Raw genomic sequence first — 170,468 nt, forward strand, 5'->3', positions numbered from 1 at the left:
AAGCATGAAGCCCCCCTCAAGATGAGATTTCCCATGGCGCAAGCTAGTAAGATCCCTGAAAGATGATCAGGTTGATAGGTCAGAGGTGGAAGCATGGTGACATGTGGAGCTGACTGATACTAATAGATCGAGGACTTAACCAACGCTTTAGAAAAATGAAATACCTTCTTCTTATTATCTAGTTTTGAAGGAATAAAATTTCTTCTTGCATTTTCTCAAAAAGACGTTATAATAATATATGTCTTGAAAAAATGTCAACATTGTTTGGTGACGATAGCGAAGAGGTCACACCCGTTCCCATTCCGAACACGGCAGTTAAGCTCTTCAGCGCCGATGGTAGTTGGGGGTTTCCCCCTGTGAGAGTAGGACGTCGCCAAGCAGGTTTTATATGGAGGATTAGCTCAGCTGGGAGAGCATCTGCCTTACAAGCAGAGGGTCGGCGGTTCGATCCCGTCATCCTCCACCATTTTACACCTGCCGGTGTAGCTCAACTGGTAGAGCAACTGACTTGTAATCAGTAGGTTGGGGGTTCAAGTCCTCTTGCCGGCACCATTTTAAGATAGTACAAGCACGAGCCATTAGCTCAGTTGGTAGAGCATCTGACTTTTAATCAGAGGGTCGAAGGTTCGAATCCTTCATGGCTCACCATTTCATATGCGGGTGTGGCGGAATTGGCAGACGCACCAGACTTAGGATCTGGCGCCGCAAGGCGTGGGGGTTCAAGTCCCTTCACCCGCATGTTCGCGGAAGTAGTTCAGTGGTAGAATACAACCTTGCCAAGGTTGGGGTCGCGGGTTCGAATCCCGTCTTCCGCTCCACTTTTCGTATGTGCCGGGGTGGCGGAACTGGCAGACGCACAGGACTTAAAATCCTGCGGTAGGTGACTACCGTACCGGTTCGATTCCGGTCCTCGGCACCATCTTAATATGCGCCCGTAGCTCAATTGGATAGAGCATCTGACTACGAATCAGAAGGTTGTAGGTTCGACTCCCGCCGGGCGCACCATGTTTTTATTGCGGGAAGTAGCTCAGCTTGGTAGAGCACTTGGTTTGGGACCAAGGGGTCGCAGGTTCGAATCCTGTCTTCCCGACCACGTGATTTTTAATGAATGGGGCCTTAGCTCAGCTGGGAGAGCGCCTGCCTTGCACGCAGGAGGTCAGCGGTTCGATCCCGCTAGGCTCCACCATTTTTCAATCAGATACTTATATTATATTGGCGGTGTAGCTCAGCTGGCTAGAGCGTACGGTTCATACCCGTGAGGTCGGGGGTTCGATCCCCTCCGCCGCTACCAATAAATATAAGGACCTTTAGCTCAGCTGGTTAGAGCAGACGGCTCATAACCGTCCGGTCGTAGGTTCGAGTCCTACAAGGTCCACCATATTCATTTTTTTTAAAAGCCGTGGAGGTATACCCAAGTTCGGCTGAAGGGATCGGTCTTGAAAACCGACAGGGGAGTCAAATCCCGCGGGGGTTCGAATCCCTCTACCTCCTCCATTTTTTCAAAAAGCAGCAAGTTGTTTTGAAACAGCCTTACATAGAGGAAGCATACAAAACAATATACACGAAAACTTGATGCAAATCGTTTCATTATTACCGTCGCGGGGTGGAGCAGTCCGGTAGCTCGTCGGGCTCATAACCCGAAGGTCGCAGGTTCAAATCCTGTCCCCGCAATTATTAGGTCCCGTGGTGTAGCGGTTAACATGCCTGCCTGTCACGCAGGAGATCGCGGGTTCGATTCCCGTCGGGACCGCCATTTTTACTTTAATCATATGTGGCTCAGTAGCTCAGTCGGTAGAGCAAAGGACTGAAAATCCTTGTGTCGGCGGTTCGATTCCGTCCTGAGCCACCTTTCTTGCAAAATTTATTGCAAAATATTACGGCGGTTGTGGCGAAGTGGTTAACGCACCTGATTGTGGTTCAGGCATTCGTGGGTTCGATTCCCATCAGTCGCCCCATTTCGCGGGTGTAGTTTAGTGGTAAAACCTCAGCCTTCCAAGCTGATGATGAGGGTTCGATTCCCTTCACCCGCTCCAAATATGGGCCTATAGCTCAGCTGGTTAGAGCGCACGCCTGATAAGCGTGAGGTCGATGGTTCGAGTCCATTTAGGCCCACCATATTCATATTGTTCCGCAGTAGCTCAGTGGTAGAGCATTCGGCTGTTAACCGAACGGTCGTAGGTTCGAGTCCTACCTGCGGAGCCACGGGGAAGTACTCAAGAGGCTGAAGAGGCGCCCCTGCTAAGGGTGTAGGTCGCGCGAGCGGCGCGAGGGTTCAAATCCCTCCTTCTCCGCCATTTGGCCCGTTGGTCAAGCGGTTAAGACACCGCCCTTTCACGGCGGTAACACGGGTTCGAATCCCGTACGGGTCATAACAAAAAAGGAAGCATACATTCATGTATGCTTCTTTTTTTCATTGATATAACTATCTTTTTGTTTATAGGGAATGTCTCCAAGATTGGAATCGATATTTTCTTCTTCCAGTGTATCTTCATATTCCTTTTGCTTTTTGTTCGGTATATCCACTCTATTTTTTCCTTCGATATCATTTGCGGCAAATCCTTCATAGTCTTCAGGAAATCCATTCGTTTCATCCTCGGTTTTATAAAGATCATTATAATTGTCATGATCGCCTGTGTAATCAGATGGCGTTTCGGATGTACCGAATTTGGCAACTTCACCAAAGCTATCTTCTTTATCCACTATTTCGATTCCATGACGATTTTCAAAATGATCACCCTTGGATGGAATCAATATATCCTCTTCCACTGGCCGGTCTTGTGAAAGTGACCGTTCTGGGGCATGCCCGACGCAGTAGAGGGTGCTTGGGATCGTTTCAAGCCTCTCGATGGGGATTTCTATATTGCAGGTTTTACAATGGCCATACGAGCCTTCTTCTATGGCTTTTAATGCTTCATCGATTTTCTCCATTTCGGATTGAGCATGCTCATCGAGTGCTTGATTCCGTTCCATCTCGAATAATTCGGTTCCTAGGTCAGCAGGATGATTATCATAGGATGATAATTCCCCTACGGATTCCGTCTGGCTTTTATCCAGGACGGATTGTTCATCATTTTGAATTCTACTACTTAGATCCTCTTTTTCTTGAAGCAGTTCTTTTTTGATTTTTTGCGTTTGTTGTTTCGTTGCCATATCCTTATTCACTCCTTCTAAAGTCCAAATCTCATTTTATATTGGTAAGATGGTTGTATTATCTATTACCCGAATCGGAGTATAGGAAAACAATATGGAATGGAAGAAAGAAAAAAGGACTGAGCGGATGAGCTCAGTCCTTGGAGATTATATAAGATAGCTGATGAATAATCCAATGGCCATGAGTAAGCCAAAGAAGGTGTTCGTTTGGGCCGTGGCTTTCATTGCTGGCACCATCGTGATCGGCTGCGTTTTACCTACGAAGCCTTTGATTGCGGCCATGGCCTTCGGGATGCTTAGGAAGGCAAGGAGAATCCACGTCGTTACGCTTCCGGTAAGAACTAGCCCAACAAGCCATAGATAAGAGAAGGCGAACATGATTGCCATGAATGTCAGGGCGTTTTTCCTGCCCATCACAACAGGCATCGTTTTGCGGCCATGTGCCTTATCTCCGTCATGGTCGCGCAGGTTATTTGATAAGTTGATCAGCCCGACCAAAATCCCACTTGGAATGGCAATTAAGATGGCAGTAGAAGAAACATCACCGGTTTGAATGAAAAAGGCGATCAGGATTATCAAAAAGCCCATGAACAATCCAGAAAAAAGTTCCCCGAATGGTGTATATGAAATGGGAAGGGGTCCGCCTGTATAAAGATAGCCGACAAGCATGCAAACTAGTCCTATTGCAGCAAGCCACCAAGATGATGCGGCACAGATATAGATTCCAATTATCAAGGCGATGGCATACATGCCAAGTGCCAAGGTCATGATTAGTTTGGGGGTCATCCCATGACGGACGATCCCGCCGCCGATGCCTACGGATTCCTCCGTATCCAAGCCTCGCTTGAAATCATAGTATTCATTGAATAAATTGGTTGCAGCTTGAATCAGGATACTGGCAGTCATCATGGCAGCGAATAGTAACCAATTCACTCCATCTTCCAAAAGTGCAATCACAGTTCCAAGTAAGACTGGGACAAAAGCTGCGGTTAGTGTATGTGGACGAATTAACTCCCACCAAATCTTCCAGGTCCTTTTAAGGGGAAGTCCGTCGTATTCTGTTTGCATTATTTCTCTCCTCAAAATCATTATTGGTTCTCTCGAAATTATAACAAATATTGAAATGTTGCACAAAAGGTTATCCTAATAAATGCAGGAAAAGTCGGTAAGGGTGATAATTGGTTTTCATGGATGTTGCATTTCCAGAATCAAGGATATTTCTCTACATTCGCTAAGATTCATATAATAAGGAAAAAAGCAGGAAAGAATCGGTCGGTAAAGGGGCGTTTTATTGACATGAGGTTCAAGGGAGGTGTATCTTTAAATAGGTTAAAAAGCTTTTAAAATGTACATTTGGGGGGATTTTTTTGGCTATCTCAGAGGAAACTGAACAGTTTCAGGGACTTGCTTCAGCTATACAAAAGGCGAAGGACTTGAATGATCAAGTTCTATTCAGTCATATTAAGAAAGTTAATTGCAACAACCCCCTTTCATTTTATCAAGCTGGAAGAGAACGGTACGCGGGTGAACGCTTTTTCTGGGAGGACCCTGCAAAGGAAATAACCATCACCGGTTTAGGCAATGTTAAGAAACTCAAAGCGGCATCGAATGCCGAACGTTATAGAGAAGTCGAAAAGAGCTGGATCAAACTGCAGAATAATGCTGTCAAAACAGGAGTGACCGATTTAGAAGCGACAGGTCCTTTACTGTTTGGGGGCTTTTCTTTTGATTATGAAACCGACAGTACGCTCCTTTGGAATCAGTTCGGGGACAACCTGTTTTATATACCTGCCTTCATGCTGTCAATAGTGGGGAAACAAGCTTACTTAACGACAAACTTACTTTGTTCGCCTGATGATTCAGAAAAACTCTTCATAGATATGATAAATGAACGGGAAGCTTTCCTTTTCGAAAGCTTGGATGGCAATGGATTGGGTGCAAATTCCCTGGTCATGCGGAGGGAAGTCGAACCTGAGGAATGGAAGCGGACGGTCGCAGAGGCTGTTCAGGAAATCAAGACGACAGATCTCGACAAGATCGTTTTGGCAAGGGAGCTTCGACTTGGTTTTGAACGTTCCATCGATTCAGGGAAAGTGCTTGAACAATTGATTGCTGAGCAGCCATTGAGTTATATTTTCAGTTTGGAAGCCGGTGGTGACTGTTTTGTCGGTGCCACTCCCGAACGTTTGATTAAGAAACAGGGAAATGAAGTTTTTTCTACCTGTCTTGCTGGATCGATGGGACGAGGGAAAGATGAGCAAGAAGATGTTTGTCTTGGTGAAGAATTGCTTCATGACCAAAAGAATTTACAAGAGCATCAATATGTTGTGTCGATGATATCCAATGCCTTTGATTCTGTATGCGAAAAGGTGATGGTCCCGGCCGAACCGACACTTATGAAAAACCGTCATATCCAGCATTTGTACACACCGGTCCGTGGTATCTCAAAGGAAGGTGTCACGATTTTTGAATTTGTCGAGAATCTCCACCCAACACCTGCTATGGGCGGACTTCCAAAAGAAAAGGCGGTTGTCCGAATTCGGGAAATGGAAGGTCTTGAACGCGGCTTTTATGCGGGTCCTTTAGGCTGGGTGGATACGTATGGAAACGGGGAATTCGCTGTAGGGATACGTTCTGCCCTAATACAGAACAATGAGGCATCGCTCTTTGCCGGATGCGGAGTAGTGGAAGATTCGACTCCCGAAAGTGAATACCAGGAAACAGGGATTAAATTCAATCCGATGTTAAGTGCTTTAGGAGGAAATCTTAATGAATGACCGAGATGCATTGACAGCGTATGCTGCTTCATTCGTCGATGAGCTGGCACAAAATGAGGTGAAGCATGTGGTGGTGAGCCCAGGTTCACGATCCACACCCCTAGCTTTGTTGCTAGTGGAACACCCTGATATCGAAATTCATATTAATGTGGATGAGCGTTCGGCTGCTTTTTTTGCCCTTGGTTTGGCTAAGGCCTTAAAAGAACCTGTCGGACTTCTTTGTACGTCAGGTACAGCCGCTGCAAACTATTACCCAGCCGTCATAGAGGCTTTCTATTCAAGAGTGCCGCTTATTGTACTTACCGCTGACCGCCCGCATGAATTGCGTGATGTCGGAGCACCGCAGGCGATCGATCAGATACATCTTTACGGGAGACATGTAAAATGGTTTGTCGAAATGGCACTTCCTGAAAGCACGGATGGGATGATGCGGTATGCCAGAACGGTCGGTGCAAGAGCAGTGGCTACAGCGGCAGCTGAACCTGCAGGGCCTGTACATTTGAATTTCCCGCTTCGAGAACCATTGATTCCGGACCTGGAGCAGGCAAAGGAGTACAGGCAAAATGAAATGACGCCTGCAGTGTTGATTGACAGTGGAGAACTGTCACTGTCATCATCACAAATAGAAGCTGTTGCAACTACATTGTCACAAGCTAAGCAAGGTATGATTGTATGTGGCGAATTACCGCATCCAGAGATGAAGGAAGCGATCATTGCATTAGCGGAAAAACTTGCTTTTCCGATACTGGCTGATCCCCTTTCACAGTTAAGGAGCGGAAGTCATGACAAAGCCGTCATAATTGATGCGTACGATACTTTTCTACGCGATGAAACGGCAAAAGCGGCTTTCAGGCCGGAAGTGATTTTGAGATTCGGGGCAATGCCTGTTTCTAAACCATTATTGTTATTCATGAAAAAACAAAAACAGGCAATCACTTTGGTCGTCGATGGCGGAGCAGGCTGGCGCGAACCAGCCGGATTGGCAACGAATATGATTTACAGCGAAGAGAAAGATTTTTGTCTGCGAATTGCTGAAAGTATTACTTCTTCCCCTGATGATGAATGGCTTGGCTTATGGCAAACCGTCAACAGAGCGACGAAGGATGCCTTAGCCTCCGTCAGGGATGAAGCGGAGTTAAGCGAAGGCAAGCTGTTCGCCCTGCTTGCTGATATGATGCCATTGGAATCGACGCTGTTTGTCGGGAATAGTATGCCCATACGTGATTTGGATACCTTCTTTTTAAATAATGGAAAAGAAATCAAAACCATTGCAAATCGCGGGGCGAATGGCATCGATGGTGTCGTTTCCACTGCGCTTGGGGTAAGCACGGTATCGAAAAATACAGTGCTGGCAATCGGGGATTTAAGCTTTTTCCATGATATGAATGGCTTGCTTGCGGCAAAACTTCAAAAACAAAATATCACGATATTGCTGGTTAATAATGATGGCGGCGGCATTTTCTCCTTCTTGCCGCAGGCGAATGAGAGGGAACATTTCGAAACGCTATTCGGCACGCCTCATGGGCTTGATTTTTCCCATACTGCCCAGCTTTATGGCGGTAAATACAACAAGGTGCAAAGTTGGGATGAGTTAGAGAAGGTATTTACAGAGTCATTTGAAGTTAAAGGACTCAAAATCATTGAAGTACCGACAGAAAGAGAGTCCAATTTACAAAAGCATCGAAATTTGTGGAGCTTTGTTTCCCAGGAAATAAAAATGGTGTTAGACAGGGAAATATCATGAATATTGTCAGCAAGGATGTCAATTATGCTGTTGAAATAACGGGAAATGGAGATCCTCTTGTACTTTTACATGGATTTACGGGAAATCGGGATACATGGAAATTCCTCATTCCACTACTGAGTGACAGGTATACGTTGATAATGGTCGACATCATCGGTCATGGCATGTCAGCGTCACCAGCCGATCATCGAAGGTATGAGATGGAGCGTGTGGCTGAGGATATCAAGTATATTTTGGATGTGTTACATTTCCCGAAAGCCCATATCCTTGGGTACTCAATGGGCGGAAGGCTCGGATTGGGATTTGCCTGTCTGTATCCTGAGTATGTTGATACATTGATTTTGGAGAGCGCTTCACCAGGCCTCTTAACAGAAAAGGATCGGGAAATCCGAAGGAAGAATGATAGGAAGCTTGCCGAACGAATTCTTGAAAATGGCATGGAAGCGTTTGTGGATCAATGGGAAAACATCCCGCTGTTTGAAAGTCAAAAACGGTTGTCGGCCAAAACCAGGTTGGCCATTCGGGAGCAGCGGTTGGCAAATGACCCTGCCGGCCTTTCCAATAGCCTTCTTGGTATGGGGACGGGCAGTCAGGCTTCATACTGGGAACAACTGCATACCCTTGATTTTCCTGTTCTCCTTGTAACCGGTGAATTCGACCGTAAGTTTTGTGACATTGCGGACTCGATGAAAAAAAAGCTGACGCGGGCTGAATGGAAAATAATAAATGATGCGGGACATGCGATTCATGTGGAAGTTGGAGAAAAGTTTGGTAAAATAATAAGTGAGTTTTTAAAGCGAAATAAAAGGAGGAACTAAGGTGACGATTCAATGGGAAACAATACGTGAGTATGATGAAATTTTGTATGAAAAATATAATGGGATTGCGAAAGTGTCCATCAACCGACCACATGTACATAATGCATTCACGCCAAAAACGACTGCTGAAATGATTGATGCATTCGCAAGGGCGCGTGATGATTCCAGCATTGGTGTCATTATTTTGACGGGTGTAGGCGGTAAAGCATTCTGTTCAGGCGGAGACCAAAAAGTACGAGGAAATGGCGGATATGTGGGTGAAGATAACATTCCGCGTCTAAATGTCCTTGATTTGCAACGTTTGATTCGCGTAATTCCAAAACCAGTCGTAGCCATGGTTGCAGGATATGCAATTGGTGGCGGTAATGTCTTGAACGTGGTATGTGACTTGACGATTGCTGCTGACAATGCAATTTTCGGACAAACTGGACCGAATGTAGGAAGCTTTGATGCTGGTTATGGTTCTGGATACCTTGCACGCATCGTGGGTCATAAAAAAGCGCGTGAAATTTGGTACCTATGCCGTCAATACAATGCACAGGAAGCATTGGATATGGGATTGGTCAACACGGTCGTACCTTTGGACCAATTAGAAGCGGAAACGGTTAAATGGTGTGAAGAAATGCTTGAGAAGAGCCCGACTGCACTTCGTTTCTTGAAAGCGGCAATGAACGCTGATACAGATGGACTTGCAGGTCTTCAACAATTGGCTGGTGACGCTACACTTTTATACTATACAACAGAAGAAGCGAAAGAAGGCCGCGATGCATTCAAAGAAAAACGCACTCCGGACTTTGGGCAATTCCCTCGTTTCCCTTAATGAAACGCGTGAATCGATGAGACTGACAGCTTGGCGGAAAATCGCCGGGCTGTTTTCTATATCAAAATGGAAGAGGGTAAGCAGCAATGGCAGAAGAAAAGTTGCCGAACTGGCTGAAAAATCGGGCGCATCTTTCACCGGATCGCCCAGCAATTGAGTTTGAAGGTCATACGTATAGCTTTCTTGAACTGCATACATTATCGGAGAAGATGGCTGGTAAGCTGGCAAGCATTGGCCTGGGCGCTGGCGATTCATGCGCGGTTCTGCTCCGTAACCATATTGATGGTGTTGTCGTTATCCATGCACTATTTTATCTCGGTGTGAAGATAGTGATGCTGAATAATAAGCTAACGGCAAAAGAGCTGTCCTGGCAGATCGAGGATAGTGGAACTGCCTATCTGGTTTCAGAAGGATCCTTCTCAGGCAAACTCTTTGATATTGGTGAGATTCTCCCGGATTTGAACCTTCACTTAATGGAAGAATTGCCAGATGGCACTGCGGAGATACTTGAAGAGTTTTACCTTGAAGATACCGCTACGATCATGTATACATCAGGTACGACAGGAAATCCAAAAGGGGTGATCCAAACATTCGGCAACCATTGGTGGAGTGCCGTAGGGTCGGTTCTGAACCTTGGATTGCATGAGGAGGATTCTTGGTATTGTGCGGTTCCGATCTTTCATATTAGCGGTTTATCCATCTTGATGAAAAATGTGATTTATGGCATGAAAGTCGTCTTGGCGGAACGGTTCGATGAACGGGAAGCAAACCGGAGCATTCAGGAAAATGGCGTGACGATCATTTCGGTCGTGACGGCGATGCTTAATAGGATGGTTCAGGAATTGAAGGGAACAAGCTATCCAAAAACCTTTCGCTGTTTCCTGTTGGGCGGCGGCCCTGCACCCGTCCATTTACTTGAAGCATGTAAGGAGAAAGGGATTCCCGTCTATCAATCATATGGGATGACCGAAACGTCTTCACAGATTGTGACGCTGGCACCGGAGTATAGCATGACAAAAATCGGCTCAGCGGGAAAGCCTTTATTTCCTTCGCAGTTACGGATAGAGAAAGGCGGCACTATGTGTGAACCGGGTGCAGTGGGTGAAATCGTGGTTTCAGGCCCGAATGTGACGAAAGGCTATTTTAATCGGATGGACGCTACACAGCAGGCCATTACCGATGGATGGCTTTATACTGGGGACCTTGGTTATCTCGATGAAGAAGGCTTTTTATATGTGCTTGACCGACGCTCGGATTTAATCATCTCCGGCGGTGAAAATGTCTATCCGGCCGAGATTGAAAATATCCTCAGTAAGCACCCTGATGTTTTCGAAGCGGGAGTGACGGGGACTGACGATGAAAAGTGGGGGCAGGTCCCGCTTGCTTTTGTCGTCTTGCATCAAGGTGCAGAGCTTGATGAGAGCGAACTGCTGGAATATTGCAGGGGATATTTAGCATCCTATAAAATTCCCCGGAACGTGATTTTTTGTGACGAGCTTCCCCGGAATGGCGCAAGCAAGCTTCTGAGACGGGAACTGAAGAAGCTAATGGGGGAAGGGCAATGAAGTTATCTTCCATTTCCCTAAAGCTCATTAAGGCCCCTTTAAAGCGGCCATTCAAAACGCATCTCGAAACGGTAAGCGATCGGGAAGTGATAATTGTCGAAGCCATGGATAAGGATGGGTTGATTGGATACGGGGAAGCTGTGCCTTTTACAAGTCCTTGGTATACCGAGGAAACGATCAAAACATGCTTTCATATGTTGGATGACTTCTTAATCCCGCTGACATTGGCCAGTCAGATCAAGCATCCTGATGAGCTGCCGAACTTATGGAGCGGAATCAGACGGAATGCGATGGCGAAGTCAGCTTTAGAGCAGGCAATCCTCGATTTATATGCGAAGCAGAAAGGGGTATACCTCGGACGGCTGTTTGGCGGCGAACGTAGTGAAGTGGCCGCTGGTGTAGTCGTTGCATCCAATGATATTGAAGACGCGATGCGCCAGATCGAGGATTTTTCCGGATCTGGTTATCAGCGTTATAAAATAAAAATCAATCCACAAAATGATCTGGAGTTTTTAGCGGAAATACGTCGGGCCTATCCCGATATCCCGCTAATGGCAGATGCCAATTCAGCGTACACTCTTGATGACATCCCACATCTTCAGAAGCTTGATGTGTTCAATCTGATGATGATTGAACAGCCGCTGGGACATGACGACATTGTGGAACATTCATTCTTGCAGAAACAGCTGCAGACACCCATTTGCCTGGATGAAAGCATAAATTCATTTCATGATGCCAAAAGTGCGCTATCGCTCCAAAGCTGTGGGGTGATCAACATTAAGATGGCTAAGGTCGGCGGCTGGCTGGAAGCTGTAAGAATCCATGATCTATGCCTGGGAAATGATGTGCCCGTTTGGTGCGGCGGTATGATTGAATTTGGCATATCACGTGCACATAATATCGCACTTGCTACATTAAAAGGGTTCACGATTCCCGGGGATATATCATCTTCATCCCGTTATTGGGATGAAGATATAATTGATCCTGAAGTACTTGTCGAAAATGGCATGATCAAGGTTCCCGATAAAGCTGGAATCGGTTTTGCCATCAATGAAAAGCGGCTAAAGGAATTGACTACATATAATAAACTGTACAAGCAATAACATCAAAGGAGGTGATTTCCACCTCTTTTGATCAAATTTTGATAATCCTCTATCTCCTTTTGCCCCCACGGTCTACTTAACTCACCCATTTAGTAATTTTTTGGACGGAAACCCCACCCTTTTGGAAAATAATTTTAATAAGATAACAAATATCCGTTTGTAGACAAAAGCTAAGACCCTGGAGGTTGGTAAAAATTCTTCAACGGCTGAATAAAGTGCGGTATAGGTCGAATAAATTTGAGCACGGTCGAATAAAGTTCTGTGTAGGTCGAATAAATGCGAGAACGGTCGAATAAAGTACGTTGAAGGTCGAAATAAGTATCTCCGGCTTAACTGAAACGTTTTATAAAAAAATACTGGTATACAAACTTGCTTTTCTTCGAATTTTAGCAAAATGAGATTCGGAATGGTCTCATCCCGAACCCTTTTTACGGTAATCCTCATTGAATTGAAGAAATTTGCGACACTCCTGCCGAAAAGCTGGCTAGCCAACACCCCGCTAGATGCTTGGCAGACAGTCGGCGGAAAGGAGAGCGGATTTCTGAATTCAACTGAAACATTTTTTTATTGTCTAGAGTCTGCAAATATTTTTTTATCTCCAGTATTACCTTAGAAAACGGGATTTTAGAGAAGGAAAATCATTGGAATGGACCGATCAGGCATATTTTTTTTCGGAAAATGGGGCTTTGTCTATTTTTTCTTTATTGGATTATTTTGTATAATAAATTAAAAGAATGGCAACCAAGGGAAAGGGAGGGGAGAGTGTATGAAGAAAAAACCGTACCTTATTGCGGAGATTCTACTAAGAAGAGGCATGCCGGACTATGTCATTAAAGAAGTGACGGCATTGGAAGAGTGTGAGCTGTTTCTTTTGAAGAGAAAGTGGGGCCTATATGACCGGAAGACAGGTGCGTAAATGAATAAAAGTAAAAAGGGAACCGTTTCGGTTCTGGCCGGTCCCCATGCGTTTTAAAGTTTTTTAAGCCGGTACCTATTGACTGGACGGCCTATGCTGCCATATTGTACGTCAAGCTGAAGGACCTCTTCGCCATGCAAGTATTCAAGATAGCGCCTTGCAGTAACTCTGGCGATTCCAATCCCATCAGCCACTTCTTCTGCAGAAAGTGACCCAGGCTGGGTCTTTATGAACTTCGTCACTTGTTCAAGAGTCGCGCCATTCAATCCTTTGGGAACATCATATTTCGGACTCGCTTCAGAATTTGTTTTATGTTGAAAGAGAATCCGGTCGAGCTGATTTTGAGAAATTTGATGATCAGGTTCAACGTCCATCCGAAAAGCAAAGTATTGTTCCAGCGTATGTTTTAGCCTTTCGAATTTAAATGGCTTGATTAAATAGTCAAAAGCCCCGTTCTGTATCATTTTTCTGATCGTTTTCTGATCATTTGCCGCTGAAATGATGATGACATCCACATCAATTTGCTCTTTTCTGATTTGATAAAGTGTATCAACCCCGTTTAAAGATGGCATGAAGATGTCCAAAATGACAAGGTCGGGTTTAGACTGCCTGATTTTTTCCAGACCTTCAAGCCCATTTGAAGCTGTATCAACGACTTTAAAAGCAGGCAGGCGCTCGATGAACTGTTTGTTGACCTCTTGGACCATTGGGTCGTCTTCTATTAAAAGTACACGAATTTCGTTAGTCATTTTGGTTCTCCTCTATATCATGCATTGGAAAAGAAAGAAAAAAGCTTGTTCCTTCGTTAGGGCGTGTCGTGAATTTCATTTCGCCGTTCGCTTTTTTTACAATTTGGTCTATTAGATAAAGACCAATTCCTGATCCTTCTGCACCTTTTGTAGTAAAACCATACTCGAATATATCTTTATGAATGTCCTCGGGAATGCCGGGTCCATTATCCTCAAGCACGATTTGACAATGACGTTCATCCTGGTAGATGGATAGATAAACCTGTTTTGTTTCCTCTGAACAATGCTTTAGCGCTGCGAATGAGTTTTCGATCAGGTTTCCGATTATCAAAACAAAATCGTGATGATCCAAATCAGCGGGGAAGCGGTCCAATTTTGTGTGCTTGTCCATGATGAGCTCGATTCCGAGTTCCCGTCCCAAGGAGATCTTACTTAATATCAGCCCCACTAAATTATCATCGTGAATGTGCTTCGTTAAAAACCTGGTCAATTCCTCTTGTTCTTCCGTGATCTGAAAAATGTAATGCAGCGCTTCGTCAAGATTGCCTAGCTGAATCAATCCTGCTATCGTATGGAGCTTGTTCATATGTTCATGGTTTTGAACACGCAGGGCTTCAACGAATGCTTTGACGCTAGTCAACTCTTCAGCTAGCTTCGTCACATCGGTGCGATCCTGGAAAATGGCCACGGCACCGATCGTTTTATCCGCAATCTTTATCGGTACCCGGTTGCTTACGATATTCCTGTTTTGAACGGAGATTTCCTGATTGAAGATGGGAGATGTCCGGTCGAGCACTTCCGGGAGACGGGTATCATGGATAATATCATTGATATTCTGGCCAATGACCGCACCGTTGATATTGAATATTTGCTTAGCCTTTTCATTGAAAATCGTGATTGTCTGATTATTATCTATGGCGATGACTCCTTCATGCATGGCATTGAAAGCAGCTGTCCTTTCAACCAACATCCGTGAAATTTCATGTGGTTCAAGTTGGAAGGTCTCTTTTTTTATCCTTCTTGCCATGAGCCATGAGCCGCATACCCCGAATAGAAGAGTCAGGACAAGGATAATCCCGATTTCGCCTTTAAGGTCCTTGATTAACTCCGGTATCGTGGGCAAGATATTCCCAACCAGAACGACGCCGATTTGCTCTCTATCTCTATCAAGGATCGGGACGAAGGCACGGACGGAAATGCCAAGTTCGCCAGCAGCCTTTGAAAGGTATTCGTGTTCAGCGAACGCAGCGCTTTCGTCGCTGCTGCCCGAGGGGGTTCCCAATTGGCTGAACACGGGGTGGGAATACCGTATATGCTGATTGTTGAGTACAACGATATAATCTGCTTGATGGATTTTCCTTAAGTTTTCAATAATCGGATTGAGCTGCGTCCATCCTTCAGGCTCTCGCACCAATTTTTGTACTTCAGGGAGTTCGGCAATGGTATGGGCAGTGATCATGGATCTTTTGCCGATTTCATCTTCCCTTACCGAAACGATATTTCCAAATATAAAAATCCCGCCTATAAGTATCGAAAAAGCGACGATTACGAATGATAGCAGGGTGATTTTAATTTGTATGGGCATATGAAAGGATTTATCCATTGTTTTTCCTCCATTACTTCTATACTTTATAGTAACAGAATTTCTATCACTTTTCGCTATTTTTCGCGCATTGTATTACGACAGCAAAAAGCTGTGATAGAATAGTGATTATGTGAAGTGAGCGGTGAGGTGTTGTCGGTATGCGTGCATTATGGGGGTACTTCTTATTAATTGGCTTGGGGCTGTTGATAGCAGTCTATATATCGTTTCAATCGTTCTTTACAAGCTTCGGTTTCAATTTGCCGAAGGATGAGGAGCAGGTCGGGATGAAGGATCAAATCGTGATTAAGTTCAGTCATGTCGTTGCCGAAAATACACCTAAAGGTCTAGCTGCTAACCGATTTGCCCAACTTGTTGATGAATATACAGATCATCGTGTCAAAATCGAAGTTTATCCTAATCAGTCATTATATAGTGATCATGAAGAAATCGAAGCATTACAAGAAAACAAGGTGCAGATGATTGCTCCAACAACATCTAAAATTACGAGCATATCAAAGAAATGGATGCTGTTGGACCTCCCTTACGTCTTTCCAACGGACGCTGCCTTGCAGGAAGCGTTGAATGGGGAAGTGGGGGAAGAGCTGCTAAAGCAGCTAAATACCATCGATATCGAGGGACTCGCATTTTGGTCGAATAACTATAAACAGATTACAAGCAATAAACCGATACGGCATCCAAGTGATTTTGCAGGAAAGAATTTTAGAATCATGCCAAGTGAAGTCCTGAAAAGCCAATTCAAGCATTTTGGGGCGACAACTGCTGAGCTGGAGTTTAATGAAACGTTTAAAAGCCTTGAAATCAAAGAAACGGACAGCCAGGAAAATACGATTTCGAATATCTATTCCAAGAAATTATATGAGGTGCAAAAATATTTAACGATCAGTGATCATGGCTATTTAGGGTATGTCGTCATGATAAACAAGCCGTTTTGGGACAAACTCCCGTTGGATATTCAGCTGCAAATCCAACGGGCGATGGATGATACAACGAAATGGCTATGGTTCAAATCAAATGAATTGAATCAGGAACAGCTTCGGGAAATCCAGCAAAAATCGAATATCGACATCTATACACTGTCAGATGAGGAAAAGAAGGAATGGATGGATGAGATGAGCGTCATCTATCCGGAATTCGAATCAACGATTGGAACCGAATTGATGACGAAAATGGAAAAGATCCGTAAGAAGCATTTAAAGGAATAACTAAATGGTGGGGAACAAAAAAAGAGCGGACCCAAAGGGCCTGCTCCTTTTTTTTCTATTGCAATGCAGTTTGCAGTGTCTTGATATTTTTTTCCATTAAACTGAAGTAATCTTCGCCGGCTTCGATATCTTTATCCGTCAACACGGAAAGGTTATGGAGCTCAAGTGATTTCGCTCCCATCTCCTTTTGGATGATCTCGGTTAGTTTAGAACTGATATTCTGCTCAAAGATGACGTAGTTCAAGTCTTCTTCTTCAGCCATGGTTACGATTTTCCCCAGTTCCTTTTGAGAAGGTTCGTTTGATGACGTTAGTCCTGTAACGCCAATTTGTTCCAATCCGTAGCGTTCCTCCCAATAACCATAAGCAGAATGGGAAACGATGATCTTATTGGTACGGCCCGACTCGATCGTCGTCGCGAATTTTTCATCAAGTGCCTTAAGCTTTTCGGAAAGCTTGTTGAATTGGCTGTCGAAATATTCTTCCTGTTCCGGCATTTTTTTCGTTAATTCGTCCTTGATGGTTTTAGCCATGTCAATGGAATAGAGGGGATCTAACCACAAATGCGGATTGACGTCCCCATGGTCATGACCGTCGTCTTCATGAGCATGTTCCTCTTCGTGTGCATGTTCCTCTTCGTGTGCATGTTCCTCTTCATCAAGATGAACCGTTTCGCCAACAGCGATTGTACTGACGCCTTCTTTGCTTAGAATTGGTTCAGCCTTGGTTACAAAGCCTTCAAGATTATAGCCAATATAGAAAAACAGGTCTGATTCAGCCATTTTTACTATATCTTTTTGAGAAGGTTCGAATGAGTGTTCATCCGTTCCGGGAGGATAAACCGTCTCGACATTTACGTACTCCCCGCCAATGGCCTCCGTGAAGTATTGTAAAGGGTAAACCGTCGTATATATATCTAAGGCATCCTTGGCTTCTTCTTTACTCGATTCACCCTTTGAGTTGCCGCAGGCTGACAGAAATAGCGCAGTAACAAGGAAAAGTGAGAGTAATGCTCGAATTTTCATATGAAATTCTCCTTTATAATTCGTATTGATTACGATTTGAATTTTATGTGGTAAAAACGAAATGATTACGATTTGACTTCTGTATGATACAAAAGATTGCAAAAGAAAGCAAGGGTTTTTTCTAATGCTCCTCACTTTTTTCATTTTTTTCAGGAACAAGATCAATGCCTCCTGGATGAAACGGATGACATTTAAGAATCCGGATGAGTGCTAACCAGCTTCCTTTTATAGGTCCGAAACGATTTATCGCTTCCAAACCATAATGGGAACAAGTTGGGTAAAAACGGCAGGTAGGCGGTTTTAATGGAGAAATAGCAACTTGGTAAAAACGGATGATTCCCATTAATATTTTTTTCAACACAATGCTTTCATCTCTTTTCGAGTAAATTGACTACCCTCCATTATAGCATATTTTCTAAATTTCCAATAAGGGTAAAAAAGGAATGAGCATTTTGGTAATCCGATTGATATAATGAGAATTAATTTTAAAGGATGAAATATATTGTTATTCAAGGTAAAATAGAGATGACATACAATTAAGGAGTGAATTAAATGCCTTCAGTTGAAAGCTTTGAATTAGATCATAACGCTGTTAAAGCCCCATATGTTAGACATTGCGGTGTCCATAAGGTAGGAACAGACGGTGTTGTTAATAAATTTGATATCCGTTTTTGCCAGCCGAATAAACAAGCGATGAAGCCGGATACGATCCATACCCTGGAACACTTGCTTGCATTCAATATCCGTAAGCATTCCGAGCGCTACGATCATTTTGATATAATCGATATTTCGCCAATGGGATGTCAAACAGGATATTACCTTGTGGTCAGCGGTGAGCCGACAGTGACGGAAATCATCGATGTTCTTGAAGATACATTCAAGGATGCTGTTACAATTACAGAAATCCCTGCTGCAAATGAAAAACAATGCGGCCAAGCAAAATTGCATGATCTTGAAGGAGCTAAGAAATTAATGAATTTCTGGCTTGCACAAGATAAAGAAGATCTTCATAAAGTTTTCGGTTAATAAAAAAGTTCCTGTCAGTTTGTGACAGGAACTTTTTTTTATTTTTCGGATTCTTCTTTTTTCCCCTCATTCTCGGGCAAAGGATCGACGGGATCCACTGTATGCTTGTAGCTGTAACCTTTTCCGATTGTTAGGATCGATAATGCCAATACAATCAGAATCACAATAATGGAGATAACTAAAACCGTAATCATACTTTACAGCTCCTAACGTTCACAATTTAGATTCATTTTAGCATAAGAACCTAATCAGAAAATGTTTCGATTTTCGAATAGAGGGAATTATAGAGGTATAACCAACTTACGGAGGTAGATATTTATGGCTCAGAAAAAATTAGGAACTTTAGTGAATAAGGAAATTGCAAACTTCAGTGTTCTTTATACGAAAATTCATAATTACCACTGGTTCGTGAATGGACCGCACTTCTTTGAACTTCACCAAAAATTGGAAGAGTTATATAAAGAAGTGACATCCAACTATGACGAATTGGCTGAAAGACTATTGGCCATTGGTGAAAAGCCGGTCGCTACCCTTAAAGAGTATATGGAATTAACGACGATCGAAGAAGCGACAGGTAAGGAAAATACAGAAGATATGGTTCAAAGCGTCATCAGTGATTTTGAGAAGCTTTCCGAAGAGTTCATGGAAATCATCGAAGTTGCCGAAGAAGAAGATCCGGTTACGGCAGATATGCTGACAGGCATGAAGAAAAGCTTAAACAAACATGCTTGGATGCTGCGTGCGTATTTAGGACATTAAGATTTAGGAAAAGCCCTGCTTCGGTAGGGCTTTTTTTTATGGGTAAAACAATAAAAAAGGCATCCATCAAAAGAGGGACACCTGACAAGGTATGTATTAATGAATATTCCTAGGCGGAAAATGTGTAGGTTTCGTGTCGTTCATACTATTTTGAGCGAACTTCCCTTTTAACGTTTCAATAATGTAAAGGCCCATTAAATTGGTTAGTTCTTGATCATCCATCTCTTGAAGCAATTCGAAAATTTCCTTGCGGTCAAGCTGTTCCAAAACCGCAAAAGTAAGCATATCAATATCTTCTTCATCACCAGTCATCTTATCACGGTACATATTGTATAATTCTTCAATTAACTTCAAAACTCTCACCTCACATTTATTAGAAATCCGTTATCTCTTTATATGTAGGTTATCAAAAAAACCTCTGGGTGCATATAAAAATCTTAAGGGATGCTTGGGCTTATTATATGTTTTACCCTTTGAAAGATACTTTAATCTATTATTTAACATCTTTGTTCTTCTGTAAACAAAATTTTCCATTGTATGAAGTGGGGAAATACGTGAAAAATAAGCGTAGGATATATGGAAAGGGTGGATGAATGTGTCTGAAAACAGGAAAAAATATTACATTTGGCTTCCGAATGGGCAGATAACACAAGATAGGGAAAGTTCTCCATGGAATTTCGAGATCGAGGCGACGGATAATGAAATCATAAAATTACGTGAATTATTTGATTATAATTATTCAGTAGGGGAAGAAAATTTTTACCGGTCACATGTCCCATACCTTCAATATCATTTTGACCGTGAAAATGATAAACAGGATATCACTCTCCAAAAAATTTACGAGATGATCTATGCTCTAGGTACTGAAGAAGGAAGACGGCATATAGAAAGCATGGGGATTTTACAGGCAAAACCAACAGACGATGGCCTCGAATATTGAGGGGCCATCGTTTTTTTTGTTGGATTCTTGCTGGATAGTGGTTTTTTTTACCCATATAATGAATGAAGGGCCATAGCATTATTTCTTATACGGAGAGAAGGGGAAAAATGAAACGTTTTCTTGATAAGAACGGATATAAGGTGGAATTCTCCGATCACCCTGTCTTTGGAGAGTCTTGGCATGTTTTTGTGCTCAGCAGGTTTAAGGGCAGGTGGGTATTGACCAAACACAGAGAACGGGGATTGGAGTTCCCCGGAGGTAAGCGGGAAGCAGGGGAATCGATTGAAGAAACAGTCATACGGGAAGTGTATGAAGAAACAGGAGGTTTGGTCGGCCAGCTGCAATTTTTGGGGCAATATAAAGTACATGATCCTGTGAAGCCATTCGTTAAATCAATATACTATGCTGCATTGCGTGGGGTAGAAAAGAAACAGAATTACCTGGAAACGGACGGCCCGGTCTTTTTGAAAGCATTGCCGGATGTACTCGGTGAGGAGTTTAGCTTCATCATGAAAGATGAGATCGTACCGTTGAGCTTATCAAGACTGGATGAGGGCACTTTGCTGAGAAACGAGTGAATCGCCGGAAGTCAAGTGTAAAACACTTAAACTTACGAGTAAAACACCAAAACTCACGAGTAAAACACCGAAACTCACGATTAAATCGCCAAAACTCACGAGTAAATGGCCGAAACTCACGAGTAAATGGCCGAAACTCACGAGTAAATCGCCAAAACTCACGAGTAAATGACCGAAACTCAATAATTTTATGTTTCATCTTAAGCATGAATGAAAAACTGCCGAGGTTTATCGGCAGTTTGGTTAGTCTTTGATTAATTTTCGCTCGAGCAGTTCTACTAGTTGATACATGATTGTGGCAAAGACGGCGATGATCATCAAGGCAAGCATTACGAGGGTGAAGTTGAAGACTTGAAAGCCATAAATGATGAGGTAGCCGAGTCCTTTCGCCGAAACAAGGAATTCCCCGACGATGACGCCGACCCAGGAGAGGCCGACATTCACTTTCAATGTCGAGATGATCGTTGGGAAGGAGGCGGGTAATATGGCTTCCCGAAAAGCTTGTGTTCTTGTGGCGCCAAAAGTTTGGAGCACCTTCAGGTAATTTGGGTCGACTTCGCGAAATGCGGTGTAGACGACGATGGTGGTGATGATGATGGAGATGATCGCCCCCATCGAGATGATGGATGGTAAGCCCGGGCCGAATGCTACGATGATGATTGGGCCAAGTGCCACTTTCGGCATGGCATTTAGAATGACGAGATAGGGGTCAAGCGTTTTGGATAATCTTGGCGACCACCAAAGCAGGGATGCCAGGATCGTTCCAAGAAGTGTCCCTATGATAAAGCCGAGAACGGTCTCGAATAGCGTCACTCCTGAATGGGATAGCAGTGTTCCATCACCCAATTTCTGTATGAAAAGATGCCATACTTTAGTTGGGGAGCTGAAGATGAGCGGATCGATCACTTCCATTCTGGAAAGAAGTTCCCAACTGCTGAAAAAAACGATGAAAATCAAGATCTGATAAAAGCGAATGAGCTTGTTTTCTTTTCTTAATGAGTTTTTATATTGGTTATGAAGCTGTTCAATATTCAAGGCTCTCAAGCTCCTTCCAGATCGTTTGGAATAGTATCGGATACTGTGGATGGTTGCGTGCATGGAAAGGCGTGAGTTCACGCAGTTCATCGGGCACCTTGAATGTTTTGTGCACGCTTCCCGGGTTTGCGGAAAACAGGTAAATGCGGTCACTCATTGCAATGGCTTCACCGATATCATGTGTGACGAGCACGGCTGTCTTTCCGAAGGATTTCAGGGTTTCAAAAACAAGGTCTTCGAGCTTCAACTTCGTTTGGTAATCTAGAGCCGAGAACGGTTCATCAAGCAAAAGGATTTTTGGGTCGACCGCCAGTGTCCGTGCCAGTGCAGCCCTTTGCCTCATTCCTCCCGAGAGTTCACGCGGATATAATTTTCCGGTGCCTCCCAATCCAACGTCACTTAAAAGTTTCAGCGTTTTTATTCTCTCAAGGCCTTCATCTTTTTTAATCAGTTTCAAACCTAATAATATATTTTCTTCTATCGTCTTCCATGGAAATAGATAATCCTGCTGCAGCATATAGCCGATTGAAAGGTCACTGTTGGCTTTCAGCGGTTTGTTTTCGAGCAGGATTTTTCCCGCAGTGGGCGGAAATAGCCCGGCAATGATGGAAAGCAGGGTGGTTTTTCCGCAGCCGCTCGGACCTAGAAAAGAGACGAATTCACCTTTTTCAATGTCGAGGGAAATGTCCGCTAGTGCGGTCGCTGCCGTCTGATTTGAAAAATAAGTATGGTGAATGTCTTGGATTTTTAAAAAGCTCATCTGACATCCTCCTTACCTTAGCTATGCTATTTTGTGACTTCTTCTGCAAAATCTGTATTGACCAGCTCTTCATGGCTTATACGTGAAGGCAGTTCGCCTGCTTCATCCATGATGTTTTGCAGATTGTTCCATTCATCTTCATCAAGAATGGGGTCTGTGGCAAAGGATCCTTGTTCTTTGTAGCGGTTGATAACTGTTTCCATCGTCTCGATATTGGTATCTTCAAAATACGGCTGAATGACTTCGGCAATTTCAGCAGCATCATTTTCCTGAACCCAATCCTGTGCTTTCTTCAATGCTCTCGTGAATTTTTCAACAGTCTCTTTGTCTTCTTTCAAATAGCTTTCCTTAGCCATATAGACTGTATAGGGAAGATGCCCGGATTCGGTGCCGAAAGAAGCGACGATATAGCCTTTCCCTTCTTTTTCAAACACACTGGCCGTTGGTTCGAACAGTTGAACAAAATCGCCGGTTCCGGAGGCGAAGGCAGTTGCTACATTCGCAAAATCAATATTCTGGATGAGGTTCAAATCATTTTTTGGGTCTATGTTATGTTTTTTCAATACGAACTCGCCGGCCATTTGCGGCATTCCGCCTTTTCGCTGGCCTAGGAATGTAGAGTTTTTCAGCATATCCCAATTGAAGTTGTCAATTTTTTCACGTGAAACAAGAAACGTTCCATCCGTCTGTGTTAATTGAGCGAAGTTGATGACGGGGTCGTTCGAACCTTGTGCCTGAACGTAAATCGATGTTTCAGAGCCAACGAGAGCAATATCCGCCCCATCGGAAAGAAGCGTGGTCATCGTCTTGTCGCCGCCTGCCGTCGTTTTCAAATCAATGCTCAGCCCCTCATCTTTAAAAAATCCTTTTTCAATCGCTACATATTGCGGTGTATAGAAAAGGGAGCGGGTTACTTCGGCCACCCTGACCTTCGTTGTTTCCTCTTCCTTGTTGCCGCATGCTCCAAGCGGGATTACCAGCATGCACAGAAGTAAAAATACGACACCTGCTTTGCACCATTTTTTCAAAATTCCTTCCTCCTTGATATATAGGTATTTTGCCTACGTTATCGTATGAACGGAAGAAAAAAATGTGAATGCCTCTCAGGGGATAAAAACAAGCGGATGTTTTACAATAAGAACAAAGAGAAAGGAGAGTGGAAATTGGAGAACGGAACGATTATTTCAAAACGGCGGTTTCCATCACCGCATCCACAAATCCATCTTTATTCAGTTACATACATATCACAAGGCCTAAAGGTAAAGGGGTTGCTTGCCGAGCCAGTTGATGGCGAAATACATGATGCTTTCTTATATTTACGCGGCGGGATTAAAAATGTCGGCAAGGTGAGGCCCGCAAGGATCGTACAGTATGCCGTAGAAGGTTTCATCGTTTTTGCCCCTTTTTACCGTGGGAATCAAGGCGGAGAGGGAGATGAGGATTTTGGAGGCGAAGATCGATTCGATGCGATATCAGGATTCAATCTTCTTGAACAGCACCCCCGAGTGAACAAGGATCACATTCATATCCTCGGATTTTCCCGTGGCGGCATCATGGCGCTTTGGGCTGGGATATACTGCAGTAATGCAGCGTCGATCGTCACATGGGGAGGTGTGTCGGATATGTTTTTAACGTATGTCGAACGTGTCGATATGCGTCGGATGATGAAGCGGGTCATCGGCGGAACACCTAAAAAATGCCCCGATCAGTATGAATACCGTACTCCATTGTTTGCGATTGAAGATTTGAATGTACCCGTCCTGATCATTCATGGTGAAAAAGATGACAATGTCGCCATAGAACACGCATACCGATTGGAGAAAAGGTTGAAAATGCATGACAAAGAGGTCGAAAGCTGGTATTTCCCTCAATTCACGCATTACTTCCCGCCGGCCGTGAACAGAAAAGTAGTCGAAGATTTAACATCTTGGATGAAAAGTAAAACCGAATAATGATAGAATGAAGTATATTCTAAGTATATTAGCAAGAGGAGGAGATACACATGGGCATGCCTATGGAGCTAAATACCATGATCGTTACAAAAGGGAACGAAACCCGTGAAGAAGAAAACATTTTCCGGCTGTCGAAAGCTGGTTACAGGTTATACCCTATCGATATTCCAATCGATGTCCGCAAAACGATTCAATCTGACTCAAGCGGAACAGCCGTTATTCAAAAAATTGAATGGACCAGTGAAAAGACCATCATTACGTACCAACTGCTATCACTGAACTCAACTAACTAAATAGACAAGCGCTTGCCGGGAATCGATTCGCTGCAAGCGCTTTTTTTGATTGTGTTGGAGAATTCGACCAGATGTGCGAAAAATTCGGCCCTGTGCCCCCATAATTTGGCCTTAAACACCCATAATCCGACCTGTGCACAGACAATTCGATTGTAGACGCCCATAATCCGACCTGTGCACAGACAATTCGACCGTAGACGCCCATAATCCGACCTGTGCCCCATAAAAATTCGACCGTAGACGCCCATAATTCGACCTGTGCCCCAATAAATTCGACCGTACACACCAAAATTCGAGCTCTACACTAATAATCCAACCTACGTGGTAAAATGGTGTAAAGCGCATGAGGTGGGGTGATTTGATGATTTTGGTGAGTTCTTGTTTAGCGGGTCTTGAGGTGAGGTACAATGGTACCCACAGCTTGGATGATAGAATTATGGAATTAATGAGGGAGAAAAAGGCTGTAGCGGTTTGTCCTGAGTTGCTTGGCGGTTTTTCGACACCGAGGGAACCTGCTGAGATAGTTGGCGGTGAAGGTGGAGATGTCCTTGATGGAAAAGCGAAGATCATCGAAAAGTCGGGCCGGGATGTAACGGAATTGTACATAAAGGGAGCCAATCTTACGTTATTGAAGGCCCAGGAGGTAGGGGCCACGATAGTCGTTTTAAAAGAAAATAGTCCATCCTGTGGAAGTTCCACGATATATAATGGGGAATTCAAGGGGGAGAAGAAGGTCGGGAATGGAGTGACCGCGGCTTTGCTTAGGCGCCATGGGTTCACGGTCATTTCAGAGGAAAGGCTATTCAATCATCTAAATGAAAAATGAGTAATGGCTTTTTAGATTGTGCTTTTGAAAGAAGGGGAATACATGGAGGATATCAATCTCTATACTTTGCTATTTTTAGTACTTGCGGGTTTTATTGCCGCATTCATCGATTCCGTCGTGGGAGGGGGCGGTTTAATTTCCATTCCGGCTTTATTGTTCACGAGGATTTCGCCTTCAGCGGCACTTGCCACTAACAAGCTGGCGGGTACAATGGGATCTTTAACGAGTACGATTTCATTCATTCGGGCTGGAAAGGTGGATTTCATATTCGTCATCAAGCTGTTTCCGATCACTGTGATTGGAGCGGCGTTAGGAGCATACGTAGTACATTTCGTTTCCGCAGAGATTCTGAAGCCCCTTATTTTGATCTTGCTGGTCATTGTCGCGATTTATACATTGGTAAAAAAGGATTGGGGTAAAGATGCAAAGTATAAAGGGCTGAAAAGGAAGAAAATGATTCTTTTGATTGTCATAATATTTGCGATTGGTTTTTATGATGGTTTTCTTGGACCAGGCACAGGGTCCTTTTTATTATTTTCATTTTTGATCATTGGGTTTGATTTTGTCCGGGCTGCCGGGAATGCAAGAATATTGAATTTTGGAAGCAATATTGCCGCACTTATCATTTTCTTATTTATGGGGACCGTCAATTTTGCCTATGGAATCCCGATGGGGCTTGCAATGGTCGCAGGAGCATTGGTAGGAACGAACTTTCAATTAAGAAAGGTGCTTCATATGTACGTATATTATTCATTTGCGTCACGATTTTATTGATTGGAAAAAATGCCCTTAATTATTTTCATCTTTTTTGATGGATGGTTTCCGCGAAAAATTCCTATGAAATGGCCGGATACAAATCGTATTTTCGGTCATTTTTTATATTCATTTTGTGAAATTCAAGTTCCAGTGGACGCCAAATTGATCCTTGACCTATACTTAGCTCCCCAAAAGGTATCTTGCAGTTCCATTAACGATATTCCTTTATCACACATAACATCATATAAATGCTGGATTTCCGAGTCGCTTTCACATTCGAGGACCAACGCAACATTATTCCCGACTTCAAGGGGATTGCCTGGAAACGTATCAGATACCATGATCAACATATCGCCTTTTTTGATTTTGGCATGCAAAACAAGGCCATTCGCTTCTTCAGGTGTTGGGAAATCAGCTTCCCCGTAAGTTTGCAGTTCGGTTATCTCTGCATGAAATACCTCTGCATAAAAGGCTAATGCGTCATTTGCTTGTCCATCGAAGATTAAATAGGGGGTAATTTGATTCTTCATACTAATCCTCCTGTTTCGTGTCATGACTATCAATTCGACAGTGAGATCTTATCCTCCTTTATATTCACTGGGGCTTAGCTGCATTTTCGATTGTGAAATCATGTTAGTTTCCCATCAAAAAAATTGAAATAATCTATTGGTTTTGTTTCTTATCAAAACAAGCTTCGCAGATGAAACTTCCTTCATTTTTTAAATATGCCTTTTTTTTTCAGTCATCCCTTTACGCTTCGGATAACGCATTTTCATAAGAACGACTTCGTCCCCCTTAATTTCTTTACCACACTTAGGATCTTTCCCGAACATTTAAACAACTCCAAGCAATGTAAAGTTTTCAATCTAATACGATTGACTTCAATGAAACTATGATTTACCCAAACTATCACATATGTATCTAACATTTTCAAATTAAATTAGTATTAGTTATGTACTCATTGCTTTAATCTGGCGCGAATTCAGCGTTTAATAAAAAAAAGCCTGCCGCTCACGTGACAGGCTTTTTTCATTATTTTATTTTTTTCATAATGGAAGGGGGGATTTCATTCCGCAATGCTTCAATAGAATTTCAACTATGCGCTGTGAAGCAAATCCATCTCCATATGGGTTGGAAGCTGTCGCCATTTTTCTATAGGCCTCTTCACTTGTAAGCAGATTATTAGTCAATTGGTAAATTCGATCTTCTTCAATTCCTGCCAATAAGAGAGTGCCAGCGTCGATTCCCTCCGGACGCTCTGTCGTATCGCGCAGCACTAGTACGGGAACGCCTAGCGATGGGGCTTCTTCCTGTACCCCTCCGGAATCTGTCAGGATAAGATGTGATCGCGCCGCAAAATTATGGAAATCAATCACTTCTAAAGGTTCGATTATATGCAGTCTATCATTATCGTTGAAAATCTCATGAGCGATTTCACGAACGACTGGGTTTTTATGAATGGGGAAAACAACTTGGATATCCCCGTGTTCATCAAGTAGCCGTTTCACCGAACGGAATATTCCTTCCATGGGTTTTCCGATATTTTCACGGCGGTGTACGGTCATTAATAGCATTTTATCACCATTCAATCCTGAGAGGATCGGATGCATGTAGTCTTTTTGTATCGTTGTTTTCAAGGCATCGATGACAGTGTTGCCGGTAATATGGATATAATCATTGTTTTTATTTTCCGATAGAAGATTTTCCGCAGCCCTCTTGGTAGGCGCAAAGTGCAAGTCAGCCAGGACTCCGGTCAACTGTCGATTCATTTCTTCAGGGAACGGTGAAAGCTTATTCCAGGTACGGAGACCAGCTTCAACGTGACCAATCTGTATCTTATTATAGAAAGCGGCCAAGCTTGCGATGAAAGTTGTCGTTGTATCCCCATGTACGAGGACGATATCCGGTTTTATATCTTTCATGAGCGAACTCAATTTTTCGAGCCCTCGAGTTGTAATCTCTTCTAATGTTTGTCTATCCTTCATCATATCCAAATCGTGATCTGGCTTTATTTGAAAACATTGCAAGACTTGGTCGAGCATTTCCCTATGCTGGGCGGTGACCACCACGATGGTTTCTATTTCTTCTTGATACTTTTTCAGTTCCAAAACGACTGGTGCCATTTTGATAGCCTCTGGTCTTGTACCAAATACGGTCATGACCTTTATACGTTGTTTAGGCATGCTCATTTCCTCCCCTTTTGAATGTCTCCCCCATTATAACGGGAAGTTCATGGGAAATATAAAAATGAAACAATAATTAACAGAATTTTTACAATATTAATGAGGACTTTATATTTCTTTAACCTTCAGTTAATATTTGGCATTTACAATATAAAGCAGGAAGTAAAGCAAAGCAGAATAGAGGTGATAGGCGAATATGAAAAGCGTCCTGATGATCGTGCAAAACTTTTATCCGGAAATCGGAAGTGCGGGAAATAGAATGAAAAACATATATCTCCATTTGAAAAGAAACGGATTTGAGGTAACGGTCATCACATTGAAGCCGAGTTATCCTAATCAAAGTTTATATCAAGATACAAAGTTTTGGGATGAAGAAAGCATTGAAGAAGATGTCATCAGGATTAAACCGGACAAGGTGAAGAGGTATACAAGCAATATGGGGAAGCGGTTGCTTCATTATCTTGAAGCGATGTGGCTTTTCATTTATACAATCATCCGTCTCGAAAAAAAATATGATTACGTGTTTGCCACGACTCCGCCTATCTTCCCGACATTGGCGGCGTTGATCGCCAAGAAAAAGATGAAGGCGAAACTCATTACCGATGTCAGGGATTTATGGCCGGAATCGTTGATAGGAGTAGGAGTATTTAATAATAAGTGGGTTTTGAAAATCGCTTTCTTCCTGGAAAGGAAGCTATATCAGCATTCAGATTTTATTATCATCAATAGTCCTGGTTTCAGGGATTATATCGTTGCAAAGGGAGTCAAGGAAGAGGCCATCCAATTCATCCCTAATTCGCTTACTGCGGATGAGCTGACGTTAAAGAACTTGCTTACACCCGTATCGGAAAATGTAATCAAGGTCGTTTATGCGGGGAATATCGGACTGGCCCAGGACTTGAAAAAACTGATAGCCGTAGCAGAAAAGCTAAGGGAACATAAACAAATCGAGTTCTCGATGATTGGATATGGATATCGGACATCCGAAGTGGAGAAGGAGATAAGCGCTAGAGGGCTGACTAATATTAAGATGATTAATGCGATGAATCGAAGAGTGACTCTTCATGAAGTTTCAACGTCCCATATTGCCTATGTGAGCTTGGTTGAAAAAGAAGTCTTCAATAAGGTGCTGCCTGGTAAAATCATCGATTATATGTGTGTCGGAAAACCGATTGTCGGTGATGTGGACGGCAGGGCCAAGAAGATGCTCTTAGAGGCGAAATGCGGGCTGGTGGCAGAGAGCAGGAATGTTGATGAAATCTGTCAGCATATTTTGACCATGGCCTCTGATCCAGCTCTTCGTGAAGAACTGGGGGAAAATGGTTATCGGTATGCTAAACAACATTTTCAATGGTCTAAAAATATTAAAGGTCTCATCAATGTGATGGAAGCGTCAGGCTGAAAAATCCGGAAGTGGAGGACAACATGGCGAAGAAAGTATGTATGTTCGTGTGGAATCACTTTACAAACGATGCGAGGGTTCTAAGAGAATGCACAGCACTTACTGAAGCGGGTTATGAAGTCGATTTAATTGCCATTCATAACTGGAAAATCAAGGATCTGCCCAAAAAGGAGAAACACCAAAATGGTTTCTCTGTCACTAGGGTGAATAACCGCTGGGAGGCGCTTCATAGGATTCTCAGGATCGTAGGCAAATTGAAGAAAAAGAAGTTTGAAATCGTTCTATTGGCCTTATTGGTCTGGAATACGTTGTGGAACTTGAACTTGATCAACGGCTGGTTGGGATCGGCAATACTGTTCGGTTCCCTTGCACTCCTTGCGATGGGCACTGTGATCATCACTAAAACGAAGCTGCCGACACTATTAACAAGGAGCTACATTTTTGGTCAAATGATCTATCATGGCCGGAAAAGGAAATATGATTTTTACCATTCGAACGACTTGAATACGCTCATGCAGGGAGCGATCAGCAGTAAATGGTTGAGAAGAAAAAAGCTTATTTATGACTCGCATGAGGTACAAACGAGCAGAACGGGATATAATAGCCGAATTTACGGGATGATGGAGAAATTCCTATTAATGTTCGTTGATGAAATGATTGCCGAAAACCATACGAGAGCTAAGTATAACGAAGACTTATATGGTCTGTATCCCAAGGTGGTCCATAATTACCCGATTCCAACCAATCCGGAGGAAAGCACGGCCGTGAATTTGCATGAGCTGCTCGATTTGCCAGAGAATGAACCGATTTTGTTATACCAAGGCGGCGTTCAAATGGGAAGAGGGTTAGAGCAATTGGTCGATGCTGTACCGATGATCGAGGGCGGGACGGTAGTTTTTATCGGAGATGGAAGAATCAAGGATGATTTAATGAAAAAAGTAAGTGACATGAATCTGGAGCATCGTGTGAAGTTCCTGCCGAAGGTTCCGGTCGACGAACTGCTCCATTATACAAAAAATGCGTATTTAGGTTTTCAGATATTGAATAATGTCTGCTTTAATCACTACTCCGCATCTTCAAATAAATTGTTTGAATACATGATGAGCGGTGTGCCTGTGGTTGCCTGCAGCTTTCCTGAAATTCAAAAGGTTGTCGATACGGAAAAAATCGGAGTGTGTGTCGATTCACATGATCCAAAATCTATTGCCGAAGGCGTCAATTACTTATTGAAACATCCTGAAAAAAGGGCGGAAATGAGCAATAACTGCCTGAAGGCCCGGCAAAAATACAATTGGAAACAAGAGAAGGAAATATTTATCGAAATCTATCAAACAGCCTAACAAATTTGAGTGTAGCAGAAAAATAGATAGGAGTGGTTTATATGAAACTTTGTACAATCGGACTTGGTTATATAGGACTTCCGACCTCTTTAATGTTTGCGAAACACGGTGTCGATGTTGTCGGCGTGGATATCCATCCTGAGATTATTTCCAATTTGAATAGCGGCAGGCTCCATATCGAAGAACCTGGATTGGAAGAGGTATTGCAGGAAGTGCTCACCTCCAATAAGTTCCGAGCTGCGTTAAGCCCGGAACATGCGGATGTTTTCATTATCGCAGTTCCCACTCCAAATAAAAAGGACATGCATCAATCATGTGATTTAACTCATGTCATGGATGCAACCTCCAACATTCTTCCTTTTATCAAAAAAGGGAATGTCATCATTATCGAATCGACGATTGCGCCAAGAAGCATGGATGATCATATTAGACCGATGATCGAGAGGACGGGCCTTACCATCGGAAAAGACATTTTCCTCGTTCATTGTCCTGAACGTGTTTTACCTGGAAGGATTCTTGAAGAGTTGGTTCATAATAACCGTATCGTCGGAGGCATCACGGAAACATGCTCATATAAAGGAAGTCTTGTTTATAAAACCTTCGTTCAAGGAGAGATCATTCAGACGGATGCGAAAACGGCTGAAATGTCCAAACTGATGGAAAACACCTTCAGGGATGTCAATATAGCCCTTGCGAATGAGCTGACGAAAGTCTGCTTCGAGCTCGATATCAATGTTTTGGATGTCATATCGATGGCAAACAAACACCCTCGTGTCAATATTCACCAACCAGGACCTGGAGTTGGCGGCCATTGTTTAGCGGTCGATCCGTATTTCGTCGTTGCAAAGGCACCTGAGCAAGCGAGAATCATTAAATTGGCCCGTGATACCAACGTATCGATGCCTTATTACATCGTTAATTCCGTAAGGATGATGCTAGAGGGGATCCGGAAGCCAAAAGTAGCTGTTTTCGGTCTTGCATACAAAGGAAATGTAGATGATATTCGCGAAAGTCCTGCCATTGATGTCGTCAATATCTTGATGGGGATGGAAAACATGGATGTATCCTTGCATGATCCGCATGTACAATCCGGAAAGATGCCAGTCGTATCAGTGGAAGACGCTGTAAATGATGCTGACTTGATACTTGTCCTGACCGACCATGATGAATTTAAACAGATGGATTATGATAATCTATCAAATCTCATGAGAAATAAATTGATTTTGGATACACGCAATTGCATTGATGCAACTAAAACAGATGTCCCGGTGGCCAACTTGGGCAATATATATCAATACAAAACGATGTCCATGAAAAAAGCCAGGAATAAAGCAATCATCTAAAAATTTGGACAAACATCGATAATGGAATAAGGATTAAAGGGCACTGACTATGACAGTGCCCTATTTGAATATCATCATCTGGCAGAAGGGACGGAGGGCAGAAAGTCAATGAAGAAGAGGACCAAGCAAGAGCTTGGTCCTTTCATCCTGTACAAACGTTTCAGGTGGTCTCAGAAATCCGCTCCCTTTTAGCCAAGCCCCGCCCCAATGGCGAGGGCTTGGCTAGCCAGTTATTCGGCCGGTGACGCTGTTATTCGACCTAGGCGACACTTTAATCAACCGTTGCCGCCGTTATTCGACCGTTGCCGCCGTTATTCGACCTAGGCGACACTTTATTCGACCTAGACCGCACTATATTCGGCCGTCCACGTAGTTATTCGACCTAGACCGCACTATATTCGGCCGTCCACGTAGTTATTCGACCTAGACCGCACTATATTCGGCCGTCCACGTAGTTATTCGACCTAGACCGCACTATATTCGACCGTTCATGCATTTATTCGACCTACCTGTACAATATTCGACCGTTCACATTCTTTTGAACGAGCTTTTGTCGACAAACTGAAAGGACCAAGCAAGAGCTTGGTCCTTTTCTGTACAATTTATTATGCTGTCGGTCCGCCAAGTTCTTCGATTTCACTTGGAACGCTTTTGAATTTCTTGAAGTTTGCACGGAATTGTGCGGCAAGGTCCGTTGCTGCTTCTTTATAAGCGGCAGGATCTGCCCAAGTCTTGATTGGTTGAAGCACTTCATCAGGAACACCAGGAACATGAAGCGGGATATCCAAACCGAAGATATCATCTTTGATCGTTTCGATGTTCGCTAATTCACCTTCAAGTGCCGCTTGTACCATTGCACGAGTGTAAGCAAGTTTCATACGGCTTCCAGTTCCGTATGCTCCCCCAGTCCATCCAGTGTTGACCAGGTATACCTTTGCATTGTGCTCGTCAATTTTATCACCAAGCATCTCAGCATAGCGTGTAGCTGGAAGTGGTAAGAATGGTGAACCAAAGCAAGTGGAGAATGTAGCTTCCGGTGAAGTTACGCCTCTTTCAGTACCAGCCAATTTACTAGTGTATCCGCTTAGGAAGTGGAACATTGCCTGTTCTTTGGAAAGCTTGCTGATTGGAGGCAGAACGCCTGAAGCATCAGCTGTTAAGAAAATGATTGTATTTGGGTGTCCTGCAATACTTGGGTTTACGATGTTATCGATCGCTTGCATTTGGTAAGCAGCACGAGTGTTTTCAGTCAATGAACTGTCATCATAGTTTGCTTCACGTGTATCCGGATCAACAACAACATTTTCCAATACGGCCCCGAAACGGATCGCATCGAAAATTTGTGGTTCTTTTTCACGTGAAAGGTTGATCGTTTTCGCATAGCAGCCGCCTTCGATGTTGAATACGCCGTTAGAAGACCAACCGTGCTCGTCATCGCCAATCAGTTTACGGCTAGTGTCTGCTGATAAAGTTGTTTTGCCTGTACCGGACAGTCCGAAGAATAAAGCGACGTCCCCTTCACGTCCTACGTTAGCAGAGCAATGCATTGGAAGGATTCCAGCCTCTGGAAGTAAGTAGTTCATGATCGAGAAGATCGATTTTTTCATTTCTCCTGCATATTCCGTTCCGCCGATCAGGATGGTACGGCGTTCAAATGAAACGATGATGAACGTTTCGGAAGTGGTTCCGTCCACTTCTGGGTCCGCTTTGAAGTTAGGTGCAGAAAGGATTGTGAATTCAGCTTCGTGACCTCTTAGTTCCTCTTCGTTTGGACGGATGAACAAAGTATGGGCAAAAAGGTTATGCCAAGCATATTCATTAACAACACGGATTGGAAGACGAGATGATTCGTCTGCACCAGCGAAACCTTTAAAAACAAAAATCTCTTCTTTTGCTTTTAGGTAGTCAACTACTTTATTATATAGTTTATTGAACACATCTTCGGAAATTGGCTGGTTCACTGAACCCCAGTCGACTTTATCTTTAACGGATGCTTCTTCCACAATAAATTTATCTTTAGGTGAACGACCAGTATATTTGCCAGTTTCAGCTTTTACTGCGCCGGTTGATGTTAAAACGCCTTCATTTCTGCTTAATACTTTTTCGACCAATTGAGGAACTGAAAGTTGAGTTTGCACATTGTTTCCTGTTAATAACTGGTGTAACTCATTAGAAACATCTACAGAATTCATATATGAGGTACCTTCCTTTGTTTAAGTTTTTAGATTATAATTAGTATAACACATTCATTTAAATAGTCTATACTATTTCTTCTGATTTGTGATTATTTTCAGCTGGTCGCGTTAATCATTTTATTCCGGCAGGAACCGAGTTAGGATTACCGCATATACTTTAATAAAGTCAATTTTATTTTAATAGGAAGTAAGTAAGCAATATATTTCCAATGTTGAAGTCAGGATTCCGTTCTTTTTCGTATGCTCAATACTTTATTATTAATGGCAATTTTCAACATTTCTATTCGTATTTTGCTTTGTAAACCCTTCTAGGGCGCTGTATCAACATGTTTTTCATATGAACGCCATTCTGGGTGGAAATGTTCTTTTTAGAAAAGCATTGACAAATTCCAACCAGATACGATATTATCTTAAATTGTACGGATTCTCTTATCCCGAGTTGGTGGAGGGACAGGCCCTTTGAAACCCAGCAACCTGCCATATTGAACTTGACTCAAAGATCGATCGCCGAAAATAAAGCGAAGGTCTTCAAGGAATAGTGGTGATGGTGCTAACCTGAGCAAGGTAAAAAACCCTTGAACGATAAGAGTGAAAGGATAGAAGACAGAATTTTAAACCTTTCCTCATTTGCCAGGGAAGGTTTTTGTGTTTTTTATAAGTAATTCTGTGTCTATAGTTGAAACTAATGAGGGAAACGAGTTCCGTAAAAATCAGGCTTATGCCTACAACATACTAACTTCCAAGGAGGAAATATGATGTCAAAGAAACGTCTATTTACTTCTGAATCTGTTACAGAGGGCCATCCGGACAAAATTTGTGATCAGATTTCAGATTCCATTTTAGATGCTATCCTTGCTAAGGATGCAAATGCACGTGTTGCGTGTGAAACTAGTGTAACAACAGGTCTTGTACTTGTTGCAGGTGAAATTACAACGTCCGCTTACGTGGATATTCCGCGTATCGTTCGTGATACGATTAAAGGAATTGGCTACACACGTGCGAAATACGGTTTCGATGCTGAAACTTGTGCCGTGTTGAGTTCCATTGATGAGCAGTCTGCCGATATCGCAGCTGGTGTCGATAAAGCATTGGAAGCTCGTGAAGGAAACATGTCAGAGGAAGAAATCGATGCAATCGGTGCAGGGGACCAAGGTCTTATGTTCGGATTTGCTTGTAATGAAACAAAAGAGCTTATGCCGCTTCCGATTTCATTGGCGCATAAACTTTCATTCCGCTTGGCTCAAGTTCGTAAAGATGAAACTCTTGCTTACCTACGCCCTGATGGTAAAACACAGGTAACCGTGGAATATGATGAGAATAACCGTCCTGTACGTGTAGATACGATCGTTATCTCTACACAGCATGATGCAGAAATTACACTTGAACAAATTCAAGCCGATCTAAAAGAACATGTGATCAAAGCAGTCGTTCCAGCTGAATTGATCGATGCTCAAACTAAATACTTCATCAACCCGACTGGCCGTTTCGTAATTGGCGGACCTCAAGGGGATGCTGGTCTTACTGGACGTAAAATCATCGTTGATACTTACGGCGGATACGCTCGTCATGGCGGCGGTGCATTCTCTGGTAAGGATGCAACTAAAGTTGACCGTTCTGCTGCATACGCTGCTCGTTACGTTGCGAAAAACATCGTGGCAGCCGGCCTTGCCGACAAAGCGGAAGTTCAATTGGCATATGCAATTGGTGTGGCAGAGCCTGTATCAATTTCAATTGATACGTTCGGAACTGGTACAGTTAGCGAAGAAGTCCTTGTTGACCTAGTTCGCGCCAACTTCGACCTTCGTCCAGCTGGCATCATCAAAATGCTTGACCTTCGTCGCCCGATCTACAAACAAACAGCTGCCTACGGACACTTTGGCCGTACAGATGTCGATCTTCCATGGGAACGCACGGACAAAGCAGAAACATTAAAAGCACAAGCGTAATTCATATAAAAAAGGTGTCCCGCAATTAGCGGGGCACCTTTTTTTGCGGATTAATTTTGCCGTCAGCGGGAATAATTCAAGAAATCGCAAAGAAATATAAAATACGTGCAAAACTCGTGAGTTAAGGTCGTTTAAAAGTTTGTTTGGTTCATCTACTCGTGAGTTTGGAGCATTTACTCGTGAGTTTAGAGCGTTTACTCGTGAGTTAGAGCAGTTTACTCGTGAGTTAGAGCAGTTTACTCGTGAGTTAGAGCAGTTTACTCGTGAGTTTGGAGCACTTACTCGTGAATTTGGAGCAATTACTCGTGAGTTTGGAGCAATTACTCGTGAATTTGGAGCAATTACTCGTGAGTTTGGAGCAATTACTCGTGAATTTGGAGCATTTACTCGCGAATTTGGAGCATTTACTCGTGAGTTTGAGTACAATACTCGTAACTTTCGGTCAATTCACTTTAATCGTTCCGCCGTTTTATAGTATTGTCCTTTTTCGGCATATTCGCGAACGATGCGTTCCATATCCTGGCGATCTTCTTCGTTGATTTCGCGAATGACTTTAGCTGGGCGTCCGAATGCCAGCATGTTCGGTGGAATGATTTTACCTTGGGGAACGAGACTTCCGGCACCGATGAAGGCCCCTTCGCCGATTTCGGCTTCATCAAGTACAATCGATCCCATGCCGATCAGAGCTCCTTTACGGATTTTACAGCTATGTAAAATGACCTGATGGCCAATGGTTACTTCATCCTCGATGATCAATGGATTATTTGGGCTTTGGTGCAGGACGCTGTTATCCTGTATACTGACTTTTTTCCCGATGATGGTTGGAGATACATCACCGCGAATGACGGAATTGAACCAAATTGATGTTTCGTCACCAATTTTGACATCACCTGTCACGACAGCATTTTCAGCAATATAAGCGCTTTCGGCGATTTCAGGTTCTTTGCCTTTATACGGATAAATAATCATTTTCAATCATTTCCTTTCCGAAGTGAATGTTTTTATGTATTATTTTAATATACCGTATGCAAATACACTTGGCTATTTATAATAGCAATGTACAACTTGTTAGATTTCTTTTTTGTCGAAAAACACGAATATGGTTATAATTTATATATATTATTTTAACTATGATGGATCGTACACAACAAGTGAAAAGTGAAAGGGGGATTTCGAATGTGGAAATGGGAGACAGAAGGAGACGCAAAGGGCGTCATTGTCATCATTCATGGGGCAATGGAACATCACGGACGTTATAAGTGGTTAACACAAATGTGGCTTTCAGCTGGATACCATGTCGTCATGGGCGACCTTCCTGGGCAGGGTATGACAACTCGCGCCTACCGGGGACATATCGATTCCTTTGATGAGTATTTGGACGAAGTGAAAAGCTGGATAGAAGAGGCTTACGAATATTCGTTGCCGGTCTTTTTACTTGGACACAGCATGGGCGGTTTGATTTCGATACGCCTTCTTCAGGAAGAGGAATGGGACATTGCAGGGGTGATTCTTTCTTCTCCATGCTTGGGCCTCGTGACGAAGCCGCCGAAGTTCCTGACAACCATCTCGCATGGTTTGAACATCGTGATGCCTAAGTTCAGGGTTGAATCCGGATTGACACCTGAAATGGCGACGAGAAGTGCGGAAATCCGTGAATCCGATAGAAACGATACATTATATATCACAAAGGTTTCGATTCGCTGGTATCGCGAGCTTGCACAGGCTATGAAGGATGCTTTTGAAGAAATACCTGAATTTCAGGATGTGCCGCTTTTGGTCATGCAGGGCGGAGATGACCGAATTGTGAATAAGAAGGCGGTTCGTGAGTGGTTTAATTATAACTTGGCCAGTGAAAAGCAATATAAGGAATGGCCGAAGCTTTATCATGAAATCTTCAATGAACCAGAGCGTGATGATGTATTTCAATATGCGCTGAGTTTTGTTGAAAACCGTTTAAAGATATTAGGGTATGTAGTTTGATCAGTACATACTTCAGGATAAATGAAAAACTGCCGAATTTAGACCTTCGGCAGTTTTTTTATTTGAATCAGCCTGCGTTTTTAAGCAATTCGTTCGACTTGATCACCGGTGCCCAGAAAGTAACCGGGTACATAAATTGGTTCAAGTGTGTAAGTTCTTTTTTATTGGATAATGCGGTGGATAGAAGATAAATGGATTTGAAGGTTAAGTCATTGGCGAATAGGTCCAAAAGCGTTGCTTTCATATTCATGATCGCTTCATGGTTTTGGGTGGAAATCATTAAATCGAGCTGTGGCAGGTACCTATCAAAATGATGGTCGAGTTGTTTGAGGTCCTCCATGGTTTTTTGGTTTTCTGTCAACGAGTTAAGCGAGCTGACAAAATCCCCATATTGTTCACTTGAATCCCTTTTGATTTTTTCAGTCAATATATCCGTCAGTAATGAAGTAGGCAAATGTTCCATTTTCTGCACCCTCTTATCTATTTTCTATCAATTATAATCATTATAGACGCAAAATTCAAAAAGTTATGATTGGTAATTCTGCTGCCTGCGTGTTGGGATTGAAAAAACACCGTTCGTATCGAACGGTGTCAAAAGTCATCTTTTTTCAATTGCGACAATGAATGGCGGATTGTTTGCTTGGTTGATGAACCCGTATTTCAGGATATGGGCTTTCTGTTGAGGGAAGTTCTGTACATAATCCATCAATGCATCCCGTTCTTCCGATCCCCCTGGATGACCATGGTAAATGACGAGGATGATGATGCCTTCAGGCGCCAGCAATTCGAACAGCTGTTCAATGGCTGATATCGTCGTATCAGCTTGGGTGATGATTGATTTGTCTCCGCCAGGAAGGTAGCCCAGGTTGAAAATGGCACCCGTGACCTTTCCGGAATGTTCTTTCCTGATGTATTTGCTTAAATGTTGATGTCCATCGTGAATGAGGGTGCAGCACTCTTGTAGATTCTCGGCCTTTAGTTTCGCAGCTGTGGTTTGGATCGCTTCTTTCTGAATATCAAAGCTATAGACATGCCCGTTTTCACCTGTAAGTCCTGCAAGAAAGGCCGTATCAAAACCGTTGCCCATCGTGCCATCAATGGTGATATCCCCGGGGTGGACCGCTTTTTCCAGAAGAATCCTGGCGAATGGCAAAATTCGGTCAAGCTTCATGACTGTACCTCCATGTGATGTTTTTTTCCTTGCCAGCTGTTGCGGCGTTTCAATTCGGCATCAATGGCATTCAAGACATCCCATTTATTGACGCTCCACATTGGACCGATCATCAAATCGATCGGACCGTCACCCGTAATGCGGTGAACGATCATTTCTGGAGGGATTATTTCCAGCTGGTCACATACAAGGCTGACATAATCGTCACGGTCAAGAAACTCGAGAAGACCTTTTTCATATTGTTTGACCATCGGTGTTCCTTTTAATAGATGAAGCAAATGGATCTTTATGCCCTGCACATCGAGTTTGGCGACTTCCAGGGCCGTTTCCATCATCATGCCGTAATCTTCCTGAGGAAGGCCATTGATGATATGGGAGCATACGCGGATACCGTGTTTCCGCAGTTTATCGACGCCTTCTTTGTAGCAATCGAAGTCATGAGCACGGTTGATCATCGTCGCGGTCTTTTCATGAACCGTCTGGAGACCCAGCTCCACCCAAAGGTAGGTGCGTTCGTTCAATTCCGCTAAATACTCGACTACATCATCCGGAAGGCAATCCGGACGTGTAGCAATGGAGAGTCCGACGACACCTTCCTGGGTCAATACACTTTCATATTTCTCGCGAAGCTCTGCCACGGGTGCATGCGTATTCGTGAACGCTTGGAAATAGGCCATATATTTTCCATCTTTCCATTTGTGATGCATCCGTTCGCTGATCTTCTTAAACTGGACGTCGAGGGGTTCAACCCTGCTGCCAGCAAAGTCACCAGAGCCTGAGGCACTGCAGAAGGTACAGCCGCCATGTGCGACGGTGCCATCACGGTTCGGACAGTCAAAACCGCCATCCAGGGCAACTTTAAATACCTTATGTCCAAAATGTTCCCTCAGGTGGTAATTCCATGTATGATATCGTTTGTTATCCGTTGCATATATAAACGGGTTTGCTTGATTCAAATCAGCAACCTCCTAAATAAAATAAAGCGCAACATATATTATACAACATTATCGCAGCTAGGTCTTTTTTTGAAAAATAAGCGTATACTGTATACTTGAAGGCTAAACATTTTGCTGCTATTTCCAGTATATCTTTGAATGACTATATCCAATCGGGAGCTGATGGACATGACCGGTCAAGTTGAAGAAGCGATTAATCAAATGAAAAAGAAATTAGCCGAAAATAATCAGGTGATCGAAGTAAATGAAGATGGGTTCATATACAAAGCCACTTGCACCTTCAATTCACCTGCTTCGGATGAACAAATTCATTCCTTTGAAAAGAAAACCGGACTGCTTCTGCCCGAGGATTATAAGGAGTTTTTAAAAATAACCAATGGATGCCGTCTGTTCGATAATGTGGAATCGGGCGGGGAAAATGATTTATACAGCCTGGATGATATTATTAATTACACATATGAAAATTCCTACGAGGGATGCTATAAAGTGGCCTGCATTTATCAAGATAATATCGTCATCGATGGGGAAGCCGTCGCTAAAGGCGATAAGGAGTATTTAATGGTAAAAGGCCATATCGATGATTTTGAAGAAGGCGAGAAACTCCATATGGGCTTTGCCGAATGGATCGAGCAGTTCATTTCCCATCAAGGTGAGAAGTTTTGGGATAAAGGTTGATTGCTCAAAAAAAATGATAATCCACCCGTTATTTGCTCAAACTAGAAAAGATGATTCCGAATCATCCAAATGAGACGCGAAGGAGAGGGTTTGAAATGGCAACCAGACAATCCGTCGATCATTTTTTAGAGCAATGTGAAGGGGCTCTCCATTTTGCAGAGTTTGAATTTAACGAGGCTTCACGGCAGGAGCATTATGATGATGAACAATTTCAAAATTCGCAAAGGTATATCGAAGAGGCTTTGACGGATATGGAACGATTGTATGCCAGTTCGAATGACCAGCAGCGGGAAATGCTTTCGCGGATGAAGCAGCAGTTGAATCAATTGAGGAATGAAATGATTTTACTGCAACATTAAATGGAAGCAAGGGAGCTATGAATGCATAGCTCCCTTTTTTTGCACGAATTTACTTGAATTCGCATATATAATGAAAAACCTGTCGATAATGTTTATGTACGGCTATTGCAATTATCGGTGAAATTGACTAGAATGAAATAAAATGCAATATTCTCATAAAGACTATGATGAGGAATAGTAGCGGTTTAAACCAGTAAAGAGAGTTGACGGATGGTGAAAGTCAATCTGGGATGGTCGTGAACTCGCCTTGGAGTCCCGGGTGTGAAGGTAAAAAGTAATGCCTGGCGTTTAAATCCATGTTACGGATGTTTTAAGCTGGGCGGATTTTAGCTATCGCCAATGTGGGTGGTACCGCGGGAAGATATACATAATCCTCTCGTCCCTATTTTGGGATGAGGGGTTTTTTATTGTTTTTTAAACGGAAATTAGGAGGAAATCAAATGAGTTTTGACCATAGAAGCATAGAAACGAAATGGCAAAAGTATTGGGAAGGCAATAAGACATTCAAGACGGGTGAAGAAAGCGGCAAACGCAAATTCTACGCGCTGGATATGTTCCCATACCCTTCGGGGGCCGGTCTGCATGTTGGGCACCCGGAAGGTTATACGGCAAGCGATATCCTAGCACGGATGAAACGGGCGCAAGGGTACAATGTATTGCATCCAATCGGCTGGGACGCTTTTGGACTTCCGGCAGAGCAATATGCGATCGATACGGGAAATGATCCAGCTGAATTCACGGAGCATAACATCAACACGTTCCGCCGCCAAATCAAAGCCCTTGGTTTTTCCTATGACTGGGATCGCGAAATAAACACGACAGATCCCGACTATTACAAATGGACGCAGTGGATCTTCTTGAAATTATATGAAAAGGGCCTTGCATATATTGATGAAGTGGCCGTTAACTGGTGTCCGGCACTTGGCACGGTATTGGCTAATGAAGAAGTCATCGATGGGAAAAGTGAGCGTGGGGGCCATCCGGTTGAGCGCCGCCCGATGAAACAGTGGATGCTTCGTATCACGGCGTATGCAGACCGCTTGATCGACGATTTGAATGATGTGGATTGGCCGGAAAACATCAAGGATATGCAGCGTAACTGGATTGGACGTTCCGAGGGAGCGGAGGTTACATTCAATATCGATGGCTTTGATGAAACATTCACGGTGTTCACGACTCGTCCTGATACGTTATTCGGTGCAACCTATGCCGTATTGGCACCTGAACATCAGTTTGTCAATAAAATTACGACGGCTGATCAAAGGGCGGCAGTTGAAGCCTATTTAGATGAAGTGAAACATAAAAGCGACTTGGAAAGAACAGACCTGGCAAAGGATAAAACAGGTGTGTTCACGGGGGCATATGCCATTAACCCGGTAAATGGCGAAAAAATGCCGATCTGGATTGCCGATTATGTGTTGATCAGCTACGGAACAGGTGCAATCATGGCCGTTCCTGCCCATGATGAGCGTGATTATGAATTTGCAGTCAAGTTCGACTTGCCGATCAAGGAAGTCGTAGCTGGCGGAGATGTGACAAGTGAAGCATATACAGGGGATGGACTTCATGTGAATTCGGAATTCCTTGATGGATTGAATAAAGAAGAAGCCATTTCGACCATGATCAAATGGCTGGAAGAAAAAGAAATCGGCACGAAGAAAATAACATACCGCCTTCGCGACTGGTTATTCAGCCGTCAGCGTTACTGGGGTGAACCGATTCCGATCATCCATTGGGAAGACGGCACGATGTCTCCAATAAAAGAAGAAGATCTTCCATTGATATTACCGAAAGCTACGGACATCAAGCCTTCAGGTACAGGTGAATCACCACTTGCGAACATATCGGAATGGGTGAATGTAACGGATGAAAATGGACGAAAAGGTCGCCGTGAGACAAACACGATGCCACAGTGGGCAGGCAGCAGCTGGTACTTCCTTCGTTATATCGATCCGGACAACAAGGAAGCACTCGCAGATCCTGAAAAATTAAAAGAATGGATGCCAGTCGACATTTATATTGGCGGCGCCGAGCATGCGGTGCTTCACTTGCTTTACGCTCGGTTCTGGCATAAATTCCTGTACGATATCGGAGTCGTGCCAACGAAGGAGCCATTCCAAAACCTATTTAACCAAGGAATGATCCTTGGCGAGAATAATGAAAAAATGAGTAAATCCAAAGGGAATGTCGTGAACCCGGATGATATCGTTGAAAGCCATGGTGCCGATACACTTCGCATGTATGAAATGTTCATGGGACCATTGGATGCTTCGATTGCCTGGTCCACAAACGGATTGGACGGTTCTCGCAGATTCCTTGACCGTATCTGGCGTTTATTAGTCAACGATGACGGTGCGATCACAGATAAGATGACAGAGACCGATGATACGGGCAAGCTCGAAAAAGTCTATCATCAAACGGTTAAAAAAGTGACCGAGAACTATGAGGAATTGAAATTCAATACGGCGATTTCACAATTGATGGTATTCATTAATGATGCTTATAAAGCGGATTCGCTACCTAAAGTATATATCGAAGGCTTCGTAAAGCTGCTTGCACCAGTTGCACCGCACATCGCCGAGGAACTTTGGTCTAAACTGGGTCATTCCGAGAGCATCACGTACGGAACATGGCCGGCTTTCGACGAAGCGAAGTTAGTGGATAACGAAGTCGAAATCGTCATCCAAATCAACGGAAAAGTCAAAGCGAAATTAATGGTGCCGACTGACACTACGAAAGAAAAACTGGAAGAAATCGCGATGGGTGATGATTCCATTAAAGAACAAATCGATGGAAAAACCATTCGTAAAGTGATTGCCGTACCAGGCAAATTAGTCAATATCGTCGCAAACTAAATAAAACTGATTGGAAGCTGTCCCGCATATTTTTACTGCTGGGGCAGCTTTTTTTTCGTGAGCAGGCAGAATATAGGGATTAGGCCATGTTAGGATTTTCACCGATTTAAATCTATTAGTGATCAAGCTACCAATTGGGCATCTGATACGTCATGAGAGGACCATCGAAACGCAAATATCTTGCTTAATTGGTACATGAGAATCATTTTTCGACTTGACGGCCAAATAAATCAAGCATTTGACATAAAAAAGGGAAAAAATTGGTTGATAAAATTTTACAGTGTGATAGTTTGGTATAGTACTGTTATTTTTTAACCAATTATTGGAGGGAAAACCGTGAAATTTAAGAATGTGAGTCGAATTACGGCGTGTGTACTTATTTTTGCACTGATTTTCAGCTTGATGGTTCCGCTAAATTCTCAAGCTGCAGCTGCAACGCCCATTGAAAATGTAGAAATGATTAAAAATGGGGACACCCTGGACGGAAAGTTTGAAAAACCGGATGTCCAATGGTACCGAATCAACCCCACAACAGAAGAAATACAAAAGTTTTCCCATATTGAGTTCGAAGTCAATTCGGACAAAATCTTGAATATCTCCGTATATCAAAATAAAGAAAAAGCAGAAAAAGATGAGAGCGATTATTTTGTCTCTTCTTATCCTGATGAAAAAGCCGTAGTCGATTTCCCATATGCTTGGGAAGGCACATATTATGTTAAAGTTGAATATTTCGGCGATACCGATGATGAGGGAAATCCCCTCCCGGATGCGGAAAATGTAGCTGAATACTCCATCAATGCGCATTCAGTGACATTGCCGCCATCTGCCGGGGACGAAGGGGAGGAACTCGAATCATGCCCGGTTGAAGTGAGTGTAAACGATAAGAAAACGGGAGAATCCATGTTGAAAACACTCCGCGTGTTTAGAGATGAAGTTCTCACGAAGTCGTCTGAGGGACGCACCCTTTCCTCTTTATACTATAAGGCTTCGCCATTCCTGGCCATTCATCTTGCCGGGAATAAAACGGCAAGGGAAGCCGTTTATAATCACTTAGTCGAGATTAAGCCCCTTATTGAGGATCTTAATGAAAATGGAGCAAGCAGTACGGCAGTCATTAGCAACAAGCAGCAAGAAGCGATTAAGGCCTTATTCAATAAGGCGGCAGGCGTCGCTCCAGCCGGATTGAAAAAGGATATGGAAGCCATTGCAAAGAAAATCAACCTTGATAAGCTTGCAGGTGAGAGAATCGTCGATATCGCAAGCAAAGCGGGAATCGAACTTCCAGCTTCGAAAAATATAAAGAACAAATATATCGTCAAACTTAAACCTGGGAAGTCATTAAGTGCTGTCCAATCCAAGGTAAGCGGAAAAGGATATGGAACATTATCGGCACCTAAGCAACAAGAGGTTCTGTATGATGATATGTATGTTGTAGAATTAAAGAACCAAGCTAAAATGAGCACAGCAGCTCTATCCAGTATCGAAAAACTTCCGGAAGTGGAATATATCGAACCGGTAAAAACGTACAAAGCATTTTCTGCCGACATTCAATCACCTTATCAATGGTCTTTAGATAACGCCGGTGGGGAAGAAGGCGTAAAGGGAGCAGACATCGATAACGAAAAATTGCAGAACCTTATTAAGAAACGTAATTTAAAAGATACATTGGTAGCGGTTATAGACACAGGTGTCGATGATTCACTTGCAGATTTACAGGGTGTCGTTGAAATGGAGTCAGGTAAGAACTTCATTGATAAGAAAGAAAAAGCAGTCGATGACAATGGCCATGGTACACATGTATCGGGAATCATTGCTGCAAAAGCAGATAATGGTTATTCCATGCAAGGAATCAATCCAGTGGCTAAAATCATGCCTGTGAAGGTCTTGGACTCTTCAGGATTTGGGGACAATGAGAAAATTGCACTAGGCATTAAATATGCCGTGGATCATGGAGCAAAGGTCATAAACCTTAGCTTGGGCGGAGAATATAGCAGGACGATTGAATATGCCTTGAAACATGCCGCAGCCAAGAATGTAATGGTAGTCGTAGCAAGCGGTAATGATGGGATGGAGGGTCTTTCTTATCCTGCATCATCTAAATACGCCATATCCGTTGGTGCAACCAATGCCCTTGATTTAGTATCCGATTATTCCAATTATGGATCGATTTTGGACATGGTCGCTCCAGGGACAGGCATTCCGAGCCTTGTGCCTAATGGGAATGTTACGTATATGGATGGTACATCAATGGCAGCTCCTCATGTTGCGGCAGCTACAGCTCTGTTATTATCCGGAAACCCTGGGTTGAAAGTGAATGAAGTAAGGGAAATCCTTCATGAGACATCGGAATATGTCGCTTTTGAAGAAGAAGATAATGTAGACCCTTATGAGGACTATCAGCCTGAAGATGGAGAAATCATAATACCGGAAGAAGAACTGCCTGTCGGAAAAGATTTAGTATCTGGATATGGAAGGCTGAATGCGTACAGTGCACTTAGTGCCGTGGATTTACAAGCTAAAGTCAATCTTTTGATGGATACGCAAACAAAACTGACTGGTACAGCTAAAAAAGGTTCAGTAATCGAAGTGAAAAACGGAAACAAAACGCTCGGTAAAGGAACGGCGGCAGCTAACGGAACGTTCACCGTTACTATTCCGGTGCAAAAAGCTGAGCAGCAGCTTACTGTGAATATCTCTGATTCTTCCAAACTAGCAGTATCTTCAATCAAAGTTTTCGTGAATAAGGGTGCAACCCCTAACAAGCCAACTGTTAAGGCTTTTAGTGATAAAGATACGTATGTAACGGGTCAATCGCAAGCGGACATGAAAATCACGATCAAAAATAGCGCAAAAAAAGTGATTGGTTCAGGTAACACGGATAGCAAAGGGAATTTCAAAGTGAAAATCAGCAAGCAAAAGGCTGGCACTAAACTTTCAGTCACAGCTACAGACTTAGCAAAACGTGAAAGCAAGGCGGCAACCGTGACTGTTCTCGATAAAACCGCTCCAAGTGCACCGAAAGTGAATGAAGTAAACGACAAAGCAACAAAAGTAACAGGTAAAGCGGAAATCGGTTCAACCGTTACCGTGAAGTACAGCAATAAAAACATCGGAACGGCAAAAGCGGATAATAAGGGGAACTTCTCCATCAAAATCAGCAAGAAAAAAGCAGGATCCGCATTATACGTCTCAGCAAAAGACAAAGCGGGCAATACAGGAAAAGCAACAAAAGTAACGGTTAAAAAATCTAAATAGTAATTAGTGGTGAAGGCCGTTTAACTTACATGTTAAACGGTCTTTTTGTGAGAAAACGAATGAAAACACCGCTCGATGATGAGCGGTGTTTTTGCCTGTGCGTTGTCATTGCATGATGTCAGATTTGGAGTTTCGCGTTTTAATTCTGAAACTACACGTACTCGCCTTTCTTATATCATTAATCTGTTCAAAAAATAATTTCAGGAGGAAATATAATGAAAAAAGAAGAGTAATAGCATTAGGTACAATTTTAGCTTGCTCAATTGGTTTAGGAACGCTTTCAGTTGAAGCTGGGAATGAGAATTCGGGATATTCCTTTAATATTAAGAAAGAGCAAGGCAACGAATATACAGGCACAGAGTATCGCCAGACGAATAAAGAGGATAGTGATTAAATTAATGGGATTTAATACTTCCGAAATTATAAGGAAAGCTCAAAAATGGCGGATTCCTTATTTTAAATGTATATACCTATGGCGGGATTTTCGAGGGTCCATATATCCGCCGTTTATTTGATGTCCAAGAGAGCTCGCAATGACTACTGCTGCAAAGAGGAGGATGATTTTCTTCAATTTCATAACTTCTTTCCGTTTTTTTTATTTTAAAAGATTACACCCAAATGCTTCTTCCTTCAACCGCCTTTTTATGGATGTAGAATTAAATGTGACAAACATTAAATGACCGTTTTTTAACTAATGTATCAAAGATAAAGTAGATGGTATTAATTTAGAAGTGAAAGACTTAATAACAGAACTTGTAAATTTATGGAGGTGTCAACTCTTGGCGGACTCGCATTTGCTCTTGGATCCGCCAATTCCACCTCTTCGATCTTGAATTGTTCTTAAAGCATGAGTAACAGCAGCTTTCACCTTCAGTCCCTATTCATCTCCTGAATTAATATTCACACCTAAAAAACAACATCATGGATTTTATGTATAAGTTTTTCTCCAGCTTGATGCAGGATATATGTAATTCGTCGGTCGGCTAATGGGGATTACTGTAAGGCTAGGAAGATGACTGATGGGGGAGGTTTTGATGCAGTAAATAGGATTGAAGAAAAACTATGCAGGGGCAAGTTCGATTCAACTTGCCCCTGCATTTGTCAGCTCATTTAGTGAATTCACTTCTCAGGAGATAGACAACATCGTATTTCTTCAATTCGTCCATATGGCTATCACTATCACCATAAAAATCAGTGGAAAGTGAATGAATGCCTTCATTTCCGCTTGTGTAACATATACTCGCCAATGCAAGCTTTTTTGTGCTGTTTATTTTAAGTTTGCCGGCACTGCCCCATACGCTGGAATCCATTTCATCAATGGTTTCAGGATAAGTAGCTGTATCCGTACCAGCGTCGTTTTGAATGCTGATGTTGAACATCGATGGATTTTGGCCAGCAACCGTTTTGGAAGTCGTAAAGATGATTGTCCCATTATCTTTGACGGCAGTTGTCATACGTCCCATTTCAGGTTCGACAAGTTTTCCAAATTCATATTTTTCGACCCAGACGGACATCTCCTTGTATGTATCATCAACATTGAAATCGATAAGAAAGGAATGTTCACTTGAATTCTCCAGGATGGCTTTTTCCCTTGCTGTCAAATCAGGAATTGAAAGGTTATTCCCGGGTTTTGGCTCATTAGCGTTACAGGCGATTAAAGAAAATGAGAGCAGGCATAGGATGATGGATAAAAAGATCTTTTTCATGATTTTCACCTCTTGAATAATATTTACCTAATTAAAACCAATTCTTGTATATTATAACACTATAATAAAAAACGGAATCGGAACGCGGAAAAAAGGCAAGCAATCGTTATGCTTGCCTTTTTTTGTTGCTTAGAGTGGTTGGGAAAGAGCCTTATTGGCAGCATCGACGTCATTTTGAAGCAATTGGTTCAAGTCGTAAGCTGGATAGAGGTTTCGTTCATAAAGGTAGTTGAATATCTTCGCATGGGTATCGATGGCTCCATTTAAATGTTTCTTAAATACTTTGCGAAGGGAAGGGGTGGCTGTTTCAGTAATCGCCAATGCATAACTTTTGATCGATGATTTGGCAAAGCCCAGCAAATCCCCGGCAGCAGCGGCAGATGCGTCATCCCTTAATACATCATCATCCCGGTGCGTCTTAGGGGTCAATGGGTAAAATTGCAGCAGCTCCATGATGTTTTGGGTAAGGGAATCGATCGTTTGCTTATAAATCGTTTTTAAAATGGGGTCTTTAATTTTTGGATAAGCTTTTTTAAATTTCATAAGGGCATTGGACTGGGCGGCGACCAACTCATGAAGCTCGAGTGTTTCATGCCAAGCAAGATGTGAATGGGTGGGTTGCATGTAAATTCCTCCTGAACGAATAATCTAGATACGCTATTCGAACAGGGGGCTTTAGGTAAGTTGTCTAGTGAAATATTTATGGGAAGAGCTGTCACATCTTCAATTCACATCCACAGTTTAGAAGGATCGCCATGTTTTATTGATATTGCTCGAGAACAGAGAAGAACTTTTTGGCAAATTGGTAAAAAAGTTTTTCTGATGGAGCCAATTCCCTGTTTTTGGGAGTGATGATGCCGACAGTCCGTTTGACTTCGGGTGTATCGATCGGAATTTTGACAGTCAGTCTTGGAGTGACTTCATAAAAGGTACTGTCAGGGAGCAGACTGACTCCGATTCCGGCAGAAACGAGCCCTTTTATGGAATCCATGTCTTCACCTTCCGATGCGATGTTCGGTGCGAAACCGGCCGCTTTGCAAGCTTCAAGAGCGATAGTGTGAAAGATGTATCCTTTCGGAAACAAGACGAAGGGATCATTTCGTAAGTCACTTAGACGCAGGCTCTTCCTTTCAGCTAATGGGTGAGTTATGGGCAGTAAAGCGGAAATGTTTTCCGTGAACAGGATATGACCTTCAATATCTGGATCGTTTGTCGGAATCGGCCCAAGGAAGGCTAATCCGATTTCGCGATTTTTGACAGCTTCCTTTAAAGAGGAATAAGATCCCTGTTTTAAGTGGAAGCCGATATTCGGCTGCTCATCTTTAAAAGCGGAAATGACGGTAGGCAGTAAATGGGTGGAAAGGCTGGTCGGGAACCCGATTTTAATGCTTCCGTGTTCAGGGTCCAAAAACTCCTCAATTTGATATTTGGCATATTCTATCGCCTGTATCGCCGTTTTGGCATGGATCAAGAAAATTTTACCAATAGGAGTCAACTGGATATTCCGGCCGATTTTCTCGAATAAAAGAACGCCAAGCTCATCTTCCAGTCTGGAGATTTGCCGGCTGATTGCTGATTGTGCGATATGCAGGTGCTCTGCGGCTTCTGAGACGTGTTCTCTCTCGGCGACTTCAACAAAATAACGTAATTGTCGTAGTTCCATTTATTCATCCTCCTGCCATTCATCTCAAATTGAGATAGATTCTATTAGAATTATATATTGTTTATATTGATTTGAAAACCTAGAATAAATGTAAGTGACATAACGGTGTAAGAATACGATGGGGGCGATTAATATGACATACAATCAAATACCAAAAGCACAAGGGCTCTACCATCCTGAATTTGAACATGATGCATGTGGGATCGGTTTATACGCTCATTTAAAAGGGCTTGCTACACATGACATCGTCAAACAAGGACTGAATATGCTGTGCCAATTAGATCATCGCGGCGGACAAGGCAGCGATCCCCTTACAGGTGATGGCGCAGGATTAATGGTGCAGATTCCTGATGAATATTTCAGGCTGGCATGCCCGGAAATGAATTTGCCGGCAAAAGGACGCTATGGTGTAGGCATGCTCTTTTTCTCCAACGATGATGATGAACGGAATGAAATCGAAACTCGTTTGAATGCATTTATCGAACAGGAGGGACAAACGCTATTAGGCTGGAGAACGGTTCCTGTTGATGCAACGAAAATCGGGGAGGTCGGCAAGGAGACATGTCCGACGATCCGCCAAGTATTCATCGGGGCCAGCGTTGGGCTGACAGATGATTTAGCTTTTGAGCGTAAATTGTTCATTATCAGAAAACAAGCTGAAAACTGGGCTCGTGAACGCGGCAATCGTTTTTATTTTGCCAGCCTTTCAAGTGCTACGATCGTATACAAAGGATTGTTGACGCCAGAGCAGGTGGATGCTTTTTATCTTGACCTTCAACAGGAGTCTTTTGTTTCGGCTTTCGCTTTAGTGCATTCCCGCTTCAGCACGAATACTTTTCCTAGTTGGGAACGGGCACATCCAAACCGTTACCTGATCCATAATGGCGAAATCAATACGCTTAGAGGTAATGTGAATTGGATGAAAGCGCGTGAGCAGCAGTTTGTATCGGAAGCATTCGGGGATGAACTGCAAAAGGTCCTGCCTATTCTGGATATAGACGGCAGTGATTCCTCGATTCTTGATAATGCACTTGAATTCTTCGTGCTTGCAGGGCGTAAACCGGCACATGCGGCGATGATGCTCATTCCTGAACCGTGGACGGAAAATCCGCACATGACGAAGGAAAAGAAGGCATTTTATGAATATCATAGCATGCTCATGGAGCCATGGGATGGTCCGACGGCCATATCCTTTACGAATGGCAAGCAAATCGGTGCCATCCTGGATCGAAATGGTTTAAGGCCGGCAAGATATTATGTGACAAAAGATGATTACATCATTTTCTCCTCTGAAGTCGGCGTGATCGATGTGGAGCCGGAGAATGTATTATATAAAGATCGTTTAAGCCCAGGCAGAATGCTTTTAATAGATTTAGAGGAAGGCCGTATTGTTTCCGATGAAGAGATCAAGTCGGAAATGGCTCAGGAAAATCCGTACCAGCAATGGCTGGACGAACAGCTTGTTCAATTAAGTGACGAAGAACCAGTGCTCGAAGGGGAGCCATTGAGTGATTTATTATTCAGGCAAAAAGCGTTTGGATACACGTATGAAGATGTCCAAAAATATTTACTGCCGGTCATTAACGAAGGCAAAGATCCACTGGGAAGCATGGGGAATGACATTCCGTTAGCGGTCTTATCAGATCGCCCGCAATCGCTATTCAACTATTTCAAGCAATCCTTTGCACAGGTAACCAACCCGCCAATGGATTCGCTTCGTGAACAGATCGTCACGTCAACGATGACATTTCTGGGTGCGGAAGGAGATTTGCTGAAACCGGATGAAACGAACAGCCGCCGCATTCAATTGGATTCACCTGTTTTGACGCCAGGTCAAATGCAGCAGTTGAAAGAAAATGCCTATCCTGAATTCAGGAGCAAAGTCATTCACACTTTATTTTCAGAAGATTTAGAGAGCGAACTCGATCGCATCTGCCGTGAAGCGGAACAAGCGATCACCGATGGTTTCAGCCTTTTGATATTATCTGACAAGGATATGAGCAAAGAAAAGGCTGCGATTCCTTCCCTGTTGGCTGCGAGTGCCCTTCATCAAGAGCTGATCCGTCATGGGAACCGTACGAAAGTGAGCATTATCGTTGAATCGGGAGAAGCAAGGGAAGTCCATCATTATGCGTCCCTGATCGGGTATGGAGTGGATGCGATTTACCCGTACCTCGCTTATGAAACATATAAGCAGGCGGTATTGGAAGGCAGTTTGGCCATCAGCTACGAAGAAACGGTGAGGAAATATGTACGTTCCTTGACAGAAGGCATTGTAAAAGTGATGTCGAAAATGGGGATTTCCACGATTCAAAGTTATCGCGGCGCACAAATTTTCGAAGCGGTAGGAATCGGTGCTGAAGTGATTGAGCGCTATTTCAGCGGTACGGCATCGCAGCTTAGTGGGATCGATTTGGAAACGATCGCAGATGAAGCGTTGATTCGCCATAAGAAAGCTGCAGCCGATTCCCTTGACCAAACTCTGGAAAGCGGAAGTGATTTTCAATGGAGGAAAACAGGGGAACATCATGCTTTCAATCCTAAAACGATCCATACACTGCAATGGGCCTGCCGGAAAGGCGATTATAATTTATTTAAGCAATATTCAAACTTGGCGAATGAAGAGAGACTCGGGTTTTTACGGAATTTATTCTCGTTCGATCAAAAACTCCAAAGCATTTCCATAGATGAAGTGGAATCCGTGGAATCCATCGTCAGCCGATTCAAAACGGGCGCGATGTCATTCGGTTCATTGAGTCAGGAAGCACATGAAACATTAGCGATTGCGATGAACCGTTTAGGCGGAAAAAGCAATAGCGGTGAAGGCGGGGAGCACCCTAGCCGTTACCAACTGGATGAAAACGGCGATGACCGCCGCAGCGGAATTAAACAAATTGCATCCGGTCGTTTTGGAGTGAAAAGCCATTACCTTGTTAATGCCGATGAACTTCAAATCAAAATGGCGCAAGGTGCAAAGCCGGGTGAAGGCGGCCAGCTGCCAGGGAACAAAGTATATCCTTGGGTTGCAGAGGTCCGTGGTTCCACACCAGGTGTCGGCCTGATTTCACCGCCTCCGCATCATGATATCTATTCGATTGAAGATCTGGCACAGCTGATCCATGATTTGAAAAATGCGAACCGTGATGCCAGAATCAGTGTCAAGCTTGTGTCAAAAGCAGGCGTAGGCACGATTGCAGCGGGTGTGGCCAAAGGAGCCGCAGATGTCATCGTTATCAGCGGGTATGATGGCGGTACGGGTGCATCACCAAAAACGAGTATCAAACACACGGGTCTTCCTTGGGAGCTGGGCCTTGCCGAAGCACACCAAACATTGATGCTGAATGGCCTGCGCAGCCGTGTAGTCCTTGAAACAGATGGAAAGCTAATGACGGGACGCGATGTGGTCATGGCAGCTATCCTTGGAGCGGAAGAATTCGGTTTTGCTACAGCACCGCTTGTGGTCCTTGGCTGTGTCATGATGCGTGCTTGCCATTTGGATACATGTCCAGTCGGGGTAGCTACTCAAAACCCTGAGCTTCGCAGCAAATTCACTGGAGATCCGGATCATGTCGTGAACTTCATGCGCTTCATCGCTGAGGAAGTGCGGGAAACGATGGCTGAGCTTGGTTTTAGAACATTGGAAGAAATGGTCGGCCGCACTGATGTTTTACAAGTGAGCGAGCGGGCACAAAACCATTGGAAAGCGAAGCATCTGGACTTGACGACACTTCTTTTCCAACCGGAGGGGATACGTACGTATCAACTTCCTCAAAACCATAAAATTGAAGAATCATTGGATATCCGTGAGATATTACCAGTTGTGGAGCCTGCTTTAAAGGATCAAACCCAGGTGGATGTCAGCTTCCCGATTACAAACGTGAACCGTGTGGTCGGAACGATTGTCGGCAGTGAAGTATCCAAACGCTATGGGGAAGAAGGGTTGCCTGAAGATACGATCACACTCCGTTTTACGGGATCGGCGGGCCAGAGCTTCGGTGCGTTCATTCCAAAAGGGATGTCGATGTATTTGACAGGTGATGTCAATGACTATGTTGGGAAAGGCTTATCTGGCGGAAAGATCATTGTCACGGCACCTGCTGGCAATCAGATCGAGGCTGGGGACAATGTAATTGCCGGAAATATCGCCTTATACGGTGCAACAAGCGGCGAGGCCTACATTAATGGCCGTGCGGGAGAACGATTTGCAGTGCGGAATAGCGGAGTCAATGTCGTCGTTGAAGGAATTGGAGACCATGGCTGTGAGTATATGACGGGCGGACGCGTGGTCATTCTGGGCGACGTCGGCAAAAACTTTGCGGCAGGCATGTCAGGCGGTATCGCTTATGTACTTGCTGATGATACAGAAGAATTCAAGGCATTATGCAATGGTGAAATGATAGAATTCGAGACGCTTGATGATATGGATGATGCAAACGAGGTAAAAGAAATGCTTTACAGCCACCTTCATTATACAGAAAGTGCCAAAGCATCGTATGTACTGGAGAACTGGGAGGATTTCGCCAAGAAATTCGTAAAAGTCATTCCGAAAGATTACAAACGGATGATCAAAAGCATCAATGAGCAGAAGCGTGCAGGGCTAACGGATGAAGAAGCGATCATGAGTGCATTTCAAGCAAATGCCGTTCAAGATAAAAAAATCACTAAACAAGCTGTGATGCAGTAAGGAAGGGGAGAGAAAGATGGGAAAAGCAACAGGATTTATGGATTATCCGCGAGAAAAACCAAAAGACCGGAATCCTCTCACTCGTTTAAGCGACTGGAGAGAATATACAGCTCCTTTCTCTGATGAAAAGTTAAGTACACAGGGAGCGCGGTGTATGGACTGCGCCACCCCTTTCTGCCATATGGGCATGGAGTTGAACCGGGTCACAACAGGCTGTCCGATTCATAATCTGATTCCCGAGTGGAATGATTTGGTGTACCGCGGCAGATGGAAAGAAGCATTGAACCGTTTATCGAAAACGAATAATTTCCCTGAATTCACCGGGCGCGTCTGCCCGGCCCCTTGTGAAGGGTCTTGTACGGTAGCGATAAGCGACCCTGCCGTTACCATCAAGAATATTGAACGGACCATCATCGATAAAGGATTTGAAAATGGCTGGATCACGCCTCGAATCCCTGAAAGCAGGACCGGCAAGAAAATTGCCATAATCGGTTCAGGCCCGGCAGGGTTGGCGAGTGCCGACCAGTTGAATCAAACAGGTCATTCGGTCACGGTTTTTGAGCGCTCAGACCGTGCAGGCGGGCTGTTGACATACGGCATCCCGAACATGAAACTTGAAAAAGATGTCGTTGCACGCCGAATCAAATTATTGACCCAGGAAGGCATCGATTTCATTACCAATACAGAAGTGGGCAAAGATATAACAGCCGAAGAACTGCAAGATCAATATGATGCAGTCATCCTTTGCACAGGTGCCCAAAAGCAGCGTGACCTGGTAATTGAAGGACGCGGGGCATCAGGCATTCACCTTGCAATGGATTACTTGACGACTTCGACTAAAAGCCTGTTGGACTCCAATTTTGAAGACGGCAAGTTCATAGACACTAAGGGGAAGGACGTCATCGTCATCGGCGGCGGGGATACAGGAGCTGACTGTGTCGCAACTGCCCTTCGCCAGGAATGTAAGAGCGTCGTGCAATTCGGGAAGCATCCAATCCTTCCGACGGCCCGTACATCCGATAATATGTGGCCAGCCTACCCGAATGTATTTTCCCTTGATTATGCGTATGAAGAAGCGGAAGCGAAATTCGGTGCAGATCCGCGTCAATATTCAATCCAAACAAAGAAAATCGTAGCCGATGAAAATGGCAACGTTAAAGAACTGCACACAATCTCAATGGAAAAAATCAAAGGCGATGACGGAATGTACATTTTCAGGGAAGTTCCAGGAACTGAAAAAGTGTGGCCAGCACAATTCGTTTTCATCGCAATCGGATTTGAAGGAACCGAAATGCCGCTATTAAGTCAATTTGGCGTAGAAACAGTAAATCAAAAAATTGATGCCGTTTATGGCGATTACAGAACCAATGTCGAAGGAGTTTTCGCTGCCGGAGATGCAAGGAGGGGGCAAAGCCTCATCGTTTGGGCAATCAATGAAGGCCGTGAAGTAGCGCGAGAAGTGGACCGCTATTTGATGGGCGCATCGGTATTGCCTTAATTGCAAAAAAAGGAAGTGCCATTATGGTGCTTCTTTTTTTGTAGTAATGTGAAATGGAGAATTCACGAGTAAAACGCTGAAACTCACGAGTAAAACGCCAAAACCCACGAGTAAACGGTCGGAATTCACGAGTAAATGCCCGGAATTCACGAGTAAAGCACCAAAACTCACGAGTAAATGCTTAAAACTCACGAGTAAAACGCCAAAACTCACGAGTAAAGCGCCGAAACTCACGAGTAAAATGCTAAAACTCATCAGTAAAAGCTCCAAACTCACGAGTAAAGCGCTAAAACTCACGCAAAACCCAAAAAGCAATCCTTCGCCATTGAAGGATTGCTTTTCCGGATTATTTCAGACGCTCGATTAGGTCGGTCATTTTATCCAAAGTGGTTATGTTCTGGTTGCATTTCATACTGTCCATACAAATATAATTCCCTTTTTTAATAAATGTCCCTTGGACGGTTCCTTTTGTTTCAGACATGAACATCCCTACTTCTTCAAAGCGGCTGCATATGGCACATATCCCTTTTTTGTTGGCAGGTTTAATGGTTCCATGCAATCCGGTGAGTTTATTATGATGGGGTACGATGATGAATTTCTTTCCGGAACCGACATCATCCCATCCCAAGTAGGTAATCTCTCTCAAATCGATGTTTTCCAACAAAGGGGCTTTTAATTTCTTTGCTTTAGGAAATAATTTTTTTATCGTTTTTTCGGTGACTTCTTTAAATGGGATCACAAATGGCTTTACCTGTAAAAGAAAGACTTCGGCTTGTGCCGAATCTTTGATGGTATCCACTGGATCCAGCAGTTGTTTTTGCTCTTCGCTCAAGTCACTGAATAAGCCGAGTACTCGTTCTTTGGCGACTGTTTTCAGGGTGTTGATCACATCCTTATCGTTGGCAGTCGCGTGTCCATTTATGAGAATCTGTGTTTGGGATTTTATGAAGTTATACTGCTCGCTCCTGATAAAAGGTTCCATTTTCTTCACTCCTGTTTCTGTTGCTCGATACTTGTCACAGTATACCGTTTCTATTTACTTTACAGAAATCGCATCTGCTTTAAAAGGGGGAAAACGACTAAGAAACATACTCGGCATACGAATAGCACTGATATCATTATCAGTGCTACCCATGCAATTCTATTTTGAATAAACGATTTTCTTGATGGTTTCCGCGGAGAGAAAATGTTCCTCGGCTAATTGATGGATGGTATGCCCGGCTTTGAATGCATATTTTATAGAGGCATTTCGGTCATCGATCAATTCCCTTGATCCCGAACGGGTTCCCCATTTGTGATGGGCATTTTCAGGTTTAGGGATATATATGGTTTCACCTTGCACATACTTTTGGATTTCAACGATCAGCTTTTCAGGCAAAACGGCCGTCGCTTTTACATATTTCATTTCTGCCAGCCCCTTATTCTTTTTTAAGAATGAAATAAGGTGCAAAGCCGAATATTAGAAATGATAAGGCGGGCGATTAAGTTTAGCTTAATTCAACCCCATGCAAAGTATCGCCTCCAATACTGGGCTTTGCATGAGACGCTGCAGAAGGTGGCATTAACATTCTTATTGCCATCTTTACACCTCCCCTTTGTGTTTCTGAAGAACACGTATTGTTCTTATTATAAAATATATAAGAGTGGTTGCCAAACCTTTTCCAATGTTAAAGCTGAATCGGCGGGCTGATTGTTTGATAATGTTCCCAGTCCATGAAATAATTTTAATGGAAACCAAACTAACCATTATGGGAGCTGACCTTTATGAAAGTATTCGTAGTTGGGGCAAATGGGCAGATAGGTAAACATCTTGTGGATTTATTAAAAGATAGCCCGGATCATAGTGTACGGGCAATGGTTCGTAAAGAAGAACAAAGTAAGCATTTAGCGAAAAATGGAATTGAATCTGCCGTCGTCAGTTTAACTGGATCAGTGGATGAAATTGCGAATGCGGCAAAAGGCTGTGATGTCATCGTGTTTACAGCAGGATCGGGAGGAAGCACCGGCGCTGATCAAACGCTGTTGATTGATCTGGATGGAGCTGTTAAAACGATTGAAGCGGCAGAAAACTTGGGAATCAAACGATTCATCATGGTGAGTGCTTTTCAGGCCAATAATCGCGAAAACTGGAATGAAGCCATCAAACCGTATTATGTGGCCAAGCATTATGCGGATAGGGCATTGTTACAAAGCGATTTGAATTATACCATCATTCGGCCAGGCGGACTGGTGAATGAACCGGGAACGGGCAAAGTGAACGCTGCCGAAGAATTGGAAAGAGGTTCGATTGCACGTGAAGATGTGGCTCGAACGATTCTTGCTTCTTTAACTGAAGAAAATACCTACAAGCGTTCATTTGATTTAATCTCTGGTGATACTGAAATCGCGGAAGCTTTGAGGAAAGTTTAAGAAAAAAAAGGAGGCAGGGCCACCCCACTTAGGGGGAGTGAGCTCTGCTTATTTAATTCCTTCAATATGCTTGATGACCTTCGCTGGGTTTCCACCGACAACAACGCCTTCAGGAACATCCTTTGTTACGACGGCCCCTGAAGCGACGACGGAATGATTCCCTATAGTTACGCCAGGATTGATGATGGCCCCTCCGCCAACCCATACATGATCCCCTATCGTAACCGGTTTTCCGTATTCCACTCCAGAACTGCGTTCAAAGGGATCCAGCGGATGTGTGGCTGTATAGATATGCACTCCGGGAGCCAACATGCAGTTCCTGCCAATTTTCACTTCACAAACATCCAAAATGACACAGTCGAAATTAGCATAAAAGTTTTCCCCGACAGAAATGTTGTATCCATAGTCACAACGGAAAGTGGGTTCAATATATACATTTAGCCCGGTGGAACCTAAAAGCTGTTTCAGCAGTGCAGTTCTTTGATCCCCTTCGCTTTCCGTTGTCTGATTGTATAACCGGGTCAACTTTCTGGCATTTTTCCTATCTTTTATTAATTCCGGATCAGCGGCCATGTAAGGTTCCCCGCTCATCATCTTTTCTTTTTCGGTATTCATGTTTACTCCTCCTATTTTCTTGTTTATATATAGTTTGAATAAATATTAAAATATTTTTCCTGCAAAATAAATTGCAGTGCTTTTTACTCAACTTTTCTGTTGAATCTAAATGCCTCTCTCATTTTCTTAAAAAGAAGTGAGAAAAGAAAGATTTTTCCGAATAATTAATGAAATAGCTTTGACAAACTTTCCGACGGATTTTATAGTAAGGAGAGTTATGGATGATTCATAGTTTTCATGTAGGTACATTTTAACAAATAGGTAGAATAGGTTCGTAGTTCATGTCACTTTTTTTACCGGTTGATGGACAACTCTTTTCTTCGTTAAGATAATCAAATCATTGGAGGGCTCTTATATGTCACAAAAAGCACCATTTTCTTTTATCATTGTAACAGGGTTAATGCTTTTTGCTTTATTTTTTGGTGCAGGAAACTTAATTTTCCCTGCCATGCTCGGTCAATCCGCCGGGACCAATTTATGGTCGGCCAGTTTAGGATTCATCATTACTGGAGTTGGATTGCCATTCATTACAATATTGGCATTTGGTTTTTCGGGAAAAACTGATGTTCAATCGCTTGCAAGCAGGGCACACCCGTTATTCGGCATCATTTTCACGGTCGTTCTTTATTTATCTTTGGGGCCGCTTTTTGCGCTTCCCAGAACGGGAAGTGTATCTTACGAAATAGGGATTAAGCCTTTCCTTTCCAATGATGTCGGTTTTTTACCATTGCTGGTATTCACGATCATATACTTTGGACTTGCCTGTTTATTATCCATCAATCCATCAAAAATGCTGGATATCGTCGGAAAAATATTAACACCGTTATTATTGATTTTCATTGGGATTCTCATTGTGGTTGCAATCATTAACCCAATGGGTGAAATCCAGTCACCAGTGGCAGATTATTCAGATAATTCTTTCTTCAAAGGGTTTAAAGAAGGATATTTGACCATGGATACGCTTGCCGCATTTGCATTTGGGATCATTGTCATCAACGCGATCAAAGATAAAGGCATAACATCAAGAAAAGAAGTGTTAGGCTTCTGTATGAAAGCCGGCTTAATAGCTGCCACATTGTTGGTGATCGTTTATACGTCATTGACTTATGTCGGGGCAACAAGTGTGGAAAAACTCGGTCAGTTGGGTAATGGCGGAGACGTTTTGGCTCAAGCCTCGAATCATTTTTTCGGACCGGCTGGTGCCGTGTTGTTAGGTTTGATTGTGATTGCTGCATGCCTAACGACAAGCATCGGTTTGATAACGGCTTGTGCTACGTATTTCAATAAAATACTTCCTGCTGTATCGTATAAATCATATGTCGTCATCTTCTCTGTTTTTAGTGCGGCTGTTGCCAATGTAGGTTTGACCAAGCTCATTTCCATTACAGTGCCTGTGTTAACGGCGCTTTATCCCGTGGCGATCGTTTTGATTGTCCTAACGTTCTTCCATTCCCTTTTCAAAGGGAAATCGGAGGTATATTTAGGAAGCTTATTATTAACGGCCATCATCAGCATAATTGATGGATTCATGGCCTCAGGCGTTAAAATGGACGCTGTTTCGGACCTTTTCACTCAATACCTTCCACTATATAGTGTAGGGGTAGGATGGGTGATTCCTGCCATCATCGGCGGTGTATTGGGCTATATGGTTTACCTATTGAAAGGAGATCCTAAGGAAGCTTATTAAGGGTCATTAGAATGTACTTTAAATCATGAAAGGAGCTGTCTCGATAACAGCTCTTCAGTTTGTCGACAAAAGGGGATTCTGGAATAGTCTCATCCGGAACCATGATTTTAAAACAAGACTAGATTATCCTTAATGTTTTTTACTATAATCATCACTGGATTGAAAAAATTTGCGACACTCCTGCTGAATAACTGGCTAGCCGAGATACCAAAGGAGTTTGCGACGAGGAGGACTCCAGACAATCGAAGTAAAGGGAGCGGATTTCCACTCCAGGCACTCGCTTTCCGCGGGCGGTCCGGGAGCCTCCTCGGCGCTCTTTGCGCCCTGTGGGGTCTCCCTTGGACACGCTTTTCCCGCAGGAGTCTCGTACCCTCCGTTCCAATCAACTGGAATGTTTTTTTAGAAAAAACTACAGGCAAACATGCTTTTCTTTTGAGTTTGTCACAGTCTGGGAGCTGTCTTGTTGACAGCTCCTTTTCTTAGTGTTTGTTTTTAATGGGAAAGAGCCTTAAAATGTTCACAAAGGGGTGTAGGAACACAATGATCAATCGATTACCAATAGAAATCGCAAATATATTACAAGCAAGCAAAAAGAATCCTGCTCAATTTGAGGAATTGATCAGGAGCGGCGGATATCTGCCTCCCGAGATGGAGTTGATGGTGGATGCCATCACGGCCTTGAGCATGGGGAAGAATATCCTATTGAAGGGTCCGACAGGGGCTGGAAAGACAAAGTTTGCCGAGACATTATCGAATTTATTCAACCAGCCGATGTTCAGTGTGAACTGCTCAGTCGACTTGGATGCCGAAAGCTTATTGGGCTTCAAGACGCTGGCTTACAAAGAGGAAAAACAGGTGATAGAATTCGTACCTGGACCTGTGACCAATTCAATGAATCACGGTCACTTCCTATATATAGATGAAATCAACATGGCAAAACCGGAAACTCTGCCGCTTATCAATGGTGTGCTTGATTACAGAAGGACGATAACGAATCCGTTCACGAATGAAGTCATAACGGCAAAAGAAGGCTTTAATGTGATTGCTGCAATCAATGAAGGCTATGTCGGTACAGTGCCGCTGAATGAAGCGCTAAAAAATAGGTTTGTCGTAATTGAAGTTCCTTATATCGAAGGGGAGCAGTTAAAGCAATTGATAGAAACCAATACAAAGTTGAAGGACCCAAGAAGCATCGAATTGTTCGTTAAGCTGTCGAGTGATTTGATACATGCCGTGAATCAAGGGAAGGTGGCTGAAGATGCGGCATCGATCAGGGCTTTGCTTGATGCTTGCGATCTGAGTGTGTTGATCCCGCCGAAACGGGCGATTCTTCGTTCCATTGTGGATAAGTTGGACGAGGAACGGGAGCGTGAGTTTGTGAAGAACTTGGCTGACACATTATTCTAACTAGGAGAATGCCTCATGAAGTATATCCGGTTCAATGATTCAATAATAGATACGGCTCTTTTTTTACAGCTGCAGGATCTCTCGACTGTTTTATCCGGCATTCCTGAGCTGGAATTCGAATACAATTATGGCTCCTTCATAGATCTGATCGAGAATAAGGTCACAGCCAGCCATTTTTGGGAAAATGGAAATAAGGAAGTGAAGGAAGCGGGATTGAAAACGGACGTGCTCCTTAGAACGATAGGTACGCTGCATCATTCATCGATCCCGAGCATGAAGGAGTACCAGGACATCATTGGGGAAAGTTCGCTTCCGAAGTTTGCAGCCCAATTATTCGCTTTACTGGAAGACTTGCGATTGGAAGAATTGGTGAAGAAGGATAGGCCAGGCACGAAAAAATGGTTTTCGGTAAGGGGGGCTTACCTTAAACAATATTTCGAAAGCCAATTGGCGACGAATGTCACCAGAAGTTTTGCACTGGATGAATTATACTGCCTCATATATTTACTGCTTCAATCTGACAGGCCGGATCCGATTTTCCCAAGAGTCAATGTAAGGCAGCTGGAAGAACTGGAAAAACTCAAACCGTTCATCCATTCTGTGTTTGAAGCGACTAAAACCAGTGACATCACGAGGATTTGCGAGCAAATCGTTTTCCGTGTGAACGGTGGATACGAGGATACGATGAATGAATATTTCATCTTCCCCATTGCAAATGTGGAAAAGTATAAGGCAAATACCTTATTTGATGAACTGACTAGAAATGATGAACTGTTGAATGATGATGCAGAAGATGCAGACGAAGAAAAAAGTGATTTCATTGATGAAAAATTCTCGACTTGGCACCGGGAGAATAAGAACGGCGAGAGTAATTCGACTTTTCTTCAATTTGAATTGGAGCAGGGAACGAAAACAAGTTTGATGGGCGGCGGTGCCCGGGAAGCGGAAGATGCCGACCAAGCACTGGCTTCGATTCAGGGTTCATCAGGGGAAAGTCAACAAAAGGAATACAATCAGCAGGAAACGCTGGAGAAGAAACAAACCAATATGGGCAAAAGTGGTGAACATCCATTTGGTGAAGAAAATAAAGACGTCGTCCAAGTGATCAAGGAAGCAAAAATACCAACACTAACGGAAGAGAAACGCTACCGTGAGTTTGTTGCGGATATCGAACCGTTTAAGAGAAAGCTCTCCAGTACAATAGAAAAGACACTGGAAAATAAAAAGAACGCACCAAGAAAAGATTTGGTTTTTGGCCGTTTATCAAAGAAATTACTGCCGCTTGTATTTGAAGATAATCCTCGGGTCTTTTATAAAAAGAACCAGGATTCCAATGAAATGGATGCCGTATTCACATTGCTTATCGATTGCTCGGCTTCCATGCATAACAAAATGGATGAAACGAAACGAGGCGTGGTCCTGTTTCATGAAGTACTGAAGAAATTAAGGATCCCCCACTCGATCGTGGGATTTTGGGAAGATGCAAATGAAGTGAGAGAAGGATATCAGCCGAACTACTTCCACGTGATCCAGTCCCATTCCGATTCTCTTTATCTAAACTCCGGAGCTAAAATCATGCAGCTTGAACCTGAGGAAGACAACCGGGACGGATACAGCATCAGGGTTGCCGCAATGGAATTGGAAAAAAGACGCGAAAAAAACCGGTTCTTGCTTGTGTTTTCCGATGGTGAGCCGGCAGCTGCCGATTATGATCAAAATGGCATTGTCGATACACATCTTGCAGTTTCTGAGGCCAGGAAAAAAGGCATAGAAGTCATCGGCCTGTTTTTAGCGGATGGAGGCATCGAGGAAAGTGAAGAAATGACGATGAAAAACATCTATGGCAAAGAACGCCTAATGATTCCAAGCGTAGCGGAATTGCCAGAGCAATTTACACCGCTGTTAAAAAAACTGCTGCTGAAGACCATATGAGAAACCAAGTTCCCTCACTCTCGTCATTTAATCGGGAAAATGCATTTGATTAGAATATAAGTAAAAAACGCAGTAGGATTAAATGGATCTTACTGCGTTTTTTTTTGTTGTTCATGGCAGTTATTTGCAGTAAGTGATATATTGATTGAAACTTGAAAAAACGAATGCGATTTTTTTGGCGGGATTAGGGTAAACCATAAATGAGGAAGTGATCGTTTTGATGAATTTACTTTTTATGTTACTTTATCTTATAATCATTGTTCTTGTTATTGAAATATCGGTTACCTTGCTGAAATTGACTGGATTAAAAAGCACAGTGGCCAGATTTCAGGTTATCTCCATGCTGACGGGTACTGGTTTTACAACTGACGAGTCAAAATCCATCATTGATCATCCCGTTCGAAGGAAAATAAGCATGTTCTTAATTTTATTTGGTGCTTTCTCACTTGCTGTCATCATTTCATCGATCAGTACATTGCTTACGGATGATCTGCGCTTGATGGAGTTAAGCATCATTATAGGGATACTGGTGGTCTTAGTCGTATTAGTGAAATCTCCATTCCTGCATAATAGAATATCGAATAAGATGAAAAGTGAAATGTACAATCATTATGAATTATGGGAACACCCGATAGAGGAGATCCTGTTTTTAGAAGATGAAGATGTGGTCATGGAAATCGATATTTATGAGGACTCCGAATTCATCGATGTCAAAGCCTTTGATGTCATATCAAAAGGAGCGGACATCAATATTTTATTTATTGAAAGCGGAGAAGTGAAAATCAGGAAAGAGTTATATGAGTATAAAATCAAATTAGGGGATAACCTCTTTTTATATGGAAATAAAAAAGAGATAGAAGACACATTCTCAAAAGAAATCGAAGAGATGAAGAAGAAAAAAAGTACATCGGAGTGAAAAGAATCCCAGCCTAATTTAAAGGCTGGGATCTTTTGAAGATGGGCTTCATTAATGTTTTTTATTCGGTAATTTCTGAGCGGGATTCCCATTGCCTTGACGGCGGAAATTGCCTTCTTCCTTTTTCTGCTGCTCTTGAATGCTTTCAACAAATTCCTTTGAACTTTTCATGGAATGTACCTCCTCCGTTATTTTCTTTTTTACTATAACCAGAAGAGGTGGAATTCATGAGTATGCAAGGGATCTGACTACCTTGTAAAAAGGAAAGGTGGTAATATATGGACTGAAAAGTTTTTTTTGAAATGAAACCAGAAAAGAAAGAAGGGAAATGAATGGAAAATCGGTTGGGTGGAAAAGTTGCATTGGTCACAGGTTCATCAAGAGGGATCGGTCGCGCCATAGCAGAACAGCTTGCAGATTTGGGTGCAAAAGTGGTGATCAACTATGCAGGCAGTGCACATAAAGCGGATGAAGTTGTGCAAGGCATTAAGGAAAAGGGTGGGGAAGCCGTCTCTATTCAAGCCGATATCAGCCAGGTTTCCCGTATCGAAAATCTCTTCGAAGAAACGACCCAAGCTTTCGGGAAAATCGATATTTTAGTGAACAATGCGGGACTGATGATGAATAAACCACTTTCCGAAGCAACGGAAGAAGACTTTGATAAACAATTTGCAGTGAACGTGAAGGGTACATTCTTCGCTTGCCAACAAGCCCTGAAATATATGGAGGCCGATGGCAGGATTGTCAATATCTCAACCTCTGTAATAGGTCAAATGTTTCCTTCGTATAGCATGTATGCAGGTACAAAGGGGGCGGTGGAACAATTCACAAGACATCTGTCCAAAGAGTTCGGCCCAAAAGGGATTACGATCAATGCGATTGCTCCAGGACCGGTTAACACAGAGTTATTTAATGTAGGAAAATCGGAGCAGCAAATCGAAGGGATGAAAAAAATGAATGCCTTCGGACGCTTAGGTGAAACGGATGACATTGCCAATGTGGTTTCGTTTTTGGTCAGTGATCAAGCTCAGTGGGTTACGGGTCAGACGATTAGGGTGAATGGTGGATTCATTTAATTTAATTGCTTGTAATTCAACTAAAGCAACGTAATAATCCAACGTTGCTTTAGTATTTTGTAATATCTTTAGTTTGAAATTAACCATTCCAGTGAATTGTTTGAGCGATGATCAAGAAAGTGCCCGATAGGAGGAACCAGATAAAAAACAAGGGCAGGTAAAAGCGAACCCATTTTTGCCAGGCGACTCCTGCTAAGGCAAGGGTGGCCATGAAATATCCGGATGTAGGATATAATATATTTCCGATTCCATCTGCCAACTGATAAGCTAACACGGCTGTTTGTCTTGTAACGCCGATTATGTCGGCCAATGGAGCCATGATGGGCATGGTGACTAAAGCCTGACCGCTGCCGGAGGGGATTAAAAGGCTACATAACATTTGTACAATAAACATGCCAAGGGCGCTAAATACAGCGGGGAAGTCGCCGACAAGATTACCGAGACTATGAACGATCGTGTCCATTACTTGACCATCCTCCATAACAACAGCGACAGCTCTTGCGACACCCACAATCATGGCACCGACCAAGACTTCTCGAAATCCGTCATTAAATCCTTCGCAAATTTCCGTTAGGTTTAAACCGGCAACTAAACCGACAACGATTCCCATGATAATGAAGAGCCCTGCCATTTCCAACATAAACCAACCTTTTGCTAAAACGCCATATACGAGTAGAAACAAGAAACAGACCATTAAAATTAATGCAATTTTCTGTTTTTTATTCACCTTATATATTTCAGATCCAGATTTATTTAAGTATAGCATCCGTTTGGTTTGATCCTCATCAAATACAAAACTACACTTTGGGTTATTCTTAACTTTTTTAGCATAACGCATAATGTAAGCCGTCCCTGCAGAAACAAAAATGATAAAAGCGATAATCCTTAGCTCGATACCGGAATATATGGGAAGACCTGCTATTTTTTGACCTAACCCAGTGTTAATGGGGTTAAGAAAGCCTGTCATGAATCCAGCGGTAGTTGCGACTAATGCTACAGAGACGGCAACCATAGAATCAAATCCTAAGGCAATCATTAAGGGGAGGATGACAGGTACATACACTAAACTTAATTCCTGTGTTCCAATCAAACTGCAAATCATGGCGAATACTACTGTGAGGATAGGAATTAACATCATACTTTTTGTTGAAAATCGCCTTGCTAATCTATTTACTCCCATTTCAATAAGTCCTGTTTTTCGAAGTACAGAAAATATTCCTCCGATGATGAAAGTGAAAAAAACAATCTCTCCTGCAGCTACCAAGCCTTTTGGTATAGCTGTCATGAAGTCTACTGGAGTAATAGGTGTTTGCTCAACGAGTCGATAGGAATTTGGATCAATCGTCAATCGATCCTCAGGGCCTGGAATTCGCTCATAAACACCAGCAGGAACGAAATAAGTTGCGATTGCTGCAAGTAAGATAAATACGAATAATATGACATAAATATGTGGCATATTAAACTTCTTTTTATTGAATTTAGTCACTTCATCAATACCGACAATTTTTTTCGAATCATTTTCTAATGCCATTATTTTTCCCCCATCATCTTTATTTGTTAACCTGTACTTCCAGGTATTATGGATAAAAAAATCCATAATCAGATACTTGCGTCATATTAAATGACATCATATGTATCTATTTATTACATATTAATTTAATGATTATGGTTTGTCATTGTTCATAATCACTAAAATTAATTTGATAAATTAGATGATATGAATAATTCGAAAATTATAAGTGGTGGAAAAATATTACGTTGAATAGAAATGCAAATTAGATAAAAGGACTTAATTAGGGATGAATTTTTATAGGGGAATACTATTTAAATATCGCGATTTAATGTTAGAATACATTACATTAGAATATTTTGAATATTGACAAAAATGGGGTCGATATCTATAATAATCAATAATAATATCCATGAATAAACGTTTATTGGGGTTTTGCCTATGGAACGGACAATGACTGTCCGAGAATTATGTGAGATGCATACTCATTTACTGGACAGTGATATTCAAATTCTTGAAAACCTATCAATGAATTTATCGTTGATAGCCAATTTGAATAAAGCGAATGTGTTTATCGATTGTCCGGTGCGTGAAGGGAAGCATGCCATTGTCGTGGCAGAGGCATGCGGACATTCCGTGGAATCGGTTTATGATCACCCAGTTGTCGGAAAGTTTGCCTATGAGGCTTTTGAACCGGCAGTATTTTATGTATTGCGCACCGGAAAGGACATGTTCGTGAATCGGGCATTGACTCAAGAGGGAGCAATGGTCCAGCAAAGTGTCGTTCCAGTCAAGGGGGAATTCAATCGGATCATCGCCGTTTTGATCATGGAAAAGGTGATTCATGAAGAACCTGAAACTTCAAATCAGTTTGAGAGGCAAGATCAACAAAATTCCTTGGTTCCAGAATTTATCGAGGAGTCCATTTTCCTGATTAATAACCAGAACCGACTTGTCTATACGAATCCGGCTGCGATTAATCTAGTATCGGAAATATGTTTGACGGACTGTGTCTTAGGTGAATCCATTTTCAATTATTTTCCTGGCTTTGACGATGTTCTTGCTTCAAAAGAGGACATTTTGATGAAGGAAATGAACATGGGTAAAAAGATTTTCCAAATAAAGAAATTCCATTTGGGCAGCAAGAATTCCAATGAAACGTTCATCATCATCCGGGACCTGACTGAACTGCGGGATAAAGAGAGAGAGCTGATTAGCAAGTCAGTAGCCATTCGTGAAATTCATCATAGGGTTAAGAATAATTTGCAGACAGTCGCCAGTTTACTTCGTCTGCAAATGAGGATGGGGGCGTCTGAAGAAAGCAAGCCCCATTTGTTGGTCAGTTTGAACCGGGTGTTAAGCATATCCTCGGTTTATGAAATCATTTTGGCAAGCAGTCAGGTCGACCATGTGGATTTGCTGGAGCTTATTAGGAAGATAGGCGATATGATTGTTTATACGGAGGATCATGCCCGTCAAAGCCTAAGCATTGAATATAGTGGAGCTGAGTTTCATTCCATTGATTCAGACATTGGCATTTCTGTCGCGCTGGTGGTGAATGAGCTCATTCATAATTGTGTGAAGCATGCTTTCAAGGAAGGGTCGGGAGGGAAGATTACCGTATGCTTTCATAAGGATGGTCCTGAATTGGAAATTCAAGTAAAAGATGATGGCATCGGATATTCTCAGGCTTTGAAACCTTCCTTGGGGCTGGATATCATCCGCATGACGGTGAAAAATGATTTGAATGGGGAGTTTTCGATTCATCGGATTAAGGAAGGTACCCTGGCTTCTGTAAGATTTCCATACATGAGGTAGGTGGAAGAAGTGGTCAAGAGGATTTTGGTCGTGGAGGATGAATCGATACTTCTGCTTGATATAACGATCATGCTCAAGGATGCAGGCTTTGATGTGGTTGGACATGCCCGTAACGGCGAGAAGGCAATTGAATTGGCACATGCACTACAGCCGGATCTTGTTTTGATGGATATCAAAATGCCTAAAATGAATGGGCTCAAGGCTAGCGATGTGATATCCAATACCTTTAAGATTCCAGTCCTGCTTTTAACCGCATTCAGCCAGCGTGAATATATCGACGAGGCGAAACGCGCGAATATCGTAGGATATCTTGTAAAGCCAATTACGGAGGCGAATTTGATTCCGGCAGTGGAGATAGCTTTGCTGCAAGCAGCCAATACAAAGAAGTATCAGGAACGAAATGCTCAATTGGATGAAACGCTCACAAATCGTAAAGTCATTGAAAGAGCAAAAGGAATCATCATGAAAAGGAAGAATGTAACAGAGGAAATCGCCTACAATAAGCTGAGAAGGCTAAGTATGGATAAGCAGCTTTCCATGGAGACGGTGGCACGTCTAATCATTGCAAATGATCAAAAACAAGTAAATAGATGAAGCAATGGCGCTTTGATGGACCAAATTGGTTGTAGGCAGGCAGTTCTGCCGAAAAACCTAAGTTTGGGCTATAAGAGGCGTCTTTTTTATACCCTTTTTTAAAGTCGATAGGCCAAATCAAATCGGAATTCAGGGGGAATATGTATGGAGATGGTAGGTAAATTCGTTATTTATATCATTATGGTGTGTGCCGTTGTCGGTGCTATTGCATCGATTAAAGACAGTGAACGAGGCTTGGGCAAACAATTCATGGAAGGTTTGCATACCGTTGGCCATATATTCATCCCGGCAGCTGGAATCATGGCCTCGATCCCTTATTTATCATGGTTCATCGATACAGTATGCGGCCCGGTCTTTGCTGCGATCGGTGCAGATCCCGCCCTTGCCGCAACAACGATTTTGGCAACGGATATGGGGGGCTACCAATTAGCGGCCGAGCTGCAGGAATCATATGAAGGCTGGATCATGGCGATGATTGTCGGCTTTATGTCTGGGGCAACGATTGTATTCTCGATTCCAATGGGGCTTGCGATGCTGGAGAAGCGTGATCATAAATACATGGCACTTGGTGTCATGTCAGGAATCCTGACGATTCCGATTGGCGCTTTTATCTCAAGTGTGCTGGTGGTGGCAACGAATTCGAAAATCCGCGAAGTGATTTCCACGAATGCGGATTCTACATACGAATTCGCGTTAAGCTATTTGAAAATTGCCCTGAATCTTTCCCCACTTCTTATTTTTGTGGTATTGCTCGCATTGGGTCTTTATTTTCTGCCGGATTTGATGATTAAAGGTTTCATGTGGTTTGGGAAAATATTGGATGCAGCAATTAAACTTGTACTCGTCTTTTCGATCGTGGAAATTTTCACCGGACTGTTTTCCAATGTATTTGGTGCTTGGGGGTTCCATCCGATCATGGCCGATAAGGCAGACCAATTTCGTGCCCTCGAAACGGCCGGCTATATCGGGATAATGCTGGCGGGTGCTTTTCCAATGATTTACCTGATTCAAAAATATGCAGGCAAGCCGCTTGAAGCGATGGGCGGCAAAATCGGGTTGAGCAAAGCGGGGAGTGCAGGGATATTAGCAACGGTAGCCAATATATTAGCGATGTTCAAACTGGTTAAAGATATGCCGCCGAAGGATAAGGTCATAAACATTTCCTTTGCTGTGTGTGCGGCCTTCCTATTAGGCGATCATTTATCGTTCACAGCCAACTTTCAGCCCTCCTTAATATTGCCGATCATTGTCGGTAAGCTATCTGCCGGAGCGATTGGAATCGGTCTTGCTTACTGGCTGTCCGTTCCGAAAGCTTTGGAATTGGAGGAAAAGGATCGTGCAGCAGGAGTTATCGGCGTAAATGAATATAAAACGAAAAACGAGGAAGAAAACAGCAATGAAATCCAAGTGGTGTAAAACTGGGGTGTGATTTTAATGAATGAACAGGTGGAACGAATCATCAGTGCAGGAATTGATATTGGCACCAGTACGACGAAACTTGTTATCAGCGAGCTTTCGCTTAGGAATGTGGCGGGTGGCGGGCAGGTGCCAAAAATCGAAATTACCGATAAGGAAATTCTGTATCGAAGTCCCATTTTCAGGACCCCGCTTTTATCCGAGACGGTAATTGATATACCTGCTGTACAAAGAATGGTGGAAAGTGAATACCATCAAGCCGGGATCACGATCGAAAACATACAAACAGGGGCTGTCATCATCACGGGGGAAACGGCAACCAAACAAAATGCAGAAGAAATGGTATACCGGTTATCTAAAGCGGCGGGGGAATTCCTTGTAGCGGCAGCCGGTCCGGATTTGGAGGGAATCATTGCCGCCAAGGGATCCGGCGCCTATCAACATTCCATTAAGACACGACAGACTGTGGCGAACATAGACATTGGCGGGGGAACGGCGAATATCGCCGTATACCGTTCTGGCATGCTTTGCGGAACTTGCACACTGCATATAGGAGGCCGCTTGGTGGAGTGGGAGGGAACGAAAGTGAAGGTTGCTCCTTCAATAGGGAAATGGCTGAAATCAAAGGGGTTCTCTCCTTTGAATGGTGATGGGGCAATCATCGCAAATGAAATGGCGAAGGTGCTTTCGAGGTTTTTGGCTGGTTCATTCACAAAAGAAGATGAACTTCTATTAGTGGGGAAGGAGCCATCTTGGACAGGACGAATCGATGTGTTGATGTTCTCGGGTGGTGTCAGTGATTGCATCTATCATGAAGAACGGGAAGACAAAACCTTCCAGGATATCGGCATGATGCTTGCCGCCTCCATTAAGGAAAATGAAGAATTGGCTGCATGGGAGTGGGAACAACCCGTTGAAACGGTTCGCGCTACTGTCCTTGGAGCAGGCGCACATACAACTGAAATCAGCGGAGCTACTATTGAAGTGAATGATTCCCATCTGCCCGTTCGTAATATCCCGGTCTATCGGGTCGATTTTCATGGCGTGCTTGATGATGTAACCGCAAGAATGGCACAAGCTGTTCAGGATGCGATCACGATATACGATCCCCTGCAGGAGGGCTTGAATTTTGCGTTTTATTTAACGAATTTACCTTATCAATCATTTCGGGACATTCAACAGCTCGCAGTCGCTTTTACCGAGGCTTTGATGCAAAAACCTAATCGGCAGCAGCCTCTGATCATTGTCATGGATCGTGATTATGGGAAGGCACTTGGTCAAACCATTCTAGTGAATCAACCGGATTTGCCGGTCATCTGCATTGATCAGACAGAAGTGGAACATGGTGATTATTTGGATATAGGAAGGCTGCTGCGGACAGGGGTCGTTCCGGTTGTAGTAAAAACGCTAACCTTTCACAGTTAGGAAAAGGAGGATTATACGATGAAATTATCCACTCAATACTTTGGGGGAATCCATCAATTCAAATCATTGAAAGAAGTCCTGGCAAAAGCGAATGAAGAAAAATCAGGAGATAGGCTTGCGGGAATTGCAGCGGATTCGGTTCAAGAACGGATTGCGGCAAAAGCGGTGCTTAGTGAATTGACCTTGGCGGACATTAGGAACAACCCCCTGCTCTCCCCGGAAGAGGATGAGGTGTCGCGGATCATAGATGGTCTCGTCAATGGAACCATCTATCAATCTGTGAAGAATTGGAGCGTTGCCGAGCTGCGTGAATATATTTTGAGTGACGAAACGACCGGTGAGGATTTAATGCGATTAAGCAGGGGATTGAATAGTGAAATGATTGCTGCGGCAGCCAAGTTAATGTCGAACCTCGACCTTATCCATGCAGCCAATAAAATCGAAGTGCTCACCAAGAATAATAGCACGATCGGATACAAAGGAACGCTTGCCTCGCGTCTTCAGCCTAACCACCCGACTGACAATGTGGAAGGCATGCTGGCTTCATTAAAAGAAGGCCTCTCCTATGGAATCGGGGATGCACTCATTGGAATCAACCCTGTCGATGATTCAGTCGAAAGCGTAAAGCGGCTGCTTCATGCGACACAGGATGTCATCCAGAAATGGAACATCCCGACCCAAAATTGTGTGCTTGCACATGTGACCACGCAAATTAAGGCCGTACAGCAGGGTGCGCCTGCTGATATGATCTTTCAAAGCATCGCCGGAACGGAAACGGCCAATCGTTCTTTTGGAATTAACGTTCAATTGCTCGAAGAAGCTAAAGAGGTCGTGAAGGCCTATGGGACCGGCACAGGCCCGCAGCATCTTTATTTTGAAACGGGGCAAGGCTCCGAGTTATCGGCTGAAGCGCATTTCGGAATCGATCAGGTGACGCTTGAAGCCAGGAACTATGGATTTGCCCGCTATTTTGATCCGTACATTGTCAATACGGTCGTCGGATTCATCGGACCTGAATATCTATATAACAGCAAGCAGGTCATCCGCGCCGGGCTAGAAGATCATTTCATGGGAAAAATGCATGGACTGCCGATGGGTGTGGATATTTGCTATACGAATCATATGAAGGCGGATCAAAATGATATCGAGGACTTGGGTGTACTTTTAACGGCCGCTGGGGTGAATTTCATCATCGCAACTCCGATGGGGGATGACTGCATGTTAAACTATCAGTCTTTGAGTTACCACGATATAGCGACTTTGAGGCAAACGATGGATAAGCGGCCTGCCCCGTTATATGAAGCTTGGCTGGAGAAGATGGGGATTATGGAGAATGGAAAATTAACGAAGCGTGCCGGTGATCCGACTATATTTAACCATTAGGAGTGGATGATATGGGAATGAATAAAAAGGAAGATTTGGATGCCTTGATAGCGAAAACCCCTGCGCGGATAGGGGTAGGCAGGTCAGGGACCCGGCCGAAAACGGATTCTTGGCTGAAATTCCGTTTTGACCATGCGGCGGCCGTCGATGCTGTATATGGTGAAGTCAGTGATATTCTTTTGAAACGCTTGGAGTTATTCAAGGTGAAAACGAAGGCCGATGATAAGGAAGTCTATTTACGGCGTCCGGATTATGGCAGGAGGCTTTCGGATGAAGCTAAGCGGGTGATAGAAGCCAAATGCATAAAGGCCCCAACGGTTCAAATCATCATTTCCGATGGCTTAAGTGCCAAGGCGATCGAAGAAAATGTGGAGGACGTCTATTTATCTTTCAAACAATCTTTGGTGGTGGCAGGTCTTGATACAGGTACACCTTTTTATATTGAAAAGGGCAGGGTTGCCGTGATGGATGATATCGGTGAAATCCTTGGACCTGAGGTCATTGTCCTGCTGATCGGTGAACGGCCTGGTCTAGTCAGTGCTGAATCATTGAGTGCTTATATTTGCTATAAACCACGTTTGGGCATGATTGAAGCAGAAAGGATGGTCATTTCCAACATCCATAAAGGAGGGATTCCCCCAGTTGAAGCTGGGGCACATCTTGGCACGGTCATTCAAAAGATCCTCAAATACCAAGCGAGCGGCATGTCCCTCGTGAAGAAAGAACATGAAGAAGAAAATCGTGAAAAACTCGGTTGAAAAAATAAAAATGGAGGAGCGAATCGCTCCTCTTTAGTTTGTCGGCAAAAAGGGGGTTCGGGATGGTCCCATTACGGACTATGATTAAGACTAGGTCGTTGATTTCCTCTCCAGGCACTCGCTTTCCGCGGGCGTTCCTGAACGGTCTCATCCCGTACCATGATTTTAATACAAGACCAGATTATCCTTAATGTTTTTTAAATAAAAAACTGCAGGCAAACTCGCTACATTCGAATTTGTCTACATTCTTGGGAGCAGGGTCGCTCCTTATTTACTTGTCCCTAAATTCCACAATCCAAACGGGTTATAGAAGGGATGGCCTTCTTCATATCTAAAGTCCTGAAGGCCCGTCAATATAAAGTCGGGTGCATCTTGTTGAATGCTAAAGGTTTCGCCATTCTTAAAGAGAGGCCGTTCACCTACATGGTAATAATTAAATGTGTTAAGCAGAGCAGCCGCCTCTTTCGGACTCATTGTGTTAAGTGTCACGGCATCCGGAAGACCAAAAGCTTTCATTCCGAATGAACAATAATAGTCTTCCTCTCCGATGATCGTGACAAAATGGGCATATACCGAGAGAATATCAGGGCTATGATGAAGATGCAGCCAAGCTTCCTTTGAATGGGCAATTCCAGACGTTTCTATCTTCACTGCCATTCCGCCTGCCCTTAGGATCGCTGCCCCGGCATCGATCAACTCGATAACAGTTCCGGTATCGGACACATCGGCTATTATATAAACGGTAAAGGTATGGTCATTGATTTCCTCTAATGCTCTCGCTGAAAAGGCGTCTTTACTGGCGTAAGAAAAGCTCTCTTTTAAAGTGGGTTCATAATCATGGATCTCCGCCTGAAAAGTAATGTTTTCATCACTGTTATGAAAAACATTCCCGGCTAACAGATACCCTTCGCTTTGGGAAGCGACCGTTTGAATCAATTCTGTCCGGTCCTTCCATTTACCGGGTATCCCGATGATGATTTGGTTGTCCTTCATGGATCATCTCTCCTTTCACATCACTTCATACTATACCACTGCTGATGTTTTCCATAGTAATTCATAAAAAATAGTGCCAAGCTCCGATAAATGCCAGTGAGGGATGTGCAGGACTTTTTCAAAATTATACAATTGATGTATAATATAATCTAGTAAACGTATAGCCTATCTTCATAGGAATTCCCCTGGTTGGTTTTCTCATAGGGCCGTATCTTAATAATCTATTCGTATATATCAATGATGAAAGAGAGTGGAATATAATGGGTCGTAAGTGGAATAACATTAAAGAAAAAAAAGCGTCAAAAGATGCTAATACTAGTCGGATTTATGCTAAGTTCGGACGGGAAATATATGTGGTGGCAAAACAAGGCGAACCAGATCCGGAATCCAATCAGGCATTAAGGGTCGTACTTGAGCGTGCGAAAACGTACAATGTCCCAAGAGCGATCATTGACCGTGCGATTGAAAAAGCCAAAGGCGGTTCTGAAGAAAACTATGACGAACTTCGTTATGAAGGATTCGGTCCAAATGGATCGATGGTCATCGTGGATGCATTGACAAACAACGTGAACCGGACGGCATCCGATGTACGTGCCGCATTTGGGAAAAATGGCGGGAATATGGGTGTCAGCGGATCTGTTGCTTATATGTTCGATGCAACGGCTGTCATCGGGATTGAAGGTAAAACGGCTGATGATGTTCTTGAACTGTTAATGGAAGCGGATGTTGATGTACGTGACATCATTGAAGAAGAAGAAAGTGTCATCGTTTATGCTGAACCTGAACAATTCCATGCTGTACAACAAGCATTCAAGGATGCAGGGATCAGCGATTTTACAGTGGCGGAGCTGACGATGCTTGCCCAAAATGACCTAACCCTTCCAGAAGACGCACAAGCACAATTCGAAAAGATGATTGATGCATTGGAAGATTTGGAAGATGTTCAACAAGTTTATCATAATGTAGATCTTGGTGAATGAAAAAACGAGCAGACCTTTGCTATATGATCAAAGGTCTGCTTATTTTATTTGAATGCAAAAGAGCCTGTTTACGGATCACAAAACAGGCTCTTTCCTTTGGATTATTCATTTATGGTGATTCCGGAAATTTCACGGTCTTTCTTTACCTTTTCCAATTCCGAAATGGTGACCAGTTGATAGCCTTGGTCATGCAGTTGTTTGATGATCTTTCCTGCAGCCTGGGCGCTAGTTTGATAGATATCATGCATTAAAATGATACTGCCATCTCTGGCTTTGCTCATCACTTTGTTTACGATTTTCTTTTCATTACGTTCTTTCCAATCTTCGGGATCGACATCCCAAAGTGTGACTTTCATATCCTCCATGTATTCACGCACATTATTGTTAATCGCTCCATATGGGGGACGGACGAGATTTGGCTCATCACCTGTAGCTTTTTCTACTGCGTCTTGGGTCTTTTCGATTTGACTTTTGATTTTGCTCTTGCTTAAGCGCGTCAGCTGCGGATGATCCCATGAATGGTTGCCAATCTCATTTCCTTGCTGCAGCATTTTTTGCAGAACTTCCGGATAGTGCTGTACGCGGCTTCCAAGCACGAAAAACGTCGCGTGTCCATCATACTTGTTCAGGTCTTCAAGTATGGACATGGTATGACTTGGATGCGGCCCGTCATCGAACGTCAAGGCAATGACCTTTTTTGAAGGGTCGATCCATTCATTTTGCACAGGCAGTTTGGCGACGATATGTTTCGGCTGCCATTCCTTTACACGATCCTCATTCAAATCTTGACTTTGATATGAATCTAGCAAACTATCTTTAAAAAGTTCCTTCTTGATGGCTATTGTATGGGTCTTGGTTGAATCATCAGTCTTGACGTAGAATACAAGCGTATTTTTCAAGACTGAAAAAGAATTGAAGTTGGCTGCCTTCAGTTTGTTTTCCTTTTTAATGAGACTGTTTGAAATGCCTTCTTCTTCCTTCTCCGTTAACTCTTCAAAAACGATATCGGATAAAACGGATAAATAATCAGTATCCGTGGCAAAGATGTCTTCTATAGAGAGCTTTTGCTGAGATGGAATATCATAAGTGAAGATCTGGGAACCAGACTGTTTCTTTCCTTCCACTTGCTCATATTTATCGAAGGAAATCGTAATCGTCTGTTTGCTGAAATGGAGGATCGTATAGGTGAGGTTAAGCTCGGAAGCTTTTCCGTCGGATGCTTTCCATTTCTTTTCATAATCCTTAATTTCTTTCTTTATGTAGGCTTCTAGCTGCTTGTCGATATTTTCCAAATGCAGAACGGGCCTGCTGGCTGAATATCCGCCTTTCGTATTATCTTTCACATACGTTTGAATATCAGCTTCTGGGTAATTTTTATCAGGTGTATAGGCCGAAACGGTTCTCTTCTTATCAAAAGCAAGGCTTTTGATGGCTAACCCCATCGTTCCCACAGCAGCTGTAAGACAAAATAGAAAAATAAAGACTTTTTTATAATTTAATTTCCTCATGATGCACTCCACCTCGATAATCATTCTACTATATAGACGCGCCAAAAGCCTTAAAAGTTTGTAAAAAATTTCATTTTTTTATATTTATATATTTCCTTGTTCATTTTCAAACTTTTATAGCTGCATCAACGTCTATTCTATGTACCTAGGATACGTAATTTAAATGTTAGGAGCTCTATCATGCAATGAAAAATCTAGATATGAATCAAGTAATCGCGGCCCGGATAACCGAACGGCAAGAAAATTTGTACAGACTTGCTTTTTACTATGTCAAAAATCAAGAGGATGCCCTTGATATCGTGCAGGAATCGATCAGGAAAGCTCTAGCCTCCAGCAGCAAAATCAAAGATGCTGCTTCTATAGATAGTTGGTTATATAAGATCATCGTCAGGACGGCACTGGATGTTTTGCGAAAGAAAAAGAAGCTGACCTTCGCCGATGACGAAACAATAGAATACTTACGCAGCGGTGAGGAAGATCACTATCCTGACCTGGATTTGCAAAAGGCCCTTGAAGGTCTTTCGGTCAAGTACAAAACGGTAGTCGTTCTCCGTTTCTTTGAGGATTTGAAGTTTGATGAGATAGCGGAAGTGTTGGAAGAGAACGTAAGCACGATAAAAACGAGATTATATAAAGCGCTGCAACTATTGCGGATCAACATGACTGAACGGGAGGAAACGAAAAGATGGAAAAAAAATTAAAAGATCTGCGGGAAGAATATCTTAAAACACCGATACCAAAGGAATTGAATGATGTCGTTCAAGCAGCCCTGAATGAAAAGCCCAGGAAGAAGCCAAGGGTTGGCAGGAATATCCTCGTGTCAGCAGCTGCGGCGCTTCTGATTGTGACAGCTTCCGTAAACATCAGTCCGGCAGCGGCGAAAGCCATGAGTGATATTCCGATAGTCGATAAGGTCATCAAAGTGATTACCTTCGTTGAATGGAAAGAAGAAGCGAATAATTCCTCCGCAGTAATCAAAACACCTGCCATATCCGGTCTGGAGAATAAACAGCTCGAAAATAGCTTGAATGATAAATATTTAGCGGAAAGCAAGCAGCTTTATAAAGAATTCACGGACTCCATGGCAAAACTGAAGGAAGGGGAAAAGGGCAATATCTCGGTAGAAAGCGGATATGTGATATTGACGGATAATGAAACGATATTATCGGTACAGCGTTATACGGATACGATTTCTGCTTCCAGTTCCACGGAAAGTCAATTCGATACAGTCGACAAGAAAAACGAAGTGCTATTAACGTTAAATAGTTTATTTAAAGATGATCGTTATCTTCAGGTGATCAGCGAGAACATCAAGGAACAGATGAAGCGGCAGATGGTAGAAGATCCGGAAAAGATATACTGGGTCGAAGATGATGACCTTACTGCATTTAAAGGTATCGATGAAAACCAAAACTTTTATATAAACGAAGATGGCAAGCTAGTCATCGCCTTTAACAGCTATGAAGCGGCGCCGGGATATATGGGGCCCGTCGAGTTCATCATCCCGACAAAGGTGCTGTCAGATCTTCTTGTGGGCGATCAATATATCCATTAAAACGACCTTATTGGTAATTCTTATGACGGGCGGGTGGTTTTTAAAACGGCACAATACAAAAAGACGAATCAACGTTACTTGATTACAGTAACCTTGGCTCGTCTCTTTTTTGTTCGAATTTCATCTGATCCAGTTCAAGCCTCATTTTTTCCGTCTCCATCAGATAGTTTTCATGTTTAAGCTTTTCAAGTTCCAATTCAACTAGTAGCATATTGTGTTTGTTTTTTGACTGTTTTTCGAAATGGGTTGTCAGTATGGCGATTATTGGGATGGAAAAAATCATCACGACGGTTATGATCTAGAGCATTATGTACCACCTCATTTTTTTATATCCATTATACGGTGTATATAATGGTTGAAGTTGTTTTTTTCAAAATGATTCTCTCTATTTTTCCGATTATCATTATATTTGCATGGCAACCAAAGTGATATGAAACGTAATACCATTGGTGAAGTTAGGGTAATATATCATTGGTGGCCGCTTCCTATTAGACTATATGGAGTGTTTTTTACTATGAAATCCGAATTTTTGCTTATATGGTGGAAACCCAATATTAATTATTTTGAAATTAATTATTTAAATATACTAAATATTTATTTACAATAGAGAAAATAAAAGTTATTATACAATAATAAAAGGAGGGCTAGGTATGGCAACGATAAATAAACAGAAAATTGTGGATAGTGTACCTCAAAAAGGTTTTTTCGGAAACCCTAAAGGATTATTCACCCTTTTCTTTACTGAGTTCTGGGAGCGTTTCTCTTATTATGGCATGAAGGCCATTCTTGTTTACTATATGTATTATGAAGTTTCTAAAGGGGGACTAGGTCTTGATGAACCCACAGCCCTTGCCCTTGTATCCATTTACGGATCTTTAGTATATATGTCAGGTATAATTGGCGGATGGCTCGCCGATAGGATTTTCGGGACTTCAAAAGCGGTATTTTACGGCGGTATCTTGATCATGCTCGGGCATATTGTCCTTGCTGTACCAGGCAGTCTCTCCATGTTCTTTGTTTCCATGGTACTCATTGTTCTGGGAACTGGTTTATTAAAACCGAATGTTTCAAGCATTGTCGGTGAAATTTACGCGGAAAATGACGAACGCCGGGATTCCGGTTTCAGCATATTCTATATGGGTATCAACATGGGTGCATTCCTTTCACCGTTTGTTGTCGGTACAGTCGGAATGGACTACAGCTTCCATCTTGGTTTTGGACTTGCGGCAATTGGTATGTTAATTGGACTCATCGTCTTTGTTACAACAAAGAAAAAGAATCTGGGCCTCGCTGGAACTCTTCCTGCTAACCCATTATCACAGAATGAAAAGAAAAAAGTATTCACTAAATTGGGGATAGCCGCACTGATCATAGCTGCCATCATTGGCGTCACAGCTTCTGCAGGCATCTTAACGATTGAAACCTTTATTAATCTAGTAGGTATCCTAGGAATCGTTATTCCGACCCTTTATTTCATTTTCATGTATCGCAGTCCTAAAACAACTTCTGTTGAACGTTCACGCTTGATTGCCTATATTCCTTTGTTCATAGCGGCTGTCATGTTCTGGGCGATTCAAGAGCAAGGTGCAACAATATTGGCAAGCTATGCAGACAAACGGACACAGTTGAATTTTGCTGGTATCGAAATAAACCCGGCATGGTTCCAATCATTAAATCCTTTGTTCATCATTACCCTTGCACCAGTATTCGCATGGTTATGGATTAAACTAGGAAAGCGTCAGCCGACCATTCCTCAAAAATTCTCAATCGGTTTGCTGTTCGCCGGTTTATCATTCCTGGTGATCCTGCTTCCTGTTTATTTCGGTGGATCCGACGCATTAGTCAATCCGCTTTGGCTTGTACTTAGCTATTTCCTTGTAGTGCTTGGAGAACTTTGTTTATCTCCTGTTGGACTTTCAGCAACTACAAAATTGGCTCCGGCCGCATTCTCGGCACAAACGATGAGCCTGTGGTTCCTGGCAAGTGCAGCAGCACAAGCACTGAACGCACAAATCGTCAGATTCTACACACCTCAAACCGAAATGGCTTATTTTGGAGTGATCGGTGTTGCTTCAATGGTCCTTGGACTGGTCCTGATGGTCTTATCACCAAAGATTCAAGGTTACATGAAAGGCATTCGCTAACACTTAGCCAGCATTAAAAGAAAGATGACCTTAGATTTAACGGGGTCATCTTTTTTGTTTCGTGCCCTTGCAACTTCTTGAATGGGTGCTTGACAATTTTTATTTTAACTTCTTTTTAATATGATCCACAGTGAACACTGACAAAAAACAAAATGATCTTGGGAATGGGCCCGATATCTGTGCAATCCTTAAGGGGATGTAATTGCGTTAATGGTCAGTAAGACCAGTTATGTCTTTTCAAATCATGAGAGTATTGTTTCAACTGGTATTGCCAGCACTGTCTGAATGAAGAATAGGTGAATTTTTCGATTCCTAGTGGTCAAAGGCATTTTTCAGCAAATCAGAAACGAGCGGATAAACAGGCCGAGAATCGATATTAAAGGTTATGATTTCCCGATTTAACGGTTCAAGATGGCAGATAATTCTAGTTTCGCCCCGGGGATGTAATTCCATGACGTCTGTTACCCATTTTTCATCATCGTATATTTAGTCAAAAAAACTGCACCCCAATTGTTAGATGTTGTCCAACAATTGGGGTGCAGTTCAATGGAGTAGTTATTTTCATTAGTTAAGTTCAGCCTTTTCCAGCTTGAAATCCTGGATATTTGGTCATTCCGCCATCAGCATATAAGGTCATTCCCGTTACGTAGCTTGATTCGGCGGAAGCTAGCCAAGCGGCACAAGCGGCAATTTGCTCCGGTTTTCCGATGTATCCCATCGGTATCAGGTCGATGACTTCTTGTTTAGCTTTTGGGTCATTGAATTTTTCAGCATTGATGGGTGTATCGATTGCACCAGGTGAAATATTATTAATGCGAATCCCTTTAGGAGCATATTCAAGTGCAAGGGTTTCTGTCATCATTTTCACTCCGCCCTTACTTGCTGCATAGTGAACAAAATGAGGCCAAGGTATCCGGTCATGAACGGAAGACATGTTAATGATATTACCCTTAATACCATGATCGAGCATATAACTGATTGCTTCCCTGCTTGCCAGGAACATCCCGGTTAGATTTACATCGATGACTTTCTGCCAATCATCAAGAGTCAATTTTTCGCTGGGCACTTCATTTTCAATACCAGCATTATTGATCATGATGTCGATTGTACCAAAGGTGTCCACAGCGAATGAAAGCAATTTCTTCACATCCGCCTCCTTTGAAACGTCACCTTGAATGGCTGCGGCCTTCCCGCCTGCATCTTCAATCGTTTTGATGATTTCCTTATGGCTGCCATTTTCAGTGTGATAATTTAATACGACATGTGCTTTTTCTTTACCGAATCTTTCGGCCATGGCTTTTCCTAACCCTTTTGCCGCCCCGGTGATCACAACCACTTTTTTCTCTAAATCTTCATACATCATTTATCGCTCCTTTGCCTATTCTTTTGTAAAGCCGATCATGATTCCGCCAGCAATTACGAGTACACACCCGATGATGACGAAGGCCATTTGCTTTTTGGATTTTTTCTCGCCTAAAAGAAAGATTCCGCCTAAAGTGGAAATGACGATCCCCATTTGGGAAAGTGAGAATGCGATGGCAACGCCCACTTTTGGATTAGCGAGCAGGAGGCCGATATTACCGACTGCCCACATCATTCCTGTTAGAATATTTCTTACGGCATATTTATTAAACGGTTTATGTTTGATGGAAAGGAGCAGGGCAGCTAGGAACATGCCAATAGCTTGCGGCAGGATCGCCGACCATCCGTCAACTTCATTCCATCTGACAACAATGACATATGTAACATAACCCACCGTTGAAATGGCTAGATAAAAAATCCCTTTTTTCATGCTTCCTGCTTTTTTGTTATCACCATCGCCGTAGCTCGTCAGCAAGACACCTGTAATCAAACAGATTATTGCAACAATGCCGATGATGATTGTAATCTTGTCATTCCATTCCCTGAAAATGATAACCGCAAAAAATGTATTTCCGAGAATTTGCAGTCCTGTTGAGATGGGAACGGTTTTCGATACTCCGATTTCCTTGACGCTATTGAATTGAAATAATTGCCCGAATGCCCAGCCTATCCCGGAAATGATGCCGACAACCCATACTAGACTGCTCCATTCCGGCGGATTGATGAAAGACATCATGATGGCGAACAGTAATGAACCGATTGTAATGCCAAGCGTTTGATTATAAGAGTTGCCTCCGAGTTTTTCGGAAACAAGCACTAAGCTGCCCCATGTCAATGCAGGGAGTAGCGCAAAGAAAAAACCTTCCACAAAATTTCATCTCCTAAACTAAAAAACAATGTTTTATTGAATATAAAATAGTTAGTTAGTAAGCTATTGAATGTATTTAGAGTTTTCCCTTTACACGGGAAAGAAAACATGGTTTTAATTTACCATTTTGTCATTTTATTTTGCAGGGTGGAAACAATGAAATAATAAGGGGTTTATGGTACTTTTAATTTAAAAATAGTTAGGAGAAATAGTATGACGACACTGAATGAATGGTTTGAAAAGGGGATTCCTGCTAAAGAATTTGTATCTTCGATGAAAGTTCATAAAGAAAACTTACAATCGATTCAGGAGGGTTTTTCCATTTCCGCAGAGGACCAAGGTTTTTTTGATGAATTAAAGACGAAGGAACTTCGAGCAATTGTCATTACTGAAGACTGGTGCGGAGACGCAATGATGAACATTCCGATACTGCTGAATATAGCTGATGCTGCAAATATTGAAACACGCATGGTTTTACGAGATCAAAATCTTGAACTGATGGATCAATACTTAACGAATGGAGCAGCGCGTTCGATTCCCATTTTTATATTCATTGATAAGAATGGTGAAGAAAAAGCGGTTTGGGGACCTCGTGCACCAAAAGTACAAGAATACGTAATGGAGTTAAGGTCTGACCTGCCGGCCAAGGATGATGAACGTTTCGAGGCAGCGCAAAAAGCAGTCATTAAAAAGATAACTGCGGCTTTTGCTGAAGATAAGCACCTGTGGGACGAAGTATACAGCAGTATCAAGGAAGCATTGGGGAACTGCTGACAGGATTATATCCCTTTTTGACCTGTCAAAAAACGGGTGGTAAGCCCATTCTGTATTTTTTTCCTTAATGAAGGGCTGTTTCAAAACGGAGACTGGAACCATTTTGGTTGGTGAATCTATAGTATTCACGGTTCTTGAGTCCAGGGTTTGAGAACAGCCTTTTCATTTACTTATGATTCAGGAATAATTGTAACGCCGATTGTTCGAATAGGAGAGTCTTGTTTAGAACTTTGATTCGTTGCTTTGTAGTACTTTAACATTAAATCGTTCAATTCATTTTGGAAGTTAATAAAGCTTTCATCATCAAGCTTTAGTTCTAAAAGGGAAAAGGTTGAACCATCTTCCGAGCAGTCTCTTTCTTCTAATTTGGTAAGATAGTTTTGATATTGAGTCATAAGGGATAATTGATAATAAGAAAAATAGTTCACCTTTTTCTCATTAGAAGATTTTTTCCATTCTTCCCCGCTAAGTCGCGCTTCTTCTTCATTTAAAACATAGTATTTTTCGGAAACGGATCTCACTTTTTTCTCTTTTACAATGCGGATGACCCCTGAATCAAATAGAACCTGTATATGTCTATATAATGTTGCTTGGGGTACATCTTTAATGATTTTTAACATTTCTAATGGTGTTAAACCATTTTCCCTGTTTCTCATTAAAGCTTGGGTAATCTTCATTCTTACAGGATGCATTAAAATTTCGGCTTTATTAATCATCTTATTCTCCTCACATTGGAAATTAAATAATTTCAATTGTAAATAATTAATGTCGTCATGCATTAAAGCTTAATAAATAGGACTATATTTTTAATATTATTTAATCTGATAATATTATCATTATAAATAACAATAAAACCTCAAACAATATTTTATCAAGAAAAAAATAGGTGAAAAATCCCAATTTAAATGTTATCATTATCGATAATGATAACATTATTTCGTTTTCAAAGGAGTGGTATATATGGAGTTTCATTATGGATGGAACGAATTGAAAGATATTGATTTCATGCCTATTCTGCCGATTATTTTACCGGTAATTGCTATTGGATTGATTTTAGTCCTTATAGCATTAATTGATTTATACAGAAATCGAAAGACGAGGAAAAATGTTTTATTGTGGACACTCATCATTATTTTTGCGAATACTATCGGTCCCATTCTGTACTTCGTTATTGGTAGAAAGGACAGTGACAAAATATGAAATTAGAGATTAAAAATGTTACAAAAAAATTCAAAGAAAAAACAGCGGTCAATAATTTTTCAATGGAACTGCAATCTGGGGAATGTGTTGGATTGATAGGGCCAAATGGGGCTGGTAAATCGACACTAATAAAAGTGATTGCAGATATTATAGATTCAAGTATGGGAGAGGTGTTGCTTGATGGTAAGAAAATTTCAAAAATGAAAAGGGAAATTGGCTACTTACCACAATACCCTAACTTCTTTCAATGGATGACTGCCAAAGAAACCCTTACTTTCATGGGGCAGCTCTCGGGTATCAAGAGGGAAGAATTAATAAGGGGCATTCCAGAGATATTGTCGAAAGTAGGGTTGAGCGGGGAAGAGAATTCAAAGGTGCGGACTTTTTCAGGCGGAATGAAACAAAGGCTTGGAATTGCACAGGCGCTGTTACATAAACCAGCATTGATTGTAATGGATGAACCGGTATCGGCATTAGACCCAATCGGCCGGAGAGAAGTATTGAATATCATAAAAGAGATAAAGAAAGATACGACAATTTTATTATCAACGCATATATTAAGCGATGCAGAAGAAATATGTGAGAGGTTTGTCATTATAAAGAGCGGTGAAAAAATAGAGGACACAACAATGTCGGAATTATTAAACAGAAATAGCGGAAATAAAATCAATGTCGACATAACCTCTAAAAGTCAAAAATGGATTGAAACCGTTAAAAGCTTGAACTTTGTCAAAGGTGTAGAGGTAATAGGAAATAAATTAAAGATAGAAGTGGAAAATATTGAGTCAAACAAGAATATGCTGCTGGCGAATGCTCTGGAGCATGATGTTGATCTTGTCAGGTTCGAAATAGATAACGATACATTGGAAGAGATATTCTTAAAATTGGTGGTGGAAAAATGAATAATTTTGCCGTTTTAGCTAAAAAGGAATTTGTTCAAATGGTACGTGAATTTAAAGTGATTTGGCTGCCGCTTGTATTTATATTTTTAGGAATAACTCAACCAGTCGTAAGCTATTATTTACCTTCAATTTTGGAAGCACTGGGCGGGGGCCAAGGGATCACCATAGATCCAAGCATGGCTGCCCAAAAAGGCGGCGAAGTTCTTGCCAGTACCTTGGGGTCTCAATTCGATCAGCTAGGGGTCATGATCATCATCGTTTCCATGATGGGAGTCGTACAATCCGATAAAGCAAATGGTATGCTGGCTTTCATTCTTACAAGGCCCGTGACGGTTGGATCTTATATAAGCGGGAAAATCATTTCCAATTATCTGTTTGTTGCCTGCAGTGTAGCATTGGGATATTTGGTTTCATATCTATATGTAGTTTTTTTGTTTACGAATGTTGATTTTACGGATTTAATAGTGGCTTTGCTGTTCTATCTGTTGTGGATCCTATTTATCGTTTCATTCACGACGATGATCAGCACCATTTTTAATAGTCAGGGTATTATTGCATTAATTTCGATAGTATTCCTCCTCGGATGTAGAATCATAGTTGGGTTAAGTCCGGTTATAAACAATGTGAATCCAGCAAGCATGAGTAAACATGCCATGGAGGTCCTGATTTTAGGCACAGTCAATTCACAGGCGATTTGGGGTGCATTAGCGGCACTTGCGTTGACGGCAGTAACGATATTGGTAACGAACATATGGATTTCAAAAAAGAAATTCAATAACGAATAAGTTGGGGATGAAGGAAAAATATTTCGACGAAATATATAGTTATATCTCCGAAAATAAAAAAATATAGACGAAAATCTACAGTTATATCGACTAAGCCCTCTTCAAAAGCACTCTCGAAATGTCATTCATTGGTGTGATTGATGCTTTAAGCACTTTAACGCCAGGTTAGAAACCCTTGCTCAATAAGTAATACCCCATTACATTGCCGGATTAGCATGACACCCGATTTTTATCTGAAATGAAAAAGGACTGATTTTTTTACCAGTCCTTTTTCAATATGGAATGGAAATTGAAATGCCGTTCCGTGTTTTAGAGTCTACAAACATCGATGTAGATCGATTAAATGAGAAACATCGCGACTATTGTAGTGACTGCCAAACCAATGGTTACCGGCAGCAGATTCCGGCGGGCAAGTTCAAAGGGACTGACGTTACATATGGCAGCTGCTGGTATCAGTGCCCATGGAATCAGGGTACCTCCGCCAACCCAAATCGCGGTTATTTGCCCGAGTGCGGTCAAGGTGGCGGTTCCGCTTCCGATTGCCGTGCCAAAAAGTTTGGCGACAGATCCCGCTAAAGAAATACCTGAGAAGCCCGATCCATCCAAGCCAGTGATGGCACCGATGCCCGTTAATGTGACGGCGGCTATTTCTTTCGTTAAAGGAACGGAGGCCGCTAAGGCGGCACCGAGGTCATTGACGATGCCGAGGGAAGTTTTTGGTAAGTAGTCACCGATGATCTGATTGAATCCAGAATCACCTAAATAGAAGAATGCGGCGATCGGAATGACGGGTCCGAATACTTTGAAGCCAAATTGAAAACCCTGAATCAAATAGGCCGTTGATTTTTCAAGTCCTTGCTGTTTATGTGCGACAAGGGATAAAATCAGCAAAATGAAAACGGCTGTACCGCCAACCAACGCCGTGGCATCTCCGCCTTGCAACTTTAAAATCGACAATGCCACAACATCCAACAGAAAGGCGATCGGAATGAAAACGGCAAAAAACTTCTTTTGTGGCAGTGTAAGCAGATCTTCACTCATTGTTTGATCATGGACGATTCCCTCATTATCCTCCGCCTTGATTCTTCCAAGCTTCATATCCCGCTTTAAAAGGATAAAGGCTGAGAGTGTGGTGACGACCCCCATTGTAATGACAAGGGGGATGCTTGCAGCGATGACATCACCGACTGGTATGGAAGCCGCATCACCCGTTAGTTTAGGTGCAGCCTGAATGATGAAATCCCCTGATAATGCTATTCCATGACCAAAAAGGTTCATCGCCATCGCCACGCCGAGGGCAGGTAAACCAGCTCGTAAAGCAACAGGGAGCAGGACTGCCCCAAGTAAGGCAACGGCAGGTGATGGCCAAAAAAACCAGGATATCATCATCATGACGATACCAATTACCCAAAAGGCAAGTGTAGGATTCTTAATGAATTTCGCAAACGGTGCAATCATGACATCATTAATGCCGGACCTCGTTAAAACCGTGCTCATGGCAACGATGATTGAAATGATTAAAATCGTGGACATTAATTCCGTGATTGCGAAAATGAAGCTGTTGAATATCCCGCTTATGGAGGATGCCAAACTGCCTGTAGCCACTAAAGCCAAAAGGAAAATTCCAACTATGCAAATGAGGGTAGTATCACTACGTTTTACCATAAACCCGATTATCAATGCAATAAATATAACATAAATCCAATGGAGTGCCGTTAATTCCATCTCCATGATCCGTCCCCCTCATAAATATGCCTAGTTACAGATTATGAGGGAGGTATGGGGTGGTGAGTTGTTTCATAAATTTTAAAGGCTTATCTGATTTTGACTTATGATGTAAATATTGAGTTTAAGATGATTTAATTAGATTGATTTTAAAGTTGTCAGTTATCAACACGAGAGCATGATGGATGGCAAAGATAATCCCAGGTACAGAAACGAGAACTGATAAAAAAATGCTGAAAAACTAGCTCCAGCTCTAGAATTGTTGAATTAATAATAGGAAAGTAGAAAATGGGGACCATTATTGCGATATCCCAAAGTGATATCCTCCATTGTTAAAAGCCCATCTCTTAATTGAGAGGAGCTTTTAGTTTTCTAATTTACATTTTTGTATTGTTGTTTTTCGATACAAAACAAAATATTGCTATGAATAATAGGATGGCTGGAAAAGTAAAAAAGCTTCCATTATATTTAATGGAGTGATCAACTTTTAAACCATACAAATAAATAAACAGTATAAAAGAAACAGATGATGCTATAGTACCAGTTAATTTTTTCATAAGAATACTCCCTTTGTACCAATTTTTATTTAAGAAAGTGTATATTTGAATTATACAGAATATTCTAGAAAAAGGGGAGGGTGTTAAAAATGAGAATTAATAACCGAAAGTTTTACTTCCAACTTTTTAGTATTTTGAGTCTGTTTATTTTATTGATTAGTTCTGTGGAATTTATCAAAGGTTTCAGCAGAATCTGAAGAAGAGTCTAATGTTGAATTAGAAGGAGCGAATGTAGAATTAACATTGGACACTCCATACAACATAACAAAAGATGATGGGACATTAGTTTTTTTTGATACAGAGGAAGATTACAGTGCATATTTAAATAATATGAATCAAAATATCGTTTCTAGGTGCGCAACATGTAATAAAACTACAACAACAACAATTACTACTAATACAACAAGAGAAAAATGGGTAAACTACCACCCTTTAACAAATGCTTGGGTTAAAGCAAGTTGTTATACTATTTCTGGTTCTTATAGTTATGGTGGGTTTAATGTGGGTGTTAGCCTATCACATAAATTTCCTCAAACATGGCGCAAGCTGTTTCCTTATCAATTGCTTAGATACGGACTTATCAGAACCTTTAAATCCGTCCGTTTAATTTTCTCTTTCTCCGGGATAAGAGGTCTCATGTCCCCTTCTATACACATCAAATACTTTCCTGTGCCACTTCACCATAATATCCCCCATCGGCTGTAGTTGTAAGTGGATTACTTTCTGCTGTTAGTCTTCTATTTAAAAGCTACTTAAAGCAACATGGCTCCTAGCTGAACGTATGAAAGAGCCGTACTAGTTTTAATGCAGTGGCAAAAGGTAGATTTTACCACTATCTATAAAAACAGCAAAATCTAAATCAAGGTGGAAGTAGGGATAAAATGAAATCCAGGGTTACATATGATGAAGAGGTAGAGTTAGCATATTTATATACTTTACCCTCATCAGTAAAGTATAAGATAGCGTCTACTATTGAATTAGAAGTAAATGAATATTTAGAGTTAGATATTGTTGAAGATGGTAGAATAGTAGGGATAGAGTTTTTTGGCCCAATAACATCAAAGTTGTCTAAAATAGCTGGAAGCAGGAAAATTTATAAGAAAAATGGAGAGAAATTTTCATTCCGCTTAACTGAAAAGGATATTAAAATTAAGTTTAGCTTAAAGGAATTGACTTTTGTTTTGCGGACAAAGATTATCAAGAATTTGTGGGTATTGATGTAGTTGATATAAAGAAGTACAATGAGGAATCTTTGAAATTCATTACAGAATAATTCTAAAAGACAATAAATATTGAAGCTTAATTCTGATAGAAAAAGTCCTTTTCTTAATTGAGAGGGGCTATTTTCATTTTTTAAGGTAAATCAAATTATAGGCAAACCCATGGGAAAATTTAAGGCTTATCTTCTTTATTTTCAACAATACTTCAAGTATTCTTAACTTGAATAGCAACTACTGTAAATGAGGGATAAGCCGTGAAGCAAATATATAGTGATGTCATACAATTTCGGGGTACACATTATGAGTTTGGATACATGCAAGGAGAGGAATTAAAAGATTCACTAACAGTAAATAATCGTGAAGATCAGTGGAAGATCAGGCAGCCTCGGTTTACGGTTGAAGAAGAAGAGGTCAATAAAGCAATTACACAATTCGCCCCTGGCGTTTGGGAAGAATTACTGGGGTTGCAAGAAGCGCTGAAATGGCCAATTGACCGCGTGCTGCAAGAGTTCGGTGGATACCGATTGGATTATGTTCGGTCAGGCTGCTCCATCTTGACAGGAGATGATTATCTCATTCGCAATTATGATTACCACCCAAAGACCTATGAAGGACGCTATGTCTTATTCCAGCCAACCGATCAAGGGTATTCAAGCATCGGCCCGAGTCAGCGAGGGACTGGCCGAATGGATGGAATGAATGAAAAAGGTTTGGTGATAGGCTATAATTTCATGAATCGCAAGAACCCTGGTGATGGTTTCATTTGCTGCATGATTGGCAGACTGATTGTTGAATCTTGTGCGAACGTTCAGGAAGCGGTAGCGATGTTGAAGGAAATCCCGCATCGTCATTCCTTCACTTACGTCGTCTATGATAAAAGCGGAAGTACCTATATCGTTGAAACCTCTCCGAGAAATGTAGAGGTGCGCAGGTCAAATGCCTGTACCAATCACTTTGAAATCATGAAAAATGAAAATCGTAACCATCTTATCGATTCGAAACGCCGATTGGAAATCATTCAAGATCATGAAGGGAGACTTTCATCTGCCTACGATGCTTATAGGTTGTTTAATGATACCAATCAAGGAGTCTTCTCGGATTTATATAGCAGCTGGGCGGGAACGATTCATACATCCGCTTATTTACCTAAGGAGATGAAGGCTTGGATTGCCTTGGGAGGGAACCAGGAGCCGACTTCAATAGATTTTGCGAAATGGCTCGAAGGGGAAGATGTTGAGTTAGAACGAATCAACGGTGTAATTGATACGGATATTCCATTCGTGCATATGGATGAGGGAGCGAATTGGTTTCGGAATTGAACGTCTTTAAGTAATTATGTACCTTACGTTGTTATCAGGCCCAATCCTTGGATTGGGCTTTTGTTGTTCTATTTTTAGGCAAACCTGGTATTATTTATTAGTGGATCTGCCAGTAATATAATATGATAGAGTAACAGATTTTGGATGGTGGACAAGAGGCTGGAAGTCTGTTTTTGTCATACTTGTACAATGAATAAGGGGATGAGCGAATGTTTTCTACAGCTATTGGTTGGTTTCGGTTCATTACAATAATTGAGGGAATCTCATATGTTTTATTGCTTGCCATTGGTATGCCCATTAAGTACATATTGGATATTGGGGAAGCAACACTCATTTTAGGCAGCATCCATGGTTTCTTATTTGTCGTATTTGGGCTTTTATTACTTTATGTGAGCATCATATCAAAATGGTCCTTTTTAAAAATGGCGATGATTTTCATCGTTTCATTCATCCCATTTGGTAATTTTGTAATCGATCGCAGGCTACTGAAGCAAAGTTAAATACTTTTACTTTTAAAAAATCCATAAAAAAACGTCTTCCTATTTAAATGGAAGGCGTTTTTTTTATGGATTTAAGCTTGCTGTAAGGTTGGCACAAAGATGCTGTAAGAATGAGCATGTAAAGTATAAGTATCAACAATACTGAAGAGGTGAAACAAATGGAACCATTATTAAAAGTGGAAAATATAAAAAAAACATATGGTAAATCAAGCGCTGCCTACACAGCGTTGGAAAATATATCTTTTGACATTCATGAAGGGGAGTTTGTGGGGATCATGGGACCTTCTGGAGCGGGGAAATCGACATTGCTCAATATGTTAGCAACCATCGATTCGCCGACTGAAGGGAAAATTTTCATGAATGATACGAGCATTCACGATATGAAAGGGGCTGACTTAACGGATTTCAGACGTGATAATCTTGGTTTCATCTTCCAGGATTACAATTTGCTAGACTCATTGACTGTAAAGGAAAATATATTATTACCACTGGCGATTGCGAAAATTCCAGCGAAAGAAATTACTAACTTGGTGAATCGTATTGCTAAAGTATTTGGGATTGAAGGTTTATTAGCTAAATATCCATATCAAATCTCCGGTGGGCAAAAGCAAAGAACAGCTGCAGCCAGAGCGCTTGTGACAGAGCCTGCATTGATCCTGGCTGATGAGCCAACAGGTGCACTTGATTCAAAATCAGCAACAGGTCTGCTGGAAAGCTTAAGTGAACTAAATGAAAAAAATAATTCAACCATCATGTTGGTGACACATGATGCATATGCCGCAAGCTTCTGCCGGCGGATCATTTTCATCAAGGATGGTACGCTTTCAACAGAAATTTATCGTCGTGGCCAATCACGTAAAGCTTTCTTCCAAGAAATTATGGATGTCCTTGCAGCAATTGGAGGTGAGGTAGATGACGTTATTTAGTCTGGCGAGAAAAAATATTGTCCGAAATCTCTCCCAATATTTTTTATATATCGCATCCATGGTATTTAGCATTATCATCTACTTCACATTTGTGACATTAAAATATAGCGACACAGTTGCAGAACAAACGGCTTCATCACAGAAATTAGATTCATTGATGAGTGGTGCGGCAGTCATCCTGATTTTCTTCGTTGCCATTTTTATTGCCTATTCCAATTCATTCTTTATGAAAAAGCGTAAAAAAGAAGTGGCATTATATGCATTGCTTGGCGTACGTAATCGTCAAATTGGTTTTATGCTCTTCTTTGAAAACCTATTGCTAGGTTTGGTTTCATTAGTTGTGGGGATTTTACTTGGATTCCTTTGTTCAAAAGGGTTCATGACGATTTTGATCTATTTAATGGGCTATGATGTCATAGCACCATTTACATTTTCGGGATCTGCAGCTTTGAACACCTCTATCGTATTTCTTATTATTTTCTTGGTGACATCATTCCAGGGCTATCGTTTGATTTATCAATTTAAACTAATTGATCTCTTCCATGCATCGAAAAAGGGGGAAGCAGCTCCGAAGCCATCGATGATTGTAGCCTTTCTGGGAATTTTCCTGATTGTCATGGGTTATTGGTTGGCGATGCAAGATCTTTTTACTTCTAAAGTGTGGGAAAAAGTCGGCTTTTTGATGACGGCACTCATTATTTTGACAACTGTTATTGCCGGTACCTTTTTATTGTTTCATAGCGTGACAGGCTTTGTGTTAGCCGTGATTAAGAAAAATGAAAAATGGCTATGGAAAGGCCTGCATCTGATGACGATCTCGCAACTGCTATATCGCATTCGGGGGAATGCACGAACATTGACCGTAATTGCGGTGTTAAGTGCTACAACGGTAACGGCTGGAGGTGCGGTTTATGGTCTTTATTACAACGCCAATGACCAAGTCATGACCGTTGATCCTAATACCTTCATGTATCAGCAAACGGATGCAAAAAGCGATCATCAAGTCAGCGCCGTATTGCCAGATACAAAGTATGATGAAAATGTCGAAGCACTATCCCTCACATTCAATACGAAAGAATTGAACAAGGGATCGGCATTCGATAGCTCGGATAAAAGGATTTACACGATAATCGATGATAGAACATATAACAAATTAGCAGAAGTACAAGGCAAGGAAGCACTGCATGTGAATAATGGCAAAGCAGTCATTTTAGATATTGGATATGACAAAAGATTCTCACCCGAATACAAGAACAAGACCATCAGGACAGAAAACAACACGGCAATCACATTCCAAAGCTTTAAAACACAAACAGTTTTAAATGCCAAAACAGCAGGCATAGCAGTGGTCGTATCGAATGATCAATTTAAATCATTGCAAAAAGAAGGGGAAGCCCTAAACTATCGCGTCATCGGTGTTGATCAAGCTTCCACGGATTTATCGGGGGAAATTGCAAAACTAGTGCCTGAAGAAGCGCTATTTTCCAGTGCCCCTCAAGATTTCCAAACAAGCATCGAAGGTGTAGGCTCATTGCTCTTTATCGGAAGTTTTCTTGGTCTGGTGTTTTTAGCGGCAACAGGCAGTATCATTTACTTTAAAGTACTGACGGAAGCAGAGGAAGATAAATCACAATACAATATGCTTCATAAAATGGGCGTTAACGCAAAAGAAATGCGGAAATCCATTGCATCACAAGTGCTTGTAATCTTTTTCGTTCCACTGGCAGTGGGGCTATTGCACAGTGCGGTTGCTTTAAAAGCCTTCTCGGGCTTATTGATGATGGACCTGGCAAAACCTGTGTTGATCTGGATGATCGCTTATACGATTATTTACGGTCTGTATTATATCTTAGCGGTAGCTTCCTACAATCGGATTATCACACAAAATAATAAAACAGAAGGATGATCGAGATGAAGAAATTTATTATGGTGGTCGGCACTTTGTTTATACTGGGAGCGGCAGGAGTCTTCGCGCTTACTAAAATGGACTTTAACCGCATGAATGCCGACAATTATTATTTGCAAATTACAGAGGATGGTGTACAACATGAAACCAAACTTGATGATGGTTCAGTGATGACTTACTATTCTTATAAACTGGACGCCAAAAATGCAGATGGTGAAACGATACCACTTGAATTCACGGCACAAAAAAATCTTCGAAAAGATGCTTACTTAAAGATGTACGTGAAAAATGGTGATGAGGTTTCGTCATATGATGAAGTGAAATTTGAGGATATTCCAAAAAAGGCACAAACAAAATAAATGAAAAAAGGGCTGTCTGTAAATTATGGACAGCCCTTTTTCTGTAAAAGATAATTATAATAGTATCGTAATTGTGGTTCCCTTATTTTCAATGCTGGTCAAATCAAGTTTACCTTCATGAGCCAGGATGATATCCCTTGCAATGGCCATTCCTAAACCGGTCCCATGTGTACTGGCAGTATTCGTACCTCGATAGTAGCGTTCAAAAACCTGTGCTAAATCTTTGGCGGGAATACCGCGGCCATTATCGGCAATGGTAATTTGGGTATGCAGTTCTGATTGTGGACCAATATCATCAATTTGTATTTTCACAACGACATTTTCCTCGTTATGCACGAGTGCATTATAGATAAGGTTAAAAATCGCCCGTTTCAGTAATTTTTTATCCACCTTATGTGTTGCTTTGTCCACATTTGCCACAAACTCAACCTGTTTTTCACCAAATTGTGAATCATTTAAAAGCTCGATCGTCATTTCTCTTATAAACCCTACGATATCAACATCTTCAAATTGCAAAGGAAGTCGTCGGTTTCGCAAACGCATCGTTAAATTCAGGTCATCCAATAAATCTTTCATATAAACGGACTGTCTATTAATAATGGATGTAAACTCATACAATTCCTGTGGTGTTAATTCTGTGGCGTTATCTTTCATCAATTCTGTATAACCATGGATGGAAGCAAGTGGTGTCTTCATGTCATGAGAAACATTGCTAATCCATTCCTCACGCATTTGATCGAGTTGATCACGTTCTTTTTCATACTGATCCAACTTCACCGATAGTTCATTCATATTGCGAAATACATCTTCATAAACGCCTTTTGGTATGCTCATTTTTTTAAAGCGCCGCTCCCGAAGCTGCTGAATCCCTTCTATTAATATGTTAAGCGGATTCGTTAATTTTTTTCCAAATAAGAATCCGATGACTAATGCAATGATGATATCCACGATTAAAAATATTACCAGTAAGATGTTAAAGTTTTTAAAAACTTTTTCATAATCATAGGTTATTACATAGCGGCCAATTTTCCGTTCCTTAACTCCAACAAAATAGCTGAAATTATGGGCTTCGCCGACAAAAACAGTCGTCTCTGCGTCAATTTCCTTATACTTATACATTTGGACGATTTCAACAGGAGAATATATGGTTTGCAGTTTTTTAGGTGTATAAAAGGCTGCAACTTGCTCACCCTTATCATTCAAAAATTGTATCCAGGCGTTATTGTTCCGCAGTTTTTCCAGCCCTTCTTCATTTACGATTGGCTTGTCATCTATCAGATCTACATATTGTGAAAATGTTCTGCTAAAGTTTTCTGCAGATACTTCTTCCGTCCCGAAATTATGCATGGCTCGATAAAAGAGTAGAGATATAAGTAAAATTGTATTTACGATCCCTACGATTACAACAATTGTCACAACGGATCCTAAAAAGCGCCGTGTCAATTTCCACTTCATCTTATTTCACCCTTGGTTTGTAATTTATAACCAAGCCCTTTAACGGTTATTAAAAAAGAAGGCTTTGAAGGATCTGCCTCGATTTTTTCGCGTAAACGTCGAATATGTACCATCACTGTATTATCAGAGCCAAAGAAGTCATCGCCCCACACATGTTCAAATAAAGTTTCCTTGCTCAAAATCTGATCCGGATGATGCATAAAACAGCTCATCAGTCCGATTTCTTTAGCTGTGAGCTCAAGCGTTTTGCCATCCTTTTTCACTTCATTTTCATTTTCACTAAGCTCAAAAGGACCAACTTGCCGTTTTTTCGGAGCAGCTTTTTCCTCTGAAAAGCTAGCACGCCTCAGCTGAGCCTTTACCCGATATGCAACTTCCTTCGGACTGAATGGCTTGGTTATATAATCATCCCCGCCAATCGCCAACCCTAAAAGCTTATCAATTTCCTCATCCTTTGCCGACAAAAATAAAATGGGCACATTCGACACTTCACGAATTTGCTTGCATAAATCATAGCCTTCACCATCTGGCAGCATAATATCTAGCAAGACTAGTGATGGATCGAACTTCACAAACTTTGCCCACCCATCCGAAATCGCCCCTGCCGTAATAATATTCGGGATACCTTCTTTATGTAAAACTGTCTCCATGAGACGTGCCAAATCTTCTTCATCGTCAATAATTAAAATCCACTGATCATTAGACATTCTTTTACCTCCCAAACATCGATCATACCCTACAGTATAGAGTACCCCTTAACAAAAAATAAGGGGAGGGAAAGTTTTTTTACGAACTCCTTCCATTATTTTCACGAAACAACTGGAAAAAACGTAAGTACCATTACATGAAAAATTACTGTAGAGATCAGGAATCATGATGCCAGGTCTTTATTTAGTTAAGCGAGTTTTCGAAAGAAGATCGTGCTTCATACTGATTTGGTAAAGGTTGTATGATAAACTGTTTAAAGTATTGTCAGGAAGATTATGCTATGTAATATGATTCAGGCATTCATTGTATTGACCCAAATCTTTCTATAAAAGTAAGCAGCGAATGTGGAAGAGTAAAAGGAGAAAAAATAATGGAAACAAAAAAGGTGTTACCCGTTCTTTTTTTAGTGATGTTTTTAGTCATGGTCGGATTTGGGATCATCATTCCCGTCATTCCGTTCCTTGCCGAAAAGGTTGGTGGCAGTCCTACTGAGCTTGGACTTTTAATGGCTGTTTATTCATTAATGCAATTATTTTTCGCCCCGGTGTGGGGACGTATATCTGACCGGATAGGACGTAAGCCTGTCATGATAATCGGGATTGCCGGCTTGGCTCTTTCGTTTTTCATCACGGCTTCGGCAGATTCCTTATGGGTATTATTTGTAGCAAGGATCATTGGCGGGATTTTGTCATCGGCAAACATGCCAACCGCAATGGCATATGTGGCTGATATTACTACGCCGGAAGATCGGGGAAAAGGGATGGGAATCATCGGGGCCGCTACAGGGCTTGGATTCATCTTTGGACCGGCGATTGGCGGGGCATTCTCCAAATCAAGTTTGAATTTACCTTTTTACATTGCTGGAGTATCCTCTTTGATTACTTTATTCTTAGTGATTGCAATACTGAAGGAATCACTTACAGTTGAAAAGAGGGCCCAGCAGTCAAAAAATAAAGAGTCCATGTGGAAAGCCTTTAAAGGGCCTCTTAAAACCATGTTTTTTCTGCAAATGATCGTCACCCTTTCAATGGCAGGACTCGAAACGACTTTTGCCTATTTTGCAGCCAAAAAGGCTGATATCAATCTTGTCCAATTAGGCTATATCTTTATGATCATGGGGGTTGGCAGTGCGATCGTTCAAGGTGGATTAGTGGGTAGGATGACAAAGAAATATGGGGAAGGCGCGGTCATCCGAATGGGGATCATCGTATCGGCAGTTGGTTTCATTCTCATCCTGTTTTCTTCCGGTTTTTGGACATCGGCGGTCTTCCTGACGATTTTCGGAGTGGGTAATGGATTCATCCGGCCGGCAATTTCGGCACTGCTGACCAAAAGTTCCATGACGGGCCATGGCAGTGTCACTGGACTGCTATCTTCCTTCGACTCGTTCGGCAGGATTGCAGGTCCTCCGATAGGCGGTTGGTTATTTTCGATTTCGATAGACTTACCATTTATATCGGGCGCGATCCTTTCCGTTTTTGCTTTGATCCTTTTTCAGTTATACCATGCACGGACACAGACTAGACAGGTCCATGCATCTCATTAATTTGATGGTGAACATAAAAACCCCCCATTTCTAAAAATGGGGGGACGCGAGCGGTGCTTGAATAGCACCGTTTTTTATTGAATCATATTGAGGAATTTACGTGTACGCGCTTCTTTAGGGTTTGTGAAAATCTGCTCTGGTGTTCCCCGCTCCATTATTTTTCCTTCATCCATGAAAATGACTTCGTCGGCGACTTCACGGGCGAAACGCATTTCATGGGTTACCACGATCATTGTCATGCCTTCTTCTTTCGCCAGGTCTTTCATGACCTGTAACACGTCTCCAACTAGTTCGGGATCTAAAGCGGAAGTGGGTTCATCGAATAGCATGACCTTAGGCTCCATGGCCAGGGCCCTTGCAATTCCGACTCGTTGCTGCTGTCCGCCGGACAATTGAAACGGATAAAAATCAATTTTTTCACCTAATCCCACTTTTGTAAGCAGGGAAGCAGCCGTTTCTTTCGCTTGATGTTTGGCTATGTTTTTTACGATGATGGGTCCTTCCATTACATTTTCCAATGCCGTTTTGTGGGGGAAGAGGTTATAGCTTTGGAAAACCATCCCTGTCAAACTGCGAAAAGATGTAATCGAATTTTTTCTAACGGGTTTTTTGAAGTCCATTATGGTTTCATCGATTTCAATCGTCCCGTCCGTGGGTACTTCAAGGAGATTCAAACAACGAAGAAAGGTTGTTTTACCTGAACCCGAAGGACCGATCAATACAATGACTTTACCTTGCTCCACTTCCAAATCGATACCCTTTAATACTTCAAGGTCACCAAACGATTTATGAAGATTCTTAATGTTGATCATTTTAAAATCTCCTTTAACTACTGCGGTTCTTATTTTGCTACATAACGATTAAGTCTGTCCTCTAAACTTCCTTGAATGAAAGATAGAATGGTACACAAAATCCAATATAAAGCAGCTGCTTCTATGTAAAGTAGTAGAAATTCATAGTTTTTTGCAGCGATTTCTTGAGCTTTACGGAATAATTCCGTTACAAGAATGAGTGATGCAAGCGATGTATCTTTTAAAAGGCTAATGAAAGTATTGGATAATGGGGGAATGGATACCCGTGCTGCCTGCGGCAAAATGATGCGCTTTAAAGCTTGGGTATATGTCATCCCGATTGAATAGCCTGCTTCCCATTGCCCTTTTGGTATGGATAAAATGGCTGCTCGGATAATTTCCGAAGCGTATGCTCCCACATTTAAAGAGAATCCTATAATAGCCGATATGAAAGGATTGATGGTTACACCTAAGTTTGGAAGTCCATAAAAAATGATAAATAATTGCACAAGTAAAGGTGTCCCGCGGATGATTGACACATATACACGCGCAATTATTTGAAGAATCCTAATGGAAGATAATCTAGCCAACGCTGTGAGTACAGCAAGAATAAGGCCAAGAACGAATGAGATCAATGTTAGTGGAATCGTATATTGAATAGCTCCCTCTATCATAGGATAGAGGGAGGTTTGAGCGATGGAAACAAGCTGGTTCATACGCTCGGGGTCGGTGAAAATATTACTTAGGAGAAACATCTTCACCAAACCATTTATCCGAGATTTTCGCGTATGTGCCGTCGTCTTTCATTGCTTTAAGTGCTTTGTTTACTTCTTCCACTAATTTGCCGCTGTCTTTTCTGAACATTAAACCACTTGCGACTCCGCTTTCTTCCTCATCAGCCACTTTGATAGGTGCATCCGGGTGTTGTTTTTTATAATCAAGGTACGATAATTTGTCATTGATCGTTGCATCCACACGTTTAGAACCAATAAGCTGCACGGATTGAGAAAATCCTTCAATACCTGTAACTTCAGCACCATGTGATTTGGCCAGTTCATTGTAGTTACTCGTTAAGGATTGTGCAGAGGTCTTGCCTTTCAAATCATCGAAGGATTTAATATCCGTATTATCCTTGTGTACAAGTAATACGGCTCCTGATTGAATATATGGGTCAGAGAAATCATATTTCTTTTGACGGTCTTCATCGATGCCCACTTGGTTTGCGATCATATCAAAGCGTTTAGCATCCAATCCTGCAAACATGCCGTCCCATTGTGTTTCCTTGAATTCAGCTTTCACTCCAAGGCGTTTTGCCACTTCTTTAGCAATTTCAACATCAAACCCCGTTAGTTTATCTGAATCATCGTGGAATGTGAAAGGAGGGTATGTACCTTCTGTTCCAACAGTTAATACGCCATCTTTTTTGACTTTATCATATAGACTTTCTTGTGAAGAAGATTTATTGTCGGTATCGTTTGCCTCATTTTTGGTATTGGTGCCACAAGCGGTAAGTACAACCGTGAAAGCTAACAATAGCGATAAAAGTGCAACCATTTTTTTCATTTGGGTAAACCTCCTAGTAATCTGATAGGGATTGATACTCTGTGATACTATACAAGAAAAGGAAAAAAGTCAATGAAAATAACTTACATCATTAGTGTTAATGAAACTTGGTGAATTATACGCCTTTTCACGCATTGAAGTGAAATAAAACTAAAAGAAAGATGTATCGTTATCCGAGGGAAGGAACTTAAAGAAAATGAACCGAAATCCATTCTAAGGGTCCAAAAAGCCCCTTTCCACGTCAACTATTAGCTAAGTGGAAGAGGGGCTTTTTGGACCGTCCAGAACTATTTCAGGATTCTTTTTTACTTAACGTTTTTTATGATTTTTATCCTCTACACTGACGAAGATAGGGTTCGAATAGAACCAAAGGTCTTTATAGTTACGTTTGTTTATTTCTGAAAAGCGTATTTCGTTATCCTCGATTTCAGTCTTTGCATCGATCAGCGGTTCACCGTCCATCGTTTCTCCAGGGACATTCTCCCCTAGATTCGTGCCGCGCAAACGGAAATATTGATCTTTATTTGCTTTTGCTTTGTAAGTGATGGTATGAAAACCATCGCGATCCGTTTTCCAGTCTTTACTTGTAAAACGTTTAACCACTTTTGTCGTATCATTGGTGGCTTTATTATAAGCAGGTGTTCCAGGTACTGCTTTCCCGGTTACTTCCCCGGAAATTAGATCCACGTGATCCACCTTGACGGGGTCCCCGTTATTGTTCTTTTGGGGGCTCTTAAATCGAATGGTGATCTTGATCATCTGTCCTTCCTTCACTTTAAGATCCCCGCCCATATCTGCCTTGTTGTTTCCGTTTTTAGCTTGGAAATCAAGGGCATCGATCAAGTCCCCAAAAACGGAGAAGGATTTCCCAGATCGCAAGCCATCAAGGACGGATTGCATCGATGATCCATTTACCCATGTATAATTCTTGGAATATTCTCCTGGCCAGTAACCGCTGGAGTATAGGCGGTTTTCACTGATTTCAAAATGGGAGTCCGAATTGGAAAAGTTCCAGAACTTACGACCTTCCCCAAGAAGCGCATCCCAAGCACCTCCTACCTTAGCAAGCATGTAATCGGAACCGCCATATGTACGGTTTTCCGGTGTTGTCAGATTTAAACCGCCTCTATCTGGCTCCATCTGGTTACCTGGCATACCTTCAAATCCGAACATGACATCCGGGGCGATATTATTGAAGTCGCGAAAATCAGATATTTTGTACACCCTTTTTCTTGATGGGTGGTTCAATATGGCATAACTTGTATTCTTATAATTTTTCTCAAGCCATGCCAATGCTGTTCGAGCATCCCCGGATGTCTTATTGGCTCTTTGATCCTGTGCTTTCCAGACGGCTACATCCTTAGAATCAAACATCTTTTCATCCTGATTGGTGAACAGATATTCAAACTGATTGCCAGCTTTCAGACTTTTCGGTGAGCCAGCCTGATCTCCCAAAATGCCTATGCCGACATGCTCGTATGTGGGCATATCCCATTCGAAGCCTGAAAAGATGACTTTGTTTTTAAATTTGCCCTCTTTTTGCAGTTGCTCCATTTTCGGGGCTTGATATTGAATGATTCCCTGAGACAGCGGTATCGGCCCGCCTGGAATCAAATTTCCCTCATCATCCCTTGAAGACATCCTCAAGTGGTCGGAAATTCCCATCCAATCCATACCATACTTATCAAATGCGTTATTTAGCAAGCTCTCAAGGCTCTGTGATCCCTCGGCATCATCGGACTGAGTGGTATGGGCATGATATTCCCCCTTCATCCATCTGCCTCCCGGATTTGTCTGATTGTCTTCTGCATCTTTTGCAGCAACCGCGACCGGAAGACCCTGAAAAAGGATGGCTATGCTTAGAACCGATACTGTGAAAGCCCTGAACTTATTAATCATCTTACCGGCACCCTCCATATATTGAAAAAATGTTGAACAAGCTAATTTTATTGTAAAAATATTAAGAACCCGTTTGGGGGGAGTATGGATTTTGTAAATGAAAGGTTTGCTTCCATTATATGTTATGGGGCGGTGACAGCGGGGGCTTGAAACAAAAAAGGCTGTAGAGAAAATTTTCTTTCTCTACAACCTGCGCCAACTATTTTGCAGTAAAAATTATTTAGCTTCGAGTAGATTGATATGATCTACAGTTTGATCTTCACCGACAATGAATTGCAATTCATAATTTCCTGTCTTATAAATATAGTTGATTTCATTCGTACTGGAAATATGGCGTATTTCGTCAGCACTGCCGAGTTGTTTTCCTAAAACTTTAGGAGTGATGCTTCCTAGATTATGGTTCCGTTCTACATTTGTCCCAAAATATCGGATTTGTGAGATGGTTTTGTCATCGTTATAGGCAAATGCAAATCCTGGATGCCCCATTTCTGCATGGTAATAGTCAAAAGTTTCATCTGTGTTACCTGGCTCAGGGGGAGAACCAAATATCTCATATACTTCTTTTTGGGTGTTTTCATTAATTTTCAAACCCATGGCAGTATAAGGCATTTCCCCTGAAAAAGCTTTGTTGTGGATTTCATGTAAGGTGGTAAGAGCGTGTTCCTTAGCTATGCCAGAAGTGGAATCCATTGTGGATACAGCTCCAACCGGTTCTGTTGAAAACGATGTACCTGCCCCTAAAAGAGAACCGGTTAGAATAACGGCGCTAACCATTCTGACCGCTGGTTTTTTAGATAACATTTCTTATCCCTCCTATATCATTACTTTTCCACAATTTTCTAACACAAAACATTTTCTTGGGGCAATTGGGTAGTTTGAGCATGATGGTCATTTGAAACCCGCCCCATACCTGATCTGTACACCTCATGGCCTCTCATCATGTGAAAATTGCTGGACCGCGTGATTTAGAGAATATATAACAAAGATTATAAATTTGAAAAGGGAGGAGCTGTCTTGAACTCATAATTCATGCCTTCGAAAAAATAAAGGGGCTTCATCATGATGAAACACCCTTTGAAAATGATGCAATTAATCCCAAACGCTAATTCTAGGAACTCCAGCAGTTCTTAAGTAGTCCAATAATTGACCAGTATGTACAGATTCATGATAAGCGATCCTTAGCAACATATCTCCTAAATCCCTGATATACCCAATATCGGAGCGATCAATTTTAATGGAGGATAAGTCGTCCTCACTGAAGGATATGATTGTTTCCAAAAAATCACGCCTGTAAGGTTCCGCAAAGTTTAATTCGGCATCTACAGAGATAAGCGGCTGTTTTTCAAAGGGTGATTCATAAACGGGTAAGCTGCCTTGATTTTTAATAGATAAATGATAGTAATGCTCACTATCAAGGACATGTCTAACCATTTCTAAACAGCTCATTGCCTTATCGTCCGGTTTCCAATGGAGTGTGCCTTTAGGTATTGAAGTCCATAGTTTAATGTTTCTTCTTCTAACCTCTTCCAGATTCAAGATGATAAGTTCTATCGATTTCATAAAGATCCCCCTTTTTGCAGGTATACATTCACTATACACGAATGGAAGGTGAAAATAATGGAATCATTTGAAAATATAGAAAATTTAACGAACTATTTGAGGTGGTGAATTATTGCGTATTCCTACTATTATTTATACAGCTCCTGTTAAAAGAGAGTACAGGGAAAAAGCCTATGAATTCGTGCAGAATTTACAGGCGGTTTCATTCCCTATTTTTTTGGAGAAACACATGATTCATATTTATCATGGGTAAAACAGATTGTATTTTTCACAATCTATCTTCATAATTACGCAAAGCGGGGGCAGGAGGCCCTTGTTATATAAAGGATTGAATTAGAATGTCATCTTGATAAGTTAAAATTGGCTTAAAGCCAAAGTCTTTAAATTTTTGCAATGCTTCAGGGTTATTTTTGTTTACCAAACCGGACACTGCAAGGATCCCTTTTTCTCTTGCATGAGCTACTAATTCCGGTAAAAGGGATTGCATAATTCCCTTTCCTCTATATTTCTTGTCAATGACCACATAATTAACATGAGCGACTTTATATAAATAAAGATTATAACAAAGAAATCCCACTACTTTACCTTTATCATTACAAATCACAAGTACCTTATGTGACTTTTGCAAAATTTTATGCACTGTATCAGACGAAACCCGAAAATTACTTACCGTAATATCCGTTAATTTCTTGATATCTTTGTTAGGTTTCCAGTCTCGAAAATACATCATAACTTCTCCTTTTTCTCTATTAAACCAAATTGCGGATATCATATTATTGTTTATTAATATGGAAACCCTTTAGAATATTCCAAAGGGCTTCCATGTTAATCTCAAAAAAGAAATCTCTTAATTCCTTCTGAATTCCTTCATTGAAGTAGGTTCCTTGATTGAAGTACCTCTATTATTGTTTAATAAATCATTTAAGATTCTCCCCAAGGCAGACCTGCCTCTGCTATTTCCACTTCCGGAATTTCCAGTTCTGGAGCCACCAGTTCTTCTTAGTTTTTTGTTTGACACTGCAATCATCCCTTTGTTTTATAAATTTCCACATTACTAATCTATGTGTAATATTCCTTTTTGCTTGGACAAGTTCACCATTTGCACGAGTATGCGTTATGTATTGGTGATACCAGCTAATGTAATAATATGGTATAATTGTGAAGTAATTCACAAAAAGGGTCGTCTGGTTATCATTGGACCTATTCACTCATAAAAGAAAGCGGGTTGGTTATATGCTGAAGAAAGTGATTTTAGCTGGCGGGACTGGTTTTGTCGGTCAATACTTTGAAAAGCATTTCAGGAATTTGGGATATGAGGTAAGGATCATCTCCAGACAAACCCCGCATACTGGCTGGGAAGATATAGAAGGAATAAGGGAAACGATCGATAATTCGGATATGTTAATCAACCTAGCAGGAAAAACGGTCAATTGCCGCTACAATGCCAAGAATAAGAAAGAAATATTGGATTCACGAACTGATACGACTGAAGTGCTAGGTAAGGCGATTGAACAATGTGAAAATCCTCCTTCATTATGGATAAACTCAAGTACGGCAACGATATACAGGCATGCTGAGGATAAACCAATGACGGAGGGTGATGGTGTAATCGGTTCAGGCTTTTCCGTAGAAGTGGCGAAAGCGTGGGAACGCTCTTTTTTCGATTTCCGCTTACCCAAGACGAGACAAATAGCTTTACGGATCGCCATTGTATTGGGAGATGGGGGAGTGATGACCCCATATAGGAATTTGGTTAAATTCGGACTGGGAGGCCATCAAGGATCAGGAAATCAGAAATTCAGTTGGATACATATAGAAGATTTATTTAACATTGTCCTTTTTCTGAGAAAGAATCAGGAGTTGAGCGGGGTGTTCAATTGTTCATCGCCGCATCCAGTTACAAATCGTGAATTGATGGCTCATTTGAGAAAACTCATGAATATTAGGATAGGACTGCCCTGTCCAACACCCATGCTTGAAATGGGGGCTTTCTTTATGGGTACCGAAACGGAATTGATATTAAAAAGCAGGTGGGTCATACCTGAGAGATTGGAAAGGGCGGGGTATGCATTTAAATTCCATTATCTTGATGAGGCTCTGGAACAGATATTGATGAATTCTTAAAATACTCGAGATAGATTGCTATAATGATAGATAGAAATCATTAATGGAGGGGAATTGTAGAATGAATATGACTCCATCTGAAAAAGTCGGAAGATTCACAACAGCGATATTTTCAGAGTTGGCGGCCCGCAAGCAGGACGCAATGAAACGAGGGCTGGATGTTATTGATTTGAGTGTAGGAAGTCCGGATTTACCACCGCCGGATTTCGTAGTGGATACGCTTGTGAAGTATGCGCAAGATCCCAATTCCTACGGGTATACGTTAAAAGGTACACCTGAATTCCATGAGGCAGTCCGTTATTTTTATCGGAAGCGTTATGGAGTGGAGCTTGATGCAGAAAGGGAAGTCCTCCAACTGATGGGATCGCAGGATGGCCTTGCACACTTGGCAACGGCGATGATAAACCCTGGAGATTATGTGCTGGTGCCAGATCCGGGATATCCGATTTATGAAGCGAGTGTAGAGCTTGCAGGCGGAATCATTCATCCGATGCCGCTTACTGCCGAAAATGGATTCCTGCCGCAGCTCAACGGAATTCCGGATGAAATAGTGAGAAAAACCAAAATGATGATCATCAGTTATCCAGGAAATCCAGTCACCGCCCTTGCTGATGAAGCATTCTTTTCGGAGGTCATATCGTTTGCGAAAAAGAACGAGATCATGGTGGTTCACGATTTTGCTTATTCCGAGTTGATTTTTGATGATCATCCGCAAATAAGCTTTATGTCCATTCCGGATGCCAAGGAAGTGGGGATTGAATTTAACTCACTTTCCAAAACATTTAATATGGCCGGCTGCCGCATTGGATATGCGGTGGGCAATCGAGAGGCGCTGAACATCCTGGGAACGTTGAAATCGCACATCGATTATGGGGTTTTTTATCCTATCCAAAAAGCTGCCGAGATGGCGCTAACTTCCAATCTTTCGCTGTTATCCGAACAGGTCAAGGAATACGAGTCCCGACGAGATGCCTTAATATCAGGTCTTGCAAAAGGGGGATGGCATGTACCGAAAACCTCAGCTACGATGTTTATTTGGGCAAGAATTCCTGCTGGCTGGAAATCACGGGAGTTTTCCTATGCATTGATTGAAAAAGCAGGGGTCACGGTCGTTCCAGGCGATGCTTTTGGGAAGCAGGGTGAAGGGTATGTTCGAATGGCCTTGGTCCAGCCGGCCGAAAGATTGACAGAAGCTGCTGAACGGATCCGATCGTTTTTGGAGGAAAAAATTGAAGTGTGACAGCTTTCAATATAATCAGGTTATAAATTGGCTCAGCAGTATAAACGGTTTTGGCTGACAGGGGACTTGCCGCCAGTATCCATTCCGGGTGAGATTGAGAGAAAAGGTTTGCCGACGGTGACTTCCAAATGACCTGTAGAGTCAGAAGCTTATTTACTATAGGAAGGAATCAACTGGCACGCTGAGGAGAATATAGAGCTAGAGGAAGTTGTTGATTACTTGTTAAAGTGAGGCACTCTCTAGTGTTTTTTAAAACTACCATGAAGTTTAAGAGAAGGTCCATCCCCGGATGGGCTTTTTTTGTTTTGGAAACTAGAGCGATAGATTATTTCATGTAATTTCCGAACGTAAAAAGGACAAGCCGCATAATATATAGCAAGTCCGCAACCATTTTCAATGAAGCGGACTTAATATGATAGAGAGGGGGAAAAGCAATGATCAACTGGAAAGTGCGTCTTAAGAATCCGACGTTTATATTCACTGTACTCCTTCCTGGGCTTTTATTATTGGCGCAGATGGTTGCCGCGTTCATAAACAATTTCATTACCCCTATAGGCTTTACCATTACTGATGATGCATTGAACGGGGCTTTAGGCATCATTAACTTCATAGCGCTTACATTCTTTGGGGTCGGCGGTGTGGTCGATCATACCACTAAAGGTCTAGGCGACAGTGAGAATGCACGACAATACGAGGAGCCTAAGTAATGGGCACTATTCTTTCATCTATTGAAGAGTAGAATATACCAGATAACACCGTTACTTGCTACACAACGGCGTTATTTGGTTATTTGTTTTTTTGCAGATAATGGCCCCAAATGATTTTTGGTCTGAAAACCGAAATGCAACATACATTTAAAATTGTGGTTCATTTTCAGTTTGGGGAGGAAAAAGGATGAGTTATAGTTTACCAGTTTCAAAATGGCTTGCAGCGATAGTTTTGATCGGAGCATTATTGATGGCATTCATTTTCAGTCCGGCTAATGCTTCAGCCTCTATCAATTATGGTGATGAAGTTGCCGCTTTGGCAAAGAAGCAGGTCGGAAGCAAATATAAATATGGGGGGACGACCCCAAAAGGGTTTGATGCTAGCGGTCTTACCCAGTATGTATATAAAAATGCCGCAACAGAAATGAAGATTCCGAGAACGAGTGCGGAACAGTATAAAATCGGAAAGGCCGTGAAGCAAAAAGACTTAAAAGCGGGCGATTTGGTCTTCTATGCCACAGGTAAGAAAGGGCAGGTCTCTTTTGTAGGAATCTATTATGGAAATGGTACATTTGTCGGGACCACCACCAAAGGGGTCAAAGTAGTCAAAATGAGTGATAAGTATTGGAATGAAAAATATATCGGAGCGAAACGAGTCATTAAGTAACAATCTGATGTTCGTATGAAAAAAGTCCAGCAATAAAAAGAGCATCGAAAACCGATGCACTCAGTTTGTAGACAAAAGGGGTTCGGAATTAAAAAATTCCGAACCCTTTTGAAATTCCCTTTGAATTTTAGGCTAAAGTTAAGAGATTGGTGCTCTACGAGCACACTATGTTAGGTCATATTTGGACCTTGCCATATCCAATTGGCCATCTTCTTTAAATTAATGGCAGCGAAAGTAAGCATCGCCTGCATCGACAATTTTTTATGTCCCCTTAAAGTAGTCCAACGTATACCATGCTTTTCTTTTGCATCTGCGAATACACGCTCAATCGTTCCTTTACGTTTCGCATATATAGGTTTTACCTCTTGATGATGACGCAGATGAACTGCTTCTTCCACATTTGTTTGCCAGATATGCCGTGTCACCACTTTTTGATAGTCTTTGCTTCTGTACACCGTGATAAAGATGAGCATGTGGCACAGATGTGTTTTGGCTATTTGTCGCGATATCCCTCTTTATTTGTTGTTGAGTACTTTAATAGCTCACCCGAAGGGCAAAGGTAACAATCAAAATGTTCATCGTATACATGGAAACCATAGCCTAAGAACCAACGGTAAGCCATATTTGTTTCAACTTCATCAATTGTTTTACACATTGAACGAATACCGAAGGTATATTGAATGAAAGTCAGTTTGACCAATAATTGGGTTCAGGCACCAGTTGATCTAAAGTAACCATTTCAAGTTGATTACGCTGAATAGAATCATGTTTAGAAAGCATCTTCATCACCTCAAGTTTTTTTAATTCTATTTTAAAACAATAAAGACTTTAGGCAAAATGGTTCTATCTAAAAGTTAAAACAAAGTTGATTGGAACGGAGGGTGCGAGACTCCTGCGGGAAAAGCGAGTCCAGGGGAGACCCCGCAAGGCGCAAAGTCGCCGAGGAGGCTCCCGGACCGCCCGCGGAAAGCGAGTGCCTGGAGTGGAAATCAACGTTCAAATTGCACAAACCCCTAAAAAAAACTGTAGACAAAATCGATTTTCATCGAGTTTGTCTACAGTTCAGAGCATCGAAAACCGATGCTCTTTTTGCTAGTCATTTCCGGGTTCATTCATTCAATGATGATATCCGTTAAAACAACATTGCCATTACGAACCTTGACGACGGCCACTGAAGGATTGACCAATGCGTCCTTCTCCATTTCCTTTGCCTTTTCTTCGGATGCGAAATAATTGTCCAGACCGTATCTGATCTGAATGGTTTCAGCATTTTGCAGGTCATATGGGATTTCCAATTCCCCTTTTAGGTAAACGCCATTGCCTGGTTTTTCTTTCGTTACGTAATCTACAACGTATAGTCCATCCTTATTTTGTTTTAAACGTACATATACCTTTTTAAAATCACCCATATTTCTTGTATGGAACAGGGGTTTAATCGAGTCATCGACTTGTGATGGCTTAACGGATTCAATTTCGTATTTCAAAGCCACATAGCTTCCCCGAAACAAGTCAGTCGGGTCGATAGGGGCTGTTTTGATCTTGATTACATCTCCTGTCATTGTTGTCAAGACCGGAGGAAACGCCAAGACTAACAGAATCAAGACTGGAATGGAAAATACGATGAGTGGCCGGAATGATGGATTATTCATTGAGTTCCCCTCCTTTTTTTCGTTGATTTTCAAAGAAGAAGCCAAAACCGATAAGCATGATTCCGCCGATGATGAATGTAAGCGATTTTGGCAGGAAGTCAAAGGAATAGATGTAATATCTGAAAATCAGTACACATATAATCACGATGCTGGTCAAACTGCCTTTTAGTATGAGATATAGCAGAAAAACGAAATAAGCTAAAGGGAACCAGATTGAAAAATCAAAGGTAAGGAAGAGTGCAGTAATACCATGTAAGATATGCCCTTGTATGTGGGTGATGTTTTGTAATTTGCCTCTTACAGGAATATAGGCAAGTACGATTCCCAGCACAAACAGAATGGAAAGGACAATCGTATTCGAATTTTCAAACCCCAGCTTCGGCACGAATTCCATAAGAAATAAGGCAATTGTATTGATGGTTAAAGCGTTAATGACAAAGGTCAGATATTTAGGGTAATCGAATTTCTTTAACAAAAAGTATAAAGCCGGTAGAAATATAAGAATGGCAAGCGGATAAGACGTTTCATCAACGAATATACTTCCGTTAATATAAATGAAAAGCAGGAAAGATGTAAAAAGGAGAACGAAGACATCCTTCAAATAGTATCCAATGAATACAGCACCGATCGCCCATAATAAAAAGGAACTGTTGAAATTGATGCTGATGTTAAACATCTGCTCGATTAGAAAAATCCCTGCACCAAAGATCAGAATACCTGTATAATGCAGACTTCGTGACGTTTTGGGAAAGCGTGCCTGCACCTTCACACCAGCAAAGTTCACTCCGATGAGGCATGCAATGATAAGCAGGAATTTAACCGCTTTACTTAAATAGATCCAGTTGCTGGCTACGAAGGTCAATACGCCTAAACCTAAAAGAAGTGCGCCAATGGATAATAGAATAGTGATGAAGCTCAAATTACCTTTTACATCATAGGAACCTAACATCCTCACCTTCTCTTGCTGGGAGATGACTCCTTCCTTTTCAAGGTAATTAAATTCATGTTCAAGAAAATCGAATTGCTTTTTTGTTATTTCTTTGTTGGCCAAAGTAACTCCTCCTTCCACATTTTACTATTATACATCGTATTCTCTTGCAGCTTTGAATATAATGTTAATTTTCTTCTACCCTTATTGAAATGCATGTAGTACCAAAAATTCAGTACCTTGCAATAAACAGTACCATGTGGTAAATTATTTACATAAGATGTATTGTTCGGTGACCAGTACTGTTTATTGAACTATACTAAAGGACTCTTGGAAGGAGTGATGGTGCTATGAATGTACAATTTAAGAAAGGTGTCCTGGAACTATGTGTCCTGGTCTTACTGGATAAGCAGGATCGCTATGGATATGAACTTGTACAGAAGATTTCTGACCAAATTGAAATATCGGAAGGGTCGGTATATCCACTTTTACGACGATTGACGAAGGAAGAGTATTTTACGACATATTTGCAAGAATCAACAGAAGGGCCTCCGCGCAAGTATTATAAATTAACGGACAAAGGCCGGAGATACCTTCAAGAGCTGCTGACGGAATGGAATGAATTTTCCAATGGGGTCAATCAATTAATCAAGGAAGGTGTGAACCAATGAATAAAGAACAATTTTTAAAACAATTGAATGCCTCTTTAACCAGACTTTCCTTAGAGGAACGGGAAGATATCCTTCAAGATTACGAAGAGTATTTCGAAATTGGAATGGAAGAAGGGAAGTCAGAGCAGGAAATCTCCAATTCCCTTGGGAATCCTAAACAGATTTCCAAGGAACTGATGGCATCCTATCATCTTGGTCAGGTCGAACAAACGACTTCTGCAGGTAATGTAATGCGGGCGGTTTGGGCAGTCATTGGTTTGGGATTCTTTAATTTAGTGATCGTTTTGGGACCATTTATAGCATTGATCGGAGTTGTCATTGCAGGATGGGCTTCGGCGATCGCTTTCATTCTTGCTCCTATTGGCGTTCTTTTTAACCTTGCGCTAGGTAACTTTCAATTATTCGATCTTTTCTTCGCATTGGGACTTTGCGGGATTGGCATTTTCATAGCCATGGGAATGTTTGTCGCTACGAGTGCTTTAACTAAAGGATTCATTCGCTATTTAAAATTTAACGCTTCCCTTGTGAAAGGCGGTTTTAAAAATGATTAATGTAAAAAAATTATCGATCATTGCACTTGCATTGTTACTGGTCGGAGTAATAGGAAGTCTGTTTACGTTCTCCCAAGTGACGAATAAGGAAGCGACTACAGAGGAAAAAACGATTTCGGAGATCGTGACGGACATTCAGATCGACACTGACAATGCAGCTGTAGAGATCGTTCCAACGAAGGATAAGGAGACCAGGATTGAATTGGTTTCAAAAGGGATGGATGTTTCCAAGTTGGATTTCACTGCAGATGTGGAAGGGAAGAAGCTTTCGGTACAATTAAAAGATCGACGTACCTTTAGCTTTGGTTTTCATATTCACTCCTTACATTTAAAGTTGTATGTGCCTGATGAATCTTATAAATCCTTTGTCGTCGAATCCGATAATGGAAAATTGCAAATATCAGGATTGAAAAGTGAAGATCTAAATGTGAAATCTCAAAATGGCCGGGTAGAATTAAATGATATAATAACCGAAAAAGTTGAAGTGAAATCTGCTAATGGAAAAGTAGAACTTAATAATGTGGAGGGAAAACTGGTTGGGTCATCGAATAACGGTAAAATCACATTGGTCACGAAAGACTTGGATAGGGAGATCAACTTCGAAAGTAATAATGGTAAAATCATGATCAAAACGGAGAATGAACCGACAAATACAACTTTCGATGTTCATGTTGACAATGGGAGAGTGGATATCCTTGGTAAGTATGAGGGCGATACTGTCATTGGCAAAGGTGAAAACTTAGTGAAATTGGAAACGAATAATGGGAAAATCGAGATAACGAAATAGTCGTGAAGCATGAAAAAACCGATCCAATTGGGATCGGCTTTTTTCAATTATGCAGCCATTGCTGGAAGCTGTCCCCTTTCTAAGGAAATAAGGAAAAACATTTAAAGCTTTTTCTTTTAAATGTTTTTGGAATTATAATATAGAAAGGATAATTATGTTAAAAGTAATGAGTGTAAGTCCGCCATCAAATCTAAGGATAAGGTTTTAATGAAACGACTTCAAAAGTATGGGGGGCTGTAGGATGAAATTTAATAAATTGTCATTGGATATATTTAAACGCACGATCTTCACTCGCAAGAAAAGGGATAAGGACTATCAGAGGAAAGGATTCGAAGTGCAAAAAAAGGTTTTTAATATAGTGGAAAGTTCTAAGGATATTATCTACTGCTACGAATCAATCCCAAGTTCCAAGTTCAGGTATCTAAGTCCATCCATCAATACACTTTTAGGTCAAGGCGTCTTGGAAGAAGCATACAATGACCCTTCCTCCCCTTTTGAAAGGATTCATCCTGATGACTTTGAAATCCTAAATGAAAAGATATACGTTGGGATTGATTATACTAAGCCGGTCATTCAACGCTGGAGAAATATCGAGGGGGATTTTTTGTGGTTCGAGGAATATGCTACACCTATATATGAAAAAGAGCAATTGGTAGCCGTTCAAGGAATCATTCGGAATATCGATGAAAGAGTGAGATTCATACAGGATATTGAGTATCAAATGTCCCATGACCCATTAACGAATATCCATAATCGACAATTTTTTGATAATATATCTGCCAAATCCAATCTGGATTTTGACACTCCGGTTGCCATGATTTTGTGTGATTTAGATGAGCTGAAATTTATGAATGATACATATGGCCATAAGAAAGGGGATGAATTGATCAAAGGAGCGGCAAATCTATTGAAACGGATTTTCTCGGACATCGCTGTTGTAGCGAGAGTGGGAGGCGATGAGTTTGCCATTCTTCTGATTGATAGAAGCAAGCGAGAAGTGGAATCTCTTTGTGAATTATTAAAGGAGGAAATCCTTTTGCAAAACTCCCTAAAAAAAGGCCCTCACATCAGTATGTCATTCGGACATGCATACCGTTCGCATTCAAAAGGGAATATGGATAGTTTATTCATGGAAGCGGATCAAAAAATGCTTCAAGATAAACGGCAAAGAAAAGAACAGAAACTCGTTCGGGCGGGTAGATGAAAGATATGGGATACAATGAGATAGGGCAAGGGCCATACAACATTCCTCACTAGCGGAATGCTTGATTCCTGGGGTGTTTAATGGAATTTTGAACTAAAAGGTTTGGAGTGGTTTCGCTGTATGAATGATGAATAGAAGCAATGGGATTACAGCATGGCGAACCTAAATTGTCAGTCTGCATACGGAAGGTAAGCGGGAGGAAATGATCATGTCAGCTTTTCATTATGAATGTTAAAGGGTGAGTCCAGTGTCATACTGGGCTTTTATTTATATATATATATTTAGGTACACGAAATAAATAACTCGCTTATTTTAACCTATTTTAGTAAACTGGCAATGACTATTTTAATTAGAAGGTGAAGGGAAATGAGGGAAACCTTAGTGGATGAACGGGTAAGAGGGACTGATAAGATCTGGACACGTGATTTCATCATGATCTGTTTGGCAAATATGTGCATCTTCATGGGGTTTCAAATGACGATGCCGACCCTCCCGCTGTTTGTGGAACAGCTTGGCGGTGACGACCGCCTGGTGGGGGCTGTCCTTGGAATCTTCACTTTTTCAGCCTTGCTTGTTCGGCCAATTGCCGGCAGATTATTGGAGACGAAGGGAAGGCGCCTCGTTTTTCTTGCCGGGTTAGCCATTTTTGCATTGTCAGTGGGTTCCTTCGGTTTTATGGGGAGCATCGGCTTGTTATTCATGATGCGGATTGTACAGGGTGTCGGCTGGGGATTTTCTTCAACGGCTTCAGGAACGATTGCTTCCGATATAATCCCTGCGAAACGGCGTGGTGAGGGGATGGGTTATTACGGATTATCGGGTAACTTAGCACTGGCATTCGGGCCATCATTGGGTCTTTTTCTAGCTACGGTTCTTCCGTTTCAAGAGTTGTTTTTGATCTGCTCATTATTAGGATTGTTTGCCATCATTGCAGCATCACTTATTCGGTATCAAAAAGTGGAAAGTGATCCTTCCGCAGCTGTCAGAGCCAAAAGGTTTGATATATATGAAAAAAGTGCCCTTCAGCCATCATTGCTCATTTTCTTCATTTCCGTTACATTCGGTGGAATTGCAACCTTCCTTCCCCTGTATACAGCGGAAAAAGGTGTAGATGGAATTCAGTGGTACTTTTTAGTATATGCAATGGCCCTCATGGTCACGAGATTATTCGCGGGTCGATTATATGACCGAAGGGGACATCGAGCAATATTCGTGCCTTCAACAGTACTCATCATGGCTGGCATGCTGCTGCTTGCGTGGATGCCGAGTGAAGCGGTCCTTTACATTGCGGCAACGCTTTATGGATTTGGATTCGGTTGTGTCCAGCCGGCGCTGCAGGCATGGTCGATTGAAAAGACGGCACCCAATCGGAAGGCGATGGCGAATGCCACATACTTTTCATTTTTCGATCTTGGAGTGGGCATAGGTGCCATCGTGTTCGGGCAGATAGGCTTCCTCTTCGGCTATAGGAGCATTTATATCACGGCAGCCGCCTCGATTTTCATTTCAATGATCGTTTATTTTTGCATCATCAGGAGCGAGGATAAAGTAAAATCAATGTAGGGATGTTGAATGGCTTCAATGGAAGTCATTCTTTTTTTTGAGTCAGGAGGAACACCAATGGCTTCGTTGTTTCATCAGTGTATCATCCTGAATATTTTAAAAATGGAAAAATTTTGTTATTATCAATAAGAGAATATACATAAGATGATAGAAGGTCTATTTGAAGGAAGGGGAATCTTGGGATGAATGATTCTTCAAACGAAGAAATGACATTAGAAAGAAGGAAGCGTATTTTCCAAGAAGAGCTGGATGTTTTATGGGAAAGTCGGCTCATCCCTAAATCAGAATATATCCGGATTAGCAGGGCATACAATCGGCATTTCCAATTAGCCCTCCATAAACAAAAGCGCTTAGAGCAAGAAAAAAGGAAATCCGCCCATGGAACTGAAACGATTATCGGTGAAAGTGCCGATAAGAGGGTTCAAGATAGCCTGATTGAAGAATCTTCATTGGAATTACGGGAATCCAGTGGATTGAACGAATCGAAAATGAAAGATGAGAAGGCAGGGTATGCTCCCATTCAATCCGTTTTTGAGGAAAGCCTTGAACCTGTCAAGGAGATCACTGATAGGAAACCGGTTATTCAACAGCAGGCCATCAAGCGGGAGAAACCGGTAAAACCGGTAAAGCCGAAGAAAACACCTGAGCAAATCAGGGAACGGAATATCTCTGTCATCCTGCTCACTGGGGTCATATTGCTTCTGTTTGGCGGGTTGATTTTAGCAACCACTTCATGGGGAGATCTGAATGCGGTCCTGAAAGTTTTCTTCATTGGAATGGTATCCGTCATTTTTGCAGGGATGGCCTTCATCGCATCGAAGCTTAAAATTAAACAGACCGCTTTTGCATTCCTGACGCTAGCGGGTTTATTCATTCCGATTACGATTTTATCAGCTTCATATTATCGGATTTTTGGAGAGTACCTTTCACTTAATGGTGGTGGGCGGGGGCTTCTGGGGTTTCTTGGGGGTTTACTCTGCTTAGCCATTTATTGTAAGATTGCTGACTACTTCAAGTCGAAAATATTCATTTTCATTTCGATATTCACGTTTGGCATTACCTGCTATTTCGGATTGGCTTTTGTGACACCGACGATCGAGTGGATGTTTTTGGCGATTGGCATTCTTAATTTAATACTATTATGGAATATTGAGCAATTGAAAAATCAAAAAGCATTAACGTTATTCAAACCATTCATTTTTCAATTCATCCAGTTTAAGATCATCGTGGAAGCCTTTGTGATCCTGACGTTATTTTCAAGTAACTTGGTGTATTCGCTAACGTTGATGGTCTTTTCGGTTTTATTTTTAATTTTTTCGGTCAAATTCCAAAGAAAATATTATGAAATGGCGTTTAGCGCCGTTTTCACGTATGGATATATCCATCTTGTTTATAACTCGTTTTTAAGTGAGTACATAATCATTGCATTTGCACTTGTACCAATCATTTTTACTATTCTATCGAAATATCTGGCTAAATCCAAAAGAACTAAGCTTTCCAAGAACTTCATGTTCACCAGTATGATCGAGAGCGGGATCGTTTTCTTATATAGTAACGCGATGGTGTACCAGGAGAACTATGCGCAAATATTCATCGCGCTTATGATAGTATCCGCCCAGCTTGTCTATGTTTCCCTTCAATCGAGAAATTCAAGTCTCACGTACCCGGCTGTTGTTGTTTTCGACTTAGCGTTCCTATATCTTTTCTTTGCATTGCCAGTCTCTTTTTCTACCATCTTAAATCTGTTTTTTGTTCTTCAGGTCATTCAATATCTAGGAGTATATTTATATAATCGTCACCCAAGGTACAGCCTGTTTAAGAAGAGTATTTTACTTATCTCCCCAATGATCATGTTAGTGATACTGACCAGTAAATTCAGTGAAATGGATTGGCTTGCAGTTAGTGCGGCGCTCGCCATGATCTCTGGGCTTTTCTTCATCACATATATAAAAGACCAATCAAAGCATATGAAGGAAAACGCCTTATACGGATTTCCAATCACTTTCGTACTGGCTTTGGTTGCTTTATATCCATATTTGTTGGAGAGTTTAGAATGGGTCCGTTCAAATATCCCGCTCAGCGTCTATTTAATGGGGGTTTCACTGATTTCCATCGGTGCAGCTTACACATTTAAAAAGGGATACAATAAATTCTTTCCTGTTTTTGCATATAGCGGACAGATTCTTTCCTTCCTTTCCATGATATCGATCCCATTCGATTCACTGAATCCTTTGGAAGCAAGCGGAGTCATTGCCATAGCCACTGCAATGAACGGCTGGTCCGTCCATATACATCGGAAGCAAATATTCTGGGTGCCTGTCGTGATTACAAGTGCCGGCCTATATGCTTCACTCTACGATGTTTTCGATTTTGGTTTAATGGTGTTGAGGATTGCGTTTGTGCTGCTAGGCCCTATTGTCTTTTTCCTTTTAGGAGAATGGCTTGGGAAATATTCGAAAAATGGGAAATTGTACTTCCAATATACTAGTCACCTTGCTAATTTACTTGCGATTCCCGTTGGATATTTGCTCATTGTCCATACGGAAAGTTCACCGTTCCTATATGTTGCACAGCTGTTGATTTATATTTTGAGTGCTTTAAGGGCACAGGTGATATGGGAAAAATACGTTTTTACGTACCTGGGGTTTTCGACCCTTTTCCTGCAGGTCCATTTATTTTTTGCGAACGTGGGTCAAATGGCATTCATTACATCCATATGCATGATAATGACAGCAGGACTCATAACCATTCTGTGGTTGGCTTCCAATAAGAATTGGAAAGGTATCATGGAGTACTATCTTATTCCATTCATTCATTTAGGAATAAGCATATCCATATTGGAAACTGCAATCCGGGATTTTCCGCTTAACAGGGAATTGGTCTGGGTAGGAGTGATGACTGTACAGTTCTTGTTTGCCTGGTATCTGCTCATGAAAAGGAATTGGCGGAACTATATTGCGGCTCCTCTAAGCCTGGCGTTCATCTTCTATAATATGTATGTAAATACAGTACCTTTGGTTATGGCGATTATCGTATTGCTTGTATGTATGGCTGTGATGGTGATTGCTAGCAGACGCCATTTCAAAGGATTGGTCAACCAAGAGGGAACGGAGAGAGTCATTGATTATTATCGGATTTTTGGCTTGTTATATCTGTGCACCCTGAACCTGGAAGTGTTTATGAGCGATACAGGTTCTGCGATTTTGGGGATTTTTGTTTCGCTGCTGTTGCCTGGCTACTTCATCCTTATGGGAAGATTCACGATCCATAAGAAAGAAAAAAGCATTTACTCAGGAATAGCTGCCATTATCGGCCTTTTCCCGTTCCTCAATATCATGGACTATGCCCATAGACTCCCAATCGTCACGAGTTTGGCAGTTCTTTTTGGCTGTATGGCAGGAATGCTGTTGCTGAGCAGGCTGCATTCCAGCGGGTTACTCAAGAAAAACGGAACAGGCATCATCAGCTTTGATCCTTTCAGGATCTATGGTTTATTCTTTTTGATCGATATGAATGCGGAGGTTTTTAATGATACTAAACATCAGTTACTCCAAGTCTTTGTATCACTTCTGTTAACCGCTTATTTCATTTTCCTGAGCAGCTTGACAGCAGATAAGCAAGAAAAGAAAATCTATAGCAATATTGCTGCTCTAGTCAGTTTGTATCCCTTCCTAATCATCGTCGGCTATGCCGACAGCCTATCGGTTGTAATGGGATTGCTGTTCCTTTTCGGCTGTATGTCAGGGATGCTGCTTTTAAGCCGGCGTTATTTCGATGGTTTAATCAAAAAGGAAGAAACAGGTATTACCATCGATGCATACAGGATATATGGCCTGCTATTTTTACTGGCCATGAATAGGGGAATTCCAGTAACTGAAACATCAAACCAGTTACTCCAGGTTTTCGTCTCACTCTTGATCACGGTTTACTTCATCTTGATTGGAAGTTTCACAAAGGATGTAAAAGAAAAGAGCATCTACGTTTGGCTGACGGGAATTCTCAGTTTGTATCCGTATTGGACCATCATCATGTACGCGGGCACATTACAGCCTTTCGTTGGATCGGCAGTCCTTTTTGGGTGTACGGCCATGATGGTAGTGCTAAGCAGGAAATACTTTAAAGGCTTGCTGTATAAAGGCGGGGCAGGACTTCAATTTGATTTTTACAGAGTCTATGGTCTGCTGTTTCTTCTTGCCATGAACATGGATGTTTTGACGGGGGGATCCGCACATTTCATTCTGGAAATCTTCGTGGCACTTCTGATTCCGGCCTATTTCATTTTGATGAGAAGCACGACGACGGGCATGTTGGAAAGAAAATCCCAGTTGGCTGCAACGATATTGTTCAGTCTATATCCGTATTGGGTCATTGTCGAACAGCTCACGATACCTCCTGTACTTGAGGAGGAGGTGAATATTCTGCCGCTGTTCATTGTCAACACCACTCTGCTGAGGAAAATCTTTGTTAAAGGCAAAATCACACAATATATCGAGAGTGGTATTGTTTTCCTCTTGTTTTTGGCCTTGATCATTGATGCAATGGCAGGCAACACCTTATATGATGCCCTCATTATCGGCACGGTGTCAATGGCAGCAATGCTGTTTGGATTCATGATGAAATACAAATCCTATTTCATCGCTGGAACTGGGACCATTTTATTCAATGTTTATATGAATACCAATTCGATGTGGAGCGAGATGCCATGGTGGCTGTATTTAATCATCGGCGGAGGGCTGCTTATCGGAATTGCATCTTTCTTTGAATGGAAAAAGCAAAAAGACAACCGGACATCGAAGGAGGTACTTGAGAAAAATAAACAAAGGGTCAAGAATTGGTTCAATCGGTGGAATTAATGAAGAAGGAAATGAAATGCGTCAGAGGCCCAATCTCTTAACCTTGGACCAAAATTTCAAAGGGGTTCGGAATTTATAAATTCCGAGCCCCTTTTGTCTACAAACTGAGAGCACTTAAAAGCCCTCTTTCTCTTCTTCTATTTTTTTATTTCCTCTTCCCAATCATGAATTTCTATTTCCCGCTGATCTATATTAGTTTGCAAAACATTAATTAAAAATGGCGAAAGGTAATTTCTGTATTTTTCCAATTATTGCTCGATCTTCAGTTAACCTTGTACTAATTTTTTTTATTTTTCAAATTTGCATATACAAAAACGCTTGGATTTTTTCCAAGCGAAAAGCTCAAGACGAACAAGAACTGCATGAAGAACAGCTGGAAGAGGAATCGGAAATGCTGTCATGGGAACTGTTATGACCACCATGATCGGCATGGCCGGATCCAGAGGAAACTGTGTTCGGTTCATTCCCGAAAATATCTTTAAATTCGCTGTCAAAATCATCGGTGCTTGCATAAGTGAAATAGGCAGGAGCTGCATAGTCAGTCTGGTCGTACGTTTTCCGCCAATTCAATTCTGTCATGGGGCGATTCTCTTTAAATTGGGAAGTGAAAGATTCAAAGGTCCGTTCCGCTTGTATACTTGTCGGTTTCCGCATATATTTCTCTTTTAACTGCTCCAGCTCCAACGTTTCAAAATCGCGGAGAAGCGTTAGCCCTTTACCATGTTTGAAAAATTTGCCCCACTTTTGAATGGAATGGGAGTCCACCGTAAATAGCTGTACATAGTAAAAGTCAAAAAGAGTCCGCTCTTCGGGTTTGAAAATAGGTTCTGAATGAGGATGGTGCTGAATGGTCCTACCGATGAAAGCTTGGCAGAACTCATCATATTCCTTTCTATAGTTCAGCATGATATGCCATAACTCATCGATGACTGAATTAAACATTTCAACTTTTCCAAACACAGCAGCCATGATCAAGTAGCGTTTCAATTCACGCCAAGCCTGATTGACCTTTAACTGTGAGTCCCTTGGATGCTTCTGTCGGAATTCAGTATTGACCTTTTCCATATAATTGAAATCCAGTGCTGTATTAAGCTTTTCTATCAATGCTTCTGAAACGATTTCCGTTGCATGCAGATTTAACGTTTCTGCATGGTATTTACGGAATTCAGTTTGATAGCGTTCCAATTTAGCCGGTTCACTTAGCCCTTTAACGAACCTGACAAGTAAAACAGCAAAAATCGCCGAAAGAATGACATAAAAAAAGGTCATTTTTGTCCACTCCTCTTAATTTATGGATAAATTGCTTTAACATTATCTTACATGTTATTGGAAGGGATTGTAAGTTGTTGTTTTGATTTTTGGCCAAAATGTTCCATTGGCGGAAATCGATTAAGCTGGGGAGGTTGCATGCCAAAACCCTGAATCGGGTTTCGTCCTTTCCTTGTCATGTAAGAGGTTTTCAATTAACAATCAAGCACTTCAAATAATGCCTCGTATCTAGTATAGTTAGGGAGGAAATGGGGTGAAGGCATGTACTTGACAGTAAAAGAGACTGCGGAATATCTATCGATGCCGGAATCTTATATAGAAAGTTTGATCGTTCAAAATAAAATTCGCACCGTTCATGATGGTGAGCAGCATTTGATTTTTAAAGATCAGTTTAATATGCATCTTGAACAGATGGAGAAATATAAGAAGGAATTAGCGGATTATTATAACGAACCCATCCCCGAAGATACCGATGTGAAGGATGAAGATTAGCATCTGCCGATTTGGCAGATGTTTTTTCATGGAGAAATGGCTTGGAATTAAGGATAAGAATTTTCCAAAAAAGTCTAAACTATGTCTCCATCATGGGTCTTACTAATCATTCAAATAATTTTTGTTGTCAATGGAAGGTAATTGTAGTAGAATCCCTCAATTCCGTGTAAAATGAAAGGTAGTAGGAATTATCACGGCAGAATGGTAGTTAGGAGATAGGTAAGTGGTAAAAGAGTATTTGCAAAGCGAAGGTTTTTCAAGGTTAATTACATTAATTGTGTTAGTCCTCTTTTTAATAAGCATCGGTAGTATGGTTAATATCGTGTTATTCACATTTGTTTTCACTTTCCTGATGGGAAGGCTGGAGCAATTCATCATGATTCGGCTGAATAAAGTGATGCATATCAACTCCAAGGTTGTTATAAGCTTTTTATATGCAGTCGTCATTTCTTGTTTAGCCATCGTACTTTATAAATATCTACCGGTCATTACGCTACAATTCACGGAATTAGTGACACAGATCGTTTTCTTCTTTCAACATCCACCAGATAGTAGGGTCATTCAATATGCCATTAATATAATGAACGAGCTGGAATCGCCGCTCGATCTTCAAAAACAGATGAATACACTCTATCTTTATATATCCGATTTCGGTAAACTGGCATTTCAAATTTTCATTTCCATGTTGCTTAGTCTATTTTTCTTATTGGAAAAAGATAAAATCATTCGATTCACTTCTAAATTCAAGCGGGCCAAATTTAAATCTTTCTTTATAAACTTAAGCCACTTTGGCGTCAAATTCATCAATTCATTCGGAAAGGTGATTGAGGTCCAGTTCTTGATAGCCATTACGAATGCTGTCCTATCCGTAACTTTCTTATGGATTCTTGGCTTCCCGCAGTTGCTAGGACTAGGGATCATGATTTTCTTCCTTGGTTTGATTCCGGTTGCAGGGGTCATCATCTCCCTCATCCCGCTTAGCATGATTGCCTATAGTATCGGCGGCATGCCCAAAGTGATTGCTGTATTAATCATGATTGTTGTGATCCATGCAATTGAAAGCTATATTTTAAATCCGAAATTCATGTCGGCAAAAACAAATCTTCCAACATTTTTCACCTTCATCATCCTATTATTTTCCGAGCATTTCCTTGGGATATGGGGATTGATCATCGGAATACCGATCTTCATCTTCCTGTTGGATATGTTAGATATTGAAGAGGGGAATACGGAAGTCCCATAATAATCATTTGAGCAGCGGCCACGCTAATATGGCCGCTGCTTATTTTTGTTTTATTAAACCTTTTGAATGGTGGCACTATCTGTTTGCAATATAATATCCATTAATTCGAGTAAAGGTTAAAAGGAGTCATCTTTCCCTATTAGAGCTTAGTTGCGTTTTTGATTTACCGAGTTAATTGATTAAAATTTTATTTTACTAAAGTTATTTATCGACTTTTTATTGCATAAAAAAACAAATAAACGTATAATATTCTTAAAAGAATATACTGAAAGTTCTCTAAAGTTAGATTTATCAGTTTTTTTAAAAAAAGAGAGTTTACGAGAGAGAAGAGGGGATTATTTTGAAAAAGGTTTCTTTTTTAGTATTTGCCATGGTAGCTTCTTTGTTACTAGTCATGACAGGATGCGGGAAGGGTAAGGAAGTCTCGACAACTGGTAAAGAAGAAGAGTCCAATGGAAAAACACTCAGGATCGTGACGGACGCCAACTATGCTCCATTTGAATATCTTGAAGGCGATAAGATTGTAGGATTCGATGTTGATTTCATCAATGCCGTTGCAAAAGAAGCGGGTTATGAAGTTAAATTGGAAACTGTTGGTTGGGACCCGATTTTTGTAGAAATCGAATCTAAGCGAGCGGATATCGCCATATCTGCGATTACAGTGAATGACGAAAGAAAACAATCTTATGACTTCTCGGTTCCGTATTTCTTATCCACAAACAAGATTCTCGTTCCGGAGAATAGTGATATAAAATCAGGAAATGAATTGAAAGGAAACGTCATTGCCGTTCAGACTGGTACAACCGGACAGGAAGCGGTAGAGAAACTCCTTGGAAAGAATCACAAGGATATCAAAAAATTCGAAAATAATAACCTGGCCATTCAGGAATTACTAAAAGGCGGAGCTTCTGCTGTCGTAGCTGATAATACCGTTGTTGAAGAATATGTGAAAAATAACCCCGATCAAAAACTGAAAGTCGTTGAAGATAGCAAAAGTTTCAATGAGGAGTTTTATGGTCTCATGTTCCCAAAAGGCAGTGAATTGAAATCGGAGTTCGATAAAGCCGTGAATGCCATTTATGAAAATGGGAAATATGCAGAAATTTATAAAGAATGGTTTGGTACCGATCCAGATATAGAAACATTGAAAGCACAACAATAAAATCAAATGGATAGTAAAAGATTGCGTAACTTTACGTGTGAAGTTACGCAGTTTTTTTGGCCTTAGGAGGGAAACAAAATGAGTTTTCGCTGGGATATTATTTTTGAATATGCTCCTTTCTTATTAAAAGGAACATTGCTTACTATAGGGCTTTCGGTTTCCTCCATCATCATCGGAACCTTTTTGGGGTTATTGATCGGTTTAGGGAAAATCATGAGAAACAAAGTGCTTGCCTTTCCATTTTACTGTTATGTAACGGTTTTTCGCGGAACACCGCTTTTAGTTCAAATCTTTTTAATCCATTTTGGAATTGTGCCCTTTTTTACCGGGGAAACGAATGCAGTAACTGCCGGTGTCATTGCTTTATCGTTAAATGCAGCCGCATATATTGCCGAAATTTTCCGGGCGGGCATTCAATCCATCGATAATGGGCAAACGGAAGGGGCGCGTTCATTGGGAATGACCCATATCCAAACAATGATACATGTTGTATTGCCTCAAGCTTTCAAACGGATGATTCCTCCGTTAGGAAATGAATTCATCGTATTATTGAAGGATTCATCCCTGCTTTGTGTTATTGCTGCCCCGGAATTGATGTACTGGGGGAAAGCGATGGGGAGTCAGTACTTTAAAGTGTGGGAGCCATACTTGGCGTGTGCCTTCATCTATCTATTCCTTACCCTCATTTTAAGTTTCGTACTAAATAGACTCGAAAGAAGGTTGAAAACAGAATGATCAAGGTGGAGAATCTAAAGAAGTCATTTGGCGAAAATGAAGTATTGAAAAATATCAATGCAATCGTTTCCCCTCGGGAAGTAGTCGTGGTAATCGGGCCTTCTGGGTCGGGTAAATCCACTTTCCTCAGGTGTATCAATCAACTTGAAACGATAACGGGAGGCCATATTTTCATTGAAGGGCTTGATACGACAGACAAGAAGGTCAATATCAATAAAGTCCGGACGGAAGTTGGCATGGTATTTCAGCATTTTAACTTATTTCCACATAAAACTGTTCTTGAGAATATAATGCTTGCGCCTATAAAGGTCCGCAAGATATCCAAAGAACAGGCTTCCAAAAGAGGGATGGAACTGCTTAAGAAAGTGGGACTTGCCGAGAAAGCGAACGCATATCCGGATTCATTATCGGGGGGACAAAAGCAACGCGTCGCAATTGCCAGGGCGTTGGCGATGGAACCCAAAATCATGCTATTCGACGAGCCGACTTCAGCTCTAGATCCAGAAATGGTCGGTGAAGTCCTTGAGGTCATGAAGCAACTGGCTAAGGAAGGAATGACCATGGTAGTTGTGACCCATGAGATGGGGTTTGCAAAAGAAGTTGGAGATCGCGTGATTTTCATGGACGAAGGTTATATTATTGAAGAAAATATTCCTAGTGAGATTTTCAATAATCCCCAGCAGGAAAGAACGAAAGCCTTTTTGAGTAAAGTGCTTTAATGGCACGTAAAGAAAAAAACCTTCCATAAAGGGAGGTTTTTTTTTCGGAGTATATCAGGGGGCTTCATTTGATGCATGAAGCGCCTAAAAGCGATTCAGGGCTTTTACCGAGCACAAGCATACTGATTTTGGCATATCCAATATTTTTATTTTGGGAGAAGGTCTGAAGTAACACCTGGATATTTGGGTCATCCTTTAACTTTTGAACTTCCTCTATATATAATCCGATAACGGAGGGCATAACGAATTCAGGGGTGTATTCGTTAGGGTTTTCATCCATGAGTAATGTGCCCATAAATTGATATTTAAATTGAAGAGCCCGTGTTAAGGCAATGACATGGAGCAGTTTTTTAAATAATTCGGGGTATGAATATTTAATTTTCTCCAGAGCTGCTTCTGTTGCCTGTAACTCATCTACACTAGATAAAGTGATCATGAATATCTCCTTTTTAGGATATCTGGAATCCATCAGCATTTACCGTGCTTTTTACTTATACTAGTCTAACCCTGCCGTAACGCATTGTAAAATGGTTAGTTGTTATCATGTGCATAACCCAAATCTATGATAGTGCTTACATCAATCATGCTAGATAATTCACTGCTTATGAGATAACGCTTCCCTCGTATATTTCAGCCATTCTTTTGCAGCGTATGAAAGGTAATGGTCCTTACTCCAAATAAATCCTAGATTCCAACTAATTGAGGGGTTTTTAACCTTGATTGTCTTTACGCGCTCATCATGACGGCATAAACTTTCAGGTAATAGAGCAACGCCAAGTTTACAGTAAACCATTTCCTCAATAAAATCCCAGCGTGAGCTTTCCGTGACGATATGTGGAGAAAAACCAGCTTCATTACAGGATGAAATGATGAGATCTCGAAGGACGTAATCTTTATTGAATAAGATGAAAGATTCGTTTTCCAGGTCGGCCAAACCAATTTCTTCACTACAAGCATGCGGATGGGAGGGGTGAACAATCAAGTTGATGTCTTCTTCCAAAAAAGCAAAATGATGAAAAAGTGCGGTGTTGGTTGGCAGGACTATTACGCCTAAATCAATTAAGTCATTTTGAACGGATTCTTCTATTTTCTTTGAACCATCCTCTACTAATTGAAAGGTAATATTGGGATAGTCCTCGTGAAAACGGCTAAGAATTCGGGGGAAGAAAGAAGCGTCGATGATCGGCGGCAGCCCGATGCGTATATGTCCCTTTTTCAAACCTAATAAATTGTCCATTTCCGTTTCTAAATTGTGAAAGGCCTTATCAATCAATTTTGCCTGCTCTAAGACGACCCTGCCTGCATCGGTCAAGATCAGTTGCTTGCGTGAACGATCAAAAAGTTCAACACCTAGCTCGGTTTCCAGGTTTTTAATCATCTTGCTGATGGTCGGCTGGGTAATGAATAAATGGTCGGCAGCCCGAGTGAAGCTATTGAAATTGGTTACCTCTATAAAGTATTGCAAATGTTTAATATCCATTGCGTCACCTGTTATCCTCGTTTAAAATTAGTTTCATTTTACCCGTAAACGGAAGTGTTTGTAAAACATGATAAGTTTGGAGTTCCATGCACGCATAAATAAGCTGGATTCCAAAGGGGAACCCAGCTTATGAAAGGGCTGGCTATAAAGAGTATCTGCCGTGAATTTTATTTGACCAACAAGACGGGCACTGGGGAATGTTGGACGATATAGTGGCTCACGCTGCCTAGGAATTCCTTGAAGCCACTCAATCCGCGGCTGCCCATGATGATAAGATCACAATTCTGGGATTTTGCACGTTCCAATAAAGTCGTGATGGCTGAACCCTCTACGACAAATGTTTGGGATGCATTCGGAATTTCGGATAAAAGCGCTTCCGCTTTTTTAATCACTTCCTTGCCATACTTGAGCATGGATTCTTCAATTTCCTGAAAAGCATTGCCATATATATTTGGCTTGATTGGCAGCGTTACAGCGTGAAGCACCTGGATTTCGATTGCGGGATCCAGCTTCGCTAATTCAATCGCTTTTTCTAAAGATTTAAGTGCCAATTCAGATTCATCAAAAGCAACTAATATTTTTGAACATAGCATTGATCTATCAGTCCCTTCTTTTAAAGAATATACCCCTAGTATATCAATTTGAATCTTTCATGCAGTTTCATATATTAGAAATTTTGTGAATACTTATTGAAGTTTACGTTAACGTCAATGTTAAAATGAAGGTAAATAATCCCTTTGCAAAGTGTGGTTTTAACATGTACACCATTTCTGAGTTAGCAAAAGAATTCGGATTGACGACAAGGACCCTCCGATATTATGAGGAACTGGGTATGCTTAGGCCAATGCGTACCGAAACGGGAAAAAGAGTTTATGGAAAGAAAGAATATGCACAGCTCAAAATCATAATGCGCGGTAAGAAGTATGGTTTCTCGTTAGTGGAAATAAAGGATATAGTCCTTTTATTCGATAAGGATAGGACAGGCATCAAGCAATTGGAAAAAACGATTGAAACTGCAGGACAGAAGTTAAACGAAATTAATGAACGAATTAAAGAGCTGGATGGGTTGAAGCAGGATTTTGAACAGGTAATCAAAGGCTTTACCGAAACACTGCATGACTTGAAAGTGAACGGTAAAACAGGCAAGCGGTGAAATTAATCTTGAAAATAGGTTTTGACGTTAGTGAATGATGAATATATATTCTAGAAACAAATGGGGTGAGGATTTGGAAATTCAAGAAACCATTGCAGTTGTGACAGGCGGAGCTTCTGGTCTGGGAGCCGCGACAGTAAGAAACATCATTAAAAAAGGTGGAAAAGCGGTCATATTTGACCTCTCGGAAGACAACGGCGCTAAAATGGCTCAGGAATTGGGAGATTCAGTCCTGTTTATTAAAACGGATGTAACAAGTGAAGAAAGCGTATCGGCAGCGTTGGATGAAGGAATGAAAAAATTCGGGAGCATCAATGCGGTCATCAACTGTGCAGGCATTGCGATTGCAGAGAAGGTCATAGGCAGAAAAGGTACACATGAATTGAAAGCGTTCTCAAATGTCGTGCAAATCAATTTGGTCGGTACGTTTAATGTAATCCGGCTTGCGGCGGAAAAAATGGTCGAAAATGAACCGAATCAAGAGGGGGAGCGTGGGGTCATTATCAATACAGCTTCGGTCGCCGCCTTTGAAGGACAAATCGGACAAGCCGCATATAGTGCCTCTAAGGGAGGGATTGTTGGTATGACTCTGCCCATCGCTAGGGAGCTTGCCACCAAAGGGATACGTGTCGTATCGATTGCACCCGGTCTATTCCATACTCCGATGTTCGATTCATTACCTGAAGAAGCTAGGACGTCATTAGGTAAAACCGTACCATTCCCATCAAGGCTCGGGTATCCCGAAGAGTACGCTAAACTAACGGAAAGCATCATAACGAATCCAATGCTGAATGGGGAAACCATCAGACTGGATGGGGCCATTAGAATGTCACCTAGGTAAGTCGTTAATTCCTTCAGGGCAATCCATTCTAAATCCAGGAAAAGAGCCTCCGCAAAGAATTGGAGAGGAGATAAAACAGATGAAACATCCATACCTAAGTGAAGATCATGAGATTTTCCGTAAGTCATTCCGAAAGTTTTTAGAGAAAGAAGCAGTTCCCCACTATGAACGATGGGAAGAAGAGAGGATCATTCCCCGGTCATTTTGGGTGAAAATGGGTGAACAGGGTTTTTTATGTCCGGACCTTGGAGAAGATTATGGGGGTTCAGGGGTAGATTGGGGCTTTGCGGTCATAATTAATGAGGAATTGGAAAGAGTCGGTTCTGGTTTTATTGGTTTCGGACTTCATAGTGACATCACCGTTCCGTATATTTCCGCATACGGAAATGAGTCGCAGAAAAAGCGCTGGCTTCCCAAATGCACGACAGGGGAAATCATTACAGCCATTGCCATGACAGAGCCTGGTACAGGTTCGGATTTGGCCAATATTAAAACGACTGCCATTTTGGATGGAGATCATTACATATTAAATGGCCAAAAGACATTCATCACAAATGGCATACATTCGGATTTGGTCATCGTTGCCTGTAAAACGGATCCAAGTGCCGTTCCGAAACATAAAGGCGTTAGCTTAGTCGTGGTCGAAAGGGATACACCTGGGTTTTCCAGGGGGCGAAAACTGAAGAAGCTTGGTTTGCACAGTCAGGATACAGCAGAACTCATCTTCGAGGATTGCCGTGTTCCAAAGGAAAACCTGCTTGGTGAAGAAGGCAAAGGGTTTAATTACTTAATGGATAAACTGCAGCAGGAACGACTTGTGGTGGCGATTTGTGCTCAAACCGCATCTGAGGATATGCTGGCCGATACGATTGAGTACGTGAAAAGCAGGGAAGCATTCGGAAAATCCGTAAGTCAGTTTCAAAATACTCAATTCAAAATCGTGGAAATGGCAACGGAAATCAAAATGGGGCGTGCCTTCCTAGATCAATTGATCGCCAAACATATGGCTGGTGAACAGGTTGTAACGGAAGTTTCGATGGCAAAATGGCGTTTGACGGAGACTGCCAGAAAAATATCCATTGAATGCATGCAGCTCCATGGCGGCTATGGATATATGGAGGAATACAAGATTGCCAGAAGGTATCGGGATGTTCCGGTAGCAAGCATCTATGCCGGGACAAATGAAATCATGAAGAAAATCATCGCTAAGAATATGGGCCTTTAATAAAAGGATGAGAAGGGAAGAGAGTATATGCGGGAAGTGGTTATCGTTGAAGGGATTCGCACGCCAGTAGGCAGAAGGAACGGTGTCTTGAAAGACGTTCGCCCTGATGATCTGGCAGGGGAAGTATTGAAGAAGCTGATTGAAAAGGCGGGCATCGATCCGGCTATTGTCGATGATGTCATTTTAGGTTGTGTTTCACAGTCGGGCGAACAGGCCGGTGATATAGCAAGGGTTGCTGCACTGATTGCCGGATTTCCGATTGAAGTGCCGGGAACGACGATTGACCGTCAATGCGGATCAAGTCAGCAGGCAGTCCACTTCGCTTCCCAGGCCATCTTGTCGGGAGATATGGATGTGGTAGTGGCCGGTGGAGTGGAAAACATGTCACGAGTTCCCATGGGGTCTAATTATCAAGGTGCTGTAACAAGCCAAAAGTATATGGATTTGTATGAGGTGATCAACCAAGGTTTATCAGCTGAGAGAATCGCCGATAAGTGGGGGATTACACGTGAAGATTGTGATCAGTTTTCCGTTGGAAGCCATGCCAAGGCAATACGTGCTCAAAAAGAAGGGCATTTTAACCGTGAAATGATATCAGTATCGGGTACTGATAAAGAAGGAAATCATATCGAAGTTACGGAAGATCAAGGCCCAAGAGGTGGAACTACGCTTGAAGTACTTGCTGGATTGAAACCGGTTTTTCAAGAAGACGGTTTAATTCATGCTGGGAACTCAAGTCAGATCAGTGACGGTGCTGCCGCTTTATTGTTGATGGAACGCAGTAAAGCCGAAGAACTTGGATTGAAACCGCGCTTTAAAGTGCATACACGGGTTGTTGTCGGGTCAGATCCCACACTGATGCTTACGGGGCCGATTCCCGCCACCCAAAAGGCTTTGGAAAAAGCAGGTCTTACAATTGATGATATCGACATCTTTGAAGTGAATGAGGCTTTCGCTCCTGTACCGATTGCCTGGCTAAAGGAAACGGGGGCAGACCCGAAGAAACTGAATCCAAATGGCGGGGCGATTGCCTTGGGTCATCCTCTTGGCGGCAGCGGGGCCCGATTGATGGTGTCAATGATCCATGAATTAGAAAGGACGGGCGGCCGTTATGGGCTGCAAACAATGTGTGAAGGCCACGGTATGGCGAATGCGACCATCATTGAAAGATTGGACTGAATCTGGACTTTCCATTTAGGAATATTCGTATATCGCACGAAGGTAAAAGCTGAAAAAGGGATGAAGCCGACCATCGCAGGCTTTGCCTGAAATCTTCCTGTTGATGGTGGGCCTACTTGAGGAGGAAAATGATATGTCAGTAACGATTAAAAATATCTTTGATCAGACGGTTCAGGAATTCCCCATTAAAGAAGCTATCTACGACGTGAGAAGAAATATCCGCTATACGTACATTCAATGGAATGAACAGGTGAATAGGTTGGCGGCGGCCCTTCAATCGGAAGGGGTGCAAAAAGGGGACAGGGTTTCTACGTACCTTTACAACAATGAAGAGCTCGCAACAGCATTCTTTGCCTGTGCAAAAATCGGTGCAATCTTTAATCCAATCAACTTCCGTTTAATGCCGGAAGAGTTGGCCTTCATCTTGAACGACGCTGCTCCAAAGGTCGTTTTATTCGAACACGAATTGGAAGCGAACGTTGCCGCGGTTGAAAAGCGATTTCCAGAAACGGCTTTTTGGTATATTGATGATGATGTGCCTGGGTATGCTAAAGGTTACCGTCAGAAAATGGCCAGTATCTCATCAAAGCCGGAAGAAGTGGACGTTCACGAGGATGATATCTATGCCATCATGTATACGAGCGGGACTACCGGACGTCCCAAAGGGGTCATTCACCTTCATAAAGATATGGTCAAACAAGCAGAGATTTTAATAGAGGCCATGAAGTACGAACGCTCTGATATCGGTTTGATTACTGCACCGATGTTTCATTGTGCTGAATTGCACTGTTCCTTTTTACCTCGCGTACAGGTCGGTGCCGCAAATGTCATATTACATCAGTTTAATCCCAAAAAGGTCATGGAACTGATTGAATCCGAGGGGATCACCAAGTTTTTTGCTGCTCCCACGATGTGGAACATGCTCATTCAGGAAAACTTGGATGAGTATAAATTCCAGAGTTTGAAGCTTGGGCTTTATGGAGCAGCCCCGATGGCTCCCACACTTGTAAGGGCCTGTCAGGAGAAACTCGGCATCCAGTTCATCCAAGCTTATGGAATGACTGAAATGGGTCCCGCAATCACTCTCCTATTGGAGGAAGATCAAATTAGGAAAGCGGGCTCTGCCGGCAAGGCATGTTCCGAACATGAAATCATCATTGCCCGTCCGAATGACGAAGGGCCAGCGGATCCCGAGGATATGCTGGAACCTGGGGAAACAGGGGAAATCCTAGTGAAGGGTCCATGTATCATGCAGGGTTACTTTCAAAAAGATAGAGAGACCGAAACGGCGCTTTACAAAGGCTGGTACCATTCCGGTGACATCGGTTTCCTGGATGAGGATGGATATCTGTGGGTCAAGGACCGGGTGGACGACATGATTATTTCTGGAGGGGAAAATATTTATCCACGTGAAGTGGAAGATACACTATATGAGCATCAAGGAGTTCTCGACTGTGCAGTAATTGGTCAGCCAGATGACCAATGGGGGGAACTGGTAACGGCCTTCATCGTAGCCAAAGACCCTTCGCTAGCGGAAACCGATCTAGAAAACTGGTGTAAGAACAGTGATACATTGGCGAACTATAAACGTCCAAGAAGATATATCTTCTGTAATGAGCTGCCTCGAAACGCAAGTGGGAAGATACAAAAATTCTTGATTCGTAAACAGTTGGAAGAAAACATTGATGGCAAAAGTTTGGGGAACCTTCTTTAATGCCGGGGTCAGTAGCCGATACAATAACAAGTTAGAGTTGCTTGGCATGCGATATACCTGGAAGGAAGAATTTTAATAAAGACCGATAACGGATAGTTATTATATAAATAATAATCCTGTGGAACAATTCAAGGATAGAGAATAGTTATCCACAACAAAAATTCAGCATGGTTAGCATAACATCCCCTTTATCCACATAATCCACAGGGTTATCCAGAAATAACATTATTTTCATGTTAATAAGGTGAGTTATTGTACTTATTGTTTGTCAGTATTTTCAGAATATATCCACAATATACACAGGGGTGTGGATAACCTATGTAAATAAAGAAAACATAAGGGGCTGATATACAGCCCCTTGGTTGGTTTCTCCTGCTTATTAGCGGCGATTATGAGCACGGCGGTCAGCCGCATTTGCCCGGGCTTGTGCCTCGATGTCTTCCTGGTCAGCCAGTTCGGAAGAATATTCAACGTCAAGTCCGTCACTTTTCAGGTTTTTGGGAACCTGAGGAAGTTTCTGTTTGTTCTTATCTCGATTATGGTGTATGTTATTGCGTCCCATGTTAGCGCCCCCTAATAAAGAATAAGCTGGAGATGAAATTATTATCATCTCCAGCTTATTTTGTGTTGAGTGGCTGTTCAAAATGTACGGGAAATAACTCCAAACTTAACGACGGGACTTCTTCTCGGTATATCCACCAGCTCGATCTGCTTTTTTAAACTCGCGAGCATAAAGAATCGCTTGGGTACTAGTTAAGTTACTTTTCTCTTTATCGTGTTTTTTGAGCAATTAGATCATCTCCATTTCACTTAATATCCCTATTTTTTCCTAAAATGACCCTTTCATACGTGAGGATCTTCTTTTAAGATATTTTGTAGAGCTTCTTTAAGGGTTGGATAGGAGAAGGTGAATCCTTCCTCTTTAAGTTTAGAGGGAAGGACATTTTGTCCTTCAAGTACAAGTATGCTCATTTCCCCCAGCAGTTTCTTGAGGAAGAAAGGAGGTACGGGTAACCAATGTGGCCGGTGCAGGACAGCTCCTATCGTTTTCCCGAAAGTATTCATCTGAACGGGGTTCGGTGCCGTAAAATTGACTGGACCTTCTATTCGCTGATCGTTCATGCAAAAAATGATTGCACGGACCACGTCATGGATATGAATCCAGGAAAGCCACTGATTCCCTTTGCCCATCTTTCCTCCGCCGAGAAGTTTATAGGGGAGGGCCATCATTGGCAGTGCGCCGTCTTTTTCTCCCAGAATCACCCCGAATCTTGTTAGGATTAACCTTTTACTGAAAGAGCGTAATTTAGCCGCTTCCTTTTCCCATAGTTGAACAGTACGGGCCAAGAAATCTTCACCAATGGATTCAGAGATTTCGGTAAAGGTCTCATCGTCCGAAATACCATAATATCCGATTGCACTTGCATTAATGATGACGGACACTTTATCCGGCAGTATGGAAATGATCCGGTTCATCTCTTTGGAAGCTTCGACCCTGCTTTCGACAATCCGGCGTTTTCGTTCAGGTGTCCAACGCCCGCTGTTCAGGGATTCACCAGCAAGGTTAATGAAAACATCAAGGCCCGCCAAGTGCTTTTCCGGCTTTGCGTCCTTGGTCAACCAGCCGATATATGTCAAATTAGTCTGTACTTTGAATTTTTCGGGATGGCGGGTCAAAATATATATATCATGATTTTCTTTTGATAATTCATCAATAAGGGCTGTGCCGACAAAACCGCTTCCACCAGCAATGGCTATTTTCATGAAAACCACTTCCTTTCCCTTTCTTTCCTTCACTTTAACATGCCCATGTTCTTTTTTCATTTTTAGACATGCTATATATAGAAATGGTAAACGTTAAGGGGTAAAGTAGGGGTGGGGGTGGATTTATGCCAAACATAACAAAAATAACAACCCAAAAGAAACGTAAAGATCGTTATAACATTTTCGTTGACGAAAAATATGCCTTCAGTGTAGACGAAGAAGTGCTATTGAAATTTCATTTAAAAAAGGGTCTGGAACTTGATGACCTGCTTTTGGCTGAAATACAATTCCATGATGAAATCCAAAAAGCATTTACCGATGCACTTAATTATTTATCATACCGGATGCGCTCGGAATCGGAAATTCGCCTTTATTTAAAAAAGAAGGAAACGGAAGAGCCGATCATTAAGGAAGCGATACATAAACTATACAGCTTTAACTATTTAGACGACCTTGAATTTGCAAAGGCTTACGTACGGACCCATGTGAACGGAGGCAATAAAGGGCCCACTACCCTTAAGCTCGAGCTTAGGGAAAAAGGGGTGCAAGAAAAGCTGGTTGTCGAGGCATTGAAGGAATACCCTTATGATATTCAGATTGATCATGCAAGGAAACTTGCTGGAAAAGCGGTAAAAAAGGAAAAAAACATTTCTGAACGGGCATTAATGCTGAAAGTTGAACAAACCTTGTTACGGAAAGGTTTCCCTAGAGATGTCATTCATGAAGCACTTGAAGATGTGACGGTTGAAAAGGATGAAGATGAACAATGGGATTCTCTTTGCCACCATGCCGAAAAAATGCAGCGTCGATATAAAAACCATGAAGGCTTCGAATATGAACAAAAAATGAAGCAGGCATTATACCGAAAAGGTTTTCCAATAGAATTGATTGAGCGTTATCTTTCCAATCCAGATGGGGATTAAGTGCATCGATAGCCAAATCACAAAATTTTGTTTAATATAGAAGTAAATTAATATTTCATTTAAGGAGTCATATATATGAGTGACGTAAGATACAGCAAGTTGTCCGCCTATGAACTACAGCAGGAAATTGCAGCGTTGACTGAAAAAGCCAGAAAAGCAGAGCAATTGGGTATGGTTAATGAATTTTCAGTATTGGAACGAAAAGTGACGATGGCCAAGGCCTATTTGTTAAATCCGGATGATTTCAAAAAAGGTGAAATATATCAAATTGACGGAGATCCCGGTGTCTATTTCAAAATTGATTATATGAACGGCGTTTTCGCCTGGGGTTATCGCTTAGGTGGAAGCGGTAAGGAAGAAGCACTGCCGATTTCAATGTTGAAATAAAAAGGAACCGGGGAAGTACCCGATTCCTTCTGATTCACCTTTTAATTCGATCGCTCGTTTGATGCTTTCATTCTTTCTTGAGGGTGTGTATTAATACTGCCATCTGCACGCTTTGAAGCATATCTTGCCTTTGCACGAGGCTCACCTTGGAATTTATTATTGTTTTGGTTGGGGAATCCTTTTTGTTTATTTCGCAAATTTTTCTCCTCCAAGCATCAGATTAAAGAAAGAAGCGTTTCCGCTTACAACTAGTATGGGTATGGGACAGTATAGTTCATTCTGTAAAAATATTGGCAATGAGGTGGTTCTAATGAATGATTACCATGAAAGATTAACCAAGATACTGCTTGAGAAAAATGAACACATCACGTATGAGCAAGCTTTGACTTGGGTGGAATTATTATGGGAAGATTTCGAGGCGACCTATGCAAAGGCCGGGCATGAATATGCCGGAGAAGAAATGACATCGCGCGTTGTAATGACCTGGATTGATAACTACGGAGAGCAATTCCACGAATTCATTGCAAAAAACCCTAAATATAAACAATTATTAAATCAGCAGAATCGAGTGCATTAAAAAAGCTGATTCCAGAGGGGTTCCCTGGAATCAGCTCTTTTTCAATATGCAGTGACTACAAAATAATATTCAATTTCTTCTGCAGTTTCGCTTCGCTAAAGATCCAGCCGGTATAAGAATTCAAGATATTCAATTCGCTGTCTAAATGGACCACTGCCACAAACGGGTAATATCCATTGCTGCGGTATCTTAAATCGATAAAACGGACTTCATAATATTCTTTTATCTGTTCGATTTCAAAGCGGTAAACCGGAGAAAAGGACAGAAAGGCTGCCAAGTTGATATCCTTCTTGGCGGCTTCGAGAATTTCACTTTCAGGCAATGGCACTCGATCGAACGTATCTAGAATCTTCAAATATCCATTATCGGCCCGTGCCACATAATAATTCTTTTCGGTAATCACCGCAATTTTCCAGCGGTGAAAACGCATGGTCGGTGATAAAAGAATTTTCCTTGCTCCAGGAATTTGCTTTTTGACCACTCTTTTTATAAAAGCTTGTTCCCTGAATCTGGAGATGTAATATATGACGAGTATTCCGTAAATAGAGAGAAATAAATAGCCTGGAGGAAATCCAAAGCCCCATAAGATCAGGCCGGCAACATGTATTCCAAAAATGAACGGGTCAAATGTATTGATGACCCCTAAAGCTACCCATTTTGACGAAATTGGCCTAAGAGCCTGGGTCCCATAAGCATTGAATATATCCACGAATACATGAAGGAATACGGCTAAAAAGGTCCAAAGCCAAAGATGAAGGTAATTTGCTTCAGGTATGATGGCGAAAAGTGCTCCGCTGATAATCAAGGGCCAAAGTAAAACAGCGGGAATGGAATGCGTGATTCCACGGTGGTTTCGTATATATACAGCGTTATTCCTTAATTTTAAAACGGTGTCAATGTCTGGAGCTTGTGATCCCAATATCGTACCTGCTATGACTGCACTTGCAGTGACTGGGCTCTGCGCAATGACCGGATCTAATGTGGCAAGACCTCCAAGGGCAATTCCCATGACAAAGTGAGTACCTGTATCCAAAAAACTAACCTCCCTGCCACAATTTGAAAAAAATGGTCTTCTCTCATCATACCGTATTTATATATTAACCATCAAATGAATAAAATTTTTACTTATTTCCGTGCCCCGTTACAAATAAATGGATATGAACATGATATTAAAAAAAGAATGACCTACTATAGGTATTCCCATTTTTGATAAGAGTTTAACATCTTTGGAGGAACTGATGTGAAAGAAATAACGATCCCGACAATAGAAAAAATAAAAATCGATGAATTTCAAAAAGATTTGGTTTCCTGGTTTCTCGAAGAACAAAGAGAATTGCCATGGAGGGAAAATAAGGACCCATACCGTGTTTGGGTTTCTGAAATAATGCTACAGCAAACGAGAGTGGACACGGTCATCCCTTATTTCAACCGGTTTGTGGAATGGTTCCCCACACTCGAGGATTTTGCCAATGCCGATGAAGAGAAAATCCTAAAAGCGTGGGAAGGGCTGGGATATTACTCACGTGTAAGGAATCTGCATAGTGCCGTTCAGGAAGTGAAGGCATCCTATAATGGGATTGTACCGGATGATCCCGAGGAAATTTCCAAATTGAAAGGTGTCGGCCCTTATACTGCTGGGGCGATTCTTAGTATCGCATACGGCAAGCCGGAGCCAGCCGTTGATGGAAACGTCATGCGTGTTTTATCAAGGATACTGATGATATATGAAGACATAGCAAAGCCAAAGACAAGAAAAACATTCGAAGCTGCCGTCAGAAAGCTGATCGATCATGAACATACCTCTGCCTTCAATCAAGCCTTAATGGAACTTGGAGCATTGATCTGCACACCAGGTAAACCTGCCTGCCTATTATGTCCCGTTCAAAGTCATTGTCTAGCATTTGAAGCTGGGGTTCAGTCGGAATTGCCGGTAAAAATCCAAAAGAAAAAAACGCGGGATGTACCAATTGTAGCTGCCGTTTTAACGAATGAAAAAGGTGAATTTTTAATTCACAAGCGAGCATCAGAAGGATTGCTTGCAAATCTTTGGGAATATCCGAATTTCGAAAACCATTCATCCCTTTTGCATAAGAGGGAATTCTTCGAGAGTCGGTTTCAGGAAATGTATGGCGTCAAACCGGAAATCACTGAATCACTTGTGAGGATTGAACATGTTTTCTCACATCTCGTTTGGAAAGTGGACACGTATATCGGAGTGGTCAAAGAAGCCATCAGTGAAGAGACATTAAGAGAACAGCAACTTAAGTGGGTTAGTGAAGCAGAGATGGATGAGTTAGCATTTCCGGTTTCCCACCAAAAAATGATGAAGGCGTATAAAGAAAAATGATGTATTGAATAAAGGATTCGTGGGTTCAATCATCATACATGCATTATATTTGGGGTGCGTTTTGTAAATCCGTGGGGAACAGGCAGTGGGATTTCAGAATGAAAAATGAATCCGGTAAGGTAATTCACCTTCTTATATCCCTTAACGGAGACAGCCCTGATTTGCGCAATGTCTATAACGCCTTATAATAAAGTAGTGATTTAAAAAAGGCGCTAGAGATATCATGCTAAAAGAGGATATCCGCTAAGATATCCTCTTCCTTTTGTTAATTTTCAAAGCCATATCCGTATAAAATCAATCGTAAATGGTTTTCGTTCCATGAGTATAATCGGCTTCCTGCCTATTAAGTCCGCCTCTATTTTCAATTTCTTTGACGATTTCGCTATGGATACTCTGTCCTTCTTGGTTTAAATAAGGTACCATTTGTTGAAGGGAGTGATGAAAATAGGCAAGTTCACTATTTTCCCAATCCGATTTTTTCATCATCGACAACTCTGTCATATCACGTCCAACATACATAACAGTAACACTCCTTAAAAAAAAGATTTTTAATACTTGATGTTTACTCAGAAAGGATGAATAAACGAATGGAACAAAAAGTGGCACTCGTTACAGGTAGCAGTAAAGGTTTAGGCAGAAGCACGGCAATAAGGCTTGCAGAGGAAGGTTACGACCTCGTTATTAATTATGCCCGGAGCAAGTCGAAAGCATTAGAGGTGGCAGCCGAAATTGAAGCGTTGGGGCGAAAAGCCCTTGTAGTTAAGGCAAATGTCGGTGACGTTGCGAAAGTGAAAAGCATGTTCGAGGAAATCGATGCTTATTATGGACGTTTGGATATTTTCATTAATAATGCGGCCTCTGGAGTGCAGCGCCCATTGATGGAGCTGGAGGAATCCCATTGGAACTGGACCATGGACATCAATACGAAAGCCCTCCTTTTCTGCGCACAGGAAGCGGCGAAATTAATGGAGAGGAACGGCGGAGGGAAAATCGTCAGCATCAGTTCACTGGGATCCATTCGCTATTTGAAAAATTATACAGCTGTTGGAGTTTCCAAGGCTGCACTTGAAGCCCTGACAAGATATTTAGCGGTCGAACTGGCTGCAAAAAATATTTGTGTCAATGCCGTTTCAGGCGGTGTGATCGATACAGATGCCCTGAAGTCTTTCCCGAATCGGGATGAAATGCTGGCTGAGGCGGCAGAACAGACTCCCGCTGGACGGATGGTCGAGGTGGAAGATATGGTGAATACCATCCTGTTTTTAATTTCCGATGGAGCCAGTATGATTCGTGGACAAACCATTATAGTTGATGGTGGCATTTCATTACTTGTTTAATGTAACTGGAAAAATTTAAATGTTATTAGTTGGATAACACTCCTTGATATTGGTTATCTTATTATCGTGGAGGTGATATCAATGGCTAATAACAATAATAAATCACAAGCAGGTACTAACGTTCAACAAGTAAGACAACAAAACGCGCAATCTCAGCAAGGTCAAGGTCAAGGCCAATTCGGTACTGAGTTTGCAAGTGAAACAAACGTACAAGAAGTGAGACAACAAAACGCACAATCTCAGCAAAAAAAGGGTCAAGCTCAATCTCAAGGCCAATTCGGTACTGAGTTCGCTTCTGAAACAAACGTTCAAGAAGTGAAACAGCAAAACCAAAGATCTCAAAGCAATAAAAACCAAGGCTAATTGCCGATGAAAAGCATCCTTCTAATGAAGGGTGCTTTTTTTTGACTTCCAATGGATTCGACAAATGTTTCGTTGTGTTTACATTTTATGTCAAAGGAAAAAACGGATAAAAATAGAATATACATACTATAGAAAAAATACAGATTAGGAAGGTGCAATCATGGAGGAATTTAACCGGCTTATAAACAACCAGTTGAAAACCATGGATAAGCTTTTACTTTTACAATCCGAAATCGAAAGATGCCAAGATATAGAGAAGCAACTTCTTGCCCTGGAAGAGGAGAGTGAAGCGATCACCATTCAGGAAGAGATTCAACTCAAAAAGCAGGAATTGAAAAGTATCCATGATATGTTCGAGAAGCAAACGGAAGAAGTCATCCGTTATTTTCAGCAAGGACAGGCTGCCATACGATAAATTACCGGCTAATTTCTAAGTTAAAATGGGTGGATGGTCAGACTTTTTCGACTTATTTACACATTTTCACTGGGAGATTAGCCACTTTTGTTTTAAATTTATGAATAAATCGCTATAATATAGGAATATAGGGTAAATGGAAAAAAGTATATATTTTAAATACACACAACAACTGCAAACGGAATAGGGCACAGTACGCTGTCAGGGTGTCTATAGAAAGTAGGGAGAGATAAATGGGGATTGTTCCTGCCGAAGGAGGAAAAATCCAAATCCATAGCTATAAACATAATGGACATATCCATCGTATCTGGGAAGAGACAACCGTTTTAAAAGGGACCCAAAATCTGGTGATAGCAGCGAATGACCGTACTATGGTAACGGAATCAGATGGAAGGACCTGGATTACGAGAGAGCCGGCGATTTGCTATTTTCATTCAAAGTATTGGTTTAATGTTATTGGTATGTTGAGAGAGGACGGGGTTTATTATTATTGCAATATCAGTTCGCCGTTCACATACGATTCGGGAGCATTGAAATACATTGATTATGACCTGGACATTAAAGTATTCCCAGATATGACGTTTAATTTGCTGGATGAGGATGAATATGAAAGGCATCGGAAAGAAATGAATTACCCGGATGCCATCGATTCAATTTTGAAACAGAACGTAGACTTTTTGATTTATATGATACGCCAGCGAAAAGGACCATTCTCCGCAGAGTTTATTGATAGTTGGTATGAACGCTTTTTAACCTATCGATGATAGAAAAGGCCTGCTTCTTAATTGGCAGGCTTTTTCATTGTGTATCGTATCTACACAACTGATTCAATCCTTCAAGAATGCAGGAAACATTAAAACTCCTTTAAATGTGTATGAAAGTTAGTGGATGAAATCTTTTTGATAGTTAATTCATCGAAAAGGAAAATATAATGGAATAGTGCAAATAAGATTCCAAGGATTTAATGATTCAGAAAAGGAGGAATTCCGTGGGGAGCATTAAGAGATATTTGCAATTCGTTAAACCATATAAATGGCAGATAATCGGGACGGTTCTGATTGGATTGCTAAAGTTCGCGATTCCGCTTTTGCTTCCATTGCTCAGTAAGTATATCGTGGATGACATCATCGGAAATGGTGACCTGTCCAAGGCCGTGAAGTCCGAACGCCTTTTATGGGCAATGGCCATCATGATTTTCATTTTCGTTGCAGTTAGACCGCCGATTGAGTATTACAGACAATATTTCGCTCAATGGACCGGAACGAAAATCTTATATGATATTCGTAATGATTTATTTACTCATATACAGAAACTGAGTTTTAAATATTATTCAAATACAAGGGTGGGCGAGGTCATTTCAAGGATGATCACGGACGTGGAACAAACGAAGAACTTTGTCATCACGGGTTTGATGAATCTTTGGCTCGATATCGCAACGATCATCATAGTGATAGTCATCATGTTTACGATGGACGTGAAGTTAACCATTGTATCCATCATCATGCTTCCATTTTACGCATTTTCGATTAAGCATTTCTTTGGCAAGCTGAGAACCTATACAAGGATTCGGTCCCAAGCGTTAGCGGATGTACAGAGTCACCTTCATGAACGGGTTTCAGGGATGTCAGTCATCAAAAGCTTTGCGATTGAAGACAGGGAACAGGAATTGTTTGCGAAGCAGAACAAGAATTTCCTCGATAAGGCCTTAAAGCATACGAGCTGGAATGCAAAGTCATTTGCTGTCGTAAATACGATCACGGATATTGCCCCCTTGCTCGTGATAGGATTTGCCGGTTATCAAGTCATTCATGAACAATTGTCACTGGGTACCATGGTTGCTTTCGTCGGTTTCATTGACCGGCTATATAATCCCCTCAGACGTTTAGTTAACTCTTCGACGACAATGACCCAGACATTGGCGTCCATGGACAGGGTTTTTGAGTTTGTGGATGAGAAGTATGATATCGATGACGAACCAGGGGCGAAAGAGCTGAAGCATGTAGATGGCCGAATAACCTTTCAGGATGTATCGTTTGCTTATGACGAGAAAGAGGCACCCGTTTTGAAACATATAAACTTGGATGTTAAACCAGGGGAAACCATTGCACTTGTCGGGATGAGCGGCGGCGGGAAATCCTCGATCGTCAGTTTGATTTCCCGTTTCTATGATGTGACGGAGGGAAGGGTATTATTGGATGGGACGGATATCCGTAAATATCAAGTCCGCAGCCTAAGAGATAAAATAGGAATGGTTCTGCAGGATAATATCTTATTTAGTGAATCGGTTAAGGCCAACATCCTTATGGGACGGCCTGATGCAAGTGATGAAGAAGTATTTGAAGCGGCAAAGGCTGCGAATGCCCATGACTTCATCATGGGCCTGAAAGAAGGATATGAAACGAAAGTCGGGGAGCGGGGAGTTAAATTATCCGGAGGCCAAAAGCAACGGGTGGCCATTGCGAGGGTATTTTTGAAAAACCCGCCAATCCTTGTTCTCGACGAAGCCACATCCGCATTGGATTTGGAAAGTGAACACTATATTCAGGAGGCACTGGATATTTTGGCGAAAAACCGGACCACCATCATCGTGGCCCATCGGTTATCAACCATCACCCATGCCGATCGGATCGTTCATATCGATAATGGGGAAATTACAGAAATGGGAACACACGAAGAACTTATGAAAAAGCAAGGGCATTACTACAACCTATTTCAAGTGCAACAATTGGATTCTTAAGAAGGAAAAACAATATATTAAAGAAGACCATTCCGCTAACGGGAATGGTCTTTCTTATTCTTATACGAACCGGTGCAAGCACGTTATGAAATCCTTTTTTCATGCAGCGTTTTTTTTCTGTCAGGAAGGAATTGCGGCAGATGCTTTATACCCTCAGGTAAAGCGATGCCGACGATGATCAAGCACATCCCGAACCATTGCAGTGATGTAACTTGTTCATTCAAGAAGATGACGGAAACGACCATCGCTGAAGGCAGTTCCGCAGCACAAAGAATCGTTCCAAGCCCGACACCCACTTTCGGCAAACTGACAGCAAAGAAGAAGAAAGGAACTAAAACACCCAAAGTTCCGAGCAGCAGTCCGTAGTACCATAGGTTCGTTTGGACAAGATTCGTCACAAGCGTGACGGGGTTAGTCGTGAATACAGCAGTCAGCATGCCACCCGTTGCAATGAAAAACAACCGTTTCATTGAAGATTCCCCAACTGCGAATTGAGAGTTACAATACATATATAGCGCAAAAAGCACCGCAGACAATAGTCCGAACAATACGCCTTTTAGGCTTAGGGCAGATAGAGGCTGACCAAAGATCGCCCCTGCCAATAAAGTTCCGATGAAGAGGACGAAAATGGCAATGAGTTTATTTTTATCCGGGCGTTTTTTATTTATGAAACTTTCAATGAGGACGCCTATCCAGGTAAATTGAAATAAAAAGACAACGGCAATCGAAGCGGGAAGCTCAGATACGGAAACGGCATATGCCTTTCCGACGAAAGTGGACATCATGCCCGTGATTAAAAGTAATCCGGCACTCTTCCATGAAACTTTATATTTAAACGAAAAAAGAAATAAAACGGAGACAATCAGCCAACCGACGAGGTATTGACTGCCGACCAGTTCTCCAGATGAATGGCCATCCATGAATCCAAACTTGATCATGGTGGATAATGTGCCATATGAGATCGAACCGATTAAGACCATAATGGAATACTTTAAAAGTTGCATGTTTTTCACCCCTGTAAAAATAAAAATCGCCACCTGCCAAAAAGGCAAGTGACGAACGAAAAAAGGAAATCCTTTTAAAATTCCGTCTCTCAACAAAAGCTGAGTTTAAAAACTTTTTTGTGTTGCATTACCTTAGCTTAAAGTCTTTGTGAATATTTGTCAACCAGAAAAATAAGTTAAGCCTGCAGGTCGATCTTTAAGCTAAAGGCAGCGGCAGAAGTCGGATATGTTCCTTTCATGCATAGCAATTGAAAACCCTCAATGAGACGAATATGCCAAATGGGGGGACGTGCTTCAATCTCCATTTTGCTGGAAGTCTTCCAATGTACCGCGGTATTCCGCGTCTTTCATTTTGCGAAGATTAGGCTTTTTTTCTGCAGGTGGTTCATCGTAAGGTTTTTGATTGTGAAGCTTGGAAAGTGCCAAACGATAATCCTGATCTTTCATTTTCAATTCATCATTGTCTGTTGGGGAGCTGATTTCGGTAACGGAATCAACAGCCGAAGAGAAAGCGGGCTCTTCAAGCGGGTTCTCTTCCTCGGCAGCCGGCGGCTTACCTTCAGGTGATAAGGCTTTGATATTGTATGTGATCAAGCCCGTAACCGCTAATATGGCAACGATGATAATTAGAATTATGCCCATTGAATCAAGCCTCCTAGAGCTCGTTTATGAATGAACGGGTGACATGGGCTACCCGTTTTCCTAATGCTTCTCCAAGCTGCAAGTCATTTTTGGTGATGTTGTCATCCACACCGGGCGGACAGCTTATCCCTACTCCATAGTAGGAACCATATAAGGCGTTTTCCGGGACAGTGCCGGGCAAGCCGACAATGATCATGCCTTGATGAAGCATAGGGGTGATTAAGTTCAGCATGGTAGCCTCGAGTCCGCCATGTACGGTGGCGGTCGTACAGAACACTGCACCCACTTTATTGATCAGCGCACCTTCCGCCCATAGATACCCAAGTTTATCAATCCATGCTTTCAAACTCGAACTGATGGTGCCGAAATGACCGGGGCAGCCCCAAATGATGGCATCCATTTCCTGGAGCTTATAAACATCCGCCTCGTTTACATGGTCAATGAGAACCTCAGCCCCAGGTACCGCAGCGGCCCCTTGAGCTATTGATTCGGCAAGTGCTTTCGTATGGTTACCTTCACTGTCGTATACAACATAGATCTTCATTTTAATTCCCCCATTTAATTAAACCGATTTTTTTACTGGTGAAGGAAGCAAAGGTACATCCAAATGTTCTTGTTTAGCTTTTTTCATTGCTTTGTCCTTCCGAACGTCACGCAAAAACAGTGAGAGAACGATACCGGCAATTGCGAAGCCTGTTGCCCAAAAGAATGCATCATTGATTCCCATCACATTTGCTTGACCCTGGATTTGTGAAGAAATCAGCGACATGGCAGTTTCCTGTGCCTGTTCACTAGTTTGATTCATCGAACTCATGATGGATTGAACGATTGTTTGGAAATTCTGAACAAAACCGGGATCACTCGTACTCATTTCCGTTCCTAAAGCAGTTCCATGGAAAGAAGCACGAGTTGTATAAATGGTCGTAACGAAGCTCGTACCAATGGCTCCGGTTACTTGTTTCAACGTATTGCTCATTGCCGTACCATGTGTATTCAAATGCTTAGGAAGCTGATTCATCCCAGCTGTCATGATCGGCATCATCAGTAAAGACATTCCAAGTGAGCGGATTGCATAAATGATGACCAAAGTTGAATAGGTAGTTTCCGTAGTCAATTTAGCGAATTCGAAGGTTGTGACGGCAGTAATCGCTAAACCAAGAAGTGCTAATGGACGAGGTCCGATTTTGTCAAATAATGCTCCTGAAATGGGTGACATCACCATCATCACAAGGGCTCCGGGTAACATCAATAGACCGGATTGAACTGGTGTGAAGCCTCTTAAAGTCTGCAAATATATAGGCAATAAGAATATCCCGGTAAACATGGCCACTGTGACAATGGCGGAAATGATATTCGATAATACGAACATGTCATACTTAAATACACGGAAGTCGAGCATAGGTGTTTCCGATTTTAGCTGTTGAACCACAAAAAGCGTCAAAAGGATCAGCCCAATGATGATCGTTCCCAGAACGATGGGATCCGTCCAGCCTTTGGAACCCGCTTCACTGACACCGTATAGTAATGATGCAACACCTAGCAAGGATAGAGACGCACCCAACAAATCCAATTTGATTTTCTTTGGTTCTGCTACATTACGCATACTTAAAAAGGCGAGTGTCATGACCATCATGCCTAATGGCACCATTGCGTAGAACATGACCCGCCAGCTATATTCCTGAATGACCCAACCTGATAAAGTCGGCCCGATTGCAGGGGCAAACATAATGGCGAGTCCAAAGATTCCCATTCCTTTCCCGCGCATTTCCGGAGGGAAGATGAAAAGAATGATCGTCATGACCAATGGCTGCAGGATCCCGCCGCCAGCCGCCTGAATCAGCCGGCCTGTAAGGATGACGGGGAAATTTGGTGCGATGCCGCAGATGAATGTCCCGACGGTGAATAGAAACATGGCAGCAAGGAATAAAATGCGCGTGCCAAACCGTTCTATTAAAAAAGCGGACAGTGGGATCAAGGCTCCATTCACGAGCATGAATCCAGTTGATAACCATTGAATCGTAGTCGCAGCTACATTGAATTCTGCCATCATCCTAGGCATGGCGACACTAAGCAGGGTTTGATTCAAAATGACCATGAACAAACCTAGCATTAAGATAATTAACATGGGGGCAAACTGTTTCATTCCCTTGTTTTCATTTACTGTGATGGTTTGAGAAGCCATTTAAAGAAAAGCCTCCTTTCTGTATAACTGTGTAGCCGGTTTATTTAGTTGAAATTTTCACTTCTGCGTTCATTCCAGGCAGAACTTTATCGGATGGTGCTTTGATGGAGATTTTTACCGGTACTTTTTGGGTGACTTTCGTATAGTTTCCGCTGCTGTTTTGATTGCCCATCACTGAAAAGACAGACGTTGTAGCATAACCGATCTGTTCCAATGTACCTTCGAAGACAGTATCGGGATCTCCATCGATGATGATATCGACGCTGTCACCTTTTTCGATATCCTTCAATTTATTTTCTTCAATATTAGCCGTTATGGACAGATCATCCATATTGATGGTCTGAGCTAGCGTTTGACCCGCTTGAACAAGCTGCTCATCATGCACTTGTGTTTTAACGATTGTACCTTGTGCTGCGGTTTTTACCGCTTCTTTTCCGTCTAAGGTGGTTACATTGGCAACTTTGTCATCCTTATTTACACTGTCTCCTTCGTGTAAGTCCCAATCTGCTAGTTTACCGGCAACGGGGGCAACGATGGTATATAGCTCTCCCGACACTTTCGCTTCATCCGTTTTAATGAAATTCGTGCTTTCATAATAGTAAAAAGCCCCACCGGCCAATACCGCTATTATAATAACCAAACCAATGACATTGATTAAAACTAAACGTCCTCTATTCACTTGTTTCGCCTCCAAAAAATATTGATGATGTATTCCTTTTTTTGATTAACGTTCATTAGCTAGAAATGACACCGCCTCCTATTCTAATGTTTATTTATTAATTTTAATAAATATTAATTTTTATAAGTATTAATATTATTAAGTAAAGAGTTTACCAGTTTAATTATTTTTTGTCATGTAATTTATTCGGAATAATAGTGGGAAATAAATACATTGAAATGGTAAAAATTTAAATTTTTTTTAGTTTTAAGGATATATGGAAAGTAAAGTTGACATTGGAATGTCATTTAATTAAATTTAAGAGGTAGGATTGTCCTATATAAGGAGTGAGAAGGCTGGAATTTAAATGGGAAGTAACTAATAGTATAGAAATGCAGATTTTTCGGATTAGGAAGAAGCTTAGGGCCATCGTAGCAAAAAATCTTCAGCCTTATGGATTAACATCGCCTCAGTTTTTCATATTATTGATATTGAAAAAAGAGGGGTCGATTAAATCGACCCAACTGGCTGACTTCTTAACCGTAAAGCCAAGTGCGATTACCGTATTTGTAGATAAGTTGGTCGAAATGGATTATGTGAAACGGCAGCCCTCTGATAAGGATCGCAGGGTCATCAACCTTGAATTGAAAGAGGCAGGGGAAGCGATTTTGGGGAGAGTCCTTGCGGAGCATAACCAATTGATGGGCAAGAACTTCAATTCATTCTCAGAAGATGAGCTGCAGGATCTTTTGAAGAAATTGGATACGATTGAAAAGGCGGCAGATAAGAACCTTTTGGATGATTGAATGAGGGCATGCTCTAAATAGAGACGAAAAAAGACGGTTCCCGGGAACCGTCTTTTTTTAATCTTCTTCATACTGGACAGATATTTCGTTATCTTCCTTATGGAAGGACTGGAAGCTGACGATCAGCTTTTCAAGATGTTCCAATTGTTCGTCATATTCTATGACTGCAGAAATCAATGGTACAAGGCGGGCAGAGAGATGGCCCAGATTATCATGCATTTCGTCCACTTGATTCTGCTGTTCGAAAAAGTGGGCGAGCAGCTCTTTACGACTTAAACAATCCTGGTCCCAATCTTCAATCTCCTCGATGGACTTGATTTTTTCGATATGCAGCAATATCAACTGTTCATGCTTACGGATCAATGAATCAAGCTGCTGTAAGATACTCCGTTGGAAATCTTCAGGCATTTGATATACTTCATTCTCGAATTTATGGATTCTCTTCAAGGTTTCAAACGCTTTTTTTGTCGTTATGATCATTTGGCGATAAACGACAAGCTTTCTTCCTTTAGCAACACTGTTCTTCTTGAAATATTCCCGCTCCTCTTTGTACATGGAATAGATATGTTCTAAATCGAGTAACTCCGCCTTCAATCGGCTGATGTCTTTTTTCAATAAAGTGTGTTCTGTAGCATGTCTTGTGCTTATTCTGATCCATTTCAAGATGTCTTCCGTTACATCTGTAATGCGTGTATAAAGCTTTGCTTCGTACTTTGGAGGAATGAAAACCAGATTCACGATAAACGAAGAAACGATTCCAAGCAAAACGGATGAGAGACGAATAAAGGCAAAATTGAGGAATTCCCCGTCCTGGCTTTCCATGATGGCGATGACCGTCACGATGGAAAGGACAATCGTTTTATCCATTTTCAGTTTTAAATTGATGGTTATGACAACCATAACGGCAAGACCGATTATAAAAATATCATTTCCGAACAACAAAACGAATGAGACAGCAACCAATGCGCCAATGATATTTCCTTGAATTTGCTCCAACACCGTTTGATATGAACGGTAAATGGTAGGTTGTATTGCAAAAATTGCAGCAATCCCAGAAAGGACAGGAGCAGGAAGGTTAAGCAGTTCCGAGAGATAAAGCGCTAAAACGATTGCTATTCCTGTTTTGAGAATGCGGGCACCAAACTTCATATATGGGTTAATCCTTTCTTTGTGTTGTAATGGAATGTGGTAAAAAAAAGTCTCTATTTATATATAGGCTTTTGCTTAAAGTTGTATTCTAACTTATTTGTTAGTACTTTACACTAAAATAAGCAGATGTAAACAAAAAGTAATATACAGGATTTTCCTAAGAGTTACAATAGCTAAAATCAAGTTTAATATATAAAGAAACGATAGGCAATTTCTTGATTGCTTTCAAGTTTGTTTTTCCATCGTTTGAAGACTATTCCAGGAGGTATATGACTGGAAAAGGCTGATGCTCGAAATGAAGAGCATCAGCCTTTATCAATATATTTTGGCATCACTCCGTGGATACAGCAGGATCCGCCTGTTCTTTAACTGGAACGACCTGAAGGAAGTGCTCTTCAGGATTTTGAAGCAGTGCCTCTAAAGAGGCCGCTTCTTCGCTTTGGCCATGATCTTTCAAGAGGGCCGTGTATTTGCCAAGAAGTTCGGCCACATCCTGCAGGCCTCTTGCGGAGAGGGGCTCAATGGAAATCTTTGCCCCTTTCGCAACCCGTTTCTTAATGACCTCTTTGGTTAATCCAGATTCAGGCTGTTGCCGCAAATAAACGACACCGCCTGTCATCCCTGCGCAAATCCATGGACCGGGATCACCCAGAACCAAGCCTCTTCCATTTGTCATGTATTCAAAAGCGAATCCCTTAATATTGGAAGTTACCGCAATATTACCGTTTTCCTTTTTAGGAAGCGGTTGTTTCAATAATCCTCCAATGATCATATCTGCTCCGGAAAGCCGGATTCCCGCCCTGGCATCGGCATCACCTTGGGCAATGAGGAGACCATGCTGTGCACCGTAACCAAATCCCTTACCGACAGAGCCATTGTAGAACTTTCCATCTTTTCCTGGAGATTTAAAGATGGCAATATTACCGCCAATCGATGTTTTGCCAATGCCATCCTGGGCACCGCCATTAACGCTGATTGTAATTCCCTCCGTATTGTATGCCCCAAGTCCATTACCCGGGATGGAACCATCCTGGTAGGATAGGTGAACGGGAGGAAGTTTTTTGTATGATCCATCCAATCTGCCCCTAACGCGGTGACAGGACACCCTGCTGCCGAGTACACGCTGCTCGGAAGTGATCGAGCTATAGTTACGGGATTGCTGCAGATCATCCACATGCGAATCCAGATATTCAGCGCCAACGGCTACCTGCATGGAGCCTTCATTCAAATATGCCGCCGTTTCCTTATGTGAGAACGGTGTTATATCCAGGTTTTTCAATAAATAGGTTAAATCCAATGATTGTTGACCTTTAACTTGCTGTAGCAAATCAGAACGTCCGACGATATCCTGAAGATTCTTCACCCCAAGTGATCCGGTCAAAGATTTGAGTTCTTTTGCAAATGCACTGAACATATTCGTTAATCCCTGAACGGCTAAATCAAATTTTCGTGGAACAAAACGGCGCAGCCCATGTTCTTTCGCCTGTGCTTCCGATTCAATTTGAGTGGCGATGCCCACATGGCAAGTATCAAGGTGACATCCGCGGCACGTTGTACAGCCGACGGCAATCATCGAAAGGGTTCCAAAACCTACACGGTTTGCCCCAAGCAGCATTACCTTCAATACATCCATCGAGCTTTTTAACCCACCGTCAGCCCAAATTTCAACATTCTGTCGGATACCTGACTCAAGCAGCGCATTATGGGCCGCTTTCACACCTATCTCAACTGGTAGGCCGACATGTGCGAGTGCATGGATCCTGGCAGCACCCGTTCCGCCATCAAAACCGGAAAGCGTTATGATATCGGCCCCCGCTTTTGCGACGCCGACAGCAATCGTACCAATGTTTGGAACGACAGGTACTTTGACGGCAACTTTTGCTTTGTCGTTTGCCGTTTTTAGCTCATGGATCATTTGGGCCAAATCTTCAATTGAGTATATATCATGATTATTGGAAGGGGAGATCAAATCGGAACCGATTGTTGCATTTCGGGCTTCTGCGATTTTCGCTGTGACCTTGGAACCTGGAAGGTGACCGCCTTCACCAGGTTTTGCTCCTTGCCCAATTTTAATTTCCAATAGATTTGAAGAGTTCAATAGTTCTGCATTGACACCGAAACGGCCGGAAGCGATTTGCTGTCCGCGGGATTTCGGGTACTTGCCAAGCATATCCTTTATTTCCCCGCCTTCACCGTTCATGCTGATCATGCCTAACCTTTCGGCAGCTTCTGCATAGGCCCGGAAAGCAATCTCATTTTGTGATCCAAAGGACATGGAGGCTATGACGAACGGCAATTCCTGTTCGCCGATCGAAAGACTGACTTCTTCAGAAGGGATGGTAGCATCTGAAGTTTTTAATGATGTCAAATGGCGGATCGTCGTAGGATTTGATTCTTCCTGTTCGGTGATCTTTTCGCGATAAGCATCATAGTCCCCGGTTGAAGCAACTTCCCCGATAGACTTCCAAATCCTAGGGAATAAATGGAAGGTCTTACCCATCCGTTCTTTTTCATTGCCGTAATCTTCTGCACGCTGGATGGCATCTGCCTTGATTTTATCAAAATTATAGTCCAGATCATTGGATCCGAAGAAGTTAGCCACATTTAAATATTTCGCGATTTCCTCATGTAAACCGATGCTTGAGAAAAGTCTTCCATAGCCGCGCAGCTCATGAATGCCAATGGTGGAGATGACTTTCTCAAGCCCTTTCGTCAAGGAGTTATATAGATTGGTAACCCCCTTGAGGTCATCCGAAGATAAGGAAAGGAACATATAATAAGGACTGATTAAATTGGCCCCAAGACCATAAGAAACGATGATATCGTGCAGTGACCTTAACGATGCTGAACGTAAAAGGATGGAGCAATCACGGCGCTTGCCTGTGCGGACCAACGCTTGATCGACTGCTGAAGTGACAAGGTGCGGATCAAGCCAAAGGTTGCCGTTTTGATGGGCAAGGGCATCATCCAGAACAAGCAGCGTTTTTCCTTCATCCACTGCATTGACACTTTCATCCGTAATCCTGGTCAAGGCATCCGTGATGTTTTCATCCTCTTTGAACGTACTTGAAATGAAGTGCACGAGTTTGTGATCTTGGTTATATTTAATGAACTGATCATAGCTTGGCTGCGATACGATAGATGAGCACTCATAACCCGTTGACCCTTCAATCAATAAGGGAGTCAGCAGTTCCGTAACCTTTCCTGCCTTATTCGCTTCGAAAAGGGAAGGACGTTTTCCGATGATCGTTCTTGTTGAGAAGTGCTCGGTTTCCCGGTCCCGGTCGATCGCAGGGTTGGTTACAACGGCCACACTTTCCTTGATGAAATCAGCTATGTTGGTCCGTTGGGGATTAAGTGCTGCCAGCGGCGCGTCATGACCAAGTGAACGAATGGGCTCAGCGCCTTTTTCGGCCATCTGTTCCACTAGTTGGACATGCTCCCTTTCCCACCCAAAGGCTTTATACTGACCATTATGAATGGCTTGCGTATTTGTCATGGAGACAACCTTTTCAAACACTTGGGGCTGTAAGCGGACTCGGTCATTTGAAAGGACGAAACGATCATTGAAGAGTTCAAACACTTTATGCTGGTAATCCTTGTATGTGTACAATTCAATACGGTCGCCGTTCCATTTCAAACCGATTTTTTCCCCTGGACCCATCGGTTTCGGATCTCCGGTATATTCACTGGAAGGGATGATTCCTGGTTCGGAAGTGAACATATAAGATGATTCCGTTTCAATATTCCATAGCGGGCGCAAGCCTAAAGAGTCGACAGAGAACACGGCTTCGTCGCCGAAACGGGAGATGATGCCTGCCGGACCTTGTGCAAAATGACCCCATGCTTCCCTTAAATACGTATATAAGTCTTGTAAGTGCTCGGGATATTCCTTGATTTCATTGATGATTGGCGGGAACATAAGATCGACAGCTTCAAATAAAGAGTAGCCATGACGGCAGATGAAAGTTTCAATCGTCTTGTTTAAATCCTGTGAGTCGCTTCCATCTTTAGCGATGGGAACTCCGATCATTTTCGCTTCATCACGCAATTTGGCGATGGTATTGATTTCGCCATTATGACCAAGGACACTGAAAGGCTGGACCCGGAAGAAGCTCGATAGAGTATTGGTTGAAAAACGATTATGTCCCAGTGTCATGGTGGAGGCAGCCAAAGGGTCGGCAAGATCAAGATAATAGGCAGGGAGCGTATCCCCCGCACCCATCACTTTGTATACCGCATGATGCTGGCTTAAAGATGCAACATGGATGAAATCACTTTTTTCGATGTCAGAAGTCAGCTCAAAAAGAACATTTGAAAGCTCTTGGTTGTTATTGATGGTGGAGGAACAGGCAAATTGCCAGAACACCGGGTCTTCTTGAATGGCAATGGGACCCAATGCCTCGGAACGGTAGGCTTTATCCGTTTCGAATATCAATGAGAGACCATGTTGGAGCAGTTTCTCCTTGACTTCAATTTTTAAGTCGCTAGCTTCTGTTTTTTTGCTTAAAAATAAGTGGCCGACTATGAAGGAATCTTGATCGACGATGCTTGAATCTACATTTGCCGCTTCAAGCTTCTTTTTCCAAAGAGCGCGGGGAATATCGATATGGATGCCGGCGCCATCGCCCTCACCATTGATGAAGCCGCAGCGATGGTTCATTTTAACCAGGGCGTCGATACAGGCAAAGATGTTTTCGTTAGTAGGGATTTTCTTTTTTTCGATGCAGGAAACGATACCGCAGGCATCATGTTCTTCCTTGTGAAATTCTTTAAATGTAGCAGGTGTCCATTGTTGGGCCATATATGTGGCTTGAATAAGGTTACCCTTATTCTCTGCCTTTCACCTCCTGTAGCATGTGTTTAATGGGGGAAATATTAGTAAACCCGAACAATAGTCCAAGTTTTGATAGATTGAAAGAAAGTGTATAAATGTATATAAATGTATCCATATCATATCATTTAAATATTCAGAAATCAATTTTTTATACAATGGACTGGATGCTGTGATTGATGGGATTTTTGTGAGGAGTGGCTTCAAATGCTAATATTAAAGATTTATTACAAGGAAATAAGAAACCCCCAAGATTGATGTGCATCCTGAGGGTGTATAAAAAATGCATAATTATGCTGATTCGATTTATTATATTAGGTTTTTGAATGCATGTTCAACCGCTTTTAGAGTATAAGCGATATCATCATCCGTGTGAGCGATTGTCAAGAACCAGGCTTCGTATTTGGACGGTGCCAAATTGATTCCCTGGTTGAGCATGAGTTTGAAGAACTTAGCGAACATTTCGCCATCCGTATTTTCCGCCTGCTCATAGTTTTCAATTTTTTCTGTCGTGAAATAGATCGTCAACGCCCCTTTAAGGCGGTTGATGGTGATCGGTACATTATATTGGCGGGCTGCTTTCAGGATACCTTCTTCAAGGATTTTCCCCAGCCGGTCAAGCTCGTCATACAGCCCCTCTTCTTTAAGTACTTCTAAGCAAGCTATCCCGGAAAGCATTGAAGCCGGATTTCCTGCCATCGTACCCGCTTGATAGGCTGGTCCCAGCGGTGCGACAGTTTCCATGATCTCTTTTTTACCGCCATAGGCACCAATAGGAAGCCCGCCCCCGATGATTTTTCCAAGCGCGGTCAAATCGGGTTGAATTCCCAAAAAGTCCTGTGCCCCTCCATACATGAAGCGGAATGCTGTGATGACCTCGTCGAAAATGACGAGTGATCCGGCTTCGTGAGATAATGAAATGACTTCTTCCAAGAAGCCGGGGCTTGGTTCCACGATTCCAAAGTTGCCGACGATTGGTTCAACCAGCACGCCAGCAATTTCATTGCCCCATTTACCAAGAGCTTCTTTAAATGACTCGATATCATTGAAAGGTACCGTGATGACTTCTTGTGCGATGCTTTTTGGAACGCCGGCAGAGTCCGGTGTACCTAGAGTGGACGGGCCGGAACCTGCAGCGACGAGAACAAGGTCGGAATGTCCATGGTAACAGCCAGCAAACTTGATGATCTTATCGCGTCCTGTGTAAGCACGGGCAACGCGGATGGTGGACATGACGGACTCGGTTCCTGAATTGGTGAAGCGGACTTTATCCATGGATGGTATGGCTTCTTTCAACATTTTGGCAAATTTGACTTCATGTTTTGTCGGGGTGCCGTATAAAACGCCCGTTTCTGCTGCTTTAACGATAGCTCCCGTAATATGTGGATGCGCATGACCTGTGATGATCGGGCCATATGCAGCTAAATAATCGATATATTTATTGCCATCAACATCCCAGAAATAAGCACCTTTGGCATGATCCATCGCAACCGGTGAACCGCCGCCTACAGCTTTGTAAGAACGGGATGGGCTGTTAACCCCGCCAACGATATGTTCCAATGCCTCTTTATGTAAAAGCTCAGAATTACTAAAATCCAATCTTAAAACCTCCTAAAAATATAAACATATTTCCCCTTAATCATAGCACTTTTCCGTCCGTAAATCTGGGGTCGAAGGCTAGGAAATGTGATTCGTCCCCTATTGGAAGTGCTGAGCCCTAGAAGCATCAGGATTCAGGTCCTTCATTTTGTTTGCGAAATAGGGTCGGATCCCAAAACACCTGTTATGAAAGTAAGAATGGCCAAGATGGTGTCAGGGTTTTCGATGTCGAAGGATTGGCGGTTCATTTCGCCCTGGGCTTGGTAATAGATTAGATGGCCGGTTCCTTTCTCTTCATTAATGCAAAGATGGAAACTGATGGGTGTGCTTTCGATCGACCCGCTCGAATCCCTTTGGATGACCTGGCATAATAATTCACCGTACTCATCTTCATAAAGGAAGTCATATCGAAGGTCGATAACGACCTTTTCAATTTGGGATAGTAATAATTTTTTGATATTCATGGCATACTCGTCTCCTTTATATATGTATCTGATACAACGGCCATTTCGCCCGGAAAATGGTATATGGCAGCCAAGCATTTTTATTGTCTAAAAAGGTTAGGTTGGATAAACTAATTCATTAGGACAAGAGATTACGGAGGATGTAACAGGATGAGTGATGCAATTCAAGTGAAACAGCTTCGGAAGGAATTTAAGTCGGCATCAAGCCGTTCAGGGCTAAAGGGTGCCTTCCGGGATTTACTTACCAGAAATTATAAGGTCGTCCCTGCCGTCAATGATATCAATTTTACTGTAAAAAAGGGTGAGATGGTAGCTTATATCGGGGAAAATGGTGCAGGGAAATCGACCACGATCAAAATGCTGACAGGTATTTTGGAACCAACAGCAGGTGAAATCACGGTCAATGGCATGAATCCGCATAAAGAAAGGGAAAAGTTCACTCAGACAATCGGAGTCGTATTCGGTCAGCGCTCACAGCTTTGGTGGGATATTGCGGTTCAAGAATCGTTCAGGCTGTTAAAAAAGGTCTATAAGGTAACGGATGAACAATATAACGATCATATGGAACATGTCATCAAGACGCTTGATATCGGTCCTTTGCTGGACAAACCAGTGCGTAAACTCTCACTTGGTCAGCGAATGCGTTGCGAGCTTGCGGCAGCTTTGATCCACAATCCGCCTTTGCTGTTCCTGGACGAGCCGACAATTGGACTTGATGTGCTCGTGAAAATGAAGATTCGTGAGTTCCTGAAAGAAATCAATGAGAAATATAATACGACAATCCTTTTGACTACACATGATTTAGGAGACATAGAAGCATTATGTGAGCGTGTAATCATGCTTGATGAAGGACAAATCATCTATGATGGGGAATTGCAGAGTTTGAAAGATAACTGGGCTGAGGAAAAACAGATCCATTTTCAATTCATCGAGCCGATCGCATTGAAGGAATTGCAATCATTGGTGCTCCCATTTACCGCTAACTGGGTTTATGATGAGAAAAGTCAAACTTACATTGCCTTGTTGAAAGAAGAAAGTGATCATATTTCACAGCTTGTTTCAGCTGTCGTATCTCATTTTAAAATAAAGGACATCAAAATCCATGAAACGTCCATTGAAGAGATTGTTCGCAATATTTACGAAGAAGGCACTGTCTGACTCTCTTATCATTAAGAAACAACGTGTCTATCAAGAAGGGGGAGGGCCATGGGGAAGTATCTTGCAATGATTCGCATGCGTTTTTTGATGATGCTTGCGTATCGAACGGATTATTATACCGGCATTTTAATTTATAGCATTAATATCGGTGCTTATTATTTCTTATGGAATGCGATATATGGAGAAAAAAGCTCCATCGAAGGACTTTCAAGCATGCAGATGACAACCTATGTAGCGGTTGCATGGATGGCGCGCGCTTTTTATTTCAATAATATTGACCGCGAAATCGCCACTGAGATTAAAGACGGCAAGGTTGCCATTGAAATGATCCGGCCTTATAACTATTTAGGCATGAAAACGATGCAAGGACTTGGGGAAGGGATATTCCGTTTCTTCTTCTTCTCGATTCCGGGAATGCTGCTGGTAGCATTCATTTTTCCTATCGAATTGCCGCACGAGCCGGCTACATGGGGGATATTCGGCATTTCCTTGCTGTTCAGCTTCATCATCAATACACAAATTAACTTATTGACGGGAATCACTACCTTTTTCTTATATAATAATGCCGGATTGATCCGGGCTAAAAGGGTTATCATTGATTTATTTTCCGGTCTGCTGCTGCCCATCAGTTTCTATCCGATATGGGCGCAGGAAGTGATGAAATATTTACCCTTTCAAGGGATCAGTTATGTACCAAGCATGATTTTTACGAACGGGTACAGTTCAGGCGAAATTGGCATGGCGCTTTTACAGCAGTTAATTTGGTGCATCATTCTCATAATACCGATTCAGCTTTTATGGATAGTCGCAAAAAAACAGCTGATTATTCAAGGAGGTTGACGGAATGTTTTATGTATCGATGTTCTTTCAATATGTGAGTCAATATATGAAAACAAGATTGCAATATAGAGCCGATTTCTTCATGGAAATCCTATCTGACCTGCTGAATCAGGTCGTGAATCTGGTATTTATCTTAGTCGTTTTTGGACATACCCAATTTTTAAGCGGGTGGAGCCGTGAAGAAATCATATTCATTTATGGATTTTTCCTTATCCCATTCGCCCTTTTTTCAGCCTTTTTCAACATCTGGGATTTTAATGACCGCTATATCGTCAAAGGTGAAATGGACCGGATATTAACAAGACCGATACATAGCCTTTTTCAAGTCATCTTAGAACGAATCGAGCTTGAAGCGTTATTTGGTGTTGTGACCGGTTTGATAATTATATTCTACTCGGGGATTTCATTGGATTTGCAGCTTGCGTGGTATGACCCGATTCTTTTCATCATTTTTGCAATAGGCGGGGCCCTTGCTTATGCAGCCATATTCGTTGCGATAGCAAGCATTGGGTTCTGGTCGGATGCGAAAACATCCATCATGCCAATGATGTATAATATCGGGAACTATGGGCGCTATCCTGTTGATATTTATAATAAGGTCATTCGTTTTGTTCTTACATGGGTGCTGCCATTCGCATTTGTTGGTGTCTATCCGGCATCTTATTTCCTTAGAAAAGAAGAATGGTATGCATACGCATTTGCCACACCTGTAATTGGGGTAGCCTTTTTCATGATATCCGTTTTCATATGGAATCAGGGAGTGAAGAGGTACCGCGGTGCAGGAAACTAAAAGAAACCCCTTCAACAGCATTCATGTTGAAGGGGTTTTTGTTTAGTTCCGTTTATTCTTTCTTTCAATATATCTTGCTTGTCCTTGAACATATTGCTGCTTTTCCTCTTCCGTTTGTGTGCGGGAGGTCTGTTCCTAAAAAAGAATATATTGTTTGGACAGGGAGTATGTATAGAGGAAGTGGCGTTTTGAAATGGGGCGTTGGGGATGACTTTCTACATCTTGATTGCAGGAATCATTTTTTGCATGGTGATGAGCATTCGTACGTTATTTCTTGTTGAGTCGGGAGGGAAGAAGTTTTCCCTGGAGGATATGCTGTGGCTTGGCAATTTATATGCGACGATATTAGTTGGATTTGCACTGATTTATTTATTATACGAACTTCAGAATCATTCGGTGATTCTAGATATGGGCAATCGATTGGATGGCACTTTCTATGAACAGTTGAAGACTTCTTTTTATTTTAGTGCGATGACGATGTTTTCTGTAGGGTATGGAGATATAGCTCCGATTGGCATGGGCAGGATGATAGCTACCATTCAGGCTTTTATCGGGTATACACTGCCGGCAGCGTTCGTGATCCGGACGGTGATCGATCTGGAGCACAAAGATAGGAAGGATAAATGAAAGTTGTGTTTCTATCGATTATTGGGTACTCTTACCATAATGAAAGAAATGGAGGGTTCAATATGACTGTTAAAATTGGAGAAAAAGCACCTGAATTCAAGCTCCCTGCAAACAATGGTGAAATGGTGTCCCTATCGGATTTTAAGGGGAAATACATTGTTTTATATTTTTATCCAAAAGACATGACGCCAGGCTGCACGACGGAGGCCTGTGATTTCCGGGACCATAATGAGCAATTTGAGGAATTGAACGCGGCCATCATTGGTATCAGCCCAGACCCAGCTGCACGTCATGAAAAATTCATCGAAAAACATGGATTGCCTTTTCTGCTGCTGGCTGATGAAAATCATGAAGCGGCTGAATCATTTGATGTGTGGCAATTGAAAAAGAACTTCGGCAAGGAGTATATGGGCATTGAACGTTCAACTTTCCTGATTGATAAGGCTGGTAAGGTAGTCAAAGAATGGCGTAAAGTAAAAGTCAAAGGCCACGTCGAAGAAGCTCTTGAAACTCTTCGCGACCTCGAAAAATAAGGGACAGGCAGATGAAGGATGAGCGAATAACGAAGCTTGCAGCCAGGCTGATTCATCATTCGATACAATTACAGCCAAAAGAGAGAATCCTCATACGGGGGCATATCAACACGAAACCATTATTGAAAGAGCTGATTGATGAAATATACAGAGTGGGTGCATATCCATATGTAGAACTCGAAGACGATGAAATAAGCCGCCACCTGTTACAAGGGAATGTAAAGGAACAACTTGACACCTCTTCGCAATGGGCCATGAAGAAATATAAGGATATCGATGCGGTCATCATCATCACCGGGGAAGAAAACGATGTGGAAATGACCGATGTTCCCATCGAGAGGCACCGTCTTCAAGGTGAGGCTATGAATTCCCCCACTCTTTTCTATGTAAACAACCGACGTTGGGTCTTGCTTAATTATCCCACCAATGCATCAGCGCAAAAAGCCGGCATGACCTTCGACATGTACCAAGACTTTCTTTTGAACGTATGCAACATGGATTACGGGAAAATGGAGACGGCCTTGAAACCGTTAAAACAATTGATGGAACGGACTGACAAAGTCAGGATCGTTTCGCCAGGGACAGATTTGACCTTTTCCATCAAAGGTATGCCGGCCGTCATATGTGCCGGAAAAAAGAATTTACCGGATGGGGAAGTGTTTACGGCACCCATAAAAGATAGTCTCGATGGAAGGATATCCTTCAACACACCCACAACCTATGAAGGAATCACCTTTAGTGACATAGAATTAAACTTGGAAAAGGGAAAAATCATTAAAGCGACTTCCAATCGTGACTCTGAAATGAACCAAATTCTGAATATTGATGAAGGTTCCCGGTTTATCGGAGAGTTCGCAATTGGGATCAATCCATACATATTGGAACCTATGGACGATATCTTGTTCGATGAGAAAATAAGCGGGAGTCTGCACTTGGCTCTTGGACTTGCCTATGAAGAAGCGGATAATGGAAATCGATCATCGATACATTGGGATATGGTCTTGATTCAGCGTCCCGAATATGGGGGTGGTGACATCTTCTTTGACGACGTCCTGATCAGAAGGGATGGCGTTTTCATTTCGCCGGAATTACATGCATTAAACCCAAATTCTTTTAAAAAAAGCCTTTTTTAATAAGGGTAAGGCTTTTGTCCAACTCAAAAAGGGGACACCTGAATATGCTTTATTAAGGGAATACCTCCTCAGAGAAAGTTGCGCGGGACACATAGAGCCCGTGTTTTTTTATGTTGATTAAAAGGGGGAGATAAACATGATAATACTTTCAACTGTCATTCCGAATGAAGGCATCCAAACGAAGATGACGGAAGCTTTTCCTGATTTGAACTTCATTTATCAAAAAGGATGGAAGGATGGGTCGCTTCGTGAAGCGGAAATCTTAATTACATATGGTGAAGACTTAACTGAAGAAATCATTGGAAAAGCCGCGAACTTGAAATGGATCATGGTCATGAGTGCAGGGATGGAATCAATGCCATTTAAAGCCATTGAGGAACGTGGCATTCTGGTGACTAACGCAAGAGGAATACATAAAATCCCAATGGCCGAGTATACGATAGGGATGCTTTTGCAATATGAAAAGAAATTGAAACTGCTTATTAAGAATGAAAAGGCAGAACTGTGGGATAGAAAGATTGAAGTTGGGGAATTGAATGGCAAGACGATGCTCGTTATTGGTGTCGGTGCAATTGGAGGGGAAGTGGCCCGTCTTGGAAAAGCTTTTGGGATGACGACGATGGGAGTGAACCGGAGTGGGAAGCCAGTGGAATCCATCGATCATCTTTATACCCCGGATAATTTATTGGAAGCCATACAGGGAGTGGATTATATCGTATCCGTCCTGCCAAGTACGAATGAAACGAAAGGGCTTTTGCAAAAAGAACACTTTAAAGCAATGAAAAAATCTGCTGTATTCTTGAATATTGGCCGAGGCGACCTGATTGACGATGAAGTGTTGATCGAAGCCCTCGATGCCGGGGAATTATCTCATGCCATCTTGGATGTATTTGATCCGGAGCCTTTAGGAACAGGGCATCCGTTTTGGACGATGGAGAATGTTACGGTCACACCGCATCTTTCAAGTAAAAGCGGAGAATATTTACCAAGAACCTTTGCCATTTTCGAAAAAAACATGCGTGAATACCTGAAAGCTGGAAAAGACTTCATCAACTTAATCGACTTATCCAGGGGATACTAAACTCAATGCAAAAATGGGAAAGATTCAATGCTTCATGAATAAACTAAAAAAGAATGGTTAAGCCATTGAATTATTGACAAATTCAACGCATAAAAGGTACACTATTTATAAATATTACAATTTAAGAATTCATACTTAATAAGAAAAAGAGGTGGATGACGGTGTCTGAAGTTCAGTTAAAAGAAGCGTTGGATTCCTTAAAAGATACCGGTGTAAGAATAACTCCTCAACGCCATGCGATACTTGAGTATTTGATAAGCTCCATGTCCCACCCTACCGCTGATGATATATATAAAGCGCTGGAAGGCAAGTTTCCGAATATGAGTGTGGCAACGGTTTATAACAACCTGCGTGTTTTCCGTGAGGTAGGTTTGGTAAAAGAACTAACATATGGTGATTCTTCGGCAAGGTTTGATTTCGTGACGACGAATCATTATCATGTAATTTGCCAAACTTGCGGGAAAATTGTGGATTTCGATTATCCTGCATTGGATGAAGTCGAGCATTTCGCAGCACAAGTCACCGGTTTCAATGTTAGTCACCATCGGATGGAAATCTACGGTGACTGTACGGATTGTGCGAAAAAAGAATCGCATTAAAAAAAGTTCCTCCACTTGGTTGGAACTTTTTTTCATGTTATGAAGAAATGATACAATTGTTAAGGACCTCTTGAAAGGGAATTCAGCTAGTCGAATTCCTCTAGTCATGCAGGCTTTTCCGGTTATATTTTTCGTTGAATTCTTCGCCTTCCAACTTTTTGTCAAGTGTCAATGGTTCTTCACAATGCATGCAAATATCTACACGCCCTAGTATTTTTGTAGGTTTGCCGCAGTTAGGACAGACAACCTGGATCGATTTTGTAGAAAGCATTCCAATCCAAAAATAAACCCCGGTGCTTGCGATTATGAATAAAAGGCCCAGCCCCATGAAAATCGTCATGACAACAGGATGCGTTTTAAAGAAAAGGCCAAGGTACATTACGATAAAGCCAATGAAAATCAAACTCAAAGCAAAAGTACGTATTTTATTGATTTTGCTAGAATATTTAGCCATGGATTGTCCCTCCTAAAATATAACTTTAACTATAACATAAACAATGGATGGAACAAAAAAGAAATAAAGGATACATATTACTTTTGAATTGAAATGGTTTGGGGTAAGGGTAATAAGCAGGAATTTGAAGAGTTTTGTCGAAAGTCTAAAAAAAAAGGTTTTGGAGGAATTTATGATGGAAGATATCCTTCGCCCGATTTATCAAGAGCGAGCAAGTTTAAAATCTACACTTGGAATCTTGTTGATAGAAAAAAGAGATGATAATAGCCCGATTACCGATACATTTGACTACATCCTTTTTGTGATTGCAGACGAAGCCGAAGAGGCCGTGTTTTTAAAACATTACACTTACCGGGATAAAAAGGCAGCCTTACATATCGTGAAGGAAGACCAGTTAAAAGAATGGCTTCTATTAGGTACGAACCGCAAAGTGGTTGACTGGATATATAACGGGAAGGTCCTTTTTGACCGGAATGAATATTTGGACCGTTTGAAAACGGAAATCCGGGAGTTCCCCTTCTATGGAAGGAAGTTAAAGATGGGGATGGAGTTTGCGAAGTTAATTCGCAGGTACATGGATGGGAAAAGCTTCTTTGAAAAAGGACATTATCTGGAGGCGTACAACCATATCGTTCATTCCTTGCATCACTTGGCCCGTTTGGAAATAATAGAACAGGGCTTTTATCCGGAGGTCACGGTCTGGAACCAAGTGAAGCATATGAAACCTGAAATCTACAAGTTGTATAAAGAATTGATCAGCAGTGAGGAAACTCTTGAGAAAAGATTGGAGCTTCTATTCCTTGCGAGCGAATTTCTTATTTATTCGAGGACGAATGCAGGTTCACAGCATTTGGTCGAAATAATGGGGACGAAAGAAGATCCGTGGACGATTGCGGAGCTTATGGAGCATCCTGAAGTTAAGTTTTATTCAGTCGACCTAGGTGTTTTATTGGAATATTTGATAGAGAAGAAGGTAATCGAAGTCATCAAAGCGGAGACAAAAGGTCACGAGGTATATCACCGGTTTTATCGGGTGTCAAAAAACTTTTAAAAAAAATGCATTTTTATTGTTGACCAATAGGAATATAGGTGTTATATTAATACATGTCGCTGCGGGACATCAGCTTTCGCAGCTTCATCAACACAAAAAAAGTTAAAAAACATGTTGACAACGTAGTTGAAAACATGATAAGATGTAAAAGTCGCTTACGAAGTGAACGACAATGGAATTGCTCTTTGAAAACTGAA

General features: G+C 41.9%; 157 protein-coding genes, 21 tRNA genes, 2 rRNA genes, 3 pseudogenes, 1 riboswitch and 1 other annotated feature. Of the genes and pseudogenes, 118 read left to right on the top strand and 65 right to left on the bottom strand.

The annotated features are described in order from the left end of the window. The 23 genes from J7E52_RS13435 to J7E52_RS13545 all read left to right on the top strand — a co-directional run. Window positions 1–143: ribosomal RNA gene (locus J7E52_RS13435) — 23S ribosomal RNA — on the top strand; the annotation flags it as partial. A gap of 120 nt (window positions 144–263) precedes the next feature. After that, window positions 264–379 (top strand): 5S ribosomal RNA (gene rrf, locus J7E52_RS13440). Between the two features lie 11 nt (window positions 380–390). After that, window positions 391–466, top strand: a tRNA-Val gene (locus tag J7E52_RS13445). Between the two features lie 10 nt (window positions 467–476). Then, window positions 477–552, top strand: a tRNA-Thr gene (locus J7E52_RS13450). Between the two features lie 20 nt (window positions 553–572). Continuing rightward, window positions 573–648: transfer RNA gene (locus J7E52_RS13455), tRNA-Lys, on the top strand. Between the two features lie 8 nt (window positions 649–656). Then, window positions 657–738: transfer RNA gene (locus tag J7E52_RS13460), tRNA-Leu, on the top strand. A gap of 5 nt (window positions 739–743) precedes the next feature. Beyond that, window positions 744–818: transfer RNA gene (locus J7E52_RS13465), tRNA-Gly, on the top strand. A 12-nt stretch (window positions 819–830) separates the two neighbouring features. Continuing rightward, a tRNA-Leu gene (locus J7E52_RS13470) sits at window positions 831–919 on the top strand. Window positions 920–928: 9 nt separating this feature from the next. Next, a tRNA-Arg gene (locus tag J7E52_RS13475) sits at window positions 929–1,005 on the top strand. 11 nt (window positions 1,006–1,016) lie between these two features. Then, a tRNA-Pro gene (locus J7E52_RS13480) sits at window positions 1,017–1,093 on the top strand. 17 nt (window positions 1,094–1,110) lie between these two features. After that, window positions 1,111–1,186 (top strand) — tRNA-Ala (locus J7E52_RS13485). Window positions 1,187–1,214: 28 nt separating this feature from the next. Continuing rightward, window positions 1,215–1,291, top strand: a tRNA-Met gene (locus J7E52_RS13490). 10 nt (window positions 1,292–1,301) lie between these two features. After that, window positions 1,302–1,378: transfer RNA gene (locus J7E52_RS13495), tRNA-Ile, on the top strand. A gap of 23 nt (window positions 1,379–1,401) precedes the next feature. Continuing rightward, window positions 1,402–1,494, top strand: a tRNA-Ser gene (locus J7E52_RS13500). Window positions 1,495–1,597: 103 nt separating this feature from the next. Further along, window positions 1,598–1,671 (top strand) — tRNA-Met (locus tag J7E52_RS13505). Window positions 1,672–1,677: 6 nt separating this feature from the next. After that, window positions 1,678–1,753: transfer RNA gene (locus J7E52_RS13510), tRNA-Asp, on the top strand. A 20-nt stretch (window positions 1,754–1,773) separates the two neighbouring features. After that, window positions 1,774–1,846, top strand: a tRNA-Phe gene (locus J7E52_RS13515). Window positions 1,847–1,879: 33 nt separating this feature from the next. Beyond that, a tRNA-His gene (locus tag J7E52_RS13520) sits at window positions 1,880–1,955 on the top strand. A 4-nt stretch (window positions 1,956–1,959) separates the two neighbouring features. Beyond that, window positions 1,960–2,033: transfer RNA gene (locus tag J7E52_RS13525), tRNA-Gly, on the top strand. A gap of 5 nt (window positions 2,034–2,038) precedes the next feature. Then, a tRNA-Ile gene (locus J7E52_RS13530) sits at window positions 2,039–2,115 on the top strand. Between the two features lie 12 nt (window positions 2,116–2,127). Next, window positions 2,128–2,202 (top strand) — tRNA-Asn (locus J7E52_RS13535). Window position 2,203: 1 nt separating this feature from the next. Continuing rightward, window positions 2,204–2,294: transfer RNA gene (locus J7E52_RS13540), tRNA-Ser, on the top strand. 3 nt (window positions 2,295–2,297) lie between these two features. Next, window positions 2,298–2,369 (top strand) — tRNA-Glu (locus tag J7E52_RS13545). Between the two features lie 22 nt (window positions 2,370–2,391). Here J7E52_RS13545 and J7E52_RS13550 read toward each other — a convergent pair. After that, window positions 2,392–3,150 carry a TraR/DksA C4-type zinc finger protein gene (locus J7E52_RS13550; RefSeq protein WP_214747234.1) on the bottom strand — a complete coding sequence of 253 codons (759 nt, stop codon included), beginning with the start codon at window positions 3,148–3,150 and terminating at the stop codon, window positions 2,392–2,394. Between the two features lie 147 nt (window positions 3,151–3,297). Further along, window positions 3,298–4,218, bottom strand: a complete 921-nt coding sequence (locus J7E52_RS13555; protein WP_214747237.1) for a 1,4-dihydroxy-2-naphthoate polyprenyltransferase — start codon at window positions 4,216–4,218, stop codon at window positions 3,298–3,300. A gap of 299 nt (window positions 4,219–4,517) precedes the next feature. On the opposite strand from J7E52_RS13555, the gene J7E52_RS13560 reads away from it, so the two are divergent. The 7 genes from J7E52_RS13560 to J7E52_RS13590 all read left to right on the top strand — a co-directional run bounded on the left by J7E52_RS13560 (window position 4,518) and on the right by J7E52_RS13590 (window position 12,893). Beyond that, a complete protein-coding gene (locus J7E52_RS13560) occupies window positions 4,518–5,927 on the top strand; it encodes an isochorismate synthase (protein ID WP_214747240.1) in 1,410 nt (469 codons plus the stop codon). Continuing rightward, window positions 5,920–7,671, top strand: a complete 1,752-nt coding sequence (gene menD, locus J7E52_RS13565; protein WP_214747243.1) for a 2-succinyl-5-enolpyruvyl-6-hydroxy-3-cyclohexene-1-carboxylic-acid synthase — start codon at window positions 5,920–5,922, stop codon at window positions 7,669–7,671. The genes J7E52_RS13560 and menD overlap by 8 nt, the downstream gene beginning before the upstream one ends. Further along, the gene (gene menH, locus J7E52_RS13570) at window positions 7,668–8,489 is read left to right on the top strand and encodes a 2-succinyl-6-hydroxy-2,4-cyclohexadiene-1-carboxylate synthase (protein WP_214747245.1); all 822 of its coding nucleotides are present in this window, start codon (window positions 7,668–7,670) and stop codon (window positions 8,487–8,489) included. Before menD ends, menH begins: the two co-directional genes overlap by 4 nt. A gap of 7 nt (window positions 8,490–8,496) precedes the next feature. After that, on the top strand, window positions 8,497–9,309 hold the full coding sequence (menB, locus tag J7E52_RS13575) for a 1,4-dihydroxy-2-naphthoyl-CoA synthase (RefSeq protein WP_370029151.1): 813 nt from the start codon (window positions 8,497–8,499) through the stop codon (window positions 9,307–9,309). Between the two features lie 86 nt (window positions 9,310–9,395). After that, window positions 9,396–10,874: an o-succinylbenzoate--CoA ligase gene (locus J7E52_RS13580; RefSeq protein WP_214747248.1), complete on the top strand. Its 1,479-nt coding sequence runs from the start codon at window positions 9,396–9,398 to the stop codon at window positions 10,872–10,874. Beyond that, window positions 10,871–11,977, top strand: coding sequence for an o-succinylbenzoate synthase (gene menC / locus J7E52_RS13585; protein ID WP_214747251.1), 1,107 nt, complete (start codon window positions 10,871–10,873; stop codon window positions 11,975–11,977). The genes J7E52_RS13580 and menC overlap by 4 nt, the downstream gene beginning before the upstream one ends. 766 nt (window positions 11,978–12,743) lie before the next feature. Beyond that, complete coding sequence (locus J7E52_RS13590; protein WP_185151124.1) at window positions 12,744–12,893, top strand: hypothetical protein; 150 nt, start codon at window positions 12,744–12,746, stop codon at window positions 12,891–12,893. A gap of 53 nt (window positions 12,894–12,946) precedes the next feature. On the opposite strand, the gene J7E52_RS13595 is transcribed toward J7E52_RS13590, so the two are convergent. Both J7E52_RS13595 and J7E52_RS13600 read right to left on the bottom strand, forming a co-directional pair. Continuing rightward, window positions 12,947–13,642, bottom strand: coding sequence for a response regulator (locus J7E52_RS13595; RefSeq protein WP_214747254.1), 696 nt, complete (start codon window positions 13,640–13,642; stop codon window positions 12,947–12,949). Further along, on the bottom strand, window positions 13,635–15,245 hold the full coding sequence (locus J7E52_RS13600; protein ID WP_214747257.1) for an ATP-binding protein: 1,611 nt from the start codon (window positions 15,243–15,245) through the stop codon (window positions 13,635–13,637). Before J7E52_RS13600 ends, J7E52_RS13595 begins: the two co-directional genes overlap by 8 nt. Window positions 15,246–15,385: 140 nt before the next feature. On the opposite strand from J7E52_RS13600, the gene J7E52_RS13605 reads away from it, so the two are divergent. Beyond that, window positions 15,386–16,450: a DctP family TRAP transporter solute-binding subunit gene (locus J7E52_RS13605; protein WP_286197742.1), complete on the top strand. Its 1,065-nt coding sequence runs from the start codon at window positions 15,386–15,388 to the stop codon at window positions 16,448–16,450. A gap of 55 nt (window positions 16,451–16,505) precedes the next feature. On the opposite strand, the gene J7E52_RS13610 is transcribed toward J7E52_RS13605, so the two are convergent. Both J7E52_RS13610 and yidD read right to left on the bottom strand, forming a co-directional pair. Then, window positions 16,506–17,474 (bottom strand): metal ABC transporter solute-binding protein, Zn/Mn family, encoded by a 969-nt coding sequence (locus J7E52_RS13610; protein WP_214747260.1) that lies wholly within the window; start codon window positions 17,472–17,474, stop codon window positions 16,506–16,508. Between the two features lie 121 nt (window positions 17,475–17,595). Next, window positions 17,596–17,817 (bottom strand): membrane protein insertion efficiency factor YidD, encoded by a 222-nt coding sequence (yidD, locus tag J7E52_RS13615; RefSeq protein ID WP_286197762.1) that lies wholly within the window; start codon window positions 17,815–17,817, stop codon window positions 17,596–17,598. A 209-nt stretch (window positions 17,818–18,026) separates the two neighbouring features. Here yidD and J7E52_RS13620 point away from each other — a divergent pair, with 209 nt between their 5' ends. Continuing rightward, on the top strand, window positions 18,027–18,500 hold the full coding sequence (locus J7E52_RS13620; RefSeq protein WP_137019600.1) for an S-ribosylhomocysteine lyase: 474 nt from the start codon (window positions 18,027–18,029) through the stop codon (window positions 18,498–18,500). Between the two features lie 38 nt (window positions 18,501–18,538). Here J7E52_RS13620 and ytzI read toward each other — a convergent pair whose 3' ends face one another. Then, window positions 18,539–18,694 (bottom strand): YtzI protein, encoded by a 156-nt coding sequence (gene ytzI / locus J7E52_RS13625; protein WP_214747265.1) that lies wholly within the window; start codon window positions 18,692–18,694, stop codon window positions 18,539–18,541. Between the two features lie 124 nt (window positions 18,695–18,818). Between ytzI and J7E52_RS13630 the strand changes: the two genes are divergently transcribed. Next, window positions 18,819–19,259, top strand: a complete 441-nt coding sequence (locus J7E52_RS13630) for a Dps family protein (protein ID WP_214747268.1) — start codon at window positions 18,819–18,821, stop codon at window positions 19,257–19,259. 96 nt (window positions 19,260–19,355) lie between these two features. On the opposite strand, the gene J7E52_RS13635 is transcribed toward J7E52_RS13630, so the two are convergent. Further along, on the bottom strand, window positions 19,356–19,622 hold the full coding sequence (locus J7E52_RS13635) for a DUF6154 family protein (protein ID WP_370694063.1): 267 nt from the start codon (window positions 19,620–19,622) through the stop codon (window positions 19,356–19,358). 226 nt (window positions 19,623–19,848) lie between these two features. On the opposite strand from J7E52_RS13635, the gene J7E52_RS13640 reads away from it, so the two are divergent. Continuing rightward, window positions 19,849–20,199, top strand: coding sequence for a hydrolase (locus tag J7E52_RS13640; RefSeq protein WP_214747271.1), 351 nt, complete (start codon window positions 19,849–19,851; stop codon window positions 20,197–20,199). Between the two features lie 107 nt (window positions 20,200–20,306). Next, entirely contained in the window at window positions 20,307–20,777 is a 471-nt protein-coding gene (ytkD, locus tag J7E52_RS13645; protein ID WP_214747274.1) for an RNA deprotection pyrophosphohydrolase, read from the top strand. 243 nt (window positions 20,778–21,020) lie between these two features. On the opposite strand, the gene J7E52_RS13650 is transcribed toward ytkD, so the two are convergent. Genes J7E52_RS13650 through J7E52_RS13660 form a run of 3 tightly spaced genes read right to left on the bottom strand, consistent with a single transcriptional unit; the run spans window position 21,021 to window position 23,555 of the window. Beyond that, complete coding sequence (locus J7E52_RS13650) at window positions 21,021–21,812, bottom strand: ABC transporter permease (RefSeq protein WP_286197745.1); 792 nt, start codon at window positions 21,810–21,812, stop codon at window positions 21,021–21,023. Next, entirely contained in the window at window positions 21,802–22,572 is a 771-nt protein-coding gene (locus J7E52_RS13655; protein ID WP_214747277.1) for an ABC transporter ATP-binding protein, read from the bottom strand. The genes J7E52_RS13650 and J7E52_RS13655 overlap by 11 nt, the downstream gene beginning before the upstream one ends. Window positions 22,573–22,598: 26 nt before the next feature. After that, window positions 22,599–23,555 carry an ABC transporter substrate-binding protein gene (locus J7E52_RS13660; protein ID WP_214747581.1) on the bottom strand — a complete coding sequence of 319 codons (957 nt, stop codon included), beginning with the start codon at window positions 23,553–23,555 and terminating at the stop codon, window positions 22,599–22,601. A 141-nt stretch (window positions 23,556–23,696) separates the two neighbouring features. Between J7E52_RS13660 and J7E52_RS13665 the strand changes: the two genes are divergently transcribed. The 4 genes and pseudogenes from J7E52_RS13665 to J7E52_RS13680 all read left to right on the top strand — a co-directional run bounded on the left by J7E52_RS13665 (window position 23,697) and on the right by J7E52_RS13680 (window position 26,455). After that, window positions 23,697–24,524, top strand: a complete 828-nt coding sequence (locus tag J7E52_RS13665; RefSeq protein ID WP_214747280.1) for an alpha/beta hydrolase family protein — start codon at window positions 23,697–23,699, stop codon at window positions 24,522–24,524. Window positions 24,525–24,574: 50 nt separating this feature from the next. Next, window positions 24,575–24,817 carry a DUF2584 domain-containing protein gene (locus J7E52_RS13670; protein ID WP_101225571.1) on the top strand — a complete coding sequence of 81 codons (243 nt, stop codon included), beginning with the start codon at window positions 24,575–24,577 and terminating at the stop codon, window positions 24,815–24,817. 361 nt (window positions 24,818–25,178) lie between these two features. Further along, window positions 25,179–25,643, top strand: a complete 465-nt coding sequence (locus J7E52_RS13675; RefSeq protein ID WP_214747283.1) for a 2-thiouracil desulfurase family protein — start codon at window positions 25,179–25,181, stop codon at window positions 25,641–25,643. Between the two features lie 42 nt (window positions 25,644–25,685). Beyond that, window positions 25,686–26,455: pseudogene (locus J7E52_RS13680) on the top strand (sulfite exporter TauE/SafE family protein). Window positions 26,456–26,539: 84 nt separating this feature from the next. Here the strand turns inward: J7E52_RS13680 and J7E52_RS13685 are convergent. Both J7E52_RS13685 and wecB read right to left on the bottom strand, forming a co-directional pair. Next, window positions 26,540–26,929, bottom strand: a complete 390-nt coding sequence (locus J7E52_RS13685) for a VOC family protein (protein WP_309476888.1) — start codon at window positions 26,927–26,929, stop codon at window positions 26,540–26,542. 516 nt (window positions 26,930–27,445) lie between these two features. Then, a complete protein-coding gene (wecB, locus tag J7E52_RS13695) occupies window positions 27,446–28,582 on the bottom strand; it encodes a non-hydrolyzing UDP-N-acetylglucosamine 2-epimerase (protein ID WP_396020278.1) in 1,137 nt (378 codons plus the stop codon). A gap of 196 nt (window positions 28,583–28,778) precedes the next feature. Between wecB and J7E52_RS13700 the strand changes: the two genes are divergently transcribed. Genes J7E52_RS13700 through J7E52_RS13710 form a run of 3 tightly spaced genes read left to right on the top strand, consistent with a single transcriptional unit; the run spans window position 28,779 to window position 32,667 of the window. Next, window positions 28,779–29,984 carry a glycosyltransferase family 4 protein gene (locus J7E52_RS13700; RefSeq protein ID WP_396020279.1) on the top strand — a complete coding sequence of 402 codons (1,206 nt, stop codon included), beginning with the start codon at window positions 28,779–28,781 and terminating at the stop codon, window positions 29,982–29,984. Window positions 29,985–30,007: 23 nt separating this feature from the next. After that, window positions 30,008–31,324 (top strand): glycosyltransferase, encoded by a 1,317-nt coding sequence (locus J7E52_RS13705; protein ID WP_286197746.1) that lies wholly within the window; start codon window positions 30,008–30,010, stop codon window positions 31,322–31,324. A 41-nt stretch (window positions 31,325–31,365) separates the two neighbouring features. Next, complete coding sequence (locus tag J7E52_RS13710) at window positions 31,366–32,667, top strand: nucleotide sugar dehydrogenase (protein WP_214747290.1); 1,302 nt, start codon at window positions 31,366–31,368, stop codon at window positions 32,665–32,667. A gap of 605 nt (window positions 32,668–33,272) precedes the next feature. On the opposite strand, the gene pckA is transcribed toward J7E52_RS13710, so the two are convergent. Further along, window positions 33,273–34,859, bottom strand: a complete 1,587-nt coding sequence (gene pckA / locus J7E52_RS13715) for a phosphoenolpyruvate carboxykinase (ATP) (RefSeq protein WP_214747293.1) — start codon at window positions 34,857–34,859, stop codon at window positions 33,273–33,275. 429 nt (window positions 34,860–35,288) lie between these two features. Next, a riboswitch (SAM riboswitch) is annotated at window positions 35,289–35,451 on the top strand. Window positions 35,452–35,614: 163 nt separating this feature from the next. Here pckA and metK point away from each other — a divergent pair. Then, complete coding sequence (gene metK, locus J7E52_RS13720) at window positions 35,615–36,808, top strand: methionine adenosyltransferase (RefSeq protein ID WP_214747296.1); 1,194 nt, start codon at window positions 35,615–35,617, stop codon at window positions 36,806–36,808. A 139-nt stretch (window positions 36,809–36,947) separates the two neighbouring features. Next, window positions 36,948–37,283 carry a hypothetical protein gene (locus J7E52_RS13725; protein WP_214747299.1) on the top strand — a complete coding sequence of 112 codons (336 nt, stop codon included), beginning with the start codon at window positions 36,948–36,950 and terminating at the stop codon, window positions 37,281–37,283. On the opposite strand, the gene J7E52_RS13730 is transcribed toward J7E52_RS13725, so the two are convergent. Then, a complete protein-coding gene (locus J7E52_RS13730) occupies window positions 37,256–37,774 on the bottom strand; it encodes a gamma carbonic anhydrase (RefSeq protein ID WP_214747587.1) in 519 nt (172 codons plus the stop codon). The genes J7E52_RS13725 and J7E52_RS13730 overlap by 28 nt on opposite strands. A gap of 210 nt (window positions 37,775–37,984) precedes the next feature. Between J7E52_RS13730 and J7E52_RS13735 the strand changes: the two genes are divergently transcribed. Beyond that, the gene (locus J7E52_RS13735) at window positions 37,985–38,788 is read left to right on the top strand and encodes an alpha/beta hydrolase (RefSeq protein ID WP_214747302.1); all 804 of its coding nucleotides are present in this window, start codon (window positions 37,985–37,987) and stop codon (window positions 38,786–38,788) included. A 67-nt stretch (window positions 38,789–38,855) separates the two neighbouring features. Here the strand turns inward: J7E52_RS13735 and J7E52_RS13740 are convergent, their stop codons facing one another. The 3 genes from J7E52_RS13740 to mnmL form a co-directional block, all read right to left on the bottom strand. Next, window positions 38,856–39,251 (bottom strand): hypothetical protein, encoded by a 396-nt coding sequence (locus tag J7E52_RS13740; RefSeq protein WP_214747305.1) that lies wholly within the window; start codon window positions 39,249–39,251, stop codon window positions 38,856–38,858. A gap of 135 nt (window positions 39,252–39,386) precedes the next feature. Beyond that, window positions 39,387–39,959, bottom strand: coding sequence for a tRNA 5-(aminomethyl)-2-thiouridylate-methyltransferase MnmM (gene mnmM, locus J7E52_RS13745; protein ID WP_214747308.1), 573 nt, complete (start codon window positions 39,957–39,959; stop codon window positions 39,387–39,389). Then, a complete protein-coding gene (gene mnmL, locus J7E52_RS13750; RefSeq protein ID WP_214747311.1) occupies window positions 39,956–40,915 on the bottom strand; it encodes a tRNA modification radical SAM protein MnmL/YtqA in 960 nt (319 codons plus the stop codon). The genes mnmM and mnmL overlap by 4 nt, the downstream gene beginning before the upstream one ends. 168 nt (window positions 40,916–41,083) lie before the next feature. Here mnmL and J7E52_RS13755 point away from each other — a divergent pair, with 168 nt between their 5' ends. The 5 genes from J7E52_RS13755 (at window position 41,084) to J7E52_RS13775 (ending at window position 48,453) form a co-directional block, all read left to right on the top strand. Further along, a complete protein-coding gene (locus J7E52_RS13755; RefSeq protein ID WP_063234889.1) occupies window positions 41,084–41,590 on the top strand; it encodes an SMI1/KNR4 family protein in 507 nt (168 codons plus the stop codon). A gap of 95 nt (window positions 41,591–41,685) precedes the next feature. Further along, on the top strand, window positions 41,686–41,949 hold the full coding sequence (locus tag J7E52_RS13760) for a DUF2524 family protein (protein ID WP_214747314.1): 264 nt from the start codon (window positions 41,686–41,688) through the stop codon (window positions 41,947–41,949). Window positions 41,950–42,104: 155 nt separating this feature from the next. Then, window positions 42,105–42,336 (top strand) — a binding site (T-box leader). Window positions 42,337–42,389: 53 nt separating this feature from the next. Then, window positions 42,390–44,804: a leucine--tRNA ligase gene (leuS, locus tag J7E52_RS13765; protein ID WP_214747317.1), complete on the top strand. Its 2,415-nt coding sequence runs from the start codon at window positions 42,390–42,392 to the stop codon at window positions 44,802–44,804. A gap of 336 nt (window positions 44,805–45,140) precedes the next feature. After that, window positions 45,141–48,059, top strand: coding sequence for a S8 family serine peptidase (locus J7E52_RS13770; protein ID WP_214747320.1), 2,919 nt, complete (start codon window positions 45,141–45,143; stop codon window positions 48,057–48,059). Between the two features lie 124 nt (window positions 48,060–48,183). Next, complete coding sequence (locus J7E52_RS13775) at window positions 48,184–48,453, top strand: DUF2712 domain-containing protein (protein WP_214747323.1); 270 nt, start codon at window positions 48,184–48,186, stop codon at window positions 48,451–48,453. A gap of 712 nt (window positions 48,454–49,165) precedes the next feature. On the opposite strand, the gene J7E52_RS13780 is transcribed toward J7E52_RS13775, so the two are convergent. The 3 genes from J7E52_RS13780 to gltC all read right to left on the bottom strand — a co-directional run bounded on the left by J7E52_RS13780 (window position 49,166) and on the right by gltC (window position 51,428). After that, on the bottom strand, window positions 49,166–49,765 hold the full coding sequence (locus tag J7E52_RS13780) for a hypothetical protein (RefSeq protein WP_214747326.1): 600 nt from the start codon (window positions 49,763–49,765) through the stop codon (window positions 49,166–49,168). 129 nt (window positions 49,766–49,894) lie between these two features. Next, entirely contained in the window at window positions 49,895–50,389 is a 495-nt protein-coding gene (locus tag J7E52_RS13785; protein WP_214747329.1) for a spore coat protein, read from the bottom strand. 136 nt (window positions 50,390–50,525) lie between these two features. After that, complete coding sequence (gene gltC, locus J7E52_RS13790) at window positions 50,526–51,428, bottom strand: glutamate biosynthesis transcriptional regulator GltC (protein ID WP_214747332.1); 903 nt, start codon at window positions 51,426–51,428, stop codon at window positions 50,526–50,528. Window positions 51,429–51,561: 133 nt separating this feature from the next. Between gltC and gltB the strand changes: the two genes are divergently transcribed. Next, window positions 51,562–56,112: a glutamate synthase large subunit gene (gene gltB / locus J7E52_RS13795; RefSeq protein WP_214747335.1), complete on the top strand. Its 4,551-nt coding sequence runs from the start codon at window positions 51,562–51,564 to the stop codon at window positions 56,110–56,112. 16 nt (window positions 56,113–56,128) lie between these two features. Further along, the gene (locus tag J7E52_RS13800; RefSeq protein WP_214747337.1) at window positions 56,129–57,610 is read left to right on the top strand and encodes a glutamate synthase subunit beta; all 1,482 of its coding nucleotides are present in this window, start codon (window positions 56,129–56,131) and stop codon (window positions 57,608–57,610) included. 21 nt (window positions 57,611–57,631) lie between these two features. Here J7E52_RS13800 and J7E52_RS13805 read toward each other — a convergent pair whose 3' ends face one another. From J7E52_RS13805 to J7E52_RS13815, 3 genes are all read right to left on the bottom strand, one after another. After that, window positions 57,632–57,865, bottom strand: coding sequence for a hypothetical protein (locus tag J7E52_RS13805; RefSeq protein WP_214747339.1), 234 nt, complete (start codon window positions 57,863–57,865; stop codon window positions 57,632–57,634). Between the two features lie 91 nt (window positions 57,866–57,956). Next, on the bottom strand, window positions 57,957–58,592 hold the full coding sequence (locus tag J7E52_RS13810; RefSeq protein WP_214747341.1) for a FusB/FusC family EF-G-binding protein: 636 nt from the start codon (window positions 58,590–58,592) through the stop codon (window positions 57,957–57,959). Window positions 58,593–58,751: 159 nt separating this feature from the next. Continuing rightward, entirely contained in the window at window positions 58,752–59,015 is a 264-nt protein-coding gene (locus tag J7E52_RS13815) for a CD3324 family protein (RefSeq protein ID WP_214747343.1), read from the bottom strand. 359 nt (window positions 59,016–59,374) lie between these two features. Here J7E52_RS13815 and J7E52_RS13820 point away from each other — a divergent pair, with 359 nt between their 5' ends. Continuing rightward, on the top strand, window positions 59,375–60,019 hold the full coding sequence (locus J7E52_RS13820; protein WP_214747345.1) for an SDR family oxidoreductase: 645 nt from the start codon (window positions 59,375–59,377) through the stop codon (window positions 60,017–60,019). A 48-nt stretch (window positions 60,020–60,067) separates the two neighbouring features. Here the strand turns inward: J7E52_RS13820 and J7E52_RS13825 are convergent, their stop codons facing one another. Beyond that, the gene (locus J7E52_RS13825; protein ID WP_214747347.1) at window positions 60,068–60,634 is read right to left on the bottom strand and encodes a sugar O-acetyltransferase; all 567 of its coding nucleotides are present in this window, start codon (window positions 60,632–60,634) and stop codon (window positions 60,068–60,070) included. 355 nt (window positions 60,635–60,989) lie between these two features. Between J7E52_RS13825 and brnQ the strand changes: the two genes are divergently transcribed. The 4 genes from brnQ to J7E52_RS13845 all read left to right on the top strand — a co-directional run bounded on the left by brnQ (window position 60,990) and on the right by J7E52_RS13845 (window position 66,576). Then, window positions 60,990–62,321, top strand: coding sequence for a branched-chain amino acid transport system II carrier protein (brnQ, locus tag J7E52_RS13830; RefSeq protein WP_214747349.1), 1,332 nt, complete (start codon window positions 60,990–60,992; stop codon window positions 62,319–62,321). Between the two features lie 540 nt (window positions 62,322–62,861). Continuing rightward, window positions 62,862–63,728, top strand: a complete 867-nt coding sequence (locus J7E52_RS13835; RefSeq protein ID WP_214747351.1) for an ATP-binding protein — start codon at window positions 62,862–62,864, stop codon at window positions 63,726–63,728. A gap of 15 nt (window positions 63,729–63,743) precedes the next feature. Beyond that, the gene (locus tag J7E52_RS13840) at window positions 63,744–65,660 is read left to right on the top strand and encodes a vWA domain-containing protein (RefSeq protein WP_214747353.1); all 1,917 of its coding nucleotides are present in this window, start codon (window positions 63,744–63,746) and stop codon (window positions 65,658–65,660) included. A gap of 220 nt (window positions 65,661–65,880) precedes the next feature. Further along, window positions 65,881–66,576, top strand: coding sequence for a hypothetical protein (locus J7E52_RS13845; RefSeq protein ID WP_214747590.1), 696 nt, complete (start codon window positions 65,881–65,883; stop codon window positions 66,574–66,576). Window positions 66,577–66,627: 51 nt separating this feature from the next. On the opposite strand, the gene J7E52_RS13850 is transcribed toward J7E52_RS13845, so the two are convergent. Next, entirely contained in the window at window positions 66,628–66,747 is a 120-nt protein-coding gene (locus J7E52_RS13850) for a DUF4023 family protein (protein ID WP_061465287.1), read from the bottom strand. A gap of 161 nt (window positions 66,748–66,908) precedes the next feature. Between J7E52_RS13850 and J7E52_RS13855 the strand changes: the two genes are divergently transcribed. Further along, a complete protein-coding gene (locus J7E52_RS13855; RefSeq protein WP_214747355.1) occupies window positions 66,909–67,652 on the top strand; it encodes an SDR family oxidoreductase in 744 nt (247 codons plus the stop codon). A 79-nt stretch (window positions 67,653–67,731) separates the two neighbouring features. On the opposite strand, the gene J7E52_RS13860 is transcribed toward J7E52_RS13855, so the two are convergent. Continuing rightward, on the bottom strand, window positions 67,732–69,183 hold the full coding sequence (locus J7E52_RS13860) for a YfcC family protein (protein WP_286197753.1): 1,452 nt from the start codon (window positions 69,181–69,183) through the stop codon (window positions 67,732–67,734). Between the two features lie 420 nt (window positions 69,184–69,603). On the opposite strand from J7E52_RS13860, the gene J7E52_RS13865 reads away from it, so the two are divergent. From J7E52_RS13865 to eutC, 6 genes and pseudogenes are all read left to right on the top strand, one after another. Beyond that, window positions 69,604–70,980: a sensor histidine kinase gene (locus J7E52_RS13865; protein ID WP_214747357.1), complete on the top strand. Its 1,377-nt coding sequence runs from the start codon at window positions 69,604–69,606 to the stop codon at window positions 70,978–70,980. Window positions 70,981–70,989: 9 nt separating this feature from the next. Continuing rightward, entirely contained in the window at window positions 70,990–71,574 is a 585-nt protein-coding gene (locus J7E52_RS13870; RefSeq protein ID WP_214747359.1) for an ANTAR domain-containing response regulator, read from the top strand. A 144-nt stretch (window positions 71,575–71,718) separates the two neighbouring features. After that, on the top strand, window positions 71,719–72,990 hold the full coding sequence (eutH, locus tag J7E52_RS13875) for an ethanolamine utilization protein EutH (protein WP_214747361.1): 1,272 nt from the start codon (window positions 71,719–71,721) through the stop codon (window positions 72,988–72,990). An 18-nt stretch (window positions 72,991–73,008) separates the two neighbouring features. Further along, window positions 73,009–74,415 (top strand): ethanolamine ammonia-lyase reactivating factor EutA, encoded by a 1,407-nt coding sequence (locus tag J7E52_RS13880; protein ID WP_214747363.1) that lies wholly within the window; start codon window positions 73,009–73,011, stop codon window positions 74,413–74,415. 18 nt (window positions 74,416–74,433) lie between these two features. Then, the gene (locus J7E52_RS13885; RefSeq protein WP_214747365.1) at window positions 74,434–75,798 is read left to right on the top strand and encodes an ethanolamine ammonia-lyase subunit EutB; all 1,365 of its coding nucleotides are present in this window, start codon (window positions 74,434–74,436) and stop codon (window positions 75,796–75,798) included. Between the two features lie 32 nt (window positions 75,799–75,830). After that, window positions 75,831–76,556: pseudogene (gene eutC, locus J7E52_RS13890) on the top strand (ethanolamine ammonia-lyase subunit EutC); the annotation flags it as partial. Window positions 76,557–76,823: 267 nt separating this feature from the next. On the opposite strand, the gene J7E52_RS13895 reads toward eutC, so the two are convergent. Beyond that, window positions 76,824–77,549 (bottom strand): DUF4261 domain-containing protein, encoded by a 726-nt coding sequence (locus J7E52_RS13895; RefSeq protein ID WP_214747371.1) that lies wholly within the window; start codon window positions 77,547–77,549, stop codon window positions 76,824–76,826. Window positions 77,550–77,809: 260 nt separating this feature from the next. On the opposite strand from J7E52_RS13895, the gene J7E52_RS13900 reads away from it, so the two are divergent. Then, complete coding sequence (locus J7E52_RS13900) at window positions 77,810–78,529, top strand: YebC/PmpR family DNA-binding transcriptional regulator (protein WP_053536610.1); 720 nt, start codon at window positions 77,810–77,812, stop codon at window positions 78,527–78,529. A 101-nt stretch (window positions 78,530–78,630) separates the two neighbouring features. Here J7E52_RS13900 and J7E52_RS13905 read toward each other — a convergent pair whose 3' ends face one another. Next, window positions 78,631–80,037, bottom strand: coding sequence for a polysaccharide deacetylase family protein (locus J7E52_RS13905; protein ID WP_214747374.1), 1,407 nt, complete (start codon window positions 80,035–80,037; stop codon window positions 78,631–78,633). A gap of 185 nt (window positions 80,038–80,222) precedes the next feature. Here J7E52_RS13905 and J7E52_RS13910 point away from each other — a divergent pair, with 185 nt between their 5' ends. The 3 genes from J7E52_RS13910 to J7E52_RS13920 all read left to right on the top strand — a co-directional run bounded on the left by J7E52_RS13910 (window position 80,223) and on the right by J7E52_RS13920 (window position 83,736). Further along, window positions 80,223–80,738 (top strand): RNA polymerase sigma factor SigV, encoded by a 516-nt coding sequence (locus tag J7E52_RS13910; RefSeq protein ID WP_214747378.1) that lies wholly within the window; start codon window positions 80,223–80,225, stop codon window positions 80,736–80,738. Further along, a complete protein-coding gene (gene rsiV, locus J7E52_RS13915) occupies window positions 80,723–81,592 on the top strand; it encodes an anti-sigma-V factor RsiV (protein ID WP_214747381.1) in 870 nt (289 codons plus the stop codon). Before J7E52_RS13910 ends, rsiV begins: the two co-directional genes overlap by 16 nt. A gap of 650 nt (window positions 81,593–82,242) precedes the next feature. Next, window positions 82,243–83,736: a peptide MFS transporter gene (locus J7E52_RS13920; RefSeq protein WP_214747384.1), complete on the top strand. Its 1,494-nt coding sequence runs from the start codon at window positions 82,243–82,245 to the stop codon at window positions 83,734–83,736. A 574-nt stretch (window positions 83,737–84,310) separates the two neighbouring features. Here J7E52_RS13920 and J7E52_RS13925 read toward each other — a convergent pair. Then, window positions 84,311–85,096, bottom strand: coding sequence for a glucose-1-dehydrogenase (locus J7E52_RS13925; protein WP_214747596.1), 786 nt, complete (start codon window positions 85,094–85,096; stop codon window positions 84,311–84,313). An 18-nt stretch (window positions 85,097–85,114) separates the two neighbouring features. After that, window positions 85,115–85,966: a GRP family sugar transporter gene (locus tag J7E52_RS13930; RefSeq protein WP_214747387.1), complete on the bottom strand. Its 852-nt coding sequence runs from the start codon at window positions 85,964–85,966 to the stop codon at window positions 85,115–85,117. 213 nt (window positions 85,967–86,179) lie between these two features. Here J7E52_RS13930 and J7E52_RS13935 point away from each other — a divergent pair, with 213 nt between their 5' ends. Then, window positions 86,180–86,740: a thioredoxin family protein gene (locus J7E52_RS13935; RefSeq protein WP_214747389.1), complete on the top strand. Its 561-nt coding sequence runs from the start codon at window positions 86,180–86,182 to the stop codon at window positions 86,738–86,740. 170 nt (window positions 86,741–86,910) lie between these two features. Here the strand turns inward: J7E52_RS13935 and J7E52_RS13940 are convergent, their stop codons facing one another. Then, complete coding sequence (locus J7E52_RS13940; protein WP_214747392.1) at window positions 86,911–87,456, bottom strand: helix-turn-helix domain-containing protein; 546 nt, start codon at window positions 87,454–87,456, stop codon at window positions 86,911–86,913. 244 nt (window positions 87,457–87,700) lie between these two features. On the opposite strand from J7E52_RS13940, the gene J7E52_RS13945 reads away from it, so the two are divergent. Genes J7E52_RS13945 through J7E52_RS13955 form a run of 3 tightly spaced genes read left to right on the top strand, consistent with a single transcriptional unit; the run spans window position 87,701 to window position 89,627 of the window. Beyond that, window positions 87,701–87,940 (top strand): PLDc N-terminal domain-containing protein, encoded by a 240-nt coding sequence (locus J7E52_RS13945; RefSeq protein WP_214747395.1) that lies wholly within the window; start codon window positions 87,701–87,703, stop codon window positions 87,938–87,940. Next, a complete protein-coding gene (locus J7E52_RS13950; RefSeq protein ID WP_214747397.1) occupies window positions 87,937–88,842 on the top strand; it encodes an ABC transporter ATP-binding protein in 906 nt (301 codons plus the stop codon). The genes J7E52_RS13945 and J7E52_RS13950 overlap by 4 nt, the downstream gene beginning before the upstream one ends. Then, on the top strand, window positions 88,839–89,627 hold the full coding sequence (locus tag J7E52_RS13955; protein WP_214747400.1) for an ABC transporter permease: 789 nt from the start codon (window positions 88,839–88,841) through the stop codon (window positions 89,625–89,627). Before J7E52_RS13950 ends, J7E52_RS13955 begins: the two co-directional genes overlap by 4 nt. A gap of 339 nt (window positions 89,628–89,966) precedes the next feature. On the opposite strand, the gene J7E52_RS13960 is transcribed toward J7E52_RS13955, so the two are convergent. Next, window positions 89,967–91,358: a hypothetical protein gene (locus J7E52_RS13960; RefSeq protein WP_214747403.1), complete on the bottom strand. Its 1,392-nt coding sequence runs from the start codon at window positions 91,356–91,358 to the stop codon at window positions 89,967–89,969. Window positions 91,359–92,790: 1,432 nt separating this feature from the next. Here J7E52_RS13960 and J7E52_RS13965 point away from each other — a divergent pair. The 6 genes from J7E52_RS13965 to J7E52_RS13990 all read left to right on the top strand — a co-directional run bounded on the left by J7E52_RS13965 (window position 92,791) and on the right by J7E52_RS13990 (window position 98,139). After that, window positions 92,791–93,132: a DUF2283 domain-containing protein gene (locus J7E52_RS13965; protein WP_214747406.1), complete on the top strand. Its 342-nt coding sequence runs from the start codon at window positions 92,791–92,793 to the stop codon at window positions 93,130–93,132. A 251-nt stretch (window positions 93,133–93,383) separates the two neighbouring features. Continuing rightward, window positions 93,384–94,448 carry a C45 family autoproteolytic acyltransferase/hydrolase gene (locus J7E52_RS13970; RefSeq protein ID WP_214747409.1) on the top strand — a complete coding sequence of 355 codons (1,065 nt, stop codon included), beginning with the start codon at window positions 93,384–93,386 and terminating at the stop codon, window positions 94,446–94,448. A 209-nt stretch (window positions 94,449–94,657) separates the two neighbouring features. Continuing rightward, window positions 94,658–94,948 carry a DUF3817 domain-containing protein gene (locus J7E52_RS13975; RefSeq protein WP_034305497.1) on the top strand — a complete coding sequence of 97 codons (291 nt, stop codon included), beginning with the start codon at window positions 94,658–94,660 and terminating at the stop codon, window positions 94,946–94,948. Between the two features lie 158 nt (window positions 94,949–95,106). Continuing rightward, window positions 95,107–95,874: an ABC transporter ATP-binding protein gene (locus J7E52_RS13980; protein ID WP_214747412.1), complete on the top strand. Its 768-nt coding sequence runs from the start codon at window positions 95,107–95,109 to the stop codon at window positions 95,872–95,874. After that, a complete protein-coding gene (locus J7E52_RS13985) occupies window positions 95,861–97,780 on the top strand; it encodes an ABC transporter permease (RefSeq protein WP_214747415.1) in 1,920 nt (639 codons plus the stop codon). The genes J7E52_RS13980 and J7E52_RS13985 overlap by 14 nt, the downstream gene beginning before the upstream one ends. A gap of 5 nt (window positions 97,781–97,785) precedes the next feature. Beyond that, window positions 97,786–98,139 (top strand): YxeA family protein, encoded by a 354-nt coding sequence (locus J7E52_RS13990; RefSeq protein ID WP_214747417.1) that lies wholly within the window; start codon window positions 97,786–97,788, stop codon window positions 98,137–98,139. Window positions 98,140–98,193: 54 nt separating this feature from the next. On the opposite strand, the gene J7E52_RS13995 is transcribed toward J7E52_RS13990, so the two are convergent. Continuing rightward, the gene (locus J7E52_RS13995; RefSeq protein WP_214747419.1) at window positions 98,194–99,594 is read right to left on the bottom strand and encodes a sensor histidine kinase; all 1,401 of its coding nucleotides are present in this window, start codon (window positions 99,592–99,594) and stop codon (window positions 98,194–98,196) included. Next, window positions 99,591–100,301, bottom strand: a complete 711-nt coding sequence (locus J7E52_RS14000) for a response regulator transcription factor (RefSeq protein WP_214747421.1) — start codon at window positions 100,299–100,301, stop codon at window positions 99,591–99,593. The genes J7E52_RS13995 and J7E52_RS14000 overlap by 4 nt, the downstream gene beginning before the upstream one ends. 371 nt (window positions 100,302–100,672) lie before the next feature. On the opposite strand from J7E52_RS14000, the gene J7E52_RS14005 reads away from it, so the two are divergent. Next, a complete protein-coding gene (locus J7E52_RS14005) occupies window positions 100,673–101,848 on the top strand; it encodes an MFS transporter (RefSeq protein WP_214747423.1) in 1,176 nt (391 codons plus the stop codon). Window positions 101,849–101,922: 74 nt separating this feature from the next. Here J7E52_RS14005 and J7E52_RS14010 read toward each other — a convergent pair whose 3' ends face one another. The 7 genes from J7E52_RS14010 to J7E52_RS14040 all read right to left on the bottom strand — a co-directional run bounded on the left by J7E52_RS14010 (window position 101,923) and on the right by J7E52_RS14040 (window position 108,391). Next, window positions 101,923–102,660: an amino acid ABC transporter ATP-binding protein gene (locus J7E52_RS14010; protein WP_214747425.1), complete on the bottom strand. Its 738-nt coding sequence runs from the start codon at window positions 102,658–102,660 to the stop codon at window positions 101,923–101,925. A gap of 29 nt (window positions 102,661–102,689) precedes the next feature. After that, on the bottom strand, window positions 102,690–103,394 hold the full coding sequence (locus J7E52_RS14015) for an amino acid ABC transporter permease (RefSeq protein WP_214747599.1): 705 nt from the start codon (window positions 103,392–103,394) through the stop codon (window positions 102,690–102,692). Further along, a complete protein-coding gene (locus J7E52_RS14020; RefSeq protein ID WP_214747427.1) occupies window positions 103,378–104,202 on the bottom strand; it encodes an amino acid ABC transporter substrate-binding protein in 825 nt (274 codons plus the stop codon). Before J7E52_RS14020 ends, J7E52_RS14015 begins: the two co-directional genes overlap by 17 nt. A gap of 309 nt (window positions 104,203–104,511) precedes the next feature. Continuing rightward, window positions 104,512–106,101: a PHP domain-containing protein gene (locus J7E52_RS14025; RefSeq protein ID WP_214747430.1), complete on the bottom strand. Its 1,590-nt coding sequence runs from the start codon at window positions 106,099–106,101 to the stop codon at window positions 104,512–104,514. Between the two features lie 216 nt (window positions 106,102–106,317). Continuing rightward, complete coding sequence (locus J7E52_RS14030; protein ID WP_214747433.1) at window positions 106,318–106,902, bottom strand: YjgB family protein; 585 nt, start codon at window positions 106,900–106,902, stop codon at window positions 106,318–106,320. A gap of 288 nt (window positions 106,903–107,190) precedes the next feature. Continuing rightward, window positions 107,191–107,661 (bottom strand): DinB family protein, encoded by a 471-nt coding sequence (locus J7E52_RS14035; RefSeq protein WP_214747436.1) that lies wholly within the window; start codon window positions 107,659–107,661, stop codon window positions 107,191–107,193. Between the two features lie 316 nt (window positions 107,662–107,977). Next, the gene (locus J7E52_RS14040; protein WP_214747439.1) at window positions 107,978–108,391 is read right to left on the bottom strand and encodes a GNAT family N-acetyltransferase; all 414 of its coding nucleotides are present in this window, start codon (window positions 108,389–108,391) and stop codon (window positions 107,978–107,980) included. A 503-nt stretch (window positions 108,392–108,894) separates the two neighbouring features. Here J7E52_RS14040 and J7E52_RS14045 point away from each other — a divergent pair. The 4 genes from J7E52_RS14045 to J7E52_RS14060 all read left to right on the top strand — a co-directional run bounded on the left by J7E52_RS14045 (window position 108,895) and on the right by J7E52_RS14060 (window position 112,399). Further along, window positions 108,895–109,785, top strand: a complete 891-nt coding sequence (locus tag J7E52_RS14045) for a TIGR01777 family oxidoreductase (protein WP_214747442.1) — start codon at window positions 108,895–108,897, stop codon at window positions 109,783–109,785. 61 nt (window positions 109,786–109,846) lie between these two features. Further along, complete coding sequence (locus tag J7E52_RS14050) at window positions 109,847–111,025, top strand: LL-diaminopimelate aminotransferase (protein WP_214747444.1); 1,179 nt, start codon at window positions 109,847–109,849, stop codon at window positions 111,023–111,025. A 434-nt stretch (window positions 111,026–111,459) separates the two neighbouring features. Further along, the gene (locus J7E52_RS14055) at window positions 111,460–111,732 is read left to right on the top strand and encodes a phage holin (protein WP_214747447.1); all 273 of its coding nucleotides are present in this window, start codon (window positions 111,460–111,462) and stop codon (window positions 111,730–111,732) included. Between the two features lie 187 nt (window positions 111,733–111,919). Continuing rightward, window positions 111,920–112,399 (top strand): C40 family peptidase, encoded by a 480-nt coding sequence (locus J7E52_RS14060; protein ID WP_214747450.1) that lies wholly within the window; start codon window positions 111,920–111,922, stop codon window positions 112,397–112,399. 170 nt (window positions 112,400–112,569) lie between these two features. On the opposite strand, the pseudogene J7E52_RS14065 reads toward J7E52_RS14060, so the two are convergent. The 3 genes and pseudogenes from J7E52_RS14065 to J7E52_RS14075 form a co-directional block, all read right to left on the bottom strand. Then, a pseudogene (locus J7E52_RS14065) lies at window positions 112,570–112,988 on the bottom strand (transposase); the annotation flags it as partial. A gap of 523 nt (window positions 112,989–113,511) precedes the next feature. Next, on the bottom strand, window positions 113,512–114,048 hold the full coding sequence (locus J7E52_RS14070; RefSeq protein ID WP_214747453.1) for a GDYXXLXY domain-containing protein: 537 nt from the start codon (window positions 114,046–114,048) through the stop codon (window positions 113,512–113,514). Further along, window positions 114,041–115,099: a DUF2157 domain-containing protein gene (locus tag J7E52_RS14075; protein ID WP_214747455.1), complete on the bottom strand. Its 1,059-nt coding sequence runs from the start codon at window positions 115,097–115,099 to the stop codon at window positions 114,041–114,043. Before J7E52_RS14075 ends, J7E52_RS14070 begins: the two co-directional genes overlap by 8 nt. Window positions 115,100–115,326: 227 nt before the next feature. Between J7E52_RS14075 and J7E52_RS14080 the strand changes: the two genes are divergently transcribed. The 6 genes from J7E52_RS14080 (at window position 115,327) to J7E52_RS14105 (ending at window position 124,605) form a co-directional block, all read left to right on the top strand. Beyond that, a complete protein-coding gene (locus tag J7E52_RS14080) occupies window positions 115,327–115,647 on the top strand; it encodes a PadR family transcriptional regulator (RefSeq protein WP_061461705.1) in 321 nt (106 codons plus the stop codon). Next, window positions 115,644–116,198 (top strand): DUF1700 domain-containing protein, encoded by a 555-nt coding sequence (locus J7E52_RS14085; RefSeq protein ID WP_214747458.1) that lies wholly within the window; start codon window positions 115,644–115,646, stop codon window positions 116,196–116,198. Before J7E52_RS14080 ends, J7E52_RS14085 begins: the two co-directional genes overlap by 4 nt. After that, a complete protein-coding gene (locus J7E52_RS14090) occupies window positions 116,191–116,985 on the top strand; it encodes a DUF4097 family beta strand repeat-containing protein (RefSeq protein WP_214747461.1) in 795 nt (264 codons plus the stop codon). The genes J7E52_RS14085 and J7E52_RS14090 overlap by 8 nt, the downstream gene beginning before the upstream one ends. Before the next feature lie 241 nt (window positions 116,986–117,226). Continuing rightward, window positions 117,227–118,189 carry a sensor domain-containing diguanylate cyclase gene (locus J7E52_RS14095; protein WP_214747465.1) on the top strand — a complete coding sequence of 321 codons (963 nt, stop codon included), beginning with the start codon at window positions 117,227–117,229 and terminating at the stop codon, window positions 118,187–118,189. A 366-nt stretch (window positions 118,190–118,555) separates the two neighbouring features. Next, entirely contained in the window at window positions 118,556–119,752 is a 1,197-nt protein-coding gene (locus J7E52_RS14100) for an MFS transporter (protein WP_214747468.1), read from the top strand. A gap of 182 nt (window positions 119,753–119,934) precedes the next feature. Further along, window positions 119,935–124,605 (top strand): hypothetical protein, encoded by a 4,671-nt coding sequence (locus J7E52_RS14105; protein WP_214747471.1) that lies wholly within the window; start codon window positions 119,935–119,937, stop codon window positions 124,603–124,605. Between the two features lie 342 nt (window positions 124,606–124,947). On the opposite strand, the gene J7E52_RS14110 is transcribed toward J7E52_RS14105, so the two are convergent. Further along, entirely contained in the window at window positions 124,948–125,874 is a 927-nt protein-coding gene (locus J7E52_RS14110; protein ID WP_214747475.1) for a glycine-rich domain-containing protein, read from the bottom strand. Between the two features lie 261 nt (window positions 125,875–126,135). On the opposite strand from J7E52_RS14110, the gene J7E52_RS14115 reads away from it, so the two are divergent. The 5 genes from J7E52_RS14115 to J7E52_RS14135 all read left to right on the top strand — a co-directional run bounded on the left by J7E52_RS14115 (window position 126,136) and on the right by J7E52_RS14135 (window position 130,225). After that, window positions 126,136–126,366, top strand: coding sequence for an excisionase family DNA-binding protein (locus tag J7E52_RS14115; RefSeq protein WP_214747477.1), 231 nt, complete (start codon window positions 126,136–126,138; stop codon window positions 126,364–126,366). A 223-nt stretch (window positions 126,367–126,589) separates the two neighbouring features. Next, a complete protein-coding gene (locus J7E52_RS14120; protein ID WP_309476889.1) occupies window positions 126,590–127,609 on the top strand; it encodes an AI-2E family transporter in 1,020 nt (339 codons plus the stop codon). A gap of 340 nt (window positions 127,610–127,949) precedes the next feature. Further along, window positions 127,950–128,771: a basic amino acid ABC transporter substrate-binding protein gene (locus J7E52_RS14125; protein ID WP_214747480.1), complete on the top strand. Its 822-nt coding sequence runs from the start codon at window positions 127,950–127,952 to the stop codon at window positions 128,769–128,771. Between the two features lie 78 nt (window positions 128,772–128,849). Beyond that, entirely contained in the window at window positions 128,850–129,506 is a 657-nt protein-coding gene (locus J7E52_RS14130) for an amino acid ABC transporter permease (protein WP_214747484.1), read from the top strand. Beyond that, window positions 129,503–130,225 carry an amino acid ABC transporter ATP-binding protein gene (locus J7E52_RS14135; RefSeq protein ID WP_214747487.1) on the top strand — a complete coding sequence of 241 codons (723 nt, stop codon included), beginning with the start codon at window positions 129,503–129,505 and terminating at the stop codon, window positions 130,223–130,225. Before J7E52_RS14130 ends, J7E52_RS14135 begins: the two co-directional genes overlap by 4 nt. Window positions 130,226–130,289: 64 nt before the next feature. Here J7E52_RS14135 and J7E52_RS14140 read toward each other — a convergent pair whose 3' ends face one another. From J7E52_RS14140 to J7E52_RS14150, 3 genes are all read right to left on the bottom strand, one after another. Next, window positions 130,290–130,661: a hypothetical protein gene (locus J7E52_RS14140; protein WP_214747490.1), complete on the bottom strand. Its 372-nt coding sequence runs from the start codon at window positions 130,659–130,661 to the stop codon at window positions 130,290–130,292. Window positions 130,662–130,820: 159 nt separating this feature from the next. After that, window positions 130,821–131,705 carry a cidABC operon transcriptional activator CidR gene (cidR, locus tag J7E52_RS14145; RefSeq protein WP_214747493.1) on the bottom strand — a complete coding sequence of 295 codons (885 nt, stop codon included), beginning with the start codon at window positions 131,703–131,705 and terminating at the stop codon, window positions 130,821–130,823. A gap of 167 nt (window positions 131,706–131,872) precedes the next feature. Then, entirely contained in the window at window positions 131,873–132,298 is a 426-nt protein-coding gene (locus J7E52_RS14150) for a universal stress protein (protein ID WP_214747495.1), read from the bottom strand. Between the two features lie 164 nt (window positions 132,299–132,462). On the opposite strand from J7E52_RS14150, the gene J7E52_RS14155 reads away from it, so the two are divergent. The 5 genes from J7E52_RS14155 to J7E52_RS14175 all read left to right on the top strand — a co-directional run bounded on the left by J7E52_RS14155 (window position 132,463) and on the right by J7E52_RS14175 (window position 137,817). After that, window positions 132,463–132,858: a MerR family transcriptional regulator gene (locus J7E52_RS14155; RefSeq protein ID WP_214747498.1), complete on the top strand. Its 396-nt coding sequence runs from the start codon at window positions 132,463–132,465 to the stop codon at window positions 132,856–132,858. 73 nt (window positions 132,859–132,931) lie between these two features. After that, window positions 132,932–133,699, top strand: a complete 768-nt coding sequence (locus tag J7E52_RS14160; protein WP_214747500.1) for a 3-hydroxyacyl-CoA dehydrogenase — start codon at window positions 132,932–132,934, stop codon at window positions 133,697–133,699. Window positions 133,700–133,778: 79 nt separating this feature from the next. After that, window positions 133,779–134,924 carry an acyl-CoA dehydrogenase family protein gene (locus J7E52_RS14165; RefSeq protein ID WP_214747503.1) on the top strand — a complete coding sequence of 382 codons (1,146 nt, stop codon included), beginning with the start codon at window positions 133,779–133,781 and terminating at the stop codon, window positions 134,922–134,924. A gap of 27 nt (window positions 134,925–134,951) precedes the next feature. Then, complete coding sequence (locus J7E52_RS14170) at window positions 134,952–136,103, top strand: thiolase family protein (RefSeq protein ID WP_214747505.1); 1,152 nt, start codon at window positions 134,952–134,954, stop codon at window positions 136,101–136,103. A gap of 133 nt (window positions 136,104–136,236) precedes the next feature. After that, window positions 136,237–137,817, top strand: a complete 1,581-nt coding sequence (locus J7E52_RS14175; RefSeq protein WP_214747508.1) for a fatty acid--CoA ligase — start codon at window positions 136,237–136,239, stop codon at window positions 137,815–137,817. A 379-nt stretch (window positions 137,818–138,196) separates the two neighbouring features. On the opposite strand, the gene J7E52_RS14180 is transcribed toward J7E52_RS14175, so the two are convergent. The 3 genes from J7E52_RS14180 to J7E52_RS14190 all read right to left on the bottom strand — a co-directional run bounded on the left by J7E52_RS14180 (window position 138,197) and on the right by J7E52_RS14190 (window position 139,581). Further along, the gene (locus tag J7E52_RS14180; RefSeq protein WP_034306455.1) at window positions 138,197–138,379 is read right to left on the bottom strand and encodes a YfhD family protein; all 183 of its coding nucleotides are present in this window, start codon (window positions 138,377–138,379) and stop codon (window positions 138,197–138,199) included. A 105-nt stretch (window positions 138,380–138,484) separates the two neighbouring features. Next, on the bottom strand, window positions 138,485–138,607 hold the full coding sequence (locus J7E52_RS14185; RefSeq protein ID WP_081088510.1) for a YfhE family protein: 123 nt from the start codon (window positions 138,605–138,607) through the stop codon (window positions 138,485–138,487). A gap of 53 nt (window positions 138,608–138,660) precedes the next feature. Then, window positions 138,661–139,581: a TIGR01777 family oxidoreductase gene (locus J7E52_RS14190; protein ID WP_214747607.1), complete on the bottom strand. Its 921-nt coding sequence runs from the start codon at window positions 139,579–139,581 to the stop codon at window positions 138,661–138,663. Window positions 139,582–139,706: 125 nt separating this feature from the next. Here J7E52_RS14190 and recX point away from each other — a divergent pair, with 125 nt between their 5' ends. Further along, window positions 139,707–140,504, top strand: coding sequence for a recombination regulator RecX (gene recX / locus J7E52_RS14195; RefSeq protein WP_214747511.1), 798 nt, complete (start codon window positions 139,707–139,709; stop codon window positions 140,502–140,504). Between the two features lie 75 nt (window positions 140,505–140,579). Then, on the top strand, window positions 140,580–140,891 hold the full coding sequence (locus J7E52_RS14200; protein WP_063234815.1) for a YfhH family protein: 312 nt from the start codon (window positions 140,580–140,582) through the stop codon (window positions 140,889–140,891). A 41-nt stretch (window positions 140,892–140,932) separates the two neighbouring features. On the opposite strand, the gene J7E52_RS14205 is transcribed toward J7E52_RS14200, so the two are convergent. Continuing rightward, complete coding sequence (locus tag J7E52_RS14205; protein ID WP_034305387.1) at window positions 140,933–141,088, bottom strand: small, acid-soluble spore protein K; 156 nt, start codon at window positions 141,086–141,088, stop codon at window positions 140,933–140,935. A gap of 113 nt (window positions 141,089–141,201) precedes the next feature. On the opposite strand from J7E52_RS14205, the gene J7E52_RS14210 reads away from it, so the two are divergent. After that, on the top strand, window positions 141,202–141,468 hold the full coding sequence (locus J7E52_RS14210) for a YfhJ family protein (protein WP_076371133.1): 267 nt from the start codon (window positions 141,202–141,204) through the stop codon (window positions 141,466–141,468). 55 nt (window positions 141,469–141,523) lie between these two features. Here J7E52_RS14210 and J7E52_RS14215 read toward each other — a convergent pair whose 3' ends face one another. Further along, window positions 141,524–142,501, bottom strand: a complete 978-nt coding sequence (locus tag J7E52_RS14215; RefSeq protein ID WP_214747513.1) for a metal-dependent hydrolase — start codon at window positions 142,499–142,501, stop codon at window positions 141,524–141,526. 207 nt (window positions 142,502–142,708) lie between these two features. Between J7E52_RS14215 and mutY the strand changes: the two genes are divergently transcribed. Continuing rightward, entirely contained in the window at window positions 142,709–143,815 is a 1,107-nt protein-coding gene (mutY, locus tag J7E52_RS14220; RefSeq protein ID WP_214747516.1) for an A/G-specific adenine glycosylase, read from the top strand. A 294-nt stretch (window positions 143,816–144,109) separates the two neighbouring features. On the opposite strand, the gene J7E52_RS14225 is transcribed toward mutY, so the two are convergent. Continuing rightward, a complete protein-coding gene (locus J7E52_RS14225) occupies window positions 144,110–144,334 on the bottom strand; it encodes a hypothetical protein (protein WP_061461732.1) in 225 nt (74 codons plus the stop codon). Between the two features lie 68 nt (window positions 144,335–144,402). Between J7E52_RS14225 and fabL the strand changes: the two genes are divergently transcribed. From fabL to J7E52_RS14250, 5 genes are all read left to right on the top strand, one after another. Then, window positions 144,403–145,152 (top strand): enoyl-[acyl-carrier-protein] reductase FabL, encoded by a 750-nt coding sequence (gene fabL / locus J7E52_RS14230; protein WP_214747519.1) that lies wholly within the window; start codon window positions 144,403–144,405, stop codon window positions 145,150–145,152. Between the two features lie 81 nt (window positions 145,153–145,233). Beyond that, on the top strand, window positions 145,234–145,515 hold the full coding sequence (locus tag J7E52_RS14235) for a gamma-type small acid-soluble spore protein (protein WP_214747523.1): 282 nt from the start codon (window positions 145,234–145,236) through the stop codon (window positions 145,513–145,515). 160 nt (window positions 145,516–145,675) lie between these two features. Continuing rightward, complete coding sequence (locus J7E52_RS14240; RefSeq protein WP_214747526.1) at window positions 145,676–145,930, top strand: YgaB family protein; 255 nt, start codon at window positions 145,676–145,678, stop codon at window positions 145,928–145,930. Between the two features lie 233 nt (window positions 145,931–146,163). Next, entirely contained in the window at window positions 146,164–146,694 is a 531-nt protein-coding gene (gene ntdP / locus J7E52_RS14245; protein ID WP_214747529.1) for a nucleoside tri-diphosphate phosphatase, read from the top strand. Between the two features lie 224 nt (window positions 146,695–146,918). Beyond that, window positions 146,919–148,667: an ABC transporter ATP-binding protein gene (locus tag J7E52_RS14250; RefSeq protein WP_309476890.1), complete on the top strand. Its 1,749-nt coding sequence runs from the start codon at window positions 146,919–146,921 to the stop codon at window positions 148,665–148,667. An 83-nt stretch (window positions 148,668–148,750) separates the two neighbouring features. Here J7E52_RS14250 and J7E52_RS14255 read toward each other — a convergent pair whose 3' ends face one another. From J7E52_RS14255 to J7E52_RS14275, 5 genes are all read right to left on the bottom strand, one after another. Continuing rightward, window positions 148,751–149,671: an EamA family transporter gene (locus tag J7E52_RS14255; protein ID WP_214747534.1), complete on the bottom strand. Its 921-nt coding sequence runs from the start codon at window positions 149,669–149,671 to the stop codon at window positions 148,751–148,753. A gap of 294 nt (window positions 149,672–149,965) precedes the next feature. Then, window positions 149,966–150,313, bottom strand: coding sequence for a hypothetical protein (locus J7E52_RS14260; RefSeq protein WP_214747537.1), 348 nt, complete (start codon window positions 150,311–150,313; stop codon window positions 149,966–149,968). Between the two features lie 13 nt (window positions 150,314–150,326). Beyond that, window positions 150,327–150,857, bottom strand: coding sequence for an NAD(P)H-dependent oxidoreductase (locus tag J7E52_RS14265; protein WP_214747539.1), 531 nt, complete (start codon window positions 150,855–150,857; stop codon window positions 150,327–150,329). An 18-nt stretch (window positions 150,858–150,875) separates the two neighbouring features. Further along, window positions 150,876–152,495 carry a DHA2 family efflux MFS transporter permease subunit gene (locus tag J7E52_RS14270; RefSeq protein ID WP_214747542.1) on the bottom strand — a complete coding sequence of 540 codons (1,620 nt, stop codon included), beginning with the start codon at window positions 152,493–152,495 and terminating at the stop codon, window positions 150,876–150,878. 40 nt (window positions 152,496–152,535) lie between these two features. Further along, entirely contained in the window at window positions 152,536–153,174 is a 639-nt protein-coding gene (locus J7E52_RS14275) for a biotin/lipoyl-containing protein (RefSeq protein ID WP_214747545.1), read from the bottom strand. A gap of 326 nt (window positions 153,175–153,500) precedes the next feature. On the opposite strand from J7E52_RS14275, the gene J7E52_RS14280 reads away from it, so the two are divergent. Further along, window positions 153,501–153,959 (top strand): MarR family winged helix-turn-helix transcriptional regulator, encoded by a 459-nt coding sequence (locus J7E52_RS14280; protein WP_214747548.1) that lies wholly within the window; start codon window positions 153,501–153,503, stop codon window positions 153,957–153,959. 57 nt (window positions 153,960–154,016) lie between these two features. Here the strand turns inward: J7E52_RS14280 and J7E52_RS14285 are convergent, their stop codons facing one another. From J7E52_RS14285 to J7E52_RS14300, 4 genes are all read right to left on the bottom strand, one after another. Continuing rightward, the gene (locus tag J7E52_RS14285; protein WP_214747551.1) at window positions 154,017–155,108 is read right to left on the bottom strand and encodes an FUSC family protein; all 1,092 of its coding nucleotides are present in this window, start codon (window positions 155,106–155,108) and stop codon (window positions 154,017–154,019) included. Between the two features lie 331 nt (window positions 155,109–155,439). Further along, the gene (locus J7E52_RS14290; RefSeq protein WP_214747554.1) at window positions 155,440–159,912 is read right to left on the bottom strand and encodes a glutamate synthase-related protein; all 4,473 of its coding nucleotides are present in this window, start codon (window positions 159,910–159,912) and stop codon (window positions 155,440–155,442) included. Between the two features lie 339 nt (window positions 159,913–160,251). Beyond that, the gene (locus J7E52_RS14295) at window positions 160,252–161,541 is read right to left on the bottom strand and encodes a glutamate-1-semialdehyde 2,1-aminomutase (protein ID WP_214747557.1); all 1,290 of its coding nucleotides are present in this window, start codon (window positions 161,539–161,541) and stop codon (window positions 160,252–160,254) included. A gap of 143 nt (window positions 161,542–161,684) precedes the next feature. Beyond that, window positions 161,685–162,005, bottom strand: coding sequence for a hypothetical protein (locus J7E52_RS14300; RefSeq protein WP_214747560.1), 321 nt, complete (start codon window positions 162,003–162,005; stop codon window positions 161,685–161,687). A 150-nt stretch (window positions 162,006–162,155) separates the two neighbouring features. Between J7E52_RS14300 and J7E52_RS14305 the strand changes: the two genes are divergently transcribed. The 8 genes from J7E52_RS14305 (at window position 162,156) to perR (ending at window position 168,766) form a co-directional block, all read left to right on the top strand. Continuing rightward, window positions 162,156–163,163 carry an ABC transporter ATP-binding protein gene (locus J7E52_RS14305; protein WP_214747562.1) on the top strand — a complete coding sequence of 336 codons (1,008 nt, stop codon included), beginning with the start codon at window positions 162,156–162,158 and terminating at the stop codon, window positions 163,161–163,163. 48 nt (window positions 163,164–163,211) lie between these two features. Continuing rightward, window positions 163,212–164,003 carry an ABC transporter permease gene (locus J7E52_RS14310; RefSeq protein WP_098936373.1) on the top strand — a complete coding sequence of 264 codons (792 nt, stop codon included), beginning with the start codon at window positions 163,212–163,214 and terminating at the stop codon, window positions 164,001–164,003. A 4-nt stretch (window positions 164,004–164,007) separates the two neighbouring features. Further along, on the top strand, window positions 164,008–164,793 hold the full coding sequence (locus J7E52_RS14315; protein ID WP_101225968.1) for an ABC transporter permease: 786 nt from the start codon (window positions 164,008–164,010) through the stop codon (window positions 164,791–164,793). A gap of 207 nt (window positions 164,794–165,000) precedes the next feature. Continuing rightward, window positions 165,001–165,420 (top strand): potassium channel family protein, encoded by a 420-nt coding sequence (locus tag J7E52_RS14320; RefSeq protein ID WP_101225970.1) that lies wholly within the window; start codon window positions 165,001–165,003, stop codon window positions 165,418–165,420. Window positions 165,421–165,482: 62 nt separating this feature from the next. Next, on the top strand, window positions 165,483–165,953 hold the full coding sequence (bcp, locus tag J7E52_RS14325; protein WP_214747565.1) for a thioredoxin-dependent thiol peroxidase: 471 nt from the start codon (window positions 165,483–165,485) through the stop codon (window positions 165,951–165,953). Between the two features lie 11 nt (window positions 165,954–165,964). Then, window positions 165,965–167,086, top strand: coding sequence for an aminopeptidase (locus J7E52_RS14330; RefSeq protein WP_214747569.1), 1,122 nt, complete (start codon window positions 165,965–165,967; stop codon window positions 167,084–167,086). Window positions 167,087–167,222: 136 nt separating this feature from the next. Then, window positions 167,223–168,167: a D-2-hydroxyacid dehydrogenase gene (locus J7E52_RS14335; RefSeq protein WP_214747572.1), complete on the top strand. Its 945-nt coding sequence runs from the start codon at window positions 167,223–167,225 to the stop codon at window positions 168,165–168,167. Between the two features lie 155 nt (window positions 168,168–168,322). Next, window positions 168,323–168,766, top strand: coding sequence for a peroxide-responsive transcriptional repressor PerR (gene perR, locus J7E52_RS14340; protein ID WP_076371177.1), 444 nt, complete (start codon window positions 168,323–168,325; stop codon window positions 168,764–168,766). Between the two features lie 100 nt (window positions 168,767–168,866). Here the strand turns inward: perR and J7E52_RS14345 are convergent, their stop codons facing one another. Beyond that, window positions 168,867–169,220 carry a YgzB family protein gene (locus tag J7E52_RS14345; RefSeq protein WP_101225973.1) on the bottom strand — a complete coding sequence of 118 codons (354 nt, stop codon included), beginning with the start codon at window positions 169,218–169,220 and terminating at the stop codon, window positions 168,867–168,869. Window positions 169,221–169,395: 175 nt separating this feature from the next. On the opposite strand from J7E52_RS14345, the gene J7E52_RS14350 reads away from it, so the two are divergent. Next, window positions 169,396–170,271, top strand: coding sequence for a nucleotidyltransferase-like protein (locus J7E52_RS14350; protein ID WP_214747610.1), 876 nt, complete (start codon window positions 169,396–169,398; stop codon window positions 170,269–170,271). The last annotated feature ends 197 nt before the right edge of the window (window positions 170,272–170,468 follow it).

This window comes from Bacillus sp. ISL-34 (assembly GCF_018613325.1).
Lineage (GTDB): Bacteria > Bacillota > Bacilli > Bacillales > DSM-1321 > Peribacillus.

What these genes read in the sequence shown, in the direction of transcription:
- J7E52_RS13685 (WP_309476888.1), bottom strand. Translation starts at nt 26,929, where the DNA reads ATGAAGAATCAAATTACCCCCTATTTAATCTTCGATGGACAAGCAAAT.
- J7E52_RS13670 (WP_101225571.1), top strand. Translation starts at nt 24,575, where the DNA reads ATGGGCATGCCTATGGAGCTAAATACCATGATCGTTACAAAAGGGAAC.
- J7E52_RS14020 (WP_214747427.1), bottom strand. Translation starts at nt 104,202, where the DNA reads ATGAAAAAAATGGTTGCACTTTTATCGCTATTGTTAGCTTTCACGGTT.
- menD (WP_214747243.1), top strand. Translation starts at nt 5,920, where the DNA reads ATGAATGACCGAGATGCATTGACAGCGTATGCTGCTTCATTCGTCGAT.
- J7E52_RS13590 (WP_185151124.1), top strand. Translation starts at nt 12,744, where the DNA reads ATGAAGAAAAAACCGTACCTTATTGCGGAGATTCTACTAAGAAGAGGC.
- J7E52_RS14335 (WP_214747572.1), top strand. Translation starts at nt 167,223, where the DNA reads ATGATAATACTTTCAACTGTCATTCCGAATGAAGGCATCCAAACGAAG.
- J7E52_RS13900 (WP_053536610.1), top strand. Translation starts at nt 77,810, where the DNA reads ATGGGTCGTAAGTGGAATAACATTAAAGAAAAAAAAGCGTCAAAAGAT.
- J7E52_RS13850 (WP_061465287.1), bottom strand. Translation starts at nt 66,747, where the DNA reads ATGAAAAGTTCAAAGGAATTTGTTGAAAGCATTCAAGAGCAGCAGAAA.
- J7E52_RS13655 (WP_214747277.1), bottom strand. Translation starts at nt 22,572, where the DNA reads ATGAGCTTTTTAAAAATCCAAGACATTCACCATACTTATTTTTCAAAT.
- J7E52_RS13840 (WP_214747353.1), top strand. Translation starts at nt 63,744, where the DNA reads ATGAAGTATATCCGGTTCAATGATTCAATAATAGATACGGCTCTTTTT.
- J7E52_RS14100 (WP_214747468.1), top strand. Translation starts at nt 118,556, where the DNA reads ATGAGGGAAACCTTAGTGGATGAACGGGTAAGAGGGACTGATAAGATC.
- J7E52_RS14090 (WP_214747461.1), top strand. Translation starts at nt 116,191, where the DNA reads ATGATTAATGTAAAAAAATTATCGATCATTGCACTTGCATTGTTACTG.
- J7E52_RS14235 (WP_214747523.1), top strand. Translation starts at nt 145,234, where the DNA reads ATGGCTAATAACAATAATAAATCACAAGCAGGTACTAACGTTCAACAA.
- menH (WP_214747245.1), top strand. Translation starts at nt 7,668, where the DNA reads ATGAATATTGTCAGCAAGGATGTCAATTATGCTGTTGAAATAACGGGA.
- ytzI (WP_214747265.1), bottom strand. Translation starts at nt 18,694, where the DNA reads ATGATTACGGTTTTAGTTATCTCCATTATTGTGATTCTGATTGTATTG.
- J7E52_RS14260 (WP_214747537.1), bottom strand. Translation starts at nt 150,313, where the DNA reads ATGGGCATAATTCTAATTATCATCGTTGCCATATTAGCGGTTACGGGC.
- J7E52_RS13815 (WP_214747343.1), bottom strand. Translation starts at nt 59,015, where the DNA reads ATGAAATATGTAAAAGCGACGGCCGTTTTGCCTGAAAAGCTGATCGTT.
- J7E52_RS13780 (WP_214747326.1), bottom strand. Translation starts at nt 49,765, where the DNA reads ATGAAAAAGATCTTTTTATCCATCATCCTATGCCTGCTCTCATTTTCT.
- J7E52_RS14265 (WP_214747539.1), bottom strand. Translation starts at nt 150,857, where the DNA reads ATGAAGATCTATGTTGTATACGACAGTGAAGGTAACCATACGAAAGCA.
- J7E52_RS14130 (WP_214747484.1), top strand. Translation starts at nt 128,850, where the DNA reads ATGAGTTTTCGCTGGGATATTATTTTTGAATATGCTCCTTTCTTATTA.
- recX (WP_214747511.1), top strand. Translation starts at nt 139,707, where the DNA reads ATGCCAAACATAACAAAAATAACAACCCAAAAGAAACGTAAAGATCGT.
- J7E52_RS13735 (WP_214747302.1), top strand. Translation starts at nt 37,985, where the DNA reads ATGTGGAAATGGGAGACAGAAGGAGACGCAAAGGGCGTCATTGTCATC.
- ntdP (WP_214747529.1), top strand. Translation starts at nt 146,164, where the DNA reads ATGGGGATTGTTCCTGCCGAAGGAGGAAAAATCCAAATCCATAGCTAT.
- J7E52_RS14005 (WP_214747423.1), top strand. Translation starts at nt 100,673, where the DNA reads ATGGAAACAAAAAAGGTGTTACCCGTTCTTTTTTTAGTGATGTTTTTA.
- J7E52_RS13630 (WP_214747268.1), top strand. Translation starts at nt 18,819, where the DNA reads ATGGCTCAGAAAAAATTAGGAACTTTAGTGAATAAGGAAATTGCAAAC.
- J7E52_RS14200 (WP_063234815.1), top strand. Translation starts at nt 140,580, where the DNA reads ATGAGTGACGTAAGATACAGCAAGTTGTCCGCCTATGAACTACAGCAG.
- J7E52_RS14070 (WP_214747453.1), bottom strand. Translation starts at nt 114,048, where the DNA reads ATGAATAATCCATCATTCCGGCCACTCATCGTATTTTCCATTCCAGTC.
- gltB (WP_214747335.1), top strand. Translation starts at nt 51,562, where the DNA reads ATGACATACAATCAAATACCAAAAGCACAAGGGCTCTACCATCCTGAA.
- bcp (WP_214747565.1), top strand. Translation starts at nt 165,483, where the DNA reads ATGACTGTTAAAATTGGAGAAAAAGCACCTGAATTCAAGCTCCCTGCA.
- J7E52_RS13610 (WP_214747260.1), bottom strand. Translation starts at nt 17,474, where the DNA reads ATGAAAATTCGAGCATTACTCTCACTTTTCCTTGTTACTGCGCTATTT.
- J7E52_RS14030 (WP_214747433.1), bottom strand. Translation starts at nt 106,902, where the DNA reads ATGTTATCTAAAAAACCAGCGGTCAGAATGGTTAGCGCCGTTATTCTA.
- J7E52_RS14170 (WP_214747505.1), top strand. Translation starts at nt 134,952, where the DNA reads ATGCGGGAAGTGGTTATCGTTGAAGGGATTCGCACGCCAGTAGGCAGA.
- J7E52_RS13785 (WP_214747329.1), bottom strand. Translation starts at nt 50,389, where the DNA reads ATGCAACCCACCCATTCACATCTTGCTTGGCATGAAACACTCGAGCTT.
- J7E52_RS14345 (WP_101225973.1), bottom strand. Translation starts at nt 169,220, where the DNA reads ATGGCTAAATATTCTAGCAAAATCAATAAAATACGTACTTTTGCTTTG.
- J7E52_RS14000 (WP_214747421.1), bottom strand. Translation starts at nt 100,301, where the DNA reads ATGTCTAATGATCAGTGGATTTTAATTATTGACGATGAAGAAGATTTG.
- J7E52_RS13980 (WP_214747412.1), top strand. Translation starts at nt 95,107, where the DNA reads ATGGAACCATTATTAAAAGTGGAAAATATAAAAAAAACATATGGTAAA.
- J7E52_RS13580 (WP_214747248.1), top strand. Translation starts at nt 9,396, where the DNA reads ATGGCAGAAGAAAAGTTGCCGAACTGGCTGAAAAATCGGGCGCATCTT.
- J7E52_RS14270 (WP_214747542.1), bottom strand. Translation starts at nt 152,495, where the DNA reads ATGGCTTCTCAAACCATCACAGTAAATGAAAACAAGGGAATGAAACAG.
- J7E52_RS13665 (WP_214747280.1), top strand. Translation starts at nt 23,697, where the DNA reads ATGTTTTACAATAAGAACAAAGAGAAAGGAGAGTGGAAATTGGAGAAC.
- J7E52_RS14135 (WP_214747487.1), top strand. Translation starts at nt 129,503, where the DNA reads ATGATCAAGGTGGAGAATCTAAAGAAGTCATTTGGCGAAAATGAAGTA.
- wecB (WP_396020278.1), bottom strand. Translation starts at nt 28,582, where the DNA reads ATGCCTAAACAACGTATAAAGGTCATGACCGTATTTGGTACAAGACCA.
- J7E52_RS13660 (WP_214747581.1), bottom strand. Translation starts at nt 23,555, where the DNA reads ATGCTGGTAATCCCGCTTGGAGCATGCGGCAACAAGGAAGAGGAAACA.
- brnQ (WP_214747349.1), top strand. Translation starts at nt 60,990, where the DNA reads ATGTCACAAAAAGCACCATTTTCTTTTATCATTGTAACAGGGTTAATG.
- J7E52_RS13865 (WP_214747357.1), top strand. Translation starts at nt 69,604, where the DNA reads ATGGAACGGACAATGACTGTCCGAGAATTATGTGAGATGCATACTCAT.
- J7E52_RS14015 (WP_214747599.1), bottom strand. Translation starts at nt 103,394, where the DNA reads ATGTTTCTCCTAAGTAATATTTTCACCGACCCCGAGCGTATGAACCAG.
- J7E52_RS14285 (WP_214747551.1), bottom strand. Translation starts at nt 155,108, where the DNA reads ATGAAGTTTGGTGCCCGCATTCTCAAAACAGGAATAGCAATCGTTTTA.
- metK (WP_214747296.1), top strand. Translation starts at nt 35,615, where the DNA reads ATGATGTCAAAGAAACGTCTATTTACTTCTGAATCTGTTACAGAGGGC.
- J7E52_RS14175 (WP_214747508.1), top strand. Translation starts at nt 136,237, where the DNA reads ATGTCAGTAACGATTAAAAATATCTTTGATCAGACGGTTCAGGAATTC.
- J7E52_RS13835 (WP_214747351.1), top strand. Translation starts at nt 62,862, where the DNA reads ATGATCAATCGATTACCAATAGAAATCGCAAATATATTACAAGCAAGC.
- J7E52_RS14330 (WP_214747569.1), top strand. Translation starts at nt 165,965, where the DNA reads ATGAAGGATGAGCGAATAACGAAGCTTGCAGCCAGGCTGATTCATCAT.
- J7E52_RS13880 (WP_214747363.1), top strand. Translation starts at nt 73,009, where the DNA reads ATGAATGAACAGGTGGAACGAATCATCAGTGCAGGAATTGATATTGGC.
- J7E52_RS13805 (WP_214747339.1), bottom strand. Translation starts at nt 57,865, where the DNA reads ATGAGTTTTAGCATTTTACTCGTGAGTTTCGGCGCTTTACTCGTGAGT.
- J7E52_RS14315 (WP_101225968.1), top strand. Translation starts at nt 164,008, where the DNA reads ATGTTTTATGTATCGATGTTCTTTCAATATGTGAGTCAATATATGAAA.
- J7E52_RS14115 (WP_214747477.1), top strand. Translation starts at nt 126,136, where the DNA reads ATGTACTTGACAGTAAAAGAGACTGCGGAATATCTATCGATGCCGGAA.
- J7E52_RS13975 (WP_034305497.1), top strand. Translation starts at nt 94,658, where the DNA reads ATGTTTTCTACAGCTATTGGTTGGTTTCGGTTCATTACAATAATTGAG.
- J7E52_RS14350 (WP_214747610.1), top strand. Translation starts at nt 169,396, where the DNA reads ATGGAAGATATCCTTCGCCCGATTTATCAAGAGCGAGCAAGTTTAAAA.
- J7E52_RS13995 (WP_214747419.1), bottom strand. Translation starts at nt 99,594, where the DNA reads ATGAAGTGGAAATTGACACGGCGCTTTTTAGGATCCGTTGTGACAATT.
- J7E52_RS13820 (WP_214747345.1), top strand. Translation starts at nt 59,375, where the DNA reads ATGAAAGTATTCGTAGTTGGGGCAAATGGGCAGATAGGTAAACATCTT.
- ytkD (WP_214747274.1), top strand. Translation starts at nt 20,307, where the DNA reads ATGAAACGTTTTCTTGATAAGAACGGATATAAGGTGGAATTCTCCGAT.
- J7E52_RS14140 (WP_214747490.1), bottom strand. Translation starts at nt 130,661, where the DNA reads ATGATCACTTTATCTAGTGTAGATGAGTTACAGGCAACAGAAGCAGCT.
- J7E52_RS14080 (WP_061461705.1), top strand. Translation starts at nt 115,327, where the DNA reads ATGAATGTACAATTTAAGAAAGGTGTCCTGGAACTATGTGTCCTGGTC.
- J7E52_RS14095 (WP_214747465.1), top strand. Translation starts at nt 117,227, where the DNA reads ATGAAATTTAATAAATTGTCATTGGATATATTTAAACGCACGATCTTC.
- J7E52_RS13705 (WP_286197746.1), top strand. Translation starts at nt 30,008, where the DNA reads ATGGCGAAGAAAGTATGTATGTTCGTGTGGAATCACTTTACAAACGAT.
- J7E52_RS14055 (WP_214747447.1), top strand. Translation starts at nt 111,460, where the DNA reads ATGATCAACTGGAAAGTGCGTCTTAAGAATCCGACGTTTATATTCACT.
- J7E52_RS14050 (WP_214747444.1), top strand. Translation starts at nt 109,847, where the DNA reads ATGAATATGACTCCATCTGAAAAAGTCGGAAGATTCACAACAGCGATA.
- J7E52_RS14025 (WP_214747430.1), bottom strand. Translation starts at nt 106,101, where the DNA reads ATGATTAATAAGTTCAGGGCTTTCACAGTATCGGTTCTAAGCATAGCC.
- J7E52_RS14040 (WP_214747439.1), bottom strand. Translation starts at nt 108,391, where the DNA reads ATGATGTATTTTCGAGACTGGAAACCTAACAAAGATATCAAGAAATTA.
- menC (WP_214747251.1), top strand. Translation starts at nt 10,871, where the DNA reads ATGAAGTTATCTTCCATTTCCCTAAAGCTCATTAAGGCCCCTTTAAAG.
- J7E52_RS13845 (WP_214747590.1), top strand. Translation starts at nt 65,881, where the DNA reads ATGAATTTACTTTTTATGTTACTTTATCTTATAATCATTGTTCTTGTT.
- eutH (WP_214747361.1), top strand. Translation starts at nt 71,719, where the DNA reads ATGGAGATGGTAGGTAAATTCGTTATTTATATCATTATGGTGTGTGCC.
- J7E52_RS13755 (WP_063234889.1), top strand. Translation starts at nt 41,084, where the DNA reads ATGACCGGTCAAGTTGAAGAAGCGATTAATCAAATGAAAAAGAAATTA.
- J7E52_RS13945 (WP_214747395.1), top strand. Translation starts at nt 87,701, where the DNA reads ATGGAGTTTCATTATGGATGGAACGAATTGAAAGATATTGATTTCATG.
- J7E52_RS13855 (WP_214747355.1), top strand. Translation starts at nt 66,909, where the DNA reads ATGGAAAATCGGTTGGGTGGAAAAGTTGCATTGGTCACAGGTTCATCA.
- J7E52_RS13700 (WP_396020279.1), top strand. Translation starts at nt 28,779, where the DNA reads ATGAAAAGCGTCCTGATGATCGTGCAAAACTTTTATCCGGAAATCGGA.
- J7E52_RS14110 (WP_214747475.1), bottom strand. Translation starts at nt 125,874, where the DNA reads ATGACCTTTTTTTATGTCATTCTTTCGGCGATTTTTGCTGTTTTACTT.
- J7E52_RS13800 (WP_214747337.1), top strand. Translation starts at nt 56,129, where the DNA reads ATGGGAAAAGCAACAGGATTTATGGATTATCCGCGAGAAAAACCAAAA.
- J7E52_RS13600 (WP_214747257.1), bottom strand. Translation starts at nt 15,245, where the DNA reads ATGGATAAATCCTTTCATATGCCCATACAAATTAAAATCACCCTGCTA.
- J7E52_RS14150 (WP_214747495.1), bottom strand. Translation starts at nt 132,298, where the DNA reads ATGCTATGTTCAAAAATATTAGTTGCTTTTGATGAATCTGAATTGGCA.
- J7E52_RS13895 (WP_214747371.1), bottom strand. Translation starts at nt 77,549, where the DNA reads ATGAAGGACAACCAAATCATCATCGGGATACCCGGTAAATGGAAGGAC.
- J7E52_RS13965 (WP_214747406.1), top strand. Translation starts at nt 92,791, where the DNA reads ATGAAATCCAGGGTTACATATGATGAAGAGGTAGAGTTAGCATATTTA.
- J7E52_RS14180 (WP_034306455.1), bottom strand. Translation starts at nt 138,379, where the DNA reads ATGGGACGCAATAACATACACCATAATCGAGATAAGAACAAACAGAAA.
- J7E52_RS14085 (WP_214747458.1), top strand. Translation starts at nt 115,644, where the DNA reads ATGAATAAAGAACAATTTTTAAAACAATTGAATGCCTCTTTAACCAGA.
- J7E52_RS13760 (WP_214747314.1), top strand. Translation starts at nt 41,686, where the DNA reads ATGGCAACCAGACAATCCGTCGATCATTTTTTAGAGCAATGTGAAGGG.
- cidR (WP_214747493.1), bottom strand. Translation starts at nt 131,705, where the DNA reads ATGGATATTAAACATTTGCAATACTTTATAGAGGTAACCAATTTCAAT.
- J7E52_RS14290 (WP_214747554.1), bottom strand. Translation starts at nt 159,912, where the DNA reads ATGGCCCAACAATGGACACCTGCTACATTTAAAGAATTTCACAAGGAA.
- J7E52_RS13885 (WP_214747365.1), top strand. Translation starts at nt 74,434, where the DNA reads ATGAAATTATCCACTCAATACTTTGGGGGAATCCATCAATTCAAATCA.
- J7E52_RS14155 (WP_214747498.1), top strand. Translation starts at nt 132,463, where the DNA reads ATGTACACCATTTCTGAGTTAGCAAAAGAATTCGGATTGACGACAAGG.
- J7E52_RS13825 (WP_214747347.1), bottom strand. Translation starts at nt 60,634, where the DNA reads ATGAATACCGAAAAAGAAAAGATGATGAGCGGGGAACCTTACATGGCC.
- J7E52_RS13940 (WP_214747392.1), bottom strand. Translation starts at nt 87,456, where the DNA reads ATGATTAATAAAGCCGAAATTTTAATGCATCCTGTAAGAATGAAGATT.
- J7E52_RS13555 (WP_214747237.1), bottom strand. Translation starts at nt 4,218, where the DNA reads ATGCAAACAGAATACGACGGACTTCCCCTTAAAAGGACCTGGAAGATT.
- J7E52_RS14255 (WP_214747534.1), bottom strand. Translation starts at nt 149,671, where the DNA reads ATGCAACTTTTAAAGTATTCCATTATGGTCTTAATCGGTTCGATCTCA.
- perR (WP_076371177.1), top strand. Translation starts at nt 168,323, where the DNA reads ATGACGGTGTCTGAAGTTCAGTTAAAAGAAGCGTTGGATTCCTTAAAA.
- J7E52_RS13810 (WP_214747341.1), bottom strand. Translation starts at nt 58,592, where the DNA reads ATGGAACCTTTTATCAGGAGCGAGCAGTATAACTTCATAAAATCCCAA.
- J7E52_RS14225 (WP_061461732.1), bottom strand. Translation starts at nt 144,334, where the DNA reads ATGTATGTTGGACGTGATATGACAGAGTTGTCGATGATGAAAAAATCG.
- J7E52_RS13605 (WP_286197742.1), top strand. Translation starts at nt 15,386, where the DNA reads ATGCGTGCATTATGGGGGTACTTCTTATTAATTGGCTTGGGGCTGTTG.
- J7E52_RS14310 (WP_098936373.1), top strand. Translation starts at nt 163,212, where the DNA reads ATGGGGAAGTATCTTGCAATGATTCGCATGCGTTTTTTGATGATGCTT.
- J7E52_RS13595 (WP_214747254.1), bottom strand. Translation starts at nt 13,642, where the DNA reads ATGACTAACGAAATTCGTGTACTTTTAATAGAAGACGACCCAATGGTC.
- J7E52_RS13620 (WP_137019600.1), top strand. Translation starts at nt 18,027, where the DNA reads ATGCCTTCAGTTGAAAGCTTTGAATTAGATCATAACGCTGTTAAAGCC.
- J7E52_RS13950 (WP_214747397.1), top strand. Translation starts at nt 87,937, where the DNA reads ATGAAATTAGAGATTAAAAATGTTACAAAAAAATTCAAAGAAAAAACA.
- J7E52_RS14165 (WP_214747503.1), top strand. Translation starts at nt 133,779, where the DNA reads ATGAAACATCCATACCTAAGTGAAGATCATGAGATTTTCCGTAAGTCA.
- J7E52_RS13920 (WP_214747384.1), top strand. Translation starts at nt 82,243, where the DNA reads ATGGCAACGATAAATAAACAGAAAATTGTGGATAGTGTACCTCAAAAA.
- J7E52_RS13710 (WP_214747290.1), top strand. Translation starts at nt 31,366, where the DNA reads ATGAAACTTTGTACAATCGGACTTGGTTATATAGGACTTCCGACCTCT.
- J7E52_RS14035 (WP_214747436.1), bottom strand. Translation starts at nt 107,661, where the DNA reads ATGAAATCGATAGAACTTATCATCTTGAATCTGGAAGAGGTTAGAAGA.
- leuS (WP_214747317.1), top strand. Translation starts at nt 42,390, where the DNA reads ATGAGTTTTGACCATAGAAGCATAGAAACGAAATGGCAAAAGTATTGG.
- J7E52_RS13985 (WP_214747415.1), top strand. Translation starts at nt 95,861, where the DNA reads ATGACGTTATTTAGTCTGGCGAGAAAAAATATTGTCCGAAATCTCTCC.
- pckA (WP_214747293.1), bottom strand. Translation starts at nt 34,859, where the DNA reads ATGAATTCTGTAGATGTTTCTAATGAGTTACACCAGTTATTAACAGGA.
- J7E52_RS14060 (WP_214747450.1), top strand. Translation starts at nt 111,920, where the DNA reads ATGAGTTATAGTTTACCAGTTTCAAAATGGCTTGCAGCGATAGTTTTG.
- J7E52_RS13955 (WP_214747400.1), top strand. Translation starts at nt 88,839, where the DNA reads ATGAATAATTTTGCCGTTTTAGCTAAAAAGGAATTTGTTCAAATGGTA.
- J7E52_RS13925 (WP_214747596.1), bottom strand. Translation starts at nt 85,096, where the DNA reads ATGTATGAAGATTTAGAGAAAAAAGTGGTTGTGATCACCGGGGCGGCA.
- J7E52_RS14190 (WP_214747607.1), bottom strand. Translation starts at nt 139,581, where the DNA reads ATGAAAATAGCCATTGCTGGTGGAAGCGGTTTTGTCGGCACAGCCCTT.
- J7E52_RS14105 (WP_214747471.1), top strand. Translation starts at nt 119,935, where the DNA reads ATGAATGATTCTTCAAACGAAGAAATGACATTAGAAAGAAGGAAGCGT.
- J7E52_RS14240 (WP_214747526.1), top strand. Translation starts at nt 145,676, where the DNA reads ATGGAGGAATTTAACCGGCTTATAAACAACCAGTTGAAAACCATGGAT.
- J7E52_RS13910 (WP_214747378.1), top strand. Translation starts at nt 80,223, where the DNA reads ATGAAAAATCTAGATATGAATCAAGTAATCGCGGCCCGGATAACCGAA.
- J7E52_RS14210 (WP_076371133.1), top strand. Translation starts at nt 141,202, where the DNA reads ATGAATGATTACCATGAAAGATTAACCAAGATACTGCTTGAGAAAAAT.
- J7E52_RS14045 (WP_214747442.1), top strand. Translation starts at nt 108,895, where the DNA reads ATGCTGAAGAAAGTGATTTTAGCTGGCGGGACTGGTTTTGTCGGTCAA.
- mnmM (WP_214747308.1), bottom strand. Translation starts at nt 39,959, where the DNA reads ATGAAGCTTGACCGAATTTTGCCATTCGCCAGGATTCTTCTGGAAAAA.
- yidD (WP_286197762.1), bottom strand. Translation starts at nt 17,817, where the DNA reads ATGGGAATCATCCGTTTTTACCAAGTTGCTATTTCTCCATTAAAACCG.
- J7E52_RS14300 (WP_214747560.1), bottom strand. Translation starts at nt 162,005, where the DNA reads ATGAATATCAAAAAATTATTACTATCCCAAATTGAAAAGGTCGTTATC.
- J7E52_RS13905 (WP_214747374.1), bottom strand. Translation starts at nt 80,037, where the DNA reads ATGAGGAAATTAAATTATAAAAAAGTCTTTATTTTTCTATTTTGTCTT.
- gltC (WP_214747332.1), bottom strand. Translation starts at nt 51,428, where the DNA reads ATGGAACTACGACAATTACGTTATTTTGTTGAAGTCGCCGAGAGAGAA.
- J7E52_RS13740 (WP_214747305.1), bottom strand. Translation starts at nt 39,251, where the DNA reads ATGGAACATTTGCCTACTTCATTACTGACGGATATATTGACTGAAAAA.
- J7E52_RS13675 (WP_214747283.1), top strand. Translation starts at nt 25,179, where the DNA reads ATGATTTTGGTGAGTTCTTGTTTAGCGGGTCTTGAGGTGAGGTACAAT.
- J7E52_RS13860 (WP_286197753.1), bottom strand. Translation starts at nt 69,183, where the DNA reads ATGGCATTAGAAAATGATTCGAAAAAAATTGTCGGTATTGATGAAGTG.
- J7E52_RS13640 (WP_214747271.1), top strand. Translation starts at nt 19,849, where the DNA reads ATGAATGTGTCTGAAAACAGGAAAAAATATTACATTTGGCTTCCGAAT.
- J7E52_RS14010 (WP_214747425.1), bottom strand. Translation starts at nt 102,660, where the DNA reads ATGATCAACATTAAGAATCTTCATAAATCGTTTGGTGACCTTGAAGTA.
- J7E52_RS13550 (WP_214747234.1), bottom strand. Translation starts at nt 3,150, where the DNA reads ATGGCAACGAAACAACAAACGCAAAAAATCAAAAAAGAACTGCTTCAA.
- J7E52_RS13990 (WP_214747417.1), top strand. Translation starts at nt 97,786, where the DNA reads ATGAAGAAATTTATTATGGTGGTCGGCACTTTGTTTATACTGGGAGCG.
- J7E52_RS13935 (WP_214747389.1), top strand. Translation starts at nt 86,180, where the DNA reads ATGACGACACTGAATGAATGGTTTGAAAAGGGGATTCCTGCTAAAGAA.
- J7E52_RS13960 (WP_214747403.1), bottom strand. Translation starts at nt 91,358, where the DNA reads ATGGAGATGGAATTAACGGCACTCCATTGGATTTATGTTATATTTATT.
- J7E52_RS14305 (WP_214747562.1), top strand. Translation starts at nt 162,156, where the DNA reads ATGAGTGATGCAATTCAAGTGAAACAGCTTCGGAAGGAATTTAAGTCG.
- J7E52_RS14320 (WP_101225970.1), top strand. Translation starts at nt 165,001, where the DNA reads ATGACTTTCTACATCTTGATTGCAGGAATCATTTTTTGCATGGTGATG.
- rsiV (WP_214747381.1), top strand. Translation starts at nt 80,723, where the DNA reads ATGGAAAAAAAATTAAAAGATCTGCGGGAAGAATATCTTAAAACACCG.
- fabL (WP_214747519.1), top strand. Translation starts at nt 144,403, where the DNA reads ATGGAACAAAAAGTGGCACTCGTTACAGGTAGCAGTAAAGGTTTAGGC.